We start from the raw sequence: 230686 nt of genomic DNA on the forward strand, positions 1-230686 counted from the left end.
GCACGGCACTGAGTCAGGAAACCTTCTCGTACCACGGAAAGTTCTTCGAGCTTCCGCCACCGGACAACCGCGACCCGGACCACGAGGCCGACACGCTGACGCTGGTGCCGGGCCCGCTGCATCCGGTCGAGATCTGGCAGGCGGTCACCAGCCCGCCGACCCTGGACTACGCCGCCGAAGTCGGCCACGGATGCGTGTGGTGGAACCAGTATCACGGGTACATCCGCGAACAGTGGGAGCGCTACGGCGAGCTGTACGAACAGCGCCACGGCGTCCAGCTGGCACCGGGGCAGAACCGCATTCTGGTGCTGCCCATGCACGTGGCCGATACGCACGAAGAGGCTTGGCGCACCGGGCGGATCGGGCACGACGAGTTCTGGAATCTGCTCGCGCCGTTCGGCTGGAGCAGCGGTTACCAGGGCGAGGACGGCAACCGGGCGCCGGCCGGGCTGGTGCCGACGCTGGAGCAGTCCACGAAACAGAAGTGCTGGGCGGTCGGCACGCCGGAGGAGGTGGCCGAGATCGTGCAGCACCACAAGGACACGCTCGGCCTCGAACACCTGGTGGTGTTCCCGCATTTCCCCGGGCACACCTACGACATGGCCGCCGAGCAGATGCGGCGCTTCGCCGAACAGGTCGTGCCGCTGCTGCGCTGAGCAGTTTTCGGGCCGCGCGGCTCCCGGGCCGCGCGGCCCGTCGTCATTCCCCGGCGTTGATCAGCAGGACCCGGACCGGTTCGTCGCCCAGCCTGCGCCAGCGGTGCGGCCGCGACCCCGGGTAGGTCGCCACGTCGGCCTCGCCCAGCTGTTCGCGGCGCCCGTCGGCGAAATCCAGCTCGATCCGCCCGGTGACGACATACAGCATCTCCTGCCCGACGTGCTCGAAATACTCGCCGAACTCCGCCGGGCCGCCGGTGTATTCGATGGGCTGCACCGGAAAACCCGCCCGCGACAGCGCCCGCGCCGTGGACCCGGTCGGGATTTCGGTCCCGGGCATCACCATTCCCTCGTCGGCCCGCAGCAATCCCACGCCCTGCTCCGCGGGCCCGGCGAGAAGGGCCGACACCGTGGTGTCCAGCGCGACCGCGATCCGCTGCAGCGTGCTGACGCTCGCGGCGGCCAGCCCGCGCTCGAACTGGCTCAGAAAAGCGTGCGACAGGCGGGAAACCTCGCCGACTTGCTTCAGCGTCAGCCCGCGGCCGCGCCGCAGTTCGCGCACTCGCGCCCCGAGCACCCGAGCCGGATCCGGCGCGGATCCGGAATCGGGGGAGGGAGGGGTTCGCATTGGCCCGACTATACCGGAGCGGGGGTGTTCCGAAGTGGACTCCGCGGGGGAAACGCCGTAATGCGCAAGGGAAAGAACCCGGGGGCGACGGTGTGGCCGCGGTCGTGCTCGGCCGCCCCGGGGCCGCAAGCTCACCAGCAGGCCCCGGGTTGGGTGCGTCCGCCTCGGTAGACACGTTCGAAAGCCTTGATCGAGCTGCAGAAGCCGTCGAGGACATCGGCGTTGACGGCGTCCTCGACGGTCGCGCCGTCCTGCAGCGCGGTCCATGCGCCCGGTGCGAGTGGTGCCTTGCATTTGGAACCAATTACGCACTTGGCCGGGTGCACGCGGCACCGGCAATGGCGCAGGGCGCGATGAGAAGCATGGGCTTGCCAGGTCGTTTCCGGTGCGTCATCGCGCCTCGACCTCAGCCGTCAGGGGCTTGGACCGGTCCTCCGCTGAGCGTCTGACCGGTCCAAGCAGCGTCCTTCGAGTCGGTGCCTGCCTGTCGAGCTAGTTGACACACTTAGTACACTAAGTTGCATGACCGGTCGACCAAGCCGTGCGCCGCTCTATCGCACGATCCAGGGCGAGATCCAGCGCGACATCCTGAGCGGCAAGCTGAAGCCGGGGGACTGGCTCCCGTCCGAGAGCCAGCTCCGGGCGCGGTACGGGGTGTCCCAGACGTCCGTGCGGCGCGCCTTCCAGGAGCTGCAGCGGCTCGGCCTCGTGGAGCGGTTCCATGGCCGGGGCAGCATCGTCGCGTCGAACGAGATCCGGGCGATGAGCCCGATGCTCGGTCTGGGGCGCGAGCTTCGGCAGCGCGGCTTCGCGATCCGGCCCGAATTGCTCAGCAATGCCGAGGAAAGCGCCGACGCCGCCGTGGCCGAAGCGCTTGATCTCGAACCCGGCGACACTGTGAGCCACATTGAGCGGCGCTACTGGATCGGCGACGATCCGTTCGTCTTCCTCGACCACTATCTGGTGCAACAGCCCGGAATAGACTTCGCCGAGTTCACCGGGGATTCGCTGTACGCCTTCCTCTCCGGCCGCGACGCGCAGCCCACGCACGCGCGGGAACGGGTCAGCGCGGTGAACCTTTCGACCGCGGAGGCGGAACGGCTCCAGGTCGAACCCGGTGTCGCGGCGATGCTGCGCGAGCGCACGTCGTTCGGCGCGGATCAGCGTCCGGTGGAGTTCACCCGCTACATCCTGCGCGGCGATCGCTACCACCTCGACATCGACCTCAGAAGCGAGCGCTGAGCAATGCGCACCTTGCCGCGGCTCGTCGTCGTGGGGGACGCGAGCATCGACTACTTCGTCCAAGTCCCGCACATCGCGGGCAACGACAACAAGGCCATCGGCTCCCTGTCCGGCGTCTGCGGGGGCGGGATGAGCGCCAACCTCGCCGCCGCGGCCGCGCGGCACGGCGTCGCGGTCGACTTGATCACGAAGACCGGGGCCGGGCCGGACACCGACGCCGCGCTGGCCGAACTGACCCGGCTCGGGGTGTCGGTCGAGCATTCCCTGCGCGACCTCGCGCATCCGACCTGGATGTGCTTCGTCCAGCTCGACGCGAGCGGGGAGAAGGCGCTGACCGGCGCCGACACCGGGATCAAGGTCCCGGCGATCGAGGAGATCGACGCGTCGGTCCTGGCGGGCGCGGACCTCGTCGCGCCGCTGGCCGACGATCTCGAGTGGGCGGCTGCCGTCGCCGAACTCGCCCGGGAACGCGGAGCGCGGGTAGCCGTCGACCTCGAACCGGACGCGTTCGAGCCGGAGCAGCCGGAGTTCGCGCGGCTGCTCGGGCTCAGCGACATCGTCTTCCTGAACGCCGCCTCGGCGGCCAAACTCGCGCCCACCCCGCACGACGCCGCCCAGCGGTTGATCCAGCTGGGCGCGGAACTCGTCATCCTCAGCGAAGGCGCGCACGGTGCGTCCACTTTGGACCGCGACGGCGTGGTGCATCGCGCGCGATTGCGCGGCGAGGTGACCGCCGTCGACACGACCGGCGCCGGGGACGCGCTGGCCGGGGCGTTCCTGGGCGCGCTGCTCGCTGGGGCCGCGGTGAGCGAAAGCCTTCGCCGAGCCGTGGTCCAGGCGACCCGTTGCGTCACCGCCGTCGGCGGCCGCACCTATCTGTCCGGCTCGCGGCGCGGCGAGTGGCCCGACGACCTGATCACCATCACGACTGAGAGGTAACCGAGTTGAATTCTGTGCTGCGTTCCAAGATCCACGGCAGTCTCGCCGCGGCCTGCCTGGCCGACGCGCTCGGCGCGCCGACCGAGGAACTGAGCCGGGACCAGATCCGCGCCGCGTTCGGCGGCTACGTCACCGAATTCCACGCCCCGCTCCCCGGCGCGCCCTACGCCAAGGGCCGCGCCGCCGCGCAGATCACCGACGACTCCAGCCAGATGATCCTGCTGACCCGGCTGCTCGCCCGCACCGGGGCCGCGCTGAGCCCCGGCGACATGGCGCAACTGCTGATCGAATGGTCCAAGAACGAGAACTACTTCCCGCACTTCGCCGGGCCGACCACCCGCGAGGCCATCGCCCGGCTGGAACGCGGCGAAGACCCCCGCGAAGTCGGCCGGACCGGGACGATCATGACCCAGGGCGCCAGCAACGGCGCGGCGATGCGGGTCGGCCCGGTCGGGCTGTTCCACCACGGCGACCCGGAAGCGGCTGTCCGGACGGCGTTCACCACCTGCGTGCCCAGCCACAACACGCCGCCCGGCGTCGCGGGTGCCGCGGCCGTCGCCGCCGCGGTCGCGCGGGCTTGCACTCCCGGAGCCGAGATCGTCGACATCGTCCGCGCCGCCGTGGACGGCGCGCGGGCCGGCGCCGAACTCGGCCGGACCGAAGGCCGCGACGTGCCGGGCGCGTCGGTCGAACGGCGGATCGAGCGCGCGGTCGCGCTGGCGATCACGGCTCGCGACGACGAGCACGCGATCGACTTGATCGCCGGGGAGATCGGCGTCGGCCTGCCCGCCGCCGAGGCGGTGCCCGCCGCGCTCGGGTTCTTCGTCGCCGCGGGCGGAGACCCGGTGCGGGTCGCGCGGCTGGCCGCCAACGCGGGCGGGGACAGCGACACCATCGGCTGCATGGCGGCCGCGATCGCCGGCGCCTACCGGGGGATCGAGGCGATCGACGAGGCCGCCGTCGCCGAGGTGGAACGCGCGAACGAGCTCGACCTGGCCGCGCTCGCCGACGAACTCCTGGCCGCGACCCAGCACTGACCCCCGCCCCGACCCTCCCCGATCCGAAGGGACGCTCGACGATGAGCGCACGCAGCGACGAATTCGCCACGGTGACCTGGAAGGAACGTCTTTCCTTCGGAGGCGGCGATCTGGCCACGAACATCGCCTGGGGCGCGCTGGCCACCTACGTGGTTTTCTTCTACACCAACGTGATCGGGGCGGCGGCGTCGGCGGTCGGCACCATCGTGCTCGTCGCGCGGCTGTTCGACGGCGTGGTCGACGTCGGGATGGGCGCGATCGTCGACCGGACGTCGACCCGCTGGGGCAAGGCGCGCCCCTGGGTGCTGTGGGCGGCGGCCCCGTTCGCCGTCGCGCTGATCCTGGTGTTCACCGTGCCGGGCATGGAACCGACGCCGACGCTGGTGTACATCGCGATCACCTACGCACTGATGAACATCGTCCTCAGCGCGGCGGTGATCCCGTACGGAACGCTGAACACCCGGATGACGCGGGACTTCACCGAACGGTCCCGGCTCAACGTCACCCGGATGTTCGGCGCCACCCTCGGCTCGCTGGTCGTCACCGTCCTCACGCTGCCCCTGGTGAGTGCGCTCGGCGGCGGCCAGCGGGCGTGGATCATCACGTTCTGCCTGTTCGGCGCGCTCGCGGCGGTGCTGTTCTTCGTCACCTTCCGCAATACGCGGGAGCGCATCGTCGACACCGCGCCGCCCCAGGACCAGCCGGGGATCGCCGAGGCGCTCAAGCTCGCGGCACGGAACCGTTATTGGCTGCTGCTGTTCGCGATCTTCATCGTGTTCAGCGTGGCGGAATCGCTCTACACCGGGGCGACGGCCTACTTCGCCCAGTACTTCCTCGGCAACGCCGGATTCGCCGCGCTGATGTCGTTCATGCTCTACATTCCGGCCCTGCTCGGAATGCTGTTCATGCAGCCGGTGTACAACCGCTTCGGCAAGATCGCCCCGATGATCGCCGGCGCGGCGGTCTTCGTGGCGGGTTCCCTGGTCATCGCCATCGACCCGACGAACATGACCCTGGCGGTCACCGGTTCGATCCTGCGCGGCGTCGGGCGCGTCCCGATCTTCGGCGCGATCTGGGGCATGCTCCCCGACACCATCGAGTACGGCGAATGGAAGAACGGGCGCCGGCTGGAAGGCGTGCTCTACAGCGCGGGCAGCATGGGCCAGAAACTCGGCTACGGCCTGGGCGCGGCCGTGCTGGGCTGGGTCATGGGCGCGGCGGGCTACAACGGCCTGAACCGCACCCAGCCGGATTCGGCGCTGGCCGCGATCAACGCGCTGTTCGTGTACGTGCCGATGGTGCTGTTCGTGCTGCTGATCGTCCTGTTCTGGGCTTACCGGCTGGAGCGGATCTACCCGGCGGTGGAGAAAGACCTGGCCGAACGACGGGCCGGGGCCGGGGAGCGTTCGTTGTCTCTCGGGGATTCCCGGGGCGAGCGGTCCTGAGGGAGCCGCTGGGTGGGGTTGTCCCTACCGCGCTTGGGCAGCCAGCGGTATCGCGCCCGACCGGGTTGTTCGCGATGCTGGGGTGGATCGGGCTCATTTGTCCACAAAGGACATGTGGAGCGCTGTTCCTGGTGTGCGGAGGGGGATTCGGTGGCTGTTTCCGGTGCTCGGAGGGGAGGACTCCGCCGGTCTCTCGTCGCCGTGGCGGCTGTGGCGGTCGCAGCGGGCGGGCTGGCCTCGTGCAATGCCGATGCGGATCCTCCGTCGGCCGAGTTGCGTCTGGTGCCGGTCAACGGCCGCACCATGGCGTTTTCCGTCACGCCAGGCCGGTCGCCCGCCATCGTGCTCGACGCGGGCGGCGGGATGGATTCGTCGGAATGGGGCAAGGTCGCTCCGGAACTCGCGGCGAGGACCGGATCCGAGGTCATCGCCTACGACCGGGCAGGGGAAGGCAAAAGCGACGAATCGCCCGGCCCGTGGCGAGCGGACAACGCGGCCGCCGACCTTGCCGCCGGGCTGACGCGATTAGGCGCCTCTGATCGCGTGATCCTGGTGTCGCATTCACTGGCCGGCGAAGTCGCTTTCTCCTTCGCCCGGAGCCGCCCGGAGCGGGTCGCGGGGGCGGTGCTCGTGGATGCCGCTCTGCCGCAGTTCTTCACCCCGGGCGAGACCGCGAAGCTGGTGGCGCTGAACAAGAAGCAGATCGAAGATCTCAAGAAAGCGCCGTCCACCCGGAAGACACGTCAGCTGCTCGCCCAAGCCGACGATTACGGGCCGGTGCACGCGGCGTACCACGAGCTGACGTGGCCGCCCGGCATTCCCGCGACCGTGATCGTGTCCGCCGAGACGCCGTTTCCGGTTCCCGAGGACGCACAGTTGTGGCGACAGGCCCAGCAAGACTTCACGCACGCCGCTCCGAACCGGACCCTGGTCACCGCTGAGCACAGCTCCCACGACGTCCCGCTCGATCGGCCGGACGTGGTGGTCGCAGCGGTCGAGAATGTGCTGAAACAGGTGCGCTGACCGGCTGAAAAGCGAAGCGGGGCCCCGTCGTCGTGCCGGGGCCCCGCGTGCTCACTGCGAAGAGTCAGTCTTTCTTCAGCGCGTTCTTGACTTTGCCCGCGGCGTCGCCGAGAGCGTCTTTCACGTTTTCGGCGGCTTCCTTGATCCCGGCCTTCGCCTGGTCCGCCTTGCCTTCGTTCTCGAGCTTTTCGTCTCCGGTCAGCGAACCGGCGGCTTCCTTGGCCTTGCCGCCGAAGTCGTCTGCCTTGGCGCCGATCTTGTCGCCCATGGACATGAATGCCCTCCTTTGTCGCCGAACAACGAACGCGAGAATGCGTCAAGCGTAAAGAAACCGCGAAGGCAAAACCGGCACTCACCCGATGATGTGATCGTCGCCACTCGATCGGGGAGTGATTTTTGGGCCGCGCCCGAGTCGTACCGATGAACTGAACAACGGGAAACGACTGGAGGAGAAACGATGGCTTCGACGACTGACGCGGCGGCCAAGTCCCAGGACGTGGAGAAGGTCAACGCGGGACCGCTGACCAGTTCGCAGGGCACGACCACCGTCGCGGACGTGGTGGTGCAGAAGATCGCCGGGCTGGCGACGCGCGAGATCCACGGGGTCTACGACCTCGGCGGCGGCGCGGCGCGGGCGTTCTCGGCTCTGCGGGAGCGGATCCCGGGCGCGACGGCGTCGGCCGGGCAGGGCGTCTCGGTCGAGGTGGGGGAGAAGCAGGCCGCGGTGGACCTGCAGATCGTGGTCGAGTACGGCGTCGCGATCGCGGAGGTCGCGCGCTCGATCCGGCGGAACGTGATCAGCGCGGTCGAGGGGATGACCGGGCTCGAGGTGGTCGAGGTCAACATCAACGTGGGCGACCTGCACCTGCCGTCCGACGACGAGGGGGAGGACGCGTCCGGCGACAGCGGCCGGGTGCAGTGAGCGTGCTCGCGGCGGCCCGGACGCCGGTGGTGCGGGGCAGCGGGACGGGCGTGGGCGGTCGCGCCGGGCGGCGTTCGGGGGCGCTGAACGTGTCCGCGGAAGCTGGCCGGATCGCCGCCGCCGCCCGGAAGCCGCCGGTGGTGCACGACGGCCGGGCCGGTCAGGCCGCGAAGCTCGCGGGCCGCCGGGCGACCGGCGTGCCCGGCGACGGAGGTCGGGTGCGATGAATCTGCTTGCGGAGGCCGGCCGGATCGCCGCCGCCGTGCGGGAGCTGCCGGAAGTGGCGGACGTGCACGGCGGGCAGTTCGGCCGGGTCTCGACGCTCGGCGCGGGCGGCCGGGTGAGCGGGGTGCGGGTGACCGAGGAGGACGTCACCGTCGGGGTGACGGTCCGGGCCCCGTTCTCCGCCGGGGACGTGGCGGCCGCGGTGCGCGCGGCCGTCGCGTCGCCCGGCCGCCCGGTGCACGTGCTCATCGCCGATGTCGAAGAGCCGGCGCCGGCGGAAACCGAGTCAGAAAACCGGAAGGAGACGGTGTCGTGAACGCGACTGCTTTGGGATTGATCACCGGCCTCGCGCTGGGCATAGCCGCCGCGATCGGCGGGTTCGGCGCGTTTCTGCTGGTCCTCGTGCTGGGCGCGGTCGGACTGCTCGTCGGCCGCCTGCTGGACGGCAAGCTCGACCTTTCGCAGCTCACCGGCCGCGACCGGGGCTGAGCCGTGGCTGTCGCGATGGAGGGCGCGGCCACGACCGCGCCGGAGGAGCGAGGGAGCCTCACGATCAGCGAGCACGCCGTCGAGCGGCTGGCCGCCCACGTGGCGAGCGAGATCGACCGGGTGGGCGGGTCCGCCGGGCGTGCGCTCGGGATCAGCCTCGGCGGTGAGGCGCTGGACCGGTCGGCGAAAACCGCCGTCCGGATCGCGGGCGGCGAGGTGGAGCTGGACGTGCGGATCTCGCTGGAGTACCCGGCCCCGGTCGGCGCGACGACCGAACGGGTCCGCGAGCATCTGCGCGGGCGCGTCGAGGAGCTGACCGGAATGCCGGTCAGCCGCGTCGGCATCACAGTGACGGCCTTGCACGCCGAGGCCGCCGGGCGGAGGAGGATCGAGTGAAACGCCGTACCCGCCGGTCTCTTCCGGCGAGCTTGACCGCCGGTGCGCTGCTGGCCGTGTGCGTCTTGATCGCGGTCGCGGCCATCCAGCGGCTCACCGGGCATCAGCCGTGGCTGGACTATCGCGCGGTCGCCGAGGGCGTCCACGACGCGCGGTGGACCGGTCTCGTCCCGGCGCTGATCTCGGGCGCGGTCGCCGTCGTCGGGCTGGTGCTGCTGTGGGCTGCGCTCCTGCCCGGCAAACGCCGGATCCTCCCGCTCACGGGAGACCCGGATTCCGGCGCCGAGACCGCGGGTTACCGGACCGCGTTGCGGACGGCGGCGGCGAATGTGGACGGCGTCGAGCGAGCCCGGCTCTCGACCGGTCCGCGCAAGGTCAAGGTGCGGGTGAAAACCGCGCGCACGCGGACCGACGGGCTGGCCGACGCCGTCCGTGCCGCCGTCGAGTCCCGCCTGGACCGCATCGCGCCCGCCCGGCGGCCCGCGGTGTCGGTGCGGGTCCGTGCCACCAAGGAGGCGTCATGACCAGCGTCAACCGCCCGGCCGCGCTCAATCGCTTCCTGCTCGCGGTGATCGGTCTCGTGCTGCTCGCCGCGGGCGGATTCGGGCTGGCCACCCACTTCCGCGTGCTGCGGCTCGTCAACCCCGAGGCGCCGATCGTGCCGGGCACCGGAGAGCCGCCCACCTGGGCGTTCTACGTGATCGCCGCGGCGGCGATAGCGGCGGGGTTGCTCGCTCTGCGCTGGCTGCTCGCCCAGCTCGCGCACCGGCCGCGGACCACGTTGTGGAGGTTCGAATCCGATCCCGCCCGCGGCCGCACCGAACTGCACGCCGACACCGCGGTCGCCCCGTTCACCGAAGAGCTGCGCGGCTATCCCGGCGTGCACCAGGCTCGCGCGTCGCTCGCCGGGTCGCGCGACAATCCGGCCTTGGCCCTGATCGTCACCTGCGACCAGGACGTGGACCTCGGCGAGATCCGCGGCCGCATCACCGGGGAAAGCCTGCCGCGGCTCAAGGAAGCGCTGGAGCTGGACGACATTCCGGTCGCCGTCGAGTTCCGGTTCACCAGCCGCGCGCCGTCCCGCGTGGGGTGAGCACCACCACCGGGATCTCGCGGTCCGTCCAGTCCTGGTACTTCGCGAAGTCCGCGTAGAGATCGACCAGCCGCGGCCACAATTCGCGCCGTTCGCCCGCCGGGGCGACGCGCGCCGTGACCGGGAAATCGCGGTGGCCTTTCAGCCGCACGCGGGCTTCCGGGTCCGCGAGCAGGTTGAAGTACCACTGCGGATGCTGGGGCAGACCGCCCTGGGAGGCGACGATGACGAGGTCGTCGCCGGAGCGCAGGTACAGCAGCGGGGTGGTGAACAGCCGGCCGGACTTGCGGCCGCGGTGTTCCAGCAGCAGCGTCGGCACCGGCTTGCGGAAGCCGGCTCCGACGCGCCATTTGCTGCCGATCCGGCCGCCGGTCAGGGTGAAGACCTTGACCTGGATTCTGGCCATGTGCTTCATCATCGCCGCGGTCACCGGCGAGTCCAGGCCTTTCGGCGCCTGTGCGGGAAGGGAAAAGCGTCCCATCGCGACCTCCTGGCGGGGCGGACGCGTCAGCGGGCGGGCGGGCGCTGCGCGGCGGTCGATCCGGCGAGCGGCATCGGGGGCAGCCCGAGCTTGCGGTGGTCCCACGAACGGATCCGCTCCACGCCGACGCGGACCGCGACCCGCTTGCGCAGCATGAATTCCACCATCGGCTTCACCTCGTCGGTGTACTCGCCGTGGTAACGCTCCCAGATGCCGACCCCGACCGCCCAGAGCGCGTCCGGATCGTCGACGACCTCGGCCCGTCCTTCCAGCGAGACGCCGCGCAGGACGTCGTAGGTCAGGCCGTCCTCGATCAGCACCGTGACGCGCGGATCGCGGCGCAGGTTGACTGCCTTCTGCGCCTTGGCTTTCGTCTCGAACCACAGCACGCCGTCGAGGACCGCGAACCACATCGCGACCGCGTGCGGATGCCCGCCGGGGCCGAGCGACACCAGTGTCGCGGTGCGCTGGGCGGAAAGGTAGGCCGACACCTCCCCGGGCGTCATCTCGATCTGCGCTCGCTGGTTGGTTCCCATCGGTTCCTCACTTCCTGCGGCGGGCCCCGGGCGGGCCGGCGAGTACGGAGGTCACGACGTCGACGAGGTCGTCGACGAGCTGGCCGGTGGTCCAGTCCGCCGCGTCCGGGCCGTGCAGGCGGCGGGTGCGGCCGACGTCGCCGAGGACGTTCAGCGTCACGGTCATCGCTTGGGACAGCCGGAAATCGAGCGTCCGGCGGGGGACGCCCGGGCTCAGCCGGTCCAGCAGTTCGACGAACGCGGCGTTGCGCTCGAAGAACGATTCGGCGACCGCGTCCAGCCCGTCGCCGCCGGTCGCCAGCAGGCGGCCGACCAGCCGGATCCAGCATTCGCCGCCCGATTCGAGCACCGCGACCACCGGCTGCACGAACGCGCGGGCCAGCTCGTGCGCGGTGACGTCCTTCTCGGGGAATTCCCGCAGCACCGCGTTCCGCTCGCCGGTCACCTGGCCGAGGCGGCTGCGCAGGACCGCGTCGAGCAGCCCTTCCTTGGAGCCGAAGTGGTAGTGGATCGCCGCGACGTTCGTCCGCGCCGCCTGCATGACGGTCCGCAACGACACCGCCCCGACGCCTTGTTCGGCGAAAAGCCGTTCCGCGGCGGCGATCAGGCGCTGCTCGGTCGCTGCCCCGCGACTGGCGGGGACCCGCGCGGCTCCGGTGCCCATGGCGCGGACTCTATCAGCCGTTTCAATCAGGTGATAGAGCTTGACTTGCTCGTCAGAGACGGTCGTAGAGCGCGGCCAATCGGTCGAGGACCGTGCCCGCGGCGTCGATCGCGTGCTCGTCGAGGTCCTGGGTCAGCTCGCGCAGACCGGCGGCGAGGACCTCCTCCCGCTCCTCGTGCCGTCGACGGCCCGCGTCGGTCAACGCGACGATCGACGTGCGGCGGTCCCCGGAGGCGGCTCGTTCGCGCGTGACGTAGCCGGTTCCGGCGAGGCCGTTGACGAGCTGGGTGACCGCGGCTCCGGTCGTCTCGACGTGCCCGGCCAGCTGGTTGACCGTCATCGGCCCGTGTTCGGCGAGGCTTTTGAGCGCGCGGGCGTGCGCGAGCGAAAGGGCTTCGGCGCTGCGGGTCGCGCGGCCGCGCAGCCGGGAATCGGCCGCGCTGAGCCGGTAGGCGGCTCGCGCCAGCCGGGTGATCGCCTCGTCGCCCATCGGTTCGCTCTCCTGTGGTGCCGGCCGCGTTCCTTGCCGGGCGGAGTCTAGCCGTGGCACAGTAGCTAAGTACTTAGCTAATTGAGGAGGCGAGCATGGCGACACGGTCGGCCGGGCAGAGCTGGGCCCTGGACATCGCACTGGCGCGGGACGGGTTCGACGCGTTGCACCCGGAAGGCAAGGGCACGCTCGAACAGCTCGGGCACGATCACGCCGACTTCGACAAGGTGTTCGCGATGGTGCGGGCCGGGGCGATGCTGCCGAAGGCGTGGGCGGTGGTCGCTGGTCAGGCCGAAGAACGGGCCGCACACCACGAACGGCTCGGTTACCGCAGGACGGCGTCGGACCTGTACCTGCGGGCGGCGGTGATGTACGGCCGCGCGCAGTACTCGATCTTCGATTCCGGCGACGGGCGCAAGGCGAAGTTCCGCGAGCGCTGCGATTCGTGCGTGGCGCGGCTGGGAGAACTTCGCGGCGACACGGTCCGCCGGGTCGAACTGGACTTCGAAGGCGGCAAGATCTTCGGTCTCCTGCACCTGCCGGCGCAGCCGGTTTCCGGTGCCCCGGCGGTGATTCTCGGCCCCGGCATGGACATGATCAAGGAGGACTACATTTTCGCGGCCGAGCGCTACTACACCTCGCGCGGAGTCGTGGCGCTGTCCGTCGAGGGGCCGGGTCAGGGGGAGAGCCGGACGCGCGGGCTGACCGTGACCCTGGACAACTACGAACGCGCCCTCGAAACCTACGCGGCATATCTCGCCGGTCTGTCCGAAGTGGACGAGAACCGGATCGGCATGTTCGGCATCAGCATGAGCGGTTATTGGGCATTGCGCGCCGCGGCGTCGCCGGGGACCCGCTTGCGCGCGGTGGCCGCGTTCGAAGCGGTGGCCGGCGATTTCGAGACGATCTTCGAACGGGCGCAGCCGAGCTTCAAGAACAACTACATGTACATGGCGGGCTACGCCGACGAGACTTCGTTCGACCGCGACCTCAAGGAAAAGATGCCGCTGGGCGACCTCGTGGCGGGTATCAGTCGCCCGGTGTTGCTCGGCATCGGCGAGTTCGACGAGCTGACGCCGGTGGAGAGCGCGCTCGAGACTTACGAAAAGATCCGTGCGCCCAAGGAAATGCGGGTCTACGAAGACGAATTCCACCCGCTGGGCGGAACTGCGGCGGAGGTCTTCGCCTTCGGCGCGGAGTGGCTGACGCGCGGTCTGGACGGGGAGTTCGACACGCCCGGGCGGGATGAACGGTTCTTCGGCCACCGCGACGGCCGCACGACGGAGGGGACGGCGGACCCGCGTTGGTGGCTCGGTGCGACTCCGGCTGGTTTGGCGAAGGCCCGGAACTGAGCCTGTGCGGTTCGAGCGCTGAAGGCGGGGTCCTCCCAGCGCTCGAACCGGACTTTCAGGGAATGAGGACGGTCTTGCCGACGAGTCGTCCCGAGGCTGCTTCCTTGTGCACAGCCGGGAGATCCTCCAGCGGCCGCCGGTCGGCGACAGTGATCCGCAACGTCCCCGCGTCGACGCGCTCGACGAGTTCGGCCAGTTGCTCGGCGTTGCTGACGACGAACACCCGCGCCGTGCGGATCCCGCGGCCGGGGTTCTCCGGCGGGGGAGTGGTGGTGCTGACCAGCGTCCCACCGTCGGCGACCAGCCCGGTGAGCGCCGCGGTCTCCTCCGGAGTGGTGGGCACGAGGTTGAGCACGACGTCGAACGGTCCTCCGTCGGCGACGGGGGTGCCGGAAGCGAAGTCGAGGTGCCCGATGATCCGGTCGGCTCCGTAGCCGCGGAGAAGTTCTTCGGTGCGGGGGCTCGAGGTCGCGGTGACGGTCGCGCCTGCCTGACGGGCGAGTTGAACGGCGAAGCCGCCGACCGTCCCGCCCGCGCCGTTGATCAGGATCGTCTGGCCCGCTCGCAGGCGAGCGTCGTCGAAGAGCGCCTGCCAGGCCGTCAATCCGCCGACCGGCAGCGCGGCGGCGTCGGGCAGGTCGACTGTCTTCGGGGCGGCGGCCAGCCCGTCGGCGGGAACGATGGCGTACTCGGCGGCCGCACCGTCGGCGTTCATCGGCGGGAAGGCCACGACCGCGTCGCCGACCTGGCGACCGTCGGCCCGGGGACCCAGCTCGGCGATCGTCCCGGCGACCTCGATGCCCGGAATGTGCGGGAACGCCAAGGGAAACACCTCCTGCAGGCCGCCCGCGCGGATTCCGAGGTCGACCGGGTTGAACGAGGTGGCGGCCACCCGCACGAGCACCTGCCCCTCGGCGGGCGCCGGCTGCTCGGCCTCTTCCAGTGCCAGGACTTCGGTTCCGCCGTAACGGTGGTAGCGCACTGCTTTCATGACATCCTCCGTAAGGTGCTTCGAAGTTGAAGCAAGCTGAGGACGAGTATGCTTCGATGTCGAAGCAAAGTCCCGGGGAAGTGAGGGCGGCCACAATGATTCGACTTCGAAGCAACTAGACTGACGGCATGGCGGACGTGCTGGAGCCCGAGCAGCTCACGACCTACTTCTCGCTGATGGAGGCCGTGAGCCTGCTGCAGCACGCCGTCACGCGGCAGCTGCGGGCCGAGGGCGACCTCAGCTACGTGCAGTTCGAACTGCTCGCCCGGCTCGCCGATTCCGACGGGCGGCTGACGATGACGGAGCTGGCCGACGGCGTCGTCTACAGCCGCAGCGGCCTGACTCATCAGGCGGGCTTGCTCGAAAAGGCGGGTCTGGTCACCCGCGGTCCCAGTGCGGACGACCAGCGGGCCACCGTCGTCGGCATCACCGAGGCGGGCCAGGAGCTGGTCGCGAAAGTGCTTCCCGGGCACGTCGAGGTCGTCCGCCGGTTGCTGTTCGCCCCACTGTCCACTTCGGACCTGGACGCGCTGGGCGGCATCATGGCCCGCGTCCGCGACCACATGCGCGCCGAGCCGCCGCGGTCGGCTGCCGCCCGCCGGAGCCCGGCGAGGGGCGGGGCCTAGCCCGGTTCCTCTAACGCGCATCCTCGTTGTTCTTAGACTGGCGGCGTGGAAGACATCGAGGCGATCGCCGTCCTGCAGGACCCCGTGCGGCGGCGGCTGTACGACTACGTGGTTTCCCAGGACCACGACGTGAGCCGAAACGAAGCGGCCGAGGGGGCCGGGATCCAGCGCACTCTCGCCGCGTTCCACCTCGACAAACTCGTGGACGCGGGACTGCTGGAGACGGAAAGCAAACGGCTGGGCGGACGCTCGGGCCCGGGCGCCGGTCGTCCGGCGAAGCTCTACCGGCGGTCCGGCGCCGAGCGGCAGTTCTCCGTCCCGGCGCGCGACTACCGCACCGCCGCCGATCTGCTCGCCGAGGTCGCGGAGGTCGCCCGGCTGGACGCCGAATTGCAGGCCGCGGCCCGGCGGGAGGGGCGGGCCGCAGCGGGTCCGGTCGAAGACCTCGCCGCGGCGAAGGAGCTGCTGGCCGCCCGCGGCTACGAGCCCCGTCTGGACGACGACGTCCTCCGCCTCGTCAACTGCCCCTTCCATGTTCTGTCGCAGCGGCATCCGGGGCTGGTGTGCGGCATGAACCTGGCGCTGCTTGAAGGGCTGCTCGAAGACGCCGAAGGCCTGACGGCTCGCCTGGATCCGCGTCCCGGGCTGTGCTGCGTCGTCGTCGAGGTTTCTAAAAATAATGAGAGTTGACATAGAAGGCGCGGCGATGGTGAGGTGAAGGGGTGACGGAACATCACCTCGCCCAGCTCAACGTGGGCATCCTGAAATTCCCGCTCGCGGACGTCCGCATGCACGGCTTCACGTCGATGCTCGACACGCTGAACGAGGTCGCCGACAACGCGCCCGGATTCGTGTGGCGGTTGGTCGAGGACGGCGGCAACGACGCCACCGCGATCCGGACGTCCCTCGGCGGCGACGTCCTGGTGAACATGTCGGTCTGGGAAACCCGCGACGCCTTGTGGGACTACGTCTACCGCAGCGGCCACCTGGACATGCTGCGCCGCCGCTCGGAATGGTTCGAACTGCCGAAGGCCCCGTTCCAGGTGCTGTGGTGGGTGCCCGCCGGGCACATCCCGACGGTCGAGGAGGCCGTCGAGCGGCTGGAACTGTTGCGGGAGAAGGGGCCTTCGCCGAGCGCGTTCGGTTTCCGGGACAGCTATCTGCCGGAGGGCGCTGCCTCCGCGCCGTGACGTTTTCCGCGACACGTTCGATGGGTCGCCGGGGCCGGCTCGCGGGATGGCTAGGGTGTCCGGCGTGGCGAACATGTCCCGTTGGTCGGATGAGAATGGCGGCTTGGACTTCGGTCTGCTGGTGCTGCGGCTGATGCTGTCGGTCGCGATGGGGGCGCACGGGCTCACGCAGGTCTTCGGCCTGTTCGGCGGCTCCGGGATGGAGCACTTCGAGAACCTGTTGCGGGGCTACGGTTTCAGCCACAACATCGAGTTCCTGACCTGGCTGGCCGGAATCACCGAGGTCGCCGGCGCCGTGCTGCTGGCGCTGGGCCTGCTGACCCCGCTGGCCGCGGCCGGACTGCTGGGCGTGGCGATCAGCGCGGTCCGGGTGAAGTGGTCGGGCGGCCTGTTCGGAAGCACCGGCCCGGGATTCGAACTGGAACTGACGCTCGCGGCGATGGCGCTGGCCCTGCTGCTGACCGGACCGGGCTGGTACTCCCTGGACCGGCACACGGCGTGGCGGCAGAAACCCCTGGGCTTCGCGGTGGGCGGGCTGTTCCTGTCGGTGTGCGCGGCGGTCGGCGTGGGTTCGCTGTTCTGATCGTGCTCGCGGGCACCGGCGGCTGGGCCGGTCTGAAAGGCTGGTCTCGTGGTCGTGCGTGACGCCGATGGTGTTGAGACGGACGAGGAGTTCTCCGTGGTGGCCGACGGCGGGCGGTTGGAGGCCCCGGACGATACGGCGGATCTCGCGGAGCCCGCCTCGAAGGTAATCCTGCCGCGAGCGGAGGAACTGCTCCGGGGTCTCACCGGCGAGACGATCTCGACTCCCACCGGCAAGGAGAACCAGATCCTCCAGGTCGACGACAAGTCGGTGCTGGTAGGCACCGATCGGTCGCCGGAAGGGCAGCCCGTCCCTCTCCGCGACATCCAGCACGGGCTGGACGTGCTCGCCGCGCGAGGCACACTTGAGGTTTCCGTTGCCGAACTAGGTCACCGGAGCACTCTCGTCGGGGCGGTACTGGCCAACCTGCCGCACGTCAGCAGGGCCGAGTCCCCGACGACGCTGACGCTGGACAGCTCCGCCGCCGAACCCAACGCAGCCGACACCCACTTCGGAGAGCTGGACGTCCGAACCCAAGTCAAAGTCCGGACCGAACAGACTCGTCTTCGCCGGTTGCTCGCCGACGGCCGCGACACCGCGCCCTGTGCGTTGTGCGGCGACGAGTTCCCGTTGGAGTTCCTCGTCGCCGCGCACGTGAAAAAACGTGCGGCCTGCACCGATGCCGAACGACGGAACCTGCGCGACATCGCCATGCTCGCCTGCGGTTTCGGCTGCGACGTCCTGTACGAGGCGGGCTGGGTCACCGTCGGCGACACCGGCCGCATCCGGACTGTCCGGCTCGACAAGCTTCCGGCCGGGAGCCTGAAACTGCGCATGCAGCACCTGGCCGGCCGTCGCTGCGGGGCGCATCGGGAAGCCTCCGAGCCGTACTTCGCCTGGCATCGCACGACCACGTTCCTGCGCCACCTGGCCGGCTGAGCCAGCACGCGTAGCGCTCACGGCTCCTGGGTGCTATGTTCCTCCCAACCGCTTGCAAACCGCAACCACTCGGGAGGGTTCGCCGTGCCGGAGACCACCTGTCACATGTCGATCTCGCTGGACGGCTTCGTCGCCGGGCCGGAGCAGAGCCGGGAGGACCCGCTCGGGAAGCGGGGGGCGGAGCTGCACGGCTGGCACATCGGCGACCCCCGGGCGAACGACGCCGACCAGACCGCGAGCGGGTGGCTCATGCGGCCTCGCGGCGCGTATGTCATGGGGCGCAACATGTTCGGGCCGATCCGCGGCGAGTGGGACGAGAAGTGGTCCGGCTGGTGGGGCTCCGAACCGCCGTATCACGCGCCGGTTTTCGTTCTGACTCATCATCGCCACGAGCCGATCGAGATGGACGGCGGGACGACGTTCTACTTCGTCACCGACGGCTTCGACGCCGCCTACGCGGCAGCGTGCGAGGCGGCCGGGGACAAAGGCGTGGACATCGCCGGGGGAGCCTCGACGGTCCGGCAGGCGCTGAACGCCGGGGTGGTCGACGAGCTCACTCTCGACATCGCACCCGTCCTGCTCGGCTCCGGCGAGCGGATGTTCGACGGGGTGGAGTCGTTCGGTTTCGAGCCCGTCGAGGTGCTGCATTCGCCGCTGACCACCCACATCCGTTATCGCCGCGTAGGCCCGAGCTGATCCGGCACATCGAGGGTCGCGGCGAGCAAGCTCCGGGTGTACGGATGCGACGGCGACGCGAGCACCCGGTCAGTCCGTCCCGACTCGACTGCCCGGCCTTCGCTGAGCACGACGACCTCGTCCGAAATGCTGCGCACCACCGCCAGATTGTGCGTCACGAAGATCATCGACGGCCCGTCGTCCATCAGGGAGCGCAGCAGCTCCACCACGGACGCCTGCACGGAGACGTCCAGCGCGGACGTCACCTCGTCGCAGATGATCAGTTTCGGTTCGCACACCAGGGCCCGGGCGATGGCGACTCGCTGGCGTTGTCCGCCGGACAGTTCCGACGGGTAGCGGTCGGCCAGCCGCGAAGGGATTTCGACGCGGTCGAGCGCGGCGCGGGCGCGGCGGCGGCCGTCGCGGGAGTTCACGCCGAAGTAGTGGCGCAGGGCGACCAGCAGGCCGTCCTCGACTGTCCGATGTGGACTGAGCGAGCCATAGGGATTCTGGAAGACGTACTGCAGTTCGCGCCGGGTGCGGGAGTCTCGCCGGGCAGCGGCGGGCGGGACTGGCTTGCCTTCGAAGGTCACGTCGCCCTGCTGTTCGGGGTGCAACCCGGCCAGGCATCGCGACATGGTGGTTTTGCCGCTGCCTGATTCGCCGACGACGGCGAGGCATTGGCCGGGCCGCAGGTCGAAAGAGACGTCGAAGACGACCTGTCGCCCGTGGTAGCTGGCGTTCAGCCCGGAGACCGACAACAGGGCGGGCAGGTCCGCGGGAGGTGCTTCCGGCTCGGGAGCACGTGGTGCGGTGAAGGCGTTCCGTGCGACTTCGTCCGCGTGGATGCACCGTGCGAGGGTTCCGGAAGGTCCGCGCGGCAGCGCTGGATGCGTTGTGCCGCAAGCAGTCGTGGCGTAGTCGCAGCGCGGTGCGAAGGCGCATCCACGGCGGGGGTCGTCGATGCTGGGGGCCCGGCCGCGGATGGGGACCAGCCGGTGCCGGGCGGTCGCGGACGGCACGGCCGCCAGCAAGGCACGGGTGTAGGGATGCGCGGCGCGGGTCAGGACATCGCGAGCGGGGCCGTGTTCGGCCACTTCGCCGCCGTACATGACCAGCACCTGGTCGGCGATGTCGGCGACCACCGCGAGATCGTGCGAGACGTAGATCGCCGCCAGGTCGCGGGTCCGGCACAGTTCCCGCACCAGGTCGAGCACCCGGGACTGGGTGGCGACGTCGAGCCCGGTCGTCGGCTCGTCGAGCACGATCAGCCGCGGACCGGCGGCGATCGCCATCGCGATGGCGACCCGTTGCTGCTGGCCGCCGGAAAGCTGGCGCGGGCGGCGGCGCAGGAACGCCTTGTCGCCGGGCAGCCCGACGGTGTCGAGCAAATGCCGCACCCGGGCCAGCGCGGGCGGGTCCAATCCCTCGGTCAGCTGGGTCGAGACGCGCAGGCTCGGGTTCAGCGCGGTCGCCGGATCCTGCGGCACGTACGCGACTTTCCGGCCTCGTGCGCGGCGCAATTCCGCGGGCGGCAAGGAAAGCAGGTCCGTCCCGTCGACCACGACCCGGCCGCCGGCGATGGTCGCGCCGGTGCGGGCGAAACCCAGCAGTGCGAGGGCGAGGGTGCTTTTGCCGGAGCCCGATTCGCCGACCACGCCGAGGACTTCGCCGCGGCCGAGTTCGAAGCCGATGTCCCGCACGATGGTGTTCCCGGCGGCCTCGACGGTCACGCCCGACACCGCGACTTCCTTGGCCACGTCAGCTCTTTCCTTCCGTGCGGCTGACTGTCCTGGCGACGGACTCGGCCACGAGGTTGCCGCCGAGCGTCATCATGAGGATCAGCGCGATCGGCGCCAGCACCGGCAGCGGCGCGACTGCCAGGCCGTCCTGGTTCTCGCTGACCATGAGCCCCCAGTCCGGGGCGGGCGGCGTGATGCCGAAGCCGAGATAGTTCAGCGAAGCGATCGCCGTGACCGCCCACACCAGCCGCATCCCGGTCTCCACCATCAGCGGCGACGTCACGCCGGGCAGCACTTCGCCGACGACGATCTGTCGCCCGGGCAGGCCGTTCGCCTTGGCCCACAACACATATTCGCTGTCGAGCACCGGCAGTGCCGCGCCGCGCAGCACCCGCGAGACACCGGGGGCGAACGCGACCCCGACGAGCGACGCGGTGAGCAGCGGGTGGCGGCCGAACGCGGCCACGAACACCAGTACGAAGATGGTCTCCGGGAAACTCAGCACGACGTCCATCGCTCGCATGAGGACGGTGTCGGCGAGACCGTCGCGGTAGGCCGCGGTCAGGCCGATGAGCGCCCCGAGGACCACGCCGATGGCGGTGGCGAGGAGCGTCATCCAGGTGAGGGTGCCGCCTCCGGACAGCAGGCGGCTGAGCACGTCCCGGCCGAGAAGGTCGGTGCCCAGCGGGAATTCCGCGCTCGGTCCCTCCAGCGGAGGCGCGACGATGGCGGTCGGCGGCCACGGCGCGAGCAGCGGGCCGAAGACGACGATGAAGGCTGTCGCGGCGAGCAAACCGAGCCCGAGCCGCGCACGGCCGGTCCGGGCCGCGCGGCGCACCACCGAAACTCTCATCGGGTGCGCCCCGCCGCGGCGAGGACGTCCGCGAGGAGATTGCACAGGTAGTACGCGGCCGCGAGGATGAGCACGCACGCCTGCAGGACCGGCAGATCGTGTGCGTTCACGGCGCTGACCAGCGCTGTGCCGAGCCCGGGATACGAGTACACGTATTCGACCACCACGACGCCGGTGATCGTGACCGCCGCGACCAGGCCGGCGGCGGGCAGGCTCGCCGCGATGGCGTTGGGCAGCGCGTGCCGGAACAGGACGCGCCGGCGGCTGAGTCCTTTGAGGACTGCCATCTGCACGTATTCGCTGTCCAGCGCGTCGATGACCGAAGCGCGGACCAGGCGTCCCAAGTACATCACCCCCATGAACGTCAGCGTGGCGACCGGCAGCACGAGTTCCGCCGGATGCCACCACGGCAGGTCTCCGGGCGGGATGTCGGAGACTCCCGGCAGCACCCCGAGCGTCGAGGTGGCGAACAGCGCGATCAGCAGCATCCCCACGACGAACGGCGGCAAGGCCATGCTCAGCGACGTGACCGCGACGAACGCTTTGTCCGCGAAACTGTCGCGGCGCGCGGCGCTCAGCACCCCGGCGACCACTGAGAGCGGCAGGATCAGCGCCATCGAGACGAAGCCGAGGGCGAACGAGTTCAGGATCCGCGGCCCGAGGATTTCCGAGACGGGCTCCTTGTTCTGAAGCGACACTCTCGGGTGGCCGGTGAGCAGCCCGCCGAGCCAGCGCCCGTACTGCGTCAAGAGCGGCTGGTCGAGCCCGAGCTGATGACGCAGGTTCGCCACCTGCTCGACGGTGGCGTCCTTGCCGAGCACGATCCGCGCCACGTCGCCCGGCAAGGCTTGGGTCACCAGGAAAACCAGCACCGAGACCAGAAACAGCACGAGCACGCCGAGTGCGAGCCGGCGCGCGAGCCAGCGCGCGGTCATCCGACGGTCACGTCCGTCAGGAACGACAGCGGACGGCCGTTCACGTCCGGCACCAGCCCCCGCACCTCCGCGCGGTGCGGCAGGAGCACGTCGGAGAACGCGGGGATGAGGTACGGGCCGTTCGTGTACTCGATTTCGTGCATCCGGTTCATGAGCGGGCATTGCTGCTGCTCGGGCGCGCTGAACAGTTCGCCGGCCAGTCCGGTGAAAGCGGCGTCGTTCCAGTGCGCGGCGTTGCCGACGCGGTCCGGCAGCAGCCCGCCGAGCACGGACGGCAGGTAGGGGACCGGGTTGTAGTCGACGAAAGCCGGCCACTGGCCCCATTTCGCCAGCAGTTCCGGCGTCGGGACCACGTTGACGGTCACCTTGACGCCCGCCAGCGCGGCGTTCTGCGCGAACACCTGCGCCAGCTCCGACATGCCGGGCAGCAGGCCGTCCGTGGTGACCGCGAAGGACAGGTCGCTTTGCCCGGCCTCGGCCAGCAGCCGTTTCGCGGCGGCGATGTCCGGGGCGCGCTGCGGGAGGTCGGGCGGGGCGCATTGCGGCACGGTCGTCTCGTAGTCGTTCGCGATCCGGGCGTAGCCGCTGAAGACGTTGGACACGATCTGCTGCCGGTCGACGAGCAGCCGCAGAGCCTGGCGCACCCGGACGTCGCGGAACGGCGCGACCGCCGTGTCGAGCCCGATCTGCAGGCTGAAGGTCCCCTTGCTGTCGAGCAGCTGGATGCCGCCGCGGCCGACGAGCGACTTCGCGATCGTCGGCGTCGTGTTCGACGCGATGTCGACCCGACCGGACAGCAGCGCGTTGGCCTGCGCCTGCTGGCTCTGGTATTCGATCAGCGCGACTGCGGCGAGTTTCGGTTTCCGGCCCCAGTAGCCGTCGAACCGCTCCACTGTGGACTGCCGGCCGGGCGCGAACGACTTCACCGCGAACGGCCCGGTGCCGATCGGTTTCGCCGGCGCCGAACCGGTTTTGGTCATCGGCAGCAGCACGCTCGTCCAGATGTCCTTGAACGGACTGAACGGCTGGGTCAGCCCGACCCGCACGGTGAGCTGGTCCACCGCCCGGACAGTGCCCGGGTCGATCATCTGGATCAGCGCAAGGCCCTGCGCGGCGTGCGCCGGATCGCGCAGGTACTTGATGCTCGACACGACGTCGGCGGAGGTGAAGCCGTTGCTGTCAGTGAACTTGACGCCGGGGCGCAGGGTGATCGTCCACTGTGTCCGGTCGGCGTTCGGCGTCATGCCGGTCGCCAGCCGCCATTCGGTCCTGCCCTCCGGGTCCAGCGCGGTGAGCCCCTCGAAGACCAGGGAACTGCGCAGCTCCTGGATCGGGCCCTGGTTGCTGGCGTAGGGGTTGAGGACCTCGCCCGCGTCGGCGGAGACGGAGACGCGAAGCGTGCCGGCTCCGCCTCCGGCCGCGTCGTCCGGACGGCCGCAGCGGGCGAGCAGCGCGGCGGCGAGCAGGAGGGCGGGCAGGCATCGGGGTCTGCGCGACACTGGGGACCTCCAGAGCGGGCCGGAAATCTAATCCGTTAGATACACCGAGCGTCGCCACAGGGTACGGCCAGTACGGGCGCGAGGGAAGAGTCTACAAGTGGAGAAGCTAATCGTTTAGAGTGTGCTGCGGCCGGCTCGGCCCGTCCGGGAGCAGAGGAGGAAGCAGCCGCATGACCAGTCCGTACGAGCACCTGTTCGTGAGGAAAATGCCGAACTGTCTCGACGACCTCGTCAACGAGGGCGCCGCGGCGGGCGTCGTCGAACCGCCCAACGTCGGCGAATCGCTCGCCCTGATGCGCTCGAAGGAGGTGCCGGAGAGCAAGATCCACCTCACCTACACGTGGATCAGCGAATGCGACACTCCGGTGCAGTGGGTGAAGGAGCACCAGCACGACTACGACGAGGTCCTGATCTGGCACGGGAACAACCCGGCGGACCCGGACGACCTCGGCGCGGAGATCTACCTCGACGTGGAGGGCGTCCGGCATGCGATCACCACGAGCGGCTCGGTTTACCTGCCCGCGGGCACCCGGCATTGCCCGCTCGGCTTCACTCGCGTGGACCGGCCGTTCCGGTTCAGCGCGCTGTCGCTGAACCCGCAGTACGCCTCGGACGAGCACAACACTCTCGCGCGGTAGCGAACCGCCCCGTCGCGGGTTCTCCGCGGCGGGGCGGCTATCCGTTCGCGGCCGCTCCGACGTGCGCGGCCTGCTCGGCGGCACCGGGTTCGCAGCCGCAGGTCACCCCGATGCTGAGCGTTCCGTCCAGGACGACCGGCGAATCGCCTTGGCCGTCCAGGGCGTCGAACGCGCGCACCGCGAATTCCTCCAGCGGAACGCGGACCGTGGTGAGCGGAACGTTGCCGAGCCGGGCTTCCCCGGTTCCGTCGAAGCCGACGACCGCGAGGTCGTCGGGCACGCGCAAACCCAGGCTGTGCGCGATGCGGATGGTCACCAGCGCCTGCTCGTCGGTGGTCGCGTAGACGGCACGGATCCGGCGGCCGCTCGTCAGCAGGTCGCGCACCGCCCGGCCCGCCTCGACCTTGTCGAAGGACGTCCGGACGAGCCTGCCCTCGGCGGGCAGGCCGGCGTCCGCCATCGCCCGGAGCCAGCCGCCCTCGCGGCCTTCGGCGGGCCCCACCGCGATTTCGCCTGCCACGCAAAAGATGTCTTCGTACCCGTGCCCGAGCAGGTGCTCGGTGACGAGCCGCGCGCCGTCGAAGTCGTTGAACACCACGCTGGGCGAGTTGTCCTCCGGTGCGGCCCATTGCAGGAAGACACACGGAGTTTCGGCCGCCAGCCGCGGTTTTTCGCCGGTAGTCACGAAAATCCCGCGCGGGCGCAGTTCGGAGAAGGCCTCGCCGTATTCGTCGGCGAGCCCCGGCCGGTAATCGGTGTTGCCGAGCAGCGTCAGCAGTCCCCGGCGGCGGCCCTCCGCTTCGAGACAGCGCGACATCTCGCCGTAGAAGGCGTTCGCGGTGTCCGGCACCAGCAGCCCGACCAAATTGGACCGGCCGCCGCTCAACGCCCCGGCGAGCGGATTGCGCCGGTACCCGAGCATCCGGATGGCGTCCTCGACCTTGCGCCGCGTCTTTTCGGCCACCGGGCGGGGCCCGTCGTTGAGGACGTAGCTGACGACCGCCGTGGAAGTCCCGGCCAGCCGCGCGACATCGGAAAGGACCGGCCGGCGCCCGGCCTGGCGTAATTCTCCGCTTTCCGTTGCCACGCTGCCACTCTAAAGCACCGGGGTGCGGGCCGGCTCCACTCGGCACAGTGGGAAGTGGACGTGCGGGGGCGGGAGCGGCCGGTCAGCAACCGTGTTTCGCCGGTGCCCGGAGCGGTTCGAGCACGTCGTCGACGCTCGCCTGCGACCTCGTCATCTGGAGCCGCTTCACGCCGACCGGCGGCCGTCCCACCCACAACACCGCTTGCGGCGCTTGGCCGAGCGTGACGCGTTCCGCGAGAGTCTCGCGCAGCCGGCACGCGGTCCGGCTCAGCCGTCCGGACGACAACCCGTATCCGGTCGCGGTCAGCAGCACCGAGCTCAGCGCCTCTCCCGCGCGCAACCAGGCGAGGGGATCGTCGCCGGGCGTGCTGAGCACCAACAGCGACGCGCCGTCGTTTCGAGGTTCCGCTTCGCCTCGCGGGAGCGGCAGCCGGTTTCCCGCGGTCGCAGTACGGACGAGAACACCCCCGGCGGCGACAAGGGGCGCGCTTCGCGCGTACACCTCTTCGCGACGCATCTGGGCGGGAACCCTCGCGCCTTCGCCGATCGCGGTCATGAGGTATCTGCGGACCGCGAGGTCTTCCACTGGATGCAATACCGCGCCTTCGCGGGCGGCTGCCTGCGAAAGCCGGTCGAGGCAGTCGGACGGCACCGGCCGCCCGCCGCACGGGCGCAAGTCCTCCCGGCGCCGGGCGATCGACGTCGCCAGCGCGGCGTCCCCGGGCGCCGGTTCGCCCGGCTGCGGCGTCACCACGGACAGATGACCCGGTTCGCCGGGGGACGGCAACCGGTCCACCGCGCAGGCCCAGCCGAGACCGGCGAAGGCGATCCGGAGATGGTGCAGTGCGGCGCCGCTGCTGAGCGTCTGCCATCGCCCGGCGGGGTCGTCCACAGTTCGCCATCGGTTCGGGTCCGCGTACAGGTGAAGGGAGCGATAGCCGACGCGCCATTGCCAGGGCGGCGCTTCGGGGGTGCCTGGGGCGAGAAGTGCCGCGCCCACGGCCGCCTCGACGGCGGCGGGGCCGGGAACCCGCGAATTCGGCATGGTTGCTTCCCGCTGGAGTCGGGGGAGTGCGTCCGGTCGGTGCCAGGCTCTATGGTGCGCCCCCGCGCGGTCCCGCGATAGGGGCCGAGGTCCATCAATTCGGGGCGATCTGGCGGCCTCGTCCAGCAAAGCTCGCGGTCCTCGCATTCGGGACGCCTGCCGCTGCCCGCGATTCGATTCGCCCGCCGTCGCGGCGCCGAGGGGAGGCACTGGCGTGCGCCGGAACGGGAGAGGACGGTAGGGAGCATGCCCCCTCCGCGCCCGGACGACGCCGCGAACAACGCGGCGGCCCGCTTGATGCGCGCGTCGGTGGCGGGACGGGCGACGATCGACGAGGCGGTGGGCATTCTCCAGCGCACGCACGGGTGCGGCGCCGAGGAGGCGTTGCGCGTCCTGACCGGCGGCGCGGGCGCGCACGGGGCGGGGGCGGAAGCCGCGCGCCTGGCGGCGGTCGCCGACGCCGCCGCCGAGAGCCGGGCCGATCCGGACTACGGGGACTGGGCCTGACCGGCGTCAGGCGGCGAGGTCGGCAGGGTCGAGGGTGCGGTCGATCAGCGCGCGGGTGATGTCGCGCAGCGGCAGGCCGTGCCGGGCCGCGTACTCGTCCACCAGGGCGCGGGCCGTTGCCGGGTCGGTGCCGAGCGTTCCGGCGACCACGCCGACGGCCTGGCTGTGCTGGACCCGGTCGTTCAGCGAGGCGAGGGTGGCCTCGAACAGCCGGTCCGCGCGCCGCGGGCCGGTTTCCTGGGCCAGGGAAAGCACCGCGAGGTCCGCCACCACCCGCGCCAGCGCCGACTGCCACGGCTGCAGTTCGGTGGGCGCGGCGAACAGCAGGGTGAACCCGCCGACCGCTTCGCCGTCCAGCCGCAGCGGAACCGCGACCACGGCCTGGTACCCGGCCCCGAGCGCCGCCGTCGCGAAGCCCGGCCAGCGGTCCAGTTCGAGGGTCAAGTCGGGGGCGGCGACCACGGCCGCTGTCGCGATGCAGTCGACGTACGGTCCTTCGCGCAGGTCGGTTTGCAGCAGTTCGACGAACGGCGCGGTCTCGTCCGAGGCCGCCACGACGGCGGGCTCGCCGCGCGGGTCCTTCAGCAGCACTCCGGCGCCGCGCGCGCCGAGCAGCCCGGTGCCGACCTCGGTGATCAGGCGCAGCACCGCTGCGTTGTCCGGGGTGCCGACCAGGCGGGAAGTGATCGCGGCCAGCGCGGCGGGGACGTCCGTGGAAAGAAGACCGACCTGCCCGTCGCTCGTTCGGCGCCCGGCGTTTTCGTCGGTGGGATGGGTCATTCGGACGACTCCTCAAGGGTGATGCGGCGCTCCAGCACGTCCTTGGCCACGTCCAGGAGCGGCCGGTTCGTGCTGTAGGCGTGGGCGCGCAGGCGGGCGAACGCGTCGTCGAGGCTGATGCGCAGCTGGGCCGCGAGCATGCCGGTGGCGATGTGGACGTCCTGGTAGGAGATCACCGTGCGCGGGGCGAATTCGAGGCCGGCGTGCTCGGCCTCGCGGGACTGCCGCAGCAGCGCCGCCGTCGCCAGGTCGGCGGCGAGCACGGCGGCTCTCGTTTCCGCGCTGGCCAGTCCTCCGGGACGATGCCGGACGAGTTCGAGGGTGCCGAGCCGGATGCCGCCGAACTGCAGCGGGAAGGCGAACGCCGCGCCGAGGCCCTCCGCGAGCGCGGTCTGGGCGAACCCGGGCCAGCGCGCCTGGTCGACGGTCAGGTCCGGGACCAGCACCGGGCATCCGGTTTCGAAGGCCTCCACCCCCGGTCCTTCGCCGGCGGTGTACTCCAGTTCGGCGAGCCGGGCCGCCCACGGGTCGCTGGCTCCCAGCACCTCCTCCGACCTCGGGCCCGCCCGCAGCGAGAGAATCGCCGCGTCGACCTGGTCTATCGTCTCCACGCAGGCGAGGCACACCCCCTGTGCCCAGCTGTCGCGGCTGTCCGCAGCGTCCGGGGCGGCGGCGATCGCCTTCCACAGCGGCTGCCGGTGTTGGCCCTCCACCGTCGTGCCCTCTTCTCGCCGCCGGACATCCCAGACCCTCCACCCTACGAGACGACCCGCCCGCGGGCAGCGGGGAGTTCGCCCGCCCGGTTCGGGGGACGGCGGGGACACGCGGTCGAAACTAGCCCAGGCGAGAAGCACGGCTTCGTCCGCGCCGGTGAAGATTTCCGTTCAGCGGTGCCTGGCGCGCCGACGCTGACGGGCCGGTTACCCGCTCCGCATCGGCGGAAACCCGCCGGGCTTTCCCCCGTGTGCCGTCGCGCACACCGCGCCCCTTCCGAAATCCCCGGCTGTGCAGTACCAGCCGCGGATGCCCGAAGGTCCTGGTCACCGTGCTGTCCAGGCCAATTTGACACCTCATGCGAACACATGTTCGACTCCCGTCTCGGGTCGCCGGGAACCGCGGGCGGCCCGGACCGGGGAAGCGAGCAGGTGAGCCTGAGGTGAACGAGTGGCCGTCGACCGTGCGGAGAGTGGATCCGCCGATTCCCGTGTGGGTGGGCGTGCGGAAGCTGCTCGTGCTCGGCACCGAGCTGCTCGCGCCGCGCGACCGGGCCGGGCTGCGGATCGAGACCGAGCATCCCGGGCTGCTGTTCGAATGGGCGCGCCGCGAGGACGGCGGGCTGCTCGGCTGGGTCACCTACCAGCTCGTCACCGCCGACGACCAGTGGTCGCGCCCGGTCAGCCACTACGTGCCCGCACACCTGCTCCGCCGCCGGGGACCCGCCCGGCGCCAGCAGTACGGCGACTACCGGCCCCGGACCCGCGGGTGACCGCGCCCGGGTAGTAATTTCCCTGGCGAGCGAGGGGAGCGGACGACAGTGGCACGTCTTCATGTCGGCTGCGCGATGTGGACGCACAAGGCGTGGCCGGGGCGGTTCCTGCCGCAGTCGCTGCCTGCCAAGGAGCGCCTGCGGGCCTACGCAGGCTGGTGCAACGCGGTCGAAGGCAACACCACCTTCTACGCGATTCCCGCCCGGACCACCGTCGAGACGTGGGCGGAGCAGACCGGCCCGGATTTCCGGTTCGTCGTCAAGGTGCCCAAGACCGTCACGCACGAGCGGCGTTTCGCCGGGGTCGAGACCGAGATGCGGGCGTTCCTGGACGCGCTCGAACCCCTCGGCGAGCGGGCGGTTCTGTGGACCCAGGTGCCCGGCTCGTTCGGCCCCTCGGACGTCGATGCGCTCGGCCGCTTCCTGCGCCGCCTTCCGGCCCATCTCCGGCGCGCCGTGGAGGTGCGGCACCCGGAGTTCTTCACCGACGCCAGCGCGACGTCGCTGCTGGAGGGAACGCTCGCCACCGCGAACGCCGAGTGGGTGCCCTTCGACACCACCGTTTTCTTCCAGAGCCCGCCGACCAGCGAGGCGGAGCAGGACGCCTGGGCCAAGAAGCCGCGGCTGCCGCGCCGGACGCGGGCGCTGACCGACCGGCCGGTCGTCCGCTACCTGGGCCGGGACTCGGTGGAGGAGACCGTCGAGGGATGGCGGCCGTGGACCGAGGTGGTCGCCGGCTGGCTGCGCGAGGGCCGCTCGCCGACGGTTTTCCTGCACACGCCCGACAACGACGAAGCACCGGCGCTCGCCCGCCGGTTCCATGACGACGTGCGGGCGCTGGTGCCCGGCCTGGACGCCTTGCCGGAGCCGGAGCCGGTGGAGCCCGCGACGTTGTTCTGAGGATAGGCGGCACGAGGGTTCGCTGGGTCGGCCGGATCCCGTTGTCCCGCAAGGACTTCCGGGAGAAATTCGGCGAAATTGAGACCGCGGCCGATGCCCGTCCGGGGGTGTGTCGCGGCGGTCTCGCCGACGGTTTTCTACTCGGCCGGGACGAACGCGATCAGCCGCTGATGGGGATCGTCGACCACCTGCAGCACCACCTGGTCCAGCGTCTCCTCGGCGCCTCCCGGCAGCCGGACCCGCACCCGGAGGCTGGTGTGCGGGCGCACGACGTCGTTGCGTTCCCACAGGGTCGCGAAGCCGGGGTCGGTGCGGAGCAGTTCGTCGATCCAGTCCCCGGTCGGCGGGCCCGCCGGGGTGCTCGCGCGCACGATGCCGATCACGGTGCGCCGCATCGCTTCCAGGTCCGCGAACCGGCTCTGGAGCACCGGATCGGCGAACAGCATCTGGACGTACCGGCGGCGTTCCGGCGGCACCGCGCCGAAATCGGTCAGCAGCCGGGCGGCGGCGGCGTTCCACGCCAGGATCGACGTCGCCGGTCCGACGAGGATCGCGGGCACCTCGCCCATCCGGTCGACGAGGCGGCGCAGCGGATCGCTCGGTTCGGGACTCGCCGGAGGGACCTCGGGGGCAGCGACGAGATCCAGCGCGTACCTCGTCTGGTCGGCGTCGAGCCCGAGGGCCTCGGCGACGCGGCGGATCACGTCGGTGCTCGGCACGACCCGGCCCTGTTCGATCCTCGTGTAGTACTCGGCGCTGACGAAGGCCAGCGCCGCGACCTCGGCGCGCCGGAGACCGGGCACCTGCCGGCGTCCCGGATCAGCGGGCGGCGGGGCCTCGTCGCGGCGAGCGTGCAGGAACGCCCCGAGTTGGGTGAGCCGCGGATCGCGCGCCATCAGCGAGGACTCCGGGGGAGGGGGATCGGATTCTTCCCCTCCCGGGCCCGGCGCGGCCGCGGCACGGTGGAGGCATGATCGACCGCGAACGCATCGACGTCCACACCCACCTGGTCCCTCCGTTCTGGGGCGAGGCCCTCGCGCGGCACGGCGGCGACCCGTCGGGCTGGGCGCTGCCGCCGTGGACGCCTGACGACCACCTGAAATTCATGGACGCCAACAGCATCGCCACGAGCGTACTGTCGCTCACCGCCCCGAGCGTGGCGGGCTGGACCGGCGCGGCGCGGCGCGAGATGGCCCGCCGGGTCAACGAATACACCGCCGAGCTGGTGCGGGAACGCCCGGGCCGGTTCGGATTGTTCGCCACCGTCCCGTTGCCCGACGTCGAAGGCGCGGTGGCGGAGGTCGACCACGCGTTCAGTGCGCTTCGGGCCGACGGGGTGGTGCTGCTGTCCAATTACGACGGGGTCTACCTGGGCGACGACCGTTACGCGCCGCTGTGGGAGGCGCTCGAGCGGCACCGCGCGGTGGTGTTCGTCCACCCCGCGCATCCGCTCGTCCCGCTGCTTCCCGGGATTCCGGGGCCGCTGGTGGACTACCCCTTCGACACCACCCGCAACGCGGTGCACATGGTGTTCCACGGGATCACCGAACGGTACCCGAACGTGCGGATCATCCTTTCGCACGCGGGCGGTTTCGTGCCCTTCGCGGCGTTGCGGTTCTGCCAGATCCAGGCCGCGCTGGAGCCCGCCGGGCCTTCGGCCGACGACTTCCTGGCGCGGTTCCGCAGTTTTTACTGGGACACGGCGTTGTCGTCGGGGGAGTATGCCTTCGGTGCGCTGGCCCGGTTCGCCGACCCTGCGCGGATTCTCTACGGGAGCGACTTTCCTTACGCCCCAACGGAGGTGGGCACTCGCTTCACGGATATCCTGGACACCGAGAGCGGGTTGACCGTTGAACAGAGCTGTGCGATCGATTCCGGAAACGCCTGCGTGCTGTTCCCTCGGCTGGGCTGAAATCCGGAAGGCTATCCCGCGTTGACGAGATCGACTGCGGTCGGCCCGTCCGGCAAGTCCGCGAGCGGCAATCCGGCATCTACCGCGACGGTCCGGTCCCGGTATTTCCCGACGGCGGCAACAGCGTGGTGCGCGGAGTGACGATTTCGCCCGCGACAGTCCTGTGCATGCGGTGCGGGCGGCCGAGAATCGCCGCGGCGCCAACGAGATCGCCCGCGGTGACCAGCGTGCGGACCAGTGTCGAGGAACAGTCGGGAAGGGAAACTGTTCCGGTACTGCTCGAAACCGCGACGGCGATCAGAACGGACCCCGGGTGCGACCCGAGGCCCATGCCGGTGAAGCAGGACGGCTTTTACTGATTTCGCGCGTCGAGCGGTGGGTTATCCGGCAGGCCGGGGCGCATTCATGGCTGGGAAGGACGTGGCCGCGCTGTCGCAGGAGGTGCAGCACTCGCTGACCGACATCGACCTGGTGCGGGAAGTCCTGGAAGTCGGGGCGCTGCAATTGGCGCGGCGTCTCCGCCGAGGGACAGGCAACGGTGGGCCTTGGTGCAGGCGGGGGTCGGAGTCGCTGATCCGGTCGGGCGGGGATGTTGGCGCGGCGATTGAGGTCTGCCAGTGTCCGCCCGAGGCGTACCGGGATTCCTTTGCCGGTTGCTCGGCCGAGAGACTAATACGCCAGTAGCGCGGTGAGCCGCGAGAGCACGCCAGCGCGACATCGCCGCCGAAATTGTCGGACCCCGTCGCTAACGTTCCCGGCATGACGCTTCTGGGGTTCTGCGAGGACCACGAGTACCGGCCCGACTACGGCACCATCGTGTTTCGAGACGTGTACCGCGACAAGACTTTGCCCGCGCTGGGCAACGAACTGCTCGGCGAAAACGCGACGGAGACGTTGTCCGGCACAGTCGCGACAGCCGGCGACGGTTGGCTGCACGCCACGGCCGACCACTTCTATCAGGCAATTCGCTGCGAGGCACACGACGGGCCACCGGAACCGCGCTTCCGGGACTGGGAAGACATCGTCGAGTCGCCCTTTCACAGCCGTTCGGGGATCGCGGGCCTGGGATGGCTGACGGGCGGGACGCTCAGCGCGGAACTGAATCTGGGCGCGAACGGGCTTTTCCGCATCCGGGTGTGCCGGAAAACGGCGGAATCCGGAGAGGAGGGCGATGTCTGGCTGTTCCAGTTCTGGCCGGCGGAGGTCCCGGAACCGCCGCGATGGCTCAAGCGCACACGTCCGGCGATTCGCCGGGAGGACTTGGGCTGGCAGCAGGTGTTCGGGTACGACGTCATCGAAGTGTCGTGGTACTTCACGCTCGCCGGCATGCTGCGCCCGGACGGCTGGCTGGACGAACCGTTGCCCGGCGAGCCGCAGCCGTCGGACAGGGTGTGCGCTCAGCTGGGCGTCGACCCGCCGCGCACGCGTCGGGACGCGATTCCGTTGCTGGTCGCCGCGGGGCTGCTCGTGGAGGACGGCAACGGCGGATACGACGCGGGCACGGCGCGGCGGGCCACGGAGGTGCTCGACCTTCCGGATGAACTGGCGAACCGGATCGACGCCGCCGCGGTCCGTGCCGTCTACGCCTGGCTCGCGGCCGACCTCGTCAGCGTCGCGGCCTGGTCGAATCCGGCGCAGGTAAGGGATTTGGCCGCGTCGCTGGCCGTCCCGGAGGAAACGATCGAGCCATTGCTCGACTATGCGGTCAGCGACAAGCTGATCCACCGGGCGAACGGTACGGTCGCGGCGCTTCCTCGCCGGCCGCGGCCGACCCGGCCGGTACGCCGGCGGGTCAAGATCGTGCGCGAGGACGAATCCGCGACCGTGGCCGGTTCGCCGCCGAAAGCGGGGTTCGTCTCCGGCGACGGCGCGGTTGTCGTGTGGCGTTCAGGGGAACCGGTGGTCCTCGGCCGGGTTGAGAGCGACTACCGCTACCGAGCGTTCGAGACCGTGGGAGGTGTTTACGTCGCCGCCTCCGAAGGCCAAGGACAGCTGATCGACTGGGCCGGTGCTGCCAGCCAGGTGCCGGTGGACTTGGGTGTCCTGCCGGTCCGGAGCGCCGACGGACGCTACTTGGCGGGCGTGCGAACGCAGGTCGGCAGGCGGACGTGGGACCAGGTGCATGTGTTCGACGTGGCCACCGGAGAAGTGTGGAGCCTGCCGAAATCGCCCGGGCTGACCCGAAGCGTCCTGGGCATCCACGACGGTTCGGTTTATTTCACCACCAGGTCGGGATACCAGACGTTCACCGCTTCCCGCTGGACGCCAGGCCAGGAACCGGTGGACCTTGCCTCGCCGACGCATCAGCTCGACCCGCTTTCCGGCGCTCAAGTGCGCGAAGAAGCCGGTGCGGCAACCGCGTTCACCGAGTCGGGGGAGCGGCGGGAATTGCCGGAACCCCATCGCTGGCGCTTCGTGCCGGGCGGCGCGCTGATGTATGCGTTCCGGTACGAACCGCCCGTTGTGGAGGTGCTCGACCTGGCCGCCGGGACGACTGCCGAATATCCGCTCCCCGAGGGCTGCGACCCCAGCGGTGCCCCGTCGACGGCACCGGTGTGGGAAACGCCCGGCACACTGGTCTTTTCCCAGCCGCACCACGGGTCGACCCGCCGCGTCGTCCGGTGGGACTTGCCGCGAAACGCGTTCGAGCACTTCGACCTGCCCGAGATCGCGGGATACCGCCCGTTCCTGGTCGAACCGATCCTCGTCCGGGCGGAAACCGCGGCCGCGGAAGGAGATCCCGGGCGGCCGGGCGCTCCGGGCCGCCGTCCTCGTGGCGGCGCCCCGGAGCGGTTGCCCGGTCCTGACGCTCAGGTTCAGCGATGAGCCGCCGCGACAGGCGTGGCCACAGCCAGCTTCCACACCGCGTACCCGATGGCGTCGGAGTTCTTCTCCAGCGGCGTGTCCGGGATGTTCGCCGTCGTGTCGCAGGCGCGGTGGTAGCAGTTGTCGAACGGTGCGCCCGCGGTGCCGCCCCACTTGTCGGCCTGTTCGTCGCTCTTGATGTCGCCGGCGCCCGTCGCGAGGCCGCCGACCGGGATGCCCGCGCGCTTGAACGACGCGTGGTCGGACCGGCCGTCGCCTTCGGTGTCTCCCTCGGTCTCGATGCCGACGGAGGCGAAGTACTCGTCGAAGACGGCCTTGACCGAAGCGACGTCGTCGTAGACGAAGTAGCCCCAGTTCTTCGAGCCGATCATGTCGAAGTTGAGGTAGGTCTTGATCTTCGCGCGCTCAGTGCCCGACAGCGTGCTCACGTAGTACCGCGAGCCGACCATGCCGGACTCCTCGTCGGCCCACCACGCGAACCGGACGCGTTTGGCCATCGCCGGGTTGGTGCGGGCCAGCGTCAGCGCGACCTCGAGGATCGACGCGCTGCCGGAACCGTTGTCGTTGATGCCGGGGCCCGCGCTCACCGAGTCGAGGTGCGCGCCGAGCATGAGGACCTGGTTCGCGTCGCCCTGCGGCCACTCCGCGATCAGGTTCTGCGACCGGCCGGTGCAGCTCGTGCACGTCTGCCGTTTCGTGGTGTAGCCCGCGTTCTTGAGCAGGTTCTCCACATAGGACACCGACGCCGCGTAACCGCCGCCGCGCGGCGAACGCGTTCCGCCGTTGTTGCGGGCGATGGTCTGCAGCTGGTTGAGATGCGTCTTGATGTTGGCCAGCGAGATGTCCGGCGCGGCGAGCGCCGAAGCGGGCGCGGCGGTGGCCGCGGGCACGCTGACGACGCCCAGTACTGCCACCAGGGCGGTGACCCCGGCGCCGAGTCTTGTCTTCCACTTCATGGCGGTGCGTTCCTTCGGTTGGGGGAGCGGGGTTTTCGGGGACTTGGCCGGCCCGGCCGCCAGGATGCGCGGCCGGGTCCCGCTGATCGGCGGGGAGCGGGACCCGGCCGCGTCAGGTCAGCGGACGGGGCGCGCCGTGCAGGTCGGCTCGCCGGAGACGGCGGGCACGGAGACGGCGTTCCAGGCGGCCTTGGTGGTGTTGAACTCGGTGCAGCTGCCCGGGAAGAGCGCGATCGCGGCCTCCAGCGTCGCCTTGCGGGCGGCCCGGTGGTTCCACGACGAGGTCTTCTTCAGCAGGCCGTTGTAGAAGATCTTGGCGGCCTTCTGGATGCCGACCCCGGTGACGCTGCTGTTGTTGCACGTGGGGCTGGCCGGCTTGCCGCCGCCCGGGTTCGAGCCCTCGGCGAGCAGGTAGAACCAGTGGTTCTGCGGGCCGGCCGCGGCGTGCACCTCGGTGCTCGGGATCGACGACGAGTAGCAGTTCGGGTCGCCGACCTTCGACGGGTTGTACATGTAGCGGATCGGGCCCTGGCCGACGAGGTTGACGCCCTCGCCGACCTCGTAGTCCGGCCGGTCCTTCGCGTTGTTCGCGTACGCTTCGGTCATCGCGCCGAAGATGTCGCCGGTCGACTCGTTCAAGCCGCCGTTCTCGTTGCCGGAACCCGCTCCGCCCGGGGTGGTCTGGAAGATGCCGTGGCCGAATTCGTGGCCGACGACGTCCATCGAGGTGGCCTGGCGCCGGTTGTCCTGCGAGTGCCCGAAGTGCGTCGAAGAGCCGTCCCAGTAGGCGTTGACGTCGTTCAGGCCGACGGACGCCGGGTAGCCCCGGCCGCTGCCGTTGATGCCGTTGCGGCCCAGCCAGTCCTTCAGCATCTTCCACTCGGTCTGGACGCTGAAGAGCGTGTCGACGCAGCCGGTTTCGAGGTTCGTGCCCGAGCCGTTGCCCCAGCTGTTGTCCGGTCCACTGTAGACAGACCCGCCCTCGCGGCCGCAGCTGAGGCCCGGGCGGCCGGGGTCGCGCATGGAGTAGGTGGAGCCGGACTGCGTCGTGTCGAGGGAGACCGTGCCGACGTAGTAGCTGTTGCCGGTGCCCGCGGCGTTCACCGAGTTGGACGGGGTCTGGGACTTGGCCCCGGAGCCGAAGGTCTTGATGTCGTCCCGCTTGTCGAGCACCGCGCCGGTGGCGGCGTCGACGAACACGTGCAGCTTGCTCGGCGCCGTGGCGGTGCGCCCGGCGACGACTACCTCGTAGGCCAGCTTCGGATTCGTCCCGGCCAGCACCACCTTCTCCGGAGTGCTCACACTGTCCACAGTGGGCAGTTGGGCGCGCGCGGTGGAAGCGGCCTTCGCGGCGTCGAGAACGGCTTGCGTCCCGACCGCGATGGGCGCGGTTTCCGCCGCGCTGGTGCCGCGAACGTTCCCGGCCCCGTCCGCGACGACGACCGCGTCCCCGCCCACGACCCGCAGGCCCTGGTAGGTGCGCTCGTAGGCGCCGTAGAAGAGTCCAGCGTCGCCCGCGGTCAGGCCGACGCGCCGGAACGCCTCGGCGGGGCCGCGGCTGAGCGCGGCGATCCCGGAGGCGACCGCCTGGTCGGCGGCCCGAGCGGCGGCCGCGTCCGGGGACGCGGGCTGCGCTTGCGTGGCCGCGCCGGCCGGAACCGTCGGAAGTACGAGCGTCATAGCGAGCCCGGCGGCAGCCGCCAGGCCCGTTGTGAATCCGCGATGGGGCATCGAGGTCTTCCTTCCATGAAGGCAGGACGATGGGTGCGGGGAGAGGGAACGCGTCCGGTCGCTTACGGTGGGTATGCGGCCGAACACAGTCGAGTAAAGGATCAGCGCATCGGGGCGTCAATGCTCCAAACAGACCAACGGAATGTTCCGGATTCGCCGGTCAATTGGTATATGCCTTGCCGGTGCTGGGATTTTCGGCGTGTTCGGCATCGGGCCGACTTTCGTAGGGAATGTCCCGGGTGCCGTACGAATGTCGGAAAAGTTCGCCCGGGAATGGCTGGGCGGCGAGTACGGCACCGCCCGCCGCGGCAGGTCGCTCGGCCAGATCTGCGACGACCCCTCGGCGATCTTCGGCTAGAGGCTCCAGTTTCCCGGAAGCCGCTGCTCTCCGGGGCCTCGGCGTCAGCGCTGGCGGGCCGGATTTCCCTGTGCTGTCAACGGCTCCGGCGCGTGGTGCGCCCGGCGGTAAGCCAGCGGCGACATGCCCAGGCTGGTGTAGAAGTGCTTGCGCAGGGCGACCGGATCGCCGAAACCGCAGGCGGCCGCGATCCGCGCGACGGGCAGGTCGGTGGACTCCAGCAGGAGCCGGGCGTGCGCGAGCCGTTGCCGCGCCAGCCATTTCAGCGGGCTGCTGCCCACCTCGCCGCGGAACCGCCGGGTGAAGGTGCGCGCGCTCATGTGCGCGTGCCGGGCCAGGTCGTCCAGGGTGATCGGTTCGGCGAGCCGGTCCAGCGCCCACTGCCGGGTCGCCGAAGTGGAGCGGTCGGTGTCCTGCGGAACCGGGTGCTCGATGAACTGCGCCTGCCCGCCCTCCCGCCACGGCGCGACCACGCAGCGTCGCGCGGCGGCCGAAGCCACCGCGGCCCCGTGGTCCCGGCGGACCAGGTGCAGGCAGAGATCGATGCCGGCCGCTCCGCCCGCGGAAGTCAGGATGCGTCCGTTGTCGACGAACAACACGTCCGGATCGACCTCGACGGCAGGGAACAGCCGCGCCAGCGCGTCGCACAATGCCCAGTGCGTGGTGGCCCGCCTGCCGTCGAGCAGTCCGGCCGCCGCGAGCAGGAACGCCGACGTGCACAGGCTGACGATGCGGGTCCGCGGCCCGATCCGGCTCAGTGCCGCGGCGACTTCTTCGGGGAGCCGGCCGGTCTTGAGCAGGTGCTCGGCGGGCTCCTGCGTGGCGAGGACGACGGTGTCCGCGGTCTCCAGCGCCGACTCGTCCTGCTCGACGACGAGCCGGTAGTCCTCGTGCGTGCGCACCGGCCGGCCGCCGAGAGAGCAGGTCGTGACGGAGTACAGCCGGGTCCCGTCCGGTTCGCAGGCCTCGTTGAACACCCGCGCCGGAATGCCCAGATCGAGCGGAAGGACTCCGTCGAGGGCGAGGACGACCACGCGATGCGGCATGGCTGGAATAGTACGATAGATGACTTCCCGGCCACTCGCTCCTCTTCGCGAGCGCGCGCCACTCTGGTTTCGCGCCGCAGTCCTGGCGCGAGACCAGAGGGAGACGGGAATGAGCGAGAACACCATGAGCGAGCAGATGCGGGCAGTCACGATCCGGGAGTTCGGCGGGCCGGAGGTGCTGGCCGTCGAGCAGGTCGGGCGGCCGGGGCCGTTGCCGACCGAGGTGCTGGTGCGCGTGCACGCCGCCGGGATCAACCCGGTGGACTGGAAGACCCGCGAGGGCCGGGGAATGGCCGGGATGCAGACGTTCCCGCTGATCCTGGGCTGGGACGTCTCCGGCGTCGTCGAGGAGGTCGGCTTCGGCGTCACCACGCTCGCCCCGGGCGACGAGGTGTACGGCATGCCTTGGTTCCCGCGCGCCGCGGGCGGTTATGCCGAGTACGTCACGGCGCCGGCCCTCCAGTGGGCCCGCAAGCCGGCCACGATCGACCATGCGCACGCCGCCGCAGTGCCGCTGGCGGCACTGACCGCCTGGCAGTCACTGGTCGACACCGCTCAGGTGCAGACTGGCCAGCGCGTCCTGATCACGGCCGCCGCCGGCGGGGTGGGCCACTTCGCGGTCCAGTTCGCGCGGCACCTCGGCGCCGACGTGATCGCCACCGCCAGCGCCGCCCGGCACCCGTGGCTCAAGGAACTCGGTGCCGAGGAGACCATCGACTACACCGCCATGCGCTTCGAGGAAGCCGTCGCGGACGTGGACGTCGTCATCGATCTGGTCGGCGATGCGCAGGATCGGACCAGCACCCGTTCTCTCCAGGTCCTGCGTCCCGGCGGCCTGCTGGTCGCCGTCCCGGCCGGGGTCTCACCGGAATTGGCTCAAGCGGCCAAGGCAGCGGGCGTGCGCGTCACGCCGTTCTTGGTCGAGCCGGACGGTGCCGCGCTGGCCACGATCGCGGGCCTGATCGACGCGGGCGAGGTCGTCGTCGAGGTGGAGGAAACCTTCCCGCTCGAGCGAGCCGCCGCGGCCCACGCCCGCGGCGCGGAGGGCCGCACTCGCGGCAAGCTCGTCCTCACCGCGGCGGAGTGATCCGGCTGGGTATTACGAAATCCGCCATTGCCAGGCCCGGCCCCGGACGCCGTGCGGAGTGGGTGCGCTACCTGGAAGACGTGGTCCTCCTGTTCCAGGCATCGCTGGGCATGGACGTGATCGCGTCCTTTGTGGACACTGAGTACGGGACGGCTGCGTCTGGAGGCGCCGCTTCGAGGACGAGGCCCGGAGCGAGGCGATCTACCGGCATGCCCGCTGGAAGAACGAGATCGACCGGGCTGTCCGGGAGTTGCTGATCCCGGAGAAAGGCGTCGTCACCCGCGTGGCCCCGACTCCCGCGTCGCCGCTGCGATGAATCGCTTGTCGGACAAGGAAGTCCGCCGGAAAACGGCACCCGCGGCGTTGGTCACCCAGGCCGCGTCCGCCGAAGATTTCGCCGATGGCCGCGGGCGTCGGGTGGAACACGTCGGCTCCGGCCGCTTCTTCGGAGAATTCGCCCGGTATCGCGTCGGCGTCGAGGAATTCGACCTCCGGGGGAAGCTCGTCCCGTGATCGCGGCCCGGAATCCGGCGCTCGACAGAAGCCCGGCTGAGTGCCCGGCCGCGACCGCCGCCTGCATGAGCGGAACCAACGGCCTGTTGCACGCACGGACGCGGCCCGAAAGACCGCCGCGTCTCGGTCTGTCCACAGTAGACCCGCGAGGCGGCCTCACGATCGCGAAGCCGCCTCGCGGGACCTCGCCCTGGAGCGTGTCCCGCGAGGCGGTCTCGCTTAAGCCCGGGAGTTGGCGGCGGGCACGTCGATGCCGTGCGCGGCCACGACCTCGGCGCTGCCGTCGGCCAGGCGGTAGCGCAGGCCGACGACGGCGGCCCGGCCTTCCGCGACCCGGTCGGCGAGCACGCGGGAGCGGTCCAGCAACAGGTCGACGGTGTGCTTGACGTGCTCGGCGAGGATCTCGTGCGGTTCGACCCGCCCCGCCGCCCGCGCGGCGAGCACGCTGGGGGTCACCTTCTCGACGACGTCGCGGACGTAGCCGACCGGCGCGAGCCCGTCCTCCAGCGCCGCGCGGGCCGCGCCGACGGCGCCGCACGAGTCGTGGCCCAGTACGACGACGAGCGGGCAGTTCAGCAGGTCGACGCCGTACTCGATGCTGCCGAGGACCTCCGAGCCGATCACCTGGCCCGCGGTGCGCACGACGAACAGGTCGCCCAGGCCGCGGTCGAAGATGATCTCCGCGGCGAGGCGGGAATCGGAACACCCGAACAGGACCGCGAACGGGGCCTGGTTCGGTGCGATCGCGGCGCGCCGGGCGGCGTCCTGGTTCGGGTGTTCCGGGGCGCTGGTGACGAAGCGCTGGTTGCCGGCCATGAGCAGGTCGAACGCTTCCTGCGGGGTCGGCGGTGTCGTGTCGGCCATGGCTTCAGCCTAAGCCGACAACGGCGGCCGGAGGTGTTGCGATCGTCTCGCTCCCGGCAGGTTTCGGCACGGGTCCGAGGGGGTCAGCGTCCGCGCCCCAGCGCCTCCCGCTTCACGAAACCGACCACGGCGGTCGCCACGAACAGGACCGCGCCCACCACGATCAGCCAGAACAGGCCCTTGATCACCACCCCGAGCACGATGCACACCAGCCAGATCACCAAAAGCAGACCGAGCAGCGCGAGCATGGGGTCCTCCTGACCGTCGGCGGGAAACTGCGGCTCACCGGAAGGGATACCCAGACCGGGCCGGACCATGCGAGCCCGGACGGTCTAACAAGAACCGGAGCTCGCCGAGACGGTGAAGACCGGCTTGGTCGCGGACGCCGGGCAGACCCACAGTATCGGAGGACCGCCGGTCCGGTTTCCGGCCGCGTCGAACGAGATGTGCCCTCCGGCGCCCACAGTGGACAGCACGCTGTCGACCTGTTCGCGAGTCACGGTTTGCCGGGGCGCTGAGGGGCTGCGCGGCCGGAGCGGGCTTCCGCAGTGGCAAAACCCGCCCGGTCAGCCGCCAGCGGCCGGGTCCGACCAGCTTCCCGCCTCCAACTGCGCCAGCAACTCCGCAGCCATCTCCCTGGCGCCACTGCTGTCCGAACAGTCGTCGGCGATGGTGCGCAACATTCCGGCGGCGTCGCGGATCTGGTGCTCGACCGCCTCCGTCAGGGCGACCGGCCGCCCCGCATCGTCGCGATAGCTGGCGTACCCGGGCTCCGGGGCGAAACAGCCCCACCAGTCCAGGAGCGTGTTCAACGCCGCGGTGCGCGGCTTGCCCGGAAGGTCCCGGATGGCCCGGAGCAGGAGGCTCACTGCCGGGACCGCGGCCGGGTAGAGCGTCCCGGCGTGGTCGTTGCCCACTGCGGCGGCCAACCGGCGGACAGCCGAAGCAGCGTCGTCAGCCGACGCCGGTGCGGCCAAAGCTCCTGCCGCGCCGACCGCTTCCGCCGGCCGGTACCACTTGGGCCCTGGAAGCGCGTGCCAAGCCGGAGCGTCCATCGCGCGACCGTACTCCCGAAAATCGCGGCTGGAGCTGGGCACTGCCCCTTGATCCGATATCTTGCCGCGGTGGATGTCGAGGTGGTGGAGGCCGCGCTGGTCGAGGCGCCGACCAGTGCGGTCACGGGCATGGACCGGCGGGCGTTCGGCGAGTTCGCCGGGCCCCGGGGAGAGCTGGCCTCGTACGCGCTCGGCTGGACCACCGGGTCGGACCCGCACGTCGCTCGCCTTTCGGTCGGGATCGGGGCGGGCAATCCGGGCGGCGGAACCTTCCACGCGGTCATTTTCGACGCCGGGGACGGGCACGCGTTCTCGTTGATCGACGACCCGTTCGAGCGCGTGCCGGAGGGCGGGCCGGACCTGACCGCGGAGAAGGCGCGCGCCCACGGGGACCTGCCGTTCGTCTGGGCGGTCGCCGATCTGGTCATGGAGCGCGACCGGCGGGCCTGGTGGCTGCGGCATTGGCTGCTGCGAACGACCTGCGTCCAGAGCGCCGAGGTGTTCGAGCGCCGCGAGCCGATTCTCCGGGTCCGGCACGGCGGCGACGGCGTCTGGCATCTCGCCGGCGCCTCGGACGCCGATCGCGGCACTGCCAAGATTGGGCACCTGCACCACGCCATCGACGAAGACCAAAGCCTGCTCGACGTCCTCGGCCTGCCGCCCGGCGGAAGCGCGGCCCGGACGGGCGTCGGAAGCCCGTGGCACAGCCGCGGTTAGCGGTGCGGCCTGCTGGAGTGCCCGGCAACTGCCCGGTGCTAGCGCTCCACTACCCGGTGAACACGGCTGGCGTGATCGGGTTTTCCGGCGAATAGTTCATCAGCGGACAGGCACCGGTCCGGGCGGTGAAGGCCTTGAGTCCCTGGAGGAAGTGACGTCCGGCGGTGGGCGTGCTTGCCCGCCGCGGGGTGGGATCGGGATGCTGGACGCACCGGCGGCGCAGGGGAGGAGCTGGGCGATGGACGACGCGGAGCTGACGCATCGCGAATGCGTCCGGCTGCTCCGGTCACCCGAACGCGGCCGCCGCGGCATCGTCGCGATCGACGGCCGGAAGCCGGTCCCGCGCGTCTGCCTCCTTCTCGACGCGGGCGACGTGCTGATCCCGACCGGCCCGGACAGCGGGCTCGTGCGCGTGGCGGCGATGCGCCCGGTCTCGCTGGAATTCACCGATCTGGACAAGGACGGGCGGCCGCGGTGGACGGTCCGCGGGATTGGTCTCGCGCGGCCGATGACCGGGCTCGACGTCCCGCGCCCGGTGCCGCACAGCACCGTCCTCGCGGCGATGCCGGACGCGTTCCGCAATGGAGTCCGGGTCGTGGTGGCCCGTTATCGCGGCAACCGGCTCGCGGGCGGGATCCCGGCCCCGCGTTCCGAGCCGGATTCGCTGGGCGAGGGCTGAAGAAACCTACCCGGCCGGGCGTGCTCCGGCCGAGATCCCGGCACCTCGTCGGCAGGACCGCCGCTGTTGGTAACCATTTGGCGACACCGCCGCCGGAGACGGCCTCCAGTACTGGTCCAGACCGGCTAAAATAGATTTGTCTGAAATCAGTTGTTCATGCGTTTTGTTCACTGCCCGCGATCGGCTGGCAACTGCTGGCGTGAACCGGGCGGATGGGCAGGCCGCCGGAAGGAACCATGAATACCACCGTCAAGGCCCTGACGATCAGCGCGATCTCCGTAGTCGCCGCTGGCGCCCTGTCGCTGGGCTGGGGCTTCATCGCGCTGATCAGCGCGCCGCCCCACAGCGGCGCCAACATCGGCGCCGCCGGCGGGTTCGTCGTGGGTCTGTTCGCCACCGGGTCGGGCCTGCTGGTCGGCGTGGCGGCGGCCGTGGCCTGGCAGCTGGACCGGAAGAAAAACCCGCGCCCCGCAGCGCCTCCGCAGAACTGGGAAAAGCGTCTCCGGCGCTTGACCGCGTCGGCGGTCGTCCTCGTTGCGGTCGGGGCGATCGTGCTGAGCTGGGGGACCCTCGTCTACGTTCACGGATCGGCGGGCAGTGGCAGCAAAGCCGCTCTTCCCCTTTTCGTGATCGGCCTCGGTATCGCTGGCGCTGGCTTTCTCGCAGCGATACCGCAAGCGTGGGTCTGGTTGTCCTGGCGGAGGACCGCTTACCATCTCCGTCTTTCGCGGCGCGCATAACGGTCAGGCAGGCCGCACAGTCCGCATGGTGCGCTCGACCTCCCAGAAGGCGCGCATGGCGATGATCTTCCCCGCGTCGTCCACCTGGTAGACGAAAACCCCTTCAGCCTCGGCCACCTGGCCGTCGTGCTGGCTGCGGACGTGGCCGGTGAAGGCGACTTCGTTCCCGCAGGCGAAGGAATCGTCGAAGAGGAACTCGATCTCGTTGGGTGCGATGGCCTGGTCCCAGAACGCCGAGATGGCGTCGCGGCCCCGGTGCCCGGCGCCTTCCGGGTCGAGATGCGAAGGGCCGACCGGGTCTTCGACCAGGGCGTCCGCGGCGAACATAGCCAGCCAAGCCGCTTTGTCCCGCCTGCGGACGGCGTCATGCAGGGCTTGGGCGGCGGTGCGCGCGGGATGGGGCGCGGCGGTCATGGAACCTCCTGTTGTCGAGCGTCGATAGCCTGTGAACCATGGTGTTCGACTCCACGCGCCTGGATCTCCAGCCGTATGCCGGGTTCGAAATGGACCGGTACGTCCGGCGGACGTATTGCAGCTGGGAGGACGCCGGCTGGGAGTCGTTGCTCGTGCAGCGGTTCGAGCACGTCCCGGTGGCCGAGGACCTCGAACTCCCGGCCGCGGCGGACCTGCACCTGGTGCTGCCGGTCGGGGGACGGGCGGTGATGGAGACACGCAGAGGCGGCCCGTGGGGGCGCACGCCGTGGACGCCGGGACGGATCGAGCTGATGCCGCCGGACCAGCCCGCTCTCCGCCGCTATCGGGCGGACGGGGTGCTCAGCAGCGTGCAGGTCCACCTTCCGCGGGCCACCGTCGACGCGACGGCGGCGCAGCTCGGCGGCTCCGCGGTGGACTTCGCCGCGATGGCCGCGTCGCTGGCGACGGGGGATCCGCTGGTCGAGGAGATCATCCGAGCCGTCGGCGGCGCGAGCGAAGCCGACGATCTGTACGCCGAGTCCGCGGCGGCGTTCCTGACGATGCAGTTGCTCACCCGCCACACCCGGCTGTCCGCCGGGGCGCCGCCCAAGCGGGAGAACCCGCGGGTCCGGGCGGTGGTCGCGGCGATGCGCGAGCGGCTCGCCGAGCCGCTCACCCTCGCCGACCTCGCCGGCGAGGCGCACCTGAGCGTCTACCACCTGGTGCGGGTCTTCAAGGAGGCGACCGGGGCGACGCCGTACCGGTATCTGACCCGGTTGCGGATCGACGAGGCGAAACGGCTGTTGCGCGACACCGACCTGACGATCTCCCAGATCGCCGGGCGCTGCGGATTCGCCGGCCCGGCGGTGCTGTCGACGGCCTTCCTGCGGCACACCGGGATGCGGCCCTCGGCGTACCGCGATTCTTGACCGGGCCGGCATCAGGGCGCGGTCCGCGGCTTGCGCGTGTGCCGGAACGCTTCCCTGATCTCGGACACCAGCAGATCCGGCTGCTCCAGGCCGGGGAAGTGGCCGCCGCGGTCGAGTTCGTGCCAGGAACGCAGATCGAGGTACCGGCGCTCCGCCCAATGCCGGACGGCCGGCCAGGGATCGGCCGGGAAGATCGAGCACGCGGTGGGAACGGTCACCGGTCGCGCGTTCTCCTCTTCCGCGCTGCGGGGCACCCAGCGCATCGCCTCCCAGTACCACCGGGAGGACGAAGCACCGGTGCCGGTCAGCCAGTACAGGGCGATGGTGTCGACCTGCTGCGAAATGCTTACGCCGCCGCCGGTTTCGGGCCGGTTGTCGGAGTAGGCGGCGAATTTCTCGCCGAGCCACGCGGCCAGCCCGGCGGGGGAGTCGAGCAATGAATAGCCGAGGGTCTGCGGGCGTGTGCTCATTTGCATCCCGAAGCCGTAGCCGTCGGTCAGGTGCTGGGTGCGCCGGTCGAGGACGCGTTGTTCGGCGGGGCTGGGCGCGAGCAGGTCGTCGGGCGTCGGCGAGGCCACCGGCATCGTGAGGTGCAGGCCCGCGACGCGCTCGGGAACGATCCGCGCGAGTTCGGTGCTCACGAACGCGCCCCAGTCCCCGCCGTGCGCGCCGAACCGCGGATAGCCGAGCACGGTCATCAGCTGCGCCCACGCCCGTGCGGTGCGCCCGGGATGCCAGCCCTGTTCCCGGGGCCGGTCGCTGAACCCGAACCCCGGCAGCGACGGGATCACCAGGTGGAAGGCGTCGCGCGCGGAACCGCCGTGCGCGACCGGATCGCTCAGCGGTCCGACGGCGTTCTCGAACTCGAGGATCGAACCGGGCCAGCCGTGGGTCAGCAGCAGCGGCAGCGCGTCCGGTTCGGGGGAGCGCACGTGCCAGAACGCGATGCCCAGGCCGTCGATCACCGCCCGGTGGTGCGGGATGGCGTTCCACTGCTCCTGCCGCGCGGGCCAGTCGTGTTCCCGCCAGGCCGTCAGCAGGGTCGCCAGCCGCGCCAGCCGGATTCCCTGGGACGCGTCCGGCACGGTCTCGTGCTCGGGGAGCCGGACCCGGTCCAGCCGGGCCCGCAGATCGGCGAGATCCTCTTCGGCGACGCGAAGGGGGAAGCGCTCGGGGCGGGGCAGCGGGTCGTCCGCGGAAGTATCGGCCACGGAACGAACCGTAGGGGCGCGCGGGTCCCGCTTCCATGCTTGAGATTGCGGTGTGCGAGTCGATAATTGCGGCTCCTCGCTCGGCGTTGGCGGGGCGCCGGGAGGCTCGATTATCTCGCCGCGCGAGTGGCGCGGAATAGGGGTAATCAATTATCTTGTCGCGTGCGGTGCGTCTCTCGGCCAAGCATTGGCGACGGCAACGGATACTGGAAACCGCTCGAGTCGCCAATTCCTTACGGGCGCGGGAGCCCGGGAATGTCCGGCAGGCGCGGCCGCCCTTGTTCATTCGTCGGTCTTGACAGACTGCGCTATCGTTCACGGCGTACCGCTGCCCCGCCCGGAGGGTGTTGCAGGCGCGGCATTCCCGCCCCGCACGACGGCTGGCTCTCACTGCACCGACGCAGGTGTTCAACTGTTTAACGAACCGCCCGAACGGACCAGTCATTTGTCCCCGGTTGCGGTGAAGAGTTTCCCGTTGCTAGGGTCATCTTGTTGGTTTACGCCGAAATAGCCGGAGAAATACCGGGGTCGTTTCCGGGCGCATTTCCGGTGTTCGCCGACCGCGATCGCGGCGCAGCCCGGGTGTCCGTCCGATCCCGCGGCCCCCTGTCCTGATGTCCCCATATCCGCATGGAGCGCTGATGGTGCAACCGGATCTGCCGCCGGAGGACGGGGTTCGAGGAGAGTGCGCGGACTGGGCGCGGGCCGAACTGGAAGGCTGCCCGGTGGCGCTGGTCGAGGTGGCGCGCCTGTCCGCGGCGGGATGGGTGCGCGGCGGAGGCGAGGACGACGCCCACGTCGGGCTGCTCGCGGAAACCGAGGCGGAATTGCCGCCGATCGTCGTGCACGCCCCGTCCATGCGCGTCATCGACGGGGTGCACCGGGTGCGCGCCGCGGCCGTCCGGGGCTGCCCGCGCATCGCCGCGGTGCTTTACCCGGGGAGCGCGGAGGACGCTTTCGTGCTGTCGGTGTGGCTGAACCGGGTGCACGGGCTGCCGCTGGACCGGGGCGACCGGCGGGCGGCGGCGGAGCGGATCCTTGTCTCGCACGGACATTGGTCGGATCGCCGGATCGCGGCGGCGGCCGGATTGGCCGCGGGAACGGTGGCCGGGTTGCGCGCGTGTTCGACTGGCCAGAATGGTCAGTTGGACAAACGGGTGGGCCGGGACGGCAGGCGCAGGCCGGTGAACGCGGCGGCGGGCCGCCGGCTGGCCGGGAAACTGCTCCTGGCGGAGCCGGGCGCTTCGCTGCGTTCGGTGGCCCGCCGGGCCGGGCTGTCGCCGGCCACGGTGCAGGACGTGCGGCGGCGGCTGGCGGCCGGCGACGACCCGGTGCCCGCGCAGCGGCGGGGATCGGCTGCCCCGCCGCCGCGTCCGGGGCAGTCCTGGGCGGTCTCGGCCGCGGAGCTGCGCCGGGCGCTGGACCAGATGAAACGGGACCCCGCGCTGCGCTTGACCGAATCCGGCCGGGCGCTGCTGCGGTGGCTGGACCGGCACGCCGCGGGCATCGCCGAATGGGGCCAGCTCGTGCAGGCGGTGCCCAGCCATTGCCGCGCGCTGGTCGCGGATTTCGCCAGGGTGTACGCGGCGGCCTGGGCGGATCTGGCCGGGTCGCTGGAGGACAGCGGTCCGGCCGGACTCGAGATCGCCCAGGGCTGAAGGAGAAACGTGATGCTGCACCTGATCCCGCTGACCGGGGCCACGGCCGCGGAACTCGAAGACCGCACCGCCGCGCTGGCCGCCGAGCTGGAGACCGCGGCGGGCGGGCTGGCCGCGGTGGCCAAAGCGATGCCGCTGGACCCGGCGCACCGGCACCGGCGCTGCGTGCTCGCCTACGACACGGCGCACGCGCTGGCGACCGTCCGGGACCGGGACACCCGCTGGCTCCTGACGAGGTCGCCGTCCGAGGAAGGACCCGCGACGGCGCCGTCGGTCGCGGTGCTGTTCGCCGGGTTCGGCAAGCTGTCGGTGGTGCGCGGATCGGATCTGTACGACCGGCTCGGCCGGTTCCGCGCGGTGGCCGACCGGCTCAGCGACATGCTCGCGGCCGAGTTCGGAGTGGACCCGAGGCAGGCGATGTTCGCGCCCGCGGACGATCCCCGGTCGGCGGAGTACGAGGAACTGCTGCGCCGCAACACGATCGGGCATCCGGCGCTGTTCTTGCTGGAGTACGCGCTGCTGCGGGTGTGGCGGGACTGGGGCGTCGAACCGGCGACGATGCTGTCGCACAGCCTCGGCGAGTACGTCGCGGCCACGGCCGCCGGAGTGCTGGACGCCGAGGACGCGCTGCGGCTGATCGTGCGCCGCGCGCTGATGGTCGACGAACTGCCGCAGGGCCGGATGCTCGCGGTCTCGTTGTCCCGGGAGGAGCTGGAACCCTATCTGCGCGAAGGGCTTTGGCTGGCCGCGACGAACGGGCCGGACGTGAGCATCGCGGCGGGCGGCGCCGCCGACACCGAGGAACTGCGCGCGCGGCTGACCGCGGACGGCGTCCGCTGCGGGCTGCTCGACACCACGCACGCCTTCCACACGCCGAAACTGGAGCCGGTCCGCCCGCGCCTGGTCGAACTGGCCGCGTCGATGACCAGGAGACCGCCGCGGCTGCGGTACGTGTCGTGCCTGACCGGCGCCCGGCTGAATCCGCGCCAGGCCACCGATCCCGAGCACTGGGGACGGCACATGTGCTCGCCGGTGCTGTTCACCGAGGGACTGCGCGCGCTGTGGCGGCGTCCGCCCGGGGCGGTGCTGGAGATCGGACCCGAGCAGACGGCGCTGAACATGGCCACCCGCTTCCTCGCCTCCAGCGGCGCCGAACCGGCTCCCGTGGTGGCGTCGCTGGCGCCGTCGCCGTACTGGGAGTCCGACACCGACAGCCTGCTGGCGGCCGCCGCCCGCCTGTGGCTGGAAGGCGTGCCGGTGAACTGGGAAGCGATCCGGTCCGACCGGGCCGCGGCGGAGAACTGACAACTCTGGACAGGAGCGCACCGCATGGCCGCACCGACCCGCAATCCCTGGACGCTCACGCCGCAGCCTCGTCCCGGCGCCGCCCTGCGGCTGATCTGCCTGCCGCACGCGGGCGGCGGCGCGGCGGCCTACCGGGACTGGCCGGGGTGCTTCGGCAGCGACGTCGAGGTCGTCCTGGTGCAGCTGCCCGGCCGCGAGAACCGGATGTTCGAGACCCCGCACTCGCGGATGGACACCCTGGTCCCGGCGCTGGCCGAGCACCTCGGCCCGCTGACCGGGGGCCGGTACGCGTTGTTCGGGCACAGCATGGGCGCGCTGGTGGCGTTCGAGCTGAGCCGGCGCCTCGCGGCGGACCGGCGGCCGGAGGTGCTGATCGTGTCCGGGCACCACGCCCCGCACCTGGAGCGCACCGGCCCGCACCGGCACGCGCTGCCGGAGGCCGAGCTGGTCGCCGAGCTGCACGAGCTGGGCGGGCTGTCGCCGGAGGTACTCGAGAATCCCGAGTACCTGAAGCTGGTGCTGCCCACGGTGCGCGCGGATCTGGCGGTGGTGGAGGAATATGTGTGGCCGGGCGGGGAGCCGCTGGGCCATGACCTGGTCGCGCTGGGCGGGGCGGAGGACGGGATGGTGCCGCCGTCGGATCTGCGGGCGTGGGAGCGGCATACGACGGCGCGGTTCAGCCATCGGGTGTTTCCGGGCGGGCATTTTTATTTGCAGGAGCAGCTTGTCGACGTGGTGGACGAGGTGCGCCGTGCGCTGGTGTCGGGGGAGCGGCAGGGGGCTCGGTAGTCAGCGGTCGGATTCCGCGGATCCGAAGGTGCCGTCCGCGCGGATCTGGCGGGCCGCGCGGTGGTCAGCGGTCTTCCAGTGACCGGGCCAGTTCGCCCGCCGTCTCGGCGAGCAGGAGGTCGGCGAGAGCGACCGGCAGTCAGGTATTTCTCGGTGCAGGGGCGGCTCGTTGACGTGATTGACGAGGTGCGTTTGTCTCGGCAGCCCGCAGCGCGGCCCGGGAGCCAGCTCGCGCCGCGCGGTAGTCAGTGCTCTTCCAGTGACCGGGCCAGTTCGCCCGCCGTCTCGGCGAGCAGGAGATCAGCCAGCGCGATCGGCAGCCCGGTCGCCCGGCGCAGTTCCGCCGCGACCCGGTTCATCCGCAGGGAATCGCCGCCGAGTTCGAAGAAGTTGTCGTCCATGCCGACTGTGTCCACGTCGAGTACCGCTTGCCAGGTTTCGGCGACCAGCTTCTCGGCGGGGGTGACGGGCGCGGGGCCGGACTCGGCCGTCGGCGCGCCGGGCACCGGCAGGGCAGCGGTGTCGACCTTTCCGTTGGGGGACAACGGGAGCGCCGGGAGCTGGAGCAGCGAGGACGGCACCAGATAGGCAGGCACCCGCTCGGCCAGCCACGCGCGGAGCGCCGTCAGATCCACCTCGTCCCGTTCGGGCACCACGTACGCGAGCAGCCGGGAGCCGCCCGCCTCGTCGGGGACGCCGAGTGCGGCGGCGGCGCGGACCGCGGGGTGCTCGCCGAGGCAGGATTCCAGTTCGCCGGGCTCCACCCGGAAGCCGCGGACCTTCACCTGCCGGTCGGCGCGCCCGCAGAACTCCAGTGCGCCGTCCGGCAGCCGCCGCACCAGGTCGCCGGTGCGGTAGCGCCGGGTGCCGTCCGGGCTGGCGACGAACCGGGCGGCCGTCGCGCCGGGGCGGGCGTGGTAGCCGCGGGCCAGGTTCGCGCCGCTGACGTAAAGCTCGCCGGTTTCGCCGTCGGGCACCTCGTCGAGACGCTCGTCCAGCACGTGTGCGGAGACCCCGGCCAGCGGCCGTCCGATCGGCATCGTGGTCCGGCCGTCCGCGGCCAGTTCGCCGAGACCGGGCTGGAGGGTGGCGAAGGTGGTGCACTCGGTCGGGCCGTAGCCGTTGACCAGCTGGGTGCCCGGCGCGAGCGCGGCGGCCTGGCGGACGACGTCGGCGCGCACGGTGTCCCCGCCGGCGAACAGCAGGCGCAGTCCGGCGGGCAGCCGCTTCTCCGCGGTCACCAGCTCGTGGAACAGCCCGGCGGTGAGCCAGGCGACGCTGACCTGCTCCTGATCCAGGAACTCCAGCAGCTCACGGGTGCCCAGCGCGCCGGGCGGCGCGAGGACGAGAGTTCCGCCGCGGGCGAGTGCGCCCCAGATCTCGAAAGTGGAGGCGTCGAAGGCCAGCGGCGCGTACTGCAGGACCCGGTCGCCCGGTTCGATGCCGAGCCCGGGATCGGTCACCAGATTCGCCACGGCCTCGTGCGTGGCCACCACGCCCTTGGGCGTGCCGGTGGAACCGGAGGTGTAGACCAGGTAGGCGGAACCGCCCGGCAGCGGAGCCTCGGGCCGGGCAGTGTCCACAGTGGAGTCGAGGGCGGCGGTGCCGGTGAGCACGAGCCGTGCCCCCGAGTCGGCGACTATCCGGTCCCGGTGCGAATCCGGGTGGCCGGGGTCCACCGCGACGTAGAAGCCGCCGCATTTCAGCACGGCGAGCATCAGCACCACGGCTTCGGCGCCGCGCGGCACCTGGAGCACGACCGGGGTTTCGCGGCGCACGCCCAGCGCGGCCAGCGCACCGGCCAGTTCGTCCGAACGGGCCTTCAGCGCGGCGTAGGTCAGCGTGCCGCCGGAGTGCCGCAGGGCGATCGCCTCGGGCGTGGCCGCGGCCTGGCGGTCGACGAGTTCGGGCACGGTGCTGCCGGTCATCGGGCCACCTCCGGTTCGGCCGCCGGGCGAATGGTTTCGCCGACGAGTTGGCTGAGGAAACGCAGTTGGGGGTGGTCGGCGACGGCGCCGTAGACGGTGCCGATCCGGGTGCTCGCGCCGGTGGCGACAGCGGGCAGGACGCGGGGCAGGTCGGCGAGGTCGACTTTGCTCACGCCGGGGAGGCCGCGGGCGGCGCTTGCCCCGTCGATGCGCCGCACCGCTTTGGCTCCGTCCGGTGCCAGGACGAAGTGCTGGAAGGAAACCCGGTCCCACCGCGGCCGGTCCGGAGCGGCGTCGATACCGAGCGCGGTCAGCAGGGCGAGCCGGATCAGGTCCGGGCCGCCCGCGCGCCGGACCAGGTCGGCTACGTGCCCGCCGAGCCGTCCGTTGACTTCCAGCAGTCGCGGCCCGGCCGCGGTCAGCTTGATCTCGGTGTGCGTCAGGCCGTGCCGGAAGCCGAGCGCGGCGAGCGCGCGCCGGGTCAGGTCTTCGGTCTCGGCCCGAAGATCGCTGGGCAGGTCCGCCGGGACGAACATGCCCGTTTCGCGGAATCCACTGGCAAGAGGGAACTTCCCGGTGACCGCGAGCGGAACAGTGGTGCCGCCGGTGGTCAGCGACTCCACACTGACGTAGTCGCCCCACGCGCCGAGCGGTTCTCCGGCAAGGAATTCCTCCAGCACTAGCCGGGTCTCGGGTCCGGCGAGCAGGCGCGCGGCCAGTTCCCGGCCCTCGCCGGGCGAGCTGACCAGGTAGGTGTTCCGGCTGGACCCGCCGACCGCGGGCTTCAGCACCGCGGGCAGGCCGACGGCGGCCAGCGCGGCTTCGAAGCCGTCCGGGGTATCGACGCGGGCGATCCGGGTGGCGTCGACCCCGGCCTTCGCGAGCGCGGCCCGCTGGGCGGCCTTGTCGGTCAAGAGTTCCGCGGTTTTCCGGTCCTGGTAAGGAAGTCCGAGCGCCTCGGCGAGCTCGGCGGTGCGCCGGAGCTGATACTCGGCGAAGGTGACGATCCCGGCCACGCCCCGGCGGCGCAGCTCCGCGGCGGTGCGGCGGGTGTCCCAGCCGGTGGCGTCGAGGGTTTCGCCGAGATCGGCGAGCAGGCCGGACACCTCGGCCGGGTGCTCGTCGGCCCGGTCGTAGACGAAGAGCGGGGCGCACCGGCCGCGCGCGGCACGCAGCACCTCGGCGGGCCCGGCCGAGCCGAGGTCGTAGACGACCGCGACCTTCGGCGGTGCGGGCATAGTTCGCTCCCGGAGTGCTTTTCGAAGGGGATTTTCCGGGCCGACTCTATCGGCGGCCCCGGCTCTTGTCATCGACGGCGAAACGCGGGAAATGGCTGGGCAATGAACACGATTGCCCGATCGGCGGCGGCGGTGCGATGGTCTTTTCCATGGCCGATGTGTTGATGCGGAGATTGGTTCCGGACGAGTTGTGGGAATTGGTGGAACCCCTGTTGCCGAAAGCCCCGAAACGCCCGCAGGGCGGCGGCCGGGCCCGCGCCGAGTCGCGCCGGGTGTTCGCCGCGGTCGCGCTGGTGCTCAGCGGGCAGACCTCGTGGCGGTCGGTGCCGCCCGCGTTCGGGGTGGCCGTGCCGACCGCGCACCGCTGGTTCGCGCGGTGGACCGAGGCCGGGGTGTGGGACCGGCTCGCACTCGCCGCCGAAAGCCGCGAGATCGACCCTGAGCTGGACGAATGGCTCACCTTCCTGGTCGAGTCCGCGATCCGCCGGGCCGGGGCGGCCGACCAGCGGAGCATGTCCGCGATGGCCGCGGGCGCGCCTGCCGAGGTGCCGGTGCGGCTGCCCGGCCAGATGCCGCGCGGCGACGTCCAACTGAGACGGCGCGAGCCGGGTCCGGTCCGCGTAGCGGTCTGAGCCGACCTGCGGAAATACGCGGAAAGCAATAGCGGCGATGCTGTCTTGGATCGCCTCGGCGAGTGTTCGAAGCCGCTTGCCCCCGCGTTTTCCAGTGGTAGTGTCGAAGGCGTCCGGCAGTGGTAAAAACTAATTGCCGGAATTCATTCGCCCCTTGGCGCGGCCGCATCTTTTCGTATACCGGCGCGCGATCGCGGGCCCGGTCCCATGCTTGCGGCACTAATACCCTCGGAGGTTGCTGGCGTGTGCGGCGGTCGGACGAAGCTTGCCGATCCGGAGCTGGGCGGCGTGCCGCGCTTCGACATCGCGCGGGCTCGGGCGGAGACCACCGGCTGTGCCGGGGTGATCCACCTGAACAACGCGGGGTCGGCGCTGATGCCGGGTCCGGTGCTGGACCGGGTGGTCGGGCACCTGGAACTGGAGGCGCGGATCGGCGGGTACGAGGCCGCCGAACTGGCCGAGGCGGCGGTGGCCGGGGTCTACGAGTCGGCGGGAGCCCTGCTCGGCTGCCTGCCGTCGGAGGTCGCGCTCACCGAGAACGCCTCGCGCGCCTGGCAGGCGGCGGTGCGGGCGGTCCCGCTGGCGGCGGGCGACCGGATCGTGGTCGGCGCGGCCGAGTACGTCAGCAACCACCTGGCGCTCGAGGCGGTCCGCGCGGCCACCGGCGCGGACGTCACCGTGGTCCCGGACGACGAGCACGGCCGGTTCGACGTCGAGTACTTCCGCGAGGTGCTCGACGAGCGCACGAAACTGGTGGCGCTGACCCACGTCCCGGTCTACGGCGGGCCGGTGAACCCGGTGCGCGAGGTCGGCGGGCTGCTCCGCGACGCGCCGGCGTTCTACCTGGTCGACGCGTGCCAGACGGCCGGGCAGCTGCGGCTGGACGTGGCGGGCATCGGCTGCGACCTGCTGACCGCGGCGGGCCGCAAGTATCTGCGCGGCCCGCGCGGCACCGGGCTGCTCTACGTGAACTCGGCGAGGATGCCCGAACTGCGCGGCGCCTGCCTGGACACGCGCGGGCTGCGCTGGTCGGGCGACGGGCAGGTCAGCGCGCGCCAGGACGCGCGGCTGTTCGAGAGCTGGGAGGCCAGCTTCGCGATCCGGCTGGGGCTCGGCGCCGCCATCGACTACGCGCTGGACTGGGGCCTCGACGCGATCTGGGAACGGATCCAGCTGCTGTCGGCGCGGCTGACCGAGCGGCTGGGCTACGTGCCGGGCGTGCTGCTGCCCGATGACGCCGCGGTGGCGCCGAGCGGGCTGGTCCGGTTCCGGCTGCCGGGCGCCGATCCGCACCGCGTCCGCCGGGAACTGCGCCGCGGCGGCGTGAACGTCTCGGTCTCCGAACGCGAGCTGGCCCCGCTGGATCCCGCGCAGCGCGGGGAAACCGCGCAGCTGCGCGCCTCGGTCCATTACTACAACACCGAAGACGAGATCGACCGCTTCGGCGACGCACTCGAACTGCTGCTCAAAAAGGACGCCTGAGAACAGGGGAAGACTCGATGGAGCAAGGAACCGGGCTGGAGATCGCCGTGGTCGGCCTCGGCGGCAGGTTTCCCCAGGCGCCGGACGTCGCGCGGTTCTGGTCCCTGCTGTGCGCCGGGGCCGAAGGCATCCGCGAACTGACCGGCGACGAGCTGCGCGAGTCCGGTGTGGACAGTGCGGAAGCCGCCGGGGCCGGGTACGTGCGCGCGGCCGCGGTGGTCGAGGGAGAGGACCGGTTCGACGCCGGCTACTTCGGCTGCACCCCGCGCGAAGCGGCGCTGCTCGACCCGCAGCAGCGCCTGTTCCTGGAGTGCGCGGCGGAAGCGCTGCAGTCGGCGGGGCACGACCCGGAGCAGGAACCGGGCGCCATCGGCGTGTTCGCCTCGGTCAGCGTCAACGAGTACGGCCTGCGCAACGTCTACCCGCACCGCGGTCTCGACGACGTCGTCGGCTATCTGCAGAAGCTGCTCGCCAACGACAAGGACTTCGTCGCCAGCCGCACCGCGTACAAGCTCGGCCTGCGCGGGCCCGCGGTGACCGTGCAGACCGCGTGCTCCAGTTCGCTGGTCGCGATCCACCTGGCCTGCCAGTCGCTGCTGGCCGGGGAGAGCGATCTGGTGCTGGCCGGGGGCGCCACGGTGCGCGTGCCGCAGCGGATCGGGTACCACGGCGGGGAAAACGGCATCGCCTCGCCGGACGGGCACTGCCGTCCGTTCGACAAGCTCGCGGCGGGCACGGTGCCCGGCAACGGCGCGGGCGTGGTGGTGCTGCGCCGGTTGCAGGACGCGCTCGACGACGGCGACCCGATCCGCGCGGTGATCCGCGGTTCGGCGATCAACAACGACGGCGCGGCGAAGATCGGCTACACCGCCCCGAGCGTGACCGGACAGGCCGAGGTGATCCGCGCCGCGCTGGCCGCCGCCGAGGTGCACCCGGACACCGTCGGCATGGTGGAGGCGCACGGCACGGCCACCCCGCTGGGCGATCCGATCGAGGTCGCCGCGCTGACCCAGGCATACCGCGCGGCGGGCGCGGCCGGCGAGGAGTACTGCGCGCTGGGCTCGCTCAAGGGCAACGTCGGCCACCTCGATTCCGCGGCGGGCGTCGCCGGGGTGATCAAGGCGGTGCTGGCGGTCGAGACCGGCCTGATCCCGCCGAGCCCGCACTTCACCGAACCGAATCCGGAGATCGAATTCGACGGCAGCCCGTTCTACGTCAGCACCGGTCTGCACGAGTTCCCCGGTGGCGGCCCGCGCCGGGCCGCGGTCAGCTCATTCGGCATCGGCGGCACGAACGCGCATCTGCTGCTGGAGCAGCCGCCCGCGCCAGCGGTGCACAAGCGGGTGCGCGCGGCCGAGACGATCGTGGTCTCGGCGCGGTCGGCCGCCGCGTTGCAACGGTCCGCCGAGCGACTCGCCGACCACCTGGCGACGCACGAGGAGACGAACCTAGCCGACGTCGCGCATACCCTCCAGACCGGCCGGACGGCGCTGACCCACCGGCGGGCCTTCAGCGCGTACGACGTCGAGGAGGCCGTGCGCGCGCTGCGGGATCCCGAGGCGGGCACTACGGCCGAGGCTAGCGACGGCACGGCTCCAGTGGCCTTGCTTTTTTCCGGCCAGGGCAGTCAATACGCGGGAATGGGCCGCGGACTGCACGCCGAGGAGCCAGCGTTCCGCGAAGCACTCGACGACTGCGCGAGCCTGCTGGACTTCGACCTGCGCGCGCTGCTGTTCACCACCGGCGAGGAAGCGGCGGAACGCCTGGCGCGCACGGAATTCACCCAGCCCGCGCTGTTCGCCGTGCAGTACGCGGTCGCGCGGTTGTGGGAGTCGCGCGGAGTGCGCCCCGCCGCGATGCTCGGGCACAGCATCGGCGAGTTCGTCGCCGCGCACCTGGCCGGGGTGTTCAGCCTCGAAGACGCGCTGCGGCTGGTGGTCCGGCGCGGCGAGCTGGTGCAGCGGATGCCGGGCGGGGCGATGCTCGCGACCCGGCTGCCCGCGGTCGAACTGGCCGCCCTGCTCGACGACGACCTGTCGCTGGCGGCGGACAACGGCCCGGCCGATTCGGTCGCCTCCGGTCCGGCGGCGGCTGTCGAAGCCTTGCGGGACCGGCTGGCCGGGCGCGGGGTGCGCACCCGGTTCCTGCGCACCGCGCACGCCTTCCACTCCTCGCTGGTGGAGCCGGTGCTTGACGAGTTCCGCGCCGCTTTCGACGGAGTCGAGCTGCACGCGCCGCGGATTCCGTACGTCACCAACGTGACCGGCACCTGGGTCCGGCCGGAGGAAGCGACCGATCCCGCGCACTGGTGCCGGCACCTGCGGGGCACGGTTCGCTTCGCCGAAGGCGTCCGCGCGCTGCGCGAGGAGGTCGGCGGGGTACTGCTCGAAGCCGGGCCGCGACGGACGCTCAGCGCGCTGGCCGCCGCGCAAACCGGCGCCGAAGGCGTGGTCCCGACGCTGCCCGCCGCCGATCCGGCCACCGAAGCCGCGCAACTGGCCGCGGCCACCGGTGCGGTGTGGGCCGGGGGAGTGCCGGTCGACTGGGCCGGGCTTCGCGGGGCGGAACGCCGGTCCCGGGTCGAGCTGCCGACCTATCCGTTCGAGCGCCGGCGGTACTGGATCGACCCGCCCGCCGACGGCAGCGCCCGGGCGGACGGTCCCCAGGTCCGGACCTGGGAATCGGGCACCGCGCCAGGCGAGGGCGGTCCGTTCCTGCTGCTCGCCGAGCCGGACCACCCGCTGGTCGCCGAACTCGGAAACGCCGCGGTGGCAACGAATCCGGACGACGTCGAGGCCGCCGCACGAGAACACGGCCCCCTGCCGCTGGTGACCTCGACGGATCCGGCGCGGCACGAGCACCTGGTCGCGGACGGGCTGCTCACCGGCATCACCGTGCTCACTCAGGGCGGGCTGGCGGTGGAAAGCGCCGATCGCGCGAAGGAGTTCGCGGTCACGCTGGCCGCCGTCGGAGCCCACCGGGTGGTGGACGTGGATCGGCTTCCGGCCGGAAGCCGCCGGAAAGCGGCGATGCGCTCCGTGATTGCCGACGCTTCGGGCACCGAGGGGCCGGAGGTCGTGGCCTATCGCGGCGAACAGCGTTATGTACCAGGGCTTCGGCAGATGGAAGGCAGCGGAACCGGCTGGCTGCGCGCGGGAATCACCCTCGCCGTGGCAGGTACGCGCGGGCCGCTCGCCGATGTGCTCACCGACGTGACGGTTCGCCCCGCCGCCGAGCTGGGCGCCGCCGACGTCGTGTTGTTCGAGGGCTGCCCGGACAGAGACGTCGAGAGGACCGGGCGCGAACTGCTCGAGACCGCTGCCCGGCTGGGCGCGGAATCCGCGGTGCTGGTGCTGCCGTGCACCACCGGCGAGGAGCGGGTTTTCGCGCGGCGCCTGGGCATGTTCGGCGAAGAAGCCGACGTGGATTGGGTCGTCGTGGAATGGGACGGCGAGCCGCGTCCGGCTGAATGGGCCGCCGCGCTGGCCACCACCCGTGCGACGACGTTGCAAGCGTCCGCCCCCGCCGTGGCGTGGGTAGACACCGGGGACACCGAGGAAATCCCGGTGGAAGCGCCGAAGCGGACCGCCGCCGAGGAACAGGTCGCCGGGGTGATGGCGAACCTCCTCGGGGTGCCGGATGTCGGGCTGCGCAAGGACTTCTTCGCTCTCGGCGGGCACTCGCTGCTCGCCACGCAGCTGGCCGCCCAGCTCACCGACCGCTTCGGCGTCGAGCTCTCGGTGCGGGACCTGCTCGCCGAACCGACCGTGGCGGGCATCGCCGCCGTGCTCGACGGGCTTCGCGCGGCCCCTGCAGGTCAGGCACTCCCCGAACTGCGCCCGGTGTCCGCCGACGGCCCCGCCCCGGCGTCGTCGACCCAGGAAAGCCTGTGGTTCCTTCAGGAACTCGATCCGGGCAGCGCGTTCTACGTGATGGCCAACGACGTCTGGCTCACCGGCGAACTCGACACCGGCGCCCTGCGCGCGGCACTGGACGAACTGGTCCGGCGGCACGAAACGCTGCGCACCGCGATGCCGCTGGCCGACGGGCGCCCGGTGCAGGTGGTCGGGCCGCCGCGCGCGCAACCGCTGCCGGAGCTGGATCTGTCCGCTGTGAACGATCCCGAAGCCGAGGTCGCGCGGATCGCCGCCGGATTCTGCCGTGAGCCGTTCGACCTGCGAGCCGGGGACTTCCTGCGGACGCGGCTGCTGCGCCTCTCTCCGACGCGGCACGTGCTGCTGGTCTCGACCCACCACATTGTCTCGGATTACTGGTCCAGCGGTCTGCTCTTCCACGAGATCTTCCGGCTGTACGAGTCCTTCGCGGCCGGTCGCTCGCCGGACCTGCCTGAGCTGACCGTGCAATACCGCGACTACGCGCGCTGGCAGGCCGCCGTGCACGAGGGCCATCACCTCGACGACCAGATCGCCTACTGGAAGCAGCGGCTGGCCGGGGCCGCGCCCCTGCTCGAACTGCCCGCCGACCGCCCGCGCCCCGCGGTGCAGAGCCGCCGCGGCGGCTGGCAGGAGTTCTCGCTGAGCCCGGCCGCCACCGAACGGCTCAAGGAACTGGGCCGGGAGTCCGGCGCGGCGCCGTTCATGGTGCTGCTGGCCGCGCTGAAGGCCGTGCTGCACCGCTACACCGGCCGCGAGGACCTGCTCGTCGGCACGTTCAACGCCAACCGCACCAAGGCCGAGCTGGAACCGGTGATCGGCCTGTTCGCCAACACGCTGGTGCTGCGCACCGAGGTCGGCGGGCAGCTGAGCTTCCGCGAGCTGCTGGCCCGGGTGCGCGACACCTGCCTCGGCGCCTACCAGCACCAGGACGTGCCCTTCGAACGGCTCGTCGACGAGATCGCGCCCGGCCGCGACCTCAGCAGCAACCCGCTGTTCCAGGTGATGCTGGTGCTCGAATCCGCGCCGGTGGGCGAGATCGGGGCGAGCGGGCTGGAGGTGGACGTCCGCGCGCTGGACAACCGCACCGCGAAGTTCGACCTGCTGTTCATCGTCTTCCCCGGCGAGGACCGGGGGAGCTTCCACGGCCTGGTCGAGTACAACGCCGACCTGTTCGACCCCTCGACCGTGGAGCGGATGGCCGGGCACTTCACCACTTTGCTCGCCGCCGCTGTCGAAGCGCCGGACACCCCGGTCGGCCGCCTGCCGCTGATCGAGAGCGCCGAGGCGGCCCTGCTGTCCGGCTGGGCCGGGAATCCCGATCCCGAGCCCGCCGAGGAAACGCTCGTCGACCTCTTCGAGCGCGAGGCCGCGGCGAACCCCTCGCGGGCCGCCGTGCGCACCGCGGGCACCACGCTTTCCTATGGCGCACTGGACGAATCGGCCAACCGGCTGGCGCGGCGGCTGGCGGAACTGGGAGCCGGGCCGGAAGCACCGGTCGCGGTCTGCCTGCCGCGCGACGAGCACCTGGTGGTCACCCTGCTCGCGGTGCTCAAGGCCGGATCCGCCTACGTTCCGCTCGACCCGGCGTACCCGGCGGAGCGGCTGACCTTCATGCTCTCCGATTCCGGCGCCTCCGTAGTGGTCACGACCGAGGCGGACGCGGCGGCGCTGGCGGATTCGCCTGCGTACGTGCTCCAGCTAGACGATCCCGCCGAGACTGCCGGGCGCGCGACGACCCCGCCGCCGCGGCGCCTGACGCACCGGTCGGCGGCGTATCTGCTCTACACCTCCGGTTCGACCGGGCGGCCGAAGGGCGCGATCACCGAGCACGGTGGCCTGCGGGTGCTGCTGGACTGGGGCCGGGGCGTGTTCTCCGACGAACTGCTCTCCGGCATGCTCGCCTCGTCCTCGGTCTGCTTCGACTCGTCGGTGTGGGAGCTGTTCCTCCCGCTGTGCCACGGCGGTTGCGTGGTGCTGGTGGAGAACGTGCTCGCCCTGCCGCGGCTGCCCGAGCCGGTGGCCGCCGGGGTCCGGATCGTCAACACCGTGCCGTCGGCCGCGGCCGAGCTGGCCCGGACCGGCGGGATCCCGCGCGGGGTCGAGACGATCAGCATGGCCGGGGAAGCGCTGCCGAACGCCGTGGTCGCCGACCTGCACCGGCTGCCCGGGGTGCGGCGGGTGCTCAACCTGTACGGGCTGACCGAGGCCAGCGTCTACTCGACCTTCGCGGACCTGCCGGGCGGGACGGAGGACGGCAACGCGACCATCGGCGGACCGGTGCCGGGCGTTCGCGTCTTCGTGCTGGACGAGCGCCTGGAACCAGCGCCCCTCGGCGTGCCGGGGGAACTGTACGTGGCCGGGCCGGGCGTCGCCCGCGGCTACCACGACCGGCCCGCCCTGACCGCCGAGCGGTTCCTGCCGGATCCTTCGGGCACCCCGGGATCGCGCCTGTTCCGCACCCGCGACCTGGCGCGCTGGCGGCCGGACGGCACCCTGGAGTTCCTCGGCCGCGCCGACCACCAGGTCAAGGTCCGCGGCTTCCGGATCGAACTCGGCGAGGTCGAATCGGCCCTGCGCGGCCGGGCCGGAGTGCTCGAAGCGGCGGTCACCACGACTCGCGAACGCGGCGGCGTCCAGCTGGCCGGGTTCTACGTGCCGGACGGCGAAGACCCCGGCGAGGACGCGATCCGGGCCGCCCTGCGCGAAATCCTGCCCGAGTACATGGTGCCCGCGCACCTGCGGCGGCTGGCCGCGCTGCCCCGCACGCCGAACGGCAAGTTCGACCGCGGCGCGCTGCCCTCGGTGTCCGCGCGGAGCGACGGTCCGCGCGGCGCCGCGCGGACCGCGGCCGAAGAGGTGGTCAGCGGGATCTGGGCCAAGGTGCTCGGAGCGGGCGAGGTCGGCCCGGAGGACAACTTCTTCGCCCTCGGCGGCGACTCGCTGCGGAGCCTGCGCGTGCTGGGCCTGTTGCGGGAGCGGGGATTCGCCCTCGAACTGCAGGACCTGTTCCGCTGCCAGACCGTCGCGGAACTGGCCGCCGCCCTCGAACACGGCGGCCGGATCCCGGAGCCGACCGCACCGTTCGACCTGGTGTCCGAAAAGGACCGTGAGTCGCTGCCGGACGGTCTCGCCGACGCCTATCCGATGGCCGCGGCGCAGGCGGGCACGCTCTACCACAGCACGATCGACCCGAACACGCCGATCTACCACGACCTGATCGGCTACCACGTCCGCGCGCCCTATGACGAACAGGCGCTCAGTGACTCGCTGGCCGCGGCGGTCCGGCGGCACCCGGCGCTGCGCACCTCGTTCGACCTCGTCGCCTACAGCGAGCCGATGCAGCTGGTCTGGAACGAAGCCGAACTGCCGCTGGAATTCGGCGACCTGCGCGAATTCGCCGACGCCGAGCAGGAAGCGCGGATCGAGGCGTGGCTGGAGGAAGAAAAGACCCGCGGCTTCACCTGGACCCGCGCGCCGCTGGCCCGGATCAGGGTGTTCCGCCGGGCGGAGGACCGCTTCGCCATCGTGGTCAGCTTCCACCACTCGATCCTCGACGGCTGGAGCATTTCGACCCTCTTCGGCCACTGGCTCGGCGACTACCGGCGCCGCCTGCGGGGCGAGCCCGGCGGACTGGACGAGCGGGACGCCGGCGCCTACCGCGAGTTCGTCGCGCTGGAGCGCCGCGCCGTGCGCGACCCCGAACAGCGGGATTACTGGTACCGCAAGACAAGCGCGCTGCCGTCGCTGCGCTTGCCGGAGACGGCGGGCACGGTGGCCGGACCGCGCGGTGCGGCGCGCCAGTACTTGCTGGACGGCGGCGTCGCCGACCGGTTGCGCGAGGCCATGCGCGCCGAAGGCCTCACCGTCAAGTACGCCTGCCTCGCCGTGCACCTGTGGGTGCTCGGCCAGGTGACCGGGCACGCCGAGGTCTACACCGCGCTCGCCGCGAACGGACGGCCGCCGCAGCCGGGCGTCGCCGAGGAATGCGGCTTGTTCGTCAACGGCGCGCTGGTGCGCACCACGCTCGCCGACGGCAGCTGGACCGACCTCGCGCGCACGGTCTTCGACGCCGAATGCGAGCTGATGCCCTATCGCCATTTCCCCTACGCCGAGGTGCACCAGCTCGCCGGGCCGGGCGTGGCGGTGGAGACCGGGGCCAACTTCGTCCGCTACCTCGCCTACGAATCCCTGGCGGACGACGAGGACGTGCACGTGCTCGACTCGACCCTGTTCGAGGAGACCGAATTCCCGTTCGCGGTCTACTTCGTGGCGGACCCGCAGAACGCGGAGATCCTCGTCCGGGTCCAGTACGACGGGCACCGCTTCGGCTCCGACTGGATCGACGAAGTCGCCGGGCAGTACCTGGCCGCGCTGGAGCGGTTCGCCGCCGACCCCTCGGCTCCCTACGGAAGGCCGACCGGGCTGACCGACCGCGTGGCGGAGCGGTTCGGGCTGCCGCCCGGCGGGATCGAGCGCATCAGCCCGATCACCCCGGTGCAGCGCGACCTGTACCTCGAACACGCCGCCCGGCCCGACGTCGGCGCGTTCATCCCGGCCTTCTCGCTGGACCTCGGGCCGGACGGGGACGCGGACCGGTGGCGCGCCGCGGTGCGCTCGGTCACCGCGGCCGAGGAGCTGATGCGCTCCGCCCCGGTGCTGCTCGACGGCGAACCGGCGCTGGCCGTGCTCGCACCGTCCGAAGTGGACTGTCCGCTGCTCGACGTGCGCGAGGCGCCCGAGCAGCCGTACGGCCTGCTCGACGCGATTCCCGAGCACGCGCAACGGCCCTACGCCCCGGAGGGCGAGCCGCTGATCCGGCATCTGCTGGTCCGGGACGAACACGGGCGCCTGCAGGCGGTCGTCGGCGCGCACCACGCGGTGATCGACGGGCCGTCGGTGCCGCTGATGTTCCGGCGGCTGGTCGACGCCTACCGCGGCGCGTCCCCGGAACGGGACGGCGCCGAGTCCTTCCTCGACCGCGTGCCGGAGATCGCGGCGCGGTTCGACCGCCCGGAAACCCTGGACTACTGGCGAGACTTGGCCGCGCGCTCGTCGGCACTGGAGATCCCGCCGGTGCCGGAGGGCGACGGCCGGGCCGTGCTGCGGCCGATGGCCTCGCTCGACGGCGACGACCTGGCCGCGCTCCGCGCCTGGTGCGAGGCCAACGGGCAGCGGCTGCCGGGCTTCCTGCTCGCGCTGTTCGCCGCTTTCGCCGGACGGCATTCGGCGGGGGAGGACGACTATTTCGTCTACACGCTCGCCGGCGGCCGTCCGCCGGAGCAGGCCGGTTCGCTCGGCTGCTACCTGCACGTCTTGCCAGTGCACGTGCCCCGGCCCGGCCCGGCGGAATCGGCGGCCGAGTACGCCGCCCGCTTCCGGCAGCGGCGGCGGGACGCCCGCGGGCACGAGTCGGTGTCCGCTTTCCAGCAGCGCCGGATCCTGCCCGAGGACAATCTCCGGTTCGTCTTCAACTTCCTGCCCGCCAACCTGGTCGCGAAGGTCGGCGGAGACATCGGGTACGCGACCTACGAGGACGTGCCGTTCGACGAGGCGCATCTGACCCTGCGCGAGTACGACGACCACATCGAGCTGCTCTTCCAGTGCGCGCCGGATCTGTTGTGGGGCGAGCATTTCGCCGCCGCGTTCGCCCGGTTCTCGGTCGCCGCGGTGTCCGGCGGTCCGTTGTCCGCGGTGCCTTCGGTGCCCGGCCAGGCCGAGGCCTGGCTGCGAGAGGTCAGCACCGGTGCCGTCGTCGAACCGGGCTGGGAGACGGTGCTGGAGTGGGTCGAGCACACCGCGGCGACCCGGCCGGACACTGTCGTGCTGTCCGAAGGGGACCGGCAGCTCACCCACCGCGAACTGGGCGAGCAGGCGAACCGGCTGGCCCGCGGGCTGGTCGCACTGGGCGCCGGTCCGGGCGAGGTGGTCGCCGTCGCGGTGCCGCGCTCGGCCGAACTGGTGGTCTCGCTGCTGGCCGTGCTCAAGACCGGGGCCGCGTTCCTGCCGCTCGACCCGGAACTGCCCGCCGAGCGGATGGCGATGATGCTCGGCGACGCCGGCGCGCGGCTGGGCCTCACCGTCGCGGGCACGTTGCCGGTCCTGCCCGAGTCGAAGTGGCTGGTGCTGGACGACGACGCCACGGCGGCGGAACTCGCCGAATTGCCTTCGCACGACCTGAATCCGGGGATCTCCGGCCGCACGCCGATGTACGTGCTGTTCACCTCCGGGTCCACCGGCCGGCCGAAGGGCGTGGTCGTCGAGCACGGCGGGGTGGTGAACCGGCTGCGGTGGATGCAGGACGAGTTCGAGCTGACCGCCGCCGACGTGGTGGCGCAGAAGACCCCCGCCGGGTTCGACGTGTCGGTGTGGGAGTTCTTCTGGCCGCTGGTCGCCGGTGCGCGGCTGGAGGTGCTGCCGCCGGGCGCCCACCGCGATCCCGGCCAGCTGGTGAAGGTCATCCGCGCCGCTGGGGTTTCCGTGCTGCACTTCGTGCCCTCGATGCTGAGCGTGTTCGCCGAAGACCCCGAAGCGCCGGAATGCACGAGCGTGCGCGACATCGTGTGCAGCGGCGAGGTCCTGCCGGGTTCGTTGCGGGACCGGGTGGCCGGAGTGCTGCCGGGGGCGCGGCTGCACAACCTGTACGGGCCGACCGAAGCTTCGATCGACGTGACGCGCTGGGCGTGCGCGGAGGATTCCGGGCCGTCGGTGCCGATCGGCCGGGCCGTGCCGAACACCAGGCTGCACGTGGTCGACGCGGCGGGCAGGCTGGCGCCGCCCGGGGTGGCCGGCGAGTTGTGCATCGGCGGCGTGCAAGTGGCACGCGGGTACGCCGGGCGTCCCGGGCTGACCGCCGAACGGTTCGTGCCGGATCCCTGCGGTCCGGAGGGTTCCCGGATGTACCGCACCGGGGACCGCTGCCGGTGGCGCGCGGACGGTGCGCTGGACTACCTGGGCCGCGACGACGGCCAGCTCAAGATCCGGGGCCAGCGCGTGGAACTGGGCGAGATCGAGGTCGTGCTGGCGCGGCACGAGGACGTCCGGGAGGCGGTGGTCCGGGCCCGCGACGGCGGTCGCGGCGAAGGCGACGTGCTGCTCGACGCGTACCTGGTGCCCGCAAGCGGCGAACTGTCCACAGAGGACGTCCGGGCGCGGGCGAGGGCGGTGCTGCCCGGCTACATGATCCCGGCGACCTGGACTGTGCTGGACGCCTTGCCGGTCACCGCGAACGGCAAGCTGGACCGCCGCGCGCTGCCCGCCCCCGCCGCCGAAAGCTCGGCCGCGGCGAGGCCCGCCACCGAACTGGAAGCGGCGATCGCGGCGGTGTGGGCGGAAACGCTGGGCCGGCCGGTGCCCGGGGTGACGGACAACTTCTTCGATCTGGGCGGGCATTCCCTGTTGCTGCTGCGGGTGCACGCCCGGCTGCAGCGGGCGCTGGACCGTCCGCTCCGGATCGTGGACCTGTTCAGCCATCCGACAGTGCGCGCGCTGGCCGCGCATCTCGGCGGTGCCGATGAGGACGGGCCTGTCGCGCGACCGCGGGCGGGCAGGCGGCGGGCGGCCGCCGAACTGCGGCAGAAACGACTCGGGGCCAGGGGCGCGCGGTGAACGAGACGAATGACTTACGAGACGGTCAGGTGAGGTTTGTGAGTGATCCGGTAGACGCGATCGCGGTCGTCGGCATGAGCTGCCGGTTCCCGGGCGCGGACGACCCCGAGCGGTTCTGGGCCAACCTGACCGCCGGCGTGGAGTCGATCTCCACCTTCGACCCGGACGAGCTGCGCGCGGCCGGCGTGGATCCGGCGCTGCTGGAGCACCCCGGGTTCGTGCCGAGGGGCGGGGTGCTCAGCGACATCGACCGGTTCGACGCCGCCTACTTCGGCTACAGCCCGCGCGAGGCCGAGCTGATCGACCCGCAGCAGCGGCTGTTCCTCGAATGCGCGGCGGGCGCGCTCGACGACTCCGGCTACGACCCGGCGCGGTTCGGCGGCGTGGCCGGGATCTACGCCGGGGTCGGGCTGAGCTCGTACATGTGGAACAACATCTACCCGAGCGAAAGCGAACTGGCCGACGTCAGCCAGATGCAGATGATCCTCTCGGTGGACAAGGACTACCTGGCCACGCGCGCGGCCTACAAACTCGACCTGCGCGGCCCCGCGGTCACCGTGCAGAGCGCCTGCTCCACCTCGATGGTGGCCATCCACCTTGCCTGCCAAGGCCTGCTCACCGGCGAATGCGACCTCGCACTGGCCGGCGGGGCTTCGCTGATCCTGCCGGAGGTCCGCGGGTACGTGTACGAGGAGGGCGGCGTGCTCTCCCCGGACGGGCACTGCCGCTCCTTCGACGCCGACGCCAAGGGCACTGTTCCCGGCAGCGGCGTCGGCGTGGTCGTGTTGCGGCGCTTGGAAGACGCGCTCGCCGACGGCGACACGATCCACGCGATCGTCCGCGGGTCGGCGATGAACAACGACGGCGCGGCGAAGGTCGGCTACACCGCTCCGGGCACGCGCGGGCAGACCCAGGTGATCACCGACGCGGTCAGCGCCGCGGGCGTGGAGGTGGACACCATCGGCTACGTCGAGACGCACGGCGCGGCCACCCCGCTCGGCGACCCGATCGAGATGACCGCGCTCGCCGACGCCTTCCGCGCCCTCGGAGCCGACGACGGCCGCCGCTGCGCGATCGGCTCGCTGAAGTCGAACATCGGGCACCTCGACTCCGCGGCCGGGGTGGCCGGGTTCATCAAGTCGGTGCTGATGGTCAAGCACGGCAAGGTCCCGCCGAGCCTGCACTTCCGGGAGCCGAACCCGAACATCGACTTCGCCTCGATGCCGTTCTACGTCAACCGCGAACTGGCCGACTGGCCGGTGCCCGGGCCGCGCCGGGCGGGCATGAGCTCGTTCGGCATCGGGGGGACCAACGCGCACATCGTCGTCGAACAGCCGCCGGAGCCGCGGCGGCGGGAGCCTTCGGGAGGACCTCGTCCGATCCTGCTCTCCGCGCGCACTCCCGCCGCGCTGGAGCGGGCCACCGACCGGCTCGCCGAACACCTGCGCGAGCATCCGGAGCTGTCCCTTGCCGACGTCGCGGGCACTCTCGCCGCCGGCCGCCGGGTGCACGCCCATCGCCGGGCCGTGGTGGCGGCGGACACCGCGGGCGCGGCGAAGGCGCTGGAGAGCCGCTCGCCGGAGGTGTTCACCTCGGCCGGGCCCGCCGGGACCCGCTCGGTGGTGTTCCTGTTCTCCGGCGTCGGCGACCAGTACGCGAACCTGTGCTCCGGGCTGTACCGGGACGAGCCGGTGTTCCGCGCCGAACTCGACCGGTGCGCCGGATTGTTCGCCCCGCACTTGGGTTTCGACCTGCGGGAGAAGCTGTTCGACGCGACGGCCGGACCCTCGGGCGAGCTGCCCGCGGACCCGCTCGCCCGGCTGCTGCGGGAACGGGAAGCGGGGCCGCTCGACGAGACGATCGTCGCGCAGCCGCTGCTGTTCGCCGTCCAGTACGCGATGGCGCGGCTGTGGATGCATTACGGCGTGCGCCCGGACGCTCTGCTCGGCTACAGCGTCGGCGAGTACGTCGCGGCGGCGGTCGCCGGGGTGTTCTCGCTGGCGGATGCCGCCTGGCTGGTGGCCCGCCGCGCCCGGCACATCGGCGGGCTGCCCGGCGGGGCGATGCTCGCGGTGATGAGCGCGGCCGAACAGGTCGAGCCGTTGCTGGGCGACCGGCTGTCGCTGTCCGCTGTGGACGCTCCTTCGCTGTGCGTGGTCGGCGGTCCGGCCGAAGAGGTCGACGCGCTCGCCGAGCGCCTGCTCGCCGACGGCATCGCCAGCCGTCGCGTGCCCGCCGAGCACGCGTTCCACACGTGGATGATGCGCCCGCTGGAGGAAAGCCTGCGCGCCGACTTCGCCGGGGTGCGTCTGAACGCGCCGGAGATCCCGTACCTGTCCAACGTCACCGGGCAGTGGGTCACTCCAGCGGAGGCGACGGATCCCGGGCACTGGGCCCGGCACAGCGTGGCGACTGTCCGGTTCGCCGACCAGGTCGCCGCGATGTGGCAGCTGACCGCGCCGGTGGTGGTCGAACTGGGGCCGGGCCGCGCGCTGGGGAGCCTGCTGGTGCAGCACCCCGACCGCGCCGACGACGGCCTCGTGCTGCCCTCCTCGCCCGCCGCGCACGATCGCGCGGACGACCGGACGGTGCTGCTCGAAGCGCTGTCCAGGGCCTGGCTCGCCGGGGTGGAGGCGGATTGGTCCACAGTGGACCCGAGCGGCGAGTGGGGACGGACGAGCCTGCCCGGTTATCCCTTCGAGCGTTCCAGTTACTGGCTTTCCGCGCGTGCGCCGGGCAAAGCCGGGGAAGCCGCCGCGCGGGCGACCGGCAGGCAGTCCGATCCGGCGGACTGGTTCCACCTGCCCGACTTTTCGCGCGGGCTGCCCCCGCAGGCCGCGGCGGACGCGGCGGCCGGGGAGACCTGGCTGGTCGCCGGCGACGCCGCGTCGATCGCGGGCGAGGTCGCCGCCCGCTCGGCCGCCCGGGTGATCCGGGTGAGCTGGGCCGAGGAGTTCGCCGACTGCGGCGACGACCGGTACACCGTGAACCCCGGCGATCTGGACGGCTGGCTGGCCCTGCTTCGCGGGCTGAAGGGCTCGGCGCCCGGGCGCGTGGTGTTCGGAGCGGACGGCCCGCAGTGGGACTTCACCGCCTTCCACGGCCTGGTGCTGCTGATGCGGGCGTGGACCGAATGCGGGCTGGTCGACGACGTGGAGATCAGCGTGCTGTCGGTGTCCGGCCTGGTCGTGGCGGGAGAGACCGAGGTGCGGCCGGAACGCGGCATGACGGCCGCGCTGTGCCGGGTGATCGGCCAGGAACTTCCGCAGGCACGCTGCCGGTTCGTCGACACCGCCCCGGCCGTATCGGCGCGGCAGCGCGCTCGGCTGCTGACCCACCTGCACGCGGAAATCGTGGCGGGCGGGGACGATTGCGTCGCCTATCGCGGCGATACCCGCTGGGTGCGCGGCTTCGTGCCGGCCCGGCTGGAAGCCACGGGCGCCACGCGGCTGCGCGACGGCGGCTGTTACCTGGTTTCCGGCGGCCTGGGCCGGATCGGCGCGGTGATCGGCGATCTGCTGGCGACCCGCCGCGCCCGGATCGGGGTCATCCGGCGTTCCGCGGTCCCCGCCCGCGACCAATGGGACGCCTATCTGGCGAAGGCGGATCCGGACGACTCGGTCGCCGCGGAGATCACCGCGATCCGGCGGCTGGAAGCGGCGGGCGCCACGGTGGCCACCGCCTCGGCCGACGTCGCCGACGACGAGGCCTTCGCGGTCGCGGTGGCACGGCTGGAACAGGAACTCGGTCCGTTCGACGGCGTGTTCCACGTGGCCGGAGTGGTGACCGCGGACGGTGTGGTGCCGCTCGCCGAGGCGACGGCCGAGAGCGCCGAACCGCACCTGGCCGCGAAAGCGCGGGGCGTACGGGTGCTCGCCGGGGTGTTATCCGGGCGGGAGCTGGACTTCGTGCTGCTGTGCTCGTCGATCGCGTCGGTGCTCGGCGGGATCGGGTTCTCCGCCTACGCCGCGGCGAACCTGTACCTCGAGTTGTTCGCGGCCGCGCGGTCCGCCGACGGCGGCACCCCGTGGACAGCGCTGGCGTGGGAAGGCTGGACCGTCGAAGGCGACGCTTCCGCCGCGGCGACCCTGCGCGAGTACCTGATCGACGAGGCCGACGCGACAGCCGTGCTCGACCGCGTGCTCGCCGGGAGCCTGCCCGCCCAGCTGGTGAACTCGACCGGCGACCTGCGGTCCCGGTTCGACCAGTGGTCGGGCGACGAAGCCGGGCCCGCACCCCGCTCCGGAGGCGGGCACGCGCGCCCGGACCTGCAAACCGCTTACGCCGCACCGGTCACCGACACCGAGAAGCTGCTCGCCGAGGTGTGGGCGGGCCTGCTCGGCATCGACCGGGTCGGCGTGCACGACAACTTCTTCGAACTCGGCGGCCATTCGCTGCTCGGCACCAGGGTGATCTCGCGGCTGCTGAAGGAACTGCGGGTCCAGGTGCCGCTGCACACCCTGCTGACCAGCCCGACGGTGGCCGAACTCGCCGCCGCGGTGGAGGAACTGCGGGACGCGCCGGCGGCGCCGTCGATCACCCGCGTCGACCGCGGCGGCTACCGCCAGCGCGGCGAAGCGGCCGAGCCGACAGGAGCGACGACCCGATGAACAGCGCCACCCCGGAGATCCACCGGTTCCCGGCGTCCTTCGCCCAGCGGCGGCTGTGGCTGGTCCAGCAGCTCGATCCGGGCAACCCGTTCTACCTGATCCCGATGGGGATGCGGCTGCGCGGCGAACTCGACGTGCCCGCGCTGGAGCGGGCACTGGCCGCCGTGGTCGACCGGCACGAGGCGCTGCGCACCGGGTTCGCCGTGGAGGACGGCGAACCGGTACAGGTGGTGCACGGCCGGGCGGACGTGCCGTTGCCGGTGACCGATCTGCGCGGGCACGCCGATCCGGAGGCGGAATTGGCCCGGCTGGAGGCCGAATTCGGCGCGCGCCCGTTCGACCTCGCCGAGCCGCCGCTGCTGCGCGCCCTGCTGGTCCGGCTCGGCGAAGCCGACCACCAGCTGCTGATCACCATCCACCACATCGTCTGCGACGCCTGGTCGCAGGACATCTTCTTCCGCGAACTGGGCGAGTGCTACGCGGCGTTCGCCCGGAACGAGACGCCCGAACTGCCCGAACTCGCCGTGCAGTACCCGGATTTCGCGGTGTGGCAACGGGATCTGGCCGACACCCCGGAGTTCGCCCGGCAACTCGGCTACTGGCGCGAGCACCTGCGCGACGCGCCCCGGCTTTCGGCGCTGCCGCTGGACCGGCCGCGTCCGGCGAAGCGCGATCACCGCGGCGCCTGGCACGACTTCGTGGTCCCCGCCGCAGTGCTCGACGAACTGCGCGCCTTGGCCAGAGCGCACAACTGCACGCTGTTCATGGTGGTGTTCGCGGCTTTCTCGGTGCTGTTGTCGCGTTCGGCCGGACAGGACGACCTGGTGCTCGGTTCGCCGATCACCGGCCGGGGCCGCCCGGAACTGGAGGACCTGGTCGGGTTCTTCGTCAACACGCTGCCGCTGCGGGCCGACCTGTCCGGCGATCCGGCGTTCACTGACCTGCTCGCCCGGGTGCGCCGGACCTGCCTCGACGGGGTGGCCAACCAGGACGTGCCGTTCGAGAAGCTCGTCGAGGAACTGGCCCCGGACCGCGATCCCAGCCACGACCCGCTGTTCCAGAACATCCTGGTGTTCCAGGGACCCGCGAGCGCCGAGGTCGGCGTCGGCGACCTTTCGCTGGAATACCAGGGAAAGAACAACAACACCGCGAAGTTCGACCTCTCGCTGTACGCGGGCGAAGCCGAGGACGGGCTGCGGTGTTCCTTCGAGTACGCCACCGCGTTGTTCGACCCCGAGACCATCGAACGTCTTGGCCGTCGCTTCGCCACGCTGCTCGCCGGAATCACCGCGGACCCCGATGCGCGGCTGTCCGCCTTGCCGCTGCTGGACGGCGGCGAACGCGGCTGCCTGCAGGCGTGGGGCGAGCACGGCTGGTCCGAGGTGCCGGTGCCGGAAGCCACTTTGCCGGAGCTGGTGCTCCGGGCCGCCGAGTCCGCTCCGGACGCCGCGGCGGTGTGGCACGCGGATCGCGTCCTGACCTACCGCGAGCTGGACCGGGAATCCGGGCGTCTGGCCCGGCGCCTGCGGGCCGCCGGCGTCGGCCCGGACACGCGGGTCGGCGTGTGCCTGCCGCGTACCCCGGACCTGGTGATCGCGCTGCTCGCGGTGCTGCGGGCCGGGGGAGCCTACGTGCCGCTGGACCCGGAATACCCCGCCGAACGGCGGCGGCTGATGCTCGCCGACGCGGACGCTCCCGCGCTGGTGACCGACGACCCTGGTGCCTTCGGCGGCTACGCGGGACAGGTGCTCGCCGTCGGCGGCTCCGGTGCCGAGGCTCCGCTGCCGGAAACGCCGCCGTCCGGGCAGAGCGCCGCGTACGTCATCTACACCAGCGGCTCCACCGGCCGTCCAAAAGGGACAGTCATCTCCCACGACTCCGTGCGGCATCTGCTTTCCTGGGGCCGGGACCTGCTCGACGACGACGAGCTTGCGGGAGCGGTCGCGACCTCCTCGGTCTGCTTCGACGCTTCCGTGCTGGACCTGTGGGTGCCGCTCGCGTTCGGCGGCCGGGTGGTGCTGGTGGACAACGCGCTGCATATCGGCACCTTGCCCGAAGAGGCGGCCGCGATGGCGCGGTACTTCTTCGCGGTACCCTCGGTGGTCGGCGAACTGCTGCGAGCCGGGCATCTGCCGGACGGCCTGCGCACCTACATCGCCGGGGGCGAGGAGCTGCCCGCGGCCACCGCGCGCGCGATGTTCGACGCCGGCGCCCACCGGGTCGTGAACGTCTACGGCCCCACCGAAACCACGGTCGTCGCCACCAGCCTGGAACTGACCGCGAGCGAACAACCGGACGTGCACCTGGGCAAACCGCTCGGGCACGCCAGGGTCTACGTCCTCGACGACACGGGCGCGCTCGCGCCGACCGGGGTGTTCGGCGAGCTGTACATCGCCGGTCCCGGAGTCGGTCTCGGCTACCTCGGCAATCCGGCGCTGACGGCTTCGCGGTTCGTGCCCGATCCGGGGCGCGCCGGGGCCCGGATGTACCGCACCGGCGACGTGGTGCGCTGGCGGTCCGACGGCGGGCTGGAGTTCCGCGGCCGGGCCGACCACCAGGTGAAGATCCGCGGGTTCCGGATCGAACTGGGCGAGGTGGAGGCCGCGCTGGCGGAATTCCCCGGCATCGCCGAATCCGCCGCGAAGGCGGTCGCCACCGAAGCGGGGGAGCGACTGCTGGCCGGCTACTTCACCGGAGACGCGGACACCGAGGCGGTGAAGGCGTTCCTGCGCGACCGCCTGCCCGCCTACCTGGTGCCCGGCGTGCTGGTCCGGCTGGACGAACTGCCGCGCACGGTGAGCGGGAAACCCGATCGCTCGCGCCTGCCCGAACCGCGGCCGCCCGCCCGCGAGACCCCGCGCGTCGCCCCGCGCAACCGGATGGAACGGCTGGTCCTCGGCATCTGGCAGGACGTGCTGTCCCGCCGGGACGTCGGTCCGCACGACAACTTCTTCGACCTCGGCGGGCATTCGCTGCTGCTGATCCGCATGCACACCGCGCTGACCGAGGCGTTGCCGGTGACCGTGCCCTTCGCCGAGCTGTTCCGCCACACCACCGTCAGCGCGCTCGCGGCCTATCTGCGCGAACTCGCCGAACCGGCCACGCCGAAAGCCGTCCCGAAGGAGGAGAAACCGGTGCGCAGCAGCGGAAAACCCAGCGACACCGACATCGCGGTGGTCGGCATGGCCTGCCGCTACCCCGGCGCGAGCAGCCCGGAGGAGTACTGGCGGGTGCTGCTGGACGGCCTCGAAACGATCACCACCGCCACCCCGGACGAGATCCGCGCGGCGGGGTTCGGCGACGACGCCTTCGCCGAGGACTTCGTGCCGCGCGGCGGTGCGCTCGCCGGCATCGAGTACTTCGACGCGGGCTATTTCGGCTACAGCCCCAGCGAAGCCGAACTGATCGACCCGCAGCAACGGCTCTTCCTGGAGTGCTCGGCCGAGGCGCTGCAGCGCGCCGGGCACGACCCCGAGCAGTTCGACGGCGGCATCGGCGTCTATGCCGGGGTCGGGCACAGCGACTACATGTGGAACAACACTTTCGTCAACCAGGAGACGGTGCCCAATTCCAACGGCGCGCATCTGCTGATCTCCTGGGACAAGGACCATCTGGCCACCCGGGTGTCCTACAAGCTGAACCTGCGCGGCCCGGCGATGACCGTGCAGACCGCGTGCTCCACCTCGCTGGTCGCCACCCACGTCGCGGCCCGCGCGCTGCTGTCCGGCGAATGCGACATGGCGCTGGCGGGCGGCGCGTCGATCCTGATCCCGAACGTCGGCTACAAGTGGGTCGAAGGCGGGATCTTCAGCCCGGACGGGCATTGCCGCCCGTTCGACGCCGCTTCGCAGGGCACGCTCCCGGGCAGCGGCGTCGGCGTGGTCGTGCTCCGGCGGCTGGCCGACGCGCTCGCAGACGGCGACCCGGTGCACGCGGTGATCCGCGGTTCGGCCATCAACAACGACGGTTCGGCGAAGGTCGGCTACACCGCGCCGGGCGTGGCCGGGCAGGTGGACGTGATCCGCAAGGCACTGGCCGCCGCGGACGCCGAACCGGGCAGCATCGGGCTGATCGAGGCGCACGGCACCGGCACGGTGCTCGGCGACCCGATCGAGGTGACCGCGCTGACCCAGGCGTTCACCGAACCGGGTCCGCTGCCGCCCGCGTCGTGCGCCCTCGGCTCGGCGAAGTCCAACTTCGGCCACCTCGGGACCGCGGCCGGGGTCGCCGGGCTGATGAAGGCGGCGCTCGCTGTGGAGCACGGCGTCGTGCCGCCGTCGCTGCATTTCGAACGCCCGAACCCGAACACCGATCTCGACGGCAGCCCGTTCTTCGTCAGCAGCGAACCGGCCGCCTTCCCCGGCGAGGGCCCGCGCCGCGCGGGCGTCACCGCGCTGGGCATCGGCGGCACCAACGCCCACGTCGTGCTGGAGCAGCCGCCGGAGCGGCAGCCGTCGACGCCGGGCCGGGGCTGGCAGATCCTGCCGCTCTCGGCACGCAGCCGCGGCGCGCTGGACACTGCGACCAAGGAACTGGCCGACTATCTCGCCGGCACACCGGACGCCGATCTCGCCGACGTGGCCTACACGCTGCAGCTCGGCCGGACCGCGCTGGACCAGCGCCGGGTGGTACTGGCCAAGACCACCGCCGAGGCCGCCGGCCTGGCCCGCGAAGGCGGCGAGGAATTCCTGCGGGTGCGCGAAAGCGGCGACGTGCAGAGTTCCTGGACGCTGGTGCTCCCCGGCGAGTTCGCGGTAGTGCCGGGCAGGCTGGCGAAGCTGTACTGGCGGCTGCCGGTGATCCGGTCGGCAGTCGACGAATGCAGCGAGCTGCTCGCCCCGGGCCTCGGCGCCGACCTGCGCGAGGCGATTTTCCTGGCGTCCGCCGACGATCCGGTGGACCCGCGGTTCGAGAATCCCGCGCGGTTCGTCACGCTCTACGCGCTGGCCCGCGCTCTCGGCGAGCTTGGCCTGCGACCGGACGAGATCGCCGCGTCCGGGGCGGGCGAGCTGGTGGCCGCGTGCCTGACCGGGGTGCTGGACCTGCCGCGGGCGGTGGCCGTGCTGGTCGGCCAAGGCGCGCCGGAGATCGGCGCCGCGCCGGAGACGCCCTGGAGTTCGGTGGCGTGCGACGGGTTCGTGACCGAGGACGAACTGGCCGATCCGGAGTTCTGGACCAGCGGGATCTGGGCCGGCGGCGACTTCGGCGAGGTGCTCGAACCGCTGCTGGACGACCCCGCGCAGGTACTGGTGGTGGCGGGAGCGACCGTCGCGGTGCCGGGCTGGGAAGAGCCCTCGGGGCAGCTGGTCGAGGTGCTGCCGGAGGACTCGGCCGACGCCGAGTACGACTTCGCCGCGGCACTGGGCAGGCTGTGGCTCTCCGGCGCGACAGTGCACTGGAAGTCGTTGTTCGACGGGCAGCGGCGCACGCGCCTGCGGCTGCCGACCTATCCATTCGAGCGGAGCCGGTACTGGCTGGAGCCGCCCGCCGACGCGAAACCGTCGGCGATGGCGGTCCCTGCGGGGGAGCGGGCCGCCGATCCGGCGGACTGGTTCTACGCGCCCTCGTGGAAGCGCGCCGCCCGCCCGGTCGCGACCGGTTCCGGAGGCACCTGGCTGGTCGCCGGGACGGACACGATCGCCGGGGAGGTCGCCGAACTCGGCGCCGACCGGGTGATCCCGGTCCACTGGGGACGGTCGTTCGCCGATCTCGGCGAGGACGGCTACCTGGTGGACCCGGAATCGCCCGCGGACTGGGAAAAACTGGTCCAAGCGCTGCACGACGCGGGCGAGGCGCCCGACCACCTCGTGCACGGCTCGGGGGCGCTGGACGAGGAGACCGCTCCCGGCGGTTACGACTCGTTCCTCGCCGTGCTGTTCCACGCCAGGGCGCTCGCCAAGGCCGGGGTCGCCGGCGCGAACCTTTCCGTGCTCACGGTTTCCGGGCTCGCCCTCGCCGACGAGCCGCGCGTGGTGCCCGAACGCGGCATGATCTCCGGTCTGCTGCGCGTGGTCGCGCAGGAGGCGCCGGGCGTGCGCTGCCGGTTCGTCGACGCGGCCCCGGTGGAGTCCGGCAAGCGGCGTTCGCGGCTGCTGGGCAGGCTCGCCGCCGAACTGTTCGCCGGCGAGGAGCCGTGCGCCGCCTACCGCGGCGAGCACCGCTGGGTGCCGGAATACGCGGCGGTTCCCCTGCCGGAAGCCGGATCCTCGGTGCTGCGGCCCGACGGCTGCTACCTGATCGTCGGCGGGCTGGGCCGGATGGGCACGGAGATCGCGCGGGTGCTCGTCGGGGCCCGGATCGGCCTGATCCGGCGCTCGGCGCTGCCGCCGCGCGACCAGTGGGCCGCCCGCCTCGCCGAAGCGGCGGCGGGCGACCGGACCGCCGACGAGATCCGGGTGGTCCAGGAACTGGAGTCCGCCGGTTCGGAGGTGGCCGCGATCGCCGCGGACGTCGCCGACGAGGCCGCGTTCGGCGAAGCGGTCGCCGGGCTGGAGGAGCGGCTCGGCCGGTTCGACGGCGTTTTCCACGCCGCCGGAGTGGTTTCCGGCGACCGGCTCGTCCCGGTGGCCGCCGCGACCGCCGCGTCCGCCCGCGCCCATCTCGCCGCCAAGGCCGACGGCGCCGCCGTGCTGGCCAAGGTGTTCGCCGGGCGGGAGCTGGACTTCGTTTTCCTGTGCTCGTCGATTTCCTCGGTGCTCGGCGGCGCGGGATTCGGCGCCTACTCCGCCGCGGCGGTCTACGCCGAACTGTTCGCCGCGCGCCAGTCGATCGCCGGGGAGACGCCGTGGATCGCGGTCGCCTGGGACAGCTGGCGCGCGTCCGGAAAGCTCGGCTTGGACGGCGGCGAGGCGCGGGAGGTGCTGCGCCGGGTGCTGACCGCGGACCCGCTGCCGCAGCTGGCGGTGTCCACCGGGAACCTGCCCGCCCGGATCGCGGAGGCCGCGGGCGGCCCGGAAACCGGTGGTGCGGCTCAGGAAACCGGCGAGACCGTCTATCCCCGGCCGGACCTCGCGACCGAGTACCTGGCCCCGCGCGACGAAACCGAGCGCCGGATCGCCGGGCTCTGGCAGGGCCTGCTCGGCATCGACCGGGTGGGCGTCCGGGACAATTTCTTCGAGCTGGGCGGGCATTCCCTGCTCGCGGTCCGGCTGGTGAGCGCGCTGCAGGCGGAGTTCGGCGACACGACGGTTTCGCTGGCCACCGTGCTCAAGGCGACCACGGTGGAACTGCTGGCCGGAGCGGTCGCGGGCACCTCCTCCGGCGGGGACGCCTCGTGCGTGGTCCCGGTGCACACCACCGCGGGCGCCCCGAAGCTGTTCCTGGTGCACCCGCTCGGCGGCACGGTCCTCTGCTACCACGCGCTGGCCGCGCAGCTGGCTCCCGGCTGGTCGCTGTACGGGCTGCAGTCGCCGTCGGTGTCCGGCGGGGACGGTCCGGCGACCGTGCCCGAACTGGCCGCCCGGTACGTCTCGGATCTGCGCGCCGAGCAGCCGGAGGGCCCGTACCACCTCGGCGGCTGGTCGCTCGGCGGGGCGATCGCCTACGAGATGGCCCGGCAGCTCGCCGCCGCCGGGCAGCGGGTGGCCGAGGTGGTGATCATGGACGTCGAGCCGCCGGACCCGGACCAGCCGGTGCGCACCACCGAGGCCGAGATCGTGCTGGCGCTGCTCGACGCCCGCGACGTCGAGGCGTCCGAGCTGCCCGAGCCGGGCCCCGGCCCGGTGGCCGAGCGGATGCGCGCCTACGCGGACTGGGCAGGCGAACGCGGGCTGGTGAAACCCGGCCCGGACACCGACCGGCTGGTGCGGTTGTTCGTGGCCGCGCACCGCAATCTGACCGCTTGGCAGTCGTACCGGCCCGAGCCCTACTCCGGGCGCGTGGTCTTCCTCCAGGCTGAGGAAAGCGGCGCGGACGGCACGGATTGCTACGGCTGGCGGTCCTTCGCGAGCACGATCGAACGGCACCAGGTGCCCGGCGGCCACGAGACGATGCTGCGCGAACCGCACGTCGCCACAGTCGCCAAGGTGCTGTCCGGATCGCTGGTCGAACCGTGACGGCCTACGACTGCCAGCTGATCGGCTGGGGCGCGCTGCTGGTCGAAAGCGCCGAGCTGCTCACCGCCCGCGGGCACCGGGTGACCGGCGTGGTCACCCGGTATCCGCCCGCGCTCGACTGGGCGCGCGAACACGGCGTGCCGACCGCGGCCCGGCTCGGCGAGCTGCCCGGCCGCCCGGACTACCTGTTCAGCATCACCAACGCCGTATTGCTGAAGGCAGCGGATCTGGCCCGACCCCGGCGGATGGCGATCAACCTGCACAGCTCGCTGCTGCCCCAGTACGCGGGCGTGCACCAGACGACGTGGGCGCTGCTGCATGGCGAGACCGAGCACGGCGTGACCTGGCACGAGATGGTCGCCGAGATCGACGCGGGCCGCGTGCTCAAACAGGCGAGGTTCCCGGTCGGGTCTGGCGACACCACGCTCGCGCTGGACGTGCGCTGCCACGAGCACGCCTTGCTGTCGCTGAAGGAACTGCTGGACGACCTGGAGGCGGACGCACTCGCCCCGATCGCCCAGAACGCGGGCGAACGCACGTATTTCCCTGCCCGGCGGCTGTTCCCGGACGGCGGCCTGGTCACCGGGCAGCAGACGGCGGCGGAGCTGGACCGCTGGTGCCGGGCGGGCGAGTTCGGCCGGTTCGACAACCGGTTCGGCCGGCCCCGGCTGGTCGTCGGCGGCGAGGCTTTCCTGGTGACGGGCCTGAACCCGCGGCCGGGGCCGGTCGAGGCCGAGCCGGGCACGGTGCTGGCCGGGCCGGAGGTGCGCGTGGGCACCGTGGACGGTTCCGTCGAGCTGACCGCATTGTCCACAGTGGATGGTGAACCGGTTTCGCCGGACGCGGTGCTGAGGGCGGGCGACCGCCTGGGCGCACTGGCCTTCACCGGCTGGTTCGAGGAATGGGCGCACCGGGAAGGCTTTTGGCTCGACCGGCTCGCCGCCTGCACCGCCGCCCCCGGCCCGCTGGTGCGTCCATTGTGGACTTCTTCGCTGGTGGCTCGCGGGACCACGCTGGTCCCGCGAGCGCTGGTCGACCGGCTGCGCGACCCGGCGACCGAACTGCTGACTGCCTGGCTGGTCTGCCTCGGCTCCCGGTACGGGACCATCCGGTACAGCGACGACGACCGGCGTGCGTCAGTGGCCGGGCTGGAGGCGCTGGTCACCAGGGACGTGCCGCTCCCGGTCGAGCTGCCGCCGGAACTCGGCTTCGCCGGGGCGACCGCCGCGGTCGCCCGGGAACTGGCCGGACTGCGGGGCAGCTACCTTCGCGACCTGCCCGCGCGCTATCCGTTGCACGGCCTGGCAAATCGGCCGATGCCAGTCGCGGTGTCGATCACCAGTTCCGGCGCCCGGCTCGATCCCGCGCCCGGCACCGCCGCCGTAGTGGCGATCGACATCGCGACCCCGGCGTTCCACCTCGCGGTGACCGAGCACCTCGGGCCGCCGCGCGAGACGGTCCGGGACTTCGCCGGGCTGGCGAAATCGGTGCTGACCCTGATCGAGGCGGTCGAACAACGGCCCGCCACCCCGCTCGCCGCCGTGCGCTGAGCGGCCCACCCCAAGGAGAGAAGGACATGGCTTTCGAGGACGACGACACCACCACCGTCTACACCGTCGTGGTCAACGACGAGGAGCAGTACTCGATCTGGCCGCGCGAACGTGCCCTGCCCGCGGGCTGGCGCGACGCGGGTTTCCACGGGCCCAAGGCCGAATGCCTCGCCCACATCGAGAGCGTCTGGACCGACATGCGCCCGCTGAGCGTCCGCCGCCAGATGGACGGCGCGGCCTAGCTGCCCGGTTTTCCCGAGCGACGTTCTCTCGGCAGCGCGCCCCCGCGATATCGCGCGGCACTACTGAGAAACCCGAGTGAGGAGTCCCTTGCGATGAACCTGTCCTTCGGCCAGGAGCGCCTGTGGTTCACCCACCAGCTCGACGCCACCGGGCACGCGCAGAACGTGCCGGTGGCGGTGCGGGTCTGCGGCGAACTGGACGTCGCGGCGCTGGCCAAGGCGTGGGCCGGGGTGGTGGCGCGGCACGAGGTGCTGCGCACGGTCGTGCGCGCCGAGCACGGCGACCCGCGTCCCGAGCTGCTGGACGCGGCGGAGGTCGCCGCGGTCCGGACCGGCGACCCGGCGCGGGCCGAGGAGGAACTGCGCGCCGAGGCGGAGCACCGGTTCGACCTGGCCGCGGAGCCGCTGGTGCGGGTTACCGTGTGGCGGCTGGGGGAGCGGGACCACTTGATCGGCGTCGTGCTGCACCACCTCGTGTGCGACGCGCACTCGCTGTCCCTGCTGTTCGAGGACTGGGCCCGCGGCTACCGCGGCGAGGAGCTGCCGCCGCCCCCAGCCGTCGGATACACGGATTTCGCGGCCAGGCAACGGGAAGACGACGGGTTCGCGCAGCAGCTGGAGTACTGGGCGGCGAACCTGGCGGGCTCGCCGGCGGACACCGGGCTCCGGCCGGACCGGCGCCGCACCGGAGCGCCGTCCTTCCGCGGCGCGCAACTGCGGTTCACTGTCCCCGGCGACGCGGCCGGGCGGGTGAAGGACCTGGCCCGCGCCCACCGGTGCACCCCGTTCATCGTGCTGCTGGCCGCGTTCCAGGCAGCACTGGGCGCGCGTACCGGCGCCGACGACGTGGTGACCGGCACCCCGATGGCCGCCCGCGCCGATCCGGACTTCGAACGGGTCGCGGGCTACTTCCTGAACACCCTGCCGATCCGGGTTTCCCTGGCGGGCGATCCGGATTTCGCCACCCTGCTCGGACGCGTCCGCGAAGCCTGCTTCGGCGCCTACCGGCACCAGGACGTGCCGTTCGAGAAGCTGGTCGACCGGCTCCGGCCGGATCGCGCGCTCGGGGCGAACCCGTTCTTCCGCACCATGCTCGTGGTCCGGGGCGAGGACGCGGGGCTGGCGTTGCCCGGGGCCGAGACCGAGGTCTCGTTCGTGCCGAACGGCACCGCCAAACTCGACCTGACCCTCTATCTGTCCGAAAAGGACGGTGAACTGGCCGGAGAACTCGAGTACGACACCGATCTCTACGACGAGGAAACCGTCCGTGCCTTCGCCGCGCACTTCGGCAGGCTGCTCGACGCGGTGACGGCGAATCCCGGCGGCAAGCTGTCGGCAGTACCGGTGCTCGACGCCGCCGAAGCCGAGCGGGTCCTCGGCTGGGGGACCGGCGAGCAGACTGATCCGGGCACTGCGTCGCTCGTCGAGCGTTTCGCCGACGTGGTGCGCCGCCAGCCCGACGCCGTCGCGGTCGTCTTCGGTGAAGAACTGCTCACCTACGCCGAACTGGACCGGCGCTCAGATCGCGTGGCGAGCGTGCTGTCCGCCCGCGCCAGCGGCTCGGTGGTCGCGGTGGCGCTGCCGCGGTCGGCGGAGCTGATGGTCGCGCTCTGGGGCGTGCTGAAGGCGGGTTTCGCCTATCTGCCGGTGGATCCCGAGCTCCCGGCCTCGCGGATCGCCGCCATGCTGGCCGATGCCGGAGCGAAGACCGGGCTGGCCCTCGCGAACCTCCGCGAGGGCCTGCCCGGCGACGGCTGGCTCGCGGTCGACAACCTGCCCGAAGCCGCGGCCGCCGTGCGCGGACGCCGGGATCGGGCGCTGTACGTCATGTTCACCTCCGGTTCCACGGGACGGCCGAAGGGCGTGGTCGTCGAGGAACCCGGGATCCTCAACCGCCTCGACTGGATGCAGCGCGCGTTCGAGCTGACCGCGGACGACGTCGTGCTGCAGAAGACGCCGATCGGTTTCGACGTGTCGGCGTGGGAGCTGTTCTGGCCCTTGATCACCGGTGCGCGGCTGGTGCTGGCCGAACCCGGCGGGCACCGCGATCCTCGCTACCTGGCCGGGCTGATCCGGGCCGAAGGCGTTTCGGTGCTGCACTTCGTGCCCTCGATGCTGGGCGTCTTCGCCGAGGAACCGTCGGCGGCGGATTGCGCGAGCGTGCGCGACATCGTGTGCAGCGGCGAGGTCCTGCCGGGTTCGCTGCGGGACCGGGTGGCCGAGGTGCTGCCGGGGGCACGCCTGCACAACCTGTACGGGCCGACCGAAGCCTCGGTCGACGTGACCTGGTGGCCGTGCGACCGCGAGCGCGAAGCCGAAGTGCCGATCGGCTTCGCCGCGCCCAACACCCTGCTCTACGTCACCGACGCTGCGGGCCGGTTGCTCCCGCCGGGCGTCGACGGCGAACTGTGGATCGGCGGGGTGCAGGTCGCCCGCGGCTACGCCGGACGTCCGGACCTGACCGCCGAGCGGTTCGCGCCGGATCCCTTCGGGCCGGAGGGAGCCCGGATGTACCGCACCGGCGACCGCTGCCGCTGGCGCGCCGACGGCAGCCTCGCCTACACCGGACGCGGCGACCGGCAGGTGAAGATCCGCGGCCTGCGCGTCGAGCCCGGCGAGATCGAGGCGGTGCTGCGGGCTCACCCGTCGGTGCGCCAGGCCGTGGTGCTCGCCCGCGACGACAGCCAAGGCTCCCTGCGCTTGGACGCCTACGTGGTGCCCTCGATCCCAGACGGACTGCGTGCGTTCGCGCGTTCGCGACTGCCGGAACAGCTGGTGCCCTCGACCTGGACGGCGGTGGAAACCGTCCCGGTCACGGCGAACGGCAAGCTCGACGTCTCGGCCCTGCCGGACCCCCAGCCGCCGGAGCCGACTGCCGCGACGGGCGCGACGACCCCGCTCCAGGAGACCCTGTGCGGCATTTTCGCCAGCGTGCTCGGCGTGCCCGAGGTGGGCGTGCACGACGACTTTTTCGCACTGGGCGGCCATTCCTTGCTGGCCACCAAACTGGTCAGCCGGATCCGGCCGGTGCTCGGCGCGGACGTGCCGGTCCGCGCGCTGTTCGAAGCGCCGACAGTCGCCGCGCTCGCCCCGCGCATCGCCGAATACCGCACCGAAGAGGCCGGGTTGACCGCTCGGCCGCGCCCGGAACGCGTGCCGCTTTCGTCCGCACAGCGCCGGTTGTGGTTCCTGCACCACGCATCCGGGCCGAGCGCGGCCTATCACATGCCGCTCGCCTTCCGCCTTCGCGGCAAACTGGACGCTGGCGCGCTGGAGCAGGCACTGGCCGATCTCGCCGAGCGGCACGAAAGCCTGCGCACCGTCTTCCCGGAAACCGACGGAGAACCGGAACAACTCGTACTCGCCGATGCTCGGCCTTGCTTGCGCACAGCCGAGATCGACCCCGCCGAGCTGACCACGGCCCTGGAAACCGCCGCCCGCGAGGGTTTCGACCTGGCGGCCGAACCGCCGTTGCGCGCCTACCTGTTCACCACCGCGCCCGACGAGCACGCGTTGTTGCTGTCGCTGCACCACATCGCCGGGGACGGCTGGTCGCTCGCACCGCTGTGCCGCGGTTTGGCCACCGCCTACCGCGCGCGGCGCGGCGGGCAGGCACCGGACTGGGAACCGCTCCCGGTGCAGTACGCCGATTACACGCTCTGGCAGACCGAACGGCTCGAGCGCGAGGCTTCGGCGGACGCCGAAATCGCCTACTGGCGCGAAAGGCTGGCAGGCGCTCCCGACCAGCTGACCCTGCCGATGGCCCGGCCGCGGCCGGAACGAGCGAGCCAGCGCGGGCAGACCGTCGAGTTCGCTTTGGACGCAGAACTGCACGCCGCGCTGGCGGAAGTGGCGCGGCGGCATCGGTGCACCCTGTTCATGGTGCTGCACGCCGGTCTCGCCGCCCTGCTGACCCGGCTCGGCGCGGGCACGGACCTGCCGCTGGGCAGCCCGATCGCCGGCCGGACCGACGAGGTGCTCGACGAACTGATCGGGTTCTTCGTCAACACGCTCGTGCTGCGCACCGACACCGCGGGCGACCCCACCTTCGCCGAACTGCTCGACCGCGTCCGCGAAACCGACCTGGCCGCATACGAACACCAGCGGGTCCCGTTCGAGCGGCTGGTCGAAGAACTGAACCCGGTGCGCTCGACCGGGCACCACCCGTTGTTCCAGATCATGTTCGTGCTGCAGAACGCGGGCAGCGCGGCGCTGTCACTGTCCGATGTGGACAGCGAACCGGTCACCGTGGCCACCGGAACCTCGCGGTTCGACCTGGTGTTCAGCCTGACCGAACGACCGGGCACGGGCGGGCTCGACGGCGACATCGAGTTCAGCACCGACCTGTTCGACGCGGGCGACATCGCCCTGCTGATCCGGCGCTGGCAGCGGTTGCTGCGTGCGCTGGCCACCGATCCGGCGCAGCGGATCGGTGCCCCGGACGTGTTGTCCGAGGACGAGCGGCACCGCCTGCTCGTCGAGTTCAACGACGTAGGCCGTGACGTGACGACCGCGAGTGTGGCCGAACTGTTCGAGGAACGGGCAGCCGCGTCGCCCGAGGCCACAGCGCTGATCCAGGACGACGCGTCGATGACGTTCGCCGAACTCGAACGGACCGCGAACCGGTTCGCGCACCACCTGATCGCGCAAGACATCGGCACCGAAGAGGTGGTCGCGCTGCTGCTGCCGCGGTCCTTCGAACTGGTCGCCGGGATTCTCGGGGTGCTCAAGGCGGGCGCGGCTTACCTGCCCATCGATCCGGAGTACCCGGCCGACCGCGTCCGCTACATGATCGCCGACAGCACGCCCCGCCTGGTGCTGACCGCGCCCGGACTGGAACATCTGGTGCCGGACGGCGCCCCGCGCTTGGTGGTCACCGGCCCGGAAACGCTGACCAATCTGTCCACAATGGACAGTGTGCCGACCGACGCGGACCGCGTGCGGCCGGCGCTGCCGGGCAATCCCGCCTACGTCATCTACACCTCGGGATCGACCGGCCGGCCCAAAGGCGTGGTCATGCCGACCTCGGGCATCGTGAACGTGCTGGACTGGCACCGCGCGACCCTGCGCGGCGGCCCCGGCTGGCGGACCGCGCAGTTCACCGCGATCAGCTTCGACTTCTCGGTCCAGGAAACCCTGGTCACGCTGCTGATGGGCAAGGCGCTGGCGATTCCGGGCGAGCAGGTGCGCCGGGACCCGGACGAACTGGTCCGCTGGATCGACCGGCACCGGGTGAACGAGCTCTTCGCGCCCCGGCTGGCGATCGAGGCGATGATCGAGGCCGCGACCGCGCAGGGCAGCGCGCTGGATTCGCTGACCGACGTGCTCCAGGGCGGCGAGGCGTTCATGGTCACCGAGGCGATCCGGGAGTTCTTCCTCGCCCGCCCCGACCGCCGGGCGTACAACTTCTACGGCCCCACCGAAACGCACGCCGCCACCGCGCACCTGCTCGACCCCGCGCCCGGAAGCTGGCCGCACCGCGTGCCGATCGGCCGGGGACTGGGCAACATGCGCATGTACGTGCTCGACGCGGGCCTGCGGCTGACCCCGCCCGGCGTGCCCGGCGAACTGTTCATCGCCGGACCGCAAGTCGCGCGCGGGTACTTCGGCAGGCCGTCGCTGACCGGCGACCGATTCGTGCCCGACCCGTTCGGCCCGCCCGGCTCCCGGATGTACCGCAGCGGCGACCTGGTGCGCTGGACCGCGGACGGTTTCCTCGAATACCTCGACCGGATCGACGACCAGGTCAAGATTCGCGGGTTCCGGGTGGAGCTGGGCGAAATCCAGGCCGCGCTGAGCGCGCACCCCGACGTCGGCGAAGCGGCGGTCACCGTGCACACCGACGAGGGCGGGAGCCGATTGGCCGGTTTTGTGTTGCCGCGCAACGAAAAGATCGACCTTCCCGCGGTCCGGGCCTTCCTTGCTGAACGCTTGCCGGAGTACATGGTGCCCGCGGTGCTGACCGAGGTGCCGGGCCTGCCGCGCACCCCGAGCGGAAAACTCGACCGCCGCGCGCTGCCGGTGCCCGACCGCGCCCGTCCCGGCGGAGACAGCGGGTACGTCGCACCGAGCGACCGGCTGGAGCGGACCGTCAGCGAGGTGTGGGGCGAACTGCTCGGCATCGAACGCGTGGGGGTGCGGGACAATTTCTTTGACCTGGGCGGTCATTCGGTGGTGTTGCTGAAGCTGCAGAGCAGGCTGAGCGCGGCGACTGGTGTCCGGCTGGGTGTGGTGGACCTGTTCCGGCACACCACGGTCACCGCGCAGGCACGTGCGATCGCGGCGGCGGGTGAGTCCGCCGAGCCCGCCGAGTCCGGGCCGACGGCGACCGACCTGAGCGCCCGCGCGGCGGCGGGACGGGCCCGGCTGGCGCGGCGGCGGAGCCGGGCATGAGCCGGGGCGTGCGCGTGGGTGCGCGGGAGGATTTCGTTGACCTCGGCGGGCATTCGGCGGTGCTGCAGAGCAGGCCGAGCGGGGCGACGGGTGTCCGGCTTGGCGGGGCGTTGCTGAAGCTGCAGAGCAGGCCGAGCGCGGCGACTGGTTTCCGGTTGGGTGTGGTGGATCTGTTCCGGCGCACCACCGTCACCGCGCGCGCCGTCGCGGCGGCGGGGCACGACCCCGAGCCCGGGCGGTCGGCGGCTGACCTGGGCTCGCGCGCGGCGGCGGAGCCGGGCATCAGCCGGGGCGAGCGTGTGGGCGTGCGCGAGGATTTCTTCGATCTCGGCGGGCATTCGGTGAAGCCGCGGAGCAGACTCAGCGCGGCGGTCGGTCAGGAGCCCGAACCCGGGCAGACGGCCGCCGACCTGAGCACCCCTGCGGCGACCGGTGCCCGCCTGCCGCGGCGAGGGAGCCGACCATGAACCCCGCCGAGCCCCGGCGCTGGTGGGTGCTCTTCGCCCTCTGCCTGACGCTGTTCATGACCGTGCTGGACAACACGGTGGTCAACGTCGCGGTCCCGTCGATCGTCGAGCAGCTCGGCGCGACCACCGCGGACATCCAGTGGATGGTCAACGCCTACACCGTCGCGGTCGGCTCGCTGGCCGTGGCCGCGGGCGGGATCGGCGACCGGGTCGGCTACCGGGCGATGTGGCTGCTCGGGCTGGCGCTCTTCGCCGGGTTCTCCGTACTGGCGGTCACCGCTGACGCCCCGGCGCAGCTGATCGTGGCCAGGGCGGGCATGGGCGTCGGCGGCGCGTGCGTCATCCCGGCCACGCTCGCTGTGCTCACCCGGGTGTTCTCCGCGCAGGACCGGCCGCGCGCGATCGGGATCTGGACCGCGGTCGCGGCGGGCGGGCAGGCGCTCGGGCCGCTGCTCGGCGGCGCGTTGCTCGCGCGGTTCCCGTGGCAGGCGGTGTTCGCGCTGAACATCCCGATCGCCGTGCTGTGCCTGATTTTCGCCCGTACCTGGGTGCCCGAGTTCCGCGGTCCGGGCGGCCGGCGGCCGGACGTGGCGGGCGCGTTGCTCTCGGCCTCGGCGATGGTCGGCATCGGCTGGGCGATCATCGCCGCGCCCGGACGGGGCTGGACGGCGCCGGAGGTGCTGGCCTCGCTGGTGCTCGGGGCGGCGCTGCTGGCCGCCTTCGTCCGCCAGGAAAAACGCGCCCGGGACCCGATGCTGGACATGGCGCTGTTCCGGGTGCCGGCGTTCCGGCTGTCGGTGGTCACCAGCCTGCTCGCGGCCTTCGGCCTGGCCGGGTCGATCTTCCTGCTCACCCAGCACCTGCAGTTCGACTTCGGCTACTCGCCGCTGGACGCGGGGGTGCGCACGCTGCCGATGGCCGCCGGACTGCTGGTCTGCGGCAGCCTGGTCAGCGCCCGCGTCGGCGTCCGGCTCGGGGCCGCGCGCGGGATCACCGCCGGAATGGCGCTCGCCGCCGCCGGACTGGCCGCCATCGCGCTGGCGCCGTTGTCCGCGGGGTATCCGGCGCTGGCTCCCGGGCTGGTCGCCGCCGGATGCGGGCTGGGCATCGCCGGGCCGCTCGTGGCGAACGCGCTGCTCGGCTCGGTGCCGCCGGATCAGACCGGGGCGGCGTCCGGGACCCAGGGGATGCTGCACGAAACCGGGGCGTCGCTCGGGGTGGCGGTGCTCGGCGCGGTGAGCGCGGCGCTGTTCACCGCGCGCCTGCCCGGCGGTCTCGAGGCGGGATCGCTGGCCGAGGCGCTCGCCCGCGCGAAGTCCGGCGGCCAGGCGGAGCACGCGCGCTCGGCCTTCGCAGGGGCGATCTCGGCGGCACAGCTCACCGGGGCCGGGCTGGTCCTGCTCTGCGGAGCGGTGGCCTGGTTCCTTCCCCGGACCGAACCGGCCGTCGCGGCCGGGCGAACGACGAACACCGGAGGACAGCAGTGAACACACCACTGGCGGGCAGGACCGCGATCGTTTCGGGGTCCGGCCGGGGCATCGGGCGCGGGGTCGCCGAACGGCTGGCGGCCGAGGGCGCCGCGGTCGTGGTCAACGGCATGGACAAACGCGCGGTGGACGACACCGTGGAAGCGATCTCGGCGGCCGGCGGCGCGGCGGCGGCGTGCGTCGGCGACGTGACCGCGGACGGGTTCGCCGAGCATTTCGTGCAGACCGCCGTCCGCGAGTTCGGCAGCCTCGACATCGTCGTGAACAACGCCGGGTTCCCGTGGGACAACGTGATCCAGAAAACCACCGACGAGCAGTGGGACACGGTGCTCGACACGCATCTGAAAGCGCCGTTCCGCATTCTGCGCGCCGCCCAGCCGGTGCTGCGGAAGCAGGCCCGCGAGGACGACGAAAAAGGGATCCGGGCGCACCGGAAAGTCGTGAACGTCTCCTCGATCGCCGGGGTTTTCGGCAATGTCGGGCAGGCCGGGTACGCCTCGGCGAAAGCGGGCATCTTCGGGCTGACCAAAACTCTCGCCAAGGAATGGGGACGCTATCGCGTCAACGTGAACTCGGTGGCGTTCGGGCTGATCGACACCCGGCTCATCCGCGCGGTCGGCAGCAACGAGACGATCACCGTCGGCTCCCGGGAAATCCCCATCGGCATCAACGAAGAGGTCCTCGAACGGATCCGCGCGACGGTCCCGCTAGGCCGGTTCGGCACGGTGGCCGAGGCGGCGGGATCGATCTACCTTTTCTGCGGCCCCGATTCCGATTATGTCACCGGGGAGGTGCTGACCTGCGGCGGCGGAGTCGCCATTTGAAACACCCGGTTCTTGTCGCCCTGCGCGCATTTCCTTGAACGGCTCGCCGCCGGACTGGTAATTTTCCGGTGAATCGGCCTTTTCCCCGCCCGCCCTGCCAGAAGGAGCTTTGCCATGTCCACAGGAATTCTCGGCGCCGCCGGTTACCTGCCGCCCCGCGTGGTCGGCAACGACCAGGTGGGGGCCTGGGTCGGGCAGGAGCCGGACTGGATCCTCGAACGCACCGGCGTCGTCGAACGGCATTACGCGGCCGCCGACGTGTCCACTTCGGACATGGCGTGCATCGCGGTGGAGAAACTGTACGAGCACTGCCCGGAAAAGCGCGCCAGCGTCGGCGCGGTCATCCTCGGCACCAGCACGCCGGACCACAATTTCCCGTCCACCGCGGCGATCGTGCAGGGCCGGATGGGGCTGGGGCGGGCGTTCGCGTTCGACCTGAGCGCCGCCTGCTCCGGGTACGTCTTCTCGTTCGTGATGGCGCATTCCCTGCTCAGCGCCGATCCGAACCTCGACGAGGTGCTGGTCATCGGATCGGACACCATCTCGAAAGTGCTCTACAAGCCCGACCGCAAGACGGTCACGGTGTTCGGCGACGGCGCCGCGGCCACCCGGGTCGGCCGCGTCCCCGAGGGCTACGGCCTGCTCGCGCACTCCCTGATCACCGACGGCTGCCACGCCGATTTCGTCGGCCAGCCCGCCGGCGGCAGCCGCCGCCCGCTCGACGCGGAGACGGTGGACTCGCGCGAGCGGTACATGGTGATGAACGGGCGCCCGGTGCGGGAGTACTTCGAGGACGTGGTGCCGAAACTGGTGCACGAGGTGGCCGAGCGGGCCGGCGTCTCGCTGGACCAGATCGACCATTTCGTTTTCCACCAGGCCAATCCGCAGATGCTGGCCGACTGCGTCGAGACCATGGGGCTCGACCCGGCGAAGTGCCCGGTCCCCGGCGTCTACAGCGGCAACACCGGCTCGGCGTCGATCCCGCTCGTGCTGAGCGGCCTGAAGGCCCGGCGCGGCGACACGGTGCTGATGGCGGCGATCGGGTCCGGGATGACCGCGGGCGCGGCCGTGCTGCGCTGGTACTGACCGGGACGGAGAGAAGGGCGGTGACCGGGATGGAACAGCTTCCGGTGTTCGTGTACGGGACCCTGCGCAGCGGGCAGCGCAACCACGGGCTGATCGCCGAGCGGGTGGCGCAGCGGTTCCCGGCCAGAGCCGGCGGGCTCGGCCTGTTCGGCGACCGGATCCCGTTCGCGCTGGCCCGCCCGGGACAGCAGGTGATCGGCGAGCTGATGGTGCTGGCCGAAACGCAGTACGAGGCGGCGATGGCCGACCTGGACCGGCTGGAGAAATACCACCCGGACCGCCCCGGCGACTGCCTCTACACCCGGGTGCGGCGGCGGGTCGCCTACCTGGCCGAGAACGGCGAGTGGGCCGAGTCGCCCGCCTGGCTGTATCTGACCGGGGCGGCGGCGCGGGGCCGGTACGACGAGAACGTGCCGATCCTGGGCGGGGACTGGGTGGCTGTGCAGACGGGGTGAGAGGGCTGGGTGCGGCGAGTGCGGCTGTCGGGACATCGGGTGTTCCGGGGCCGCATTCGTGGTGTTGGCGGTGGGGTCGGCCGGGCTGGGCTGGGTTGGCTGCGGGTGCGGCGAGTGCGGCTGTCGGGATGTCGGGTGTTCCGGAGGCCGCATTCGTGGTGTTGGCGGTGGAGTGGGTCAGCCGGGCTGAGCAGGCTGGCTGCGGATGCGGCGAGCGTGGTTGTCGGGACGTCAGGCGTTCCGGAGCCGCATTCGTGGTCTTCGCGGTGCATCGCGAGGCAGCCCAGGCAGATCTGGCTCCGAAAACGGAGAATGCGGCTCCCGAGACCCCGTCCCGAAAGCCGCATCCCCCGTGCGGTCAGGCAGGGCGCGGCGGCCGGATCCCCCGAAACTCCCAATCCCCGCCCAGCGCGGTCGAAAGAACCTGCTCCGACTCAGTGGGCTGGGCCCCGATCGGGCCGGTGACCGGCGTCGGGCCCGCGACGACCGTGTTGCGCAGCGTGCCCAGCCCGTCCGCCGAAACCTCCACCGTGTCGCCCGGCCGGATCGGGCGGGAGTTCGCCGGGGTGCCGGTCAGCAGGACGTCCCCCGGACACAGCGTGATCAGGCGCGCGATGTCCGCCACCAGGTAGTTCATATCCCAGGTCATCTCGTCGGTGCTGCCCTCCTGGACCACCTCGCCGTTCACCCGCGTCCGCAGCACGCGTCCGCGCGGGTCCCAGCCTTCGACCAGGCCGGGGCCGAGCGGGCAGAGGGTGTCCGCGCCCTTGACCCGCAGCATCGAACCTTCGTCGGTGTCGCGGAAGTCGTGCAGGCCGAGGTCGTTGGCCAGCGTGTAGCCCCGGATGTGCGCCGGGGCCTCGCCGACGCTGATGTTGCGCGCGGTGCGGCCGATGACGACGGCGATCTCGCCCTCGTAGTTCAGCCACTTGCACCCTTCCGGCCGCACGACGTGTCCATTGTGGCCGGTCAAAGTGGACACCGGTTTGTGGAAATACGTCGGGGCCGAACGCGGTTTCGCGCGGAACTCCTCGAACCTGCTCCGGTGGTTGAGGTGCACGGCGATGATCTTGCTCGGCGCGGCGGGCGGCAGGTGCACGGCGTCGGCCGCCGGGATCGTCCGGCCGTCCGGGGCGATCAGGGCGTCCCCGTCGCGGCGGACCTCGACGGCGGTCCCGTCGAGCAGGATCCTGCGGTATTCGGTGGTCATCGGTTCGCTCCCGTCCATCCGCCGGCCGGCCGGTCGAACCACAGGTGGATCTGCCCGGTGCCGATCGCGTTCTCGTATTCGCTGCAGCGCCGCGCGGGGGCGGCACAATCGTGTTCGCCGAGCGCGCCGGCCAGCATCAGGTAGTGCGCGAACCCGGCTTCCGGCTTGAACTGGAGGAAGTCCGGCATCGTGGCCAGCACCTTCGCGTGATCGCCGGATTCGAGCCAGCCGATGCGCTCGGCGTCGGCTGTCACCGCGCCGGGGCTGAAGATGTGTTCGGCGCCCGCCGATTCGTGGGCGCGCAGTTCGCGCAGCGAGTGGAACCGGTGGCTGAGCGCGCCGGAGGCGATCAGCAGCACCCGGCGGTCGGTCGCCGCGACCGCCGCGGCCAGTGCGCGGCCCAGCCGGAGGTGGTCCTCGGCGTCGCCGGTCTGGCAGACACTGACGCTGAGCCAGCGTTTGCCGGGCACTCCCAGATACGCCCACAGGTTCACGGTGGCGTACGAAACCGGCAGGCACGGGTCGTCGATCGGGGTGATCCACGTGCCGTGCTCCTCGGCGCGGGCGGCCAGCGCGTGCGCCAGTTCCGGGTCGCCGGGGAAGTCGTAGGGGATGCGGCTCATCCCGCGCGGGAGTTCGTCCGAGGTGAACAGTCCGGCGCGGCAGGCGTGCGAGGCGACCACGAACTCGACGGTGGTCGCCCAGTGCGAGTCGAAGACGACCACCGTGTCGTAATCGGCGGTGTCGAACACCTCCTCGCGCAGCCTGCGCAACCCAGTGACCAAAGTGGACTCTTCGCCGTGGTTCAGCTCCCGCCGCGTCGCTTCCGGCAGCATGATCGTCGGCACGTGGGACAGCAGCCCGCCGCCGGCTATCTCGCCCATTTACATCCATCCCTTCGGGCTGGTCACGGTGTTCTTGACGTCGCAGAAGAAGTCGAAGCTCCAGGTACCGCCCTCCCGGCCGATGCCGGAGCGGCGGGAGCCGCCGAAAGGCGCGCGCAGGTCTCGCACGAAGAAGCAGTTCACCCAGACCGTGCCCGCGGTGAGCGCGGCGGAGACCCGTTCCGCCCTGACCGGGTCGCCGGTGACCACGGTCGCGGCCAAGCCGAAGCGCGTGTTCCCGGCGAGCGCGACGCCCTCTTCCTCGGTGTCGAATTCCTCCAGCGTGAGCACCGGCCCGAACACCTCCTCGCGCAGGATCTCCGCTCCTGCGGGCACTTCGGCGAACAGCGTTGGCCGGTAGTAGTTGCCGCCGAGATCGGTGTTCGGCCCGCCACCTTCGAGAACCTGGGCGCCCTCTGCCACTGCCCGCCGGACGAAACCGTCCACGCGCGAGACGTGGTCCGGGTGGATGTTCGGGCCGAGGTCGGTTTCCGGCAGCCGGGGATCGCCTTGGCGCAGGCCTCGGATGGCAGCCCGCAGTCGTTCGGTGAACTCCGCGGCGACGGGGGAGTGGACCAGGATCCGGGCGGCGGCAAGGCAAACCTGGCCCGCGTTGTCGAACTGCTCGACGGCGAGTTCGACGGCGAGGTCGAGGTCGGCGTCGGCGAAAACCAGCAGCGGCGACTTCCCGCCCAGTTCCATCGACACCGGCGTGAGATTTCCGGCCGCGGCGCCCGAGATGCGCCGGGCGGTCGTCTCGGAGCCGGTGAAGCTGATCCGCCGGACGTCCGGATGCGCGCACAGCGGCGCGCCCGCCTCGGGACCGAGCCCCTGCACCACGTTGAACACGCCGTCCGGCAATCCGGCCCCGGCGGTGATGTCCGCCAGGAGGGACGCGGTCATCGGTGACCACTCGGCCGGCTTCAGCACCACGGTGTCGCCCGCGGCGAGCGCCGGGGCGATCTTCCACGACGCCAGCATCAGCGGCGCGTTCCACGGGGTGATCAGCGCGCAGACCCCGGCGGGATCCCAGGACACGCGGTTGCGGTGGCCCCGGGTGTCGAACCCGGGACGGGCCAGTTCTCCGGTGAGCCAGTCGGCGAAGAACCGGAAATTGTGCGCCACCCGAGGAATCACGCCGCGCAGGTGCGAGCGCAGCAGTGCGCCGTTGTCCTCGGTTTCGACCGCCGCGAGCTCCGGGGTCCGGCGCTCCACCTCGTCGGCGATCCGGTGCAGCACCTCGGCCCGCTGCTCCGGACTGGTGCGCCGCCACCGTTCGAACGCCGTGGCCGCGGCCCGCACCGCGCTGTCCGCTTCGGCCGCGCCGCCGCGGGAGAACTCGCCGAGCGCGCGCCCGTCGATCGGCGAGAACGAGGTGAAGCGCGCGGCGGATTCGACTCGTTTCCCGCCGATCCAATGCCCGGTGTCGACCGGGGTCCCGGAAACTGTCGCGACCGGCATGTAACTCCCTCGAAAGAATTCCGCATGGACGATCGCGACGGTAACCGGGGCGGCGCGGACACGGCAATAAAGCGCGCCCGCACGGCCGCCATTCGAGACACCCGGCTGCCAAGCGAGACAGTTTTCCCGTGGCTAGGCGTCTTCCGGCTCGCTACGCTGGAACAAGATCGCGGCTCTTTTGTTTCTGTCCCGCCATTTTCCCGGAAAGGCGATGGTTCATCGTGGAGAACGCCGGAACGGTGCGGATCCAGTATCCCGACCTGATCGGCACCGAACGCGGCCGCGATCTGCCGTCGGAGATATTCGATTCCCTTTCCGGCGGAGTGCACTTCTGCCGCGCGGTCTACTACACCACCACCCAGGGCGAAACGCTCGACGGCGAGCATTCGCTGTCCGACGGCCTGCCGGACGTGCTGTTCCGGCCGGACCGCTCGACGCTGGCCCCGATGCCGTGGGAACCCGGATACCAGTCCTGCCTCGGCGACATGCTCGACCCGGCGACCGGGCTGGCGATCGGGGAATGCCCGCGCGGCGCGGCGAAAGCGGCGGCCCAGCGGCTGGCCGCGCTCGGCAGCCGCGCGGTGGTCGGGCCGGAGCTGGAGTTCTTCCTGCTGTCCGGCCGGGAAGGGGCCTGGACCCGCTACGGGGATTCTTCCGGCAACGTCTACCGCGTCGGGCGCCGCGGCGATCCGGACGGGCTCGCCCCGGCACTGCTGACCATGCTGCGCTCGGCCGAACTGGGCGTCACCGCGGTCAATCACGAGTTCGCCGCCGGGCAGTTCGAGGTCAATCTCGGCCACTCGGACGCCCTCGACGCCGCCGACCGCGCGTTCCGGTTCAAGCACGCGGTGCGCGAGTTCGCCGCCCAGCGCGGGCTGACCGCGACCTTCGTCGGCAAGCCGTTCAACGAGGAGGCCGGGTCGGGCTTCCACCTGCACCTGTCCCTGCTCGACGAGGACGGCCGCAACCAGTTCGCCGCCGACGGCGCGCCCGCCGGACTTTCGGCCACCGCGCGGCACGCCGTCGGCGGCATCCTCCGCCACGCCCCGGCGCTGTGCGCGCTGCTGGCCCCGACGGTGAACGCCTACCGCAGGCTCGGCCCGGACACGCTGGCGCCCGCGCTGGCCGACTGGGGCCTGGACAACCGCTCCACCATGGTGCGGGTGCCGCCCGAACGCGGCGCGGCCACCCGGCTGGAGGTGCGCGTCGGCGACGCCGCGGCGAGCCCGTACCTGGCCGTGACCGGGGTGCTGGCCGCGGTGGCGCTGGGCATCGAGGGCCGGGTGGAGCCGCCCGATCCCACCAGCGGCTACGGCTACGACGGCGCCCGCGCCCCGGTGCTGCCCGAAACGCTCGACGCGGCGCTCGACGCGCTGGCCGCCGACGACGAGTTCGCCGACGCGGCGGGCAAAGACCTGGTGGCCGCCTTCGACCGGGTCAAGCGCGACGAGACGGCCCGCTTCCGGCGCTGGGTGACCGACTGGGAGCTGCGCGAGTACCTGCCGCACCTGTGACGCACTCCCGAGACCGAGCCGAACGAGGATTCCCGATGCGCCTGGACGAAGTGGACCTGTCCGACGTGGACCGGTTCCTGGACCCCGAGACCCCGTGGCGGATGTTCGACGTCCTGCGCGAGCGAAGCCCGGTGCACTGGCAGCCCGAGGCCGCGCCCAACAGCGGATTCTGGGCCGTCACCCGCCACCGCGACCTGGTCGCGGTCAACCGGGATCCGGAGACTTTCACCTCCGAGCAGTTCACCAACCTGGAGGAGGTCGCCGATCCGGAGCTGCGGGACCGGCGGCGTTCGCTGATGGAGACCGACGGCGAACGCCACCGGGCGATGCGGCTGCTGCTCAGCCGCGAGTTCAGCCCGAAGCTGGTCTCGCGGTACGCGGTGTTCCTGCGCGGGCTGACCGCGTCCACTTTGGACACAGCGCTGGCCGGGGACTCGTTCGACCTGGTCGCCGGGATCGCCGCCGAACTGCCGATCATGGTGCTGGCCCGGCTGATGCTGGACGTGCCCGCCTCCGACACCGGCAAGCTGATCGCCTGGGGCAACCGGATCATCGGCAACAACGACCCCGACTGCGCGGACGTGCTGCTGGAGAGCGAGGACAGCGAGCGCTACAAGCACGTCCCGTTCCGCAGCCCGGCCGCGCTGGAGATCTTCGAGTACGGCCGCGAACTGGCGGAGAAACGCCGCGGCGGCACCGGAACCGATTTGGTCAGCAAGCTGGTGAACACCGTGCCCCGCGACGGGATCCCGCTCACCCCGACGGACTTCGACAACTACTTCCTGCTGCTGGTCGTCGCGGGCAACGAAACCACCCGGCACGCCATCTCGGCCGCGGTGCACGCACTCGCGCAGAACCCGGCGCAATGGTGGCGGCTCAAGGAAAACCCGGCGCTGATCGACACCGCGGTGGAGGAGTTCCTGCGCTGGGCGTCGCCGGTCTACCACTTCCGCCGCACCGCCACGCGGGACACCGAGATCAGCGGCCAGCGCGTGCGCGCGGGCGACAAGGTGGTGCTGTGGTTCGCCTCCGGCAACCGCGACGAGGCCGTCTTCGAGAAGCCCTACGAGTTCGACGTGGGGAGAAAACCCAACGACCACTTGACCTTCGGGCTCGGCGGCCCGCACTTCTGCCTCGGGGCCGCGCTGGCCCGCCTCGAACTGCGGATCCTGTTCGAGGAACTGCTGGCCAGAGCGGAGCAGATCCGGCTCGCGGGCCCGGTGACCCGGCTGCGGTCCAACTTCGTGAACGGGATCAAGACGCTGCCGGTGACCGTCACCAGGTGAAGCTTCTCGAAAGGCTGGACACGGTGGATCTTCCCTACTGGATCGGGCGTGCGGTCGAAGGGCACGGGCAGTGGACGTCGACCTTCGCACCGTACGAGCGGCACCCCTCGCTGGAGATCGGCGACGACCGCTTCGCCACGGTCTTCGAGAACTACGAGAAGCTGCTGCACGGCAACTACCCCTTCTTCCACCCGCGCTACATCGGGCAGATGCTCAAGCCGCCGCACGAGGCCGCCGTGGTCGCCTACCTCAGCGCGATGCTGATCAACCCCAACAACCATTCCTCCGACGGCGGCCCGGTCACCGACCGGATGGAGCGGGAGGTGATCGACCAGCTCGCCGGCATGTTCGGCTTCGAGAGCCACCTCGGGCACCTCACCTCGAGCGGCACGATGGCGAACCTGGAGGCGCTCTACGTCGCCCGCTGCCTGCACCCGGACCGCGGCGTGGCCTACAGCTCGGCCAGCCACTACACGCACGAGCGGATGACCCGGCTGCTGGGCATGGACTCCCGCGCGGTGCCCGCCGACCGGTACGGCCGGATGGACCTGGACGCGCTGGAAGCCCTGCTGCGCACGGGGAAGATCGGCACGGTCGTGTTCACCCTCGGCACCACCGGCGTCGGCGCGCTCGACCCGCTGGCCGAGGCGATGGAACTGCGCGAGCGCTACGGCGTCCGGTTCCACGTCGACGCCGCGTACGGCGGGTTCTACTCGGTGCTCGCCGGAACGCTCGGGCTGGACCCGGCGCCGTGGGCGGCGGTCCGCGGCTGCGACTCGGTGGTGGTGGACCCGCACAAACAGGGCCTGCAGCCCTACGGCTGCGGCTCGGTGCTCTTCGCCGACCCTTCGGTGGCGAAGTTCTACGTGCACGATTCGCCCTACACCTACTTCACCCCGGCGGATCTGCACCTGGGCGAGATCAGCCTGGAATGCTCGCGGGCCGGGGCCACGGCCGCCGCGCTGTGGTTCACCTTCCAGCTGCTGGCGCCCACCGCGGACGGCCTCGGCGAGGTGCTCGCCGCCAACCGCCGCGCCGCGCTGCGCCTCGCCGGGCTGATGGCGGATTCGGACCGGCTGCAGCTGCACCAGGAACCGGATCTGGACATCGTGACCTACTTCCCGCGCCGGGAGGGGGCCTCGCTGTCCGGGATCGACCGCGCGTGCGCGGCGATGCTGGAGGAGGGCATGCACGACGGCGCCGACCCGGTGTTCCTCAGCCTGATGCGGATCGAGCGCGAGGCCTTCGCGCAGCTGCACCCGGCGGTGCGGCCGGACGCGAAGTCCACCCGGATCCTGCGCAGCGTGCTGATGAAACCCGAGTCCGAGACCTATGTGGACGAACTGCACCAGCGCCTGGAGCGGCTGAGCGCGAGCCAGGGGAAAGAGAGCTGAGATGACCGAAACGACAGCGTCCGCCACCCGTCCGGGGCCACCGCCGCCGCTGACCGACGGCGGCGCGGCGCAACTGGAATGGCTGCGGCGGATGCGGGCCGAGGAACCGGTGCACCGCGACGAGCACGGCGTGTTCCACGTCTTCCGGTACGACGACGTGCGGCGGGTGGCGAGCGACCCCGGGGTGTTCTCGTCCGGGCTCAACCGCGACGTGCTCGGCGCGGAGGACATCACCCGCGGCAACCCGGCGTGGACCGACCCGCCCGAGCACCGCAGGCTGCGCGCGCTGGTCGGCCAGGCGTTCACCCGGACCAATGTGCGCGAATACGAGCGGCGCACCTACGAACTCGGGAACGCGCTGCTCGACGAGGTCGCCGGGCAGGACCGGTTCGACCTGGTGGAGAAGTTCGTCTGGCCGCTGCCCGCGATGCTGATAGCCGAACTGCTCGGGGTGCCGGTGTCGGACCGGCAGCTGTTCCTGAGCTACGCGGACAAGCTCGCGTCGCTGCAGGTCGGCGATCCGACCGACGACGAGGAAGGGTACGGCGGCCGGATGGGCCGGGTCACCGGCGAGATCCGCGGCTACCTGACCGACCAGTACCGGAGCCGGCTCGCGCGCCCCGCCGACGACCTGATCAGCAAACTCGCCGCGGCCGAGGACGACGGCAGCAGGCTGGACGAGGACGAGGTCGTCAACATCTGCCTGGCGCTGCTGTTCGTGGGGCACTTCAGCACCAACGGGCTGATCGGCAACCTGCTGCTCTGCCTGGACGAGCACCCCGAGGTCGCGGCCCGGCTGCGCGCCGACCGGAGCCTGATCCCCGCCGCGGTCGAGGAAGTGCTGCGCTACCGGCCGTCCGGGACCCGCTTCATGCGGGTGACGAGCCAGGACACCGAGGTGGCCGGCACCGCGATCCCGGCGCGGTCGCTGGTGATGCTGTGGTTCTCCTCGGCGAACCGGGACGAACGGCGGTTCTCCCGGCCGGACGAGTTCGACATCGGCCGCACGCCCAACGGGCACATCAGTTTCGGGCACGGCATCCACTTCTGCGTGGGAGCCCCGCTGTCCCGGATGGAGGCGGCGGTCTCGGCGAACCTGCTTTTCGACCGCTTCGCCGACCTCCGCATCGAAAGCGACGCCCCGCTGCCCTTCTACGAACAGGGAATGTGGGCGCCGCGGCGGATCCCGGTGGCGGTGCGCCGGGCTTGACCGGGGCGCGAAGGCGGCCCTGACACTCAAGGAGAGGAAGAACAATGGCCGAAACCGAAGAGAAGAAGCCCGCGGAGGGCAACTTCATCAAGAACTACATCAACGACATCCTCGACAGCACCAAGACGCTGGTCGAGCGGGACAAGAACACGATTTTCCTGTACCTGGCCAGCATCGTGCGCAGCACCGAGGGCGTGATCGACCGGGTGCTGCGCGAGGTCGAGCACGCGGAGAACGACATCTGGGGTTCGATCAAGGCCCCGGTCAGCGGCGGGGACAACACGGCGCACATCAACGAGCTGACTGAGCTGAAGGCGTCGCTCGACGATCTGAACGCGAAGATCGACAAGCTGTCGTCGGCCAAGCTGTACAGCGACCGCGAGGACAGCTGAGGTTTTTCCCGAGAAGGCCCCGGTTCCGAGTTTGGGACCGGGGCTTTTCGGTGTGTGAGAGGGCTTCGGCGGAGCGCAAGTCCAGAGTGAGGTCGCTCGAGTCGGAGGTTGGGATCGGGCTGTTCCGAGCGTACGAACGCGTTGCGGCCCAACGGAGAAGCCCCCCGCTCCGAAGGAAGCGAGGGGCTCTCGGCGGACCGGGTTTAGCCGATAGGTGCGTTGGTGTGCCGATGAACGCGGCGATGGCCCGGTGGACCGGAAGCTGTCCAGGACGAGGCCGCTCCCGGTTCCGAGCGTGCGAAGGCGTTGCGGCCCAACGGAGAAGCCCCCCGCTCCCGAAGGAAACGAGGGGCTCTCGGCGGAACCAGCTCAGCCGACAGGCGCGCTATGCGCGTCCACGAAAGCCGCGATAGCCCCGACAGACCGGAAATTGTCCAGCGTCAGATCGCCCCCGCGGACGGCGATGCCGAACTCTTTCTCCAGCCAGACCACGATCTGGACCGCGAACAGCGAGTTCAGGTGCCCGCCCGCGAAGAGGTCCTCGTCGTCGGGCACGGTCTTGCCGCCGAGGTGCGAGGCGATGTACTCGCGCACCGTCGCCAGGTGGTTTTCCATGGGTGGCAACCTTTCGCTCAGTCGTATGCGTAGAAACCGCGGCCGGTCTTGACCCCGTGCCGGCCGGCGTCGACCAGCCGGGTCAGCAGCGGGCACGGCCGGTACTTGCTGTCGCGGAGGCTGTCGTGGATCACCTCCAGCGACAGCAGGACGGTGTCGAGGCCGATCAGGTCGGCGGTGGCCAGGGGCCCCATCCGGTGCCCGAAGCAGTCCTTGAACAGCCGGTCGATGTCGGCGGCCGAATCGGCGACTCCCTCGTGCAGCAGGAAGATCGCCTCGTTGACGGTCAGCATCATCACCCGGTTGGTCACGAAGCCCGGCGCGTCGTTGACGACGACGCTGTCGCGGCCCGCGGAGCGGAACAGCGCCCGCGTGCGCTCGACGGTCTCGGCCGAGGTGTGCGTCCCGCGGATCACCTCGACGAGCGGCTTGAGCGGCGCGGGGTTCATGACGTGCGTGCCGATCACCCGGTCGGCCCGCCCGGTGCGCCCGGCCAGCCGGGTGATCGAGACGGCCGAGGTGTTCACGCCGAGCACGCAGTGCGGCGGGCAGATCTCGTCCAGCCGCGGGTACAGCTCCTCCTTGATTTCGCGCTTCTCGGTGACGTTCTCCACCACGAAATCGCTGTTCTTCAGGTCGCCGGGATCGGAGGAGAACACGATGCGGCCGGTCACCTCCGCCGGGTCCAGCCGAGGCAGGGACGCGTCGACCAGTGGGTAGAACGCCACGTTGCGTTCGATCAGCTCGCGGGACCGGGTCAGCGCGGCCTCGGCGGTGTCGACCAGCACCACCTCGTGCCCGGCCGCGGCGAACAGGTGCGCCACGCCGGTGCCCATCGTGCCCGCGCCCACGACGCCGATGTTTTCCTTCATCACAGCCTCACCTTCGGTTCCGTCTCGGAGCGCACTGCGTCGGGCCACCCGGCCGGATCCGCGCCGTGGCGGCACAGGAACGCGTAGGTGAACCGCTCCAGGCCGACGCCCGCGCAGCCGGTGATCACCGGGCCGGGCCCGCCGTCGTGCGGCCGGATGCCGAACGACCGGCCGAAGAAGTCGTCGTGGAAGTTGAACGAGGCCGCGGCGAGCGTCTTGTCCGGCCCGATCGGCAGCCGCAGTTCGTACTTGAGTTCCAGCAGCCGCTGCGACCACGCCCGCTGCGGGGACTCGACGCTGCCGAAGAACGGGTCGTTGCCGACCTCGCAGTGCCCGCCCAGCCCCAGTTCCGCGGCGAACGCGGTGGTCAGCTCCAGCATGCGGCGGCGCTGGTCGAGCACTTCCTCCCGGCCGCCGAGGAAGACGATCTCGCGGATGGTGAAGTCCCACAGGCGTTCCAGCGAGCGCCAGTACCGCGATTCGTGCCGGAAGGACTTGCCGCGCGCGGTGATCACGAGGCCGGGCGAGGGCAGCGGCTGGTCCTGCAGGTGCCGGTAGGTGTGGTAGCACATGGTCGGCGGCAGGCAGTGCGAGGTGTCCCCGCAGTAGTCCAGCAGACCGGGCAGTTCGCCGTCCGAAGCCTCGACGTCGGAGAGGAAGCCGCGGTAGTTGTCCGCGTCCGCGTGCAGCCGGGTGACCAGCATCAGGAAGTGCGGGAACGACGTGAAGTACCCGCACCGGCGCATCGTCTCGGTCGCGATGAGCGTCGGGTACCGGTACTGCCGCGCCCCGAACTCGGCGGCGACCATCGCGGTCAGCCGCCGGTCGAAGTACTCCAGCAGCGAGGTGACGGCCGGGCCGAGGGCGAACTGCCCGGGTCCCAGATGGACGAGTTCGCCCGAGGCGAGCAGTTCTTCGGCGACGTCGTGCACCTCGCCGTCGTGGGGCGAGGTCCAGACGATCCGCGGCGGTCCGGCGCGTTGCGGCCGGACTTCCTCGTCGGTCATGCGGTTGAGCTTGGCCGCGAGGTCGGCGGGGTCGGCGGGTCCGTCGGTGCTGAGCACTACCTCGGTGAGGTCCTCGCCGTCATCGGGGAGTTTGAAGTCCACAATGGACTCGGAGAGGAAGTAGACGCGCTGGGCCAGTTCCCCGGCCAGTTCGGCGGGGAGCGGTTCGGCGAGCGGGATGCGGTGTTCGGCCATGGGTGCCTCCTCGGCGGTTGCGCTCAGCTGGGCACGCCGAGCAGGCTGGCGACGATGTCGCGCTGGATTTCCGACGTGCCGCCGTAGATCGTGCCGCCGAGCGCGTCGCGAAGTTCGCGTTCGACGCCGAATTCGGTCAGGTACCCGCGGGCGCCGTGCACTTGGACCGCGTCGAGCATGGAGCTGAGGTGGCTCTCGCTGATCGCCAGCTTGGCGATCGCGGAGTCGAGCGGCGCCAGGTGGCCCTCGCGCTTGCGCCAGGCGACCTTGTACAGCGCCAGCCTCGCCAGTTCCAGGCGGACCTTCATGTCCGCGAGCCGGTGCCGGACCGCCTGGTTGACCCCGATCGGCCTGCCGAACTGCACGCGGTCGCGGGCGTGCGCCACGCAGTCGTCGAGCACCCGGTCCATCACGCCGATCTGGCTGGCGAACAGCAGGCTGCGCTCCCAGTCGATAGAACTGGTGAACAGGTTGAACCCGTTGCCCTCGGCGCCGAGCAGGCAGGCCGCGGGCACCCGGCAGCCGTCGAATTCCACCTGGCCCATCTCGGTCGAGCGCAGCCCGGCCTTTTCCCAGCTGCGGCTCACCGAGACCCCGGGCAGGTCCTTGGGCACCACGAACGCCGTCAGGGCGCCGGCGGCAGGGGCGTCCGGGCCGCCGGTGCGGGCGAAGGTCAGGAACACATCGGCGACCGGTGCGTTCGAGATGAAGGTTTTGGTGCCCTGCAAAACGTATGTGTCGCCGTCGCGGACCGCAGTGGCGCGCATGCCCAGCACGTCCGAGCCCGATCCGGGTTCGGTCAGCGCGTGCGCCCCGATCAGCGAACCGTCGGCCAGTCCGGGCAGGAAGCGGTTTTTCTGCTCCTCCGTGCCGTGCTCGACCAGGTAGACCGCGCACGCCCAGAGGTGGTTGTTCAGCGCGAACACCAGGCCGTTGTCCCGGCAGCCGTACCCGAGCGCCTCCAGGCCGACGGCGATGGTGACCGGGTCGAGCCCGGATCCGCCGTAGCGGGCGGGGATCGGCCAGCCGGTGATGCCGAAGCCCGCGCACTTCTTCCACGAATCCCGGTCCAGCCGGGCCTGCCGGTCGCTCTCGGCCGCCGCGTCGTTCAGCTCGCTCCTGGCGAACCGGATGACCGACCGGCGCAGCGCCGTTTGCTCGGCAGTGATGCTGAAGTCCACCGAAGGATGCCCTCTCGTCCGCAGGTTTCCGGGTAACAGGGGGTTACGCGGCTTTCCGGTCGCGTTCGCGGGCGGCCAGCGGCCGCACCAGCATTTCCGTGCTCAGCTCGACGATCAGCCGGTGCAGCGCGGCCGGACGCTCTCCGGCGAGCCAGCCGTCCGCCGCGGCCAGGTTCTCCGGAGTCAGTTCCCAGCCGGGGAAGAGATGGACCACCGCGGGCAGCGCGCGCTCGCTGGAGCGCCGCGCCCAGACCGCGCCGATCTCGGCGAAGTAGCGGGCTCCGTACCCGGCCAGCAGCTCGCGCTGCGCGGGGTGGCGGAAGCCGCTGACGATCGCGTCGCTGACCGCATTGGGAAGTTCGTCGTCGGTCAGGGCCCGTTGCCACGCCTCGGCTTTCGCCTCCGGGGTGGGGATCAGGGCACGGGCTTTCTCGGCCTGGCGGCGGCCTGCGGCGGTGTCGTCGAGTTCGAGCGTCTTGCTGATCTCCTCGGCACCGCGGCGGCCGTGGGCGACCAGTGCCTGCAGCAGCCGCCAGCGCAGATCGGTGTCCACCGTGAGCCCGGCCAGCGGCGCAGTCCCGTCGAGCCAGCCGGAGAGGTGGTCGAGGAGCTCGTCCTCCAGCGGAGCGGCGGCCAGCGCATTGACGAAGGTGAGCTGACGGTCCGAGCCAGGCTCGGCGTCGGCGGCCAGTTTCCGGAGTACCTGGGCGAAATCGGGCCAGCCCTGCCGCTGCGCCCATTCCGGATCGGCGTAGGAGTCGAGTGCGGTCCGCGCCTGGGAGAGGAGGGTTTCCACCACGCTCAGCTCGGTTTCGGCGGCGATGCCCCCGGCGACCAGCTTGACGTAGTCCCGGGCGCGGAACTCGGCGGCGCGCGTCATTTCCCAGGCCGCCGACCAGCAGAGGCTGCGGGGGAGCGGGTCGGTGATGTCGGCGATGCGGTCGATCAGCGTCGTCAGCGACCGCGGATCCAGCCGCAGGCCGCAGTAGGTCAGGTCGTCGTCGTTGACCAGCACCAGTTCACCCGCGGCTTGTCCGGCCAGGCCCGGCACCTCGGTGCGCTCGCCGCTGACATCCAGCTCGATCCGGTTGGCCCGCATCAGTTTCCCGGTCTCGTCGGAGCGGTAGACGCCGATGGCGATCCGGTGCGTCCGGTGTTCGCCAGCTCCGGGCTCGGCACCGCTCTGCTCGACCGCGAAGCTGGTGAACCGGCCCTCGTCGTCCACCTCGTACTGCGGTCGCAGAGTGTTCAGGCCGGTGGTCTCCAGCCATTCCGCGCTCCACCACGACAGGTCGCGGCCGGACGCTTCCTCCAGCGCCGCCAGCAGGTCGGCGAGCGTGGCGTTGCCCCACGCGTGCTTGCCGAAGTACCGCCGAAGACCGGCGAGGAAGTTGTCCTGGCCGACATAGGCGACCAGCTGCTTGAGGACACTCGCGCCCTTGGCGTAGGTGATGCCGTCGAAGTTCACCTCGACCGCGCGCAGATCCTCGATGTCCGCGGCGATCGGGTGCGTCGACGGGAGCTGGTCTTGCTGGTACGCCCAAGCCTTCTCGACATTGGCGAAGCTGGTCCAGGCGTTCCGGTACTCCGTCGCTTCGGTCAGGGCGAGCACGCTCGCGAAGGTCGCGAACGACTCGTTCAGCCACAGGTCGTCCCACCAGCGCATGGTCACCAGGTCGCCGAACCACATGTGCGCCATCTCGTGCAGCAGCGTCTCGGCGCGGCGTTCGTAGGCGTAATGCGTGACTCGCGACCGGAAAACGAAGTCTTCCAGGAAGGTGACCGCGCCGGCGTTCTCCATGGCACCCGCGTTGAACTCCGGCACGAACAGCTGGTCGTACTTGGAGAACGGGTACGGAATGCCGAATTTCTCGTGGTAGAAGGCGAAACCCTGCTTGGTCTCGGCGAACAGCCGCTCGGCGTCGAGGTGTTCGGCGAGCGACGCGCGGCAGTAGAGGCCGAGCGGGATTTCGCCGTGCTCGTCGCGGTAGCTGTCGTGCCATGAGGCGAACGGACCGGCGACGAGCGCGACGAGATAGGTCGGGAGCCGGCTGCTGGGGGTGAACACCGTGGTGACCGTGCCGTTCCCGGTCTCCCGGGTGGTCGCGGGCCTGGTGTTGCCGACTACCGACCATTCGGCGGGCGCGGTCGTTTCGAGGGTGAAACTCGCCTTCAGATCGGGCTGGTCGAAGCAGGCGAACACGCGCTTGGCGTTGGCGGTCTCGAATTGCGTGTAGAGGTAGCCGCTGCCGTCGACCGGGTCGACGAACCGGTGCAGGCCCTCGCCGGTGTTCGTGTACCGGCATTCGGCGTGCACCACGAGTTCGTTGGTTTCGGCGAGTTCGGGCAGCGCGATGCCGTCCTCTTCGCGGTAGCCGGACACGTCGAGCGGGACGCCGTTGAGCGTGGCCGAACGCACCCGGTCGGCGATCAGGTCGATCCAGCCCGGTTCGCGCCGGGCACTGGAAAACCGGACCGTGGTGACCGAGGAGAAGGTCTCGGCGCCGGTGAGGTCGAGCGCGATCCGGTAGGACTCGACGGCCAGCAGCGCCGCGCGCTGTTCGGCGGCGACGCGGGACAGGTTGGGACTGGCCACGGAAACCCCTCGCTCGTGCGGTACCGGCAACCGTCAAACTAGCGAGGGAAATGCGTCCGGAAAACGGCGTCGATTGAACGCCAAATGAGACGCGGAATACTGATAAGAATGCGAATCGGGGGCTTTTGCTCAGCGGCGCGCGTGCTGTGCGAGCAAACGCGCGACGGCCCAGTCCTGGGCGGCCACACCGACTGATTTGAACACCGTGCGGCCGGTCGCCTCCGGCGGTGCCGCCAGCGCGTCTCCGAGTTCGAGCACGGCCGCGCGGTCCAGCAGCCCGTGGTCCAGCGCGTGCCGGATTTCCCCGGACTCGGAGGCCGCGGCGAACTGGTCGACCAGCACTGCCGAAGCGGTGCCTAGCAGCTCTGCGGGCAGCTCCCGCATGGACGGGCGGAACGAGCCGATCGCGTTGACGTGCACGCGGTCGGGCAACGCGGACAGTTCGAACAGCGGCTCCTCGGCCGAGGTCGCGCAGCACACCACGTCGGCGGTGGCCACAGCCTCGGCGGCGCTGCTGGCGACGTGCACGCGCAGCCCGGGGAATTCACCGGCCAGGGTGTCCAGCAGCGGGTCTACCCGGTGCGCACTCCGGTTCCATACGCTCAGCTCGTTGATCTTCCGCACCGCCAGCACCGCGCGAACCTGGTCGGCGGCCTGCGCGCCGGCCCCGAGCAGAGCGAGCCCGGTCGCGTCCGGCGCGGCGAGCAGATCGGTCGCGACCCCCGCGGCGGCACCGGTGCGCAGGGCGGTGACCTCGCCTGCTTCGGCGGTGAGCTGCCCGCCCCCGTCCGTCCACACGAGAGTCGCGAGAATGGCCGGGTCGCGGCCGAGCACCACGCCCGCGGTCTTCACCACCGCCGCGCCGCTGGGCGCGTGGTGGGCGGTCATCACCAGGACGGCCTGGTCGTCGGTTCCGAGGACGAGCCGGGGCGGCTGGGAGAAATGCCCGGCGGCCAATCCGGCGAACGCCTCGCGCACCGCGTCCACGGCGGCGGGCATGCCGACCGCCGCGCGGACGTCGGCGGCGCTGTAGTTCCCCAGTGCGGGCATGGTATTCCTCTTTCAGACAGCCCAGTCGCGCAGCACGGCTTCGTGGTGCGCGCCGGGCGGCGGGGGCGCGGCGGGAGTGGCGGTGCGGGTGCGGGAGAACTCCGGAGCCGGGGCGGGCTGCCGGATCCCGTCGCGGGTGAAGAACCGGCCCCTGGCGCGGTGGTGCGGGTGCGCGGCGACCTCGTCGAGCGAGAGCACCGGGCTGACGCAGGCGTCGGTGTCTTCGAAGACCTCGGCCCAGTGATCGCGCGGGTGCGCGGCGAACGCGCCGGCGAACCGCGCGCGCAGCACCGGCCAGCCGTCGCGGTCCTGTTGGCCGGGCAGGTCTTCGCCGGCCAGGCCGAGCCCTTCGAGCAGTGCGCGGTAGAACTGCGGTTCGATGGCGCCGACGGCGACCCAGCGGCCGTCCCGGCAGGTGTAGGTGTCGTAGAAGGGCGCGCCGCCGTCGAGCAGGTTGGCCGCGCGTTCGTCGTGCCAGGAGCCGTAACCCCGCAGCATCCAGATCATCTGCATGAGCAGCCCCGTGCCGTCGATCATCGCCGCGTCGACCACCTGGCCGAGCCCGGAGCGCTCCCGCTCCCACAGCGCCGCGAGCACCCCGGCCACCAGGAACAGCGAGCCGCCGCCGAAATCGCCGATCAGGTTGAGCGGGGGCGCGGGACGGCCGCCGGTGCCGATCGCGTGCAGCGCGCCGGTCAGCGCGAGGTAGTTGATGTCGTGGCCGGCGCGGTCGGCGAGCGGGCCGGTGCGGCCCCAGCCGGTGATCCGGCCGTAGACGAGCCGGGGATTGCGGGCGAGGCAGTCCTCCGGGCCGACGCCGAGGCGTTCGGCCACGCCCGGCCGGAATCCTTCGAGCAGCACGTCCGCGCGCCCGGCGAGGCGGCGCACCAGGTCGAGCCCTTCCGCCGACTTCAGGTCCGCGACCAGCGCCCGCCTGCCGCGCAGCAGATGGTCCGGCCTGCCGCCGGTGAGGTCGAAACCGCCGCCGGGCCGGTCCGCCCGGACCACGTCGGCTCCGAGATCGGCCAGCAGCATCGCCGCGTGCGGCGCGGGCCCGAGCCCGGCCAGTTCGAGGACGCGGAGTCCGGCCAGCGGGCCGGGCGGTGCGGTCACAGCGGATCCTCCTCGCGCCCGTCGATCATCCGGCTCCCGTTCCTAGCCGAGCCCGGGCCTCGTGTCCAGGGTGGACTGACCGCACGGGCGATTGTCGTTTCGCCGGAAGGCGAATCACTCGGACAGACCAGTCGTTCCCGGTTCCGGCGACGCTGCGTTGACGATTTTCCGGTTGTTGCGAGAACGAGATTTCCGTTGCTAATCTCGAATTGTGAGCATGCCTTGACATGGCGGGGCCTGGGGGCTCGAGGGGACATGGCGGGGTTTTCGGGGGCCTGGGGGCGGTTCGCCGGTCGCGTGCCGGGATCGCGTCCGCCGGTTTCCCCGAACCGCGAGCTTTTTCCTTCTCTTTCCGGGAACCGATTATTCCTGTGGGGTGCTGATGGTGCGGGCGGATGGCGGCGGAGCGTCCGGGGCCTGCGCGGACTGGGTCCGGGCCGAGCTGGAGGATTGCCCGGTGCGGCCGGTGGCGGTCGCGGGGCTGTCGGTGGCGGGCTCGCCGCGGCGCGCGGGCGAGGACGAAGCGCACGTCGAGTCTCTGGCCGAGGCGGAGGGCGAACTGCCGCCGATCCTGGTGCACAGCCCGTCGATGCGGGTGATCGACGGAGCGCACCGGGTGCGCGCGGCCCTGGTGCGCGGTAAGACCCAGATCGAGGCACGCTGTTACCAGGGCAGCGAGGCGGACGCGTTCGTGCTGTCGGTGTGCCTCAACACCGCGCACGGCCTGCCGCTCACGCGGGCCGACCGGCGGGCGGCGGCGCAGCGGATCCTCGCCTCGCACGCCCACTGGTCGAACCGGCGGATCGCGGCGGCGGCCGGGCTGGCCGCGGGAACCGTAGCGGCACTGCGTTCGACTGCCGGAGACCAGCAGTCGAACAAGCGGGAGGGCCGGGACGGCCGCCGCAGGCCGCTCAACGCCGCGGCGGGCCGCCGCCTGGCCGGGAAACTCCTCGCGGAGGACCCGGAGGCGTCGCTGCGCTCGATCGCGCGGCGGGCCGGAGTGTCACCCGCGACTGTGCAGGACGTCCGGCGGCGATTGGAAGCCGGGGACGACCCGGTGCCCGCGCAGCGCCGCGGCCGCGAGCGTCCGGCCGCCGAAAGCCAGGCCTGGCAGGTATCGGCGGCGGAACTGCGGCAGTCGCTGGAACAGATGAAACGGGACCCGGCCCTGCGATTCAGCGAAACCGGCCGCGGCCTGCTGCGCTGGCTCGACCGGCACGCCGGGGGCATGGGGGAGTGGGCGCAGCACGCCCGGTCGGTGCCGAGTCACAGTGCTTCGCCGGTAGCGAACTTCGCCCGGATGTACGCCGCGGCGTGGTCGGATTTGGCGGCCTTGCTGGAGGACGAGTGCCCGGCCGGTCTGGAGACCGCGCAGTGAACGCTGGAGGCTGTCCGCGGTGATCCGCTAGGAAGGGCGGAATCGCGAGGAGTGCGCCGGTGGTGAGCAGGCCGTTCGATCGGGAAGACGGCGTGTTTCTGGTGCTGGTGAACGATGTGGGGCAGTATTCGTTGTCGCCAGCGCCGGACTGCTAGGACTACGTCGAGGCTGCGTGGACGGATCCGCGGCCGAGTTCGTTGATCGAGGCGATGGACCAGGCCCGGTGATCCGCGCCTGCTGAACCGGCGTTCGTGTTCAGGACTCGCCGAGCGCCTGCCCGGCCTTGGCCCAGTTCCCGCGCAGAGTGTCCAAATAGGACTGTGCCTGCGGCCCGGGTTTCGTCCCGCGCGCGAAGGTCTTCATCGCGCCGGGCCCCGCGTTGTAGCCGAGCGCGAGCAGCTCGTCGGAGGGGATCGAGCCGGACCGGTGCGGGGGCAGTTGCGCGGCCAGGTCGTGCAGGTACCAGGCTTCGGCCTGGATCGCCAGGTCCGGATCGTCCGGCAGCTGGTCCCAGGGGCGCCCGGCGAACGTCCTGCCCTTCTTCGTCGCGTCGAAGGTCGCCTCGTGCATGTTCGCGACCCCGAACGCGGCTCCCGGTTTGAGCCGCTGCCAGGCGCGTTCGAGACCCGGGTCGTGCGGTTTGTACGACTCGTTGAAGAGGATCGCCATGACCAGCCGCGGCGACACCCCCGCCTCCTGCGCCCGGGTCCGGGCCGTCGGGGCGAACCGCGCCGTGTCCTGGTTCCCGCCGGGCGCGGGGGAGGAAACCCGCGTCGTCGGGGCCGCAGGGGTGGCTTCCGGCTGGCTGGGGGCACTAGTGCAGGCGGCGAGGCACAGTCCCGGCACCGCCACCGCCAGCCATCTTCGCCAATTCCGCGTCATGTCCGCCTCCTCGATGCTTCCACCTTGGCAGAAGACGACGGGTCTCCGTCTGGCGGCCGACGCTCATGAGTCCTTGACACTTCTTCGGCACCCTGTGCGGCATGACCTTCCTGCGCATGGCCGTCGCCGCGCTGGCGCTGGCCTTGGCGACCGTCGTGGCACCGCAGGCGTCAGCCGCGCCGGGCGTCGGCGTCGTCGAGTACAACCTCGGCGATCAGGCTTTCCGCGATCCCACCGTGTCGGTGCCGATGGAGCTGGCCGCGGTCGTGCACTATCCGCGCGACCTCGGCGGCCGTCCGCATCCGCTGATCGTGCAGGAGCACGGCAGCTGGTGGAGCTGCGTGGACCCGGTCGCGAAGACCCCGGGCGGCGACTGGCCCTGTCCGCCGGGCCAGCGGACGCTGCCGAGCTACCGCGGCTACGACTACCTCGGCGAGAAACTGGCCGAACGGGGTTTCGTCGTCGTGTCGATCAGCGCCAACGCCATCAACGCGCACGTCCTCGGCGACGAGGGCTACTACGCCCGCGCCCACCTGGTCAACAAGCACCTGGAGCTGTGGCGCGACCTCGCTCGTGGCGAAGGCCCGCTGGCGGGCGCCCTCGGACGGTTCCGCGGACATGTCGACCTCTCCCGTGCCGGAACGATGGGCCACTCCCGAGGCGGCAAGGGTGTGATGTGGCAGGCTTCCGACAAGCACACGCCCGAATGGCCCGCCGGCGTCCGGATCCGCGCGGTCGTCCCGCTCGCGCCGGTCTACTTCAACTCCACCGAGGACGACAACAGCGACGTGCTGGTCACGCGGGTGCCGTTCAAGGTGGTCGTCAGCAGCTGCGACGGCGCGGTCGGCACCGTGGGCCTGCAGTACGTCAAGGACGCCGCTGGAAAGAACCCCGACGCCAGCTCGGTGACGCTCACCGGGGCGAACCACAACTTCTTCAACACCGAATGGTCGCCCGGCAAGATCGGCGGCGAGGACGACGCGCCCGCGGGCTGCGTCGGCAAACTGACGCCAGGGCAGCAGCGGGGCGACGCCGTCCGTGAGATCGTGTCGTTCTTCTCCAGCCGCCTGCGGTGAGGACGGTAGAGCGACCTCGGCAGCGAGATGTTCGCCTTCTCTAGGGTGGCCGCGATGCTTGGGCCACAACGGAATCACCGGCTGATCCAGCGGGGCAGGCTGGCGAACCGTCCGATCAGCTCGAGGATCAGTGCAGCGGAGAGAAGGCGGTCGGAATGGCGATGCTGGAAGTCGCGCGGGCGATGTTCTCCGGGCCGTTCTCCGGCGGCCAGATTCCCCGCTCGTAGGACTCCCGGCGGATGGCGAGGCGTTCGTCGAGACTGGGGAACGGCCAGATGTGCGTGATGCGCGGAGTCCCGTCCAGTCCGTACATCGCGGTGGTGAGCGGAAAGAGCTCGGTGCGTTCGGGGAGCGCGGCTTCCCAGCCCGCCATGGTGGGCAGCAGGCCGCCGACCTTGAGTTCGTACGTGCGGAATTCGTAGACGTCGCCGAAGTGCCCGGTCTGGACGGGCGGGACGAAGGGGAACGGCGCGTAGCTGCTGACGGTGAAGGAATCCAGCTGCTCCCCGACCCCGAACGGATCGGAACTGGCGAGGATCCGCCGCCGCTCCTCGGCGAGCGCGCCCGCGTCCTCGAATTCCCGGAGCAGCAGCACGCGGCCGACGATCTCTCCGTGTTCGGTTTCCCAGCAGCCGAGCAGCCTGCCGCGCGCCGCCGGGTTCGTGGTGTAGTCCTGCAGGGCGGGCAGGGCCCGGGGCACGGTGTAGAGCTTCAGGGCCAGATGGGCGAGTTCGTACAGCATCGCGGAACCTCCGTAAACATGGTGATGGTGGGGAAAGACCCGGTCTTCAGCCGCGCGGAAAGGCCTCGGTCGCAGCGGTATGGCCGGCCGAGCGTCCGAACACTGCTGCTCGCATGAGGGCGGCACCGCCGGGATAGTCGCCGTAGAACAGGCCGCCGGTGGCCTCGCCCGCCGCGTACAAGCCGGGCACCGGCGTGCCGTCGGAAGCCAAGGCGCGTCCCTCGGGGTCGATTCGCACGCCGCCGAACGTGAACGTCAGTCCGGCCACCGCGTGGTAGGCGACGAACGGCGGCCGGTCCAGCGGGACGGCCCACTGCGACTTGGCCGGGGCGAGGCCGCTCGTGCTCCCGTCGTCCTGGCAGGCGCGGTTGAATTCCTCTACGGTGCGCACCAGCGCATCGGCTGGCACTCCGATGCGCTCGGCGAGCGAGCGCAAGGTCGGCGCGGTGACCGGGACCGCAGCCCCGGCGAACTCGTCGGCCACGCGCGCCGCGGTGTGCTGGTCGAAGATCTCGTACGCCTCGCGCCCGGGCTGGCCCATGATCGCCTTGCCCATCTTCGAGTAGTTCTTCACCCACGGGCCGGGACCCTCGTCGACGAACCGCTCGCCGTCCCGGTTGACGAGCACCCCGAGCCAGAACCCGTGCAGCGGGAACGGCGGCGGCGCCTCGCTGCGCTCCGGCGCGGGCATGGTCGGATCCACGGCGGCGGAATGGCAGCTCGACCAAGTCCCTGCCGCGGCCGCCCCGGCTCGCAGCGCCGCCGTCAGGCCGTCGCCGGTCGCCTGGCGGGTGCCGCGCAGTTTCACGTTCTCCCACTGCGAGCCCAGATGCCGGACCCGCAGCTCGCGACTGGCCTGGAAGCCGCCGCTGGCGAGCACCACCGCGTCGGCCCGAAGCACGCCGTCGCCGGTCCGCGCGCCGGTGACCCGCTCGCCTTCGCGGACGACGTCGACGAGCGGGGTGGACCAGCGGAGTTCGACGCCGATCCGCTCGGCGTATCGCAGCAGCGGCTTGATCACCTCGAACCCGCGCGACATCCCTTCGCCCACGCTGGTCAGGATCTGTCCGGGCGGGATGTGCAGCACGCCGTCGCGCACGCGTGCCCCGAGCGTCCGGTTGAACGTGAAGCGCACGCCTTTCGCGGTGAGCCATCGCACGGTGTCCAGTGAGCGTTCCGCGAACGCTGCCACCAGTTTCGGGTCGGCCCGGCCGTCGCTCATCGCCGTCAACTCGGCTGCGTAGGCTTCGCGAGTGTAAGGCGGTGCGACGATTTCCGCGGCGTGCATGCCGGGTTCGAAGTCCTGGGTGAGCGAGGTGAGGTCGTCCGGCCCGTCGTAGCAGAACAGGAACAACCCGCCGGAAAACGCGGCGTTCCCGCCGACGTCCGCGCGGCTGCCCTTTTCCAGCAGGACGACGTCCGCTCCGGCTTCGCGGGCGGAGATCGCGGCGGCGAGCCCCGTCAGGCCCGCTCCGGCGACGACGATATTCGGCACTGGTCCTCCTGGGCCGGGTGGATGATCAGGTCGTGGCGAACTGCCCGCGCGGTTCACCACTGGAAGGCGAGCGGCGGCCCGGCGCGATCCGGCACCGGCCCGGTGTGCCGGACGAAACCCTTGCCGGGCACGCCGAGTTCGGCCGTCAGCCAATGGGCGGCGGCGATCAGCCGCGGCAGGTCGATTCCGGTGTCCACATCGGACAGTTCGAGCAGCTGGACGGCGTCCTCGGTGCAGATCCCGCCGCCCTGGGCGCCCGGCATGGCCGGATGGCCGCCGCTGCCGGCGAGCGCGGTGTCGATGTTCCGGACGCCGAGGTCGAGCAGGGGGAGCAGGGCGGCGAGACCCATGCCGCGGGCGTCGTGGATCTGCACGGTGAGGTGGTCCGCCGGAATGTGGGCGAGCGCGGCGGCGGCGAGTGCACGGATCTGCGGCGGCGCCGCGTAGCCGGACGAGTCGGCGAGGATCCAGCGGTCCACGCCGATGCCGAGAAGCTTGCGGGCCAGCGGTTCCAGCGCCTCGGCGCCGCGTGCGGGGCCGGTCGGGCCGCCCCAGGCGAAGATCACGTAGGTGCCGAGCCGGAGGTCGTGGTCGGCGGCGTAGGCGGCCATGCGTTCGAGCTCGGCCAATGAGTCCGCTGTGGAGCGTCCGATGTTGGCGCGGGCGAAGTCCTCGTCCGCCGACAGGAGGAACGACGCGCTGTCCGCGCCCGCGTCGATCGCGCGGACCAGGCCGCGCAGGTTGCCGACACAGCAGCCGAACTCCAGGCCCGGAGCGCGGGGGACCGCCGCGAACACTTCCTCGGCGTCGGCGAGTCCTTGGATCAGGTCGGGCCGCACGAACGAGGACAGCTCGAACGCGCGGACCCCGGCGTCGACGAGCCGGCGAACGAGTTCGACCTTGACCTCGGTGGGCACGACGTGGTCCTGGAACGTCAGGCGCGGCGCGATTTCGCGGATGCGCACCGCCTCGCGCTCAGACATGGCGGGTCGGGGTGAATCCGGCGGCCTGTGCGTCCCAGGCCTCGCCGCGGCCCTGGCCGCGCAGGTCGGTCTTGCGGACCTTGCCGGTCGGGGTGACGGGCAATTGGTCGAGCACGCGGTAGTAGCGGGGGACCATGAAGTGCGGCAGGGAACGGTCACAGTGCGCGAACAGGCCCGCGAAGTCCGCGCGCCGCCCGGATTCCAGCTGCACCACGGCGAGGACCTCGTCCTCGCCCAGCTCGGACGGGGTGGCGACCGCTGCCGCCGCGACCACGCCGGAGTAGGCGAGCAGGACCGACTCGACCTCGTGCGAGGAGATGTTCTCGCCGCGCCGGCGCAGCGCGTCCTTCTTGCGGTCGATGAAGTAGAAGTACCCGTCCTCGTCGGTGTAGCCGAGATCCCCGGTGTGCCACCAGAGATCCTTCATGGTCGCGAGCGTGGCTTCCGGATCGCCGCGGTAGCCGGAGAACATGATGTCCGGCTCGCGCGGCCGGTACACGATCTCCCCGGCCCGGCCGGGCGCCGCGCGGTTCCCGTCCTCGTCGTGGACCTCGACGATCGACGACTCCGTGGGCAGGCCGATCGAGCCGATTTTGCGCGCGGCCAAGGGGTTGTAGAGGACGTTCTTGATTTCGGTGAGCCCGTAGCCCTCCACGACGTGGATCCCGAACCGGTCCTCGAACGGTTCCAGCACCTGGGGCGGCGCGGGCGCGGCGAACACGCGCTCGACCCGGTGGTCGCGGTCGCGTCCGGACGGCGGCCGGGCCAGCAGGACAGGGAGGATCGAGCCCAGCGCGTTGAACTGGGTGACCCCGCGGGCGCGGATCTCGTCCCAGAACCGGCTGGCGGAGAACCGGCGGCCGAGCACCACGGTGGCTCCCGCGAACAGGCCGTGCAGGGTGATGTTGACCTGGGCCGCGCCGTGGAACAGCGGCAGGCACGTGTACAGCCGCTCGTCGGCGGTGGTGCCCATCTGCCGCGCGCATTCCTTGGCCGCGACGACCTGCATCCGGTTCGGGTACACGACTCCCTTGCTGCGGCCGGTGGTGCCGGAGGTGAGCATGACGGCCACCGGATCGGCCGGGCCGACCGCCGGGAGCTCGCGGGCCGGGTCGCCGGAGGCGAGCAGTTCGGGCCAGCCCAGCATCCGGACCCCCGGCGGAACGCGGCCGGGCGCGGCGTCGTCGAGCACGACGACGGTGCTCAGCGCTCGCGGCGGTTCGGGGAGGTCCGCGACGAGGCCGAGCAACGCGGGCTCGGTGACGAGGATCCGCACGCCGGTACTGCGCAGCGCGTGGTCGAGGAACTGTCCTTTGTAGGCAGTGTTGACCGGGACCTCGACGAGCCCGGCGCGGGCGGCGCCGAACCAGGCGAGCAGGTATTCGACGCGGTTGGGCAGGAGGATGCCGACGGAGTCGCCCGGCGCGGCACCGGTCGCGAGCAGACCGCGCGCGACCTCCGACACCGCCAGGTCCAGCTGGCCGTACGTCAGCTCGGCGCCGTCGGCCACGAGCGCGGGTTTGTCCGGGTGCCGCCGTGCCCGCGCGGCGATCAGCTCGCTGACGGTCTCCGCCGCGAGGTCTTCGGATCGCGAGACGGTTCCGGTCATGCCAGCTCCTTCTTCGCCCGGGCCAGGAACCCTTCCAGCGCGGGGTCCCAGGCCGCCTCGGCGCCGGTGGTCACCAGGAACGCGTCGACGCCGAGATCACGATAGGCGCCCAAGGTGTTCAGGACGCGCTCTTCGGTGCCTACCAGCGCCTGCGAGTTGGCGAAACCGCCCAGCAGCTTCGTCAACCCGGTCCAGAAGCAGTCGTCGTGCAGCTCCTCGTCGGTCAGCGCGAGCGCCCGCTGCCTGCCGACGGAGGTGTCGCCGGACGACGAACGCAGGAACTTCCCGGAAGCCTCGGCGATCTGCCGCTCCGCCGTGCGAGCCCGAGCCCAGGCTTCGTCGTCGGTGTCGCCGAGGAACAGGCGCAGGCTCAAGGAAAACCGCATCTTCCGGCCATACCGCTCGGCGGCGGCGCGGACCCGGTCGATGCGTTCCTTCGTGCCCGCGAACGGCTCGCCCCACAGCATGTAGAGGTCGGCGTGGCGGGCGCCGAAGTCGACCGCGTCGTCGCTCTCGCCGCCCATGAAGATCGGCACCTGGCCCTGCACGGGCTTGGCCAGGATCTTCACCGCGTCGGCGGTGTAGTACTCGCCGCGGTGGTCGAACGGCTCGGGCGAGGTCCAGGCGCGCCGGACCACGTCGAGGTATTCGACCGCGCGCCGGTAGCGCTCGGCCTTGGGCAGGTCGTCGGATTCGCGGCGCAGATCCCTGTCCGAACCGCCGACGACCACGTTGACGGCGAGCCGTCCGCGGGCCAGCACGTCGAGCGTGGCGAAATAGCGCGCCGCGGCCGCCGGCGGCATGACGCCGGGGCGGTGCGCGACGATCGGCGAGAACTTCTCGGTGAGCGCGAGGGCGAACGGCGCGGTCGCGTGGTTGTGCGGCCAGGTCGAGGAATACCCGACCAGGACGCGGTCGATCACCTCCGAGCGGTCCAGTTCCCGCACCCGCGCGAGCATGGCGTCCGGGCCGGTCTCGCCCGGTTCGAGGGGCTGCAGCCCGGTGAAGAATTCGACCATCAGGTCCTCCTCAGTGGTGTGCCGGCCAGGCCTGGTGCCTGGCGAAGTGGTCGGGCCGCCGGGGTGCGCAGTTCCGCATCGGCGGCGGCTAGCGGCAGCGCACTGCCGGGGAGAGTCATCTCCGCGGAGACCTCCCAGCGCCGGTCCGCGTGGCTGTCGATCCGCGCTGTCACCCGCAGCGGCCGTTCGACGGGAACGGGGCGGTGGTAGGAAACGCGCAGCGATTTCGTGACCAGGCGGGCCTCGCGGTGCAGAGCGACGATGTTCAGCACGTCGTCGAACACCGCCGCGGTCCAGCCGCCGTGCGCGACCCCGGGCCCGCCGTGCCAGTGCGGTGGGCAGACGACGTCGAACGTCATCTCGCCCTCGTCCGCGCGCGCCGCCCCGACGCCAAGACGGCAGCGGTCGTCCGGGGCGCAGCCGCCGCACAGCAGCCGTCCCGACGGCGACGGGCCGATCCGGAAGTCGTCCGCGCGGTCACTCGTCCGCGATCTTCCGCAGGGCCGCGACGACCGCTTCCGGCACCTCGACCGAGCCACGCCGCAACGCTTCCTCGCGGCAGGCGACGGAGCGGTCGAACGGGACCCGGACGGCGGGACCCCCTTCGACGGGCCGGGTCGCGCGGATCGACGCGGCGTACTCGCTGACGCGCCGGCGGTAGTCGTCCGCGTCGGTGAGGGCGGCCGGATCGATCAGCAGCACGAAGAACCCGCAGTCCGAGATTCCCGGCGGGGCCGCGGCCGCGCCGCTCATCATGCCGAGCAACTGCACCGTCATGGCCAGCCCGGAACCCTTGTGCCCGCCCCACCCGGCGAAGGCGCCGCCCAGCGCGGCCGCGGGGTCGAGCGTGGGAGCCCCGGCGGCGTCGAAGGCTTGGCCCGCCTCGAGTTCCTCGCCGAGCCGCGCTTTCAGCACCACGTCGCCGTACATCACGGCGGAGGTGCCGATGTCCCAGATGACCGGGGCCGGCGCGGCGGGGAAGCCGAACGCGATCGGGTTCGTGCCGAACCTTCCCTCGGTGCCGCCCTGCGGGGCGACGACCGCGGGTCCGCTGCCCGCGATCATCCCGGCGAGCCCGGCCGCGGCCGCTTTCTCCAGGTAGTAGGAGAACATGCCGGTGTACCAGGTGTTGCGGGCGCCGACGACGGTCATCCCGTGCGTGCGGGCCTTCTCCGCCGCCAGGTCCAGCGCGCGCATGCCGACCAGGTAGCCCACCTGGTCGCCGCCGTCGAGGGTCGCCGACACCGGGGTCTCGGCGATGATCCGGATCGGTCGCGGCGCCTCGGTCGCGGCGCGGATCCGCTCCACAATGGACAGTGCGCGGGCGAGCCCGCCGAACGTCAGGCCGCGCAGTTCGCAGTCGAGCAGGTGATCGGCGATGACGCCCGCCTCTTCCGGTGTGTGGCCGGCTTTGGTCATGGCGGCCAGGGCGAGGCCGTGCGCGTCGGTCAGGGGCAAGGTGGTCATGAGCCGGACTCCGCGGTCAGGGGAAGGGCGGACGGGGAGGGCGCGGGGGTTCTAGCCGCGCGCCGGACGAGCGCGAGCGCGGCGAGCGCGCTGGCGGCGGCAGCGGCCACCAGCAGGTACGCGGGGGAGCGGCGGTCGCCGGTCAGCTCGACCAGCGCCTGGCAGATGAAGACCGCCGAACCGCCGAGGATGCCGACGGTGACGTTGTAGGAGAGTCCGACGAGGCTGCCGCGCCTGCGCACGGGAATGAGCTGGACGTAGGTGATCGGTGCGACGCCCGAGTAGAACGCCGGGCCGGCCGACAGCGCCACGGTGCACACGATGACCAGCCACAGGGGAGGGGTGCTGGCCAGCGCGGCGAACAACGGGTAGGTCACCACGAGCACGGCGAGCGAGGACGCCAGCAGGACTTTCGGACGCCCTTTCCCGTCTGCGGCCCGGCCGCCGGCGAGCACGAGAAAGACACCGGCCAGCAGCGCGAACGCGATCACGGCGGTCGCGGCGACCGCGGACAAGCGCGACTGGATGAGGTAGCTCTGCACATAGGTGTAGACCATGTAGACGCCGACGATGTGCAGCACGGACACGCCGACGAGCAGGAGCACAGACGACCATTGCCGGTCCGCCGCCGGGTCCGACGCGGACGGCCGGTTGCGGGCGTCGAGGAACTCCGGGGTCTCGCCGAACCGGCTGCGCAGGTAGAGACCGATGCCGCCGATGGGCAGCGCCAGCAGGAACGGCACCCGCCATCCCCAAGCGAGCATTTGCGCCGGGGTCAGCGCGGCGTTCAGCGCCAGCACGACGACCGCGCCCAGCAGGAACCCGGCGAGGCTGCCGGCCTGTACGCGGCTGGACAGCGCGCCGCGACGATCGGGCGGGGCGAACTCGGCGACGTAGATGATCGCCGTGGTGAACTCGCCGCCGCCGGCCAGTCCCTGCGTGAACCGCAACAGCACCAGCAGGATCGGCGCGGCGACGCCGATCGACCCGGTCGAGGGCAGCAGGCCGATCAGCGTGCTCCCGCCGGCCATCAGCAGCAGCGACGCCACGAGCGCGGGACGCCGGCCCAGCCGGTCCGCGATCGGGCCGAACACCAGTGCCCCGGCGGGACGCGCCAGGAACGCCGAGCCGAACACCGCGAACGACGACAGCAGTCCGGCCCCGGTGCTCGCGGCCGGGAAGAAGACCTTGGCCAGCACGGCGGAGAGGAATCCGTAGACGGCGTAGTCGTAGGTCTCCACCGTGTTGCCGATCGAGGCCGCGAGCGTCGTGCGTCTTGCTTCTGCCGAGGTGGTCATGAGGCGCCTCTCCGTTGAGGTCGGGGTGATCAGGCCGCGAGGCGGTGGTACTGGCTGCGGAAGAACAGCAGCGGCTCGGCCGCGGTGTCGGCGGCCAGATCGTCGACGCGGCCGAGGACGAGGCGGTGGTCGCCCGCGTCGTGCACGGCCTCGATCGTGCAGGCGATCCAGGCCACCGCGCCGTCGAGCACCGGATCGCCGTGCGGCCCCGCACGCCAGCGCACGCCGGCGAATTTGTCCCCGCCGGAGACCGAAAGCGCGCGGCAGACGTCCTCCTGCCCGGCGGCCAGGACGTTGGCGCAGAACGTGCCGCGCCGGGCCAGCGCCGGGAACGTCGAGGACGTCTTGCCGGGCAGGAACGCGACCAGCGGCGGGTCGAGCGAGACCGACGTGAACGACGAAACGGCCATGCCCGCCGGGCGGCCGCCGGTGTCCCGCCCGGTGATCGCCACGACGCCGCTGGGGAAATGCCCCAGCGCGGAGCGGAACCGAGTTGATGTAAGCATGCTTAGACCATATAAGCGTGCGGACGCAAATGCAAGCATGCTTATGCACGGCCGCCCCGGGCGCTCTACGCTGCGGGGGTGACCGATCCCTTGCCTTACGTAGATCCGTTCGACGACGGCCGTTCGCCCGCGCGCGCGGCGACCGGCATGGACGAGGCGTCCTCCCTGATCGACGCCGTGTTCCGGTTCGAGCGCGCGGTCTCGCGGATCGGGAACGCGCGGCTGCGGCCCTGGAACATGACGCTGTCCAGCTACACCGCGCTCCGGATCCTGGCCAACCAGCCACATCTGACGCTGGCTCAGCTGTCCCGGCGCTGTTATGCGCGCCCGCAGACGATGACGCGCATCGTGACCCAGATGGAGAAGCGCGGGTTCGTCGCCCGCGGCGCGCATCCCGAAAGCGAGCGGGCTCTGTCGCTGGAGGTCACGGCGGCCGGTCTCGCCGCGCTCGAGGAGATGGGCACGGAGGTGCTCAGGATCAGCGACACCCTGGGCGCGGTGCTCGGCCGCGACGAGATCGTCGCCGCCGACCGTCAGCTGCGCCAGGCGGCGGTCGTCGTCGAGGGCGAACTCCGGGAGATGGATCGCGGCGAAGAGTAAGCAGGCTGCCTTGATGTAAGCATGCTTATACTGGTGCCATGGACCGAATGACCATGGCGCTGGAAGCGCTGCGCGAGGGCGGGCCGGTGCTCGTCACCGACGCCGCCGACCGCGAGAACGAGGGCGACGTGGTGCTGGCCGCGCACGCCGCGACGGAGCACTGGGTCGCGTGGACTGTGCGGCACACCTCCGGATTGCTGTGCGCGCCCATGACTCCGCACCGCGCGGCGGGGCTCCGGCTGCCGCCGATGGTGTCGCGCAACGAGGACCCCCGCGGCACCGCTTATACCGTGACTGTGGACGCGAAAACCGGGGTGACCACCGGGATCAGCGCCGCGGACCGGGCCCGCACCCTGCGGCTGCTCGCCGATCCGGCGGCCGCCGGATCGGATTTCGTCCGTCCTGGGCACGTCCTGCCGCTGCGCGCGCGAGCGGGCGGGGTCCTGGAACGGCCGGGGCATACGGAAGCGGCGGTCGAGCTGTGCCGGCTCGCGGGCGTTCCGCCGGTCGCGGCGATCGCCGAACTGGTGGCCGACGACGGATCGATGCTCCGCGGCCCCGGCGTCGACGACCTGGCGCGCCGGTTCGGCCTGCCCGCGCTGAGCATCGCGGACCTGATCTCCTATCGCCGCCGGAATCCGCTGCCCGCCGGCGAAGAGCCACGCGTGGTGCGGACCGCCGAAACCGAACTTCCGACCCGGTACGGCCGCTTCCGCGCGCTGGGCTACCTGGACCTGCGCACCGGTGCCGAGCACCTCGCGCTCGTCCGGGGCGAGCTCCGGGACGAGGCGACCGTACGCGTGCACTCCGAATGCCTCACCGGCGAATCCCTCGGCTCGGCCCGCTGCGACTGCGGCCCGCAACTGCACGCCGCGCTCGCAAGAATCGGCCGCGACGGCGGGGTGCTGGTGTACCTGCGCGGACACGAGGGCCGGGCGATCGGGCTGGCGAAAAAGCTGGCGGCGTACGAACTTCAGGACCGGGGACTGGACACAGTGGACGCCAATCTCCGCCTGGGAGAACCGGCTGACGCCCGCGAATACGGCGCCGCCGCGGCGATCCTGGGCGATCTCGGCATCGTTCGGGCGCGGGTTCTCACCAACAATCCCGGCAAGGTCCGGGGTTTGGAGGAGGGCGGGGTTTCTGTCGTGCGCAGGCTTTCGCTCAGCGTTGGTGCGACGCCCGCGAATCTTCGCTATCTGGCTGCCAAGCAGCGGCGGATGGGCCATCTGTTCGACGAGCACAAGCTCTCTGGCGACCGGCGCTGAGCCGATCCCGTAGCGGTGCTGCCGAATCGGGGCCGCGGCTCACCGGATTCTTGTCCGGGTTTGCGCGCCGGTTCCGGCGAGGTGACGGCCACGGTCGTCCGGTCGAGCCAGCCCGGGCCGTCGACGTCGATGGTGGTCACCCCGGCCGGGATGGACAGTGCGGCCATTTCGGGCACCAGGCATACGCCCAGTCCTGCGGCGCGCGCACGGCGTGGCCGATGACCGGATCGGCGAGGCCAGGCCAGGAACCTAGGGTCGCCGCCGGTGCCCGGCGATCCAGGTCGCGCCACCAAGCGTCGCGCACGCAATTGCCGCAGGAGGGCGGGCGTCCGTCCTTCGGCCAGTGACCGCCCCTCTCCTCCCCGAAGACGAGCCGACAGCCCCGCGCATCCTCCCGAGAGACAAGGCACTTTCCTCAGCCCGGGCGATGCCGCCGCGGCAGGCCTGGTGACTCACTGTGGGCGCAGGTACCGCGGCGAGAGGAAGAACGGCCATGCCAGGTGTCGAGTTGCCACCGCAAGCGGTGGTGCAGCGCTGTATCCAGGGCTTCCAGCTCACTCAGACGGTGTACGCCGCCGCCCGGCTGGGTGTTGCCGATCTCCTGGCCGACGGGCCGTCGACCGGGGCTGCGCTGGCGGAGGCGACTGGCGCGGATCCGGCCGCGCTGCACCGGTTGCTGCTGGCCCTGGCGGCCGCCGATCTGCTCGCGACCGAGCCCGGCGGCCGGTTCGTGCTGACCGCTGCCGGGCAGTTGCTGCGCGCGGGCGTGCCTGGTTCGGCGCGCAACCGGGCCTTGTTCTTCGGCGATCACGCGACCTGGAGCGTGTGGGGGTCCCTGCTGCACTGCGTCCGGACGGGAGAACCGGCTTACCCGCACGTGTTCGGCACGGACGTGTGGCAGTACCGGGAACAGCATCCGGAGACCGCGGCGCTGTTCAACAACATCATGTCCGAATTGACGGCGATGAGCTCGGCCGCGTTGGTCCGGGCGTACGACTTCTCCTCGGCCGGCACGGTCGTCGACGTCGGCGGCGGGCACGGGCGGATGCTGGCGTCGATCCTCCAGGCGTTCCCGGGCATCCGGGGCGTGCTGTTCGACCTGCCGCGGACGGTGGCCGGCGCCGAGGCGCTCGCGCCGGTGCGGGATCGGTGCGAGATCGTCGGCGGCGATCTTTTCGGCGAGGTTCCCGCCGGGTACGACACGTATCTGCTGTCCCGGGTGGTGCACGATTGGGACGACGAGCGCACAGTGGACATTCTCGCCCGCTGCCGCCGCGCGATGAAGCCGGACGGCAAGGTTCTGTTACTCGAACGGGTGGTTGCCGGCGAGCCGGATCTGGCGTCCGCGCTGTCGGATCTGACCATGCTCGTCGGCACCGGCGGCCGGGAGCGGACCGGCGACGAGTTCCGCGCCCTGCTCAGCCGGGCCGGGCTGCGCGGCACCGCTGCCACGCCGGTCCTGCACGGGCTGCAGGTGATCGAATCCGTGGCCGCGCAGGAGGTTTGACCTCGCCGCCGCCGGGTGGTTCAGTGGCGCGATGACAGAGCTGGCAGGGATGCTGGACGAGGCCGCCGAGGGATTCGGCGGCCTCGTTCGCGCGGTGGCGCCGGACCAGTGGCGGCTGCCGACGCCGTGCCCGGACTTCACCGCGCTGGGCGTCGTGGAGCACGTGGTCGAAAGCCTGATCCAGTACGCCGATCTGGTGGACGCCAAGCGATTCGACTCCGAGCTGACCGTCGGACTCGCCGGGGCCGACGTGTTCGCCGCTTACCGGGCCGCGGCCGTCCGGGCGGTCGGCGTGTGGTCGCGCGAAGAAGTGCTCGCCGCCGAGCATCCGATGCCGTGGGGGCCGATGCCCGGCCGCGCCCTGCTCGGTTATCTGGTGCTGGAACACGTGGTGCACGGCTGGGATCTCGCCACCGCCACCGGGCAGAAGAATCCCTTCGGCGACGAGCTTGTCCAGGCCGTGGACGGCATCGCGCGCGGGCACAGCGAGCAGGATCTGCGCCAGCCCTACATGTTCGCGGCCCCGGCGCCCGTGCCCGGCGACGCGCCGCCGCTGGACCGCCTCGCCGGCTTCCTCGGCCGCCGTCCGTCCACTGTGGACTGACCTCCTCCCGGCGGAGGACGCCCTCCCGCCCGATCTCCTCCCGGCGGTCGCGCTGCTGGCCGACCAGCGGGCGATGCCAGCCGGACCCGCCGGCTGCGAATCTCTTCCCGGTGGGGCGGCGAGCCCTGGCGGGAAGGGGATCGGCTGTGGCGGCGACCGAAGACGGCAGTGCGGTGACGGGCGAGGTCGAGGATCTGCTCGGTGCGGTGGGCACGAAGGTCCTGGCGCGGGACGGGCACACCTGTTTCGGCGATCTCGGCGTGGATTCGCTGGCCCGGCTGGAAATCTCGAAACGAGTGCAGGACCGCTACGGCAGCGACATCGAGGACCTGCTGACCGCGGAGACGACCCCGGTCGCGCTGGGAGAGATCATCGGCGGCCTCGCCGCGCCGCGGACGCCGGCCCGTGTCGAGAACCAGGTGGAGATCGCCGCTCCGATCGGCTACGTGTGGAACGCGGTCAACGACGTTCGCCGCTGGACGGAACTGTTCACTGAGTACGCCGCGGTGGAAGTGCTGGCCGAGGGCGAGAACTGGGTGACCTTCCGGCTCACCTTGCGCCCGGACGCGAACGGCGTCAGCTGGTCCTGGGTCTCGCGCCGCCGCTGGAACCGGGACAACTGGACGGTCCGCGCCTGGCGGATCGAGCGAGGCAACTTCGAGTTCATGCGGCTGCGCTGGACTTTCGAACCGCTGGAGAAGGACCGCACCCGCATGACGTGGGCGCAGGAGTTCCGGATGAAGCCGTCCGCGCCGCTGGACGACGCCGCGATGGCCCGCCGGCTCGACACGAACTCCGCGGCCCAGATGGAGGTCATCGCCCGCCGGATCGAACAGTGCCGGGGCCGCAGGCGGACCTGGGAGGACACGCCTTCGGTGCGCGGGCGCGGCGGCGACATGCGCACCCTGATCGGCCCGGCGGCCTGCGGATCCGCCTACGGCATCAGCGGATTCGTCGAACTGGCCCCCGGCGAGCGGATCGCCGAACACCGGCATCCCTACTCCGAGGAGCACCTGCTGGTGGTGTCCGGACGGGCCGAGATCGACCTCGACGGCACGCCGGTCCCGCTGGGACCCCGCGAGGGGCTGCTGGTGCCGCGCGACGTCCGGCACCGGCTGCGCAACGCCGGCGACGGCCCGCTGACGGCGGTGTTCGCGCTGAGCCCGCTGGCCCCCAGCCCCGAACTCGGGCACGTGGACACCGAGTCCGGAGCGCGGTGATGCCCCGTCGCACCGCGGTGACCGGGGTCGGCGTCTTCGCGCCCGGCGGTCCGGACCGGGAGGCGTTCTGGCAGCGGGTGCTGTCCGGCCGCCCGGCGATCCGCACGATCACCGCCTTCGACCCGTCCCCCTTTCGGTCCCGGATCGCCGCCGAATGCGACGACGTGCCGGACCTGCACGAGGACCGCTACGTCGCGATGGCGCTGGCGGCCGCGGACGAGGCGGTCGCCGACGCGGCGATCGACCTGTCCGCGCTGGACCCGTTCTCGGTCGGGGTGAGCATGGGCACCGCCGTCGGCGCCTCGGTCCGGCTGGAGGAGCAGTACGCGCTGGCGAGCGGCAACGGTCGCATGTGGACAGTCGACGGCTCGCGGGTGACCGGCGACCTGTATCCGGCGCTGGTGCCGTCCAGCCTGGCGGCCGAGACGGCGATCCGGCTGCACGCCTGCGGACCGGTCGTGACGGTGTCCACCGGCTGCACCTCGGGCATCGACGCCATCGGCTTGGCCCACGAGATGATCCTGGACGGCGAGGCCGACGTCGTGCTCGCCGGCGCGTCCGACGCGCCGGTCACCCCGATCACCGCGGCCTCGTTCGACGCCATCCGCGCCACCAGCCCGCTCAACGACGACCCGGTGCGCGCTTCCCGTCCGTTCGACGCCACGCGGGCGGGGTTCGTGCTGGGCGAAGGCGCGGCCGTGCTGGTGCTGGAAGAGCTGTCGGCGGCGCGGCGGCGGGGCGCGCGCGTCTACTGCGAACTGTCCGGTTACGCGGGCCGCGCCAACTCGTTCCACATGACCGGCCTCAAGGCGGACGGGTGCGAGATGGCCGAAGCGATCCGGATCGCGCTGCGGCAAGCCCGGCTCGCGCCGGAGCGGATCGACTACCTCAGCGCGCACGGCTCCGGCACGAAACAGAACGACCGGCACGAGACCGCCGCGTTCAAACTGGCCCTCGGCGACCACGCCCGCCGCACGCCGATCAGCTCGATCAAAGCCGTGGTCGGGCATTCGCTCGGCGCCATCGGGGCCATCGAAACGGCCGCCTGCGCGCTGGCGATCCGCGACGGCGTGGTCCCGCCGACCGCGAACCTGCGCACTCCGTCCCCCGAATGCGATCTCGACTACGTGCCGCTGGTCGCGCGGGAGCACCGGGTCCGGCACGCGTTGTCGGTCGGCAGCGGATTCGGCGGTTTCCAGTCGGCGATGGTGCTCTCGGAACTGTCGGGCGGGAACTCGTGACTCCTACCGCTAATACCACCGGGAATCCCATCGTGATCACCGGCCTCGGCGTCGTCGCGCCGAACGGCGTCGGCACCCAGCAGCAGTGGAAGGCCACGCTGGCCAAGCAGAGCGGCATCGCCCCGTTGCCGCCCGAGGTGCATGGCGGGTCCGGGCTGTGCTTCGGCGGCCAGGTGCCCGACTTCGACCCGGACCAGTTCGTCCTTGCCCAGCAACGGGTTCAGACCGATCGGTGGACCTGGTTCTGCCTGGCCGCCGCCCAGCTCTGTTTCGCCGATGCCGAACTCGACCTCGGTCTCGCCGATCCCTACGGCCTTTCGGTCGTCACGCCGAGTTCCACCGGCGGCAACGTCTTCGGGCAGCGGGAGCTGCAGTCGCTCTGGTCCCGGGGGCCGCGGGCGGTCACCGCCTACCAGTCCATCGCCTGGTTCTACGCCGCCAGCGCCGGCCAGCTGTCCATCCGGCACGGTTTGCGGGGGCGTTGCGCGGTGACCGCGGCGGACGGCGCGGGAGGGCTCGCCGCGGCGGGCGCGGCCCTGCGGATGCTCCGCACCGACCCGGGCCAGCGGATCCTCGTGGCCGGCGGCGAAGCGCCGTTCTCGCCTTACTCGATGGTGTGCCACCAGCGGCGGGCCGACCTGAGCCGGTCGGGGGAGTACCATCCGTTCCGCACTCCCGCCACCGGCGGAGTGCTCGGCGAGGGCGGTGCCGCTCTGCTCGTCGAGACCCTGGAATCGGCGACCGCGCGGAACGCACCCGGCCGCTACTGCGAAATCGCCGCCGTCGTCAGCACTCACGACGCCCACGACCAGACCCTTCCTCCGCGCGCTCCCGGCGCTCTGGTCGCCGCGATCACCCGCGCGCTGCGCCGGGCCGACGTCACTCCGGACGAGGTCGACGTGGTGTTCGCCGACGGCAACGGCGCCTCCGACTGGGACAGCCTGGAACTGGCCGCCCTGCGTGCCTGCTTCGGCGACGGGTTCGCCGACGTGCCGGTCGCGGTGCCGAAAACCATGACCGGCCGCCTCAACTCCGCCGGAGCCCTGCTGGATTTGTGCTGGGCCGCACAGGCTTTGGCCTACGACATCGCACCGCCCGCGCTGGGCGGCGGCGACGGGCCGCTGGCGGTGGCGGGCGAGCCGTGCTTCGCCGCGGGACTGAACACCGCGCTCGTCATCGCCCGGGGAGCGGGCGGGTTCAACGCCGCGGCCGTGCTCAAGTCGATCGGGGGCCGGGCATGACCACAGTGGACAGTGCCACCACGATCATCGACCTCAGCATGCCGGTCGCCGACCTTCCGTTCGACCCGGGCGTGGTCCGGATCAAACCGTGGACGCACGCCGACGGCCCGCGCCGGATCGGGCGCAAGGCGGCCTTCTCCCGGCAGCTGCCGCTCGCGACCCGGATGCGGCGCGCGGCGGGCTATCTCACCGGCCGCAGGCGGATCGACGAGCGCAGCTTCCCGGACGGATTGTTCCTCGGCAACGAATTCCTGACGCTGTCGGTGCACGCGGGCACCCACATGGACGCGCCGTTCCACTATGGACCGACGTGCGAGGGCAGCGCCGCCAAGCGGATCCACGAGATCCCGCTCGACTGGTGCGTCGGCCCCGGCGTGGTGCTGACGCTCACCCACCGCGAGGCGGGCGAGTCGATCACCGCGGACGACCTCGCCGCCGAGCTGGACCGCATCGGCCACGAGCTCTCGCCCGGCGAGATCGTGCTGCTGCGCACCGGATCCGACCGGCTGTGGCCGACCCCCGCCTACTTCGGCGGCCATCCGGGCATGACCGTGCCCGCCCTCGAATTCCTGCTGGACCGCGGGATCAAGGTCATCGGCACCGACGCGGCGGGTTTCGACCTGCCCGCCGGGGTCATGATCGAACGCTACTACCGCACCGGCGACCGCGAGCATCTGTGGCCGTGCCACCTGTTCGGCCGCCGCCGCGAATACCTCCAGATCGAACGGATGGGCCGCCTCGGCCGGCTGCCGCGGCCGACCGGCTTCACCGTGTGCTGCCTGCCGATCAACGTCCGAGACGCCGGTGCCGGCTGGGCGCGGCCGGTCGCGCTCGTGCCCGCCGGGAACAGTGAGGGGTGACATGCGCGTCCTGCTGATCGCCACCAACCGGGAGTCCCGCCCGTCCTACGCGGTGCCCGCCGGCGTGGCCTACCTCCAGAACGCCCTGCTCGAAGCCGGGCACGAGGCGCGGATCCTCGATCTGTGCTTCGAACCGGACGAGCGGCTCGGGCCATTGGTCGCCGCCACCGTCCGGGAGTTCGATCCGGCGCTGATCGGGGTGTCCATCCGCAACGTGGACAACGAGACTTACCTGCGCTACCGGGGAAATCTCGGCGACGTCCGCGTCGTGATCGAGGCCTGCCGCGACAGTTCGGCCGCGCCGGTCGTGCTGGGCGGCTCGGCTTTTTCGCTGATGCCCACCGAAATCATGAAGGTGCTGGGCGTCGACCTCGGCGTGGTGGGCGAGGGCGAACCGGCGATCGTGGCGCTGGCCGACGCGCTCGGCAAGGGCGAGCCGATCGACAGCGCGCCCGGCCTGATCCGGCTGGTCGACGGCGAACTGGTCGCGGCCGAACCGGCGCGGGTCGCCGATCCGGCGAGCATCCGGGCCCCGCGCACCTTCGTGCCGGATCCGCGCTACTTCAGCACGAAAGTGGTCGGCCCGCAGCCGACCTACGGCATCCAGACCAAACGCGGCTGCACCTTCCGCTGTTCCTACTGCCCGGTGCCGTCGATCGAGGGCAAACGATTCCGCTTGCGCTCGCCGAAGGAGATCGTGGACGAGATGCGCCACGTCCGGGATCTGGCCGGGGTGCGGCGGTTCTTCATCACCGACAGCATCTTCAACCTTCCCCGGCGGCACGCGATCGCGGTCTGCCGCGAGCTGATCGAAGCGGATCTCGGCGTCGGCTGGATGGCCTACACCAACCCGTTGCAGTACGACGACGAGCTGACCGACCTGTTCGAACTGGCCGGCTGCGAGACGCTGAACTTCGGCCTCGACGCCGGCTGCGACGAGATGCTCGCCAGCCTGCAAAAGGACTTCAGCCGCGCGGACATCGTCAACGCCACCGCCTGCGCGCACCGTTCCGGGCTGCGCATCGTGCACTCGCTGCTGCTGGGCGGGCCGGGGGAGACGGTCGAGACCGTGAAGTCCACTTTGGACACGATGGCCGAATGTCGTCCGCACGTGCTCACCATCGCCTTCGGCATCCGGCTCTACCCGCAGACCCCGCTGTGGCACGCGCTGGGCAAGGCCGAAGGCAGCGTGAACATGCTGATGCCGTTGTTCTATGTGGACGAAGCACTCGGCGGGGACGAGTGCGCGCAGATCCTCCGTCTCATCGACACCTTCATCGACGGGCACCCGGAGGTGATGGTGCGGATGAACTTCGACCAGAACAAGCTCGCGGCCGAGGTGGCCGCCAGTTCGCTGCGCGTTTCCAAGACACAGGGGTGAGTCGATGACAGCAACCCGGGAACCCGCGCTGCCGTTCGCGGCACGGGACCGCTACCCGATCATGTGCTACCCGATGCCGTGGGCGCCGCCGGACCACTCCGCGATCGCCGGGCAGATGGGCCTGGCCGCGCCGGCGCCGACGCCCGGACCGAAGGCGATGTACATGCACATCCCGTTCTGCCAGTACCTGTGCGGGTTCTGCCCGTTCGTCAAGTACAAGCAGGACCCGGAGCGCATCCGGCAGTACGTGGTCGACCTCAAGCGGGAGATGGACAACTACGCCGCCGCGGCGTACTTCGACGGCGCTTCGTTCGGCTCGCTGTACATGGGCGGCGGCACCGCCAGCATCCTCGAGCCCGAGCAGCTGGCCGACCTGGTCGGGCACGCGCGGCGGCGGTTCTCCTTCGTCGGCGACGCGGAGTTCACGCTGGAATGCAGCCCGATCACGGTGACGGAGGACAAGCTCCGGCAGGTCGCGGCGGCCGGGATCAACCGGGTCAGCTTCGGCGTGCAGACCTTCGACGAAGAGATCGGCCGGGCCAGCGACGTCGCCCAGGACGGCGACACCTCGCGCCGGGTGATCGGCTGGGCCCAGTCCGCGGGCATCGACCACGTCAGCATCGACCTGATCTACAACCTGCCCGGCCAGACCGCGGCGCACGTCCGGTCCGACATCGACAGCGCGCTGGCCGCTGGAGTCAAGCAGGTCACCATGTTCCCGCTCTCGGTGATGCCGCACACCAAGCTGTTCCGGGACGTCCACGAGCGCAAGATCGCCAGTGTCGGCGAACTCGGCCACGAGCTGGAGCTGGCCCGGGCCGCCACCGACCACCTCGGCGACCACGGGCTGGTGCAGACCTCCGTGCCGGACTTCTCGCTGCCGGAGGTCACCTACCGGCACGCGCGCATCCACTTCGAGCAGTTCGAGGACCTGCTCGGGCTGGGAGCCGGCGCGATGGGGACGGTCAACGAGTACACCTACGTCAACGTCGCCGAGCTCAAACGCTATCGCGAGCTCACCGAGAGCGGTCTGCCGCCGATCAACGCCGGACAGCGGACGCCCGAACCGGAAAAGCCCCGCGCCACCATGGCCATGGGCCTGCGCATGCTCGAGGTCAAGCGCGCCACGTTCGTCGCGAGGCACGGCGCGCGGCCCGAGGACCTGTTCGGCCCGTTGCTGGAAGAGCTGGCGGACCGGGAGCTGATCGCCGTCGACGACGACGGCGTGCGGCTCACGCCGACCGGCACGTTGTTCGGCTACGACGTGGCCAAGGCCTTCTACTCCGACGAGATCAAGGCCGTCGGGCAGAAACTCGCCGAATCGCTCGCCCGCAAGCGGGATGTGCTCGACCTGGAAATCAAGGCCCCTGGAGGTGCCGCGTGAGCACGCCGACCATTCCCTACGCCAGCCGCGAGCGGATCTGCGTCTCGCACTACCCGCTGCCGGAGGCCCCGCCCCGTCCCGCCGAGCTGGCCGCGCTGATGGAACTCGACCAGCCGAACCCGCGGCCCGGCCAGAACGCGATGTACGTGCACATTCCGTTCTGCGACAAGATCTGCAACTTCTGCCCGTTCAACAAGCAGCTGATGGACGAGGCGAAGATGGACGCCTATCTGCTGCGGCTGAACGCGGAGGTCTCCTCCTACGCCGAGACCCGGCGGGTGTCGTCGATGACGTTCGGGTCCCTGGCGATCGGCGGCGGCACGCCCAGCTGCATGACCGCCGGGCAGATGGCCGGTTTCCTCGAGCACTGCCAGGACCGGCTGCGCTTCGCCGACGACGCGGAGTTCAGCATCGAGGGCAACCCGTCCAACTTCACCTACGACAAGCTCGTGGCCGCGCGGGCGGCCGGCTGCAACCGGATCAGCTTCGGCGTGCAGACGTTCAACGACGCGTTCGCCGCCACGCTGGAGATCCCGCAGGAGCCGGAGACCTCCCGGGAGGCGACCCGGCTGGCCCGCCGGGCCGGCTACGACAACGTGGGCATCGACCTGATCTACAACCTGCCCGGCCAGACCGTCGAACAGTGGCGGGCCGACGTGCAGGAGGCGATCGACTGGCGCTACGACCACGTCACCCTGTTCTCGCTGATCATCCCGCCGTTCACCCGCCTGCACTCGCTGATCGACAAGGACAAGCTGGCCCGCCCCGGCGACCACGAGCACGAGGTGACGCTGTACCGGCTCGCCTCGCAGATGCTGCGCGACGCCGGTTACGAGCAGTACTCGGTGTACGACTTCGCCCTCCCCGGCAAGATCAACAAGCACGCGGTGCTGTATTTCTCCGAGCAGCGCGACCTGCTGGGCGTCGGCGCGGCCGCCTTCGGCTACCTGGGCCAGTACATGTACGTCAACAAGGGCCCGCTGGCGGAGTACGAGGGCTGCGTGGACGGCGGCGACCTGCCGGTGCTGATCGGCTCGAAGGCCGACCGCGGCGAGGAAATGTGCGGGCAGATGGCCAAGGGGCTGCGCCTGTTCAGCGTCGACCGCCGCCTGTTCCGCGAGCTGTTCGGCCGCGACGCGGTGGAGGTGTTCGCCGAGCAGATCGCCCGGCTGACCGCACAGGGCCTGCTCGTCGTCACCGACGAGGCGATCTCGCTCACCGAGGAGGGCGTGTTCTGGGGCAACAACGTGTGCCGCGAGTTCTTCTCCGAGCGCTTCGCCCAGGTCGAGGCGATCCCGCGCGAGGTGCTCGCCCGCGGGCGGCTGCTCAAGGACGGCCAGAAGATGCCGAAACGGCTGGACCGCTGACATGCGGACGAAAAACGTGCTCGGCATCTGCGGCTCGCCCAAGACCAGCGGGCCCAGCGCCAGCGAATTCCTGTGCCGGCAGGCGATGCGCGGCGCCGAGGAGACCGGGGCCGCCACCCGCGTGATCCGGCTGGTCGACTATCCGATCGTCGACTGCGACGGATGCGGCGACTGCATGAACCGCACGCCGTGTCACTTGTTCAAGCGGCCCGAGGACCGCTACATCCAGCTGTACAAGCACATCAAATGGGCCGACGCGTTCGTGTTCGCCTCCCCGGTCTACGCGCTCGGGCTGCCCTTCACCTGGAAGCAGTGGCTGGACCGGTGCGAGCCGGCCAACGCGGACGAGCTCCAGTACCAGTACTACAACTACGAGGTCGCCGCGGACGTCAAGGGCACCGCGTTCCAGGGCAAGGTGGCCGCCCAGATCGTCACCTCCGCCGGCATCGGGCAGGAATGGGCGATGGCGAGCCTGATGCCGCTGTGGACCAACGTGAAACTGTCGGTGATCGCCAGCGTCGGGCTGAGCCTGATCGAGTTCGACGAGCAGCCGGGCATCCGCACCAAACCGTGGGGCCAGGGCGTGGAGAACGCCGAGTACGCCATCGAGATCAGCAGGCAGATCGGCCGCCGGGTCGCGGACGCGATCGGGTTCTCCACGTTCAACGTCAACGGCTCGTCGCCGCGGCTGGGCCGCAGCGACGGCCGGGACGTCAGCGAGCAGTTGACGCTGCTCACGGATCTGGCCGACCGCCCGGCCGACGTCTCCGACGGTCCGGGCGACCTCGCCGTGCTGGTGGTCGCCGGGCAGGCCAAGAGCGAGGAGGCGCTGCAGCGCGTCGAGCGGATCCGCAAGCTGGCCCCGGAGCTGGACGTCCGGCTGGTGGCGGTGGTGGACCAGCTGCCGCACTTCATCACCCGCGACTTCGTCAAGGACAAGATCGCCGACCAGCGCCACCAGGTGCCGGTGCTGCTGGACTGGGACCGGAAGTTCAGCGGCGAACTCGGCCTGTCGGCGAACGTGGAGCCGCACCTGATCGTGGTGGACCGCCTCGGCCGCCTGATCCGGCAGATCTCCGGCACGCACACCACGCGCGACGCCGTCACCGAGGTGCTGGCGGCGAGCCGCGACACCGCCGGCCAGGGCCCGGTGCCGGTGGAGATCGGGATGGGAGAACCGACATGACGCGAGAGCTGACCGCGCGCCCCGCGCAGGGCAAAGTCGTCACCCTTCCGGACGGAGCCCAGCTCTTCGTCCGCGTGGACCACGGCGACCCGCGGGCGACGCCGATGGTTTTCCTGCACGGAAACCGGGACAATCACACGCATTTCGCCGAATTGGCGGCCCAGCTTTCGGGCGAGCGCCCGTGCGCCAGCGTGGACCTGCGCGGGCACGGGCTGTCCTCCAAAGAGGATGTTCCGCTGTCCGCCCGGCAGTGCGCCGACGACCTGGCGACCGTGCTGGACGAGCTGGGTTGGCGCCAGGCCGTCGTGGTGGGACACTCGCTCGGTTCGGTGACCGCCATGGTTTTCGCGCTGGACCGTCCGGAACGGGTCAGCTCGCTGGTGCTGATGGGGGCGGCCGCGCACTACGAGATGAAGTGGAAGCGTCCGCCGGTCACCGAGGAGACCTACCGGGATGTCATCGCGGAATCCAACGAACGGGCGGGCCCGTTCTTCTTCCTGCCGCAGTACCCCGAGGTCGCGAAAAGAGTCATCGCGAGCTGGTCGTGGGTGCCGTTCTCCGTGCACCGCAACCTGATCCGGCTGCAGCACCCCGATTTGCGGGAACGCGTCGCCGGCATCACCGCTCCCACTCTGGTGGTCGCCGGCGACCAGGACCGGAGCACCCCGGTCAGCAGCGCCGAACTTCTCGCGGAGCGCATCCCCGATGCGCGGCTGCACGTGGTCTCCGACGCTGGTCATTTCATGTTTCTGGAACACCCGGTCGAGGTCGCCTCGGCGATCCGGGACTTCGTGTCGCGCCCGTCGGGCGGATAACGCTTCCGCACGAAGGCCCCGCCGGGAAAAGCCTTCGTGGCAAAGGAGAAAAGCATGGCCGAGCGAAGAGCCGGCGAGGTCCGTCCCGACAGCGTGCGGCAGTCGCCGCACCGCGGCACCCTCGCGGTGCTGACGGGCTGCGTGGTGCTGGTGTGGGCGGTGATGATGTCGGTCTTCCCGGCGCTGCCGCACATCGCCGCCGAACTGCGGCTCGAATCCTCGAGCCTCGGCGCGCTGCTCGCGGTGTCGTCGCTGGTGATGACGGTGCTGAACGTGCCGGCAGGCGTGCTCGCCGACCGGTACGGCCGCAAGCCGCCGATCACGATCGGGCTCGGCGTCAGCGCGGTCGGCATCTTCCTCGCCGCGCTGTCGTCGTCCGGGCCCGCTCTGCTGGTCGCCGGGTGGCTGGTGTTCGGCGTCGGGCGCGGCCTGTTCCTTTCGCCGACGTTCACCGTGCCCGCCGACCTGTTCTCGTTCCAGCAGCGCGGAAAGGCGATCGGCGTGCTCGCCGGCGGCATCGGAGCCGGTTCGGTGATCGGGTACGTGCTCGGCGGATTGCTCTCCGCGGGCGGCAATTGGCAGCTGGTGCTCTGGGTGGACGGCGCGCTGCTGGCCGTCGCCACGGTGGCGGCCGCATTGCTGCCGGAAAGCTTGAAGGAGAAACTGCCCAGCACATTGCCGAAGGCGTTCGCGCAGACGTTCACCTGGTTCGCCAACCGGACCGTGGTGGTGTCCGGTTTGGTCGCCGGCGTCGCGTTCGCGGTCGGAGTGGCCGCTACCTTCCTGGTGCCGTTCAGCTTGACCGCGCTCAACGCGTCCGCCTGGCTGATCGCGTTCGTGTTCATCCCGTACGAGGTGGTGGCCTCGGTCGGCACCGCGGTGGCAGGCGCGATTTCGGACAGAATCGGCCGCAAGCCGGTGCTGATCGGGTGCATCGCGCTGGTCGTGGTGGCGCTGGCGCTGCTGCCGCTGGCCGGGGTGTCGGTGGTCAGCGTCGCGATCATCTACGCGTTCGTCGGCTTGGCCGAAGGCCCGGCGATCTCGATGACCACCACCATGGTCACCGACGAGGTGCTGAAGCTGGACCCGCGCCGGGTCGGGTCCGCGCTCGGCGCCAACCGCCTGATCCAGGGCATCGGCCCGATCCTCGGCCCGGTGTTCGGCGGCCTGCTGGTGCAGGGGGCCGGCGTCGACGCCCGGTTCTGGGTGCTGGCCGGTGCGGGTCTGGTCGCGGTGGTGCTGGCGCTGGCGTTGCGCGGTGTGCCGGCGAAGGCGGTGGCTGCGTGAGCACGAGTTCGGCGTCGCTGCGAAAAGAATTCAAAGAGACCACCGCGGACGTGTCGGTGCCGCAACTGCGCAAGAACACGGCCGCGTTCTGGAAACGGCACCAAGACGACCCCGAGACCGTGACGACCGCGCTGATCGGACTGTGGACCGGTGCCGCCGACACCAACCTGCGGATGGGCGTCGCGATGACGCTCGGCCCGGCCGCGGACACCGTCGCCGGGGCGATGGAATTCCTGCTCGGCACCGTGCCGGAGGACGGCGACTGGCGCGTGCAGGAGTCGCTGGCCAAGGGTTTCGACTGGTTCTGCGCCGTGCGGGGCTGGGAGAAGTCCCTGCCGGTGATCGAGCAATGGCTGGGTCACGATCACCACAACGTGCGCCGGGCCGCCGCCGAGGGACCGCGCGTGTGGACGAAACGCCCGTACTTCGCCGAGCACCCGGACCACGCGCTGGAACTGCTGGGCCGGCTGCGCGCCGACCCCAGCGACTACGTGCGCAAGTCGGTGGGCAATTCGCTGTCCGACATCAGCAAGACCCATCCGGACCTGACCCTGGCCTCGCTCGGCGAATGGGCCGGGGATCCCGGGGCCGCCTGGGTGATCACCCGCGCCTGCCGCCATCTGGCGACCACGCGCGCCGAGCAGACGAAGCGGCTTCTCGCAGTGACGAAAGGATGAGCCCGTGGCCATCAGTTCCGACGTGTTCTCGCTCCCCACCTTCGCCGGGTCCGTGGACGGGCCGCCGACCGCGATGTTCCGGCGGATCAGCGAGCTGACCGTGCTCGCCGACCAGCTGGGCTTCGGCCGCGCGTGGTTCGCCGAGCACCATTTCCAGCCGCACGGCGGCATCCTGTCCGCGCCGGACGTGCTGATCGCCGCGCTGGCCGGCCGCGCGCCGCGGATCCGGTTCGGGCTCGGCGTCGTGCAGGTGCCGTATCACCACCCGCTGTCGGTCGCGGAACGGGTCGCGACCCTCGACCAGGTCACCGGCGGCCGGGTCGAACTCGGGCTCGGGCGGGCGTTCCTCAAATGCGAGTACGACGGTTTCGGCATTCCGATGACCGAGAGCCGCGCCCGGTTCGCCGAGGGCGTCGAAATCGTCCTGACCGCGCTGACCGGCAAGGAATTCGCGCATTCCGGCCGGTTCTTCGACTTCCCCGAACTGCACGTGGAGCCGGCGTGCGTGCAGGACCCGCCGCCGGTCTGGGTGGCCGCCGCGACCACGCCCGAGACGTTCGAATGGGCCGGGCGCAACGGTTTCCGCCTGATGGTCGCGCCGCTGCTGTCGCCGGATCTGCCGTCGCTGGGCGAGAAAGTGGGGCTGTACCTGAACGCGTGGACCAAAGCGGAACAGCCGCAGATCGTGGTCAACGTGCATGTGCACGTGGCGGAGGACGACGAGCAGGCGCTGGCGGAGGCCGAGCCGCACCTGCGCCGGTATGTCGACGAAACCCGCGCGGCCGGCGCCTCGGCGATCGCCACCTTCCACCGCGACGGGGTGCCCGCCGACTTCGCGCACTATCCGGCGCTGGGCAAACGCTGGTTCGACTTCACGGTCCGCGGCGCCGTCGAGCGCGGCGCGGTGGCGGCCGGCTCGCCCGAGACCTGCCGGCGCATTCTCCGCGACCTCGCTGACCAGTTGCACTGCACCTCCGTCGCGGCCACCTTCGACTTCGGCCAGCCGCAGGAGGTGGTGGAGCGGTCCATGCGCCGCTACGCCGGCGAGGTCGCGGGCGCGCTGTGAGCGACTACCCGTTGCCCTTCCGGCTGGCGCTGCGGGTCCTCGGCGCGATGAAGGTACTGGGCCTGCGGCCGGGCGAACCGCTCCTGCCGCGCCTGCTGTTCATGGGCGCGGACCCCGGCGAGGCGGTGGATGCCTTGCGGCGCATCAGATCGGTGCCCGGATGGGTGCGGGAGTGGACCGCTCTCGGAGACCGGCACGAAGAGCTGGGGCAACGCGCCATCGAGCGCGGCGACCCGGTAGGCGCGGTGGAAAGCTGGACTCGCGCCGTGGCCTGCCTGCGGGTCGCCGAATACCTCGAAGCCGACGAGCAAGCACGGCGCCGGTTGTGGACGCGCCTGGTGTCGGTGGCCGGATTGGTCGCCGACCACAGCACGCCGCGCGTGGTGCGCCGGGAGGAGCCGGTCCCGGTTTTCCTGAGCCTGCCGCCGACCGGGGAACCCGCGCCCTGCGTGCTGACCCTGGGCGGGGTGGACGGGGTGAAAGAGGAGTTCTTCGCCCTGCTCGCCGCTTATGCCGCCCGTGGCTGGGCCGGGGTGGCCCTCGACCTGCCGGGCCAGGGAGAGCTGCGGCGGTTCGACGGGGTGCCCTGGCGGGCGGACGCGGAGACCGTGGTGTCCGAGGTGATCGACGACCTGGTCAAAATGCCGGAGATCGACCCGAACCGGATCGTGGTGGTCGGCGGCAGCGCGGGCGGCTATTTCGCGCTGCGGGTCGCGGCCGCCGACCACCGGATCGCCGGCTGCGCGGTCATTTCCGCCCCGGTGCGGCTTTTGGACGTCTACGAGTCCGCGCCGGAGCCGATTCCCCGCACCATGAGGTACAACCTGGCCGCGGACTCCGACGAGGCGGCGCGCGAACGCCTGCGCGCCTTCGACGTCGTGCCGATGCTCGGCGACATCGAATGCCCGGTGCTGCAGGTGCACGGCGGGAGCGACGGCACGGTCCCGGTCGCCCAGAGCGAGCCGGTGCGGGCGGCGTTGGGGGAGCGGGTGCGCAGCGTGGTTTATCCGGACGGTGATCACATGTGTTTCAATCACCGGCCGGTGTGGGAAGCGGAGTTGCGGGGCTGGCTGACTGAGCTTTTCGCTCACCAGTGCCGGATTCCGTGTTCGAATCCGTAGATCACTAGCTGCACCCGGTCCCGGCAGCAGAGTTTTTCGTGCAGATGGCGGATGTGGCTCTTCACGGTCGTGTAGCTGATCATCAGGCGTTCAGCGATTTCCTCGTTGCGCAGTCCGGAGACGACCAGTTGCAGGACCTCCCCCTCGCGTTCGGTGAGGCCGCCCGGCATCTCGGCGGTCTCGCCGGGCGGCGGCTGGGAGACGAACGCGGAGATCAGCCGCACCGTGGAACTGGGGGACAGCAGCGCCTCGCCGGAATGCGCGGCCCGCAGCGCGGCGATGATCTTGTCCGGCGGCGAATCCTTGACGATGAAGCCGACCGCGCCCCGGCGCAGCGCGGTGAACAGGTACTCGTCGTGGTCGAACATCGTGAACATCACGACCTTCACGCCGTCGCAGCCGCCGGGGCCGGTGATGTGCGAGAGCGCGTCCAGCCCGTTCATCCCGGGCATCCGGATGTCCATCAGCACCACGTCCGGCTTGAGCCGGCGGCACAGTTCCACCGCGTGGCCGCCGTCGCCTGCCTCGCCGACGACGCTCATCCCGGCGCGTTCGCACAGCACGCTGCGCAAGCCGATCCGGACCAGCGGCAGGTCGTCCACGAGCAGCACCCGGATCATGACGGGCGGTTCAGCGGGGGAGGGAAACTTCGAGGACGAACCGGCCGGCGGATCTTCGGCGCGTGGTGACCCGGCCGCCGCAGCGGGTCACCGCCAGCTCCAGGCCGCGCAGGCCGTGCCCGCGGTCGAGTTCGCGGTGCGCGGGCCGTTCGGGCGCTCCGCCGCTCACGATCGTCACCACGATTTCGTCCCCGAATTCGACGTGAATCGACACCCGGCCGCCCGCCCGGTGTTTCGCCGCGTTGGAAATGCCCTCCGTGACGACGCGCTCGAGAAGAAGTTCCTGGGCGGGGGAAATGTTCGGGAAATCCGGCCCGCGCACCGTCGCCGACACGTCGGCCACGTCGCGCGGAATGCGGGAAGGAATTTCCCGGACCCAGTCCACGACCCCGCGCGGCGAGGGCTTTTCGGCGTCGCCGGTGCGCAACAGGCCCGACACCCGACGCAGATCCCGCAGCGCCGACTCGGCCATCCCGGCGAGCAGCGCCAGATCGGCCTGGCTGCAGCCGCGGCCTTTTTCGCTCCACAGCCGGGTCTGCGCGGTCATCAGGACCAGATGGTGCCCGACGAGATCGTGCAGGACGTCGCCGACGTGGCGGAGGTCCGGTCGCGGTTGGACAGTTTCCAGCACCGTCCGCGACAGTGCCGACGGTCGTGATTCCGCCCCCATTGGTCCCCCCGAGTCGTCGCCCCCCGCACGGTATTCGATTTTCCGCAGAGGGATGCTACCTGATCGGGGGACGTGTCGCCTAATGGTTGCAATACCGGGAGGCGGTTCTCCGGGAATGATCAAAAAATGTACTATTAGTGCGGTCGCGCGATTACGGAACGGAAGCGGGAGCGGGGCGGGTATTGCTGCGAATGGCCGAACATCTGTTTCGGGCCCGCGTCGCGACTGTTCTGCGCGGCCGGGGGCGGAATCTGCTGTTTACGCGTTTTGTTCGGATTCCGGCGGCGCTCGGCCGGGACCTGGACGGCGGGAGAGCGGCAGCGGCAATTTCCCGATCGTTCGCTCAAGTTCGCCGAATTCTCCGGCGGGAGTTCGCAGTCCCCGGCAGGGGGCGTGCCGGGGACTGCGAACAGGGCGCGACGCGAAACGATCCGAACCAGCGGGGGAGCCTCCCGAACGCCCTCCGCGGCCGAGGGGTCAGGACTGGTGGTGGACCAGGGTCGCGCCGGTCCGGAAGTCGTCGAGGACCGCGGTGATCGCCTTGTGGCTGATCACGCACGCATAGCCGGGATCGTGCTCGATCTTCACCTGGACGGGAAACTTGGCGGTCCCGGCGACGGTGCCGTCCTTGATCGGGTAGTCCGCCGTGGTCAAGCCGGTCGCGGACGCGTGGACGTCGAGAGTCGACTCGCCGTTCGTGCAGAAGGCCGTCACCTCGGCCGTCAACTTGGTGGAAATCGTGGTCTTGCGGCCTCCCACCGCCACATTCACCTCTCGGAAGGTGACGGTGGCGACGGTTCCGTCCCATCCGACGACGGTGGCCTCCGGCACGAAGCGCGCCTCGGCCGCCTGCGCGGCGTTGGAGCCGGCGGCCAGGAACGCCGCGGTCGTCGCGGCGGCCACGGCGAATTTCGCCGCCTTCCGCCAAGCGGCTCCGCGGTCGCCCGGAGCACCTGGTCTACGCCTGGCGAGCAGCGCGCGAGTTTCCTTGAAATGCATGCCGACTCCTTGTCCGGTGTTCGAGCGGAGAGAAAGCGAGAACCCGGCGGCGACTGGTGCCGGGGAGGCGCCGCACCAGTCGCCGCCGTCGCCGGCGCGTCACGGCTCGGCCGTGAACTGCCGGTCACACCTGCTGGAAGTCCACCGGGACGTCGTTGTTGTTCTGGTCCTTGGCGCCGCCGGACGCGCCGTTGACGACGGTGAAGTCCTTGGTCGTGCCGTTGAATTCAAGCCGCAGCGTCTCGAAGCCGATCCGCAGGGACGACACGCCCCGCAGGTTGGCGGCCGCGACGTGGAACTTGAGGTCGATGTTGACGTCGATCAGCTGCTCGTTGCGGTAGGTCTCCTTCAGCACGCTCCGGCTGCTGTCGTGCTTGAAGCTGAAGACCCACACCTTCCAGCTGTCCGACGACGGGAGGTTGTAGACCTGGTAGAGGGCCTTGAAGTTGTAGCTGCGGAGCCTGCCGTGGATCTCGCCTTCGAGATCGAAGCCCTGCGACTGGATCACGAGTTTCTGGAAGGTGCTGAAGCCGTGGAACGCGGTGATCGGGTCGTCGGCCAGTGCGGCGGATCTGGCCCCGGTATCCCCGACGACGAGGTTGAACGGCCCGTGGGTCACGTCGATCACGGACGCACGCGGCGCGGCGGAAGCCGCCGTCACCCCCGTGGTCAAGGCCAGGACGCCGACAGCGATCGCCACCGCCGCCCGGGCGCATGCCTTCCAGGCACGATTTTCCATGTCCGCCTCTTTTCTGTTCCTGTCCGGTATGGGGCACGTTTCTGGAATTGGGTATTCGGCGGCTCGCGCCGCCTCCGAATACCTCATCAGGGGGCACTGGACGGCGACTGGACGGCGATTGGACCGCGAATTACCGTCGGGGGCGGGGGATTCGCGACGAGATCCGGCGAAACGCACCGTCGCCGCGAAATGAATCCACAAAGGACCGGCCGGGAGCGGGAAAGAACCGGTCGTCCCGGCGGACGGCCCTGGCGTGCACCCGGCTGTCGTCGGCATTTTAGGCCGGGCGGAGCCACTTTCTTGTGCATCGGCCGTCAGGCCCATTACGTTTGGTTCCCAGCCGATAGCTGGGGGCCGCGGTGGCGACGAATTCGGTACGCATCCAGGTGCTGGGATCGCTGCGGGCTTGGCACGACGGCGCCGAACTCGATCTCGGCCCGCCCGGCAGGCGCGCGGTTCTCGGGCTGCTCTCGCTCGCCGGAGGGAATGCCGTGGCGTTGCGGGACCTCGTGGACGCGCTGTGGGGCGACCGGCCGCCGCCGAGTGCGGTGAATGTCGTCCAGACGCACGTGAAGCACCTGCGGCGGTTGCTGGAACCCGGCCGTGCGCCGCGGGCGGGCAGCGGGGTGCTGCCGCACGTCGGCGGGGGCTATGCCGTGCGCCAGGGCGCTGTCGAAGTCGACCTGTGGCGGTTCCGCGAACTCATCGGCGAGGCGAACGACGCGCACCGCGACGCCAACACCGCCCGCGTCGCGGCTTCGCTCGGCGAGGCACTCCGGCTGTGGCACGGCAGGCCGCTGGCCGACCTGCCGCCGCTCGCCGGTCACCCGAAGGTCGTTTCGCTGATCGCCGAACGCCGGGAAACGTTCTGCCGGTACGCCGGGGCGATGATCGACACCGGCGCCGCCGCGGAGGTCCTGCCCGCCATCGCCGAAGCCGCCGCGGAACAGCCTCTCGACGAAGCCGCGCAGGCCCTCCTGATCCGCGCCCGCCACGCCCTCGGGCAGCGGGGCGAGGCGTTCCGGCTCTACGGGCAGGTGCGGACGCGGCTCGCCGACGAACTCGGGATCGACCCCGGACCCGAACTTCAGGCCGCGCACGCCGCCGTGCTGCGCGACCCCGTCGCCGCGGTTCCCGCCGAACCCCGGCCGGCGCACCGGGTCCCGAAACAGCTGCCCGCGCAACCGCGCGGGTTCACCGGACGGACGGCGGAACTGTCCCTTTTGGACAGTCTGGCCACCGGCGGCATCGCCGTGGTCTCCGGCACGGCGGGCGTCGGAAAGACGGCGCTGGCCGTGCACTGGGCGCACCGCGTCCGGGCCCGCTTTCCGGGCGGGCAGCTGTATGCGAACCTGCGCGGCCACGCACCGGGCACCCCGGCCGCGCCGCCCGAAATCCTCGCGCAATTCCTTGCCGCGCTGGGGATTTCGCCCAGCCGCGTCCCTCCCGACGCGGAGACCGCGACGGCGCTGTACCGGACCCTGACGACCGACCGGCGGATCCTGGTCCTGCTGGACAACGCGGTCAACCCCGATCAGGTCCGGCCGCTGCTGCCCGCCGGACCCGGGTGCCTGACGGTGGTGACCGGGCGGGACCGCCTGACAGGTCTCGTCGCCGTGAACGGCGCGCGCCGGCTCACGATCGACGTGCTCAGCCCCGACGAAGCCGTCGAACTGCTCGCGGGCGTCCTGGGCGACGGGCGCGTCCGCGCCGAGCCGGAGGCGGCCGCCGAATTCGCCAAACTGTGCGTCCACCTCCCGCTCGCGTTGCGGATCGCCGCGGCCAACCTCGCCGACCGGCCCGGCTCCGGCATCGAGGACTACGTCGCGGAACTGCGCGAGGGCAACCTCCTCGCCGCCCTCGCGGTGCCGGGCGACGAGCAGACGGCGGTGCGGGTCGCCTTCGACCTGTCCCACGCCGCCCTGTCCGCTGACACCCAGCGGCTGTTCCGGTTGCTGAGCCTGATTCCCGGCGCGGACTTCGCCGCCGAGGCAGCGGCCGCGCTGACGGGCGTCGAGACCACGCGGGCGGTCGCGGTGCTGGACCGGCTCGCCTCCGCGCACCTGGTCGAACACCCGCCGGGCCGGTACCGCTTCCACGACCTGCTTCGCCGGTACGCCGCCGAGCAAGCCGGACGGCTGGAGTCCGCCGCGGACCGCGAGCGGGCGCTGCGCCGCCTGTACGACTGGTACCTGGCGGGGGTGGACGGCGCCGCCCGCCTTCTGTACCCGCACATGCTGCGGCTGCCCGTGTCCGGCGTCCCGGCCGCGTTCGCCGGGCTGGGCGAGGCGTCGGCGTGGCTGGACGCCGAACGCGGCAACCTGGTCGCCGCCGCGCGGTTCGCGGCCGACAGCGGCCCGCGGCCCATGGCGTGGCGGCTCGCCGACGCGATGCGCGGGTACTTCTGGATGTGCATGCGCCGGGTCGAATGGCTCGCGGTCGCCGAAGCCGGCCTGGCCGCGGCCGACGCGGACGGCGAACCCCGCGCGCGGGCCGCCGCCCGGCTCAGCCTCGCGGACCTGTACTTCCGCCAGGGCCGCTACCAGCAGGCGGTCCGGCAGTACACGGCGTCGTTGCTGCTGGCGCGGCAGGCGGGCTGGGTCGAGGCGCAGGCGGCGGTGCTGGGCAACCTGGGGTGCGTCTACTGGCAGTCCGGGCGGCTCGCCGACGCCGCGTCCCGGTTCGGCCGCGGGCTGGACCTCAGCAGGCGGATCGGCCAGCCGGCCGGGGAGGCGGTCGCGTTCGGCAATCTCGGGCTCGTCCACTGGGAAATGGGCAGGCTCGCCGAAGCCGCCGAGCACTACACCCAGGCGCTGCGCCGCTACCGCCGGATCGGGTCCCGGTACGGCGAAGCGATCAGCCTCGCCAACCTCGGGCAGACCCAGCACGCCCGCGGCCGGACCGCCGAGGCGGTGGAACTGCTCTGCCAGTCCCTCGACCTGCAGTGCGAGGCGGGAAACCGGGGTGGCGAAGCGGAAACCCGCAGCCGGCTGGCCCTGGCGCACAGCGATCGCGGCCACCGGGCCATGGCGCTCGAATGCGCCGGCACGGGGCTCGCGCTCGCCCTCGAGGCGGGGGACCCGCGGACCGAGGCGGAGGCACTGGCCGCCCTGGCGGCCGTGCTCGCCCGCTTCGGCGACCGGCCGGAGGCGATCCGCCGGTACGAGCAGGCGCTCGGCCTCATCCGCGAGACCGGCGACCGTTACCCGGAAGCCGACGCGCTGATCGGCCTGGCGACGGTCACCGCGGACCCGGAACCCGCCCGGCAGGCCCTAGCGCTCGCCGAGCGGGCGGGATACCGGGCGCTGCGGGGCCAGGCTTTGACGGCGCTGGCCGGAGCGCTCCTCGCGCGCGGCGAGACCGGGGCCGCCGCCGAGCACGCCCGGAACGCGCTCGCCGTGCACCGGGAGACCGGGCAGGGGACGGGGGAGGCGCGGACGCTCGCTCTCCTTTCCCGGCTGGGCCCCGGCGAAGGACGGTGATTCCGCGGGGCGTCACCAGCGAATGCCGCTCCTGTCCACCGTGTAGGTGCCGTCCGGCTCGACGGTGACGGCCAGCCACGGGTTCACGCCGTCGGAGCCGATAGTGCCCGGGCACGAGAACTCGCCCCGGTCGTAGATCGTCCGGCCGGTGCCGTCCTTCGCGGCCGTGTCCGACTCCGCGACGAGGCCCACCCACCGGCAAGCCGGGTTGAGCACCTGGTGCGTGACCGTCAGGTCCACCGACGTGATCTTCGCTTCCCGCACACACCACGAGATCCGGTTGTAGTACGTCCACACCCCTTCGTTGGTCAGCTCGATCGGGGCGGTGGTCCAGCACCCGTTCCCGTGCGTCGTCGCCCCCGTGACGAACGGGACGGCGGCGAGCAACCCCGCCGTGACGGCTGTGAGTGCGCTGGCTCGGAGCATGACAACCCCCTCGTTTCCGTGTCCTCCCAATGTGTTCGCTCCGTGCGGGGGCCGCAAGACGCCGCGGCGGCGGGTCCAGCCGATATTCAGTCGGCGTCCAGTTCGGCCGCGTGCGAGTGCGCTGGGGAATCCTTTGTCAGCGCACGGGGCGTTCGCGCGAGGGCGGGTCCTCGAGGTCGCTGAACTTCCAGGCTTCGGCGTAAAGCTTCCCGTGGTTGAGCAATTGCTGGTGGCTGACCGGCCTGCGGAGAATCGCCTCGAACCAGGTCGCGCACTCGGCGGCCACGTGCTCGGGAACGCCACTCGTGTCGAGGGCGAGCGGCGTTGGCACGTCCGGGAGTTCGTGCAGCAGATCGCCGCGCGCGTGCTGGTTCCGGTAGTGCACGCCGAACTCGCCCAGGCTGACGCGGCGGACGAGATCGCTGAGCCTCACGACGGCGATCGGGCAGGAATCCTCCTCCCCGTCCCGGATCGCCCAGCTGGCGGCGTAACCGACATCGCGTTCCCGAGTCAGCCCAGATGGTCGTTCGTGCCGTCGACCCAGGCGATGTACCGCTGCGCGGAGCGGCGCACCGCGGCTTTCGCATCAGCCTGCAGAGTGGCCCCGGTCAGCGCGTAGAGCCGGTCGAACTCGTAAGGCTCCAGCCGGTCCGCGAGCCGCTGGACGAGTCCGGCGGAAAGCGGGATCTGGTTGGGGTAGCTGCGCATGAACGTCACCCAGCCCGGCGCGGCGACCGGCAGGACGGTGTCGCCGGCCAGCAGCGCGCCCTTCTCCGTCGCGATGTGCGCGACCGCGGCGCCCGGGAAGTGCCCGCCCGCTTCGACCAGCGTGATCCCGGGCAGAATCCGTTTGGTGCCATGCCATTCCCGGATGACCGGGTCTTCCCGGCGCACCCATCGCCGGTCCGCGGAATGCACCAGCACCGGGACGTTTCCGAGACTGTGGCTCAGGCTTACCTGCGAGCCGTACATGTGCGGATGGCTGGCCACGATCGCCGCGGCTCCGCCGAGTTCGGCGATCTTGTCGAGCAGCGGCCGGTCAAGGGCGTTGGGCGGATCCCACAGCAGGTTGCCCGCGTCGGTCCGGACCAGGTAGGTCCACTGGCCGATGCCGAACTCCGGCTCGCGGTGCAGGCGATGGATCCCCGGCTCCGGTTCTTCGCAGACCAGCTCGTGCGGGGCGGCGGCCAGTTCGTCCATTGTGGTCCAACCCTGTCCGGAGGCGCGGACGTACTGTCGTTCGTCCGCGCAGATCCGGCAGGTCCCGGCGGGCGGCTCCGCGGTGTCGGGATGCTCGACGCCGCAGGTCCCGCAAATCCAGATGGTCATGCGAGCACCCTGGTACCTCCAGTTTGCTAGAGGTCAAGACCTCGGGTGCGCGAACCCTGCCGCCACTGCCCGGCGGCGTCGATCATGTCCTGCCGGATGTGCCGGAGCCAGTGGCTGGTCTCGAGGAGCCTGGTGCCGACGAGCGTGTCCCCGCCGAACAGCTCCGCGCCTTGCCGGGTGAACTCGGCCCACTGGGCGATGCCGTCCATGCTGGCCAGCCAGGCCCGCTGCCACACGTGATCGTCGATCAGGTAGCGCTCGCGCCTGCCCTCACGCTCGCGCCGCAGCAGCCCCCGTTCTTCCAGCCAGGCCACCGCTTTGGAGACCGAGGCGGGGCTGACGCGCAGCCGGGCGGCGAGCTCGCTCGCGGTGCGGCTCCCCGACTCGGCGGTGAACAGGCAGATCAGGACCCGCGCCGCCATCGACGGCATTCCGGTCTGGGTGGCCATCCGCGCGAACCGCGTCTCGAAGTCGCTTCGGGTCCGCGGATCGGCCGCCGCCCGAAGCGGTGGAGCGGGCGGCGTAACGGGGGCCCGGCGGCGCGCTCGGTGACGGGCGGCCTGTTCGGCGCGGTCGGCCCGGTAGTCGTGTGCCCCGCCGTTGCGGGCGACCTCGCGGATCACCGTCGACCTCGGCCTGCCCAGCCGGCGGCCGATCTCCGCGTAGCTCAGCCCGTCCGCCAGCCCGGCCGCGACGCGCTGTCGTTCCGGGTAGCTCAACCTGCCCGCTGGCATCTGCTCGTCTCCGCCTTCGAACTCGTCCCGGACCGCCGCCGATGCGTTCATCTGCAGGCTATTGCATCGATAACCTGGCCGCTGCCTGCATAAATGCGGATCTGTCGTTTGCGATTCCATGAAACATCGCCCTACCGTTTCCCGCAAGAGGTTCACGGGAAGGGAGCTGGCGATGACCAGCACACTGCCGACCGAGCGATCGGCCGGCCTGCCGTTCGACCCGCCGCGAGGGCTGGCCGAACTGCGCGAGAAGAGTCCGCTCAGCCGGCTGGACTACCCGGACGGGCACGCCGGATGGCTGGTGACCGGTCACGCCCTGGCCCGCGAGGTGCTGGCCGACCGCCGGTTCAGCGCGCGAGCGGAACTGCGGCACATGCCGATCCCCGGCGCCGCCGCCAGCGACGAGCCGGCGCCGCCGGGAATGTTCGGCAGCATGGACGCGCCCGAGCACACTCGCTACCGGCGGCTGCTCGCCGGCCAGTTCACCGTCCGCAGGATGCGCCGGCTGACCGAGCGGATCCAGGCCGTCGCGGACGACTGCCTGAACGCCATGGCCGAGCGCGGCAGTCCGGCCGACGTGGTCACCGACCTGGCGCGACCGCTGCCGGCGCAGACGATCTGCGAACTGCTCGGGGTTCCCTACGCCGCGCGGGACCGATTCCAGCAGCACGCGCTCGCCCTCTTCCGGCTGGACAACACGCCCGGGGAAACCGGCGAAGCCTACGGCGCGGTGCTCGGCGTCATCGGCGAATTGGCCGCTGCCAAACGCAAAGCCCCCGCCGACGACCTGCTCAGCGACCTGACCGGCAGCGATCTCACCGACACCGAGCTGGTCAACGTCGGGTTCTCGTTGCTGGCCGCGGGCCTGGACACCACCACGAACATGCTCGCGCTGGGCGTCTTCGCGCTGCTCGAACACCCCGGCCAGCTCGCGCTCCTGCGCGACGACCCCGAGCTGGCCGACAACGCGGTCGAAGAACTGCTGCGTTACCTGAGCATCATCCCGTTCACCGTGCGCACCGCGCTGGAAGACCTCGAACTCGGCGGCGAACAGGTGCGCGCCGGCGAGGCGGTCACGATCTCGGTGCCCGCGGCCAACCACGATCCCGCGCACTTTCCGGTGCCGGCAGAACTCGACCTGCGCCGCAAAACAAGCGGGCACGTCGCCTTCGGCCACGGCATCCACCAATGCCTCGGCCAGCAGCTCGCCCGCGTCCAGATGCGGGTCGCCCTTCCGGCCTTGCTGACCAGGTTCCCGTCGCTGCGCCTCGCCGTTCCCGCCGGAAACATCGCCCTGCGCACCGACATGCTCATCTACGGCGTCCACCAGCTGCCCGTCGCCTGGGAGGCCTGACCCCGTGCCGAAAGTCTGTTTGCTCACCGGGGCATCGGCGGGAATCGGCCGCGCCACCGCTGTGGAACTGCTGAAGGCGGGGCACCTCGTCTACGGGGCCGCGCGCCGTCTGTCCAAAATGGACGAAATCCGGGCCGCCGGAGGGCATCCGCTCGCCATGGACACCCGGAGCGAGGCCGATCTCGACCGTGCCGTCCGCACCGTCCTGGACGAACAGGGACGGATCGATGTCCTGATCAACAACGCCGGGACGGTGCGGCACGGGGCCGCCGAAGACGTCCCGCTGGACGCGGCCCGCGATCTGTTCCAGGTCAACGTTTTCGCGCCGGCGAGGCTCGTCCAGCTGGTGCTGCCCGCCATGCGCGCGCAAGGGTCGGGCCGCATCGTCAACGTGTCGTCGATCGGCGGGGAGATCAGTCTGCCGCTCGGTGCCTGGTACTACGCGTCCAAGCACGCGCTCGAGGCTTACTCGGACACGCTGCGCATGGAGGTCCGGCCCTTCGGCATCGAGGTCGTGGTCATCCAGCCCGGCATCATCAAGACCGAATTCGAAGACCAGACCGCCTCGCAGCTCAGGGAATACTCGGGCAACGGCCCGTACCGGGGGATGGCCGAGGCGATGGCGAGCCGATCCGAAACCGGCCTCGCGGACGGCACCGATCCCGCTGTCGTCGCCGAAACCGTCCGGCGGGCTGTGGAAGCTGATCCGCCGGAGACCCGCTACGCCGTCGGCTTGCACGCCGAGGAACTGTTGAAGCTCAACCGAACCCTGCCCGACCGGGATTTCGACGAACTGGTCACCCGCTCGATCCGGTAGCGGCGAGAGGCAGGAACGCCTCGTGTCCTGCGGGGCGGACCCGCAGGACACGAGGACGTGCGTGGAGCTGAAAAAGTCAGCCGACGCCGAGCGCCCAAGGGTCGCCCTTCGCGGAGATGGACGAACCCCGGCCGGTCGCCAGCCACAGGCTGTTGTTGGCGTCCCGGCCCTTCCACGCCACTTCGAACCCGCCGTTGGACAGCGTGACGATCGAGGGGCTGGCATTCGCCGCAACGCCCAGGGCCCACGGATCGCCGTAGGAGGAGAAGTAGGTTCCGGCACCGGTGCCGAGCCACAGGCTGTTGTTGCTGTCGCGGCCCTGCCAAGCGACTTCCCAGCCGCCGTTGGACAGCGGTGCCAGCGAGGGACTGGTGCCCGGTGCGACGCCGAGAGACCACGGGGCGCCCTTCGCGGTGATGGACGTGCCCTGGCCGGTCGCCAGCCAGAGGCTGTTGTTGGCGTCGCGGCCCTGCCACGCCACCTGGAAGTTTCCGTTGGGCAGCGTGACGATCGACGGGCTGCTGTTGGCGGCGACGCCTAATGCCCAGGGATCGCCGTAGGAGGACAAAGCGACGCCGGTGCCGGTGCCGACCCAGAGGCTGTTGTTGCTGTCGCGGCCTTGCCACGCCACCTGGAAACCGCCGTTGGACAGCGGTGCCAGCGAGGGACTGGTGCCCGGTGCGACGCCGAGAGACCACGGGGCGCCCTTCGCGGTGATGGACGTGCCCTGGCCGGTCGCCAGCCAGAGGCTGTTGTTGGCGTCGCGGCCCTGCCACGCCACCTCCCACTGGTTGTTCGGGAGCGGGACGATGGAGGGGCTGGTATTCGGGGCGACGCCGAGGGACCATGGTGCGCCCTTGGCGGTGATGGTGTTGCCCTTGCCGGTGGCGATCCACAGGCTGTTGTTGGCATCGCGGCCTTGCCAAGCGGTGACCCAGCTGCCGTCCGCGAACGTGGCGATCGAGGGTTTGGTGTTCTCGGCGACGCCGAGCGCGTAGGGGTCGCCGTGGGCCGGCAGAGAGGTGCTGGCGCCGGTGCCGACCCAGAGGCTGTTGTTGGCGTCGCGGCCCCGCCAGGCGACGGCGAAGCCGCCGTTGGTGTCGGCCGCGATCCCGGAGCCGCCCTGCGGCAGCGTGCTCGGCGGCGGAGGCGGAGGCGTGGACGTGCCGCTGCTGACGTAGCCGAGCACCCACATCTCGTAACTCTTGCCGGGGAACAGCTTGTCGTGCGGATTCCAGGGGCCGCCGTTGCCCTCGTCGGCCTGGACCTTGCTGCTGGACCAGAAAGCGCTGCCGCTCCCGCTGCCGCCTTCGTCACCGCCGACATCGGACAAAAGCCCGTTGCTGTAGTCGGTGACGATGGCGATGTGGGAACCGTCGGTCGGGTAGCGGTCGTCGCCGAAGATGACGGCGTCACCGGGCTGGGGGACGTATCCGCTGCCGAGCGAATGGTAGGCGGAGACGTTCATCCAGCTGGGGACCGAGGCGGGAGCGCTGGCGGGAACGGGGACGCCCGCCCGCTGCCACACCCAGGAAACGAAGTCGCCGCACCAGAACTCGCCTCCGCCGGTGCAGCTGTTGTCGAAGCCGGTGCCGCCGGCGCTGTTCGTGCCGCAGTACCCCTTGCCGAGGTTCGCGTTGGCGATGCTCACGATCTGGCTGCCGGTGGCAGCCGACGCGGCGGGCGTGCCGACACTCGCCAGTGCGGCCCCGCCGAGAACGGCCCCGATCAGCCCGGCCAGAAGCCGGGATCTGAGGCGGTTGTGCGCGGAAAGCATGGTTGTTTCCCCCAAAACCGTCGATCGTCGTCAAAAGGCGCACAGCGCGGCCGAAGGCCGCGCGCTGCCCGCCTGCCGGTCTTCGGCGCCGGCGAGCGGGACGCTATGGACACGCTCCCGCCGGCCGTCCTAGATTTGTCCTAGCGTGAGATCTGCCCGGAGCGGCGCTCGTCGCTCCGTGTTCTGGGGGGAACATGCGATTCGGCGTTTTGGGGCCGCTGCACGCCCGGATCGCCGGGCGCGAGGTCCGCTTCGACGGGCCGCGGCAGGCCAAGATGCTGGCCGCGCTGCTGCTCGACGCCAACCGCCTCGTCGCCATGGGCAGGCTCGTCGCCGTGATGTGGGACGGGAAAGAACCCGCCACCGCGGTGCGCCAGGTCCAGGACGCGGTGTCCGGGCTGCGCCGCAACCTCGCCGGATGCGGGGCGCCCGCCTCCTTGATCGGCACGCGGCGCGGCGGCTACCAGATCCGCCTCGCCGCCGACCAGCTCGACCTGCTGGAGTTCGACCGCGAGCGGCGCCTCGCCGAACGGAGCACGGTCCCGTCCGAGACCGCCGCCGCGCTGCGGCGCGCGCTGGACTGCTGGCGCGGCAACGCCTTGTCCGACCTCTCCAGCCGGGTCCTGGAGTCGGAGGCGGCCCGGCTGAACGACCAGCGCGTGGCCGCGCACGCGCTTTGCCTGGGCATCGAACTGGAGGCGGGGCGTCATCGCGAAGTCGTCGAGGAGCTGCGGGTCCTGGCCCGCGAGCACCCGTATGACGAGCAGGTCGCCGAACACTTGATGGTCGCCCTCTACCGGTGCCGTCGCCAGGGCGAGGCGCTGCAGGCCTACGAGCGGCTGCGCCGGACTCTGAGCGGCGAACTCGGCGTCGACCCCACCCCGCCGATCCAGGCGCTGCGCCAGCGCATCCTGACCGCCGATCCCGCACTGGAGGTTCCGGCGAGCGGATCCGCCGCCATGCCAACGGAAAACCCCGAACCGGTGATGGCGCTGCCGGTGCGTCAACTGCCGCTGGACGTCCCCGATTTCGTCGGCCGGGCCGAAACCCTCGCCGAACTCGCCCGGCTGCTCGAGACGTCGGAACCGAACCGGGTCCCGGTAGCCGTTATCGTGGGCGGTCCCGGGGTCGGGAAATCCTGTCTGGCGACCCACGCCGCGCGCCTGGCCGGCGGCGCTTTCCCCGACGGCCAGCTCTACCTCGACCTCGCCGCGACCTCGGACGAGCCGCGGGACCCGGCCCTGATGCTGGCCGAGGCACTGCGCGCGCTCTCGATCACCGGCAGCGGGATCCCGGACGGGCTGGCCGAACGCGCCGCGCTGTACCGGTCATCGCTGGCCGGCCGCCGGATGCTGGTGGTGCTCGACGACGCCGGCCACGCCGACCAGGTGCTGCCGTTGCTGCCCGGGGCGGGCGGCTGCGCCGTGGTGATCACCAGCCGCACCCTGGTGACGCATCTGCCCGGCGCCCGGCGCTTCGACCTGGACACGCTGAGCCCGCCGGAGGCGCGGGAGCTGTTCACCGGCATCGTCGGGCAGCGGCGGGTCGAAGGCGAACCCGGGGAGGCCGACGCGATCCTCGGTTGCTGCGGCAACCTGCCGCTGGCGATCCGGATCGCGGGCGCCAAGCTCGCCGCCCGTCCGGCCTGGTCGCTGCGGGTGCTGCGGGAACGGCTCGAGGACGAGTCCCGGCGGCTGGCCGAGCTGAAGATCGGGGATCTGAGCGTGCGCGCCAGCGTCGGGCTGAGCTTGCGGCTGCTGCCTCCCGACGCGGTGCGAGCGCTGAGCCTGCTGGGTCTGCTCGGCGCCTGCACCCTGCCCGGCTGGGTGCTCGGCCCGCTGCTGGACCGCGCGGACGCGGACGAGGTGCTGGACACCCTGGTGGACGCCAGCCTGGTGCGGCTGACCGCCACCGACGCGGCCGGCCAGCCGCGTTACCGTCTGCACGACCTGATCCGGACCTGCGCCGTCGAGCTCGCCGCCGGGCTGCCCGCGGAGGAAAAGCGGGACGCGATCGTCCGGGTGCTGGCGTCCTGGCTGGATCTGGCCGGGCGCGGCGCGGCCCGGCTGCCCGCCGGGCTCCTGGTCCCGGTGCCCGGTCCGGCGCCGCGCCGTCCGTTGCCCGGCGCGGTCGCGGACCGGCTGCTGGCCGATCCGGCCTGCTGGTTCGACGCGGAACGCGACACCCTGCTCGCCGCGGTGAAGCTCGCCGCGGACTGGCGAATGGACGAGCTGGCCTGGGAACTGGCGGCCGCCGCGGTCACCTACTACGACCACCGGTGCCTGTATCAGGATTGGGAGCACGGGCACCGGCTGGCGCTGGACGCGGTACTGGCCGCGGGCAACGTCCGGGGCGAGGCGGTGCTGCTGCGCGGGTTGGCCCAGCTGCACATCTACCGCGACGAGTTCGACGCGGCGACGCGTGCCCTGGAATCCTCGGCCGGGCTGTGCCAAGAGCGCGGGGACAAGCGCGGCGAGGCGTTGTCGATGACGATGCTGGGCACCGTCAGCCGGGTCCAGGGCCACTACGCCGAAGCGCTCGACCGGGTCGAGCAGGCGCTGGCCATCGTGGTCGCCGAGGGCGACCCGCACCTCGAAGCGCAGCTGTCCTGTTCGATTGGCGTGTTGCGGCTCGTGCGGGGCGAACTCGACGAGGCGCAGTTCTGGTTCGACGCGGCGCTGCGGCAGGCCAGGGCGCTCGGCGACGGGCACCGGGTCGCTGTCGTGCTGCGCCGGTGCAGCCGGCTGCACGATCAGCGCGGCGATCCGGACGAGGCTCTGCGCTGTCTGTGGCAGGCGCTGTCCGCTTTCGAGGAACTGTCCGACGAGCGGTGCGCCGCGTACACGCTGTTGGAAGTCGGCCGCGTGTACGCCGGCCAGCACGACCGGGACCGGGCGGGCCCGGCGCTGGAGCGCGCCGCGGAAGTGTTCCACCGGCACGGCGACCGCCAGGACGAGGCCGCGTGCTGGCACCTGATCGGCGACCTCGACGCCGCTGCTGGTGCCGCCGATCTGGCGCTCCGACACCACGAGAGGGCGCTGCGGCTATGGCAGACGATCGGCGGCGCGAACCAGGCGAACGGTCCGGTGCCGCCGTCGTCGCCGTGACCTGGCAACCGCCGTGCCTGCCCGGAAAACCGCGCCGCTCGGTCGAGTTTCCAGTGCCGAAAGGCGTTCCTGGTCTCCACAGTCCTCAGCGGACGGTCAACGGCACGTCGTTCGGCGGCGGCAGCGTGCCCCCGCCGCGCAGCAGGACCGGCCCGACCGGCACCGGTTTGGCGACGGGAGGCGGCGGCACCGGGGCCGGGGCCGGGGTGGGCTTCGGCGGCGTGGGCTGGGTGATCGCGGTCCCGTGCGCCGGGGGCGGCGGGTTCGGTTTCGCGCCGGGGGAGAGGTCGACGAGGTCGGCGAGCCCGCGGTCGCCATCGACGCGCGGGACGCCGAGCTTCGGCAGCCCCAGCAGGTCGATGACGGTCTTCGGGATGCTCGGATGCCAGGACCAGCGGTGGTCGATGCCGGGTTTGACCCGTCCGCCGAACATCAGCAGCGGCACCCGCGGGCCGTGGGCGAGCTGGACGCCGTCCGGGGTGATCTCGACGTTCGGCGTGGCCACGTGGTCGTCGAACCCGCCCCAGTCGTCCCAGGTCAGCAAGAAGACCGTCGAGTCCCACAGCCCGGCCTTCACGATCGCGTCGACGACCTGCCACACGGTGTCCTCGCCCTTGCCGACGTCCGCGGGCGGGTGCTCGTCGTACGGTGAATCGTGCCAGACCATCGACAACGCGGGCAGTGCGCCGGCCTGCGCGTCGGCGATGATCTGGGCGGAGCGCACGATCTCGGGCGACCCCTTGAGCTGCTGGTAGAACTCGACGGGATATCCGCTGCTGCCGGTGTATGCCTTCCAGCTCACGCCGTGGTCGGCGGCGAGGCCGGGCAGGGACGGCATGTCCCACACCGGGTCGGCCTGGCTGCGAGGCGGATTGCGCAGCGTCGGCGTCTGGCCGCCGACGATGAGCAGGTGGTTCGGCGTCGAGTTGGTGCCGTAGCCGGCGCAGTGGTTCTCGACGAACGCGCCGCTCGCGGCGAGCCAGGCGTAGAACGGCAGATCGGCGACCGTGTCGAACTGGACGCGGGCCCCGGTGCTCTTCTTCGTGAGCCAGCGGTAGTAGGCCTTGCGGTCGTGCGGCTGGTCGGACTTCGGCGGGTTGGGGGAGACCGGCCAGCCGGTCGCGACGTTCGCGCCGAACGCGGCCATCGAACGGAAGTAGTTGTCGGTGGTGTGGTTCTCCTGGACCAGGACGACGACGTGGTCGATCGGGCCGGTGGCGGCCATGGCGATCCCTTCGGTGCTCCGGCGGGCGGGCCGCGCGGCCGGACGCTCCGGTCGCGCCGGTTCCGCTGAATGATCGCCCGCCGCGGGTGCCCCGGCCACCGGGAAACCCGATGGGAGCAACCGGATTCCCTTGCCCTGCCCGGGATATCGCCGATTGCGCGGAAGGGGCTGTTCGCCGGGTTCGCGCCGGGCGTCCGGGTCAGTGCTCGGCGGTGACCGCGTAGCGGTGTGTCGGGCGGCCCGCGCTTCCGTATTCCAGTTCGAGGCTGAGGAAACCTCGGCGGTGCAACTCGCTCAGATGGCGTTGCGCCGTGGGACGGCTGATGCCCAGCGTGCTCGCGAGTGCTTCGGCACCGAGCGGCTGCCCGGCCCGGCGAAGCGTGTCGAGGACTTTGCGCATGGTCGGGGGAAGCGGGTCCGTACGCGGTGCGGAGCCGCGGAGAATGGAGTACAGACTGTCCACCGTGGCCTGATCGACGTCGCCGCTTCCGGAGGCGCGTTCACACCAGCTCCGGTACGCCGTCAACTGCTCGCGCAGCTGCTCGAAACCGAAGGGCTTGACCAGGTAGTAGGCGGCGCCGAGACGGATGGCGGAACGGACCGTGCCGAGGTCCCGGGAAGCGGTGATCACGATGCACCCGGGCGGGGCGCCTCCCGAACGCAGGTCGCGCAGCAGGGAGAGGCCGTCCTCGTCGGGCAGGTAGACGTCGAGCAGCAGCAGGTCCGGCCGGAGTTCCTCGACTCGGGCGCGGGCTTCCGCCGCGGTGTGGGCCCGTCCGACGGAGGCGAAGCCGGGCACGCGGTCGATGCTGGCGGCGTGGATCGCGGCTACGCGGTAGTCGTCGTCGACGACGAGGGTCCGGATCGTCATGCGTGCTCCGCGGGTTCGAGCGCGGCGCGGGAACGGGAATTCGGGAGCAGCACGTCGAATCGCGCCCCGGCCGAGCCGTCCACGGCGATCGATCCGCCGGACCGGCGCACCAGCCGGTAGACGAGGGCGAGACCGAGGCCGCGCCGCGTGCCCGGGCGCGGGGTTTTCGTGGAGTAGCCGTCGACGAAGATCTCGCGCAGCGCTTCCTCCGGAATGCCGGGACCGGTGTCGGAGACGACGATGCGGACGTCCGGGCCGAGGGTGTCGACGAGAACGCGCACCCGGCGTTCTCCCGGCTGCCCGGCCACGGCGTCGACGGCGTTGTCGATGAGGTTGCCGAGAACGGTGACGAGCGCGCCGGGGTCGGCGGTGCTGAGGTCGAGCCCGGAACCGGGGTCGACCTCGAGGCGCACGTCGCGCTCGGCGGCGATGGCGACCTTGGCCGAAAGCAGCGCCGCGAGTTCGGGCGGGGAGAACCGGGCGCGAAGACCGGTCGCCTGCGCGGCCGGGCCGTGCGCGATTTCGGTGAGGTAGCGGCCGGCTTCCTCCGTTTCGCCCAGGCCCAGGAGCCCCGACAGGACGTGCAGCCGGTTGGCGAACTCGTGTTCCTGCGCGCGCAGAGCGGTCGTGAGGCCCGTGACGGCGTGGAGTTCGCGCACCAGGCCCTCCATCTCGGTGCGGTCGCGCAAGGTGAGCACCGAACCGGCGTCCTGTCCGGAGAGGACCACCGGCATTTTGTTGACCACCAACAGGAATTCGTCGGTGAGGACGACCTCGTCGTCGGCGGCGGGCGCGGTGAGCAGATCGCGGAGACGGCCGGGCGGGACGAGTTCGCTGAGGTCGCGGCCGCGGGCGGCGGAGGGGATCGCGAGCAGCCGGCGGGCCTCGTCGTTGATCACCTCGACGCGGCCGTGCCGGTCGAGGCCGACCATGCCCTCGCGGATGCCGTGCAGCATCGCTTCCCGTTCCTGGAGCAGGGAAGCGATCTCGGAGACTTCCAAGCCGAAGGTCGCGCGCTTGATCCGGTGCGCGAGCAGCAGGGACGCCGCCATCCCGATGGCCAGCGCCAGCCCGGAGTAGAGCAGCACCCAGGGGATGTCGCTCACCAGCTCGCTCGTGACCTGTTCTTCGAGGATCCCCACCGAAACCTGGCCCGCGATCCCGCCGCCGGGGCCGGAGATCGGCGCCTTGCCGTTGGCGGACCGGCCGAGGCTGCCGTTGTCGATGCCGAGGTGGCCCTGCCCGTCGAGGGCCGCCACCGGTTCCTCGATGCGCTGGCCGACGAGCGCGGTGTTGGGATGGGAGTAGCGAAGCCCGGACCGGTCGGTGACGACGACGTACGACGCACCCGTGGCGAGCCGGACCTGCTCGGCGGCAGCCTGGACGGCGTGGCCGGGATCGCGCCGCACGAGGGCGTCGCGGACGGACGGCATCTGCGCGACGGTGTTCGCGATCCCGAGCGCCCGCTGTCCGTATTGCGTGTCGAGGGTCTGGCCGGCGAGCTTCACGTAGAGCAGGGCTCCGGCCGAGACGGTGGCGAGCAGGATCCCGAGCACGGCGACGAGGAGCTGCGAGGCGAGAGGACGTGACCGCCACATGACCGCTCCGCTCTGCCACTTGTCGTAGGGGCGTCCCGCATGACACCACGAGACCGCGCGGATGCCAAGAAACCGCGGCCGGTACGCCCGGATCGTCCGGTCCGGCGCGCACTTAATGAGCAGAACCCGAGAAAAGCGCACTGATCGCTGGTATCGCACGCAACGTTCCGCCGCGCCGCGGCGCTTCTTAGCCTCCTCGAACGGAATCGGCCCCGATCGAGAGGACGCCACCGTGCACGCACCCAGATCCGGACCGCCGGGCGGCGACGCGCCGGCCGCCATCGCCATGCGGGACGTCACCAAGCAGTTCGCCACCGAGGGGCCGACGCCCTACACCGCGCTGCGCGACCTGGACCTCGAGGTGGCACCCGGCGAATTCTGCGCGGTCGTCGGTCCCACCGGCTGCGGCAAGTCCACGACCCTGACCCTCGTCGCGGGCCTGGAACAGCCCTCGACCGGCTCGGTCCGGGTGCACGGCGCGGCCGTCTCGGGCATCACGCCCGGGGTGGGGTTCATGTTCCAGACGGACGCGATCCTGCCGTGGAAAACGGTGCTGGACAACGTTTCCGCGGGGCCGAGGTTCCGCGGCGCGGCCAAGCGCGCGGCGGTTTCCGGTGCGCGGGACTGGATCCGCCGGGTCGGGCTGAGCGGATTCGAGGACCGGTACCCGCACCAGCTGTCGGGCGGGATGCGCAAGCGGGTCGCGCTCGCGCAGAACCTCATCAACGAGCCGCGGATCCTGCTCATGGACGAACCGTTCAGCGCGCTGGACGTGCAGACCCGGGCGAAGATGTCCGACGAACTGCTGTCGCTGTGGGAATTGACCCGGCCCGCGGTGGTGTTCGTGACCCACGACCTCGAAGAGGCGATCGCGCTCGCGGACACGGTGGTCGTGCTGACCGCGGGCCCGGCGGCGACGGTCAAGGCCCGGTTCGCCATCGATCTGCCGCGCCCGCGGGTGGTGCAGGAAATCCGTTTCGAGCGCCGGTTCGTCGACCTGTACCAGCGGATCTGGGACGCCCTGCGCGCGGAGGTCGACCTGGCGTACGCGCAGACCACCCGGATCAGCGGGGAGGCGGGAGCATGACGACCGAAGCGGAATCGCCCGCGAACCCCGTCGCGGGAGCGGAAGCCGCGGCCGCCCGCCGTTCGCGCCGCCGGACACGCACAGTCCTTGTACACACCGTCCAGGCGGCGGTGCTGGTCGTGCTCCTGGGCGGCTGGCAGCTGCTCGTGCAAGGGGACCAGCACGCGATCGTGCTGTACGGGCTCCCGTCGGGCATCTTCGACCGGTTGCGGTCGTGGGTGACCGAGGGCACCGCGCTCGGCTCGCTCGGCAGCCAGATCTGGACGACGATCGAGGAGGCGCTGATCGGCTTCGCCATCGGCACGGTGCTGGGCATCGTCTGCGGCATCGCGCTCGGCCGGATCCGGTTCCTGTCGGAGGTGTTCGGCCCGTTCATCAAGGTGCTCAACGCGATCCCGCGGATCGTTCTCGGCTCGGTCTTCGTCCTGGCGTTCGGCCTCGGGCTCGAATCCAAGATCCTGCTGGTGATCGTGCTGGTGTTCTTCGGGGTGTTCTTCAACGCCTTCCAGGGCACCCGCGAGGTCGACCGGACCTTCATCGCCAACGCGAGCATCCTCGGCGCGTCACGGTGGCAGGTGACCCGGCAGGTCGTGCTGCCCTCGGCGTTCACCTGGATCATCGCGAGCCTGCACGTGAGCTTCGGCTTCGCGCTGATCGGTGCGATCGTCGGCGAATTCCTCGGCGGCTACGCGGGTCTCGGCGTGCTGATCAAGAACGCGCAGGGCACCTTCGACGCGAGCGGCGTCTGGGCGGCGATGGTGATCATGGGCGTCGTCGCGCTCATCGCCGAATGGCTGATCACCCGCCTCGAACGCCGGCTGCTGCGCTGGCGGCCCGCCCAGCTGTCCGGCCCGGACCTGTGACCCCCCGATTGTCCGCTCGAACAAAGGAGATCCCCGTGTCCGCGAAGAAATTGGCAGCCGTGCTCGCGGCGGCGCTGCTCGCCGTGGCCGGTTGCGCCTCGACCGCGAGCCAGAACGCCGGCACCAGCTCCACCGGCGGGACCGGCACCCCGGTGAGCATCATGGTCGGCGGCTTGAACAAGCAGATCTACCTGCCGTTCATGCTCGCCCAGCGGCTCGGCTTCTACCAGAAGCAGGGCCTGAACGTCACCCTGCAGGACGAGGGAGCCGGGGTCGACGCGACGACGAACATGGTCGCGGGCAAGGTCGACGGCGTGGGCGGGTTCTACGACCACACCATCGCCATGCAAGGGCTCGGCCAGTCGATGGAATCGGTGGTGTCGATGCTGACCACGCCGGGCGAGGTCGAACTGTGCCGCAACGAGGTGCGCGGCCAGATCCATTCGCCCGCCGACTGGTCCGGGCGCAACCTCGGAGTGACCGACCTCGGTTCCTCCACTGACTTCCTGACCCAGTACCTGGCGCGGAAGAACGGCGTCGACCCGACGAAAATCCACCGGGTAGGCGTGCAGGCCGGGGCCACGCTGATCGGCGCCCTGCAGCACGGCAACGTCGACTGCGCGATGACGACCGAGCCGACGGTCTCGACTGCCCTGGCCCAGGGCGCCGCCTTCGTCCTGCTGGACATGCGCACGGCGGCCGGCACCAAACAGCAGCTGGGAGGCGAGTACCCAGCGACGTCGCTGTACATGACCACGAAGTACGTGGACAGCCACCCGGACGTGGTGCAGAAGCTCGTGAACGCGTATGTCGAGGCCCTCAAATGGATCCAGGGCCACAACGGCGCGCAACTGGCAGGCGTGATGCCGGCCGACTACTACGCCGGTTCCGGGAAAGACGCCTACGCCAAGGCGTTCGACAACGAGAAGGGCATCTACAACCCGACCGGGATCATGCCGCCGGACGGCCCGAAGACCAATCTCACGGTCCTGCAGGCGTTCAACCCGGACGTGAAGGGCAAGCAGATCGACCTCGGGAAGACTTACACCGATAAGTTCGTCAACGCCGCGCATTGACGCGGTTCTGCCGTGCCCGGGTGCTCGCCGTGCCCGGGCACAGCTGTCCGGCGGTCCAGGTCCTGGGCGGTTCTCACCGATCAGAGATTGTCCGCCGCGTCGTCGCTTCTGGTGGCTCTCCCCGGAAAGGGCTGCCAGTGCCGCCGCTGTCGTCGGGTCTGTTTCGGGGAGGGCGCACTGCATCCGCGGGGGTGTGCTGACGTCACTTCGCGTCCCAATGGAACTCGCGCAGTGCTTCCGCGGGCCGCTTGTCGGCGTCCTCGTACTGGTTCGCCGAGAGACGCAAGGTCTCGGCAGCTGTCGATGGCACAAATATTTTTCGTTGGCAGCGGGTGCCCTGTGGACGGCAGCTCCCCCGGAGCTGTCTCCGATTCCTGGTGGCATCCCGGTGTCCGCGGTCACGGCGAAGGATTACGGCGGCGTGCTCACCCCTTGCTTCCGTGGTCTCCTGGTCCGGCCCCGGCTGGCCTGGATGATTGGTAACGCGATGCGGTTTTTTCGTGCCGGAAAGCTGCAGGCGCTGGCGAATCTCGGCAAGTTGATGGCCGAGCAGGGCAACTCTCGCGAGGACACTCCGGTGCGCCGTCCGGCGACGATTGTCAGCGACCGGGCTGAGCTGACTAAGGGGTCGTTTCCTCGGACGATCGCCCCTGCTGGTCGCCGAGGGCGTCTCGACCGCGGCAGGGGGTATCCGCCCCACCCGTCGACGCGCGCGAACCGGCCGCGGGCGTCGATCAAGCACCGCCCCTGGCGAGACATCTAGGGGCAGCATTCAAACCGTACTGATTGGTATGTTTTCCCGGATTTCGGACCACACCGCCCGGAGTCGGACATGGGGATGCGTTTCCGGGGCGCCCGATCGAAGAATGGGTTGGGAGAACTCGATGAAGGTTCTGGTCACGACGTCCGGGGCGCCGCTCAGCCGGATCTCGCCGACGCGATCGTCCGCACCGGGCTGCCCGCGATCGCGGTCGGGCCGGTGCTGGATCTGGGCGGGCGGAACGGCAAGGACCAGGAACGGCCCGTCGGCAAGACTGTCTTCGACTGGGAGTTCGACATCACCGCGACCCGGGAAGACCGGCTCACCTGTACTACGTCCGCGGCGTGGCCCGATCGCCGCGCGAGCCAGCCGCGCGGCGCACGTCCGGATGGTCTTCGGTCTCGATCACTGGGCCCGCATGCGCGGCCTTTTCGCCGAACTGGGCGGAGAAAAGGGAGCCGACCCGATGGCGGAGCGGCGGTCGGGCAAGCTGGAACGGTACAGCTGTGCGTTCGACGAGGAACTCGTCCTCGGGCAGCGCACGCTCGACCCGCTGCCGCCGTGGACCCGGTCGGCGTGGACTACCTCCCGGTGCGGCGTGCCCTGCAGCGGCCCGCCGACGGTGCCGTCGTGGCTGTCCGAGCCGCCCTCGCGCCGCCGGGTTTGCGTCACCCTGGGCATGTCCCGGCGCGACCTGTGGGGCGACGACCGGTTCTCAGTCGGCGACCTCTTCGACGCGGTGGCAGGCCTCGATGTCGAGGTGGTCGCGATCCACCACGGCGGCGCGGGCACGATCGGGAACGCCGTGGTGCACGGGGTGCCGCAACTGGTGATCCCGGGCAACATGTGGGACAAGGCGGGCTCGGCCGACCTCCTGGCCGGGCAGGGAGCCGGTCTGGTGCTGGAACACGAGCAGGTCACCGCTGGCCAATTGCGCGCGCAGTTGTCGCGGCTGCTTGATGAGCCGTCGTTCGCCACGTCTGCGGAGAAGGTGCGGGCGCAGGTGCTGGAAACCCCCGCGCCCGCCCGGAGAGTGCCGGAACTGGAACGGCTGGCGGGTGTCCGGGACTGACAGCAGCAGGCCCGTCGCGGTTGCACTAGCAGGACGTGGGACTCAATTGTCCACTGTGGACAGTAAGACGGCGGGGAGGGCTGTCACCCGCGCTTCACCAACCGATGGAACCTCTTCGTCGCGGGCGCGAGCTCCTCGACTCTCAGCGCCGCGAGCACGCCGAACGACACCGCGAGTCCGACGAGGCCCTGCAGGATCAGCTTGAGCCACGCGGTCGCCTGGACTCCAGCGTCGGGCACGAGCCAGCCGGCGACGACAGCCGCGGCGACGCCGAGCCCGCTCGCGACGACCGTGAACAGGATGACCCCGAGCACCCGCTTGCTGCGCAGGTTGCCGAGGCTCGCCCACAACCAGACCTGGCCCATGATCGCGCCGACCACGAACGTCAGGGAGTTCACCAGCATCGTGCCCAGCACGATGTCGCGCGCGTCCAGCAACGCCGGGCACAGATACAGCAGCGGAACCTTCACCGCGGTCATCACGACCATGATCAGCGTCGGGGTGCGCGCGTCCTTCATCGCGTAGAACACCCGCAGCTGCAGCATGACCAGCGCGTACGGCAGCAGCCCGAACGACGAGATCGCCAGCGCCTCGCCGAGCCGGCCCGCCTCCGCCGCGGAGTTCGCGCCGCCGCTGAACAGGGCGACCCCGATCGGCCCGCCCACCACCGTCATCACGGCGGCGATCGGCACCAGCATCACGGTGGAGATGCGCGACCCGTAGGAAAGGTCGGCCACGACCTTGCGGACATCGCCGTCCGCGGCGTTGCGGGACAGCCGCGGCATGATCGCGGTCAGCAGGGACACCCCGATCACGCCGTAGGGCAACTGGAACAGCAGCCAGGCGTTGGAGTAGATGGTCACCCCGCCCGGGTCGCCGCTGGTCAGCACCCGGGTGTTGACGGTGAAGCCGATATGGCTGACCGCGACGTAGCCGAGGATCCACAGAGCGAGACCGCCGAACTCCTTCATGCGCTTGTCGATGCCCCAGCGCCACTTGAAGCGGAACCCCGTCCGCAGCAGCGGCGGAACCAGCAGCGCGGCTTGCACGACGATGCCCACCGTGACGCCGATGCCGAGCACCAGCAGCTTCGGGTCGCTCATGCGCACGGGATCGGTCGAGATCTTGCCCGGCATGAGCATGAACAGCGCGAGGGTCGCGATGACGACGACGTTGTTCATCACCGGAGCCCATGCCGTCGGGCCGAAGATGTGCTTGGCGTTGAGGATCGCCGACAGCAGCGCGAACACGCCGTAGAAGAAGATCTCGGGCAGCAGCAGGCGGGCGAACGCGTTGGTCAGCGCGGAGTTGGCTTGTCCGCCCTGCTCCGTGTACAGCGAGGTCAGCGCTGGTGCCGCGGCCGCCGCGAGGACGGTGCCCACGGCCAGGACTGTCAGGCCCACCGTGAGCATTCGCTGCGTATACGCCGCGCCGCCGTCGGGATCGTCCTGCGACCGCACCATCAGCGGCACCACGACACTGCTGAGCACTCCGCCGAGCAGTAGCTCGAACACGACGTTGGGCAGTGTGTTGGCGATGTTGAACGAGTCGTTCTCGACGCCGGTGCCGATCGCCCACACGAGCATGATCTTCCACAGGAATCCGGTGATCCGGCTGACCAGCGAGGCGATGGCCATCCGCCCGCTGGACTTCGCGATCGACGGCGGCGCCGCTTTCGGCTCGACGCGCGGCACGTAGACGGTCGCGTCGAGCCCCGGACCCTCGGCGGCCGGCGCGCTGCTGGGCGGCCGCGGCAACATCCGGGTGGCGAGCGAGTCGTACGGGCGCAGCGCGTCCGGGTCGGCTACCGGCCACTTCGCACTCGCCGGCACCCCGCCGATGCGCGGGATGAATACCGTCGCGTCGGGATCGTTCGGCGCCAGCGGCGGCGCGCCGAACGGCATGCTGTCCTGCTGGCGCTCCTGCTGCCACGGCCGAACCAGCGGCCGCCGCTGGCCGGGCAGCGGGGTCCGTGGCGGCGGCTCGTGCCCGCCCGGGGGCTGGTGCCCGCCCGGGGGCAGTTGCCTGCGAGGCCGGTTCGCCGCCGGTGGGACACGGCGGGTCTGCTGGTCAGGCGTCGTCGAGCGCTCCGGCGGCGGCCGCCGAGTCACACGTTCGGCGGGGCGTTCGGGTGGCCACCCCGGGTCTTGGTCCAACGTGCGCCCCATCGTCGGCGGTCGATTCGATCCCAAGGCTAGTCACTTCGCGCGCGCCGGTGCCCAGGCCGACGCCGCAAGCCGCCGTGCTGAGCCGTGGGAATCCGCGACCGATGGCTCCGAATCCTTTGTGGACGATGACGCGACGGCGACCAGCACGGGCCGGACAGGCACCCGGGAAGCGCGACACCCTGGCCGATCCCGCGCCGGGCGCTCGGCGTCGACAGCCTGCGCGTGGTCGACGCGTCGATCTTCCCCCGGGCAACCCCCGACCAGGCCGCGATCACGGCTGGCGACCCACAGCCGACCGGCTCGGCTGGCAGCTGTGCGGGCTCGCCTCGCCCGAGCTGCGCGCCGCGCCGGATCTGCGACCATGGTGACGATCGTGTCGACGACAGGAGAGCTGATGGACGAGTCGAGCCGCCGTGCGGTGTGGCGACCGGGCCAGGACTGCCAGGCGGTGGCCACGGCCCGGTCGCTGGGGCAGGACGTGGACAAGATCCACGGGGACGCGTGGGGCGTCGTGGGCACCTTGGGAGACAGCGTCTGCTACGTCGGCGTCACGGACAAAGCCGCGGCGATCCACGAGGCACTGGCGCGCCGGATCCGCGAGCGCGACCTGCCCGTCCGGCTGCTGGCTCCGAACTACTCGGGCGGGATCTCGGACGGCCAGCGCAACGGCACGCCGCAGATGCGGTACTCGCTGATCGGCCGCGAGACGACGAACGACGGGTTGTCGCTGCATTTCGAGGGCAGCGAAATCCAGGGGGTCGTCGCCGTGGTGGCGTGCGACAAGCCTCCGGTCGGGGCCACGGCGGCGATCCTGGAGCGGAACGTGCCCGCGGTGGTGGTTTCCGACGGTTCCATCCGTCCGGGCACCGATCCCGAAACCGGGGAGACGATCGATCTGGTCAGCTGCTTCCAGGTCGCCGGGGACCCGGACGAGGCCAAACGCGAGCGGTGGGCGCGCAACGCGTGTCCCGGGCACGGCAGCTGCGGCGGGATCTTCACCTACAACACGATGCAGTCCTTCATCGCCGTGCTGGGGCTGGAGCCGCTGCACATGGTGTCGCCGGCGTCCGAGGACCCGCGGCGGGTCGAGGAGTTCCCCGAACAGATCGTGGACTGCCTGGAAATCATGACGCAGCGCGGGATAACGCCGCGCCAGCTGGCCACTCCGCTCGCGTTCCGCAACGCCGCCGTCGTGGCGATCGCGCTGGGCGGCTCGACGAACGTGGTCCTGCACGCGCCGGAGATCGCCCGCGCGGCCGGTCTCGACTTCTGGACCGAGGTCATGACCCAGCAGGAGTTCAACCGGCTCTCCCGGACCGTCCCGGTGCTCGTCGACGCCCGGCCGTTCGGGCGGTACAGCATGGTGGACATCGACGCGGCCGGCGGCCTGCAGGCGGTGGTCCGGGAACTGCTCCGGCACGACCTGCTCGACGGCTCCGCCCTGACCTGCACGGGCGAGACCCTCAGCGAGCAAGTCGAACGGCTCGACCCGCCCGCCCCGGACCGGCGGGTGATCTTCCCGGTCGCCGAACCGTTCAAGCCCACGGGCGGCTTGCGGCTGCTGTCGGGCAACCTCGCCCCCGACGGCGGCGCGGTGATCAAGCTGGCCGGAGTCGAGTCCGGCGTCGTCGACGGCCGGTTCGAGGGACGGGCGCGTGTCTTCGACAGCGAGCAGGCCCTGCTGCGGGCGCTCATCGACACGCCCGACGAGTTCGCGGACCGGGACATGGTCGTCATCCGCTACGAAGGCCCGAGGGGCGCTCCCGGCATGCCCGAGATGCTCGACCCGACTTCCCGCATCACCGCGCTGTGCCGGAAGAAGGGCATCTCCGTCGCGCTGATGACCGACGCGCGGTTCTCCGGGGGATCGGTCGGGCTGGTGATCGGGCACGTCGGCCCGGAGGCCGCGCTCGGCGGGCCGATCGCCCTCGTCGAGGACGGCGACACGATCACCGTCGACCTGAACACCGACACCCTCGAATGCGCCGAATTGGCCGATCCCGCCGTCCGCCAGGCTCGGACCGAGAAGTGGCAGCAAGCCGCCGACGCGAACGGCGGCGTCCATCCGCTGGTTCGCCCGGTGACGTCCCGCCTGCTCCGCCGCATGCGCGCACTCGCTGCCTCCGCGATCGACGGCGCGGGGATGGCGGAGGCCGTTCGCTGACCCGGCCCGGGCGGGCCGTTCAGTTTTCACGACGGTGGGCACCGACCAGGATCGGCCGGTGCCCACCGCCTCTGCCGAGGCGGGTGTGGAGCCATGAACCGCTGTCAGTAGTCGAAGGACACCTGCGCCTGCGGGGAGCACACGTCTCCCCGGCCAGGCACGTCCTCGCACACCTTGATCTTCGCCCGGGCGCTGTGCCCGTTGCCGGGCAGGCGGTTGGACAGATTCGTCGGCACGTACTTCATGCGCTGAGTGCGCGGGGTCTGCTTCGTGGCCACCTTCTCCCACACCGAAGGAAGACCCGGGCCGTAGATCCGGTAGAACCAGAACTCTACTTCGACGTAGACGCCCTTTCCGTTGTTGGCCATATCGACGTAGTTGATGCCGACCGTCGCGTACACGCCTCCGTTGTTCGCGAAGTCGCCGTTGGCCTTGGCGAGCGGGGCGCCCGATTTGAGGGCGGTTACCGCCCAGGTCGGGTTGGCCGCGCTGGCCGCCGGCGCGAGCACGACGCTGGTGGCGAGACCGGTCGCGACAGCCGCGAGAGCCACCGCGGAGCGGATCCTGGACATGTGAAGTTCTCCCTCCGATCCGGCCGCCGCCGGAATGGGCGACCGAACGGGCACCACGCTGCCGGGACCCGTCCTCGCCCGGTCACGGTGCGGTCCTCTCGCAGGTCGGCCGGGTTAAGATCGCGGCTGCGAGGAGGGGGCCGATGGACTTCCGCGTGCTGGGGCCACTGGAGATCTGGACGGCTCGGGGTCGGCTGGCGCTGCCGGCCGCCCGGCATCGGCGGGTGCTGGCGACGCTGCTGCTGACGCCGGGCTCGGTCGTCTCGATGGCCCGGCTGATCGAATCGGCGTGGGACGGCGAACCGCCGGCGACCGCGGCCAAACAGGTGCGGAATTGCGTGTCGGCGCTGCGGGACCGGCTGGGCGACACCGAGCGGCGGCTGATCGTCACCGACGGTTCGGGCTACCGGATCGTCGTCACTGACGAGCAGCTCGACCTGCTGCGGTTCGCGAAGCACGTCGCCGAGGGGCGAGGGCAGGCGGCCAAGGGCGCACTGCGCGACGGAGTGCGCGAGATCCGGGCGGCGCTGAAGTTGTGGCGCGGCCCGGCCCTCGACGAGCTCGGCACCGGCGCGCTGGCCGGGCGCGTGGCGCGGCTGGACCAGCAGCGCCTGGACGCGTTCGAATCGTGCGTGGAATGGCAGCTCGCGCTGGGGCAGCATCGCGAGGTCATCGACGAACTCGCGGAGGTCGTGGCCGAGAATCCGCTGCGGGAACGGCCGCACGCCCAGCTCATGCTCGCGCTCGACCGTGCCGGGCGGCAGGCCGACGCGCTCGAGGTGTTCCGGAAGCTGCGCACCGGACTGGCCGAGGAGCTGGGCATCGATCCCGGCGCGCCCGTTTGCGAGCTGCACGAACGCATCCTCCGCGGCGAGAACCGATCGCAACCGGTCCCGGCCGGCGACCTGGACCGCGCGGCCGGGGAACTCGCGGCGGCGATCGCCCGGCAGTGGACGGCCGAGGCCGAGATGCGGGCGCTGCATCGACCGAAGCCGGTGCCGCTGCGCTGGTCGAGCACCGAACGCGAGGTGGCCGCGGCGGCGTCGGCGGTGCTGGGCGACCGTCGCGGCGGCGACCCGGAACGGCTGGCGCTCAGCGGCGACCTGACCGACGTGGTGGCCAAGTACCGGCGGGTCCCGTCGCGGCAGCTGGTGGTGCTGGGCGAGCCCGGCTCCGGCAAGTCGGTGCTGGCCATCCTCCTCGTTCTCGGGCTGCTCGCGGACCCGCCGCCGGGCGAGCCGGTACCGGTGCTGCTGACGCTGGCGTCGTGGAACCCGCGTCGCGAACACCTGGACGCCTGGCTGGCCCGGCGACTGGTCGAGGAGTATCCGGGCCTGGCGAACACCGCCGCCTACGGTCCGGACGCCGCGCTGCGCCTGGTGCTGGAAGGCCGGGTCGTGCCGGTGCTGGACGGCCTGGACGAGATGCCGCCCGGTTCGCTCACCGCCGCGATCGACGCCCTCGACCAGGCCGTCGGCGCGGGCCGGCCGCTGGTGGTGACCTGTCGCGGGGCCGAGTACGAACTCGCGGTGCGGGCCGCGGGCTCGTTCCTGGCCAGGGCCGCGGTGGTGGAGCTCGAACCGGTGGAGATCGAAGACGCCGTCGAGTTCCTGACCGGGTGCCGAGGCCCGGGGGAGACCCGGTGGCGGCCGCTGGCCGAGCGGCTCAGGCGGGAGCCGGCCGGGGTGCTGGCCCAGGCGCTGCGCACGCCGTTGATGGTCGACCTGGCCCGGAGCGCCTACGCCGGCCCGGCCGCCGATCCGGGCGAACTCTGCGACACAGCCCGGTTTCCGGATCGCGCGGCGATCGAACGGCACCTGCTCGACGCTTACCTGCCGTCCGCTTATGCGTACCGGCTCGGCCGGTCGCGCGATTACGACCCGGAGCGCGCCGAACGCTGGTTGTCCTTCCTCGCCCGGCGGCTCGAAAGCGAACGCACCCGCGATCTTGCCTGGTGGCGGCTGGACAGGGCGCTGCCGCGTTTCGCCGTGGGCCTTTGCCTCGGCCTGCCGCCCGCGTTGTTGTTCGCACTCACCGGTTTGCTGGCCGCGAACCCGGTCACTGCGGCGATCTACGGCGTTTCCTTCGGTGCCGCCGGCGTTTTCACGCACAGCACCGGGCGCCGTCCCGGCCCGCAGCGGGTCGAAGCGAGGTTCACCGGGATCGCCGGCCGCTTCGCGCGCCGGTTCGCGGTCGGCGCGGTGGCGGGAGCTTGCCTCGGCTTCGGCTGGTCGCTGCCGGCCGGGGTGATCGGCCTCGTTTCGGTGGTGTTCGGCCTGGCCGTCGGCGTGCACGTCTGGCTCGGCACTCCGCTGGATGCCACCCGAGTGTCCAGCCCCGGCGCGGTATTGCGCCAGGACCGGTCCGCGGCCTTGTCGTTCACGTTGGCGTTCACGGTGTCACTGAGCCTTTTCTACGGCCTCGCGCTGCGCCTCACCCAGGACGAGCCGACCATCCAGCTCCTGGACGGCAGCTTCGATGTGGTGCTGAGCCTCGCCGGAGGCATCGCCGCCGCACTGCTCGGCCGGTACTTCGCGTCGAAGCCCGGCAGCATCGCGTACGGCATCGCCGGGGCGCTGATCGGAGGCCAGGTGATCCAGGAGACCCCCAGCCTCGCCGACGCGGCGGTGGCTGGCGGTCTGTTCGGACTGGCCGTCGGGCTCAGCGTCTGCCTGTCCCGGGCCTGGGGCGCCTACAGCTGCACGCGCTTGTGGCTGGCCGCTCGCGGCGACCTCCCGTTCGACTTCCTGGCTTTCCTCGACGACGCACACCGCCGCGGCGTGCTGCGGCAGGTTGGGGCGGTGTACCAATTCCGGCACGCCCGGCTGCAGGAGCGGCTCGCCGATGCCCTGTCCGTGCGATGACTCAGTGCGGATGACCGGTGCCGTGCACCCCAGCCGCCGTTCGCGCTGCCTGTTCGCGAATCGGCAGAAGCAGCAAGACACCTAGCAACGGGCCGATAGCCAGTACGCCGAAAGACAGGAACAGCGAGCCGGTCGCGCTGAACACGGCACCGACGGCGATCGGTGCGAACACGCCGCCTAGTTGCCAGGCCGTGTTGGCGAGGCCGAAGGCACCGCCGACGAAGCGTGGGTCGGCGTATTGCGGGACGGTCGAGTTGGTCAGCACCGTGTAGCCGTACACGCCCAAACCGAGAAAAGGAGCGAGGATCAGCAGGACGGTGTAGTCGCGCACCAGACCGAAGACGATCAGGATGACCACGAAGTATCCGCTGAGGATCGTCAGGTGTGCTTTGCGGGTGCCGCGCAGGCGGTCGGACAGGAAGCCGACCAGAGGTTTGACGCCGATCGCGGTGGTGCTGACGATGACCATGACCAGCGCGGCCTTCCCCGCCGAGAGCCCGAGCGATTTGACCATCAGGGAGTTGCCCCAGGCCAGGAATCCCAGGGTGGCCCACTGCATGCCGAGTCCGGCTGCCGCGAGCGACAGGAGATTGCGGTTCCTCAGCATCGCCTTGAAGCCGAGGCGTCCGCCAGCTTCCGTCCTTTCGACGGGCTCGACCTCTACAGGCGGGTCGTTGCGCAGCAGGACCCAGCAGACTATGCCCGCCACGACGGTGAGCACGCCGAACAGGTAGTAGACCCCGTTCCAGTCCAGGCCCTCCATCAGCGCCGGGATGGAGGCGTTGGCGATCACGCTGCCGAACGCGGTCGCGGTGATGTACAGCCCGAACGCGGTGGCGCCGCTCGCGCGCCGGGAACCAGCGGCTGAGCAGTTTCGTGAAGGACGCGACGTCGGCGCCGCTGACCAGCCCGATGAGGATCTGGATCGCGATCCCCACGCCGAGGTTGTGCACCGTGCCGAAGGCGAACGTCAGTATTCCGGCCAGGACAAGGGAAATCCCCACGGCGAGGCGGCCGCCGATCAGGTCCGCGACGATTCCGCCGGGGATGTTGGTGACCACGTACCCGATGGACATCGCGGTGGCGAAGATGCCCAGCTGGGCCACCGGCAGCCCGATGGAATGCGAAGCGTCGACCGCGACCACCGACCAGGCGGTGCGGTTGATGTAGATGAGGGTGTAAGCGAGCCAGCAGACGGCGAGGATCACCCATCGGTAGCGGGACGCTCTCGCGGCCAGGGGCACCGCCGTGTCCGACGGCGACTTTGTCGCGTCCATTGTGGACCTCCTTGTCCAGTAACGGGAAGCTCAGTGCAGCAGGTCCCACTCGCGGAGCTGGGCCGCGTTGTGGTGCAGGGTCGCGACGGGCGGGCGGTCCAGGCTCATGTCCTCGACCGAGACCCAGCCGGGGTAGCCGCGCTGGTCGATGAGCCGAAGCACTTGGGGGACATCGACTTCACCGTCCTCGAGCGGAGTCCAGCCGGCCTGCCAGCCGCCGCCCGGCGAGCGGAAGTGCGCGGCGTTTTTCAAGTGCACGTGCCCGAGATAGTCGCCGAGCAGGTCGAGTGCGATCTCGTGCGCCTCATAGCCTTCGAAGACGAGATTGCCGAGGTCGTAAATGACCCCGACGTACGCGGGGTCGAAGCGCGAGACCACGCGGTGCGCGAGCGAGGCGCTGGGGCAAATGGTGTTGTGGTGGATCTCCAGCAGCGCGCGGATGCCGGCCGCTCTCGCGGCGGTCTCGATCTCCCCGAAGAACGCGACGGTTTGCTCGAACAAGTCCGAATAGGACTTTCCCGTTCGCGAGATTCTCGGTGCCTGCAGCCGAATTTGCGGAGCGCCGGCGGCCGTTGCCAGGTCGCACGCGAGCCGGAGCGTCTCGGTGTCGCCGACCTCGATGTAGGGCGCCAGGCCGATCACGTCGAGTCCCGCCGCGCGCGTGTCGCGTGCGACCGCCTCCGTCGTTGTCACGTCCAGCGGGAGAGTGGCGCGGTGGTCGACCAGGTACGGGTGCGCGGGCTTGGGGTCGCGGACGCTGCCGGGGCGCGGCTCGACCCGCCATTCGATCCCGCCGAACCCCGCGGCGCGAACCTGGGCGATGCATTCGGGGATGTCCACTGTGGGCAGACAAATCGTCCCGACGCCGAATTTCACGGCTGGGCCGGGTGTTCGGCGGCGAGCGGGGTCTGCGGGAGCGGGGCGAGCTGCGCGCCGCCGCATACGTGCAGGACCTCGCCGGTGATGAACGACGCCGCGGGCGAGGCCAGGAAAGCGACGGCCTCGGCGACGTCACGGGGTTCCGCCATCCGCGGCATCGGAGTGATGGCCTGGTATTCCGCGGTGAGACGCCGGATCTGCTCTTCGTCGCGGTCGTACGCGGTGAAGTCGGTCAGGATGAAGCTGGGCGCGACCGCGTTCGAGGTGACGTTGTACTTCGCGAGTTCGGTGGCGAAGGAGCGGGTCAAACCGACGATCCCGGCTTTCATGGCGGTGTAGGCGACCGGCCCGCCGGAAACCCAGTTGCGCGAGGCGATGTTGACCACCGCGCCGCTGCGTTGCGCCTTGAAGAATTCCAGTGCCCTGCTGACAAGGAACGCCGGGCCGCGCAGGTTCACTTCGCTCATGAGGTTCCAGTCGTCCGGAGACAGCTCGGAGAGCGTGGAGCGGCGGTTCACGGCCGCGTTGTTGACGATGACGTCGATCCGGCCGAAGCGCCTGCCCACGTCCGCGATCAGCTCCTCGATCGACTCGACGGACCCGAGGTCGGCGGCGATGCCGACCGCGGGCGGGGCGAACCTGGCGCGCAGCTCGGCGGCGGTCGCCTCCGCCGCGTCCGCCTTGACGTCGGCCACCACGACCGCGACGCCGTCTTCGAGCAGGCGTTCGGCGATGGCAGTGCCCAGTTTTCCCGCGGCTCCGGTGACAATGGCGACACGGTGGGGTTCAGTCATGGTGTGTTTCCTTCTTTTCCGCGGGGGACAGGAACTCGGCGATCGCGGCCACCACGTCGCCCGGATGTTCGTGGTGGGTCCAATGCCCGCCTGGCAAGACCTTGATCGTGGCGTCCGCGAGGAACTCGCGGGCCAGGCGGGCGCGTTCGCCGTTCCGGTAGATCGTGAGCAGCGGGACGGGAAAACCGGCGAAGAACTCCTTCGCCTGGGACTGGAAATGCAGCGCCTCCGGGCCGAAAGCGAACTCGATGAACAGCTCCCGGACGGTCGTCGGCGTGGCGTCGACCAGGTCGCCGGTGCGGGGGAGCACCGGGCTCGGCCCGTGGCTGGCGAAGTGTTCGCGGGCGACCGCGACGGGATCCTCGCGCCGGAGCCGCTCAGCGACCCCCTCGATTCGGGCCCGGTCCTCGTCAGGGAGGCCGAACGCCGGGTCGATCGCGACCAGCCCGGCTATGTGCTCCGGCTCCTGCCGGGCGAGGTAGGCGGCCGCCTCGCTGCCCGCGGAATGGGCGACCAGCACCACGCGGCCGAGACCGAGCCGGTCCACCAGCGCGCGCACGTCGGCCGCCACCTGCGGCAGCCGCAGGTCCGGCCCCGGCTCGGACTCGCCGTGCCCGCGCAGGTCCACGAGCACGACCGGAGCGATCCGCTGCAGTCCAGGCAGAACGGGATGCCAGTCCGAACGCGAGCGCGCCCAGCCGTGGACGAGCACGAACGTGAACGGAGCCCGCTCCGGCCCTGGCAGCCGCTCGAAAGCCAGCTCGATGAGCACGGTCATCGCTTCCTTCCCGCTCGTCCTGTTCGCTGTGCCGATCCTGCTTGACCAGCAGTTATAGATCAAATGCCTATCATTCGACCCCACCATGCCTGGCAGGCATATGATCGGTTCATGCTGGAGCTGCGCCAACTCGACTATTTCCGCGCTGTCGCCGAGTACGGCTCCATCTCTCGCGCCGCGGCGGCCCTGCACATCACCCAGCCGACGCTGAGCAGGCAGATCGCCCAGCTGGAGAAGTCGCTCGGGCATCAGCTCCTGCGGCGCACCGCGGCCGGCACCGAGCTGACCGCGGTCGGCGAGGGCCTGCGCGATCACCTGTTGTCCATTTTCGAGCTGGTCGACCGGGTCCCCGAGGTCCTCCAGGCCGCTGCCGGCGCCCGCCGCCTAGTCCACTTGGGAGTCCCGTCGGGGATCCCGGCGGGCTGGATCGAGGCCTACCTGACCGCGGTGCGCGAGGCCGCGCCGGAGATCCATTTCGCGATCGTCGAAGCCACCAGCGAGGAACAGCGCCGGCTGCTGCTCAACGGGTTGCTGGACCTGAGCCTCGTGCACACCCAGCCGCCGGAGCTCCACAAGGAACTCCTTTTCCGGCAACGACTCGGCTGCGTTTTCCGCGAAGGCACCGGGCCCCGCGACCGGAAGCAGCTCGACGTCACCGATCTCGACGGGTTGCGCGTCATGGCCCATTCCGCCAAGGGCGAAGAGGTCAGCCTGCGCGCGGCGGCGACCGCGAGCGGCACCGAAGTCGACTGGCTGTTCCGCGCGTTCTCCGAACACAGCGAACTGATCGCCACCAGCTCACAGGTCGACACCGTGCTCATCGGCGCGACGTCCGCCCGGAAGTGGTTCCCCGCATGGCACTGGATTCCGTTGCACGCGGAGCGTCCCGAGCACTGGATGCGGACGTGGGCCGCCTGGGCTGGGAACGACCTGAAGCACGCCGACGTGTTGCTTGGCTGCCTGCGGGCAACCGCCAAGAGCTACCGTGACGATCCCACTTACGAGTTCGTCGGCTGAACCGGTGAGCCACGAGTTCGCCGATGAGCCGTCAGCCGAGCAGCCAGCAGCGTGCTCGAGACACTTCGTCTAGGTGACGCCCCGTTCCGCCATTACGCGAGGAACGCCTCGACGGCCTCCACGACCGCCCCCGGTGCTTCTTCCGGAACGTAGTGCCCGCCGGGGACCGCATGCCCGCGCACCGCGGACGGATCGGCGTGGTGTTCTTGCCAGACACTCACCACGTCGTGCCCGCCGAGGCCCCCTTCGGCACCCCACAGGAGCAGCAACGGCGCCTGCACCCGCGCCCCGGCGGCGTGGTGCGCCTCGTCGCGAGCGAGATCGACCGAGAAGCCGGTGCGATAGTCCTCAAAGGACGCGTGCAGCCGCGCCGGGTCGTCGAACGCTTTGACATACTGCTGGAAGGTTTCCTCGTCGACCGCGCCGGTTTCGCGAACCCTGGCGAGGAAATGGCCAAGGTACGCCTCGACATTCCCGGAGACGAGCTTCGCCGCCAGCTCCGAGTTCCGGTGAAAGAACCAGTGCCACATCGCGCTCGCGGAATCGCGGTCGAACGAGTTCATCACCACCCTGGTCGGCAGGATGTCCAGCAGCGCCAGCGCTTTCACGTCCGCGGGGCGGTCGAGGGCCCAGCGGTGCGCGACGCGGGCACCGCGGTCGTGGCCGAGCACCACCGCCGACTCGAACCCCAGATGGTGGACCAGACCACTCAGATCAGCGGCGGTGGCGCGTTTGTCGTAGCCGCCCGAGCGGGCCAGTCCCGAGGCGCCGTAACCGCGCAGGTCCGGGGCGACGACGGTGCGGCCATGGCTGAGCGGCTCGACGACCCGGCGCCAGCACGCGTGCGTCTGCGGCCATCCGTGCAGCAGCACGACCAGTTCCGGCCCGTCACCGACGACGCGGTAGGCCAGCTCGACGTCGTCCAAACGCACGGACTCGAGCGCGTCCCGAAGCATGCTTCTCCCTTGTAATCATCGAGTGTTGACACCTGTCACGAGACGCCAAGTGCCGACTGCAGCCCGGTGGCGGCCGGATGCCGGGCGAGCAGTTCGTCGAGCCGGCCGCCGACGTCGGCGCAGTTTTGCCGGACCACCGAAAGGAAAGCGGCCAGCACCGGCGAGGAATCGGTCACCCTGAAGGACATTTGCAGATCCGGCAGCCGGAACTTCGGCTCGACGGCGCAGAACCAGATGTCCTTGCGCGCGATCAGCCGCATCCGTTCCGGACCGAGACCGACCCCCGCGGAGCAGGCGGCGAGCCCGGCGATGGTGTGGATGTCGCGTGCCAGCGTGGCACCGTCGAGGACGGTGGGCTCGAACAGCGACCTGAGATAGGAGCCCGCCGCGTCCGCGCTGACCACGAGCGGCTCGCGAGCGAGCTGCTCGACGTCGACGGACCGGCTCCCGGCGAAGGGATGTCCTACCGAGACCGCGGCCACCAAATGGTCGGCACCGATCGGCACAGTGACCAGTTGCTCCGCGCCCGCGCCCCGGGGATTGCCGCGCCCCACCGCCACATCCAGCTCGCCCGCGAGCAACGCGGCGGAACCGGCGGAACTGTCCAGCTCCTGCAGAGTCATCCGCACCTCCGGATGACTCCTCCGGAACCGGCCGATCACCCCCGGCAGCGGGTCGAGCAGCGCGGACCCGATGAATCCGAGCCGCAGCCGCCCGGTCTCCCCGCGTGCCGCGCGGCCCGCGTCGACGAGCGCGAGGCTCATCTCGGCAAGCGCGCCGCGCGCCCGGGCGAGAAACGCCTCCCCGGCGGCAGTGGGCAGAACGCCGCGCGCGGTGCGGTCGAAAAGCCGCTCGCCAACCTCCCGCTCCAGCGCGGCGATCTGCGTCGACAACGGCGGCTGCGCGATGCCCAGCGACGCGGCGGCGCGGCCGAAGTGCTGGTGCTCAGCGAGCGCCAAGGCGTACCGGAGGTGACGAGCTTCCACGGCCGTCATGATACGTAAAAAGTATCGTGACGGCATTCGTAAGATATTGCGATGGATAACGCGGCGCTGCGGGTGTGCTCTGGGAAGGTCCGTGATCGACCTTCCCGAAGGACCCGAAGTGACCCGACCCTCCTCGTCCGAGACCGTCCTCCTGCTCGTGCACGGTGCCTGGCATTCCGCCCTGCACTGGACGTCGACGCAGCGCGCGCTCGCGCGGCACGGCCTCGCCAGCGTCGCCGTGGACCTGCCGGGGAGCGGGCTCGACGCGCCTGTCCCCAGCGGGTACTTCCTGCCTGGCCAACCCGGTTTCGCCAGCGAACGGTCGGCCCTGCGCGACGTCACCGTGCAGGACAGCACCGACGTCGTGCTCGACGCGCTGATCAGCGCCCGCACCCGGTACCGCAACGTCGTCCTGGTCTCGCACAGCGCCGGAGGCGCGGCCGCGTCCGCCGCCGCCGAGCAGGCGCCGGAACTCGTCGACCGGCTCGTCTACCTGTCCGCGTTCGTGCCCGCGGGCCGGCCCCGGTTCGCCGAGTACATCGAAGCGAAGGAGAACGCGGGCGCGGTCCAGATCCCGCCGGTCGGCGATCCGGCCGAACTCGGCGCGATCCGCATTAACCCGCTTTCCCCCGACCTGGCCGTCACCGACGTCATCCGCCGGGCGTTCCTCGACGATCTCCCTTCGGACAGCCCGGAATCGTGGCGGCAGTTCCTGCACCCGGACCTCCCGTTCGCGAACTTCACCACGCCGGTCCCGGTCTCCGCGGCGCGCTGGGGCCGGATCCCCCGCTCCTACGTGCGGCTGGCCGGCGACCTCGCCCTGCCGCCCGCGACCCAGGACCTGATCATCGCCGAGGCGGACCGGCTGACGCCGGAGAACCCGTTCCGCGTGCACTCCCTGCCGGGCGGCCATTCCCCGTTCGTGACCCGGCCGGACGAGCTCGCGACGACGCTCACCGCCGTCGCCCTGCACCGGTCCGACCAATGAGCTCGGTGCGTCTTTCGCCGCCCGCTCAACGACTTCTGCTGCCGATCGTCCTGTCCGGCACCTTCGTCCAGCTGTTCAGCGTCACGGTCATGCAGGTGGGCGTGGTCGACGTCCAGCGGGACCTGGGCGCCGGGGCCGCGGAGACCCAGCTGGTCCTCGCCGCCTACACCCTCACCTACGCCTGCTCGCTGATCGTCTCCGCGCGGCTGGGGGACAAGTACGGCTACCGCGCGATGTTCGTCACCGGGATGGCGTTGTTCACCGCCGCCTCGATCGGGGCCGCCGCCGCACCGGAGGCGTGGGTGCTGATCGCCGGACGCGCCCTGCAAGGTTTCGGCAGCGGCCTGATGGCGCCCCAGATCCTGTCGATCATCCAGTCGGCGGTGCCCGCGAACCGCCGTCCCGCCGCGCTGAGCGCCTTCGGCGGGACGATGGCGGCGGCCTCGCTCGCCGGTCCGGTGCTCGGCGGCGTGCTGACCCAGCTCAACCCGCTGGGCCTGGGCTGGCGAGCGGCGATGCTGCTGGTCGTTCCCGTTGGGATCGCCGCCCTCGCGCTCTCGCCCGCACTGCCGTCCGTCCGGGACGAACGCAAGCCCCAGCGCGTCGATCCGATCGGTGCGGCGCTGAGCCTGCTGGGCTTCGCACTGCTGGTGTTCCCGCTGACCATGGGACGCGAGGCCGACTGGCCGCCGTGGACCTGGGCAAGCCTGGCCCTGGCCGCTGTTTCGCTGACCGGTTTCGTGGTCTCCCAGCGCAAGGTGGCGGAACCGCTCATCCAACCGTCCACATTGGCCGAACCGGTGACGAGATGGGGCCTGGTCGTCGTGCTGGTCTTCAACGCGGGCGTCCCGTCCTTCACCCTGCTGCTGTCGACGCACCTGCAGGGCGCCAAGGGCTGGAGTCCACTTCAGACAGGCCTGAGCCTCACCCCGTACGCCGTCGGAGCGCTGGCCGGGAGCCGGATCGCGAACAGAGTGGGCAGACGGTTCGGCCCCCGCGCGCTCGCCGCTTCCTCGCTCGCGATGGGACTGGTGTCCATCGCCGTCCCGGTGCTCATCGACAGCGACGACCTGCTCTGGCTGTACTGGCTCGCGCTGTGTGCCGGCGGAGTCGCCTTCGGGGTGTTCACCGCGTCGGCATTCACCCAGATCATCGCCAGGGTCCGCCCCGAGGCAGCGGCCTCGGTCTCCGGCCTGCTTCCCGCGGCACAACAACTGGGCGGAACACTGGGTGTCACATTCGCGGGCATCGCTTACACCGCACCGGCCGCGACCGCGGGCGACGCCTTATGGCACGCGATGACCTACGAGGCGGCGGCTTTCGGGTTCGCCATGATGTGCGCGATCGGCGGGTTTCGGGAGTTGGCGAAGCGGGACTGATCGACCGCCGAGGGGCCGAGCATGAGGTTGATGTCGCGGACCGTTTTGTAGTCAACCGTTGTGCCGTCGATTGCTTCGTCGGTGCCAAGCGCCTCGCACGACACCGGCAAGCTCTCCGACTCGCTCACGACATCCATGCTGTCCGCGAACAAACACGCCCACGCATGCTTCCACTATCGTCTCGACGAACTCGCCCCGAGCCGACACCACGCGGCCAGCGCATCCAGCACCGAGTCCTCGCAGCTACACGACCGGCGTAACTGCGTCCCCCGGCCGTCGAGTGAACGTGTCTGCTCGAACCCACTGCAAGACCCGGCATTCGGCGATCCGGCCGGTGCGCGGCCTCCACCAGGTCGGGTGATCATGACGACACGACACTCTCCCGGACCGATGCGAAGGTGATCTTGCGAAGGGTGTTCAGCGGAGAGGCGCGGGATGGACACAGTGATCGAACGGATCATTCCGGTGACGGTCGTTGCGTTGCCGGTGTCGCAGATCCTGTGGGTAGTGCTGGCGGTGCGCCGGAGCCGGCGCTCGCCGGCCTCGATCGCGACGTTCACCGCCGCGATCGACACAGCGATTCTGCTCTTCAGCGGGCTGGTCGTCGTCCTGGTCACGGCACCCGCCGGGGACGGCGAAGGCAGCACCCTGCATCTGATTCCGGGCCAGGACGTCGCCGGCCTGGGCGAAGACGCGGGCTGGCAGATCGCGGGAAACCTGGTGCTGCTGGCACCGCTCGCGGCGCTAGTCCCGTTCCGGGTGCGCTGGCTGCGGTCACTCACCCGGGTAGCAGCGGCCGCGGCGCTCGTCTCGATCGGCATCGAAGCCGTGCAGTACCTGCTGGACGCCGGCCGGGTCAGCGCCACCGACGACGTACTGCTGAACACGATCGGAGCCACCGCCAGCGCGAGCCTGACTCGCGGTCTCTGGTGCGCTCTTTCGCCGACGATCCCTCGTCCTCGCGTGGGCCTCGAGTCCGTAGCCTCCAGCCCGACGACTCGCGCTGCTGGACTGCCGGATTTTCGCGGTACGGCTCGTCCGGGGAAGTCGGGTTCTCGTGCCGCCGATCGGCTTTAGCGTGTGGGTACGGTCTGCTTCCGCGAACAATGCTCGCGTGCGTCCGGCCGCGCGCGAAACTGCGGCAGAGGGCCAGTCTTCGGCAACTGCAGCGCCAAACTCAGATAGAAAGTCAAGCAGTACTGCCCGTGTGGCAGTCGTTCGGATTCCGGGTACAGCCGAACGGCCGGACGGAGTTCGAGATCGTCTTGTCGCCGAGCCGGGTTCGTCGGACATGGTGGCACCGACCCGGCTGAGGGGCTACGGCGGAGCTGCCCGCCGACCGGGTCGGTACAGCTCTGGCCTACCGATTCACGGCTTCGCGAGCGGAGATCCGGCTCGTGCGATTGACCGCGCGGGCCACCGTGTTGCGCACCGCGAGGCCCGGCCGGGTACGGGGAACCATGAGCCGCGAGACCAGGCCGACGCGTCGCTGCCGCGGGGCTAGTTCACGGCGGAGTCGCGATTCGTAGGCAGCGAAGGCACGAGCGTGCTCGCCTGGATGGGCGGCCAGCTCTTCCGCGAGTGCGTACGCGCCCGCCATCGCCAGACTGGACCCGTCGCCCAGCAGGGCTGTCGCTCCCGCCGCGTCGCCGAGCAGCACGACCCGTCCGCGCGACCACGAGGGCATCCGGACGGTGGTGAGGCGGTCGAAGAACGGAGCCGGGTGGTCGAGGTACGCCGCCACGAGTTCCGGCACCCGCCACCGCATGTCGGCGTAGGCGTCGGCCACCGTCTGTTTGTGAAGAGCGATGTTCTTGCGGCCGTGGGGTTCCAGCTGCGCGGCCCGGAAGGTGAAGATCGCGAGCGGGGTGGTCCGCGAGGGGTGGATGACCAGCATTCGATTCGGCACGGTCAGCATCGTCATCTCGGCCGGGTCCTCGATGGCGTCGGGTTCCAACGGGACGGTCGCGCCATACATCCCCAGATCGCTCACGAATTGCTGCTCGGGTCCGAAGACCAGACGCCGCACTGTGGAGTGCATCCCGTCCGCGCCGACTACCAAATCGAAGCGCCGCGGCGCGGACCGTCGAAAGGTGACATCGACCCCGCCTCCGTCCTGGTCGAGAGCGGTGACCGTGTCGTCGAACAAGAACTCGGCCTCGGGCTGCGCCGACTGGTGGAGCACTTCGGACAGGTCGGCTCGGGTCACCTCGACCGTCGGGGCGTCGCCCGAGACGAGGGGGAGCTGCAGGATTCGCCTGCCGGCGGGGTCGAGCAGGGTCAGCGACCGATTGCGCGTGGCGAGCCCGCGGAGCTGCGGGAGGATGCCCATGCGCTCGGCGACCGGGATCGCGGGCCCCTTCACGACGATCGCGCTGCCGCCGGAGCGCAGCTGCCGGGCCTGTTCGACGACCGTCGGCCGGTATCCGTGCTGGGAGAGCCAGTAGGCGAGTGCGGGCCCTGCGATTCCGGCGCCGACTATCAGCACCTCGCGCTTCTTCATGACGGTGACCTCTCGGAGTGTCGATGACCAGATCCCCGGCGAGCGGCGGCACAGCGCGGCGCGACCAGGAGAAGGTACGATCAAATTCGTACCTGAGTAAAGCACCTCGTTGAGGTACGATGCAAGTCGTACCTGAAGGAGGTGTCGCGATGAACCAGGTCGGGCCGGAGGCCGATGCGCTGGAGCTGGGCGCGGTTTTTCGCGCCCTCGCCGACGAGCACCGTCGTTCGGTGATGACGGAGCTGGCCGCGGATCGCAGCGACAGCGAACGGGGCTGCAACTCGTTCAATCTTCCGATCTCGAAGCAGACCCAGACCCACCATTTCCGGGTGCTTCGCGAGGCGGGCCTCATTGACGAGATCGACTACGGCAACCGCAAGGGCGTCCGGCTGCGCCGCGCGGACATCGAGAAGCGGTTTCCCGGGCTCCTCGCACTCCTGGATGCGGAGCCCCGAGGCGGTACCGCTCCTCAGTGAGCACGCCGGAAATCGCTACGCACATCTTCTGTGACATATGCGGGGCGGCTTAGACGGTCAGCGGAACAGGCGGAAGAACCCGCGCACCTGCGCGACTAACGACTCCGGCTGCTCCAGTGCGGCGAAGTGACCACCACGTGGCAGCTCCTCGAACCAGCGCAGGTCGGTGAACCGCCGCTCCGCCTCCCGCCTCGACGGGCGGGTGATGTCGCGCGGGTAGACCGACAGCCCGGACGGCGCGGTCACCTTGTCCCGGAAGTTGGCGAAGCTCTCCCAGTACAGGCGCGCTGACGACGTGGCCGACGCGGTGAACCAATAGACCGAGATCTCGTCGAGGATTGCCTGCCGCGACAACGCATTCTCGGGATGGCCGTTGTTGTCCGTCCACGCCCAGAACTTCTCGGCGATCCAGGCGGCCTGCCCCGCCGGGGAGTCGGTGAGGCCGTAGCCGAGCGTCTGCGGCCGGGTCGCCTGGATCGCCGAGTAACCCCGGCCGGTGCGCTGCATTTCCTTCTCGGCCTTGAGATTCGCCAGCTCCGCGGGTGTCGGGTCGTCGAATGCGCCTGCCGCAACGGATCCCAGGTTCAGGTGCACGCCGACGACCCGCTCGGGCTCCACCTCGCCCAGCGCGCCGGACACCGCCGAGCCCCAGTCGCCGCCCTGTGCGCCGTACCGCTCGTAACCCAGCGAGACCATCAACGTGTCCCAGGCGCGCGCGGTGCGAGTGACGCCCCACCCGGTCGTCGGCGGCTTGTCACTCCAGCCGTACCCGGGCAACGACGGCGCGACGACGTGGAACGCGTCCGCCGGGTCGCCGCCGTGCGCGCGCGGGTCGGTCAGCGGGCCTAGGACGTCCAGGAACTCGAGCACCGAACCCGGCCACCCGTGCGTGAGCACGAGCGGGAACGCGTCCGGCTCCGGCGAGCGGACGTGCAGGAAGTGGATGCCCAGCCCGTCGATCGTGTCGCGGTACTGCGGGAACGCGTTCAGCCGCTCGGCGAACCCGAAGTCGTAGTCCTCGGCCCAGCTGCGGCAAAGCTCCTGCGCGTACGCCAGCGGCAAACCCTGCGACCAGTCGTCCACCGGCTCGCGCTCGGGCCACCGGGTCCGCCGCAATCGTTCACGCAGGTCCGCGATCTCGGCTTCGGTGATGCTGACCTCGAATGGTTCGGCGGACATGGCAAGGCTCCTTAAGGCGTTCTCGGGGCAGAGGCGAGTGGTCAGTCATCGCGGGCTCCCGCGCGCGGCGTCTGGTTCGGGGCGTCGGGTCAGGCTGAGAATTAGTCCGGCCAGGGGGAGTGCCGCGAGTACGGCGAGGGCGACCGGTGCCGCCACGATGCCGGACAGACCCGCGACGGCGGCCGGACCGATCCCGCCGCCCAGGGCGTTCATGAAGTTGAGCAGGCCCTGTGCGGTGTCGCGGTCGTCCGCGGCGACCAGGTCCGGCGCGAGGCCCACCAGTACGGCTTGGGCGCCAGCGAATCCGCACACGGTCAACGCGGTGCCGACGACAACGGGGATCGGCCCGGTGAAGATCGCGACCACGAGTACGCCGACGACGGTGAGCGCCGCGAGTCCGGCCGACACCTGCCAGCCGGTGAACCGGTCGGTCAAAGTCCCGACTAGTCGCCCGGCCAGCACCGAGCAGGCGGCCGCCGGGACCAAGAGCACACCGGCTTCCAGGGGGCCGCCGCCCGTGGCCTGCTCAATCAGGGACGGGGCGCGGAACAGCACCCCGTAGTAGCCGGCGAAGACGGTCCCGCCGATGAGCCCGGCCGCCAGGAAGCCGCGGGATGCGATCACCCGTCGGGGCACGAATCCGTCGGGCTTGCTTCGCACACGCCGCCACAGGCCGACGGCGGAAAGTGCCCCAGCGGCAGCCACGACGAGCGTGACCGGAGCGGGCAGGCCGACCGAATGTGCTTGCAGCAACGTAATCAAGGAACCGGCGAGTATCGACAGCACGGCCGCGCCGACGATATCGAGTCGCCCGGTCGAGCCGTTTCGCTCACCGCTCCGCATCAGTGCGTGCCTGCTAGGCAAGGCTGTCAGCAGGAGAGGCAGCGCGAGGACCGGGATCGCGAGCACGGCACGCCATCCGAGCCAGGCGGTCACCGCCCCGCCCAACAACGTCCCGCACCCCGAGGCCATCGCGCTGGCGGCCGCGATGATTCCCAGCGCGCGGATCCGTTGCCGCCCGGGAAGAACGCTGGCCGCGGCGAAGACAGCGATCACGGTCGCGCCCGCCCCGGCTCCGCCGATCAGCCGGCCGACGATCACGACGGACAGCGTCGGCCCGGCTCCGGCGAGCACGGAGCCCGCGGCGAGCGCCACGACCCCGGCGACGAGGACCTGGAAGGGGCTCCAGCGGACCAGCAGCCGGCCCGCGACCGGCATCGCGAGCGCGGAGGTCAGCGACCACGCGGCGAGAATCCATGCGGTGGCCCCGAACGGCACCTCGAGTGCGCGGCCGATGGCCGGCAGGGCCACCGACGGCGCTCCCAGTGCCACGTACATCGGCAGCACCAGCATCCCCAAAGTCAGCCCCAGCCGACGCCCGTCCGGGGCGACGGCAGGCGGGAGCGTCTCCTGCCGGGTAGGTTGTGACATGCTAAAGCTCCTTTGAGTGTCACCATACGGAGCAGAAGGGAGACACGTCAAATGCAGGATGCGTATCACAGGCCGGCGGCGGTCCAGACGGCCGTCGACCTGGCCAACACCTTGATGCCGATCAAGGGAGAGGACGCGCTCGAGACCGTGGAGCAGCTCCGGGACTTCCTTGCCGCCCATCCCGGGGCTGAGCCTCCGAGTTCGGCCGCGACCCAAGGGGCCGGTCCGCGGCATCTCACCCGGGCCGACCTGACGGAAGTCCGCGCGTTGCGCGAGACAGTGCGCGAGGTGCTCGAACGCGCGAACACGGACGCGGTCGAAGCTGCGGCGCTGATCAACGACGGTCTGCGTCGCAGCCGCGCCACCCCGGTACTGCGCAACGAGGACGACCGCTGGTGGACCGAGGTGGCCTCCGACACCGACCGCTGCTCGGCGCACCTCGCCGCGACCACGCTCAGCGCACTGGCCTCCGTGATCGCCACGTTCGGTCCCGCCCGCCTCGGCGTATGTGCCGGGCTGAACTGTCGAGCCACTTTCGTGGACCTGTCGCGCAACGGCTCGAAGCAGTACTGCACCCGAAACTGCGCGCACCGGGCCAGCGTCGCGGCCTACCGGAGCCGTCGCAGCCCGCAGTGAGTGCTGGCGCCCGACCCCGACCGGCTCCGGGATTTCGTCCGGCTATTCAGTGCAAGATCAGCCCAGCACTGCACGTCCTCGAGTTCGCCGATGCTGACCGCGACGTCGCAGAGGATCTGCAAATCCCGCCCGCGCTCGAATACGGAGTCTCCATCCCGGTCGGCCGCTGGCAAAACCTAGCGCCGACGCCTAGGGAGTCCCCGATGCCGTCGTCGCGATGCCGCCGTCCACCGCGATGACGGTGCCCGTGAGGTAGGACCCCGCCCGGCTGGAGAGAAACACGGCGATACCCGCCATGTCGTCGGCGCGACCGAGCCGGCGCAGAGGGGTCGCCGCCGCGATCGTGTCGCCGACGGCGTCGAGCGTGGACGCCATCATCTGCGACGGGAACACTCCCGGGGCCACCGCGTTCACCGTGATGTGCTGTGGGCCCAGTTCCCTGGCGAGCACTCTGGTGAGTTGATGGAGTGCCGCTTTGCTGCTGGCGTACGAATAGTTGGGCGACTGGGCGACGTGGATGGCGGCGATACTGCCGATATTGATGACCCGCGCGGGACCATCGGCGGCGCCCGCCCTGCGAAGTGCGGGCAGCAGCGCCTGCACCAGCCAGAACGGCGACTTGAGGTTGAGGTCGAGCACCGTGTCCCAGGCCTCGTCCGGGAACGTCTCCAGCGGCTCGCGCCACATCGCGCCCGCGTTGTTGACGAGGATGTCCAGGCGGTCCGAGTCGGCTTGGACGAGTTCGGCGAGTCGCTGGCATTCGTCGTGCCTGGAAAGGTCGGCGGGGATTGCTTGCACGTCGCCGAATTCGGACAGCAGATGCTGTGCCTCGGCGCATGCGTCTGCGTTGCGTGAGCTGATGATAACGCGGGTGCCTGCCTGGAGAAGGCCGCGCGCGATCATCATTCCGATACCCCTGGTGCCGCCGGTGACAAGTGCGCGTTTCCCGCTCAGATCGAAAAGTTCTGTGTGGGTGGTGAATTGGTTGTCTGTCATTAGTCTCCGTCTTTTATGTCGTTGTCGGTCAGGGTGTCTGCTCAACCAGGTTGACAGGCGTTTTAGACGTCCAGGAGACCCTGGCGATACAGGTACTGTGAGAGCCACCCTTGCGTGGTGCCATGATCCATGATCTCCATTTATTCACCTCGCGCTCCAGCAGTGCCACGGATTTCGAGGACCCGAATGGAACCGGCCCGGCATCAATGCCGAGTCGGTTCTGGTTCGTGAGCCCGGAACAATCGGTGTCGGGAACGTTGCGTTCGCCACTGCCGAGGCGACGGACTACGTGGCGAGCGGGTGCGGTTCTGGCCGTTGTGTCCGGCGTAGGCATGCGCAACGGCGTAGCCGAAGTCGTGCTCGATCCGCGTGAGGGCGCCAGTGGGCGGAGATCTGTTGGGTCGCCACCCGGGGCGGATGCTTGCCGTGGAGGGTCCACAGGCGGTCGTAGCGGCGACGTCGAGGCCGACGTCTGGTGATTGTCAACGCGACTACGCCGCCGGGCCGAGCATTTCGTCTTATCGGCGGCACCCCCGCCGGACGCGGAAGCGATCGTCTCAAGTGGACACTCGCGCACGACGCGGTCACGCCCCGTCGGCTGAGCACCGCGGCATCGATTCGGACTGAGCGAGCCGCGCCCGTCACCGCCGCTGCGCCGTTCGGGCGCGGGACTGCGACAAACGTGAACCTACCTTCGTCGGTGTCGCGATTGCCCGAAGCTGTTCGAGAATCACAAACCTGAGATTGATCAAGTGCAGTTTCAACGACGAGTCGGCCCGAACTGGAGGTCCATGGTCCCGGTCCGGTTATCCGACGTCCCAAGGAGGAGGCGCCTCCGCACCTAGCCGAGCTCGGCACCGAATCCGGAGGTCCGGATGCGGACTCCCCACCCGGTGCACGTCCTTTCCCCCGTTCCGCGCAGGAGGAAACACATGCGATCGACACGTTTCAGGCTGAGCGTCCTCGCCGTCGGCTCGTTCGGCACGCTGGCTCTCGCCATGACCGCCGTTCCCGCCGCGTCCGCGGCGGCGACCCCGGCCGCAGTCATGAACAGCCTCGGTTCCGCCACCGGCGGGCACTACCTCGACGACAGCGGTGCCTCGGTCGTCACGGTGCTGAACGACACCGACGCCGCCAAGGTGCGCGCTTCCGGCCTGAAAGCGAAGGTGGTGCGGTACAGCCTGGGCCAACTCGGCGCGGTGAAACAGCACCTGGACTCCACCGGCGGCGTGCCCAGCGCCGGCTGGGGCCTCGACCTCGCCCGCAACCAGGTCGTCGTCGACGTTTACGACGCCACCCCGAAGGCGCAGCAGACCATGCTGCTCGACACCGCCCGGCAGTACGGCGACATGGTCCGAGTCGAACACCATCCCGGCGCCATGTCGTTGTTCATCAAGGGCGGCGACAAGATCAGCAACGGCCAAGCGTCCTGTTCCAACGGGTTCAACGTGGAGAAGGACGGCAAGAAGCTGCTCCTCTCCGCCGGCCACTGCGAGAAACTCGGCGGCGGCGGTCCGTGGAACGACGGCAAGACCGTCGACGCGGTCTTCCCCGACGAAGACAACATGCTCGTGGAGAACGCTTCGGGCGAGGGGCCGAGCGAGATCAACGACGGCACCAAGATCACCGAGTTCGCCGACGCGACGGTGGGCGAGCAGATCAAGCGCGCCGGGATCACCTCCGGCGTGACGTCGGGCGAGGTCACCAAGGTCGACTACACCTTCGAAGCGGAGGGCTACACGGTCTACCACGAGTTCTGCACGACCGCGCACTCCGACCACGGCGACTCCGGCGGTCCGGCCTACGACGGGGGCAAGGGTCTCGGCACCCTCTCCGGCGGAGACACCCAGACCTCGTGCTTCTTCCCGGCCACGCTGTCGGCCAAGAGGTACGGCGTGACGTTGCCCCAGTCCTGACCCTCGGGTGCCGTCGGGAGGCACTGGTCCTCTCGACGGCACGCCCGTGCACGAGGCGCTGATTCGCTTCTGGCTCGACGGTCGCCCGCCGACAACCGATCTGGCGAAAGCAGAACATGGTTTCGGTTGCTGATCGCGCTCAGGAACCCTGGTGGTGAACCACATCCCGCTTGTCGCAGTCGGCGCAGCGGGCGGTGCCCGGGGTGACTGAGAGTAGGGTGCTTTCGTGCTGCTTCTGGACCTCGAAATCACGCGTCATGATTGGTCGCGGAAGCACTGCGCCTGTGGCCGATCAGCGGCACATGTCGCAGACGACTTGATGCGGCTCGCCCGGGCTGACGAGTCGAGCGGCTTCGGCGCCGAGATCTTCGAGGGACACGTGTTCGTGTCTTCGTTCGTCCACGAACCGGTCGTTCCCGTCGTGTCCGTGGCGTTGGCGGCATTGGCGGACGATGTCTCTGACTACGCGCGGGCCAAGTTCCTGGAGTTGCTCCTGTCCCCGGTCGGAGATGACGGCCAGTCGGAGCGAGCCGAACGCGAAGGGCGGGATCTTGCCGCCGAGTGTGTGGCAGCGGCGAAACCGGGGATCTGGTTGCTGTATGCGGAGATCTTCTCGGGACGGCGGGTGGATGCCGCGGCGTACGCGTACGAGACGCTTTCTCTCATCGAAGAGAATCAGGAACGGCTTGAGCTGGTCCGGGTGACTGCCGGTGGGCTTCTGCCTTGGGATCTGCGATAAGGACGAGCGCGTCGTCCGAAGGCGAGTCGGCGCTGCGGTCCGGTGTGTCGGGAACGGGCGGTTCCGCTGCTCCGACCCAGAACTAGGTACTGGGAAACGCACTGTCCAAGTCCCACTCGCAGCAGCATGGGGCGACCCTCCGAGCGGGGCGGCTTCTGGGCGAATGTCCTGAATGGAGTCGTGCTCACAAGAACAGCTCGGCATCGGCGGCGAACAACCCAGTCGTTTACGCGGCTTTGGCAGAAGACAGGTGAACGCGGCAGGAGATGTCGCTGGACTCGGATGTTCCGTCGAATCTCAGCACCTCGCGCACCCGGGTGTTCCCGTTGCAGAAGACGATCGCGGACTCCCCGCGGCAGCGGCCGAAGTCGCGCGTTTGAAGTGGCTTTCCAGGTTGTTCGGGCGGGGGGGATCAGCTACCGCAACTGAGCCGGAGGAGACCACACCAGCCGCGGATCGGTCTGTACGAAGCTGCCCAGCAGCTGGTCCACCCGCATCAGCACGTTCAGATCTAACCGGACCCCCGCTGCCTTCGCGTTCTCGGTCACCTGCTCCGGCCTGCTCGCTCCCATGACTGTCGCGGCCACTGTCTCGTTCTGCAGCGTCCAGGCGAGGGCGAGCTGGGCCATCGTCAAACCGGCGTCGTCCGCGACGCCTCGCAGCAGTTCTACCCGGTCCAGCAGTTCCGGGTACAGCACCGGGCGGGCATGGGCCGGGCCGGTCGCGCGCGAGCCTGGCGGGACGACGCCGTCGCGGTACTTTCCGGTCAGGACGCCTTGGGCCAGCGGGACCGACGCGAACTGGCCGATGCCGAGCCGCTCCGACACCGGCATTACCTGCGCTTCGGCGACTCGCCACAGCATCGAGTAGTGCGGCTGGTTGGCGATCAGCGGCACGTCGTACCGCGCCGCCGCTTCCGCGCCCTGTGTCAGCTGTTCCGCGGTCCACTCCGCGGTGCCGACGTACCGCACTTTGCCTTGGCGCACCAGGTCGGACAGGGCCAGGAACGTTTCCGCGACCGGGGTCTTGTAGTCGAAGCGCAGCAGCTGGAAGACGTCGACGTAGTCGGTTCGCAGACGCCGCAGCGAGCCTTCCAGCGACGCGATCACGTGCTTGCGGCTCAGGCCCGAGTCGTTGGGCCCGGGGCCTTCCGGCCAGAACACGCCGTTGCACAGCACCAGGTCCTCGCGACGGGTGCCGGCGAACGCCGCGCCGAGGGCCGCTTCCGCCGCGCCGCCGTCCCAGGCTGCCGACGTGTGGAAGGTATTGATGCCCGCGTCCAGGGCGGCGGCGACGCAGCCGGGCGCTTCGTGGGTGAGCCAGTTGCCGTAGGCGATCTCGCTCACCGCGAGTCCGCTCGTGCCGAGCCTGCGGTACTCCACTTTCAACCTCCCCGGACGGCCGTCTCGGCGATCCACGCGTCGACCGCGCGGGCCTTGCGCGCGAACGTTTCCCGCACCGATTCGTGCGGCAGGATCAGGAATTCCTCCCCGGCGAGCCCGCGCACGACCGCGTCGGCGACGTCCTCGGGTTCGAGCAGCGGCGCGGCGGCCGCGATGGCCAGCGCGGCCGGGTGGCCGGCCGCGATGCCCGGTTCCAGCAGCGCGGTGCGGACGCCGAGCGGGCACAGCGCGCTGACCCGCACCCCGCGGGGGCGGTAGGTGATCGCCAGCCATTCGGCCAGCCCGACGGCCGCGTGCTTGGTGACCGAGTACGGCGCGTCGCCCGGCGTGCCGAGCAGGCCCGCGGCGGACGCGGTGAGCAGCAGGTAGCCCTCGCCCCGGGCGAGCATCGAGGGCAGCACCGCCTGGGCGGCGTGGACGTGCTGCATGACGTTGATCTCCCACGACCTCGTCCACTGGTCGTCCGCCGCGTGCACCCCGGTGCCGAACGCGGCCCCGGCGTTGGCGCAGAACAGATCCACCGGCCCGAACTCGGCTCGCGCCCCCGCGACCAGCGCCTTCAAGTCCTTTTTGGACGTCGCGTCGGTCGCCGCCGCGACGGCCCGCCCGCCCGCGTCCCGGATCTCCTCCGCCACGCGCTCGGCGCCGGCCTCGTCGACGTCGGACACGACGACCCCGGTCGCGCCCTCGGCGGCGAACCGGCGGGCCATGGCCGCGCCGATCCCGCGCGCCGCGCCGGTGAGCACGACTACCCGTCCGCTCAGTTCCACGTGGTCTCCATTATTGTTCGCGGCATTGTCACCGGGGTGAGCAAAGTGTATTTCCGGACTGTGAGCTGCGTGATAAAAGTGCTGGTCAGAGGGTTGTGGTGGCATTGTTCCTCGGTTTCCGACATTAGCAGGCGGGTGGCCCCGGCGGTACGTCCGGCGATAATTAACCGCGTCCGGTATTGCATTTTTCGCGGCCGGTGCGTTATTCCTAGGACCGGTTCCGCGGCGATCATCCGCCGGAGACCGCCGATCCCGTCTACAGGAGGTCCGCCGATGGTCGAGCTCGTCCCGCCGTCGCACGTTCGACGGCTGCGGTGCCTGGGCGTCGGCGGCCCCGACGCGGTGACAGCCGTCGCGCGCGGCGGGGGACTGGGGGTGCTGGACGGCACCGATCCGGCGGAACTGCGGCTGGTCGCGGCGCGGGTCCGCGTGCCGTACGGCGTGCGCACGGACGGGCCGGTGCCCGCGGGCGCGGCCTTCGCGATCCGGACGAAAGCGCCGTGGGCGGGCGCGCTCGCCGAGGTCGCGGACGGGGAGACGGCTGCCGAAGCGGTCCGCGGCGGTGCGCTGGGGCTCGTCGCCCGCGAAGGCGAGCTGAGTGATTTCGTTTTGCTGCAACAGCTTCTGAACAGCTTCGACGTCCCGGTGTGGGGTCGCGCCGCCGGGCCGCGGACGGCGGTGGGCGCGCTCGCCGGCGGTGCGGCGGGCGTAGTCCTCCCGTCCGCGACGGAGGAAAGCGTCCGCCGGATCATCGGGGCGGAACTGCCCGCCGCGACGCTGCCCGGCGGGTTGTGCCGGACGCTGGGCACCGCGCTGCCGGTCGTCCAGGGCCCGATGACGCGCGTCAGCGACCAGCCGGGGTTCGCGGCGGCGGTCGCGGACGCGGGCGGTTTCCCGTTCGTCGCGGTCGCCACCGCGAACGGCGCGCGCACCGCTGAGCTGCTGACCCGGACCGCCGAGCGGCTGGGCGAGCGGTCCTGGGGCGCGGGCATTCTCGGCTTCGTGCCCGACGGCCTGCGAGCCGAGCAGCTCGCCGCGATCCGGGCGGTCCGCCCGAGGTGCGTGCTGATCGCGGGCGGGAAACCGGGGCAGGCCAAGGCTTTGGAAGCCGAGGGCATCGCGGCCTTCCTGCACGTGCCCTCGCCGATTCTGCTCCGGCAGTACCTCGACGCCGGAGTGCGCCGGTTCGTCTTCGAAGGGGCGGAATGCGGCGGGCACGTCGGCCCGCGGTCGAGTTTCGAGCTGTGGGAAGAGCAGCTGGCCGTCCTCGAAGGGGAGAAGGACGTCGAGGTGTTGTTCGCGGGCGGGATCCACGACGCCCGTTCGGCCGCGATGGTCGCCGCGATGGCGGCTCCCCTGGACGCGTTCGGCATCTTGATGGGCACCGCCTACCTGTTCACCGAAGAGGCGGTGAAGCACGGCGCGATCACTCGCCTGTTCCAGGAATGCGCCCTCGCCGCCGACACCACCGTCACCCTCGAAACCGCGCCGGGCCACCGCACCCGGTGCTTGCTCAGCCCGTACGCGACGGAGTTTGAACAGCTCAAGGCGAGCCTGCGGGACGTGCCCGCGCAGGAAGCCTGGCAACGGCTCGAAGAGCTGAACACCGGACGCCTTCGCATCGCCAGCAAGGGTGTTCGCCGGGACGGCGCCCGGCTGAGCGCGGAAGTCCAGCTCGCCGAGGGGATGTACCTGGCGGGGGAGGTCGCGGTGCTGCGCGATCGCCGGACGACTGTCGCCGAGCTGCACGCGGAGGTCTCCTCGGGCCGGACGTTCGCCCGCGAGACCGGACCGGCGGAGACCTCGGGCCGCGACATCGCCGTCGTCGGCATGGCGTGCACCTTCCCGGGCGCGCCCGACGTCGAGGCGTTCTGGTCGAACATCCTGCGCGGCGAGGACTCCGTCACCGAGGTGCCGCGCGAGCGCTGGGATCCGGAGGTCTACTTCGGACAGTCGACGTCGAAGTGGGGCGGATTCCTCCCGCCGCTTCCGGTGGACCCGCTGGACTACGGCATCCCGCCGTCGGCGATGGGCAGCATCGACCCGGCCCAGCTCGTCTCGCTGGAGACCGCGCGCCGGGCGCTCGCGGACGCCGGGTACGCGCACCGGGACTTCGACCGGGAGCGCACGAGCGTCGTCTTCGGCGCGGAGGCAGGCGGTGACCTCGCCAACGCGGGCACGCTGCGCTCGCTGCTCGACGGCTACTTCGAAGAGCTCCCGCCCGGGCTCCGGGAGCAGCTGCCCGAACCGACCGAGGACACCTTCCCCGGCACGCTCGCGAACGTCATCTCCGGCCGGATCGCCAACCGGCTCGACCTCGGCGGCGCGAACTACACCGTGGACGCCGCCTGCGGATCTTCCCTGGCCGCACTGGATCTCGCGGTGAAGGAGCTGCGCGCCGGGACCAGCTCGCTCGTCCTCTGCGGCGCGGTCGACCTGCACAACGGCATCCACGACTACCTGATGTTCACCGCCGCGGGCGCGCTCTCGCCGACCGGGCGGTGCCGTCCGTTCGACACCTCGGCCGACGGCATCGCGCTCGGGGAAGGCGTCGCCTGCCTGGTGCTCAAGCGGCTCGGCGACGCTCAGCGCGACGGCGACCGGATCTACGCCGTGGTCAAAGGCGTGGGCGCGGCCAGCGACGGCAAAGCGCTCGGCCTCACCGCGCCGCGCCCGGAAGGGCAGCATCGGGCGCTGGACCGGGCCTACCGCGCCGCCGGGGTGTCCCCGGCGGACGTCGGACTGGTGGAGGCGCACGGCACCGGCACGGTCGTCGGCGACGCGACCGAGCTGCGCGCTTTGACGAACTTCTTCACCGAGGCGGGGGCCGGGCCCGGCTCGTGCGCGCTCGGCTCTGTGAAGAGCCAGATCGGCCACACGAAATGCGCGGCCGGGCTGGCCGGGCTGATCAAGGCCGCGCTCGCGCTGTGGCACGAGGTCGTGCCGCCGACGCTGCACCTGGCCAAGCCCAACGCCGCCTGGGACGCGGCCGCCAGCCCGTTCACGTTCACGACGGCGGCGCGGCCGTGGGCGGACCCGGCCCGGCTGGCCGGCGTGAGCGCGTTCGGCTTCGGCGGCACCAATTTCCACGCCGTGCTCGGCGCGGGCCCGGTCGCTCCGGACCGGCGGCGCGGGCTCCGCGACTGGCCCGCCGAAGCCGAGGGAATCCTGGCCGGAATCACCGGAATCACCGGGACCGCAGCCGATCCGGGCAAGATCGCCTTCCTCTTCCCCGGCCAGGGCAGCCAGCGGACCGGCATGCTCGCCGAGCTGTTCGTGTACTTCCCCGAACTGGCCGACGTCCTGCGGCTCGCTCCCGAGGTCGCGGCGACGGCCTTCCCTCCCAACGCCTTCGACCCCGAGATCGTTCAGTCCCAAGAGGACGCGCTGACCGACACCCGCGTCGCGCAGCCCGCGCTGGGGCTGGTCGAAACGGCGGTCGCCCGGCTTCTGGACCAAGCAGGCGTCCGGCCGGACTTCCTCGCCGGGCACAGCTACGGCGAACTGGTCGCGCTTTCGGTCGCGGGCGCGTTCGACACCGAAACTCTGGTGCGGCTCAGCCGGGCCCGGGCGAACGCCATCGCCGACGTCGCCGTGCCGGGCACGATGGCCGCGGTCAAGGCGTCGCGGGACGTCCTCACCTCGACCCTGATCGGTCCGGATGTCATGGTGGCCAACCACAACGCGCCCGAGCAGACCGTCCTTTCCGGACCGGTCCCGGCGGTGGAGCGCGCGATCCGGCGGCTGCGAGAGACCGGCATCGCGGCGAACCGGATCCCGGTCGCGTGCGCGTTCCACAGCCCGCTGGTCGCCGGAGCTGGCGACGCCTTCGCCGCGCGGCTGGCCGAGGAGACCATCACGGAGCCCCGGTCGCCGGTGTGGTCGAACCGGACGGCCCGGCCGTACGAAGACGACGTCCGCGGCGAACTCGCGGCGCAGATCTGCGCACCGGTGCGGTTCCTGGACCAGATCGAAGCGATGTACGCGGCCGGTGCGCGGACGTTCGTCGAGGTCGGCCCCGGCCGGGTGCTGACCCGGCTGGTGGCGGAAATCCTCGGCGACCGCCCGCACACCGTCGTCGCGTGCGGACCCGATCTCAAGGCTTTCCTGACCGCGTTGTCCCGCCTCGCGCGAGCGGGCGTCGCGGTGCGCACCGAGCGGCTGACCCGGCCGGCGCGCCCCGGACCGGCCGCCACCGCGTGGGCGGTCGACGGGCGGTCCGTCCGCGCGCCCGGTTCCGAAGTTCCCGCCCTTCCCCCGGCCCGACGGATACGGAGCACCGCGATGACCGAACCCGCCCCCAGCCGCGACCAGGCGGTCGTCGATTTCCTGCGCACCGCCCGGGAACTGGTCGCCGCACAGCGCGAGGTGATGCTCGGCTACCTCGGCGCCGCGCCTGTCTCGGCCCCCGCCCCCGCTGTAGCACCACCGGCACCGGTAGTGCTCGAAGCACCGGCGGCAGAACCGGAACCGGCAGTAGCCGAGATCGCCCCCGCTGACGTGCTGGCAGTGCTGCCAACGGTGATCGGCGTGATCAGCGAACGCACCGGCTACCCGGCGGAGATGATCGACGGCGACCTCGACCTGGAGGCCGACCTGTCGATCGACTCGATCAAACGGACCGAGATCGCCGGAACCCTGCTGGGCAGGCTGGGATTGCCCGCCGACGACCGCACCGACCAGCTCAGCCGCGACCGGACCGCCCACGCCCTCGCCGCGCACCTGGAGGGCTGGTTGTCGCCCGCTCCGGCGGCTGCCGCGCCGCGCCGGTACCGGCTCGCCAGAGTGCCGGTCCCGCTCGACCCGGATCCCGCGCGGCTGCAAGGGAAGTCCGTGGCGGTACTGGGCGGCGACGAGTCCGTACGGGACGCTTTCGCTTGCGCGGGAGCGAAAATCGTCCCCGGAGACGCCGACGTCACGGTGCTGCTGGCCGAAGGCACCACGGCACCGGAGCTGTTCGGACGGCTCAAGAAACTGAACGGAACCGTCCTGATCGCGGCCGAGCCGGGCGTCGCCGGGCTGCGCGGCCTGGTCCGCTCGGCCGGGCTGGAACGCGATGGTGCGACGCGGCTTGTCGAAGTCGTTCAGGACGTCGCGAAGGTGATGGTCGACGAGGCATGCAGCGACGGCCCGTCAGTCGTCGCGCACGACCACGGCGGTCGCTTCACGATCGAGCCGCATCCCCAGGACCTCGGCTCGATCGCCTACTCCGGTGCTGGCCCGGGCGGAGGCGAACTCGCTGCACTGAACCTCGGTCCGGAGTCCGTGGTCCTGCTCGTCGGCGGGGCCCGCGGGATCACCGCCCGCGCGGCGGTCGCGTTCGCCGCGTCCGGCTGTCACGTCGAACTCGCCGGACGCACCCCGTGGCCCGGCGAAGCGGACGACCTTCCCGCCGATCCCGCTGCCATGCGGGCCGTGCTCGCCGGGCGCGGAGGATCGGTGGCCGACATCGAACGCCAGGTGCGGACCCTTCTGGCGCAACGCGAAATCGGCCGGACTCTCGACGAGGTCCGGGCCGCGGGCGGCGACCCGGCGTACGAGTCGCTCGACGTGCGCGACGCGAACGCCGTGCACCAGCTGGTCAAAGACCTCATGGCGCGCCACGGCCGGATCGACGGCGTCGTGTTCGCCGCCGGTGTCATTGACGACAAACTCATGGCGGACAAGGACGAGCAGTCGTTCCGCACCGTCTTTAGCACCAAAGTGGACGGTGCCCGTGCGTTGCTTTCCGCGTTGACGGAGTTCGGCGCCGAGCCCGGGTTCGTCACCTTCTTCGGCAGCATCGCCGCAGTGCTCGGCAACCGCGGGCAGACCGACTACGCCGCGGCGAACGACGGGCTGGAAGCGCTGAGCACGGCCTGGCCCGGCCGCGCCGTGACCGTCCACTGGGGACCGTGGGCCCCCGGCGGGGCGCACGGCGGAATGGTCTCGCCGGAGCTGGCCCGCGAGTACGAACGCCGGGGCGTCGATCTGCTCGACGCCGACGAGGGCGTCGCGGCGCTGCTGCGCGAACTCGCCTACGGAACTGATCGCGCAGTGCTGTACACGGCGTCGCTGTGGTGAAGCAGGAGCCGGTCGCGCTCGTCGGGATGGGCGTGTTCCTCCCCGGAGCGTCCACTGTGGACCAGTACTGGCGGAACCTCGTCGAGGGCGCCGACGCGGTCACCGAGATCCCGCCGGACCGCAGCGATCCGGCGTTTCACGGCCGCGACGGCACCGGTCCGGACCGGACCCACGGACGGCGCGGCGGCTTCGCTCCGGACACCCTCGAATTCGACCCGGCCGCCCACGGCGTGCCCCCGGCGTCCCTGGCCGGGATCGAGCCGGACCAGCTGACCGCGCTGGCGGTCGCGGTGGCCGCGGTCGAGGACGCCGGCGGTCTCGGCCGTCTCGGCGACCCCGAACGGATCGGCGTCGTGCTCGGCCGCGGCGGCTACCTTTCCCCGGGGTTGCGGGGTTTCGACCAGCGCGTCCGCACGGTCCGGCAGATCACCCGCACGGTCAGCGAACTGATGCCGGGAACCGCGCCGGACGTGCTCGACCGGCTGCGCGCGGCGTTGCGCGAAACCCTGGGCGAGTTCCGGCCGGAGACCGCCGCCGGGCTGGTGCCCAACCTCGCCGCGGCCCGCGTGGCCAACCGGCTCGACCTCGGCGGCCCGGCCTACACCGTCGACGCAGCGTGCGCGTCGTCGCTGGTCGCGGTCGACCAGGCGATCGGGGAACTGGCCCGGCACCGCTGCGACGCGGTGCTGGCCGGCGGAACGCACCAGACGCACGACGACACGCTCTGGTCGCTGTTCACCCAGCTCGGCGCGCTTTCGCCGAGCCAGCGGATCAGCCCGCTCTCGCGCGCCGCCGACGGCATGCTGATCGGGGAGGGCACGGCGGTCGTCGTGCTCAAACGGCTGGCCGACGCCCGGCGCGACGGCGACCGCGTGTACGCCGTGCTCCGGGCCAGCGGCACGTCGAGCGACGGGCGGGGCGCGAGCCTGCTCAGCCCGTCCGTCGCCGGGCAGACCCTGGCGCTGCGCCGAGCCTGGGACGGGTACGACCCGGCGGAAATCGGGCTGCTGGAGGCGCACGGCACGGCCACGCCCGCCGGGGACGCGGCCGAGCTGACGACCGTCGCCGAGGTCTTCGGCCGGACCTCCGGGCGGCGGGCGGTGATCGGCTCGGTCAAATCGATGATCGGGCACACGCTGCCCACGGCCGGGGTCGCCGGGCTGGTCAAGGTGGCCCTCGCGCTGCACCACGAGGTGCTCCCGCCGACGCTGCACTGCGCCGACCCGAACCCGTTGCTCGACAAGACGCGGTTCCGGGTGCTGGCCGAGGCCGAGCCGTGGGGCGCGCTGCCGCGCGTGGCCGCGGTCAGCGCGTTCGGGTTCGGCGGGGTGAACGCGCACGTCGTCGTGGAGGCCGGGGACCGCGCGCCGAAACGCCGGGTGCGCGTCGACGAGCCGGAACGCGTGCTGCGATTGGCCGCGGACTCCCCGGCGGAGCTGCTGGACCGGCTCGACCGGCCGGGGGAGCCGGGGCACGGGCGGTGCCGGATCGGGATCGCCGGTCCGGACGAGCGCAAGCTGGCCGCCGCCCGCAAGGTGCTCGGCAAGGTCGCGGCGACCGGCCGGGCGTGGCACAGCGGCGACCTCTGGTGCACCGCCGATCCGTTGCTGCCGGCCGGGAAGACCGCGTTCCTGTATCCGGGGCTGGAAGCGGACGCCGAACCGCGGCTGGCCGACGTCGCCCGGCACTTCCGGCTCGACTGCCCGCGCTGGTCGACCGCGAGCGTGCCCGCCCGCGCGGCGAGCGTGTCGGCCGCCGGGCTCCTGCTCGACGAGGCGCTGCGGCGGCTGGCGATCCGTCCGGACGCGTTCGCCGGGCACAGCGTGGGCGAGTGGACCGCGATGCAGGCCGCCGGGATGTACCGGCCCGAACCGGACCTGCTCGACCGGTACTGGCCCGAAGGATTCGAGCTGCCCGCGGCGGACTACCTGGTGCTGGGCAGCCCGGCCGGGCAGGTGGCCGGGCTGCTCCCCGGCGACCTCGTGATCTCCCACGAGAACGCCGCGCGGCAGACGATCGTGTGCGGGCCGCCCGACGCGGTGGCGGCGTTCGCCAAAACGTGCCGCGGCAACGGGATCGTCGCCAGGACGCTGCCGTTCCGGTCCGGCTTCCACACTCCGCTGATGCGGCCGCGCCTGGCGCCGTTCGCCCGGCTCGCCGCGGAACTGGACCTGCGGGAACCCGAGGGGCCGGTGTGGTCGGCCACCACCGCGCGGCCCTACCCCGCCGAGCCGGACGCGATTCGCGAGCTGTACCTGGACCATCTCGTGCGCCCGGTTCGCTTCCGCGAGCTGACCGAGGCCTTGCACAGCGCCGGGTTCCGCGTTTTCGTCCAGGTCGGCGCCGGTCAGCTGGGCTCGTTCGTCGCCGACACGCTCGGCGACCGGCGGCATCTGGTCGTGGCAGCCGGGTCCACCGCGCGCTCCGGGCTCGCTCAGCTCCGCCGTGCCGCGACTGCAGTGTGGGTCGAAGGCGGTGACCCCGACTTCGCCGCCGCGGAACCGGTGCGGATCCGGCTCAACACCGGAAGTCCCCTGCTGTCGCTGGGAAATCGGGCCCGGGGCCTGGTCGACGACCGGAGCCTGCCGGAGCTTCCCGCAGGGGTGCCCGGTGCGGTCGCCGCGGAGTTCGCCGCACTGCTCGACCAGACCCGCCAGACGGCGGCGGACGTCGTCGCGGCCGCCGCGCAGCGCCGCGTTGAGTCCATTGTGGACGTTTCGCTGGCCGCGATGCCGTACCTGCGCGACCATCGCTTCTTCCGGCAACGCGACGACTGGCCGGACGAAACCGACTTCCGGCCGGTGGTGCCCGCCACGACATTGGCGGATCTCGCCTGCCGGGCGGTCGAACGGACCTGGCCGGGCACGACGGCGGTCACGGTCCGCGACGCCGTGTTCTCGCGGTGGCTGATCGCCGCGCCGGCCCAGCAGGTGCCGCTGTCGCTCAGCCGCCAGGGCGACCACGTGACCGTCGAGATCGGACCGTACGCGCTGCTGACCGTCGAAGTGGGGGAGTTCGCGCCCCCGCCGGAGCGCACCGGAACACCCGCCTCCGAGACCCCGCCACCGTTGAGCGCGGCCGAGATCTACGCGCGGCGCGAGATGTTCCACGGCCCGGCGTACCAGGGCCTGGCCCGGCTGACCGGTCTCGGCGAACAGCACATCCGAGGCGAGCTGGTGGTGCCGTCCGCGCCCGGCGGACTGCTCGACAACGTGGGCCAGCTGCTCGGCTGCTGGCTGATGGCGACCCGGTCCGACGACCTGCTCGCCTTCCCCCGGTCGATCGGCCGGATCACCTGGCACGAGGCCGAACCCCCGCCCGGATCGAGGGTCGAGTGCCTGGTGCGGACCCGGCTGCCGAGACCGGACGTCCTGGAGATGGACGCCGAACTGGTGCGCGACGGCCGGGTGCTCGCGACCGTCGAGGGCTGGCGAGACGTCCGGTTCCCGTGCGACCGCGCGGCCCATCGGGTTTATGCCTTCCCGGACCGGCATCTGCTCTCGGAGCGCTTGGCCGACGGGAGCGTCTGCGTCACCGACCGCTGGCCGACCGTCGCGGCGCGCGAAATCTACGCCGGGGTTTACCTCGCCGCCGAGGAACGGGCGGAATTCGCCGCGCTGCCGCCGCGTCGGCAGCGCGGCTGGCTGCTGACCCGCATCGCGGCCAAGGACGCCGTCCGCGCGGAGCTGTCCGAACCGGTCTATCCGGCCGAGATCCGGGTGCACGACGACGGCCGGGTGTCCGGCCGAGGCCGTGTGCTGCCCCGCCTCGCTGTCGACGTCGAACTCAACGGTGACACCGCAACCGCACGACTCAGGAGCACGACATGACCATCGACCACGCCTCAGCCGTTTTCGACGTCGTCGCGGAGCTTCTCGGCGAACTCGTCGGCGACGCCGACGTGCTCGGCGTCGAGATCACGCCCGACACGACGTTCCACGAGGACCTGCAGCTGGAGAGCATCGACCTGGTGACCTTCGCGAGCATCCTCGCCGAGTATTTCGGCGCCGACGTCAACCTCGCCGAATACCTCGCGGAGAAAGATCTCGACGACGTCATCGGACTGACCGTCGGCGACATCGCCCGGTTCGTGGGGGAGCGCACGTGCCCACGATGACCGTGAACGGGCTGCGCACCAACGTGCAGCTCGTGCCCGCCGGCGGCACCGAGACCGTGGTGTTCTTGCACGGCATGGGCACCGACAGCCTCGCGAGCTTCCACCTGACACTCGCGCCCCCGGTCGCGGCCGCCGGCATCGACGTGATCAGCTACGACCTGCGCGGCCACGGCAAGACCGAGCGCCCGGTCCGCGGCTACACCTTGGCCGACTTCGTCGCCGACCTGGACGACCTGCTGCGCCAGCTCGGCGTCGAGCGGCCGGTGCACCTCGTGGGCAACAGCTTCGGCGGCACGCTCGCCTACAGCTACGCGGTGGCCAATCCGTCGCGGGTGCGCAGCATCGTGTGCATCGAATCGGAGCCGGCGACCGAGGTGTGGGCCGGGAAAATGAGCGAAATCCTCGCGCACACCGTGCGATTTCTTCAGGCGGAGGAGAGTTTCGCCTGGATCGAGGCGAACTTCAGCGCGCACCACCGGCGGCTGGCGCGGCTGGCGGCCGAGAGGATCATGTCGACGAAGATGGCCGAGGAGGTGCCGCTCGGCCCGTTGCTCACCTGGGCGGAGGTGGCGGCGATCGGCTGCCCGGTGCTGTCCGTCCTGGGCAGCCACGGCTACCAGTCCGACGACCTCGAAGCGCTGACTTCCCTGCTGCCGCGCGGCGAACTGCACGTATTCGAGGGACAGGGGCATTCGGTGCTGGTGGAGCGGCATCGCGAGGTGCGCGAACTGGTGCTGGAGTGGATCGGACGGCACTCGGGATGAGGTTCCTGCTGGTGGTCCCGCCGCTCGCCGGGCACCTCGCGCCGTTGCGCGGGGTGGCCGAAGCCCTTTCCTCGCGCGGCCACGAGGTGGCGTGGTGCGGGCCCGCGCCGGAGGTGCCCGCGCTGGTCGCCGGGCAGGTGTTCGAGGCGGGCGACTCCCGGCCGTTCGCGGTGGCGCTCCGGCCGCCGGAACTGCGCGGATTCGCCGCGTTGAAATACCTCTGGGAGTCCTATCTGGTCCCGCTCGCGGAAGCGATGGCGCCGGGTGTGCAGCGGGCGGTCCAGGATTTTCGCCCCGACGTCGTCGTAGCCGATCAGCAGGCGCTGGCCGGCGCGCTGATCGCCGCGCGGTGCGGGCTGCGGTGGGCGACGTCGGCTTCGACGTCCGCCGAACTGGCCGATCCCCTCGCGTCGATGCCGAGGATCGCGTCCTGGGTGACCGGGCTGCAAACGCGACTGTGCGCGCGATACGGAGTCCTCCGCACCGATCTGCGTTTCTCGCCGCACCTGGTGGTGGCGTTCACCACCCGCGCACTGGCCGGGCAGGCCAGGGTCGCGGCGCCGGTCTGTTACGTCGGCCCGGTGCTTCCCGCGCCCTCCGGCGGGTCTGTCCGGTCCATTGTGGACTCACGGCCGCTGGTGGTCGTGACCCTCGGCACTGCCAACGCGCCGGCGGGCGAGCGGTTCCTCGCCGAGAGCGTCGCCGCGCTGTCCGGGATGCCGCACGTGCGGGGGCTGGTCGTCGATCCGGGCGGCCGCCTGGTCGGCGGCGAGGTCGAGCTGGCCCGGCGGATCCCGCAGGTCGAGGTGTTCGCGCGGGCGTCGGCGGTGGTCTGCCACGGCGGGCACAACACGGTGTGCGAAGCGCTGGCGGCCGGGCTCCCGCTGGTGGTCGCCCCGATCCGCGACGACCAGTCGATCCTGGCCCATCAGGTGGTCGCCGCCCAGGCCGGGATCCGGCTGCGCTTCGACCGCGCCAAGGCCCCGGAGATCCGCGAGGCGATCGCGGCGGTTCCGGGATATCGCGCGGGGGCCGTCCGCATCCGCGACTCGTTCGCCGCGGCCGGGGGCGCGGCGGAGGCGGCGGCGCGGCTGGAGGCGTTGGTCTAGGCGGGCGTTTCGTACCGGCTGGGAGCGTCAGGCCGACGTTGTCGTCTGCTCGGGCGTTGTGGCGAAACGGTTCTGGGCTGTTTGAGCGCGGGGCCGGGGGTGAGGACGAACGCTCGCCTCGCCTCGGAATCTCTGGCGGTTACTCGCGATTGCGAAACGTCCGGGCGGCCAGCGCGCTGCCCGCCGCCGCGGCCGCGGCCGCGATGGTCAGCGCCGCCGCGACCGACCAGCCGACCGGGCGGGCGAGGGCCAGCGCCCGGGTCGCGTCGATCGCGTACGTCAGCGGGTTGACCGCCGACACCGCGCGGACCCATTTCGGCATCGAGTCCAGCGGCATGTACGCGCTCGAGGAGAACATCAGCGGGAACATCACCACGAACGACGCGGCCTGGAGCGTCTCGGCCTTGCGCAGCCACGTCGTGATCGCGACGAAAACCCAGCTCAGGCACCAGCCCACCACCAGCGTCAGCGCCAAGGCCAGGCTCAGCCCGAGCATCCCGCCCGCCGGGCGGAAGCCGAGGAACAGCACGCTCGCGGCCGACGTCACGACCAGTTGCACGCCGAGCCGCGCGGAGTCGGCGAGGGTGCGGGCCACCAGCACCGAGAACAGCGAGATCGGCAGGCAACGCAGCCGTCCGGTGAAACCGCCGTAGATCTCCGCGAGCAGGCCCGCGCCCGAACCCATGGCGGTCGTCATCGAGATGGTGACCAGCGTCGCGGGCACGAGGAAGTTCACATATCCCTGGTACGCCGCGACGCTCGGCAGCGCCCCGACGCCGCTGAATACCTGGCTGAACAACAACAGCAGCACAACCGGTTGCAGCAGACCGAAAAACACGAGCCGCCAGTCGCCGAACGCGGTGCGCAGGGACCTCGCGGCGAGCACGCGGACCTGGGTCCAGAAGCTGGCTTCGGGCCACGTCGCCGGGTCTGCCAGTGCGACGGCTGCCGGACGGGGGCGGGACTGTGTCACGTGGTGGCCGCCGTTCGGTGCGGGAAGCGGTAGACATCGTCGAGTGTTCGCAGCGGTTCGCGGGGCCGGGGTAGCTCGAAGAACGTCCGGTGCCAGTCGCTGAACGGGGAGCGCGCGGCAGTTGCCGGACGGTGGCGGGACCGTGTCACGAGCCAGCCGCCGTCCGGTGCAAGGAAAGGTAGACGTCGTCGAGGGTCGGCTCGGTCACCGTCAGGTCCCGCAGCGGAGCCTCGGCCGCGTCGAGCGCGCGCACCAGCACCGTGATGTCGGCGGGGCCGCGCAGCGGGACGCTCAGCGTGAGCCCGGCGCGGCCGGCCGCGAGGCCGAGGCGGGAGACCGCGTCCGCCGCGCGCCGCAACGTGAGCTCGCTGCCGAGGGTCAGCGTCGCCGTGCGGCTGCCGAGCCGCGCTTTCAGCTGGGCGGGCGTCCCGGAAACCGTGATGTGCCCGAGGCCGAGGACGACGACGTGGTCGGCCAGCCGGTCGGCCTCTTCGAGGTACTGGGTGGTCAGCACGACCGTGGTGCCGCGCGCGGCGAGTCCTTCGACGACGCTCCACAGGCTCGACCGGCTGACCGGGTCGAGTCCGGTGGTCGGCTCGTCGAGGAACAGCACTTCCGGCGCGCCGACCAGTCCCGCGGCCAGGTCCAGGCGCCGCCGCAGGCCGCCGGAGTACGTGCCGGCCGGCCGGTCCGCCGGATCTTCGAGCCCGAACGCCGCGATCAGCTCGGCGGCCCGCGCCCGGGCCTGCGCGGGCCGCGCGCCCAGCAGCCGCGCGATCAGCACCAGATTCCCGCGTCCGGACAGCGCGTCGTCGACCGCGGCGAACTGCCCGGTCACCCCGATCCTCCGGCGGATCGCGCGGCCGCGCCGCACGACGTCGTGCCCGCAGACCCGGACCGCGCCGGCGCTCGGCCGCACGCGCGTGCTCAGAATGTCGATCAGGGTGGTTTTCCCGGCGCCGTTGTGCCCGAGGACGGCGAGCACCGTCCCGGGCGCGACGGCGAGGCTGATCCCCGCGAGCGCGGTGATTTCGCCGTACTTCTTCACCAGGTCCGTCACGGCGATGACCGGCGGGCGCATAGCCGCTCCTTCCCTTTTCCGGAAAGGTAACGAGCCGCGGACGGGGAAAGCAAGAATCCCGCCGGGCGCTGTCCCCGGCGTGACAGTTTCCCGGGCGCCGGATAGCACGCGGGTGACAAATCCTGACCCAGGTGCTCGTTTTCCTTCGCGGTGCTCCCTTCGGCATGACAAAGAAATCGACGGAAGTTGTTCGGACGGGAATCGCGGAGGTATTTTTCGCACACATTATCCCGATTCCCCGAGGTGACGAGCCGTGAAGTTTCCGTGGAAGTCCAGAAAACCGGCCGGCGCGCTGGCCGCCGCGACCGTCGCCGGGGTCGCGGCGACGCTCGCGGTGGCCGGAGCCGGGCCGACGCAGGCGGCGCCCGCCAGCCTGACCCTGAACTACACCTGCCCGTTCCCGCTCATCGGCGACCAGGTGCTCGCGGTGAAGATCGACACCAACCTGCCGGACAACGCCGTGGCGGGTTCGGCGTCCACCCCGATCGCCTTCAACGTGGACGTCACCGTGCCGGAGACGGCGACGGAAGGCCTCGCCCTGGTCGGCGCGACGACGCTGGACGGTTCGGCCAAAGCGGCGGCCCAGCTCAAATATCCCGTCGACAAGACGCTGAACCTCGGCCTGCCGCTGGCCATCCCGCCGACGCCGGTGCCGGCCTCCGGCGCGTTCCACGTCAAGACCAGCGGCCAGGCCCCGGCGGTGACGTTCCCCAGCGCGGGCACCGCGTCGGTGACCGTCGGGAACTTCAGCACGACGATGACGCCGCGCACCGCGTCCGGCCAGCCGACCGACCTCGGCACGTTCACCTCGGACTGCGTCGTGGTCCCCGGCCAGAACCAGCTGCTGGGCACCTTCGAGATCAAACCGGGCGGCGGCACCAGCACGACCCCCACCACCCCCACGACGCCAACGACACCGACTTCGACTTCGCCCACGACGCCGACCTCGCCGACTTCTTCGACTGAGCCGACGCAGCCCACCTCTCCGACGGAGCCGACCTCCCCGACGCAACCCACTTCGCCGACGGAACCGACTTCGCCGACCCAGCCCACCTCGCCGACTGAACCCACCTCGCCGACCCAGCCGACTTCTTCTACGGAGCCGACGCAGCCGACTTCGTCCACCGAGCCGACCCAACCGACCTCGCCGACCGAGCCAACCTCCCCGACACAACCCACTTCGCCCACTTCACCCACCTCGTCAACCGAGCCGACGCAGCCCACGTCCCCGACGCAACCGACGCAGCCCACCTCCTCAACCCAGCCCACCTCCTCAACCCAGCCAACCTCGCCGACCCAGCCGACGTCCCCAACCCAATCCACCGAACCGACCACCCCGTCCACCCAGCCGACCACCACCCCGCCAGACAACACCGGACTCGCGTACTCCGTCCGCGGCAAGACGACGATCAAGCGCCTGCACGCCGCCCTGCCGCTCGGTCCCGGCCGCCTGGAAGCGAAGCTCGACGCCGCGGCGGGCAAGTTCGACGCCCGGTTCGCGCTGCCCCCATCGGAGATCCACTTCCGGTTGTTCGGCTTCCTCCCGGCGTCCGCGACCGTCAAGCTCGGCCAGGACGGCGCGCTCGGCGGCACGTTCTCCGGCGGTGCGGTCAAGGCGAACGCCAAGGTGGACGTGCGGCTCGCCAGAGTGCGGCTGCTCGGCTTCCTGATCATGACGTCGCACTCGTGCCGCACGGAGAGGCCGGCCGAGGTGCCGCTCGCTTCGGCGCCCGGATTCGACCCGGCCAAGGGCGGCACGCTGACCGCGACCTACACGATCCCGCCGTTCACCGGCTGCGGTTTCCTGACCGGACTGATCACCGATCTCGCCTCCGGCCCCGGCAACAAGCTGGACGTGACGCTCACCAAGAAGTGAATTCGCGCCGGGAAAACGCCGACCCGCGTGACAAGAACGCGGAAATCCTTGTGACGCAACGAGAATCGTCAGTAGCTTCGGAAGGAACGTCTTCGATGAGGAAGTCCGAATGTCTGCGCTGACCCGGTTCTCCCTGCCGCTGGTACTGGTGCTGGTCGCGTTTTCGGCGGGTGCCGCGCAAGCCGCGCCCGCCGGAAACGCACCGGCGCCGGCACCAGCCGCCGTCAATTTCCCGGTCGGGTTTTACGTCGGCGACGCCCAGCAGCCGACCACGAGCCGAGTCGCGAAGCTCGGTTCGGACATCAGTTTCCCGCAGGGCCGGTTCGACGGCGCCCTGCTCGGGCTCAGCGGCCGCGTGCCGCTGACCGGCAAGCTCAGCATTCCGGTGACCAGCAGCTATTTCGTCGCGTTCCGGTTCATGCCGGCCACCGGAACCGTCGAACTCGTCCCGGACGGCGACGTCACCGGCAGCACCCAGGTGCTGACCGGGAAGGACACCAACTGCAAGCAAACGCAGACCAACCTCTGCGCCGACTCCGAGGTCACCGCGAAGGTCTTCGTCAAGCTGTCGAACGTGAAAGTGGACGGCAGGCCGCTTGACGTAGGCCCGGACTGCCGCACCGCCCAGCCGGCCGAGGTGACGCTGAAAGCCTTGCTGCCGCTCGCTTTTCCCGCCCCGCCGGCGAAGGCGACCACCACCTTCGCGACACCGCCGTTCGCCGGCTGCCTCGGCCACGAGGACCTGAGCCGCCTGTTCACCGGGCTGGTTTCCGGGCCGGGCAACACTTTGACGACCGATCTGGTGCTCCGCTGCGTCGGCAGTTCCGGCCCGAACGGATGCGGGACCGCGTCGTGACGACCCTGTTCGCCCAGATCCCGCGGAAGGCCGTCAGCGGCCTGCGCGAGTTCGGCCGCATGTGCGCGATGGGGCTCGACATCATCCTCGCCATGTTCCGGCGGCCGTACCAGGTGCGGGAGTTCGTCCAGCAGTTCTGGTTCATCGCCAGCGTGTCCATCTCGCCGGCGATCCTCGTCTCCATCCCGTTCGGCGCGGTGATCTCGCTGCAGCTCGGCTCGCTCACCAGCCAGATCGGCGCCCAGCAGTTCAACGGCGCGGCGAGCGTGCTGGCCGTCGTGCAGCAGGCCAGCCCGATCGTGACGACGCTGATCATCTCCGGCGCGGGCGGCAGCGCGATCTGCGCCGACCTCGGCGCGCGCACCATCCGCGAGGAGATCGACGCGATGGAGGTGCTCGGCGTCTCGGTGATCCAGCGCCTGGTCGTGCCGCGCGTGCAAGCGGCGGTGCTGGCCAGCGTGCTGCTCAACGGCCTGGTCAGCGTGGTCGGCGTGCTCGGCGGCTATTTCTTCAACGTCATCGTCCAGGGCGGCACGCCCGGCGCCTACCTGGCCAGTTTCAACGCTCTCGCGCAGCTGTCCGATCTCGTGGCCAGCTCGGTGAAAGCGGTCATCTTCGGCTTCCTCGCCGGAGTCGTGGCGTCCTACCGGGGCCTGAATCCGAAGGGCGGCCCGAAGGGCGTCGGCGACGTGGTCAACCAGTCGGTCGTCATCACGTTCCTGTTGCTGTTCTTCGTCAACACCGTGCTCACCGCCCTGTACCTGCAACTCGTTCCGGCGAAGGGGACCTGAGTGGCCAACCTCAGCAAACCCGGCGACAAGCTGTTCGACCTCGGCGACCAGCTGGTCTTCTACGTCCGTGCCCTCGCGGCCGTTCCGCTCGCCGTCACCCGCTACTTCCGCGAAGTCGTGCGGCTGCTGGCCGAAGTGACGTTCGGCAGCGGCGCGCTCGCGGTGATCGGCGGCACGATCGGCGTGATGGTCGGATTGTGCGTGTTCACCGGCGTCACCGTGGGGCTGCAGGGGTTCAGCGCGCTCAACCAGATCAACATCTCGGCGATGACGGGCTTCCTGACCGCGTACTTCAACACCCGGGAGATCGCGCCGCTCGTCGCCGGGCTCGCGCTTTCGTCCACTGTGGGCAGCGGGTTCACCGCCCAGCTCGGCGCGATGCGGATCTCCGAGGAGATCGACGCGCTCGAGGTGATGGCGGTGCGGAGCATGCCGTACCTGGTGACGACCCGGATCGTCGCCGGGTTCATCGCGATCATCCCGTTGTACGTCGTCGGGCTGCTGATCTCCTATCTCGGCTCGCGGCTGACCACGGTCGTGTTCTTCGGGCAGTCCGGCGGCACCTACGACCACTACTTCACGCTGTTCCTTCCGCCCGGCGACGTGCTGTGGTCGTTCGGGAAGGTGCTCGTCTTCAGCGTCGGCGTGATCCTCACGCACTGTTTCTACGGCTACCGCGCGAGCGGCGGCCCGGCCGGCGTCGGCGTCGCGGTGGGCCGGGCCGTGCGGACGTCCATCGTGCTGATCAGCGTGCTCGACCTGTTCCTCTCGCTGGCGATCTGGGGCGCGACGACCACGGTCAAGGTGTCCGGGTGAACCGGGCGGCCACGCAGCTCGCCGGGGTCGCGTTCCTCGGCGTGCTCGCCCTGCTCGGCTATCTCGCGGTGGCGGTCTACGACAAGGACTTCGACGATTCGGCGCTCGTGACGCTGGAGGCCGACCGGGTCGGCAGCCAGCTCGCGCCGACGGCCGAGGTGAAGGTCAAGGGGGTGCCCTTCGGCGAGGTCCGGGCGGTGCGCGCCACGCCGGGCGGAGCCGAGATCGACCTGGCGCTCGACCCGGCGAAGATCGGGCAGCTGCCCGGCAATGTTTCCGCGCGGCTGCTGCCGAAGACGGTGTTCGGAGAGCGGTATGTCAACCTTGTGCTGCCCGCCCGTCCGGTCGGCGCGTTGCGCGCGGGCGACGTCATCGCGCAGGACCGTTCGAGCAACGCGATCGAGCTGGAGCGCGTGCTCGGCGACTTGCTGCCGCTGCTGCGAGCGGTCCAGCCGGAGAAGCTGAACAGTTCGCTCGGCGCGATCTCGCTGGCGCTGGACAACCGCGGGAAACCGCTCGGCGACAGCATTGTGAAGCTGCAGGATTTGCTGGCCCAGCTGAATCCGTTGCTGCCGCGGTTCAAGGCGGACATCACCGGGCTCGCCGACGCGGCCGACGTCTACACCGGGGCGGCTCCGGACATCCTGCGGGCGCTGAGCGATCTGTCGACCACCGCGAAGACCATTGTGGACACTCGCGGGGACCTCGGCAAGCTCTACGCGAGCGTCACCGGAGCCGCCGGGAACCTGAACGACTTCCTGCGGAAGAACGCGGGCAACATCATCGGAGTCTCCGCCGCGAGCCGGTCGTCGCTGGAGCTGCTGTCGCGGTACTCGCCCGAATTCCCGTGCCTGTTCGACGCGGTCAACCGGCTCAAGCCGCTGATGGAGAAGGCGTTCGGCAAGGGAACGAACGAACCGGGCCTGCACGTGACGCTGACTGTCCAGGACCCGCGCGACAAGTACGTGCCCGGCCGCGACAGCCCGCGCTACGACGCCGACGGCGGACCGAAGTGCTACGGCGGCGGCGCGGCCCCGGGCGCCGCCGAGGGAGATCTCGGTCCGGCGAACTCGCCGGGGGAGCGGCGGCTCGTCGCCGAACTCCTGAAACCCACCCTGGGCGACGTGCCCGACTGGAGCAGTGTCCTCATCGGACCGGCACTGCGCGGAACGGAGGTGACTGTCCGATGAGGAGTGTCGCGGGCCCCGCGTTCAAGGGCCTGATCTTCTTTGCCGTCACCGTGTGCGCGACAGCGGTGCTGGCGATCACGATCGCCAACTCCCAGGTCGGCACGACGGTCGGCTACACCGCCCGCTTCACCGACGCGACGTCGGTCAACCCCGGCGACGAGGTCCGCATGGCGGGCGTGCGGATCGGCCAGGTCGACGAGGTGCGCGTCGTGGAGCACCGGCTCGCCGACGTCACGTTCTCCGTCGACCGCACCCGCCGGCTCACTGATGCGGCGTCGGTCGTCATCCGCTACCGCAATCTGGTCGGGCAGCGCTACCTGTCGGTCGACCCCGGCCCCTCCGGCGCGTCGCCGACGCTCGCCGACGGCGCGCTGATCCCGCCGGACAAGACGAAACCGGCGCTCGACCTGACCACCTTGTTCAACGGCTTCAAGCCGCTTTTCCAAGCCCTGTCCCCGAAAGACGTCAACCAACTGTCCTTCGAGATCATCCAAGTCCTGCAAGGCGAAGGCAGCACAATCGAAAGCCTGCTTCAGCACACCGCGTCGCTGACGTCCACTTTGGCGGGCAAGGACGCCGTCATCGGAAAGGTGATCGGCAACCTCAACACGCTCCTCGACACCGTGAACGCGCAGGGCGACCAGTTCGACGCACTCGTGGACACGACGGCGCAACTGGTCACCGGCCTCGCCGCGGACGCGAAACCGATCGGGCAGGCCATCGGCGGGCTCGGCGAGCTGACCACGTCCACCGCCGCGCTGCTGCAGGACGGCCGCCAGCCGCTCAAGGACAGCATCGCCGCGCTCGGCGACCTGTCCAAAAACCTGGCCGACAACACCCCGGTGTTCGAACAGTTCATCGCGAACCTGCCGAAGAAACTCGACCGCATCGGCACGCTCTTCTCCTACGGCTCCTGGGCGAACATCTACCTCTGCTCCGTGCGGACCGACGCGAAGCCCGCGCCCGGCGGGCCGCTGCCGGGCATCGCGGTGACCGCTGCGAGGTGCCGGTGAAACCGCCCCGGATCAAGCCGTTCCGCCTGCGCAACCCGATCGCCGTCGGTGCGGTGACCGCGCTGATGATGGCACTGGTCGGCACCGCGACCTTCTTCTCCGACGACCTGCCCCTCCTCGGCGGCGGCACGACGTACAAAGCGGAGTTCCGCGAGGCCGCCGGGCTCAAGCCGAACGACGAGGTCCGGATCGCCGGGGTGAAGGTCGGCGAGGTCACCGGCGTCGGGCTGGCCGGCGGGCACGTCGAGGTGTCCTTCCGCGTCAAGGACGCCTGGGTGGGCAACCGGACGGCCGCGGCGATCAAGATCAAAACGCTGCTCGGCCAGAAGAACCTCGTGCTCGACCCGGTCGGCGACGGCGAGCTGGACCCGGGCCGGCCGATCCCGGTCGAGCGGACGAGCTCGCCCTACGACGTCACCGCGGTGTTCAACGACCTCGCCGGGACCGTCGGCGCGATCGACACGAACCAGCTCGCGCAGGCGTTCCGCACGCTGTCGGACACGCTCGGCGCGTCGGCGCCCAGCGACGTCCGGGCCGCGTTCACCGGGATCGCCGCGCTGTCCCGGACGCTCGCGTCCCGCGACGACGAGCTGGTCAAGCTGTTCCAGAACACCAACAAGGTGTCGAAGACCCTCGGCGAGCGCTCCGGCCAGATCCAAGCATTGATCCGCGACGGCACCACGCTGCTCACCGAGCTGAACAACCGCAAGGACGCGATCGCGAAACTGTTCAGCGGCGTCAAGAACCTGTCGGTCCAGCTGCGCGGGCTGGTCGCGGAGAACCAGAAAACCCTGGGGCCGGCGCTCGACCAGCTCGACCGCGTGGCGACGGTGCTCCAGCGCAACCAAGGACATCTCGAGGACAGCCTCCGCCTGGCCGGCCCGTTCTACCGGCTGCTGGGCAACGCCGTCGGCAACGGCCGCTGGATCGACACCTACCTCTGCGGGCTCGTCCCGGCCGGCACCGCGCCGGGCAGCTGCCTGCCACCGAAGAACGGGGGACGCTGATGGCGCACCACCTCATCGACCTGGGCGCCCGCGCGCGCCAGCGGGCCAGGCTGCGCGCCCTGGCCCTCGGCGTGGTGTGCGCGCTGCTGCTCACGGCGGGGTGGCAGCTGGCGACGGCGCCGCACGACCGGACTGCGACCGCGTACTTCACCGCTGCGGTCGGCATCTACCCGAATTCGGACGTCCGCGTCCTCGGCGTCGCGGTCGGCTCGGTGACCGAAGTCCAGCCGGACGGCACCGACGTCAAAGTGACCATGAAGCTCAAGCCGGACGTGCAGCTGCCCGCCGGTGCCGGCGCGGTCGTCATCACGCCGAGCCTGGTCGCCGACCGGTACGTGCAGCTCACCCCGGTCTACACCGGCGGACCCGAACTGGCCGACGGCGCGTCGATCCCGCGCGAGCGCACCGCGACGCCGGTCGAGGTCGACGACCTGCTGCGCAGCCTCAACCAGCTGATGTCGGCGCTCGGCCCGCAGGGAGCGAACAAGGACGGCGCGGTCAGCGACGTCCTGACGAAGTCGGCCGCCTACCTCAGCGGCAACGGCCAGACGATCGGGCAGGCGATCAAGAACCTCGGCGAATTCGCCCGCGCCGCCAGCGATTCGAAGGACGACCTCTTCGGCTCCGTGGACAACATCAGCAAGTTCACCGCGATGCTCGCCGCCAACGACGGGCAGGTGAAGCAGGCCATCGCCCAGATCGCCTCGCTCAGCGAGGTCCTCGCCGACCAGCGCGACCAGTTCTCCGGCGCGCTGACCGAACTGACGAAGGCGCTGGGCGTCGTGCAGGGGTTCGTCAAGGACAACCGCGGCAAGGTCCGGTCCGATGTGGACAAGCTGGCCGGTGTCACGAAAGTCCTGGCGGACCAAAAGGATTCGCTCGCCGAGGCGCTGAGCGCGGCCCCGAACGCGCTGACCAACCTGCTGGGGGCCTACGACGCGGACGCGGGCGTCATCGACGGCCGCGGCAACCTCCTCGAATTCCCGGAGACGAAATGAAATCCCTGGCGAAAGCCGCCGCGGTGCTGACCCTGACGCTGGTCACCACCGGCTGCGGGACCGGGGTGAGCGTCTACGACCTGCCGCTGCCCGGCGGCGCCGCGCTCGGCGACCACCCCATGCACCTCACCGCGAGCTTCGCCGACGCGCTGGACCTGGTGCCGCAGTCCGGGGTCAAGGTGAACGACGTGCCGGTCGGCCGGGTCGCCAGGCTCGAACTCGCCCCGGACGGGCGCAGCGCGATCGCGGACCTCGTGGTCAACGGCGACGTCGACCTGCCCGCCAACGCCGTGGCGCGGCTGCGGCAGGCCAGCATCCTCGGCGAGAAGTTCGTCGAACTGGCCCCGCCGCCCGACGCGACGCCGGTGGGCAAGCTCGCCGACCGGGCGGTCATCCCGCTCGACCGCTCGACGCTGACCCCGCAGATCGAAGAGGTGTTCGGCGCGCTTTCCCTGCTGCTCAACGGCGGCGGCGTCGCGCAGGTCCAGAACATCAGCCATCAGCTCAACGCGGCGCTCGGCGGCAAGGAGACCGCGGCGCGCAGCCTGCTGTCCAGTTTGGACACTCTGGTCAAGGGCCTCGACGAGCAACGAGGCGAGATCACGCGGGCCATCGACAGCGTCGACAAGCTCGCCGAGACGCTGAACGCGCACACCGGCCAGATCACCACGACGCTCAACGGCCTGACGCCCGGCATCGGCGTCCTCAACCAGCAGCGGGACGCGCTGGTCGGGATGCTCAAGTCGCTCGACGGCCTGACCTCGGTCGCCGTCAGCACGGTCAACCGCAGCAAGGACGACCTGGTCGCCGACCTCACCGCCCTCGCGCCGTTGCTGCGGCGGCTGGCCGATTCCGGGGACAAACTGCCGAAAGCGATGGAGATGATCTTCACCTTCCCGTTCCCGGACGCCGCCTTGGACGCGATCCGCGGCGACTACCTCAACGGCTTCCTGAAGACGGGGCACTGATGCTGACCCGGTTCGTGCGCGTCCAGGTGACGGTGTTCGTCGTCATCGCCGTCGTCGGCGTCGCCTACGTCGGAGCGGTCTACGCCGGTCTCGACAAGGTGTTCTTCGACCGCGGCTATACGGTGAAGGCGCAGTTTCCGACCGGCGGCGGCATCTTCGCCAACGCCGAGGTGACTTATCGCGGGGTGCCGATCGGCCGCGTCGGCGAGCTCCGGCTCACCTCCGGCGGGATGGAGGCGGATCTCGACCTCGACTCCGGCACCGCGCCGGTCCCCGCCGACACCGAGGCCGTCGTCGCCGACCGGTCGGCGGTCGGCGAGCAGTACGTCGACCTGCGGCCGCGCACCGACGGCGGGCCCATGCTGCACGACGGTTCGGTGATCACCCAGGCGGACACGAAAATCCCGCTCCCGGTCGACACCGTGCTGTCCACTGTGGACTCCTTCGCCGCGTCAGTGCCCAAACCGGCGCTGCGCACGGTGGTCGACGAGCTGTACAACGCGACCTCCGACGCCGGTCCGGCGCTGGACCAGCTGATCGGCCGCGGCATCGAGTTCGTGCAGGCGGCGAGCTCGCACGTCGCTCCGCTGACCCGGCTCGTCACCGACGCGCACACCGTCCTGGACACCCAAGTGCAGCAGGCAGACGCGATCCGCAGTTTCGGGGCCAACGCCAAGCTGCTCGCGTCGATGCTGAAGCAGTCCGACGGGGACCTCCGCACGCTCATCCCGGCGGTGCCCGCCGCGGCGAACGAAATCGGCTCGCTGATCCGCGATTCCGGACCGCAGCTGGGTGTGCTGCTGGCGAACCTGCTCAGCACCGCGGACGTCCTCGAATCCCGGCGAAGCGGGCTGCGGCAGCTGCTGATCACCGCGCCCCGGGCGGTCGCCGCGGCCGGGGAGGTCGTCCGGCCGGACGGCGCGCATTTCGGGCTGTCGCTGTCGTTTTTCGATCCGCCGCCGTGCACGACCGGATACTCGACGCCCTACCGCGACGGCCTCGACACCTCGACCAGACCGCTGAACACGGCCGCGCGCTGCGCGCTGCCGAAGGGCGACCCGACGAACGTGCGGGGATCGCGGAATGCACCGGGAGGACAGCCGTGAGGATCTCCGGTTGGCTGGCCCAGGCCGCCGCGGTCGTCGCGACCGCGGCGGCCGGGTGGGCCGGGTACACCTGGTGGCAAGCGTCGCACGACGACGGCGTCGCACGTGCCGTCGTCCGGGAAGACGCGTTGCGGGAAGGGCGTTCCGCGATCGCCGGACTGACCACTTTGGACTACCGGCAGGCGGCGGCCGGGTACCAGCACTGGCTGGACGCGTCCGCCGGCGCGCTGCACGACGAACTCGCGCAGGACCGCCAGGGCAGCCTCGACCGGATCGCGCAGGCGAAAACCGTCACCACCGGCAAGGTGACCGACGCCGCGGTGACCGAAGCGGACCCCGGGGCGGGCACCGCGAAGCTGATCGCGTCCGTCGAACTGGTCGTCGCCCCGGCCGGGGAGGAAGCCATGACCAAGCGTTCCCGGTTCCAGGCCGGACTGACGCGCGGGCCGGACGGCTGGCGCGTCACCGCGCTGGGCCAGGTTCCGGCGGGGGAGGAACCGTGACCACTCGAACGAAGAAGCGGGCCGTCAAAGTCGCCGGACGCCGCCGCGAGCCGACGGTGCCGGAATCGGACGGTGAGCCGCGGGCCCCGGTCCAGGAACTGTTCCCGGAGGCGGAAAAGCCGGAGGAACCGGACGCGGAGGTCGAGGAGGTCGCGGAGCCGGAGGAACCGCGGAACCGCCGAACACGGCTGGCGTTCGCGATCGTCGCGGTCGTGATGGCCGGGCTGGCGGCATGGTTCGCCCTCGAAGCCCGCAGCACGAACGCCGTCGTCGCGCACAACACCGCATTGTCCGACGCGGCGGGCACCGCGGCCGCGGAAAAGCAGCTCAGCGCCGCGCTCGGCACGCTTTTCTCCTACCGCTACGACGATCCGGCCAGGAACGAGCAGGCGGCCAAGGACCTGCTCACCGGGCCCGCGCTCGCCCAGTACCGCCAGCTCTTCGGCCAGGTCCGCAAGCTCGCCGCCGACCAGAAGCTCGTCGTGACCTCGACCGCGGTCGCGTCCGGCGTGAAACTGCTCGACGGCGATCGCGCGGCGCTGCTGGTGTTCCTCGACCAGACCGGCACGAGGGGCGACGGGCAGCACAGCACCGGAGCCGCGCAGCTGAGCGTCACGGCCGAGCGGACCGGGGGGAAGTGGCGGATCACTGGGATGTCCGCGGTGTGATCCCGGCGCTCGACCGGCTCCCCATGCCAGGAACTTAAGGTCCGTGAGGGGAACCCTGAGGGAATCTGATTCCCTCAGGGTTCCCCTCACGGACCTTGAACTTGCGGTCAGGTCAGGGTCGCGCGGAGGGCGAGGATCAGCTCGAAGCGGTCGTCCGGATCCCACAACCGGCCCTCGAACATCGCTTCCAATTCCTGGGCACGGGCGCGGACGGTCTGCGGATGGATGGCCAGCCGGTCCGCTACCTCGCGGACGTTGCCGCGCGTTTCCAGCCAGACGAGCAAAGTCCTCGCCAGCCGGCTGTACTGCTTCGAGGTCAGCGCGGCCAGCGGAGCCAGCCTGCGCCGGGAGACGTTCGCCGGGAGCAGCGGGTCCTTGTGCAGCAACAGTGTGGCGAGATGGTCCGCGCACCAGGTCAGCGGCTCGTCCGGGAGCGCGTCGGACGCGACCAGCTGCAACGCCTCGCGGGCCGCTGTCAGCGAACGGCCCGCTCGCGGCGGCGGCACCGGCGGCCCGACCGCGGCCCGGCGGCCGGCCAGGGCAGCGGTGAGCGGACCCCGTTCCTCGGGTGCGGCCAGCAACAGGCGCGGCGCGGCGTCTTCGAGGTCTTCGAGAGCGTCGAGCCCGACGACGTCGGCCGGTCCGTCGAGGGCGACCGCCACCAGCCGGCGCGGCAACGGCCACGCCGCGTCCGCTGCGGCTTCCTCCAGCGTTTGGATCGGGGTGGGCGGGTCCGAGAGCAGCAGGTCCAGCAGCCGTCGCCGACGGCGTTCCCTCGCCCCCGTCGCCCGGGCCCGCGCGGCCGCGTGTCCTTCCACCGACAACGCCGACAGCTCGTCGATGTAGGCGAAGATCGCTTCGGCCAGCAGGCACAGCGTGGCCGACGGCACCCCGGCGCGCGTGCCCACTTCGGCCATCCGCCGCCAGGTCACGCGCGCGCCGATCCGGTACGCCGCCTGGAGAACGTCGAGGTTGCGGCCCTGCTCGAACTCGTGCACGCCCAGTTCGACGAACACCTTCCGGCGCTCGTCCGAGACCGCGCCGCCCGCGGCGATCCGTTCGACGAACTGCAGGATCGCCGTCTGCACGCCGCCCCGCAACGCCCGGCCGAACGGCCCGTGGAGCGGCTGCGCGTAGCCCGGGACGGTGCGCTGGATCTCGCGCAGCACGTCGTCGGCGACGTCCAGCAGCCGGGGCCGGAACACCGCGGCCAGCTCGCGGGGGAGCATCGCCCACAACCGCCCGGGCCGTCCGTCTCCGCTCAGCATCGGTCCGAAGGCTGTCTCGCCGGACAGTCCTGTCACAGGCCTCACCACTTCGCTGGGATGACGCGGGGGTCAGGAGCCGAGCAGCGCTTCCGCGCGCAGGGCGATCTCCAGGTCGAGCCGGTCGTCGGCGTTGTCGAGCCGGTCGCCGAACAGTTCGGTGAGCTGGTGGAGGCGGTACCGGACGGTCTGCGGATGCACCTTGAGGATCTTCGCGATCTCGGGCGCGCTGCCGCGCGACTGCAGCCAGGTCAGCAAGGTTTCGCCGAGCCGGGCGCGTTGCTTGGGCGTGAGGCCGCCGAACGGGGCCAGGCTGCGCTCGCACAGTTCGCGGACCAGGAATTCGTCGGCGAGCAGCCACAGCGTCGACAGGTGGTCCGCGCAATGCGTCACCGGGACGTCCGGCAGCACGCCGCGCTGGACGAGCCGCAGCGTCCGGCGCGCCCAGAGCAGCGACCGGGGCGCTTCGGCGAGCCGCACGGCGGGGCCGGCCGCCGCGCGCCAGCCGGGCAGCCGCTCGGCGAGTCCGGCCAGCTGCTCGTCCGGATCGCCCGCGACCAGGCACGGTTCGCCGCCTTCGAGGTCGACGAGGACGTCGGGGTGCAGGTCGGGGGTGGCGAGGCGGTGCTGGCCGGAGCGCGGTTCGAGGGCGACGACCGTGACCTCGTCGGGCAGCCCCCACTGCGCGGCGGCGGCCTGCGCCGCGATGGCCTGCGGCGCGGACGGCGGGTCGGCGAGCAGCAAGTCGAGCAGCCGGCGCCTGCGGCGGGCCAGGTTCCCGGCCGCCCGGGTCTGGGCCGCGGTGTAGCCCTCGATCGACAGCGCGGAGATCTCGTCGACGTAGGCGAAGATGGCTTCGGCGCCGATGCACAGCGTTCCCGCGGGGAGCCCGGCGGACTGCCCGAATTCCGCGAGGTGCCGCCACGCGACCCGTCCGCCGACGCGATAGGCGGTTTGCAGGCAGTCGAGGCTGCGGCCCTCGGCGAACTCGATCTTGCCGAGGTTGCGGAAGATCGCGGTCCAGGCGGCGGCGGGCGCGGCGGCGGGCTGGCCGACGCTGTCGAGGCACTGGACGATCGCGTGCCGGACCCCCTGCGTGATGACCTGCCCGAACGCGCCTTCGATCGGCTGGCGGTATTCCGGCACCGCCAGCTGCACCTCGCGCAGGATGGCCCTGGCCAGCGGGTCGACCCGCGGCGTGAAGCGGGTCGCCAGCTCCCGAGGCAGCGACGCCCACAGCCCGAGCGCGCTGGAAGCGCGGACCGGCCGGGTCTCCGCGGAGGCCCGGGGAGCGGGCGGGCGGACTGGTTCGGCCGGCCCGGACGGCGGCCGGACGGCGGGCCCGGACAGGCGTTCGCCGGAACGCGGCCGGTGGTCCCGCAGCGCGGGGCGGGCGAATCCGGAGTCCACTTCGGTCATGTTTTTATCCTTGCTGGCAACAAAACCGGCCTCTTCGCGGTCGGAGCCGATCCAGATTTTGCGGCACCGGCAACATAATTTCACGAGAACGGCAGTGTCAACGGGCCGGAGGCCGCCGTATCCGTCGCCCGACCGGACTACACCCGAACGGGTGGAAACGGGTGGGCGCGGATGATATCTCCGCGGCCGCCGGATGCTACGCGGATGACAATTTTCCGGCGGGCGTTTTCGTCTGCCCGACGGAGGCGGCGAGAGTGGCGGCCACGTCGTCCAGGGTGAGCCGCGCGGGCGCGGTCTCCGCGACGAACTCGTTCAGCAGCAGGCAGAAACCGTCCGGGTCGGCCACGTGCGGAAAGTGTTTCGCGTTTTCCCGCACGACCAGCCGGCTGTTCGGCAGCAGAGCGGCGGTCCGGCGCCCGTGCTCGACCGGGATGAGCGGGTCGCGCGCTCCCCAGACCAGCAGCATCGGCACCGATTCGGCCAGGTACAGCTTCTCCGCGGCGCTCGCGCGCTGGCCGCGCAGGTCGAGCAGGCTGCCCGCGATGGACAGGAACGCCCGCCGCCGCGCGGGATCGGCCAGCGAACCGAGATGCCGGGCCAATTCGCGTGTTTCAGTTTTCAACGAACCGCCGAGCGCGCGGCCGAGCCGGGCCGCCCCGCGCGCGAGCGAGAGCGTCGCCCGGTTGACGGTCAGCGCGAGGACCGCGGACGCGCCGGGCAACGCGGCGGCACGGAGCACCGGGCTCACCTCGGGGCCGAGCCCGGCGCTGCCGACCAGGACCAGCCGGTCGCACATTTCCGGGAACTGGTAGGCGAACTGCATCGCGATGCCGCCGCCGAGGGAGTGTCCCGCGACGGTGGCGTGCCGGACCCCGGACACCGCGAGCACGTCGCGCACGATGCTCGCCATCGTGCCGAGGCCGTAGTCCGCGCGGGGCGCCTCCGATCCGCCGTGCCCGGGCAGGTCCAGCGCCAGCACGCGCCGGCCGATCGCCGCGCGGCGGTCGAAAACCGGCGTCCAGGTTTCCGCGCTGCCCGCGATCCCGTGCAGCAGCACGATCGCTTCGTCGCCGGTGTCCGCCGCGGGGCGGTATTCGCGCAGCCGGACCCGCCGGCCGTGCAGGACGAGAGTGCAGGTCTCAAGGGTCTCGGGTTTCATCGGAAGCCTTTCTCGGGAAACCGAAATTAGGCCAGCCGGCTTCTCCCGCGCGCTGTGGCAAACGCCACTTTCCGGGAATCCGGGACGGGAGTGACAGGAAAGAAAAGAAAAAAGCGTTCGCGCGTGCGAGTTTTCCGGGACCGCGCCGCGGGCTGTCGACATCGCGACGGCGCCCGGGTCATCCTCGGGGCATGGTCGCAATGCCGCACCGGGCGCGCTGATGTCCTGCCGCGCCACGATCCATTTCGCCCCTCAAGGGCACCATCCGCCTTCGCGGCCGGCTCGCGGGTCGTGGCGAAGGGTGCTGCCGATGCCGGCGAGCCGGTTGCCGGGCGGGGCGGGGTGCCGGGTGCCCCGGGAGGCGGTCGCGCGGTCGCTCCGCCAGTCGATTCGCCGGTACTGGCTCGAACGCGTCCGGCGGCCGCCCCGGTGCCGGCCGGCCGCGACGGCGTTGCCCGCGGTCAGTTCTCCGGCGGGCGATGGGCGCGCATGAGGCGCTGGGCGCGCAGGGCGAGCTGCATGCCGAGGCGGTCGTCGGCGTCCTTGAGCCGGTCGCCGAACAGTCCCTCCAGCTGCCGCAGCCGGTTGCGCACCGTCTGCGGGTGCACGCCGAGGCGCTGGGCGATTTCCGGTGCGCCGCCCCGGGTTTCGAGCCAGGCCAGCAGGGTTTCGCTGAGCCGTTCGCGTTGTTTGGCGCTGAGCGAAGCGAACGGGTCGAGGCTCTGCCGCGCCAGCTCGGCGGCCAGGAAGTCCTCGGCGAGCAGCCAGAGCGTGGCCAGGTGGTCGCGGCACCAGACGACCGGGCCGGGAGTCACCGGACCGGACAGCTGCAGCGCCCGGCGCGCGGTGCGCAGCGCGGCCGGAGCGTCGGCCAGCGGCACGGTCGGCGACACCGCGGCCCGCCAGCCCTCGGGAAGCGCGGTCAGCGCCGCCAGGTCGGTGTCCGGGTCGCTGGCGAGCAGGTGCGGCTCCGGGCCGTCGAGGTCGGCCAGAACGCCGTCGCCGAGCGAATCGGCCGGGAAGCCGGGGGCGCCGGGTCCGCGCTCCAGCGCGACCATCGCGGCCGTCTCGGGCAACGGCCAGCCCGCCCCGTTCGCCAGCTCGGCGATGCTGCTCGCCGCGCCTTCCGGGGCCTGGACGATCAGCTCCAGCAGCCTTCGCCGCCGGCCCGGCACCGCGCCCTCGGCGTCGGCCTGTGCCTGCTGGTAGCCGGCGATCGCGGTGGCGCACAGCTCGTCGACGTAGGCGAAGATGGCTTCCGCGCCGACCGAGATGACGGCCGGGTCGACGCCCGCGGCGACCACCGCGGGGTGCATCGCCCGCCAGGCGACCCTGGCCCCGGTCGTGGCGGTGTCCTGCAGCGCGTCGAGGTTGCGGCCCTCGCCGAACTCCACGCGGCCGCGGTCGCGGTAGAACGCGATCCACTCGTCGTGCGGCAGGTCCGGGGCTCCCATCGAGTCGACGCAGTGCAGCACGGCGTACTCGACGCTTTTGACCAGGACCTTCCCGAAGACTCCCTTGAGCGGCTGGCCGTAGGCCGGGACCGTGCGCTGGGTCTCCCGGATCATCGCGGCCGCGGCGTGCGCGGCGTGCGGGCGCAGGCACGCGCCGAGCGAGCGCGGCAGCGAAGCCAGCAGGTCGAAGCTGCGGTACTCGACCACGAATCCCCCTTCGAGGCGCTTGGGCGGGAGGCGAGCGTAGCGGAAAGCGGGCGTCACTAAAAATCAACGAACAGTACCGGAAAGGGGGACGCGAACACGCACTTTTGACACGGACGAGGGTGCGTTCTACGCTCCGTGCCAGCTGATGCCGGTTATTCCTGAACCGTCAATTTCCGAGTAGGGGATTAAATCGTCGTGCACAGTTCCGCCGCCCCGGACGCCTCGGTGTGGGCCCGTCTTCCGCGCCGGCTCGGCGACGCGGTGCGGCCGCGGATCCCGGAGATCGCCCGGGCTTGCGTGGAGGGCATCGCTGCCGAGGTTCCGGAATATTACCCGTGCTTCAACCGCGACCCCGGGCGCGCGGCCGCGATCGAGCGGACGCGGCAGGGGATCGAACGGGACATCGACCGCGTAGGCGCTCCCGCGATGTGGCAGAGCGACCGGCTGGCGGATTTCCGCGCGCACGGGAAGACGGCGTTCCACGAGGGACTGAGCCGGGAGTCCGTGCAGGCGGCGGTGCGCGTCGCGAGCCGGGTGATGTGGCGTTGGATCTCCGACATAGCCCAGGAAACCGGTTTGTCCGGCGATGTCGTCTACGGCATGGCCGAAGGCATGCTCGGCGATGTCGAGACGGCGACCGCGGCGGTCGCGGAGGGCTACAGCGCGGCCGAGGCGGCGACGTCCGGCGAGGGGGAGCGGAGCCGTCGCGTGCTTCGCGCCGTGCTCAGCGGCCAGCCGCCGGCCGAAGTGGACAGTCTCGGCGCGGGGTCCGGACCGCCGCTGCCCGCGCGCGTCGCGGCGGTGGCCTTCCGGGCGCTGCCGGGCGCGCCCGCGTTTCCGCCGGGACTGTTGCCCGACCACGTCCTCGCGGACCCGGCGGGCGATCCGCCCGCCGCGCTGACTGCCGCCCCGGATACGGACCTGGCCGGACTCGCCGGGCTGCCCGCGGGCTGGACCGCGGCGGTCGGCCCGCTGGTGCCGTCCGGCTCGGCGCCCGAATCGTTCCGGCTCGCGCGCCGCGCGGCCGACCTGTCGGCCCGGGGACTGCTGGACGCGCGGGGCCCGGTGGTCTGGTGCCGCGACCACGTGCCCGCGCTGCTGCTGCTCGCCGACGAGTTCCTGGCGGCACAGCTGGCCGAGACGACGCTGGCGCCGCTCGCCGGGCTGCCCGAGCGGCGGCGCGGGCACCTGGCGGAGACCTTGCTCGCAGTGGTCCAGACCAGGGGAAGCGCTCCGGAACTCGCGCGGATGCTGGACCTGCACCCGCAAACGGTCCGCGCGCGGCTCAAGACGCTCGCCGAGCTGTTCGGAGAGCGCCTGACCGACCCCGGCGAACGGCTGCGGCTGGAACTGGCGCTGCTGGCGGAACGCGCGCTCCGGGACCGGGAGTGAGCTGCGCGGCCCCGGTTCCGGCGGTAACCTGGTCCTGGCTAGGGAACTTCGGCGACCTGCTCGGCTCGCGATCCCGGGAGCCGTTCCGCGGCGAGCCCGGTTCGCTGGCGCTCCGCGGTGCCGGTTGGGGAACACCGGCCGACGGTAGCCGAACCAGCGGAACGCGCACTCCGGGACCGGGAGTGAGCTGAGCCGTGCCCGGTCCGGCGGAAAAACTGTTCCCGGCTAAGGAATTTTGGCGACCTGCTCACCTCGCGACCCCGGAAGCCGTTCCGCGGCAAGCCCGGTTTCGTCGGCGCTCCGCGACGCCGGTCGCGGGAACACCCACCTCCGGTACCCGAACCACCGGAACGCCGTGCCCGCCAACGTGCCCAGCACCATTCCCGCCACGAAGTCGGCGATTTCCTGTGCCAGATAACCGACATGCGGCTCTTCGAGGCGCAAAACGTAGCGCGATACCAGCAGCGGCACGAGGTTCGCCGCCACCGCGCCCGCGTTGACGGCGAAGAACAGGGTCGCCTCTCGCAGACGGCCATGGCCGCCTCTGTCCACGAACGACCATCGGCGGGACAGCAGGTACGCGAAAGCTGTCGAGGCGACCGTCGCGATCGCGAGGGCGGTCACCGGCTTTTCCTGCAGCACGGTCAGTTTGAGGCTGTAGTCGACCGTCATGGTGACCCCGTAGGCGGCCGCGCCGACGACGGCGAAGCGCAGCAGTTCCCGCGGCTGCGGCATGGTTCCTCCTGAAGATGCCGGGGCCGCGGTTCAGCAGTTCGACGTGGCGGGTTTGCCCGCGATCCGGTCCTTGATGAAGGCCAGGACATCGGCGTTGCCGGTGTAGACCAGCGTGATGTGGTCGGTGTCGTAGGTTTTCCACGTCTCCTGGACGCCGGCGGCGCAGTAAGCCTTGTGCAGGGTGTCGGCCTGCGCGAACTGCACCAGCTGATCCCCGGTGGCGTGGTAGAGGAACAGCGGCGCCTTCGGCGGGGTGCCGCCGAGCTTGTTCTCGTTCAGCCGCGCGACCCACGCGGGCTGGATGTAGCCAGGACTCGTGGTGTAGTCGGAGATCTTCTGGTTCGCGTAGGTCGTGAGCAGTTCGAACGTGCACGCGCTCTGTTTCATCTCGGCGAACTTCGCGCGGCCGTCGTCGCTGAGGAAAGAGTCCAGCTTCAGCTCCGGGTACGCCTGGTCGAGGCCGAGCAGAGCGTAGGCGAAGACCCCGAAGCCGAACTTGCCGTCGAGCTGCAGCGTCACCTGGACGAGGTCGGCCGGAACCCCGCCGGCGGCGATCCCGGCGAGGTTCAGCTCCGGTGCGTACGACGGTTGCAGCTCGCCCGCCCACACCGCCGCGCCGCCGCCCTGGGAGTAGCCGCGGAAGACCACCTTGGAGGTGCTGGACAGCCCGGCCGGCGCGAGCCGCTGGGCCGCGCGGACCGCGTCGAGCACGGCCGGGCCTTCGGAACGTCCCACCACGTAGGTCGTCTGGGGGGAGCTTTGGTAGCCCTCGTAGTCCGGGACAGCGACGGCGTAGCCAGCGTCGAGCAGATCGTCGAGACCGGGTTGCTCGTAGAACGCGCCCATATCGATCATCTTCGACGGAGTGCAGCCGAACGCCGGGCCGTGCGTCCCGGGGGCGAACGCGACGACCGGCGCGCTGGCGCGGTTCGCGTCCTTCGGCACCAGCACGGTGCCGGTGACCGCGTCGGGCTTCCCGAGTGCGTTGGTGGACAAGTACATCACCTGCCACGCGTCGACGGATGCCTTGCGCGGCCCGGCGTTCGACGGCCGCCAGCGGATCACGTCGCCGGGCCTGCCCGCGGGCAGCGGCGAGGGCGGCGTGTAGAACGAGTCGTCGGCCGGGCCGGGGCCGGGCTCCGCCGCCGCGGCCGGGGAGAACACCGGGACGAGGACCAGCGTGACCAGCAGGGCGAGCGCGCGGCGGGCCGTCACGAACTCGTCCCGTAAACGCGCCCGCAGGTCGGGGATTCGCTGAACGCCAGGTTCAGCTCGGGGTTCGCCTTGAGGTCCTTGATCGGGCCCTCCGGGTCGGCGAGCTGGCCCATGGTCGCGTCGGCGTCCGCGATCGCCTGGCGCAGGCTTGCCTGATCGCTTACCTTCGCCTGTTCCATTTTGGACTTCGTCGCGGCGATTTTGCTCGTGGTCTCGCTGAGGTTGGCGGCGGCTTTGTCCACCGCGGACTGCCCGTCCGGCACCGGCGGCACCCCGGCCGCGCGGATGCCGCCCGCCATGTCGCCGAGGGCCGAGCTCAGCCGGTCCAGGAACGCGACCATCGCGTCGCGGGTCTTGCCGGGGGCGGCGCT

Annotated in this window: 190 protein-coding genes and 2 pseudogenes (2 of these 192 only partly in view); 110 read left to right on the plus strand and 82 right to left on the minus strand. The window is 71.1% G+C overall.

Translation table 11 applies throughout. The annotated features are described in order from the left end of the window. Window positions 1–656, plus strand: the 3' portion of a protein-coding gene (locus ACZ7SW_RS19210; RefSeq protein ID WP_470231760.1) for an LLM class flavin-dependent oxidoreductase. The gene continues 511 nt to the left of window position 1, outside the view; the window shows 656 of its 1167 coding nt (coding positions 512–1167); its start codon lies off the left edge, out of view; the stop codon is at window positions 654–656. Between the two features lie 43 nt (window positions 657–699). Here the strand turns inward: ACZ7SW_RS19210 and ACZ7SW_RS19215 are convergent, their stop codons facing one another. Next, a complete protein-coding gene (locus tag ACZ7SW_RS19215) occupies window positions 700–1284 on the minus strand; it encodes a helix-turn-helix domain-containing protein (RefSeq protein ID WP_470231761.1) in 585 nt (194 codons plus the stop codon). 522 nt (window positions 1285–1806) lie between these two features. On the opposite strand from ACZ7SW_RS19215, the gene ACZ7SW_RS19220 reads away from it, so the two are divergent. From ACZ7SW_RS19220 to ACZ7SW_RS19240, 5 genes are all read left to right on the plus strand, one after another. After that, window positions 1807–2526, plus strand: coding sequence for a GntR family transcriptional regulator (locus tag ACZ7SW_RS19220; RefSeq protein WP_470231762.1), 720 nt, complete (start codon window positions 1807–1809; stop codon window positions 2524–2526). Between the two features lie 3 nt (window positions 2527–2529). After that, complete coding sequence (locus ACZ7SW_RS19225) at window positions 2530–3465, plus strand: carbohydrate kinase family protein (RefSeq protein WP_470231763.1); 936 nt, start codon at window positions 2530–2532, stop codon at window positions 3463–3465. Between the two features lie 14 nt (window positions 3466–3479). Continuing rightward, window positions 3480–4502 carry an ADP-ribosylglycohydrolase family protein gene (locus ACZ7SW_RS19230; protein WP_470231993.1) on the plus strand — a complete coding sequence of 341 codons (1023 nt, stop codon included), beginning with the start codon at window positions 3480–3482 and terminating at the stop codon, window positions 4500–4502. 41 nt (window positions 4503–4543) lie between these two features. Beyond that, window positions 4544–5947, plus strand: coding sequence for an MFS transporter (locus tag ACZ7SW_RS19235; RefSeq protein WP_470231764.1), 1404 nt, complete (start codon window positions 4544–4546; stop codon window positions 5945–5947). Between the two features lie 210 nt (window positions 5948–6157). Beyond that, window positions 6158–6970: an alpha/beta fold hydrolase gene (locus ACZ7SW_RS19240; protein WP_470231765.1), complete on the plus strand. Its 813-nt coding sequence runs from the start codon at window positions 6158–6160 to the stop codon at window positions 6968–6970. Between the two features lie 64 nt (window positions 6971–7034). Here ACZ7SW_RS19240 and ACZ7SW_RS19245 read toward each other — a convergent pair whose 3' ends face one another. After that, window positions 7035–7244, minus strand: a complete 210-nt coding sequence (locus ACZ7SW_RS19245) for a CsbD family protein (RefSeq protein ID WP_037812879.1) — start codon at window positions 7242–7244, stop codon at window positions 7035–7037. Between the two features lie 183 nt (window positions 7245–7427). Here ACZ7SW_RS19245 and ACZ7SW_RS19250 point away from each other — a divergent pair, with 183 nt between their 5' ends. Genes ACZ7SW_RS19250 through ACZ7SW_RS19280 form a run of 7 tightly spaced genes read left to right on the plus strand, consistent with a single transcriptional unit; the run spans window position 7428 to window position 10095 of the window. Next, window positions 7428–7892, plus strand: coding sequence for an Asp23/Gls24 family envelope stress response protein (locus tag ACZ7SW_RS19250; RefSeq protein WP_470231766.1), 465 nt, complete (start codon window positions 7428–7430; stop codon window positions 7890–7892). Then, window positions 7889–8119 (plus strand): hypothetical protein, encoded by a 231-nt coding sequence (locus ACZ7SW_RS19255; RefSeq protein ID WP_470231767.1) that lies wholly within the window; start codon window positions 7889–7891, stop codon window positions 8117–8119. The genes ACZ7SW_RS19250 and ACZ7SW_RS19255 overlap by 4 nt, the downstream gene beginning before the upstream one ends. Further along, complete coding sequence (locus tag ACZ7SW_RS19260; protein ID WP_470231768.1) at window positions 8116–8433, plus strand: hypothetical protein; 318 nt, start codon at window positions 8116–8118, stop codon at window positions 8431–8433. The genes ACZ7SW_RS19255 and ACZ7SW_RS19260 overlap by 4 nt, the downstream gene beginning before the upstream one ends. Beyond that, window positions 8430–8606 (plus strand): hypothetical protein, encoded by a 177-nt coding sequence (locus ACZ7SW_RS19265; protein WP_452079972.1) that lies wholly within the window; start codon window positions 8430–8432, stop codon window positions 8604–8606. Before ACZ7SW_RS19260 ends, ACZ7SW_RS19265 begins: the two co-directional genes overlap by 4 nt. A 3-nt stretch (window positions 8607–8609) precedes the next feature. Then, a complete protein-coding gene (locus ACZ7SW_RS19270) occupies window positions 8610–9002 on the plus strand; it encodes an Asp23/Gls24 family envelope stress response protein (RefSeq protein ID WP_470231769.1) in 393 nt (130 codons plus the stop codon). Continuing rightward, the gene (locus ACZ7SW_RS19275) at window positions 8999–9526 is read left to right on the plus strand and encodes a DUF6286 domain-containing protein (protein WP_470231770.1); all 528 of its coding nucleotides are present in this window, start codon (window positions 8999–9001) and stop codon (window positions 9524–9526) included. The genes ACZ7SW_RS19270 and ACZ7SW_RS19275 overlap by 4 nt, the downstream gene beginning before the upstream one ends. After that, entirely contained in the window at window positions 9523–10095 is a 573-nt protein-coding gene (locus ACZ7SW_RS19280) for an Asp23/Gls24 family envelope stress response protein (RefSeq protein ID WP_470231771.1), read from the plus strand. The genes ACZ7SW_RS19275 and ACZ7SW_RS19280 overlap by 4 nt, the downstream gene beginning before the upstream one ends. Here the strand turns inward: ACZ7SW_RS19280 and ACZ7SW_RS19285 are convergent. The 4 genes from ACZ7SW_RS19285 to ACZ7SW_RS19300 are packed head-to-tail and all read right to left on the minus strand — an operon-like array spanning window position 10064 to window position 12266. Continuing rightward, a complete protein-coding gene (locus ACZ7SW_RS19285) occupies window positions 10064–10576 on the minus strand; it encodes a nitroreductase family deazaflavin-dependent oxidoreductase (protein WP_470231772.1) in 513 nt (170 codons plus the stop codon). The two genes, ACZ7SW_RS19280 and ACZ7SW_RS19285, sit on opposite strands and share 32 nt — an antisense overlap. A gap of 26 nt (window positions 10577–10602) precedes the next feature. Beyond that, window positions 10603–11112: a pyridoxamine 5'-phosphate oxidase family protein gene (locus tag ACZ7SW_RS19290; protein ID WP_470231773.1), complete on the minus strand. Its 510-nt coding sequence runs from the start codon at window positions 11110–11112 to the stop codon at window positions 10603–10605. Window positions 11113–11119: 7 nt separating this feature from the next. Then, window positions 11120–11776, minus strand: a complete 657-nt coding sequence (locus ACZ7SW_RS19295) for a TetR/AcrR family transcriptional regulator (RefSeq protein ID WP_470231774.1) — start codon at window positions 11774–11776, stop codon at window positions 11120–11122. Window positions 11777–11828: 52 nt separating this feature from the next. After that, window positions 11829–12266: a MarR family winged helix-turn-helix transcriptional regulator gene (locus ACZ7SW_RS19300; protein ID WP_470231775.1), complete on the minus strand. Its 438-nt coding sequence runs from the start codon at window positions 12264–12266 to the stop codon at window positions 11829–11831. A 95-nt stretch (window positions 12267–12361) separates the two neighbouring features. Between ACZ7SW_RS19300 and ACZ7SW_RS19305 the strand changes: the two genes are divergently transcribed. Then, window positions 12362–13618, plus strand: a complete 1257-nt coding sequence (locus ACZ7SW_RS19305) for an alpha/beta hydrolase (protein ID WP_470231776.1) — start codon at window positions 12362–12364, stop codon at window positions 13616–13618. Between the two features lie 55 nt (window positions 13619–13673). On the opposite strand, the gene ACZ7SW_RS19310 is transcribed toward ACZ7SW_RS19305, so the two are convergent. Beyond that, on the minus strand, window positions 13674–14609 hold the full coding sequence (locus ACZ7SW_RS19310) for an NADP-dependent oxidoreductase (RefSeq protein ID WP_470231777.1): 936 nt from the start codon (window positions 14607–14609) through the stop codon (window positions 13674–13676). A 128-nt stretch (window positions 14610–14737) separates the two neighbouring features. Here ACZ7SW_RS19310 and ACZ7SW_RS19315 point away from each other — a divergent pair, with 128 nt between their 5' ends. The 6 genes from ACZ7SW_RS19315 to ACZ7SW_RS19340 all read left to right on the plus strand — a co-directional run bounded on the left by ACZ7SW_RS19315 (window position 14738) and on the right by ACZ7SW_RS19340 (window position 18643). Continuing rightward, window positions 14738–15235, plus strand: a complete 498-nt coding sequence (locus ACZ7SW_RS19315; protein ID WP_470231778.1) for a MarR family winged helix-turn-helix transcriptional regulator — start codon at window positions 14738–14740, stop codon at window positions 15233–15235. 45 nt (window positions 15236–15280) lie between these two features. Further along, window positions 15281–15925 (plus strand): helix-turn-helix transcriptional regulator, encoded by a 645-nt coding sequence (locus ACZ7SW_RS19320; RefSeq protein WP_470231779.1) that lies wholly within the window; start codon window positions 15281–15283, stop codon window positions 15923–15925. A gap of 32 nt (window positions 15926–15957) precedes the next feature. Further along, on the plus strand, window positions 15958–16425 hold the full coding sequence (locus ACZ7SW_RS19325) for a DUF3291 domain-containing protein (protein ID WP_470231780.1): 468 nt from the start codon (window positions 15958–15960) through the stop codon (window positions 16423–16425). 73 nt (window positions 16426–16498) lie between these two features. Then, window positions 16499–17008 (plus strand): DoxX family membrane protein, encoded by a 510-nt coding sequence (locus tag ACZ7SW_RS19330; protein WP_470231994.1) that lies wholly within the window; start codon window positions 16499–16501, stop codon window positions 17006–17008. 54 nt (window positions 17009–17062) lie between these two features. Beyond that, window positions 17063–17947 carry a hypothetical protein gene (locus ACZ7SW_RS19335; RefSeq protein ID WP_470231781.1) on the plus strand — a complete coding sequence of 295 codons (885 nt, stop codon included), beginning with the start codon at window positions 17063–17065 and terminating at the stop codon, window positions 17945–17947. A 105-nt stretch (window positions 17948–18052) separates the two neighbouring features. Beyond that, window positions 18053–18643, plus strand: a complete 591-nt coding sequence (locus tag ACZ7SW_RS19340; protein WP_470231995.1) for a dihydrofolate reductase family protein — start codon at window positions 18053–18055, stop codon at window positions 18641–18643. On the opposite strand, the gene ACZ7SW_RS19345 is transcribed toward ACZ7SW_RS19340, so the two are convergent. From ACZ7SW_RS19345 to ACZ7SW_RS19360, 4 genes are read right to left on the minus strand one after another with little or no spacing between them, the layout of a single operon-like run. Beyond that, window positions 18619–20382, minus strand: coding sequence for a dipeptide ABC transporter ATP-binding protein (locus ACZ7SW_RS19345; RefSeq protein WP_470231782.1), 1764 nt, complete (start codon window positions 20380–20382; stop codon window positions 18619–18621). The genes ACZ7SW_RS19340 and ACZ7SW_RS19345 overlap by 25 nt on opposite strands. 1 nt (window position 20383) lies before the next feature. Continuing rightward, complete coding sequence (locus ACZ7SW_RS19350; protein WP_470231783.1) at window positions 20384–21217, minus strand: ABC transporter permease; 834 nt, start codon at window positions 21215–21217, stop codon at window positions 20384–20386. Next, the gene (locus tag ACZ7SW_RS19355; protein ID WP_470231784.1) at window positions 21214–22152 is read right to left on the minus strand and encodes an ABC transporter permease; all 939 of its coding nucleotides are present in this window, start codon (window positions 22150–22152) and stop codon (window positions 21214–21216) included. The genes ACZ7SW_RS19350 and ACZ7SW_RS19355 overlap by 4 nt, the downstream gene beginning before the upstream one ends. Next, a complete protein-coding gene (locus ACZ7SW_RS19360; RefSeq protein ID WP_470231785.1) occupies window positions 22149–23651 on the minus strand; it encodes an ABC transporter substrate-binding protein in 1503 nt (500 codons plus the stop codon). Before ACZ7SW_RS19360 ends, ACZ7SW_RS19355 begins: the two co-directional genes overlap by 4 nt. Window positions 23652–23821: 170 nt before the next feature. Between ACZ7SW_RS19360 and ACZ7SW_RS19365 the strand changes: the two genes are divergently transcribed. Beyond that, complete coding sequence (locus tag ACZ7SW_RS19365) at window positions 23822–24289, plus strand: cupin domain-containing protein (RefSeq protein ID WP_470231786.1); 468 nt, start codon at window positions 23822–23824, stop codon at window positions 24287–24289. A 37-nt stretch (window positions 24290–24326) separates the two neighbouring features. On the opposite strand, the gene ACZ7SW_RS19370 is transcribed toward ACZ7SW_RS19365, so the two are convergent. After that, entirely contained in the window at window positions 24327–25376 is a 1050-nt protein-coding gene (locus tag ACZ7SW_RS19370) for a LacI family DNA-binding transcriptional regulator (protein ID WP_470231787.1), read from the minus strand. Between the two features lie 82 nt (window positions 25377–25458). Beyond that, window positions 25459–26421, minus strand: a complete 963-nt coding sequence (locus ACZ7SW_RS19375) for an Acg family FMN-binding oxidoreductase (RefSeq protein WP_470231788.1) — start codon at window positions 26419–26421, stop codon at window positions 25459–25461. Between the two features lie 246 nt (window positions 26422–26667). Between ACZ7SW_RS19375 and ACZ7SW_RS19380 the strand changes: the two genes are divergently transcribed. Next, a complete protein-coding gene (locus tag ACZ7SW_RS19380) occupies window positions 26668–26928 on the plus strand; it encodes an ANTAR domain-containing protein (protein WP_470231789.1) in 261 nt (86 codons plus the stop codon). Between the two features lie 6 nt (window positions 26929–26934). Here the strand turns inward: ACZ7SW_RS19380 and ACZ7SW_RS19385 are convergent, their stop codons facing one another. Together ACZ7SW_RS19385 and ACZ7SW_RS19390 are read right to left on the minus strand one after the other, a co-directional pair. Continuing rightward, complete coding sequence (locus ACZ7SW_RS19385) at window positions 26935–27708, minus strand: GAF domain-containing protein (protein WP_470231790.1); 774 nt, start codon at window positions 27706–27708, stop codon at window positions 26935–26937. Further along, the gene (locus ACZ7SW_RS19390; RefSeq protein WP_470231791.1) at window positions 27705–28421 is read right to left on the minus strand and encodes a GAF and ANTAR domain-containing protein; all 717 of its coding nucleotides are present in this window, start codon (window positions 28419–28421) and stop codon (window positions 27705–27707) included. The genes ACZ7SW_RS19385 and ACZ7SW_RS19390 overlap by 4 nt, the downstream gene beginning before the upstream one ends. Window positions 28422–28864: 443 nt before the next feature. Here ACZ7SW_RS19390 and ACZ7SW_RS19395 point away from each other — a divergent pair, with 443 nt between their 5' ends. Both ACZ7SW_RS19395 and ACZ7SW_RS19400 read left to right on the plus strand, forming a co-directional pair. Further along, complete coding sequence (locus tag ACZ7SW_RS19395; RefSeq protein ID WP_470231792.1) at window positions 28865–29194, plus strand: hypothetical protein; 330 nt, start codon at window positions 28865–28867, stop codon at window positions 29192–29194. 75 nt (window positions 29195–29269) lie between these two features. Beyond that, window positions 29270–30094: a DUF72 domain-containing protein gene (locus tag ACZ7SW_RS19400; RefSeq protein ID WP_470231996.1), complete on the plus strand. Its 825-nt coding sequence runs from the start codon at window positions 29270–29272 to the stop codon at window positions 30092–30094. Window positions 30095–30231: 137 nt separating this feature from the next. Here ACZ7SW_RS19400 and ACZ7SW_RS19405 read toward each other — a convergent pair whose 3' ends face one another. Next, window positions 30232–30990: a helix-turn-helix domain-containing protein gene (locus ACZ7SW_RS19405; protein ID WP_470231793.1), complete on the minus strand. Its 759-nt coding sequence runs from the start codon at window positions 30988–30990 to the stop codon at window positions 30232–30234. A gap of 74 nt (window positions 30991–31064) precedes the next feature. On the opposite strand from ACZ7SW_RS19405, the gene ACZ7SW_RS19410 reads away from it, so the two are divergent. After that, the gene (locus ACZ7SW_RS19410; protein WP_470231794.1) at window positions 31065–32006 is read left to right on the plus strand and encodes an amidohydrolase family protein; all 942 of its coding nucleotides are present in this window, start codon (window positions 31065–31067) and stop codon (window positions 32004–32006) included. A gap of 759 nt (window positions 32007–32765) precedes the next feature. Beyond that, window positions 32766–34832, plus strand: coding sequence for a hypothetical protein (locus ACZ7SW_RS19415; protein WP_470231795.1), 2067 nt, complete (start codon window positions 32766–32768; stop codon window positions 34830–34832). Here ACZ7SW_RS19415 and ACZ7SW_RS19420 read toward each other — a convergent pair. The 3 genes from ACZ7SW_RS19420 to ACZ7SW_RS19430 all read right to left on the minus strand — a co-directional run bounded on the left by ACZ7SW_RS19420 (window position 34823) and on the right by ACZ7SW_RS19430 (window position 38923). Continuing rightward, window positions 34823–35788, minus strand: a complete 966-nt coding sequence (locus ACZ7SW_RS19420; RefSeq protein WP_470231796.1) for a M28 family metallopeptidase — start codon at window positions 35786–35788, stop codon at window positions 34823–34825. The genes ACZ7SW_RS19415 and ACZ7SW_RS19420 overlap by 10 nt on opposite strands. A gap of 117 nt (window positions 35789–35905) precedes the next feature. Further along, a complete protein-coding gene (locus ACZ7SW_RS19425) occupies window positions 35906–37519 on the minus strand; it encodes a M4 family metallopeptidase (RefSeq protein ID WP_470231797.1) in 1614 nt (537 codons plus the stop codon). Window positions 37520–37921: 402 nt separating this feature from the next. Further along, window positions 37922–38923: a GlxA family transcriptional regulator gene (locus tag ACZ7SW_RS19430; protein ID WP_470231798.1), complete on the minus strand. Its 1002-nt coding sequence runs from the start codon at window positions 38921–38923 to the stop codon at window positions 37922–37924. Between the two features lie 136 nt (window positions 38924–39059). Here ACZ7SW_RS19430 and ACZ7SW_RS19435 point away from each other — a divergent pair, with 136 nt between their 5' ends. Continuing rightward, a complete protein-coding gene (locus ACZ7SW_RS19435) occupies window positions 39060–40010 on the plus strand; it encodes an NADP-dependent oxidoreductase (protein ID WP_470231997.1) in 951 nt (316 codons plus the stop codon). Between the two features lie 321 nt (window positions 40011–40331). Continuing rightward, window positions 40332–40523 carry a hypothetical protein gene (locus ACZ7SW_RS19440; protein ID WP_470231799.1) on the plus strand — a complete coding sequence of 64 codons (192 nt, stop codon included), beginning with the start codon at window positions 40332–40334 and terminating at the stop codon, window positions 40521–40523. Window positions 40524–40742: 219 nt separating this feature from the next. Here ACZ7SW_RS19440 and ACZ7SW_RS19445 read toward each other — a convergent pair whose 3' ends face one another. The 3 genes from ACZ7SW_RS19445 to ACZ7SW_RS19455 form a co-directional block, all read right to left on the minus strand. Beyond that, window positions 40743–41387 (minus strand): carbonic anhydrase, encoded by a 645-nt coding sequence (locus ACZ7SW_RS19445; RefSeq protein WP_470231800.1) that lies wholly within the window; start codon window positions 41385–41387, stop codon window positions 40743–40745. 83 nt (window positions 41388–41470) lie between these two features. Then, a complete protein-coding gene (locus ACZ7SW_RS19450) occupies window positions 41471–41635 on the minus strand; it encodes a hypothetical protein (protein WP_470231801.1) in 165 nt (54 codons plus the stop codon). A gap of 318 nt (window positions 41636–41953) precedes the next feature. Continuing rightward, window positions 41954–42442 (minus strand): hypothetical protein, encoded by a 489-nt coding sequence (locus ACZ7SW_RS19455; protein WP_470231802.1) that lies wholly within the window; start codon window positions 42440–42442, stop codon window positions 41954–41956. A gap of 69 nt (window positions 42443–42511) precedes the next feature. Between ACZ7SW_RS19455 and ACZ7SW_RS19460 the strand changes: the two genes are divergently transcribed. The 3 genes from ACZ7SW_RS19460 to ACZ7SW_RS19470 all read left to right on the plus strand — a co-directional run bounded on the left by ACZ7SW_RS19460 (window position 42512) and on the right by ACZ7SW_RS19470 (window position 44578). Beyond that, window positions 42512–43159: a hypothetical protein gene (locus ACZ7SW_RS19460; protein WP_470231803.1), complete on the plus strand. Its 648-nt coding sequence runs from the start codon at window positions 42512–42514 to the stop codon at window positions 43157–43159. A 199-nt stretch (window positions 43160–43358) separates the two neighbouring features. Further along, window positions 43359–43838 carry a hypothetical protein gene (locus ACZ7SW_RS19465; RefSeq protein ID WP_470231804.1) on the plus strand — a complete coding sequence of 160 codons (480 nt, stop codon included), beginning with the start codon at window positions 43359–43361 and terminating at the stop codon, window positions 43836–43838. Window positions 43839–44074: 236 nt separating this feature from the next. Next, on the plus strand, window positions 44075–44578 hold the full coding sequence (locus ACZ7SW_RS19470) for a hypothetical protein (RefSeq protein ID WP_470231805.1): 504 nt from the start codon (window positions 44075–44077) through the stop codon (window positions 44576–44578). A gap of 3 nt (window positions 44579–44581) precedes the next feature. Here the strand turns inward: ACZ7SW_RS19470 and ACZ7SW_RS19475 are convergent, their stop codons facing one another. Next, window positions 44582–44992, minus strand: coding sequence for a nuclear transport factor 2 family protein (locus ACZ7SW_RS19475; protein WP_470231806.1), 411 nt, complete (start codon window positions 44990–44992; stop codon window positions 44582–44584). 38 nt (window positions 44993–45030) lie between these two features. On the opposite strand from ACZ7SW_RS19475, the gene ACZ7SW_RS19480 reads away from it, so the two are divergent. Continuing rightward, window positions 45031–45921: a helix-turn-helix domain-containing protein gene (locus ACZ7SW_RS19480; protein ID WP_470231807.1), complete on the plus strand. Its 891-nt coding sequence runs from the start codon at window positions 45031–45033 to the stop codon at window positions 45919–45921. Between the two features lie 11 nt (window positions 45922–45932). On the opposite strand, the gene ACZ7SW_RS19485 is transcribed toward ACZ7SW_RS19480, so the two are convergent. Beyond that, on the minus strand, window positions 45933–47132 hold the full coding sequence (locus tag ACZ7SW_RS19485; RefSeq protein ID WP_470231808.1) for an epoxide hydrolase family protein: 1200 nt from the start codon (window positions 47130–47132) through the stop codon (window positions 45933–45935). 641 nt (window positions 47133–47773) lie between these two features. Between ACZ7SW_RS19485 and ACZ7SW_RS19490 the strand changes: the two genes are divergently transcribed. From ACZ7SW_RS19490 to ACZ7SW_RS19500, 3 genes are read left to right on the plus strand one after another with little or no spacing between them, the layout of a single operon-like run. After that, window positions 47774–48790, plus strand: coding sequence for a ParB/RepB/Spo0J family partition protein (locus ACZ7SW_RS19490; RefSeq protein WP_470231809.1), 1017 nt, complete (start codon window positions 47774–47776; stop codon window positions 48788–48790). A gap of 12 nt (window positions 48791–48802) precedes the next feature. Further along, window positions 48803–50095: an acyltransferase domain-containing protein gene (locus ACZ7SW_RS19495; RefSeq protein ID WP_470231810.1), complete on the plus strand. Its 1293-nt coding sequence runs from the start codon at window positions 48803–48805 to the stop codon at window positions 50093–50095. 24 nt (window positions 50096–50119) lie between these two features. Next, window positions 50120–50884: a thioesterase II family protein gene (locus ACZ7SW_RS19500; protein WP_470231811.1), complete on the plus strand. Its 765-nt coding sequence runs from the start codon at window positions 50120–50122 to the stop codon at window positions 50882–50884. Between the two features lie 245 nt (window positions 50885–51129). On the opposite strand, the gene ACZ7SW_RS19505 is transcribed toward ACZ7SW_RS19500, so the two are convergent. Beyond that, a complete protein-coding gene (locus ACZ7SW_RS19505; protein ID WP_470231812.1) occupies window positions 51130–52812 on the minus strand; it encodes a non-ribosomal peptide synthetase in 1683 nt (560 codons plus the stop codon). After that, entirely contained in the window at window positions 52809–54050 is a 1242-nt protein-coding gene (locus tag ACZ7SW_RS19510; RefSeq protein ID WP_470231813.1) for an ATP-grasp domain-containing protein, read from the minus strand. Before ACZ7SW_RS19510 ends, ACZ7SW_RS19505 begins: the two co-directional genes overlap by 4 nt. A 149-nt stretch (window positions 54051–54199) precedes the next feature. Between ACZ7SW_RS19510 and ACZ7SW_RS19515 the strand changes: the two genes are divergently transcribed. The 13 genes from ACZ7SW_RS19515 (at window position 54200) to ACZ7SW_RS19575 (ending at window position 92833) form a co-directional block, all read left to right on the plus strand. Further along, window positions 54200–54682, plus strand: a complete 483-nt coding sequence (locus tag ACZ7SW_RS19515) for a transposase (protein ID WP_470231814.1) — start codon at window positions 54200–54202, stop codon at window positions 54680–54682. Window positions 54683–54925: 243 nt separating this feature from the next. Continuing rightward, window positions 54926–56164, plus strand: coding sequence for an aminotransferase class V-fold PLP-dependent enzyme (locus tag ACZ7SW_RS19520; protein ID WP_470231815.1), 1239 nt, complete (start codon window positions 54926–54928; stop codon window positions 56162–56164). A 17-nt stretch (window positions 56165–56181) separates the two neighbouring features. Beyond that, window positions 56182–67665 carry a type I polyketide synthase gene (locus ACZ7SW_RS19525; RefSeq protein WP_470231816.1) on the plus strand — a complete coding sequence of 3828 codons (11484 nt, stop codon included), beginning with the start codon at window positions 56182–56184 and terminating at the stop codon, window positions 67663–67665. A 38-nt stretch (window positions 67666–67703) separates the two neighbouring features. Next, on the plus strand, window positions 67704–72275 hold the full coding sequence (locus ACZ7SW_RS19530) for a type I polyketide synthase (protein ID WP_470231817.1): 4572 nt from the start codon (window positions 67704–67706) through the stop codon (window positions 72273–72275). Continuing rightward, complete coding sequence (locus ACZ7SW_RS19535; RefSeq protein ID WP_470231818.1) at window positions 72272–80329, plus strand: hybrid non-ribosomal peptide synthetase/type I polyketide synthase; 8058 nt, start codon at window positions 72272–72274, stop codon at window positions 80327–80329. Before ACZ7SW_RS19530 ends, ACZ7SW_RS19535 begins: the two co-directional genes overlap by 4 nt. Then, window positions 80326–81879 (plus strand): formyltransferase family protein, encoded by a 1554-nt coding sequence (locus tag ACZ7SW_RS19540; protein ID WP_470231819.1) that lies wholly within the window; start codon window positions 80326–80328, stop codon window positions 81877–81879. Before ACZ7SW_RS19535 ends, ACZ7SW_RS19540 begins: the two co-directional genes overlap by 4 nt. 26 nt (window positions 81880–81905) lie before the next feature. Next, window positions 81906–82121 (plus strand): MbtH family protein, encoded by a 216-nt coding sequence (locus tag ACZ7SW_RS19545; RefSeq protein WP_470231820.1) that lies wholly within the window; start codon window positions 81906–81908, stop codon window positions 82119–82121. A 93-nt stretch (window positions 82122–82214) separates the two neighbouring features. Further along, complete coding sequence (locus ACZ7SW_RS19550; RefSeq protein WP_470231821.1) at window positions 82215–88514, plus strand: amino acid adenylation domain-containing protein; 6300 nt, start codon at window positions 82215–82217, stop codon at window positions 88512–88514. Continuing rightward, window positions 88511–88981: a hypothetical protein gene (locus tag ACZ7SW_RS19555; protein ID WP_470231822.1), complete on the plus strand. Its 471-nt coding sequence runs from the start codon at window positions 88511–88513 to the stop codon at window positions 88979–88981. Before ACZ7SW_RS19550 ends, ACZ7SW_RS19555 begins: the two co-directional genes overlap by 4 nt. Next, window positions 88978–90468 carry an MFS transporter gene (locus ACZ7SW_RS19560; protein WP_470231823.1) on the plus strand — a complete coding sequence of 497 codons (1491 nt, stop codon included), beginning with the start codon at window positions 88978–88980 and terminating at the stop codon, window positions 90466–90468. The genes ACZ7SW_RS19555 and ACZ7SW_RS19560 overlap by 4 nt, the downstream gene beginning before the upstream one ends. Beyond that, entirely contained in the window at window positions 90465–91292 is an 828-nt protein-coding gene (locus tag ACZ7SW_RS19565; RefSeq protein ID WP_470231824.1) for an SDR family NAD(P)-dependent oxidoreductase, read from the plus strand. Before ACZ7SW_RS19560 ends, ACZ7SW_RS19565 begins: the two co-directional genes overlap by 4 nt. Before the next feature lie 114 nt (window positions 91293–91406). Beyond that, window positions 91407–92378: a 3-oxoacyl-ACP synthase III family protein gene (locus ACZ7SW_RS19570; RefSeq protein WP_470231825.1), complete on the plus strand. Its 972-nt coding sequence runs from the start codon at window positions 91407–91409 to the stop codon at window positions 92376–92378. Window positions 92379–92407: 29 nt separating this feature from the next. Further along, a complete protein-coding gene (locus ACZ7SW_RS19575; protein WP_470231998.1) occupies window positions 92408–92833 on the plus strand; it encodes a gamma-glutamylcyclotransferase family protein in 426 nt (141 codons plus the stop codon). A 358-nt stretch (window positions 92834–93191) separates the two neighbouring features. Here ACZ7SW_RS19575 and ACZ7SW_RS19580 read toward each other — a convergent pair whose 3' ends face one another. Genes ACZ7SW_RS19580 through ACZ7SW_RS19590 form a run of 3 tightly spaced genes read right to left on the minus strand, consistent with a single transcriptional unit; the run spans window position 93192 to window position 96388 of the window. After that, window positions 93192–94043, minus strand: a complete 852-nt coding sequence (locus ACZ7SW_RS19580; protein ID WP_470231826.1) for a fumarylacetoacetate hydrolase family protein — start codon at window positions 94041–94043, stop codon at window positions 93192–93194. Beyond that, window positions 94040–94927, minus strand: a complete 888-nt coding sequence (locus tag ACZ7SW_RS19585) for a DODA-type extradiol aromatic ring-opening family dioxygenase (protein ID WP_470231827.1) — start codon at window positions 94925–94927, stop codon at window positions 94040–94042. Before ACZ7SW_RS19585 ends, ACZ7SW_RS19580 begins: the two co-directional genes overlap by 4 nt. Continuing rightward, window positions 94928–96388, minus strand: a complete 1461-nt coding sequence (locus tag ACZ7SW_RS19590) for an aldehyde dehydrogenase (RefSeq protein ID WP_470231828.1) — start codon at window positions 96386–96388, stop codon at window positions 94928–94930. A gap of 221 nt (window positions 96389–96609) precedes the next feature. On the opposite strand from ACZ7SW_RS19590, the gene ACZ7SW_RS19595 reads away from it, so the two are divergent. The 5 genes from ACZ7SW_RS19595 to ACZ7SW_RS19615 are packed head-to-tail and all read left to right on the plus strand — an operon-like array spanning window position 96610 to window position 102184. Next, window positions 96610–97902: a glutamine synthetase family protein gene (locus ACZ7SW_RS19595; RefSeq protein WP_470231829.1), complete on the plus strand. Its 1293-nt coding sequence runs from the start codon at window positions 96610–96612 to the stop codon at window positions 97900–97902. 35 nt (window positions 97903–97937) lie between these two features. Continuing rightward, window positions 97938–99188 carry a cytochrome P450 gene (locus ACZ7SW_RS19600; protein ID WP_470231830.1) on the plus strand — a complete coding sequence of 417 codons (1251 nt, stop codon included), beginning with the start codon at window positions 97938–97940 and terminating at the stop codon, window positions 99186–99188. Between the two features lie 23 nt (window positions 99189–99211). Continuing rightward, on the plus strand, window positions 99212–100582 hold the full coding sequence (locus tag ACZ7SW_RS19605; RefSeq protein WP_470231999.1) for a pyridoxal phosphate-dependent decarboxylase family protein: 1371 nt from the start codon (window positions 99212–99214) through the stop codon (window positions 100580–100582). 1 nt (window position 100583) lies between these two features. Then, a complete protein-coding gene (locus ACZ7SW_RS19610; RefSeq protein ID WP_470231831.1) occupies window positions 100584–101792 on the plus strand; it encodes a cytochrome P450 in 1209 nt (402 codons plus the stop codon). A gap of 44 nt (window positions 101793–101836) precedes the next feature. Then, window positions 101837–102184 (plus strand): hypothetical protein, encoded by a 348-nt coding sequence (locus tag ACZ7SW_RS19615; protein ID WP_470231832.1) that lies wholly within the window; start codon window positions 101837–101839, stop codon window positions 102182–102184. A gap of 369 nt (window positions 102185–102553) precedes the next feature. Here ACZ7SW_RS19615 and ACZ7SW_RS19620 read toward each other — a convergent pair whose 3' ends face one another. The 7 genes from ACZ7SW_RS19620 to ACZ7SW_RS19650 all read right to left on the minus strand — a co-directional run bounded on the left by ACZ7SW_RS19620 (window position 102554) and on the right by ACZ7SW_RS19650 (window position 110813). After that, window positions 102554–102799 carry an acyl carrier protein gene (locus ACZ7SW_RS19620; protein WP_470231833.1) on the minus strand — a complete coding sequence of 82 codons (246 nt, stop codon included), beginning with the start codon at window positions 102797–102799 and terminating at the stop codon, window positions 102554–102556. Between the two features lie 17 nt (window positions 102800–102816). Beyond that, window positions 102817–103671, minus strand: a complete 855-nt coding sequence (locus ACZ7SW_RS19625; protein ID WP_470231834.1) for a 3-hydroxyacyl-CoA dehydrogenase family protein — start codon at window positions 103669–103671, stop codon at window positions 102817–102819. Further along, the gene (locus tag ACZ7SW_RS19630; protein ID WP_470231835.1) at window positions 103671–104873 is read right to left on the minus strand and encodes a class-II aminoacyl-tRNA synthetase family protein; all 1203 of its coding nucleotides are present in this window, start codon (window positions 104871–104873) and stop codon (window positions 103671–103673) included. The genes ACZ7SW_RS19625 and ACZ7SW_RS19630 overlap by 1 nt, the downstream gene beginning before the upstream one ends. A 23-nt stretch (window positions 104874–104896) precedes the next feature. Continuing rightward, complete coding sequence (locus tag ACZ7SW_RS19635; protein WP_470231836.1) at window positions 104897–106054, minus strand: acyl-CoA dehydrogenase family protein; 1158 nt, start codon at window positions 106052–106054, stop codon at window positions 104897–104899. 43 nt (window positions 106055–106097) lie between these two features. Beyond that, window positions 106098–108650, minus strand: coding sequence for an aminopeptidase N (gene pepN, locus ACZ7SW_RS19640; RefSeq protein WP_470231837.1), 2553 nt, complete (start codon window positions 108648–108650; stop codon window positions 106098–106100). A 129-nt stretch (window positions 108651–108779) separates the two neighbouring features. Further along, on the minus strand, window positions 108780–109700 hold the full coding sequence (locus ACZ7SW_RS19645) for an ornithine cyclodeaminase family protein (protein ID WP_470231838.1): 921 nt from the start codon (window positions 109698–109700) through the stop codon (window positions 108780–108782). Between the two features lie 12 nt (window positions 109701–109712). Then, window positions 109713–110813 carry a CaiB/BaiF CoA transferase family protein gene (locus tag ACZ7SW_RS19650; protein WP_470231839.1) on the minus strand — a complete coding sequence of 367 codons (1101 nt, stop codon included), beginning with the start codon at window positions 110811–110813 and terminating at the stop codon, window positions 109713–109715. Window positions 110814–111195: 382 nt separating this feature from the next. Between ACZ7SW_RS19650 and ACZ7SW_RS19655 the strand changes: the two genes are divergently transcribed. Both ACZ7SW_RS19655 and ACZ7SW_RS19660 read left to right on the plus strand, forming a co-directional pair. Next, window positions 111196–112191, plus strand: coding sequence for a ParB/RepB/Spo0J family partition protein (locus ACZ7SW_RS19655; protein WP_470232000.1), 996 nt, complete (start codon window positions 111196–111198; stop codon window positions 112189–112191). Between the two features lie 62 nt (window positions 112192–112253). After that, on the plus strand, window positions 112254–112346 hold the full coding sequence (locus ACZ7SW_RS19660; RefSeq protein ID WP_470231840.1) for an MbtH family NRPS accessory protein: 93 nt from the start codon (window positions 112254–112256) through the stop codon (window positions 112344–112346). A 100-nt stretch (window positions 112347–112446) separates the two neighbouring features. On the opposite strand, the gene ACZ7SW_RS19665 is transcribed toward ACZ7SW_RS19660, so the two are convergent. Then, entirely contained in the window at window positions 112447–113073 is a 627-nt protein-coding gene (locus ACZ7SW_RS19665; RefSeq protein WP_470231841.1) for a transglycosylase SLT domain-containing protein, read from the minus strand. Between the two features lie 101 nt (window positions 113074–113174). Between ACZ7SW_RS19665 and ACZ7SW_RS19670 the strand changes: the two genes are divergently transcribed. Continuing rightward, window positions 113175–114149 carry an alpha/beta hydrolase family protein gene (locus ACZ7SW_RS19670; protein ID WP_470231842.1) on the plus strand — a complete coding sequence of 325 codons (975 nt, stop codon included), beginning with the start codon at window positions 113175–113177 and terminating at the stop codon, window positions 114147–114149. 127 nt (window positions 114150–114276) lie between these two features. Here ACZ7SW_RS19670 and ACZ7SW_RS19675 read toward each other — a convergent pair whose 3' ends face one another. The 9 genes from ACZ7SW_RS19675 to ACZ7SW_RS19715 form a co-directional block, all read right to left on the minus strand. After that, window positions 114277–114891 carry an NIPSNAP family protein gene (locus ACZ7SW_RS19675; RefSeq protein ID WP_470231843.1) on the minus strand — a complete coding sequence of 205 codons (615 nt, stop codon included), beginning with the start codon at window positions 114889–114891 and terminating at the stop codon, window positions 114277–114279. A gap of 46 nt (window positions 114892–114937) precedes the next feature. Then, window positions 114938–116386 (minus strand): FAD-dependent tricarballylate dehydrogenase TcuA, encoded by a 1449-nt coding sequence (gene tcuA, locus ACZ7SW_RS19680; RefSeq protein ID WP_470231844.1) that lies wholly within the window; start codon window positions 116384–116386, stop codon window positions 114938–114940. A gap of 53 nt (window positions 116387–116439) precedes the next feature. Continuing rightward, window positions 116440–117369 carry a beta/alpha barrel domain-containing protein gene (locus ACZ7SW_RS19685; protein ID WP_470231845.1) on the minus strand — a complete coding sequence of 310 codons (930 nt, stop codon included), beginning with the start codon at window positions 117367–117369 and terminating at the stop codon, window positions 116440–116442. Further along, window positions 117362–118978, minus strand: coding sequence for an AMP-binding protein (locus ACZ7SW_RS19690; RefSeq protein ID WP_470231846.1), 1617 nt, complete (start codon window positions 118976–118978; stop codon window positions 117362–117364). The genes ACZ7SW_RS19685 and ACZ7SW_RS19690 overlap by 8 nt, the downstream gene beginning before the upstream one ends. Continuing rightward, complete coding sequence (locus tag ACZ7SW_RS19695) at window positions 118975–119997, minus strand: LLM class flavin-dependent oxidoreductase (RefSeq protein WP_470231847.1); 1023 nt, start codon at window positions 119995–119997, stop codon at window positions 118975–118977. Before ACZ7SW_RS19695 ends, ACZ7SW_RS19690 begins: the two co-directional genes overlap by 4 nt. Beyond that, window positions 119997–120356 (minus strand): PaaI family thioesterase, encoded by a 360-nt coding sequence (locus ACZ7SW_RS19700; protein WP_470231848.1) that lies wholly within the window; start codon window positions 120354–120356, stop codon window positions 119997–119999. The genes ACZ7SW_RS19695 and ACZ7SW_RS19700 overlap by 1 nt, the downstream gene beginning before the upstream one ends. A 118-nt stretch (window positions 120357–120474) precedes the next feature. Then, window positions 120475–121464, minus strand: a complete 990-nt coding sequence (locus ACZ7SW_RS19705; RefSeq protein WP_470231849.1) for an Ldh family oxidoreductase — start codon at window positions 121462–121464, stop codon at window positions 120475–120477. After that, window positions 121461–122762 carry an MFS transporter gene (locus tag ACZ7SW_RS19710; RefSeq protein WP_470231850.1) on the minus strand — a complete coding sequence of 434 codons (1302 nt, stop codon included), beginning with the start codon at window positions 122760–122762 and terminating at the stop codon, window positions 121461–121463. Before ACZ7SW_RS19710 ends, ACZ7SW_RS19705 begins: the two co-directional genes overlap by 4 nt. A gap of 29 nt (window positions 122763–122791) precedes the next feature. Further along, on the minus strand, window positions 122792–123268 hold the full coding sequence (locus ACZ7SW_RS19715; protein WP_470231851.1) for a flavin reductase family protein: 477 nt from the start codon (window positions 123266–123268) through the stop codon (window positions 122792–122794). Between the two features lie 78 nt (window positions 123269–123346). Here ACZ7SW_RS19715 and ACZ7SW_RS19720 point away from each other — a divergent pair, with 78 nt between their 5' ends. The 17 genes from ACZ7SW_RS19720 to ACZ7SW_RS19800 all read left to right on the plus strand — a co-directional run bounded on the left by ACZ7SW_RS19720 (window position 123347) and on the right by ACZ7SW_RS19800 (window position 142093). Further along, the gene (locus ACZ7SW_RS19720) at window positions 123347–123868 is read left to right on the plus strand and encodes a MarR family winged helix-turn-helix transcriptional regulator (protein ID WP_470231852.1); all 522 of its coding nucleotides are present in this window, start codon (window positions 123347–123349) and stop codon (window positions 123866–123868) included. Window positions 123869–123906: 38 nt separating this feature from the next. Continuing rightward, the gene (ribB, locus tag ACZ7SW_RS19725; protein WP_470231853.1) at window positions 123907–125136 is read left to right on the plus strand and encodes a 3,4-dihydroxy-2-butanone-4-phosphate synthase; all 1230 of its coding nucleotides are present in this window, start codon (window positions 123907–123909) and stop codon (window positions 125134–125136) included. A gap of 493 nt (window positions 125137–125629) precedes the next feature. Beyond that, window positions 125630–126643 carry a methyltransferase gene (locus tag ACZ7SW_RS19730; protein WP_470231854.1) on the plus strand — a complete coding sequence of 338 codons (1014 nt, stop codon included), beginning with the start codon at window positions 125630–125632 and terminating at the stop codon, window positions 126641–126643. Window positions 126644–126674: 31 nt separating this feature from the next. Continuing rightward, a complete protein-coding gene (locus ACZ7SW_RS19735; protein WP_470231855.1) occupies window positions 126675–127247 on the plus strand; it encodes a TIGR03086 family metal-binding protein in 573 nt (190 codons plus the stop codon). 146 nt (window positions 127248–127393) lie between these two features. Next, window positions 127394–128467, plus strand: a complete 1074-nt coding sequence (locus ACZ7SW_RS19740) for a cupin domain-containing protein (protein ID WP_470231856.1) — start codon at window positions 127394–127396, stop codon at window positions 128465–128467. After that, window positions 128467–129708: a beta-ketoacyl-[acyl-carrier-protein] synthase family protein gene (locus ACZ7SW_RS19745; protein WP_470231857.1), complete on the plus strand. Its 1242-nt coding sequence runs from the start codon at window positions 128467–128469 to the stop codon at window positions 129706–129708. Before ACZ7SW_RS19740 ends, ACZ7SW_RS19745 begins: the two co-directional genes overlap by 1 nt. 32 nt (window positions 129709–129740) lie before the next feature. After that, complete coding sequence (locus ACZ7SW_RS19750) at window positions 129741–130949, plus strand: beta-ketoacyl synthase N-terminal-like domain-containing protein (protein WP_470231858.1); 1209 nt, start codon at window positions 129741–129743, stop codon at window positions 130947–130949. Further along, the gene (locus ACZ7SW_RS19755; RefSeq protein ID WP_470231859.1) at window positions 130946–131809 is read left to right on the plus strand and encodes a cyclase family protein; all 864 of its coding nucleotides are present in this window, start codon (window positions 130946–130948) and stop codon (window positions 131807–131809) included. Before ACZ7SW_RS19750 ends, ACZ7SW_RS19755 begins: the two co-directional genes overlap by 4 nt. Before the next feature lies 1 nt (window position 131810). Further along, a complete protein-coding gene (locus tag ACZ7SW_RS19760) occupies window positions 131811–133190 on the plus strand; it encodes a B12-binding domain-containing radical SAM protein (protein WP_470231860.1) in 1380 nt (459 codons plus the stop codon). A 4-nt stretch (window positions 133191–133194) separates the two neighbouring features. Further along, the gene (locus tag ACZ7SW_RS19765; RefSeq protein ID WP_470231861.1) at window positions 133195–134574 is read left to right on the plus strand and encodes a coproporphyrinogen-III oxidase family protein; all 1380 of its coding nucleotides are present in this window, start codon (window positions 133195–133197) and stop codon (window positions 134572–134574) included. Beyond that, complete coding sequence (gene hemW / locus ACZ7SW_RS19770) at window positions 134571–135941, plus strand: radical SAM family heme chaperone HemW (protein ID WP_470231862.1); 1371 nt, start codon at window positions 134571–134573, stop codon at window positions 135939–135941. Before ACZ7SW_RS19765 ends, hemW begins: the two co-directional genes overlap by 4 nt. Window position 135942: 1 nt before the next feature. Further along, window positions 135943–137127: an NAD(P)H-dependent oxidoreductase gene (locus tag ACZ7SW_RS19775; RefSeq protein ID WP_470231863.1), complete on the plus strand. Its 1185-nt coding sequence runs from the start codon at window positions 135943–135945 to the stop codon at window positions 137125–137127. Continuing rightward, window positions 137124–137942 (plus strand): alpha/beta fold hydrolase, encoded by an 819-nt coding sequence (locus ACZ7SW_RS19780; RefSeq protein ID WP_470231864.1) that lies wholly within the window; start codon window positions 137124–137126, stop codon window positions 137940–137942. The genes ACZ7SW_RS19775 and ACZ7SW_RS19780 overlap by 4 nt, the downstream gene beginning before the upstream one ends. Window positions 137943–137996: 54 nt before the next feature. After that, on the plus strand, window positions 137997–139229 hold the full coding sequence (locus ACZ7SW_RS19785; protein WP_470231865.1) for an MFS transporter: 1233 nt from the start codon (window positions 137997–137999) through the stop codon (window positions 139227–139229). After that, on the plus strand, window positions 139226–139906 hold the full coding sequence (locus ACZ7SW_RS19790) for a DNA alkylation repair protein (RefSeq protein WP_470231866.1): 681 nt from the start codon (window positions 139226–139228) through the stop codon (window positions 139904–139906). Before ACZ7SW_RS19785 ends, ACZ7SW_RS19790 begins: the two co-directional genes overlap by 4 nt. Window positions 139907–139910: 4 nt before the next feature. Continuing rightward, window positions 139911–140972 (plus strand): LLM class flavin-dependent oxidoreductase, encoded by a 1062-nt coding sequence (locus tag ACZ7SW_RS19795; RefSeq protein ID WP_470231867.1) that lies wholly within the window; start codon window positions 139911–139913, stop codon window positions 140970–140972. Continuing rightward, a complete protein-coding gene (locus ACZ7SW_RS19800; RefSeq protein ID WP_470231868.1) occupies window positions 140969–142093 on the plus strand; it encodes an alpha/beta hydrolase family protein in 1125 nt (374 codons plus the stop codon). Before ACZ7SW_RS19795 ends, ACZ7SW_RS19800 begins: the two co-directional genes overlap by 4 nt. Here the strand turns inward: ACZ7SW_RS19800 and ACZ7SW_RS19805 are convergent. From ACZ7SW_RS19805 to ACZ7SW_RS19820, 4 genes are all read right to left on the minus strand, one after another. Next, window positions 142060–142713 carry a response regulator gene (locus tag ACZ7SW_RS19805; RefSeq protein WP_470231869.1) on the minus strand — a complete coding sequence of 218 codons (654 nt, stop codon included), beginning with the start codon at window positions 142711–142713 and terminating at the stop codon, window positions 142060–142062. The two genes, ACZ7SW_RS19800 and ACZ7SW_RS19805, sit on opposite strands and share 34 nt — an antisense overlap. Window positions 142714–142723: 10 nt before the next feature. Next, on the minus strand, window positions 142724–143344 hold the full coding sequence (locus ACZ7SW_RS19810; protein WP_470231870.1) for a sensor histidine kinase: 621 nt from the start codon (window positions 143342–143344) through the stop codon (window positions 142724–142726). Between the two features lie 516 nt (window positions 143345–143860). Next, window positions 143861–144382, minus strand: a complete 522-nt coding sequence (locus tag ACZ7SW_RS19815; protein WP_470231871.1) for a hypothetical protein — start codon at window positions 144380–144382, stop codon at window positions 143861–143863. Between the two features lie 124 nt (window positions 144383–144506). Beyond that, window positions 144507–145121: a hypothetical protein gene (locus ACZ7SW_RS19820; protein ID WP_470231872.1), complete on the minus strand. Its 615-nt coding sequence runs from the start codon at window positions 145119–145121 to the stop codon at window positions 144507–144509. Window positions 145122–145480: 359 nt separating this feature from the next. On the opposite strand from ACZ7SW_RS19820, the gene ACZ7SW_RS19825 reads away from it, so the two are divergent. Next, a complete protein-coding gene (locus tag ACZ7SW_RS19825) occupies window positions 145481–148603 on the plus strand; it encodes an AfsR/SARP family transcriptional regulator (RefSeq protein WP_470231873.1) in 3123 nt (1040 codons plus the stop codon). 12 nt (window positions 148604–148615) lie between these two features. On the opposite strand, the gene ACZ7SW_RS19830 is transcribed toward ACZ7SW_RS19825, so the two are convergent. The 4 genes from ACZ7SW_RS19830 to ACZ7SW_RS19845 form a co-directional block, all read right to left on the minus strand. Beyond that, window positions 148616–149029 (minus strand): hypothetical protein, encoded by a 414-nt coding sequence (locus ACZ7SW_RS19830; protein WP_470231874.1) that lies wholly within the window; start codon window positions 149027–149029, stop codon window positions 148616–148618. 136 nt (window positions 149030–149165) lie between these two features. Beyond that, the gene (locus ACZ7SW_RS19835; protein ID WP_470231875.1) at window positions 149166–149462 is read right to left on the minus strand and encodes a hypothetical protein; all 297 of its coding nucleotides are present in this window, start codon (window positions 149460–149462) and stop codon (window positions 149166–149168) included. A gap of 77 nt (window positions 149463–149539) precedes the next feature. Continuing rightward, entirely contained in the window at window positions 149540–150358 is an 819-nt protein-coding gene (locus tag ACZ7SW_RS19840; protein ID WP_470231876.1) for an MBL fold metallo-hydrolase, read from the minus strand. A gap of 26 nt (window positions 150359–150384) precedes the next feature. After that, the gene (locus tag ACZ7SW_RS19845; RefSeq protein ID WP_470231877.1) at window positions 150385–151143 is read right to left on the minus strand and encodes a helix-turn-helix domain-containing protein; all 759 of its coding nucleotides are present in this window, start codon (window positions 151141–151143) and stop codon (window positions 150385–150387) included. 121 nt (window positions 151144–151264) lie between these two features. On the opposite strand from ACZ7SW_RS19845, the gene ACZ7SW_RS19850 reads away from it, so the two are divergent. Together ACZ7SW_RS19850 and ACZ7SW_RS19855 are read left to right on the plus strand one after the other, a co-directional pair. Then, window positions 151265–152446 (plus strand): cytochrome P450, encoded by a 1182-nt coding sequence (locus tag ACZ7SW_RS19850; RefSeq protein ID WP_470231878.1) that lies wholly within the window; start codon window positions 151265–151267, stop codon window positions 152444–152446. Window positions 152447–152450: 4 nt separating this feature from the next. Beyond that, window positions 152451–153263 carry an oxidoreductase gene (locus tag ACZ7SW_RS19855; protein ID WP_470231879.1) on the plus strand — a complete coding sequence of 271 codons (813 nt, stop codon included), beginning with the start codon at window positions 152451–152453 and terminating at the stop codon, window positions 153261–153263. 76 nt (window positions 153264–153339) lie between these two features. On the opposite strand, the gene ACZ7SW_RS19860 is transcribed toward ACZ7SW_RS19855, so the two are convergent. Continuing rightward, window positions 153340–155040: a CHAP domain-containing protein gene (locus ACZ7SW_RS19860; RefSeq protein ID WP_470231880.1), complete on the minus strand. Its 1701-nt coding sequence runs from the start codon at window positions 155038–155040 to the stop codon at window positions 153340–153342. A gap of 194 nt (window positions 155041–155234) precedes the next feature. Here ACZ7SW_RS19860 and ACZ7SW_RS19865 point away from each other — a divergent pair, with 194 nt between their 5' ends. Then, window positions 155235–158147 (plus strand): AfsR/SARP family transcriptional regulator, encoded by a 2913-nt coding sequence (locus ACZ7SW_RS19865; RefSeq protein WP_470231881.1) that lies wholly within the window; start codon window positions 155235–155237, stop codon window positions 158145–158147. 85 nt (window positions 158148–158232) lie between these two features. On the opposite strand, the gene ACZ7SW_RS19870 is transcribed toward ACZ7SW_RS19865, so the two are convergent. From ACZ7SW_RS19870 to ACZ7SW_RS19880, 3 genes are all read right to left on the minus strand, one after another. Then, window positions 158233–159372: an alkaline phosphatase family protein gene (locus ACZ7SW_RS19870; protein ID WP_470231882.1), complete on the minus strand. Its 1140-nt coding sequence runs from the start codon at window positions 159370–159372 to the stop codon at window positions 158233–158235. A 199-nt stretch (window positions 159373–159571) separates the two neighbouring features. Beyond that, window positions 159572–160243 (minus strand): response regulator, encoded by a 672-nt coding sequence (locus ACZ7SW_RS19875; RefSeq protein WP_470231883.1) that lies wholly within the window; start codon window positions 160241–160243, stop codon window positions 159572–159574. Continuing rightward, window positions 160240–161841 carry an ATP-binding protein gene (locus tag ACZ7SW_RS19880; protein ID WP_470231884.1) on the minus strand — a complete coding sequence of 534 codons (1602 nt, stop codon included), beginning with the start codon at window positions 161839–161841 and terminating at the stop codon, window positions 160240–160242. The genes ACZ7SW_RS19875 and ACZ7SW_RS19880 overlap by 4 nt, the downstream gene beginning before the upstream one ends. Before the next feature lie 286 nt (window positions 161842–162127). Between ACZ7SW_RS19880 and ACZ7SW_RS19885 the strand changes: the two genes are divergently transcribed. The 5 genes from ACZ7SW_RS19885 (at window position 162128) to ACZ7SW_RS19905 (ending at window position 166699) form a co-directional block, all read left to right on the plus strand. Then, a complete protein-coding gene (locus ACZ7SW_RS19885; protein WP_470232001.1) occupies window positions 162128–162928 on the plus strand; it encodes an ABC transporter ATP-binding protein in 801 nt (266 codons plus the stop codon). Beyond that, a complete protein-coding gene (locus ACZ7SW_RS19890) occupies window positions 162925–163791 on the plus strand; it encodes an ABC transporter permease (RefSeq protein WP_470231885.1) in 867 nt (288 codons plus the stop codon). Before ACZ7SW_RS19885 ends, ACZ7SW_RS19890 begins: the two co-directional genes overlap by 4 nt. Before the next feature lie 35 nt (window positions 163792–163826). After that, window positions 163827–164867 (plus strand): ABC transporter substrate-binding protein, encoded by a 1041-nt coding sequence (locus ACZ7SW_RS19895; RefSeq protein ID WP_470231886.1) that lies wholly within the window; start codon window positions 163827–163829, stop codon window positions 164865–164867. Between the two features lie 388 nt (window positions 164868–165255). Further along, entirely contained in the window at window positions 165256–165630 is a 375-nt protein-coding gene (locus tag ACZ7SW_RS19900) for a hypothetical protein (RefSeq protein WP_470231887.1), read from the plus strand. Between the two features lie 121 nt (window positions 165631–165751). Beyond that, complete coding sequence (locus tag ACZ7SW_RS19905) at window positions 165752–166699, plus strand: glycosyltransferase (protein ID WP_470231888.1); 948 nt, start codon at window positions 165752–165754, stop codon at window positions 166697–166699. 83 nt (window positions 166700–166782) lie between these two features. Here ACZ7SW_RS19905 and murJ read toward each other — a convergent pair whose 3' ends face one another. Continuing rightward, a complete protein-coding gene (gene murJ, locus ACZ7SW_RS19910; protein WP_470231889.1) occupies window positions 166783–168603 on the minus strand; it encodes a murein biosynthesis integral membrane protein MurJ in 1821 nt (606 codons plus the stop codon). Between the two features lie 637 nt (window positions 168604–169240). On the opposite strand from murJ, the gene ACZ7SW_RS19915 reads away from it, so the two are divergent. Further along, window positions 169241–171031, plus strand: coding sequence for a dihydroxy-acid dehydratase domain-containing protein (locus ACZ7SW_RS19915; RefSeq protein WP_470231890.1), 1791 nt, complete (start codon window positions 169241–169243; stop codon window positions 171029–171031). Between the two features lie 104 nt (window positions 171032–171135). Here the strand turns inward: ACZ7SW_RS19915 and ACZ7SW_RS19920 are convergent, their stop codons facing one another. Continuing rightward, window positions 171136–171603 (minus strand): hypothetical protein, encoded by a 468-nt coding sequence (locus ACZ7SW_RS19920; RefSeq protein WP_470231891.1) that lies wholly within the window; start codon window positions 171601–171603, stop codon window positions 171136–171138. A 143-nt stretch (window positions 171604–171746) separates the two neighbouring features. On the opposite strand from ACZ7SW_RS19920, the gene ACZ7SW_RS19925 reads away from it, so the two are divergent. Beyond that, window positions 171747–174467: a BTAD domain-containing putative transcriptional regulator gene (locus ACZ7SW_RS19925; RefSeq protein ID WP_470231892.1), complete on the plus strand. Its 2721-nt coding sequence runs from the start codon at window positions 171747–171749 to the stop codon at window positions 174465–174467. A gap of 1 nt (window position 174468) precedes the next feature. Here ACZ7SW_RS19925 and ACZ7SW_RS19930 read toward each other — a convergent pair. From ACZ7SW_RS19930 to ACZ7SW_RS19950, 5 genes and pseudogenes are all read right to left on the minus strand, one after another. Then, a pseudogene (locus tag ACZ7SW_RS19930) lies at window positions 174469–175293 on the minus strand (MFS transporter); the annotation flags it as partial. A gap of 73 nt (window positions 175294–175366) precedes the next feature. After that, window positions 175367–175744, minus strand: a pseudogene (locus tag ACZ7SW_RS19935) (MFS transporter); the annotation flags it as partial. Window positions 175745–175774: 30 nt separating this feature from the next. After that, window positions 175775–176584, minus strand: a complete 810-nt coding sequence (locus tag ACZ7SW_RS19940) for a sugar phosphate isomerase/epimerase family protein (RefSeq protein ID WP_470231893.1) — start codon at window positions 176582–176584, stop codon at window positions 175775–175777. A gap of 32 nt (window positions 176585–176616) precedes the next feature. Further along, the gene (locus ACZ7SW_RS19945) at window positions 176617–177417 is read right to left on the minus strand and encodes an SDR family NAD(P)-dependent oxidoreductase (RefSeq protein ID WP_470231894.1); all 801 of its coding nucleotides are present in this window, start codon (window positions 177415–177417) and stop codon (window positions 176617–176619) included. Then, window positions 177410–178195, minus strand: coding sequence for an alpha/beta fold hydrolase (locus ACZ7SW_RS19950; protein ID WP_470231895.1), 786 nt, complete (start codon window positions 178193–178195; stop codon window positions 177410–177412). Before ACZ7SW_RS19950 ends, ACZ7SW_RS19945 begins: the two co-directional genes overlap by 8 nt. A 111-nt stretch (window positions 178196–178306) precedes the next feature. Here ACZ7SW_RS19950 and ACZ7SW_RS19955 point away from each other — a divergent pair, with 111 nt between their 5' ends. Continuing rightward, a complete protein-coding gene (locus tag ACZ7SW_RS19955; RefSeq protein WP_470231896.1) occupies window positions 178307–179212 on the plus strand; it encodes a LysR family transcriptional regulator in 906 nt (301 codons plus the stop codon). A 92-nt stretch (window positions 179213–179304) separates the two neighbouring features. On the opposite strand, the gene ACZ7SW_RS19960 is transcribed toward ACZ7SW_RS19955, so the two are convergent. Together ACZ7SW_RS19960 and ACZ7SW_RS19965 are read right to left on the minus strand one after the other, a co-directional pair. Next, entirely contained in the window at window positions 179305–180168 is an 864-nt protein-coding gene (locus tag ACZ7SW_RS19960; protein ID WP_470231897.1) for an alpha/beta fold hydrolase, read from the minus strand. Between the two features lie 35 nt (window positions 180169–180203). Continuing rightward, on the minus strand, window positions 180204–181163 hold the full coding sequence (locus tag ACZ7SW_RS19965) for a LysR family transcriptional regulator (RefSeq protein ID WP_470231898.1): 960 nt from the start codon (window positions 181161–181163) through the stop codon (window positions 180204–180206). 109 nt (window positions 181164–181272) lie between these two features. On the opposite strand from ACZ7SW_RS19965, the gene ACZ7SW_RS19970 reads away from it, so the two are divergent. The 3 genes from ACZ7SW_RS19970 to ACZ7SW_RS19980 all read left to right on the plus strand — a co-directional run bounded on the left by ACZ7SW_RS19970 (window position 181273) and on the right by ACZ7SW_RS19980 (window position 184598). Further along, a complete protein-coding gene (locus tag ACZ7SW_RS19970; RefSeq protein WP_470231899.1) occupies window positions 181273–182142 on the plus strand; it encodes an alpha/beta fold hydrolase in 870 nt (289 codons plus the stop codon). Then, window positions 182139–183521, plus strand: coding sequence for an MFS transporter (locus tag ACZ7SW_RS19975; RefSeq protein ID WP_470231900.1), 1383 nt, complete (start codon window positions 182139–182141; stop codon window positions 183519–183521). Before ACZ7SW_RS19970 ends, ACZ7SW_RS19975 begins: the two co-directional genes overlap by 4 nt. 435 nt (window positions 183522–183956) lie before the next feature. Then, a complete protein-coding gene (locus ACZ7SW_RS19980) occupies window positions 183957–184598 on the plus strand; it encodes a VanZ family protein (protein ID WP_470231901.1) in 642 nt (213 codons plus the stop codon). A gap of 283 nt (window positions 184599–184881) precedes the next feature. On the opposite strand, the gene ACZ7SW_RS19985 is transcribed toward ACZ7SW_RS19980, so the two are convergent. After that, a complete protein-coding gene (locus ACZ7SW_RS19985) occupies window positions 184882–186024 on the minus strand; it encodes an FAD-dependent monooxygenase (RefSeq protein ID WP_470231902.1) in 1143 nt (380 codons plus the stop codon). Window positions 186025–186173: 149 nt separating this feature from the next. Here ACZ7SW_RS19985 and ACZ7SW_RS19990 point away from each other — a divergent pair, with 149 nt between their 5' ends. Then, window positions 186174–186500 (plus strand): ArsR/SmtB family transcription factor, encoded by a 327-nt coding sequence (locus ACZ7SW_RS19990; RefSeq protein WP_470231903.1) that lies wholly within the window; start codon window positions 186174–186176, stop codon window positions 186498–186500. A gap of 57 nt (window positions 186501–186557) precedes the next feature. Here ACZ7SW_RS19990 and ACZ7SW_RS19995 read toward each other — a convergent pair whose 3' ends face one another. Together ACZ7SW_RS19995 and ACZ7SW_RS20000 are read right to left on the minus strand one after the other, a co-directional pair. Then, a complete protein-coding gene (locus ACZ7SW_RS19995) occupies window positions 186558–187679 on the minus strand; it encodes an epoxide hydrolase family protein (RefSeq protein ID WP_470231904.1) in 1122 nt (373 codons plus the stop codon). A 45-nt stretch (window positions 187680–187724) separates the two neighbouring features. Then, window positions 187725–189110 (minus strand): MFS transporter, encoded by a 1386-nt coding sequence (locus tag ACZ7SW_RS20000; protein WP_470231905.1) that lies wholly within the window; start codon window positions 189108–189110, stop codon window positions 187725–187727. 51 nt (window positions 189111–189161) lie between these two features. On the opposite strand from ACZ7SW_RS20000, the gene ACZ7SW_RS20005 reads away from it, so the two are divergent. Beyond that, entirely contained in the window at window positions 189162–189746 is a 585-nt protein-coding gene (locus ACZ7SW_RS20005) for a CGNR zinc finger domain-containing protein (RefSeq protein ID WP_470231906.1), read from the plus strand. A 189-nt stretch (window positions 189747–189935) separates the two neighbouring features. Here the strand turns inward: ACZ7SW_RS20005 and ACZ7SW_RS20010 are convergent, their stop codons facing one another. Then, on the minus strand, window positions 189936–190742 hold the full coding sequence (locus ACZ7SW_RS20010; protein ID WP_470231907.1) for an SDR family oxidoreductase: 807 nt from the start codon (window positions 190740–190742) through the stop codon (window positions 189936–189938). Window positions 190743–191674: 932 nt separating this feature from the next. On the opposite strand from ACZ7SW_RS20010, the gene ACZ7SW_RS20015 reads away from it, so the two are divergent. Together ACZ7SW_RS20015 and ACZ7SW_RS20020 are read left to right on the plus strand one after the other, a co-directional pair. Continuing rightward, complete coding sequence (locus tag ACZ7SW_RS20015; RefSeq protein WP_470231908.1) at window positions 191675–192658, plus strand: S1 family peptidase; 984 nt, start codon at window positions 191675–191677, stop codon at window positions 192656–192658. A gap of 226 nt (window positions 192659–192884) precedes the next feature. After that, on the plus strand, window positions 192885–193397 hold the full coding sequence (locus ACZ7SW_RS20020) for a hypothetical protein (protein WP_470231909.1): 513 nt from the start codon (window positions 192885–192887) through the stop codon (window positions 193395–193397). 416 nt (window positions 193398–193813) lie between these two features. On the opposite strand, the gene ACZ7SW_RS20025 is transcribed toward ACZ7SW_RS20020, so the two are convergent. Then, the gene (locus ACZ7SW_RS20025) at window positions 193814–194779 is read right to left on the minus strand and encodes an aldo/keto reductase (protein WP_470231910.1); all 966 of its coding nucleotides are present in this window, start codon (window positions 194777–194779) and stop codon (window positions 193814–193816) included. A 2-nt stretch (window positions 194780–194781) separates the two neighbouring features. After that, window positions 194782–195570, minus strand: coding sequence for an SDR family oxidoreductase (locus ACZ7SW_RS20030; protein WP_470231911.1), 789 nt, complete (start codon window positions 195568–195570; stop codon window positions 194782–194784). A 273-nt stretch (window positions 195571–195843) separates the two neighbouring features. Between ACZ7SW_RS20030 and ACZ7SW_RS20035 the strand changes: the two genes are divergently transcribed. The 5 genes from ACZ7SW_RS20035 to ACZ7SW_RS20055 are packed head-to-tail and all read left to right on the plus strand — an operon-like array spanning window position 195844 to window position 207623. Further along, a complete protein-coding gene (locus tag ACZ7SW_RS20035; protein WP_470231912.1) occupies window positions 195844–201633 on the plus strand; it encodes an SDR family NAD(P)-dependent oxidoreductase in 5790 nt (1929 codons plus the stop codon). Continuing rightward, a complete protein-coding gene (locus ACZ7SW_RS20040; RefSeq protein WP_470231913.1) occupies window positions 201627–205463 on the plus strand; it encodes a beta-ketoacyl synthase N-terminal-like domain-containing protein in 3837 nt (1278 codons plus the stop codon). The genes ACZ7SW_RS20035 and ACZ7SW_RS20040 overlap by 7 nt, the downstream gene beginning before the upstream one ends. After that, window positions 205460–205750 carry a phosphopantetheine-binding protein gene (locus ACZ7SW_RS20045; protein WP_470231914.1) on the plus strand — a complete coding sequence of 97 codons (291 nt, stop codon included), beginning with the start codon at window positions 205460–205462 and terminating at the stop codon, window positions 205748–205750. The genes ACZ7SW_RS20040 and ACZ7SW_RS20045 overlap by 4 nt, the downstream gene beginning before the upstream one ends. Next, on the plus strand, window positions 205738–206514 hold the full coding sequence (locus tag ACZ7SW_RS20050) for an alpha/beta fold hydrolase (protein ID WP_470231915.1): 777 nt from the start codon (window positions 205738–205740) through the stop codon (window positions 206512–206514). The genes ACZ7SW_RS20045 and ACZ7SW_RS20050 overlap by 13 nt, the downstream gene beginning before the upstream one ends. Further along, window positions 206511–207623: a glycosyltransferase gene (locus ACZ7SW_RS20055; RefSeq protein ID WP_470231916.1), complete on the plus strand. Its 1113-nt coding sequence runs from the start codon at window positions 206511–206513 to the stop codon at window positions 207621–207623. Before ACZ7SW_RS20050 ends, ACZ7SW_RS20055 begins: the two co-directional genes overlap by 4 nt. A gap of 139 nt (window positions 207624–207762) precedes the next feature. Here ACZ7SW_RS20055 and ACZ7SW_RS20060 read toward each other — a convergent pair whose 3' ends face one another. Beyond that, entirely contained in the window at window positions 207763–208596 is an 834-nt protein-coding gene (locus ACZ7SW_RS20060) for an ABC transporter permease (protein ID WP_470231917.1), read from the minus strand. Between the two features lie 145 nt (window positions 208597–208741). Continuing rightward, entirely contained in the window at window positions 208742–209677 is a 936-nt protein-coding gene (locus ACZ7SW_RS20065) for an ATP-binding cassette domain-containing protein (protein WP_470231918.1), read from the minus strand. Between the two features lie 253 nt (window positions 209678–209930). Here ACZ7SW_RS20065 and ACZ7SW_RS20070 point away from each other — a divergent pair, with 253 nt between their 5' ends. The 12 genes from ACZ7SW_RS20070 (at window position 209931) to ACZ7SW_RS20125 (ending at window position 221469) form a co-directional block, all read left to right on the plus strand. Next, on the plus strand, window positions 209931–211553 hold the full coding sequence (locus ACZ7SW_RS20070; RefSeq protein ID WP_470231919.1) for a DUF6801 domain-containing protein: 1623 nt from the start codon (window positions 209931–209933) through the stop codon (window positions 211551–211553). A 109-nt stretch (window positions 211554–211662) separates the two neighbouring features. Next, on the plus strand, window positions 211663–212409 hold the full coding sequence (locus ACZ7SW_RS20075) for a hypothetical protein (RefSeq protein WP_470231920.1): 747 nt from the start codon (window positions 211663–211665) through the stop codon (window positions 212407–212409). Next, complete coding sequence (locus ACZ7SW_RS20080) at window positions 212391–213200, plus strand: MlaE family ABC transporter permease (protein ID WP_470231921.1); 810 nt, start codon at window positions 212391–212393, stop codon at window positions 213198–213200. The genes ACZ7SW_RS20075 and ACZ7SW_RS20080 overlap by 19 nt, the downstream gene beginning before the upstream one ends. After that, on the plus strand, window positions 213201–214016 hold the full coding sequence (locus ACZ7SW_RS20085) for an MlaE family ABC transporter permease (RefSeq protein ID WP_470231922.1): 816 nt from the start codon (window positions 213201–213203) through the stop codon (window positions 214014–214016). Then, window positions 214013–215206 carry an MCE family protein gene (locus tag ACZ7SW_RS20090; RefSeq protein ID WP_470231923.1) on the plus strand — a complete coding sequence of 398 codons (1194 nt, stop codon included), beginning with the start codon at window positions 214013–214015 and terminating at the stop codon, window positions 215204–215206. Before ACZ7SW_RS20085 ends, ACZ7SW_RS20090 begins: the two co-directional genes overlap by 4 nt. Beyond that, window positions 215203–216219 (plus strand): MCE family protein, encoded by a 1017-nt coding sequence (locus ACZ7SW_RS20095; RefSeq protein ID WP_470231924.1) that lies wholly within the window; start codon window positions 215203–215205, stop codon window positions 216217–216219. The genes ACZ7SW_RS20090 and ACZ7SW_RS20095 overlap by 4 nt, the downstream gene beginning before the upstream one ends. Further along, window positions 216216–217226, plus strand: coding sequence for an MCE family protein (locus ACZ7SW_RS20100; RefSeq protein WP_470231925.1), 1011 nt, complete (start codon window positions 216216–216218; stop codon window positions 217224–217226). Before ACZ7SW_RS20095 ends, ACZ7SW_RS20100 begins: the two co-directional genes overlap by 4 nt. Then, window positions 217226–218224, plus strand: a complete 999-nt coding sequence (locus tag ACZ7SW_RS20105; protein WP_470231926.1) for an MCE family protein — start codon at window positions 217226–217228, stop codon at window positions 218222–218224. The genes ACZ7SW_RS20100 and ACZ7SW_RS20105 overlap by 1 nt, the downstream gene beginning before the upstream one ends. Then, window positions 218221–219192, plus strand: a complete 972-nt coding sequence (locus tag ACZ7SW_RS20110; RefSeq protein WP_470231927.1) for an MCE family protein — start codon at window positions 218221–218223, stop codon at window positions 219190–219192. The genes ACZ7SW_RS20105 and ACZ7SW_RS20110 overlap by 4 nt, the downstream gene beginning before the upstream one ends. Continuing rightward, window positions 219192–220298: an MCE family protein gene (locus tag ACZ7SW_RS20115; protein ID WP_470231928.1), complete on the plus strand. Its 1107-nt coding sequence runs from the start codon at window positions 219192–219194 to the stop codon at window positions 220296–220298. The genes ACZ7SW_RS20110 and ACZ7SW_RS20115 overlap by 1 nt, the downstream gene beginning before the upstream one ends. Next, window positions 220295–220801, plus strand: coding sequence for a hypothetical protein (locus ACZ7SW_RS20120; RefSeq protein WP_470231929.1), 507 nt, complete (start codon window positions 220295–220297; stop codon window positions 220799–220801). Before ACZ7SW_RS20115 ends, ACZ7SW_RS20120 begins: the two co-directional genes overlap by 4 nt. Beyond that, window positions 220798–221469, plus strand: a complete 672-nt coding sequence (locus tag ACZ7SW_RS20125) for a hypothetical protein (RefSeq protein ID WP_470231930.1) — start codon at window positions 220798–220800, stop codon at window positions 221467–221469. Before ACZ7SW_RS20120 ends, ACZ7SW_RS20125 begins: the two co-directional genes overlap by 4 nt. A 107-nt stretch (window positions 221470–221576) precedes the next feature. Here ACZ7SW_RS20125 and ACZ7SW_RS20130 read toward each other — a convergent pair whose 3' ends face one another. From ACZ7SW_RS20130 to ACZ7SW_RS20145, 4 genes are all read right to left on the minus strand, one after another. After that, window positions 221577–222773, minus strand: a complete 1197-nt coding sequence (locus tag ACZ7SW_RS20130) for a PucR-like N-terminal domain-containing protein (RefSeq protein WP_470231931.1) — start codon at window positions 222771–222773, stop codon at window positions 221577–221579. 33 nt (window positions 222774–222806) lie between these two features. Further along, window positions 222807–224153, minus strand: coding sequence for a PucR-like N-terminal domain-containing protein (locus ACZ7SW_RS20135; RefSeq protein ID WP_470231932.1), 1347 nt, complete (start codon window positions 224151–224153; stop codon window positions 222807–222809). Window positions 224154–224349: 196 nt separating this feature from the next. Then, window positions 224350–225312 (minus strand): alpha/beta fold hydrolase, encoded by a 963-nt coding sequence (locus ACZ7SW_RS20140; RefSeq protein WP_470231933.1) that lies wholly within the window; start codon window positions 225310–225312, stop codon window positions 224350–224352. A 461-nt stretch (window positions 225313–225773) separates the two neighbouring features. Then, window positions 225774–226973, minus strand: a complete 1200-nt coding sequence (locus ACZ7SW_RS20145; protein WP_470231934.1) for a PucR family transcriptional regulator — start codon at window positions 226971–226973, stop codon at window positions 225774–225776. 195 nt (window positions 226974–227168) lie between these two features. Between ACZ7SW_RS20145 and ACZ7SW_RS20150 the strand changes: the two genes are divergently transcribed. Continuing rightward, window positions 227169–228365 (plus strand): PucR-like N-terminal domain-containing protein, encoded by a 1197-nt coding sequence (locus tag ACZ7SW_RS20150; protein WP_470231935.1) that lies wholly within the window; start codon window positions 227169–227171, stop codon window positions 228363–228365. Window positions 228366–228590: 225 nt separating this feature from the next. On the opposite strand, the gene ACZ7SW_RS20155 is transcribed toward ACZ7SW_RS20150, so the two are convergent. The 3 genes in view from ACZ7SW_RS20155 to ACZ7SW_RS20165 are tightly spaced (at most 30 nt apart) and all read right to left on the minus strand, a layout consistent with a single transcriptional unit that may run on beyond the window. Beyond that, window positions 228591–229100, minus strand: coding sequence for a GtrA family protein (locus ACZ7SW_RS20155; RefSeq protein ID WP_470231936.1), 510 nt, complete (start codon window positions 229098–229100; stop codon window positions 228591–228593). A 30-nt stretch (window positions 229101–229130) separates the two neighbouring features. Next, complete coding sequence (locus ACZ7SW_RS20160) at window positions 229131–230315, minus strand: lipase family protein (protein ID WP_470231937.1); 1185 nt, start codon at window positions 230313–230315, stop codon at window positions 229131–229133. Beyond that, window positions 230312–230686: the 3' portion of a hypothetical protein gene (locus ACZ7SW_RS20165; RefSeq protein WP_470231938.1), read on the minus strand. Its footprint extends 189 nt past the window's final position; only the last 375 of its 564 coding nucleotides appear in the window; its start codon lies beyond the right edge, outside the window; the stop codon is at window positions 230312–230314. The genes ACZ7SW_RS20160 and ACZ7SW_RS20165 overlap by 4 nt, the downstream gene beginning before the upstream one ends.

Source organism: Amycolatopsis sp. NPDC114484 (assembly GCF_055633755.1).

Coding starts and splice junctions, on each gene's coding strand:
- ACZ7SW_RS19285 (WP_470231772.1), bottom strand. CDS start 10,576: ATGGGACGCTTTTCCCTTCCCGCACAGGCGCCGAAAGGCCTGGACTCG.
- ACZ7SW_RS20115 (WP_470231928.1), top strand. CDS start 219,192: ATGCTGACCCGGTTCGTGCGCGTCCAGGTGACGGTGTTCGTCGTCATC.
- ACZ7SW_RS19615 (WP_470231832.1), top strand. CDS start 101,837: ATGGCCGAAACCGAAGAGAAGAAGCCCGCGGAGGGCAACTTCATCAAG.
- ACZ7SW_RS19315 (WP_470231778.1), top strand. CDS start 14,738: ATGGCGGACGTGCTGGAGCCCGAGCAGCTCACGACCTACTTCTCGCTG.
- ACZ7SW_RS19700 (WP_470231848.1), bottom strand. CDS start 120,356: ATGACGTTCGACGTCGTCTGCCCACCGCACTGGCACGGCGGGCCCGGG.
- ACZ7SW_RS19705 (WP_470231849.1), bottom strand. CDS start 121,464: ATGACCACCTTGCCCCTGACCGACGCGCACGGCCTCGCCCTGGCCGCC.
- ACZ7SW_RS19955 (WP_470231896.1), top strand. CDS start 178,307: ATGCTGGAGCTGCGCCAACTCGACTATTTCCGCGCTGTCGCCGAGTAC.
- ACZ7SW_RS19830 (WP_470231874.1), bottom strand. CDS start 149,029: ATGCTCCGAGCCAGCGCACTCACAGCCGTCACGGCGGGGTTGCTCGCC.
- ACZ7SW_RS19280 (WP_470231771.1), top strand. CDS start 9,523: ATGACCAGCGTCAACCGCCCGGCCGCGCTCAATCGCTTCCTGCTCGCG.
- ACZ7SW_RS19495 (WP_470231810.1), top strand. CDS start 48,803: ATGCTGCACCTGATCCCGCTGACCGGGGCCACGGCCGCGGAACTCGAA.
- ACZ7SW_RS19220 (WP_470231762.1), top strand. CDS start 1,807: ATGACCGGTCGACCAAGCCGTGCGCCGCTCTATCGCACGATCCAGGGC.
- ACZ7SW_RS19775 (WP_470231863.1), top strand. CDS start 135,943: ATGCGGACGAAAAACGTGCTCGGCATCTGCGGCTCGCCCAAGACCAGC.
- ACZ7SW_RS19490 (WP_470231809.1), top strand. CDS start 47,774: ATGGTGCAACCGGATCTGCCGCCGGAGGACGGGGTTCGAGGAGAGTGC.
- ACZ7SW_RS20045 (WP_470231914.1), top strand. CDS start 205,460: ATGACCATCGACCACGCCTCAGCCGTTTTCGACGTCGTCGCGGAGCTT.
- ACZ7SW_RS19735 (WP_470231855.1), top strand. CDS start 126,675: ATGACAGAGCTGGCAGGGATGCTGGACGAGGCCGCCGAGGGATTCGGC.
- ACZ7SW_RS19610 (WP_470231831.1), top strand. CDS start 100,584: ATGACCGAAACGACAGCGTCCGCCACCCGTCCGGGGCCACCGCCGCCG.
- ACZ7SW_RS19685 (WP_470231845.1), bottom strand. CDS start 117,369: ATGTCTGAGCGCGAGGCGGTGCGCATCCGCGAAATCGCGCCGCGCCTG.
- ACZ7SW_RS19450 (WP_470231801.1), bottom strand. CDS start 41,635: ATGCTCGCGCTGCTCGGTCTGCTTTTGGTGATCTGGCTGGTGTGCATC.
- ACZ7SW_RS19880 (WP_470231884.1), bottom strand. CDS start 161,841: ATGTGGCGGTCACGTCCTCTCGCCTCGCAGCTCCTCGTCGCCGTGCTC.
- ACZ7SW_RS19245 (WP_037812879.1), bottom strand. CDS start 7,244: ATGTCCATGGGCGACAAGATCGGCGCCAAGGCAGACGACTTCGGCGGC.
- ACZ7SW_RS19600 (WP_470231830.1), top strand. CDS start 97,938: ATGCGCCTGGACGAAGTGGACCTGTCCGACGTGGACCGGTTCCTGGAC.
- ACZ7SW_RS19755 (WP_470231859.1), top strand. CDS start 130,946: ATGACCACAGTGGACAGTGCCACCACGATCATCGACCTCAGCATGCCG.
- ACZ7SW_RS19670 (WP_470231842.1), top strand. CDS start 113,175: ATGACCTTCCTGCGCATGGCCGTCGCCGCGCTGGCGCTGGCCTTGGCG.
- ACZ7SW_RS19625 (WP_470231834.1), bottom strand. CDS start 103,671: ATGAAGGAAAACATCGGCGTCGTGGGCGCGGGCACGATGGGCACCGGC.
- ACZ7SW_RS19455 (WP_470231802.1), bottom strand. CDS start 42,442: ATGGACGCTCCGGCTTGGCACGCGCTTCCAGGGCCCAAGTGGTACCGG.
- ACZ7SW_RS19990 (WP_470231903.1), top strand. CDS start 186,174: ATGAACCAGGTCGGGCCGGAGGCCGATGCGCTGGAGCTGGGCGCGGTT.
- ACZ7SW_RS19575 (WP_470231998.1), top strand. CDS start 92,408: ATGGAACAGCTTCCGGTGTTCGTGTACGGGACCCTGCGCAGCGGGCAG.
- ACZ7SW_RS19965 (WP_470231898.1), bottom strand. CDS start 181,163: ATGACGGCCGTGGAAGCTCGTCACCTCCGGTACGCCTTGGCGCTCGCT.
- ACZ7SW_RS19585 (WP_470231827.1), bottom strand. CDS start 94,927: ATGGGCGAGATAGCCGGCGGCGGGCTGCTGTCCCACGTGCCGACGATC.
- ACZ7SW_RS19780 (WP_470231864.1), top strand. CDS start 137,124: ATGACGCGAGAGCTGACCGCGCGCCCCGCGCAGGGCAAAGTCGTCACC.
- ACZ7SW_RS19655 (WP_470232000.1), top strand. CDS start 111,196: ATGGTGCGGGCGGATGGCGGCGGAGCGTCCGGGGCCTGCGCGGACTGG.
- ACZ7SW_RS19430 (WP_470231798.1), bottom strand. CDS start 38,923: ATGCCGCATCGCGTGGTCGTCCTCGCCCTCGACGGAGTCCTTCCGCTC.
- ACZ7SW_RS19310 (WP_470231777.1), bottom strand. CDS start 14,609: ATGAAAGCAGTGCGCTACCACCGTTACGGCGGAACCGAAGTCCTGGCA.
- ACZ7SW_RS19465 (WP_470231804.1), top strand. CDS start 43,359: ATGCTGGACGCACCGGCGGCGCAGGGGAGGAGCTGGGCGATGGACGAC.
- ACZ7SW_RS19975 (WP_470231900.1), top strand. CDS start 182,139: ATGAGCTCGGTGCGTCTTTCGCCGCCCGCTCAACGACTTCTGCTGCCG.
- ACZ7SW_RS19850 (WP_470231878.1), top strand. CDS start 151,265: ATGACCAGCACACTGCCGACCGAGCGATCGGCCGGCCTGCCGTTCGAC.
- ACZ7SW_RS20065 (WP_470231918.1), bottom strand. CDS start 209,677: ATGCGCCCGCCGGTCATCGCCGTGACGGACCTGGTGAAGAAGTACGGC.
- ACZ7SW_RS19350 (WP_470231783.1), bottom strand. CDS start 21,217: ATGAGAGTTTCGGTGGTGCGCCGCGCGGCCCGGACCGGCCGTGCGCGG.
- ACZ7SW_RS19290 (WP_470231773.1), bottom strand. CDS start 11,112: ATGGGAACCAACCAGCGAGCGCAGATCGAGATGACGCCCGGGGAGGTG.
- ACZ7SW_RS19765 (WP_470231861.1), top strand. CDS start 133,195: ATGACAGCAACCCGGGAACCCGCGCTGCCGTTCGCGGCACGGGACCGC.
- ACZ7SW_RS19435 (WP_470231997.1), top strand. CDS start 39,060: ATGCGGGCAGTCACGATCCGGGAGTTCGGCGGGCCGGAGGTGCTGGCC.
- ACZ7SW_RS19510 (WP_470231813.1), bottom strand. CDS start 54,050: ATGCCCGCACCGCCGAAGGTCGCGGTCGTCTACGACCTCGGCTCGGCC.
- ACZ7SW_RS19885 (WP_470232001.1), top strand. CDS start 162,128: ATGCGGGACGTCACCAAGCAGTTCGCCACCGAGGGGCCGACGCCCTAC.
- ACZ7SW_RS19695 (WP_470231847.1), bottom strand. CDS start 119,997: ATGGTCGAATTCTTCACCGGGCTGCAGCCCCTCGAACCGGGCGAGACC.
- ACZ7SW_RS19815 (WP_470231871.1), bottom strand. CDS start 144,382: ATGCATTTCAAGGAAACTCGCGCGCTGCTCGCCAGGCGTAGACCAGGT.
- ACZ7SW_RS19905 (WP_470231888.1), top strand. CDS start 165,752: ATGAAGGTTCTGGTCACGACGTCCGGGGCGCCGCTCAGCCGGATCTCG.
- ACZ7SW_RS19225 (WP_470231763.1), top strand. CDS start 2,530: ATGCGCACCTTGCCGCGGCTCGTCGTCGTGGGGGACGCGAGCATCGAC.
- ACZ7SW_RS19925 (WP_470231892.1), top strand. CDS start 171,747: ATGGACTTCCGCGTGCTGGGGCCACTGGAGATCTGGACGGCTCGGGGT.
- ACZ7SW_RS20055 (WP_470231916.1), top strand. CDS start 206,511: ATGAGGTTCCTGCTGGTGGTCCCGCCGCTCGCCGGGCACCTCGCGCCG.
- ACZ7SW_RS20035 (WP_470231912.1), top strand. CDS start 195,844: ATGGTCGAGCTCGTCCCGCCGTCGCACGTTCGACGGCTGCGGTGCCTG.
- ACZ7SW_RS20105 (WP_470231926.1), top strand. CDS start 217,226: ATGGCGCACCACCTCATCGACCTGGGCGCCCGCGCGCGCCAGCGGGCC.
- ACZ7SW_RS19515 (WP_470231814.1), top strand. CDS start 54,200: ATGGCCGATGTGTTGATGCGGAGATTGGTTCCGGACGAGTTGTGGGAA.
- ACZ7SW_RS19645 (WP_470231838.1), bottom strand. CDS start 109,700: ATGCCCGCACTGGGGAACTACAGCGCCGCCGACGTCCGCGCGGCGGTC.
- ACZ7SW_RS19545 (WP_470231820.1), top strand. CDS start 81,906: ATGGCTTTCGAGGACGACGACACCACCACCGTCTACACCGTCGTGGTC.
- ACZ7SW_RS20155 (WP_470231936.1), bottom strand. CDS start 229,100: ATGCCGCAGCCGCGGGAACTGCTGCGCTTCGCCGTCGTCGGCGCGGCC.
- ACZ7SW_RS19425 (WP_470231797.1), bottom strand. CDS start 37,519: ATGCCCCATCGCGGATTCACAACGGGCCTGGCGGCTGCCGCCGGGCTC.
- ACZ7SW_RS20080 (WP_470231921.1), top strand. CDS start 212,391: ATGCGGGACCGCGTCGTGACGACCCTGTTCGCCCAGATCCCGCGGAAG.
- ACZ7SW_RS19480 (WP_470231807.1), top strand. CDS start 45,031: ATGGTGTTCGACTCCACGCGCCTGGATCTCCAGCCGTATGCCGGGTTC.
- ACZ7SW_RS19760 (WP_470231860.1), top strand. CDS start 131,811: ATGCGCGTCCTGCTGATCGCCACCAACCGGGAGTCCCGCCCGTCCTAC.
- murJ (WP_470231889.1), bottom strand. CDS start 168,603: ATGCCGTTCGGCGCGCCGCCGCTGGCGCCGAACGATCCCGACGCGACG.
- ACZ7SW_RS19995 (WP_470231904.1), bottom strand. CDS start 187,679: ATGTCCGCCGAACCATTCGAGGTCAGCATCACCGAAGCCGAGATCGCG.
- ACZ7SW_RS19785 (WP_470231865.1), top strand. CDS start 137,997: ATGGCCGAGCGAAGAGCCGGCGAGGTCCGTCCCGACAGCGTGCGGCAG.
- ribB (WP_470231853.1), top strand. CDS start 123,907: ATGGACCGAATGACCATGGCGCTGGAAGCGCTGCGCGAGGGCGGGCCG.
- ACZ7SW_RS20010 (WP_470231907.1), bottom strand. CDS start 190,742: ATGACAGACAACCAATTCACCACCCACACAGAACTTTTCGATCTGAGC.
- ACZ7SW_RS20135 (WP_470231932.1), bottom strand. CDS start 224,153: ATGACCGAAGTGGACTCCGGATTCGCCCGCCCCGCGCTGCGGGACCAC.
- ACZ7SW_RS19985 (WP_470231902.1), bottom strand. CDS start 186,024: ATGAAGAAGCGCGAGGTGCTGATAGTCGGCGCCGGAATCGCAGGGCCC.
- ACZ7SW_RS19475 (WP_470231806.1), bottom strand. CDS start 44,992: ATGACCGCCGCGCCCCATCCCGCGCGCACCGCCGCCCAAGCCCTGCAT.
- ACZ7SW_RS20000 (WP_470231905.1), bottom strand. CDS start 189,110: ATGTCACAACCTACCCGGCAGGAGACGCTCCCGCCTGCCGTCGCCCCG.
- ACZ7SW_RS19580 (WP_470231826.1), bottom strand. CDS start 94,043: ATGACCACCGAATACCGCAGGATCCTGCTCGACGGGACCGCCGTCGAG.
- ACZ7SW_RS19500 (WP_470231811.1), top strand. CDS start 50,120: ATGGCCGCACCGACCCGCAATCCCTGGACGCTCACGCCGCAGCCTCGT.
- ACZ7SW_RS19590 (WP_470231828.1), bottom strand. CDS start 96,388: ATGCCGGTCGCGACAGTTTCCGGGACCCCGGTCGACACCGGGCATTGG.
- ACZ7SW_RS19845 (WP_470231877.1), bottom strand. CDS start 151,143: ATGAACGCATCGGCGGCGGTCCGGGACGAGTTCGAAGGCGGAGACGAG.
- ACZ7SW_RS19420 (WP_470231796.1), bottom strand. CDS start 35,788: ATGAAGTGGAAGACAAGACTCGGCGCCGGGGTCACCGCCCTGGTGGCA.
- ACZ7SW_RS19570 (WP_470231825.1), top strand. CDS start 91,407: ATGTCCACAGGAATTCTCGGCGCCGCCGGTTACCTGCCGCCCCGCGTG.
- ACZ7SW_RS19535 (WP_470231818.1), top strand. CDS start 72,272: ATGAACAGCGCCACCCCGGAGATCCACCGGTTCCCGGCGTCCTTCGCC.
- ACZ7SW_RS19620 (WP_470231833.1), bottom strand. CDS start 102,799: ATGGAAAACCACCTGGCGACGGTGCGCGAGTACATCGCCTCGCACCTC.
- ACZ7SW_RS19875 (WP_470231883.1), bottom strand. CDS start 160,243: ATGACGATCCGGACCCTCGTCGTCGACGACGACTACCGCGTAGCCGCG.
- ACZ7SW_RS19405 (WP_470231793.1), bottom strand. CDS start 30,990: ATGGCGCGCGATCCGCGGCTCACCCAACTCGGGGCGTTCCTGCACGCT.
- ACZ7SW_RS20110 (WP_470231927.1), top strand. CDS start 218,221: ATGAAATCCCTGGCGAAAGCCGCCGCGGTGCTGACCCTGACGCTGGTC.
- ACZ7SW_RS20005 (WP_470231906.1), top strand. CDS start 189,162: ATGCAGGATGCGTATCACAGGCCGGCGGCGGTCCAGACGGCCGTCGAC.
- ACZ7SW_RS19555 (WP_470231822.1), top strand. CDS start 88,511: ATGAGCCGGGGCGTGCGCGTGGGTGCGCGGGAGGATTTCGTTGACCTC.
- ACZ7SW_RS19250 (WP_470231766.1), top strand. CDS start 7,428: ATGGCTTCGACGACTGACGCGGCGGCCAAGTCCCAGGACGTGGAGAAG.
- ACZ7SW_RS19330 (WP_470231994.1), top strand. CDS start 16,499: ATGTCCCGTTGGTCGGATGAGAATGGCGGCTTGGACTTCGGTCTGCTG.
- ACZ7SW_RS19365 (WP_470231786.1), top strand. CDS start 23,822: ATGACCAGTCCGTACGAGCACCTGTTCGTGAGGAAAATGCCGAACTGT.
- ACZ7SW_RS19865 (WP_470231881.1), top strand. CDS start 155,235: ATGCGATTCGGCGTTTTGGGGCCGCTGCACGCCCGGATCGCCGGGCGC.
- ACZ7SW_RS19805 (WP_470231869.1), bottom strand. CDS start 142,713: ATGATCCGGGTGCTGCTCGTGGACGACCTGCCGCTGGTCCGGATCGGC.
- ACZ7SW_RS19980 (WP_470231901.1), top strand. CDS start 183,957: ATGGACACAGTGATCGAACGGATCATTCCGGTGACGGTCGTTGCGTTG.
- ACZ7SW_RS19890 (WP_470231885.1), top strand. CDS start 162,925: ATGACGACCGAAGCGGAATCGCCCGCGAACCCCGTCGCGGGAGCGGAA.
- ACZ7SW_RS19675 (WP_470231843.1), bottom strand. CDS start 114,891: ATGCTGTACGAACTCGCCCATCTGGCCCTGAAGCTCTACACCGTGCCC.
- ACZ7SW_RS19860 (WP_470231880.1), bottom strand. CDS start 155,040: ATGCTTTCCGCGCACAACCGCCTCAGATCCCGGCTTCTGGCCGGGCTG.
- ACZ7SW_RS19715 (WP_470231851.1), bottom strand. CDS start 123,268: ATGCTTACATCAACTCGGTTCCGCTCCGCGCTGGGGCATTTCCCCAGC.
- ACZ7SW_RS19745 (WP_470231857.1), top strand. CDS start 128,467: ATGCCCCGTCGCACCGCGGTGACCGGGGTCGGCGTCTTCGCGCCCGGC.
- ACZ7SW_RS19525 (WP_470231816.1), top strand. CDS start 56,182: ATGGAGCAAGGAACCGGGCTGGAGATCGCCGTGGTCGGCCTCGGCGGC.
- ACZ7SW_RS19820 (WP_470231872.1), bottom strand. CDS start 145,121: ATGGAAAATCGTGCCTGGAAGGCATGCGCCCGGGCGGCGGTGGCGATC.
- ACZ7SW_RS19470 (WP_470231805.1), top strand. CDS start 44,075: ATGAATACCACCGTCAAGGCCCTGACGATCAGCGCGATCTCCGTAGTC.
- ACZ7SW_RS19400 (WP_470231996.1), top strand. CDS start 29,270: ATGTGGACGCACAAGGCGTGGCCGGGGCGGTTCCTGCCGCAGTCGCTG.
- ACZ7SW_RS19960 (WP_470231897.1), bottom strand. CDS start 180,168: ATGCTTCGGGACGCGCTCGAGTCCGTGCGTTTGGACGACGTCGAGCTG.
- ACZ7SW_RS19560 (WP_470231823.1), top strand. CDS start 88,978: ATGAACCCCGCCGAGCCCCGGCGCTGGTGGGTGCTCTTCGCCCTCTGC.
- ACZ7SW_RS19260 (WP_470231768.1), top strand. CDS start 8,116: ATGAATCTGCTTGCGGAGGCCGGCCGGATCGCCGCCGCCGTGCGGGAG.
- ACZ7SW_RS19630 (WP_470231835.1), bottom strand. CDS start 104,873: ATGGCCGAACACCGCATCCCGCTCGCCGAACCGCTCCCCGCCGAACTG.
- ACZ7SW_RS20075 (WP_470231920.1), top strand. CDS start 211,663: ATGTCTGCGCTGACCCGGTTCTCCCTGCCGCTGGTACTGGTGCTGGTC.
- ACZ7SW_RS19305 (WP_470231776.1), top strand. CDS start 12,362: ATGGCGACACGGTCGGCCGGGCAGAGCTGGGCCCTGGACATCGCACTG.
- ACZ7SW_RS19920 (WP_470231891.1), bottom strand. CDS start 171,603: ATGTCCAGGATCCGCTCCGCGGTGGCTCTCGCGGCTGTCGCGACCGGT.
- ACZ7SW_RS19215 (WP_470231761.1), bottom strand. CDS start 1,284: ATGCGAACCCCTCCCTCCCCCGATTCCGGATCCGCGCCGGATCCGGCT.
- ACZ7SW_RS19665 (WP_470231841.1), bottom strand. CDS start 113,073: ATGACGCGGAATTGGCGAAGATGGCTGGCGGTGGCGGTGCCGGGACTG.
- ACZ7SW_RS19415 (WP_470231795.1), top strand. CDS start 32,766: ATGACGCTTCTGGGGTTCTGCGAGGACCACGAGTACCGGCCCGACTAC.
- ACZ7SW_RS19445 (WP_470231800.1), bottom strand. CDS start 41,387: ATGGCCGACACGACACCGCCGACCCCGCAGGAAGCGTTCGACCTGCTC.
- ACZ7SW_RS20140 (WP_470231933.1), bottom strand. CDS start 225,312: ATGAAACCCGAGACCCTTGAGACCTGCACTCTCGTCCTGCACGGCCGG.
- ACZ7SW_RS19870 (WP_470231882.1), bottom strand. CDS start 159,372: ATGGCCGCCACCGGCCCGATCGACCACGTCGTCGTCCTGGTCCAGGAG.
- ACZ7SW_RS19950 (WP_470231895.1), bottom strand. CDS start 178,195: ATGACCGTGCTCATCGAGCTGGCTTTCGAGCGGCTGCCAGGGCCGGAG.
- ACZ7SW_RS19505 (WP_470231812.1), bottom strand. CDS start 52,812: ATGACCGGCAGCACCGTGCCCGAACTCGTCGACCGCCAGGCCGCGGCC.
- ACZ7SW_RS19300 (WP_470231775.1), bottom strand. CDS start 12,266: ATGGGCGACGAGGCGATCACCCGGCTGGCGCGAGCCGCCTACCGGCTC.
- ACZ7SW_RS19690 (WP_470231846.1), bottom strand. CDS start 118,978: ATGACCGGAACCGTCTCGCGATCCGAAGACCTCGCGGCGGAGACCGTC.
- ACZ7SW_RS20015 (WP_470231908.1), top strand. CDS start 191,675: ATGCGATCGACACGTTTCAGGCTGAGCGTCCTCGCCGTCGGCTCGTTC.
- ACZ7SW_RS19840 (WP_470231876.1), bottom strand. CDS start 150,358: ATGACCATCTGGATTTGCGGGACCTGCGGCGTCGAGCATCCCGACACC.
- ACZ7SW_RS19730 (WP_470231854.1), top strand. CDS start 125,630: ATGCCAGGTGTCGAGTTGCCACCGCAAGCGGTGGTGCAGCGCTGTATC.
- ACZ7SW_RS20095 (WP_470231924.1), top strand. CDS start 215,203: ATGAGGAGTGTCGCGGGCCCCGCGTTCAAGGGCCTGATCTTCTTTGCC.
- ACZ7SW_RS19380 (WP_470231789.1), top strand. CDS start 26,668: ATGCCCCCTCCGCGCCCGGACGACGCCGCGAACAACGCGGCGGCCCGC.
- ACZ7SW_RS19295 (WP_470231774.1), bottom strand. CDS start 11,776: ATGGGCACCGGAGCCGCGCGGGTCCCCGCCAGTCGCGGGGCAGCGACC.
- ACZ7SW_RS19710 (WP_470231850.1), bottom strand. CDS start 122,762: ATGACCACCTCGGCAGAAGCAAGACGCACGACGCTCGCGGCCTCGATC.
- ACZ7SW_RS19385 (WP_470231790.1), bottom strand. CDS start 27,708: ATGACCCATCCCACCGACGAAAACGCCGGGCGCCGAACGAGCGACGGG.
- ACZ7SW_RS19235 (WP_470231764.1), top strand. CDS start 4,544: ATGAGCGCACGCAGCGACGAATTCGCCACGGTGACCTGGAAGGAACGT.
- ACZ7SW_RS19375 (WP_470231788.1), bottom strand. CDS start 26,421: ATGCCGAATTCGCGGGTTCCCGGCCCCGCCGCCGTCGAGGCGGCCGTG.
- ACZ7SW_RS19340 (WP_470231995.1), top strand. CDS start 18,053: ATGTCGATCTCGCTGGACGGCTTCGTCGCCGGGCCGGAGCAGAGCCGG.
- ACZ7SW_RS19550 (WP_470231821.1), top strand. CDS start 82,215: ATGAACCTGTCCTTCGGCCAGGAGCGCCTGTGGTTCACCCACCAGCTC.
- ACZ7SW_RS19355 (WP_470231784.1), bottom strand. CDS start 22,152: ATGACCGCGCGCTGGCTCGCGCGCCGGCTCGCACTCGGCGTGCTCGTG.
- ACZ7SW_RS19410 (WP_470231794.1), top strand. CDS start 31,065: ATGATCGACCGCGAACGCATCGACGTCCACACCCACCTGGTCCCTCCG.
- ACZ7SW_RS19945 (WP_470231894.1), bottom strand. CDS start 177,417: ATGACTGAACCCCACCGTGTCGCCATTGTCACCGGAGCCGCGGGAAAA.